The following is a 228,756-nucleotide window of genomic DNA, read 5'->3' as shown; positions in this document are numbered from 1 at the left end:
GCCACATACGGCCGAGCAGCGCCAGGCAGCGCGCGAACTCCGGCAGACCGGTGTTCACGAACTGCGGCGGGACGGGCGCACCGCCCGGCCCCGCCTCGACCGGCACGGCCACGATGTTCGCCGTGCCGTACTGCACGCACAGCGCCTTGCCGAAGTCGCTGCCCATCACCAGGTACGAGCCCGCGTCGGCCGCCGGCTGCACCCCCCGCTCCTGCGCCAGCTCCGCCAGCGTCGGCACCGGACGGCCCGGCTGGGCCTGCGCCCAGAAGAACGGGCCCATGTCGACCGGCAGTCCGGCCACGACCAGCGTGTGCGCCACGATGGGCGGAACGCCCTGCCGCGACACCGCCTGCTGGTCGAACCGGAACACCCCCGGCCCGAACGCCGCCGCCAGCTCCTGCCCGATCGCCTCCGGCGGGACCGGCGGCGCCGGCTGCACCGGATGCAGGGGCGCCCGCACCGGCGCGTGCCGGGCCGGTCCGTCCGCGACCTGGTGCAACTCGCCCTGGTGGGCGATGAGCTGGGCCATGCCCTGCTGGCGGCTCGCATGGTCCTTGCCGTACGGCGCGATGGAGGTGATGCGGGCGTTCGGCCACTGCTCACGGATCATCCGCGCGCAGTACGCCCCCGGCAGCTCGCACGACTCCAGCTCCGTGTGCAGCTCCAGCACCGCCTCCGGCGGGATGTTCATGCCACGCAGCTCATGAAAGATCTGCCACTCCGGGTGCGGCGTCCCCGGCGCCGAACGCCGGATCACCTGCTGCTCGGAGCCGTCCGGCGCCCGGAACCGCAGCACGGCCTGGTAGCCGGGGCCGACGGCGGGCTGACCGACGGGCGGCTGCGGATAGCCGTACGCCGGCGGGGCGCCCATCGGCGGACCGGGCACCGGCCCGGGCTGCCCCGGACGACCGGGCATCCCGGGGTGCGCGCCCGGCGGCGGCATCCCGGGCGCCCCCGGACCGCCCACGGCGGGCCCGGCCAGCATCGTCTCGGCGTGGTGCACGGGCCCGGGACCACCGGGACCACCCGGCTGACCGGGAGCTCCGGGGTGACCGGGAGCCCCAGGCACACCGGGCGCACCCGGCTGGCCCGGAGCCCCGGGCGGACCCGGCGGCAGCGGCGCGCCCGGACCGCCCACGGCGGGCCCGGCGAGCATGGTGGCCGCGTGGTGCATCCCCCCGGCGGGCGTGCCCCCGGGCGGATTCGGCGCCCCGGGAGCACCGGGAGCACCGGGAGCACCGGGAAGGCTGTCCGGCCCGTTCGGGCCGAGGGCGGAGACCATCTGGGTCGGCACGTACCCGCCCGCCGGGGTACCCGGCGCACCGGGCCCGGACGGCGGCGGAGGCGTACCGCCCGGAGCACCCGGGGCCCCGGGCGGAGCCGGGGGCGGCGGCACACCGGGCCCACCGCCCCGGCGCGGCGGCGGTGCCGCCTTGCTCGTGGCCGCGTCGGCGATGTCACCGGCGTGGGGCGCCGGCGCACGCCCCGGCGGCGGCGTACCAGGACCCTGCGCGCCACCGGGGCCCTGCGGATACCCGTACGACTGCGCACCGGGCGGCGGGGTCCCCGGACCCTGCGGACCACCCGGCCCCTGCGGATACCCGTACGACTGCCCGCCCGGCGGCGGGGTCCCCGGACCCGACGGCTGCTGCTGCGCCGGGGCGCCCGGCGTGCCCGGCGCGGAGCCGGGGCCGCCCAGGACCGGCGACACGGCCGTCCGGGGAAGCCGGCTGCCGCCGGAGATCAGCGCGGTCTGCGCGTCCGGCAGCGCGTTGGGCAGCGCGTTGGGCGGAGCGTCGTCCTCGTCGCTCACCTCGGTCAGCTGCCGCGCGAACACCGTCTCCGGCAGCGGGACCGAGCGGTCGTCCCCGGCATCGGCGTTGGTGTCCGTGCCCGCCCACGGCGTCGCCCCTTCGGGCACCCCGGGGACCTCGTCCTGCGGCTCGGTCTCCCTCGGCGGCGGCACCGCGTCCCGCACCTCGTCCTCCGCCGACGCGGCGGCGGGCCACGGCGTGGCGTCGGCCGGAGCGTCGGACACCCCGCGGCCGCCGGAGCCGGACTGCCCCACCGGCCCCGCCAGCGTCTCGGGCAGCGAACCGCCGCCCCCGGACGCCCCGTCGGCGCTCACCGGGCCCGACCCGCCCGGACCGTCGACCGTCGCGGCCGCCGCACGGGACCCGGCACCGTCCGACGCGTCGCCCCGGGCGCCCGCACGGTGATCCGGGATCCCCATCCGGTCCGCCGCCTCCTGCAGCCACTCCGGCGGAGTCAGCAGGAACGACGTCTGGTTCAGATCCACCCGGGCCGCCGGCGCCGGCGCGGCAGCCGGAGCCTCGTCCACCCGGCCGTACTCCTCCTCGAACCGGCGGATCACCTCGCCCACCGGCAGCGACGGCCACAGCGTGGCGTCCCCGCTGTCCCGGGCGATCACCAGCCGCTGCGCGCCGCCGTCGGACCGCGGACCGTCCGCGCGGTCCTCGGCCCACACCACGAACCCGAGATCGAACTCCCGCACCCGCACCTCACGGTGCTGGTACGCCGGCAGATCCCCGTTGATCCACTCCTCGGCGCGCTGCTGCGCCTGAGCGAACGTCACCATCGAAAACTCACTCCCCCACCGAGGACGCGGCGGCGCCCGCGGCGACCGGCACGGCCTGCGCGAAGCCACCGTCCACCATCAGGTTGGCCACCGTCTCCAACTCCGGCGGATTGCCCGCCAGCCGGGCCAGGAACGCGTCGAAGTCCGCACCCGCGGGGAGCAGCAACCGCTCCACCCGCTCGGCCGGCGGCCACGACGGATCGACGTCACGGGCGTCGTCGTACGCGCAGAACCACACCGACCCGATCCGGTCGCCCTTCACCTTCACCGCGAGGATCCCGCCCTGCGCGAACGCCACGGCCAGGTAGTCCTTGGTGAGATGGTCCCGCAGACACTTGTTGACGTACACCAGATCGTTGACCGCGGCCTCGTCCCGCACCGTGAAGAACGGCTGGTCGACCAGCAGCCCCAGCTCCGCGTCCAGCGCAGCCCCGACGGGCGCACAACCGCCCGCCGCCTTCAGGAACGACCGGTACGCCCCCGGCAGCCGGTACCCGAGATCCTCCTCGACCCCCTGCACCTGCGCCTCGGTCACCGCCACCGCCGACGACTTCGGCAGCCCGAAGTGCGCCGGCCGGGTCTCCTGCAACGGCCGTGTGCCCCGCTTGTGCTGGTCCACGCGCGCCGTCGCGATACCACCGTGGTGCCGCAGCAGCGCCTTCACCTCGACCGGCACCAGCTCCAGCCGCCGGCCGCCCGGCGCGTGGTGCCACGTCCAGCCGTGCGGCGTCGCCACCGGCGGGATCGTGTCCCACAACTCGTGCCCGGTCGCGGCCAGCGCCGCGTTCGCGGACACGTAGTCCGTCAACCGCAGCTCGTCCACCCCGAACCCCTCCGGGGGATCGGCGATCTCCGCCGCGGCACGCGCGTAGGGCGAGAAGTCCGGATAGCCGTGCGCGTCGACACGGACACCCCTCGGATGACGCGCGGCCCGGACGGGGTCCGGGAACTGCACGACCTGCCCGGCGTAGGCCGCGTTCGGCGGCGCGGCTTGCTGCCCGAGCCGACCTGTCGTCATGGCGGTAGCCCCCTGCGGCGTTCTGTGTGACCTGCTCTGGCTGCGATGTCGCTCTGTCGTACCGCTCCCCCGAGCGGAAAAGACCCTGATACGGCCCGTTCCGCCCACCTTCGATCGCAAGACCGAAAGGATCGCGGTGGTCGACAGCCTATGCGGTACGACGGCACCGGTCACCGGGCCTCCGCTTCCGTGACCAGCCGTCACACCACCCTTACGGAACGCCGAAGCCCGGGCGTGTCGAACTGCCCCAGCTTCCGCACGGGCCACGCCGTTTGGCACTCTGTGTCCCCTGGCGGGGTATGCACAGGAGGGGATCACGTTCATGAGCGCGACGCAGGCGGGACCTTCGGGCGACCCCCGCATCGGCTGGAGCACCGCGGAACAGCCGCACGCTCCCGCCCTCCTCCACCGCCGCGACGGCATCCTGCCCACCGTGGCCGCCGCCCTCTCCGTACGCGGCGAGACCCTCACCGGCACCGCCGCCCGCGGCGACCACGCCCCGCCCCTGCACGCCCTGGTCCAGGAGTTCCTCGACTCTCTCGCCACCGCACAGCGCGACCGCTTCACCGGCCGCTGCGCCGAGGCCATCCTCATCTCCCGCCACATCACCGCCGCCGACGCGGCCCGCAGCAGGCGCGCCGCCCGCAGACCCATGTCCAACGGCGAGGCCCGCAAGGCCCTCAAGCAGGCGAAGCTCACCACCCGCCACATCCGCGAGGACGGCGACCCCCTCCACGGCGCCTTCGCCACCCCCTGCCGCTCCTGCGCGGCGCTCAGCGCCCACTTCGGCGTCCGCGTCGTGGACCCGGCACAGGACAACTGAGCCGGACCACCCCGCCCGGTCCCGCCGGACACCCTTCCGACCAGGAACCTCTCCCCCGGAAATCGCGTCAGAACACACGAAACCGCTCCGGGAGCGGGAGTCACCTGATACGCCGGAACCCCGGCCCCCCACCGGCCCGAACGCGCACCACCGACGCACCATCCACGCACCACCGACGCACCAGCGGTGAACCACCGACGAACCCCCGACGAACAAAGGGCAGATGCACACCGACCGCACCTCCACCACCCGCTTCGCCGTCGCCGTCGACGCCGCCCTGCGCACCGCCGGGTGGCTGCCGGGCCGCTGGGACATAAAGCAGGCCGAGATCTGGGCCGACGCCCTGCGCGAGCACACCTCCCCGGCCGGCCACCGCCACGCGGTCTTCCCGGCCGCGGTCGAGGCATGGGCCGAGTTCGGCGGCCTCCGCCTCACCGCCCAGGGCCCCGGCCGCCGGCTCGCCCCCGCCGACCTCCACCTCGACCCGCTGCACGGCCTCCACATGGCCCGCACCCTCGGGGACCTCGGCCGCGCCCTCGACACCGAGGTCTGCCCCCTCGGCCACGAGACCGCCACCCGCTCCCTCATCGCCATCGACGCCGAGGGCCGCACCTACGCCCTCGACCACACCGGCGACTGGTACCTCGGCCCCACCATCGACGCGGCCCTCACCACACTCCTGACCGGCACCGACCCGACCCGCCTGACCGCGAACTGAACGCGCGCGCCGCCCCGGACCACCTCCACGCCCCCACGAGCCGCCACGAGCCGCACGAACGCCCACGAACGCCTACGACGCCGGAATCACCGCCGACACCCGGAACCCCCCGGCATCCGTGGGCCCCGACACGAAGACACCCCCCAGCTCCGCAACCCGCTCCTTCATCCCGAGCAACCCGTTCCCCCCGCTCGGCAACCGCGCCGCCCCCGCCGCACCCGGGACCGGCGGCGCCCCGTTCTCCACCTGCATCGCTATCTCCGCCGCCCGATGCGCCAACCGCACATGCGTCTTCGCCCCCGCCGCATGCTTGTGCACATTCGTCAGCGCCTCCTGCACCACCCGGTACGCCGTCTGCTCCACCTCCGCCGCATACACCCGCACCTCCCCCTCCACCGACAGCTCGACCACCATCCCCGCCGCCGCCGACTGCCCCACCAACGCCTCCAGCTCGGCCAGGCTCGGCCCCTCACCGGCCTCGTCCTCCGCCCGCGAAGCAGCGGCCGCGGCAGCCGCCCCCACCGCCGCCAACGGCACGGGCGCCGACGCCGGCTCCACCCGCGCCATCGACGAGAACCCCTCACCCGACCGCAGCACCCCGAGCATCTCCCGCAGCTCGGTCAACGCCTGGCGCCCCATGTCCCCCACGAGCGCCGCGTTCCGCACGGCCTTCTCCGGATCCTTCCGCGCCACCGCCTGCAACGCCGCCGCGTGCACCACCATCAACGACACCCGGTGCGCCACCACGTCGTGCATCTCCCGCGCGATCCGGGTCCGCTCCTCACCCCGGGCCCACTCCGCCCGCTCCTCCGCCCGCTCCGCGAGCAGTTGCAACTCCCGCTCCAGCGAATCCGCCCGCTCCCGCAGGCTCTCCATCAGCCGCCGGCGCGCCCCCACGTACAGCCCCAGCAGCACGGGCGGCGCGGTCAGCCCGATCGCCATCGTCGACGCCAGGAACGGCGCGAACGCCTCCCCGCCCCCGACGGCGCCGTCCCCCCGCAGATCGCTCTGGGTCGCCTGCACGAACCACACGATGAACACACCGGCGAACGCCATCCCCGACAACGCCCCGATGATCCGCCGCGGCGCCTCCGAGGCCGCCAGCGTGTAGAGCCCCACGAGCCCCATCAGATAGCCCATCTGCGCGGGCGCGACGGCGATGAACACCAGCACGACCGCGACGGGCCACATCCGCCGCACCAGCAGCACGGAACCCGCGAGCGCCCCGAACGCGACCCCCACCGCCTCCGGCAGCCCGGCGTTCCGCGCGAACGTCACACCCTCCACCGCGCACTCGACCGCCGACACCAGCGCCAGCCCACCGTCGAGGAACGCCCCCCGACGCCGCTCCCACCACCACGGCCCGGCCCCGTCCCCCGTCCCGGCCGCGGTGTGGTCTTCCCCCGTCGTGGTCATGGCCCAAGCCTACGTTCGAGCGCCACCGCTTTTCCGGCGAGTTTCCCGTACTGGCCCACACCACGCCACACATTCGAACAGAAGCGAAACCGCCCGCTTTCCCTCGAACTGCCGAATCGCCCACCGTTCGCTCCCGGAACCCCCCATTCCGCCCGGGGCGGCACGCCCGAGGACCTCAACCCGGCAGTGCGGATACGGCCCCGCGGGGGCCGGAGCGCCGATCTACGCCGTCGCACGGGAGGCGCCTGGTACGGCATAGTAGAAGGGCGTCACTCGACAGCCTGGCCATATGTCCGGTTCGGTTGAGAATGATCCCCTGTGGTGTAATTGGCAGCACTGTGGCTTTTGGTGCCATATGTCCGGGTTCGAGTCCTGGCGGGGGAGCCCACAGCACACGCGACCTCGATTCGGGTCCCGATCCCAGGCACCACGGTCGGGACCCGACGCACATTTCCCCCTCACAACGCCCCGGTATCCTGCGGATGACAACCCCCTCCTCATCCACAGCCGAAGGGCATCCCCGTGAGCGCAACCCGCCCGGCAGCCGTCGTCGTCCTCGCAGCGGGTGAGGGCACCCGTATGAAGTCGGCCACACCGAAGGTTCTGCACAGCATCTGTGGCCGTTCGCTGGTCGGTCACGTCCTCGCCGCCGCGCGTGAGCTGGAGCCGGAGCACTTGGTCGTCGTCGTGGGGCACGCCCGCGAGAAGGTCACCGCCCACCTCGCCGAGGCCGACCCCGGCGTACGGACGGCGGTGCAGGCGGAGCAGAACGGCACGGGGCACGCCGTGCGGATGGGGCTGGAGGAGCTGGGCGGGGTCGTGGACGGGACCGTGGTCGTCGTCTGCGGCGACACCCCCCTGCTCACGGGCGCGACGCTGCGCGCCCTGGCCGCCACGCACACGGCCGACGGCAACGCGGTGACCGTGCTCACCGCCGAGGTGCCGGACGCCACCGGCTACGGCCGGATCGTGCGCGACGGCGCCTCCGGTGCCGTGACGGCCATCGTGGAGCACAAGGACGCCACCGAGTCGCAGCGGGCGATCCGTGAGATCAACTCCGGGGTCTTCGCGTTCGACGGTCAGCTCCTCGCGGACGCCCTCGGGAAGGTCAGGACCGACAACAGCCAGGGCGAGGAGTACCTCACGGACGTGCTGGGGATCCTGCGCGAGGCCGGGCACCGGGTGGGGGCCTCGGTCACCGGCGACCACCGTGAGATCGCCGGGATCAACAACCGTGTGCAGCTCTCCGAGGCGCGGCGGATCCTGAACGACCGGCTGCTGACCGAGGCCATGCTCGCCGGGGTGACGGTGATCGATCCGGCCACGACCTGGGTCGACGTGACGGTGACGTTCGAGCAGGACGCGCTGATCCACCCGGGGACCCAGCTGCTGGGTGCCACGCACCTCGGCGAGGGCGCGGAGGTCGGGCCGAACACCCGGCTGAAGGACACCCTGGTCGGGGCCGGCGCGCGGGTGGACAACACCGTGGCGGACGGCGCGGAGGTCGGGCCGCAGGCGAGCGTGGGGCCGTTCGCGTACATGCGCCCGGGTACGCGTCTGGGACCGAAGTCCAAGCTCGGTACGTACGTCGAGACGAAGAACGCGACCGTCGGCGAGGGGACGAAGATCCCGCATCTGTCGTACGTGGGTGATGCCACGATCGGCGAGTACTCGAACATCGGTGCGGCGAGTGTGTTTGTGAACTACGACGGCGAGAGCAAGCACCACACGACCGTCGGGTCGCACTGCAAGACGGGTTCGGACAACATGTTTGTGGCGCCTGTCACGGTCGGGGACGGCGCGTACACCGCCGCGGGGTCCGTGATCACGAAGGACGTGCCGCCCGGTTCGCTGGCCGTCGCCCGTGGCCAGCAACGGAATATCGAGGGTTGGGTGGCCCGTAAGCGTCCGGGGAGCGCGGCGGCGAAGGCCGCCGAGGCGGCCTCCCGGGAAGACGAAAGCGCAAGCTGACCGGAAACAGGTGCGCCAAGGACGTCGTACCGTGATAAGTGCACACCCGCACCCCAGCTGAGTGAGCGGCTTCCGCATGCCTGGCTGAGAACCTCTGAGGAGACAGTGCTGTGACCGGGATCAAGACGACCGGCGAGAAGAAGATGATGTTCTTCTCCGGCCGCGCCCACCCCGAGCTTGCCGAGGAGATCGCCCAGCAGCTGGGTGTCGGGGTCGTCCCGACGAAGGCCTTCGACTTCGCGAACGGCGAGATCTACGTCCGCTACCAGGAGTCGGCGCGTGGTGCGGACTGCTTCCTGATCCAGAGCCACACGGCTCCGATCAACAAGTGGGTCATGGAGCAGCTGATCATGATCGACGCGCTGAAGCGTGCGTCGGCCCGTTCGATCACCGTGATCGTGCCGTTCTACGGTTACGCGCGCCAGGACAAGAAGCACCGTGGGCGTGAACCGATCTCGGCGCGTCTGATCGCGGATCTGATGAAGACGGCGGGTGCGGACCGGATTCTCGCGGTCGACCTGCACACGGACCAGATCCAGGGCTTCTTCGACGGTCCGGTCGATCACCTGTTCGCGCTTCCGCTGCTGGCGGACTACGTGGGCGCGAAGGTGGACCGGGACAAGCTGACGGTGGTGTCCCCGGACGCGGGCCGTGTGCGGGTGGCGGACCGCTGGTGCGACCGGCTGGGCGCGCCGCTGGCGATCGTGCACAAGCGGCGTGACAAGGACGTGGCCAACCAGGTGACCGTCCACGAGGTCGTGGGTGAGGTCAAGGGCCGGGTGTGCGTCCTGGTGGACGACATGATCGACACCGGCGGCACGATCTGCGCGGCGGCGGACGCGCTGTTCGCGCACGGTGCGGAGGACGTCATCGTGACGGCGACGCACGGTGTGCTGTCGGGTCCGGCGGCGGATCGGCTGAAGAACTCGAAGGTGAGCGAGTTCGTGTTCACCAACTCGCTGCCGACGCCGAACGAGTTGGAGCTGGACAAGATCACGGTGCTGTCGATCGCGCCGACGATCGCGAGCGCGGTGCGTGAGGTGTTCGAGGACGGTTCGGTGACGAGCCTCTTCGACGAGCAGTAGGGTCACCGGCGTTCGCCGGAGATCGTTTTGGGTACGGCCTTCCTTTCCGAGTAGACTGCTGCAGTTGCTCGGCGAGGGAGGCCGTACCCGTGTGTACGGCGGTCCGTTATCGACGCGCTCTTCGTAGCAGGCCGATGTTTGGCCGGGTGACCACCTTTCCCCTTTTCTACGAGGAGTGAACATGGCCGAGGTCAAGCTCGAAGCCGAGACCCGTACCGAGTTCGGCAAGGGCGCCGCCCGCCGTATCCGTCGTGCCAGCAAGGTTCCCGCCGTGGTCTACGGCCACGGTGCCGACCCCGTACACATCACGCTGCCGGGCCACGCGCTCCAGCTCGCGCTGCGCACCCCGAACGTCCTGCTCAGCCTGGACATCGACGGCAAGACCCAGCTGGCGATCCCGAAGGCCGTGCAGCGCGACGCGATCAAGGGCTTCCTGGACCACGTCGACCTCCTCCTCGTGAAGCGTGGCGAGAAGGTCAACGTCGAGGTCTACGTCCACACCGAGGGCGACCTGGCGCCGGGCGCCTACCTGCTCGAGCACGTGCTGAGCACGCTGACGGTCGAGGCCGAGGCGACTCACATCCCCGAGTCGGTCACCGTCTCCATCGAGGGCCTGGAGGCCGGTGCCTCCATCCTCGCCAAGGACATCCCCCTGCCGAAGGGCACCACGCTGGCGATCGACGAGGACGCCGTCGTCCTTCAGGTCCTGGCCGCACAGGCGGAGGAGCCGTCGGAGGACGGTGCCGAGGGCGACGAGGCCGCCGAGGCCTGATCCTCAGCTCTGTCATCGGTTCGTCAGCCGCTGTTCCCTTCGGGGGCAGCGGCTGGCGCGTACCAAGGAGACATGCACGTGACGACCGATCCGAGTGCCCCCTGGCTCATCGCCGGGCTCGGCAATCCCGGGCCCGAGTACGCGGCGAACCGGCACAACGTGGGGTTCATGGTGGCCGATCTGCTGGCCGAGCGGATCGGGGGGAGGTTCAAGCGGGCCGGGAAGGCGCAGGCGCAGGTCGTGGAGGGGCGGATCGGTCCGCCGGGGCCGGCGAACCGCCGGGTGATCCTGGCGAAGCCGATGTCGTTCATGAATCTCTCGGGCGGCCCGGTGACGGCTCTGCGGGACTTCTACAAGGTGCCGGTGGCGAACATCGTGGCGATCCATGACGAGTTGGACATCGACTACGGCGTGCTGCGGCTGAAGCTCGGTGGTGGTGACAACGGTCACAACGGGCTGAAGTCGATGACGAAGGCGATGGGCTCCGACTATCACCGGGTGCGGTTCGGGATCGGCCGTCCGCCGGGCCGGATGCAGGTCGCGGACTTCGTGCTGAAGGACTTTTCCGCCACGGAGCGCAAGGAGTTGGACTATTTCGTGGACCGGGCGGCGGACGCGGTGGAGTGCCTGGTGATCGAGGGGCTGGAGCGGGCGCAGGGGACCTACAACTCCTGAGCTGATCCGGACAAGTCAGGATTCGTGCGCTCGTGGGCGCCGACCTGGGGGAGTTGACCGACCGCAGGGGCATGGCCAATGATCCCCGCCATGCCCGCCACCAAAGCACCCGCTCACCGTTCGCCGCGCCGTCGGCGCGCGGGCGGCGGTGGTACGTCGGTCGCGCTGCGGTACGGGCGGCTGGCGGCGACGGGCGTGATCGCGGTGGTGCTGCTGATCGCCGGGGTGTGGGGCTCCTGGGACTGCGCCCAGCACGTGATGCTCAGCAAGGGGCGCGAGCAGGGCACGATGACGGTGTCCCGGTGCGCCGGTGAGACCTGCTGGGGTCCCTACGAGCCGGTGTCGGCGGGGTCGCGGGCCCGGGGCCGGGTCGACATCGAGCGGTCGGTGGCGGTGGAGACGGGCGAGACGTACACCGTCGTCGTGAAGCCGGGCAGCCGTGACGTGGTGCGGACGGGTCCGGCGGGTCTGCTGCACGCGTGGGTGCCGCTGGGTGGGGCGTTGTTGCTGGCGGCGGTGGTCGTGGCCGGTGGGCTGCGGATGGTGCGGTCGGCGTGGGTGCTGGGCGGGCTGGGGTTCGCGCTGATCACGGCGGCGTGGGTGGCGCTGTGACCAGGGCGGTGCGGGGCGGACTGCCGGCTGACGGCCGGTGGGGCTTCTCGCGCAGTTCCCCGCGCCCCTCAAAGGCCCAGGCCCCTGCGGGCCTGAAAAGCACAGGGCGCAGCCCCTGCTTTTCTAGGGGCGCGGGGAACTGCGCGAACGGCCCCCACCGGGCCGCCCGCCGCGAACGGACCGCCGGAGTCAGCCCGTGTTGCGCAACCCAGCGGCCACACCGTTGACCGTGAGCAGCAGGGCCCGGGCCAGCAGCGGGTCGGCCTCCTCCCCCGCCGCGGCAGCGTCCCGCTGCCGCTTGAGCAGGGCGACCTGGAGATACGAGATCGGGTCGAGGTAGGCGTCGCGGATGGAGAAGGTCTGCTGCAGGACGGGGTTGGCGTCGAGCAGCTTCTCCTCGCCGGTGACGCGCAGCACCTCGCGGACGGTCAGCTCGTGTTCGGTCCGGATGGTGTCGAAGACGTGCTTCAGCTCGTCGGGGACGAGGGTGTCGACGTAGTGCTGGGCGATCCGCAGGTCCGTCTTGGCCAGCGTCATCTCGACGTTGGAGAGGAAGTTGCGGAAGAAGTGCCACTGCTCGTGCATCTCGTCGAGCACGGTGTCCAGGCCGGCTTCGCGCAGTGCCTTCAGGCCCGAGCCGACGCCGAACCAGCCGGGCACGATCTGCCGTGACTGGGTCCAGCCGAACACCCAGGGGATGGCGCGCAGCCCGTCGAGGGAGACGCCCGAGCCGGGGCGACGGGAGGGCCGCGAGCCGAGGTGCAGGTCGGCGAGCTGGTCGACCGGTGTCGAGGCGAGGAAGTACGTCGGCAGGTCGGGGTCCTCGACCAGTCGGCGGTAGGCCGCATGGGCGGCGTCGCTGACCAGGTCCATGGCCGCGTCCCAGCGGGCGAGGGCCTCGACCGACTGGCGGGGGGAGGTGTGCAGCGCGGACGCCTGCAGGGTCGCCGCGACGGTGAGTTCGAGGTTCTCCCGGGCCAGGGACGGCACGAGGTACTTGTCGGAGATGACCTCGCCCTGCTCGGTCACCTTGATCTCGCCCTCCAGGGTGCCCCAGGGCTGCGCGAGGATCGCGTCGTGCGAGGGGCCGCCGCCACGGCCGACGGTGCCGCCGCGGCCGTGGAAGAGGCGCAGGCGTACGCCGTAGCGGTGCGCGACGTCGCGCAGCCGGCGCTGGGCCCGGTGGATCTCCCACTGCGAGGTGGTGATGCCGCCGAACTTCGACGAGTCGGAGTAGCCGAGCATGACCTCCTGGACGTCGCCGCGCAGGGCGACGAGCCGTCGGTAGGAGGGGTCGGCGAGCATCTCTTCGAGGATCGTGTCGGCGGACTTGAGCTCGTCGGTGGTCTCCAGCAGCGGCACGATGCCGATCCTGGCCCAGCCGGCGTGCAGGTCGACGAGGCCGGCCTCGCGGGCGAGGACGGTGGCGGCGAAGACGTCGTCGGCGCCCTGGCACATCGAGATGATGTAGGACTCGATGACCTCGGGGCCGAAGACGGCGAGCGCCTTCTTGACGGTCTCGAAGACGCCGAGGGTCTTGGCGCCGGCGGCGTCCAGCGGTGCCGGGGTGGGACCGAGCGGGCGTCGGGAGCGCAGCTCGCGGGCGAGGAGCTTGTGGCGGTACTCGCGGGGCATGTCCTCGTAGCGCCAGGACTCCTCGCCGAGCCGGTCGAAGAGCTGGCCGAGGGCGTGGTGGTGGGCGTCGGCGTGCTCGCGGACGTCCATGGTGGCGAGCTGGAGGCCGAAGGCGGCCAGGGTGCGGATGGTGCGGTTCATCCGGCCGTCGGCGAAGAGGCCGCCGCGGTGCTCGCGCAGCGAGGTCTGGATGAGGGTGAGGTCCTTGAGGAGCTCACCGGTGCCGAGGTAGTCGCGGCCGTCCTCGTGCGGGATGCCCTTGGCCAGGCGCTGCTTGGTGTTCTCCAGCTTCTGCCGGATGCAGGTGGCCTTGAGGCGGTAGGGCTCCTCGGCGTTGAGGCGCTTGTAGCGGGGGCTGATCTCGGGGAGGGCTTCGAGGTCGGCCCGGAGGGAGGTCAGCAGGTCCTCGGTGGCTCCGGTGTAGCGGATGGAGTTGGAGAGGAAGCCGCGCAGTTCGTCGATGAGTTCGAGGGCGTCGTTGATGCCGTGTTCGTGCTGGAGGATGAGGACGTCCCAGGTCACCTGGGGGGTGACGTTGGGGTTTCCGTCGCGGTCGCCGCCGATCCAGGTGCCGAAGGTGAGAGGGCGGGTGGCGTCGGGGATGGTGACGCCGACCCGCTCCAGCTCGGCCGTCAGGTCCTCCAGGACGTCGCCGACCGCACCGGCGTGCAGTTCGTCCAGGTAGTAGATGGCGTTGCGGGCCTCGTCGGCGGGCTCGGGGCGTACGACGCGCAGTTCGTCGGTCTGCCAGACGAGGTCGATGTTCTCGGCCAGTCGGGTGTCGTGGCGGCGGCGGTCGGAGTCGATGACGGGGGTCTCCAGCAGCGCGGCGATGCGCCGGAGCTTGTTGAGGACCGACCGGCGTGCCGCTTCGGTGGGGTGGGCGGTGAAGACGGGGCGGACGTTGAGGTTCCCGACCGTTTCGCGTACGTGTTCGGGGTCGGCGTCCTTCAGGCGGTCGGCCGTACGGGCGAGCAGGCCGCCCTCGGCGGCACGGCGTGCCCTCAGCTCGCGGCCGCGGTGCACCTGTTCGGTGACGTTGGCCAGGTGGAAGTAGGTGGAGAAGGCGCGGACGAGCTTGGCGGCGGTCTCCAGCTCGGTGCCGCGCAGCAGGTCGGCGGCGGCTTCGCCGTCCTCGCGGGTCAGGCTGCGGACGCGCTCGACCAGCTCCAGGAGGTCGGGGCCCTCCTGCCGTACGAGGGTCTCGCCCAGCAGGTCGCCCAGGCGCCGGATGTCGGCGCGCAGTTCGCTGCTGACCGTGGTGGTCTGGTCGTCGGCACTGCTCACAGGTGCGGCTCCTTGCAGTGTTGAAGCTCGTCCGGAGGGGAACCCGGGCGGGGGCCCGGTGGGCGGCGGCCCTCGCGGGCTCCGGCGTGCGGGCGGGATGCGGAGCGGACCGCGCTGTCCGACCGCGTCCAGGATAGGCGTCCGTGCGGGCGTCTCCGGAGACGGGTGCCACTTTTGCGGCACTGAGTGCCACCTGTCCATCGAGCCCGTCCGTCACACCTGGACGCGCAGAGAGGTGGACTCTTGCCGCCCGGCACCGCGCTGCCATACTTACGATGCCGTAGGTTACGGAACCGTAGGGACGGCCGTCAGGTGGCCCTCGCACGCTGTCGCCGCAGGCACTTCCCCCCTCTCACCACCCTCGACCCCCCAGGGGACGCCCATGAGCACCAGGTCCGATGTGATCGACGACGCCCCGAACGCACACGGTTCGCCAGGTTCCCCGGCAGCCGGCTCGCCCGCGCCGTCGGCCACGCTGGGCGGCGAACAGAAGCGTTCGATCGAGCAGATCACGCTGCTCCTCTTCATCATCGTCCCCTTCCTCGCGGTCGTCGCGGCAGTGCCGCTGGCCTGGAACTTCGGGGGCGTGAGCTGGCTGGACCTCGGCCTGCTGGTGTTCTTCTACTACCTGGGGTGCCACGGCATCACGATCGGCTTCCACCGGCACTTCACCCACGGTGCGTTCAAGGCCAGACGCCCACTGAAGATCGCGCTGGCGATCGCCGGCTCGATGGCCGTCGAGGGCCCGCTGGTGCGCTGGGTGGCCGACCACCGCAAGCACCACAAGTTCTCCGACGCCGACGGTGACCCCCACTCGCCGTGGCGCTTCGGCGAGACGATGCCCGCGCTGCTGAAGGGCCTGTGGTGGGCCCACATCGGCTGGATGTTCGACGAGGAGCAGACGCCGCAGGAGAAGTACGCCCCCGACCTGATCAAGGACCCGGCGCTCCGCGCGATCTCCCGCCAGTTCATCTTCTGGGCGATGCTCTCCCTCGCCCTGCCGCCGCTGATCGGCGGCCTGGTGACGATGTCCTGGTGGGGCGCGTTCACGGCGTTCTTCTGGGGCTCGCTCGTCCGGGTGGCGCTGCTGCACCACGTGACCTGGTCGATCAACTCGATCTGCCACGCGGTCGGCAAGCGCCCCTTCAAGTCCCGCGACCGCTCGGGCAACGTGTGGTGGCTGGCGATCCTTTCCTGCGGCGAGTCCTGGCACAACCTGCACCACGCCGATCCCACTTCCGCCCGGCACGGTGTGGAGCGCGGACAGCTGGACTCCTCCGCGCGGCTGATCCGCTGGTTCGAGGTGTTCGGCTGGGCGTACGACGTCCGCTGGCCGTCACGCTCGCGTATCGATTCCAGGCGCAAGACGGGTGAGGACGGCTCCGAGCACCGGACGGCGGCCGCCGAGGCGGCATGATTGACGCCGTGGCGACCGACTCCAGCAGCACCCCGAGCAACGAGAAGCCGCGGCGTGTGCGCCGCACCCGGATGACGGGCGCCGAGCGCCGGGCACAGTTGCTGGAGGTCGGGCGGGCCCTGTTCGCCGCGAAGGGCTTCGAGGCGACGTCGGTGGAGGAGATCGCGGCGAAGGCCGGGGTGTCCAAGCCGGTGGTGTACGAGCACTTCGGCGGCAAGGAGGGGCTGTACGCGGTGGTGGTGGACCGTGAGATGAGCCGTCTGCTGGACATGGTGACCAGCTCCCTGACGGCCGGCCACCCCCGTGAGCTGCTGGAGCAGGCCGCCTTCGCGCTCCTGGACTTCATCGAGGAGTACACGGACGGCTTCCGCATCCTGGTCCGTGACTCCCCCATCCCGCAGTCGACGGGCTCCTTCGCGTCCCTGATCTCCGACATCGCCACGCAGGTGGAGGACATCCTCGGCCGCGAGTTCAAGAGCCGCGGCTTCGACCCGAAGCTCGCGCCGCTGTACGCGCAGGCGCTGGTGGGCATGGTCGCCCTGACGGGGCAGTGGTGGCTGGACGTCCGGCGCCCGAAGAAGGCGGAGGTGGCCGCGCACCTGGTGAACCTCGCGTGGCACGGCCTGGACGGCATCAACCAGAAGCCGCGGCTGATCGGGCACCGCAAGAGTTGAGCGGGGGCGCAGCCCCCCGCTTTTCAGGGGCGGGGGGCTGCGCGAGAAGCCCCACCGGGCCGCACCCGCCGACGAACCCCCGCGCCCCCGCGCCGTCAGGCGCCCTCGCTCACATCCTTCGCGCTGAGCGCCAGCTCGTTGCGCACCGTGAAGTACGGCCGCACCCGGGTCCGCCCCCGCTCCGCGTGCGGGAACACCCGCCCCGGCACCAGGTCGGTCTTGCGCCGCTCCACCACGTCGCCGCCGATCCGCCCCACCGGCACACCCGCCACCCGCAGGTCCCACAGGTCGTGCTCGACCGCGCGCCGGGCCATGATCTCGCCGTACGGAACGGTGAACCGCACCACCCGTTCCCCGACGGCACGGGCGACGACGGTGAAGTCGTAGGCGGTGTCGGTCCGGGAGACGGCCCGGACCTCGGCCCCCTCCTGTACGGCGTCGGCGTCCCCGTACAGCGTCGCGGTGACGGTCACCGACTCCTCGCCGACCTCGACGGTGTCGATCTCCGCGTGGGCGGGCCGCAGCCATGTCCGCAGCGCGAGGAACCCGTCGGCGGTCGGGTAGGGGATCCACGCCCCCACACCGTCCCGGCCGGCGCTCGGTGGGCGCCCGACGAGCGCGGCCTGCTCGACCAGCCGTGCGGTCAGCCGCAGCCGCTTGGTCGTGCCGCGCGGCACGACGTAACAGTCCCAGCGGCCCTCGGCGAGGGTGTGCTCCGTGGGGCGGAACACCGCCTGCACCACGGTGTCCGGCGCGTCGGCGCTCGGCAGGACCGGCACGCCGATCTGCCGTTCGCCGGGGTCGCGGCGGAGCCGGGCGACGAAGTCGAGCGGCCCGGCCGGCAGCTCCGCAGGGTCCAGCCGGACGACGAGACCGCCGTCGCCGGTGGCGCGGGCGTGCGCGGACGGGGTGGCAGCGCTCCCCCCGGTTCCGTCGGCGGGCGTGTCCCGCACGCGGCGCGAGCGGACGGCCCGGGCGGCCCGCACGGCGAGCCGTCCCAGCCGGGCGGCACCGTCCCGGCGGCGGCTCCGCGCGCCGGTCAGTTCCTCGAAGAGGTCCTCGTAGCGGCGGGCGACGGCGGCGGGCGCGTACGTTTCGGCCTTGGTGAGCGCCTCCTTGCCGAGCCGTTCGCGCAGGGTCTCGTCGCCGACGACGCGGTTCAGGGCGTCGGCGTAGGCGTCGACGTCCCCGTCGAGCGGGACGAGGATGCCGTCCCGGCCGTCGGTGATGATCTCGCCGGGGCCGTGCGGGCAGTCGGTGGCGACGACGGGCACCCCGCAGTGCATGGCCTCGACGATGGTCATGCCGAAGGACTCCATGTCGGAGGAGACGGCGGCGACGGCGCCCTTGGCCCACTCGGTCTCGATCGGTGAGACCGCCCCCATGAGGAAGACCCGGTCGTGCAGCCCGAGCCGGTCGATCTGCTCGCGCAGGTTCTCCTTCTGCGGGCCGCGTCCGTAGATGCGCAGGGTCCAGCCGGGGTGGTCGGCGGCCACCTTGGCGAAGGCGTTCACCAGCCGGTCGTACCGCTTGATGGGGATGAGCCGGCCGGCGGCGACGATGACCCGGGAGTCGAGGGTGGAGCGTTCGACGGCGCCGGCCCGGACGCCGTTGGGCACGCACACGATGGTGGTGCCGACGTCGGGCAGGGCGGCGCGGTACTGGGCGGCGTCGGCCTCGGAGACGGTGACGTAGGCGTCCAGTCCGGCGATGGCCCTCGTCTGGTCGGTGCGCAGCGGTTCGCGGTACTGGTCGAGGCTCAGGTGCTCCTGGCCGACGCGGAGGTAGCGGTGGCGGCCGTCGCGGGCGAGGTAGCCGTTGAGGTCCGGGCGGGTGGCGATGACCACGTCGGCCTCGGTGTGGGCGAGGAAGCCGCCGATGCGTGCGTCCTGGAGCCCGGTGTAGGGCAGGTTCCCGGTGGCCCCGCTGTACGGGAACATCGTGCCGGGCCGCTCGGTGAGCGGGTGGTCGCCCTCGTAGCCGGCGGTTCCTTCCCGCAGGTCGATCAGCGAGGTCAGCCGGACGCGCGGATCGAACGTGAGTGCCGGTTCGGCGCGGGAGCGGTGGACGCTGACGACCTCGACGTCGTGCCGGTCGGCGAACGCGGCCGAGAGGTTGGCCGTCGAGCGGATGGTGCCACCGATACCGAAGGCGTTGTTGATCAGAAAAGCGATCTTCATATGTGGTTCCCCTGGAAACCGCCCGGGCGCGGGCGGCATCGCGCCGGTCGGTCAGGGAATGCGCGCGGGCACGGCTGTCATATGGTCGGAGATCGACGAATGAGCGATGGGACGAAGAATGAGTGAATGAATGAACGGGTGAATGTACGAACGAACAGGCGCAGCGGAAATCGACCGGACGCCCCGAAAGCGCGTCACACGGTGAAATCCCCGCCGGACGGCGAAAAGCCTATGCGGCGCGCGTCCCGATTCTCGTCAAACGCGCCGGGTGGCTCGGCAGATCATCGTGACCCCGGATTCGCCTGGTCACGGACGACTCCCCTGCCGGGCCGGTCAGGCAGATGCGAGAGGGGAGAAGAGGAAAAGCGGGCCGAGAATATGTTCACCAGAAAGGAGAACCGCAGAATAATCCCGGACACGCGCGCACCGGAGATTACCGGCCGCCAACTCATCGGATGATGTGCGTGCTAATGATTTTCGAGCGGGGCGGGTCGCAGCGGAGTCGTCTCCAGGACGTCGGCCGCCATCCGTGCGGCCGGCTCCGCGGTGTGTGCGGCGATACGCCGGAACGTGTCCTGGGCCTGTCGCGCGGGCCATTCGGCGGGCAGATGCCGCACGGGCAGGCGCGGGTCGGTGCGAATGACACGCAGCCATTCGGCGACGAGCCGCAGCCGGGTGGCGATCGGGTCGGCGGCGGTGAGATCGGCGGTGGTCCAGCGCTTGTCGAAGGCGACGTAGCGCGCGGCCAGTCCCTCCAGGTCCCAGCTCTCGCGGATCATCTGGCCGACATCGGTGAACGCGTCTGCCTGCGCGTGGAACACCTTCACATGCGCGTCCAGACCCAGCTCGGAGACGATCCTCCGCACGTCCACCCGGCCGGGCGCGATCCACAGGCCGCTGTAGAGGGCGCCGAATCCGGACCAGGTGAGCCGGGAGCGCAGATCGTGCCGCTGGCGCTGCCAGGACTCGGGGAGGGAGAAGCCGAGGAGGGTCCAGGTGCCGTCCCAGTCCTCGTTCACGGCGCCGTCGCGCCAGATGCGCTGTCCGCCGTCGCGCAGGATGTCCCCCGCGTGCGGGGTGAGCCCGAAGAACATCTTCCGGCCCTCCCGCTGCCGCCGCAGCAGCCCCCGGTTCACCATCCGCGTCAGCGTGGACCGAACGGCCTGCTCTCCCGTGCCGACCCGCCCCAGCACGTCGATGATGCTCCCCGAGTACACCCCGAGGTCGCCTTCCTCCAGGTCGAGCACGTGATTACCGAAGAAGGAGAGCACCAACGACTGCGGCCGCAACTGCGCACCGGCGACATCGACTTCCAGGATCACGTCCTCCACAGCGGTAAGGGTACGGGGGCTGCGCGGGCCTGGTCAGCGTGCTGCGTCCGGCACAGGCGCCCCGAAAGGGGCGCGGGGAACTGCGCGAGAGGCCCCACCGGACCCGCAGCCGAACACCCGCGCTTCACCCCCCGCCCCGAAGCCCGGCCGCGCCCCACCGCATCCACCCCTACGAAGCCACCCCCTCCTTCGCCGCCCCCTCCCGGAGGGACACCTCGCCCAGTGAGTCCCGGTGGGTCTCGCGGACGAACCACACGGTCGCGGCGGTGATCGCCGAACCCCCGCAGATCAGCAACGAGATCGGCGTACTGGATCCCCCATTGGCCGCCACCAGACTCCCCGCGATCATCGGCGAGAACCCGGCACCGATCAGCGTGGCGAGCTGGTACCCGAGGGACGCCCCCGTGTAGCGCACCTTCGTCCCGAACATCTCGGTGAGCAGCGCCCCCAGCGGCCCGTACATCACGGACTGGGCGAACCCGTGGCCGAGGACGACCGCGAGGATCAGCAGGCCGGGCGACCCGGAGTCCACCAGCGCAAGCACGGGGAAGGCGAGCGCGACGGAGGCGACGGCTCCGGCGAGGACGACGGGCCGGCGGCCGACCCGGTCGGAGAGCGCCGACGCGCACGGCAGCACGACCAGGGCGACGGACGCGGAGACGGTGAGCGCGGTGAGGACCTGCGGCCGGGGGTAACCGATCCCGGTGGCGTACGCGATCAGGTAGCTGGTCAGCAGCGACTGTGCCGTGAACGCGCCGATGCCGACACACGCGGCCAGCACCAGCGCCCGCGGCCGGCGCAGCACGTCCACGATCGGCAGCCGCGCCTCGGTCCGGTCCTTCTTCACCTGGGCGAAGAGCGGACTCTCGACGACCTTCAGCCGGACGAAGAGGCCGACGCCGAGCAGGACGACGCTGAGCAGGAACGGCACACGCCAGCCCCACGCGGTGAACTCGTCGCGGGGCATGGCGACGACGAAGGTCACGACGAGCGAGGAGAGCAGGGAGCCGAGCGGGGCTCCCATCTGCGTGAAGCTGGACCACAGTCCGCGCCGCTTCTCGCCGGCGTGTTCGACGACCATCAGGGTGGCCCCGCCCCATTCGCCGCCGATGGCGATGCCCTGGAGGACGCGCAGGGTGATCAGGAGGACGGGGGCCCAGACGCCGATGGTGTCGTAGGTGGGCAGCAGGCCGATGAGGAAGCTGGCGCCGCCCATCAGGCCCATGGTCAGCAGCAGCATGGACTTGCGGCCGAGCCGGTCGCCGAAGTGCCCGAAGACGATGCCGCCGAGGGGGCGGGCCACGTATCCGGCGGCGAACGTGCCGAACGCGGCGATCGTGCCGACGGCCGGGTCGGCGCCCGGGAAGAACAGTTCGCCGAAGACGAGCGCGGCGACGGTGCCGTAGACGAGGAAGTCGTAGAACTCGACGGCCGTACCGAGCAGCCCGGACAGCGCGACGCGGCGCAACTGCGCGGTGCGCAGAGCCTGTTCGGGCTGTCCGGGCTGTTCGGCGGAGGTGGGGAGGGGGGACGGGGGCATGCGGTTCTCCCTGGAGCGAGGGGGGACGAGGGAGGGAACATTCGCGAAGGTAGGCGCGCATCTATCCGCCGTCAATATTTTGCACAACATCGACTTCGACGACGCGCCCCCGCCCCACCGCCCGGAACCTCAGACCGCCTCCGGCTTGCGGGCGACGGCGAAGATGCGGCGGAACGGGAACGGGGTGCCGTGGGCGGTGGCCGGATAGGCCGCACGGAGGGCCGTCCGGTACTCGGCGACGAACGGCTCGGCGTCCGCGCCCAGTTCGGTGAGGACCGGTCGCAGACCCGTACCCCTCACCCAGTCGAGCACCGGGTCCTCGCCCTGGAGGAGGTGGACGTACGTCGTCTCCCAGGCGTCGGCCTCGCAGCCCAGGTCGGCGAGGGCGGCGAGGTAGCCCGCCGGGGTGTGGACCGCGTCCTCGTGCCGCAGCGTGTCGCCGAGCCGGTCCTTCCAGCGGGCGGAGTGGGCGAGTTCGCGCATGAGGCGATGACTGGGCGAGTCGAAGTTGCCGGGGACCTGGAAGGCGAGGGTGCCGCCGGGGGCGAGGGCGTCTACCCAGGCGGGGAAACGGTCGAGATGCCCGGGCACCCACTGGAACGTGGCGTTGCCGACGATCAGGTCGTACGGCTCCCCGGGCACCCAGGTACGGACGTCGGCCGGGGTGAAGTCGATGCGGCCGCCGCCCGGGGTGGGCCCCTCGTGGTCGACGTGGGCCCGGTCGAGCATCTCGGGCGAGTTGTCGTACCCGGTGATGTGCGCGGTGGGCCAGCGGTCGGCGAGGAGGCGGGTGACGTTGCCGGGGCCGCAGCCGAGGTCGGCGATGCGCGGGTGCGCGGCGGGCGGGTCGGGGACGTGGGCGAGCAGGTCGACGAAGGCGCGGGCGCGGTGGCCGGCGTGCCGCAGGTACTGCTGGGGGTCCCAGGTGGGGCTGTTCGCGGGCATGGGGGTACCTCCTCGTGGATCCGTGTCGAAGCGTCCTCACTCTCACGGGCAATTATCTTGAAGTCAAGAGACTTGCGTCTAATCCTCTCGATATCAAGAGACTTCACGTCGACACAACCACTACACTGATCGTCATGGAGGACGAGGTCGATCGGCTGGTCGCAGCGTGGCGCCGGGAGCGCCCCGACCTCGACGTGGAGCCGCTGGAAGTACTCAGCCGGGTGAGCAGACTCGCCCGGCATCTGGACCGCGCGCGCAGGCTGGCGTTCGCCGAGCATCAGCTGGAGCCGTGGGAGTTCGACGTGCTGACCGCGCTGAGGCGTGCGGGGGACCCGTATCAGCTCTCGCCGGGCCAGCTGCTGACGCAGACGCTGGTGACCTCGGGCACGATGACGAACCGGATCGACCGGCTGACGAAGAAGGGCCTGGTCGAGCGGCTGCCCGATCCCAGTGACCGCCGGGGCGTGCTCGTCCGGCTCACGGACGAGGGCCGGGACCGCGCCGACCAGGCGCTCGCCGGGCTCCTCGACCAGGAACGGGCGATCCTGGCCGAGCTGTCCCGCGCCCAGCGGGGCGACCTGGCGGGCCTGCTACGCCAGTTGACCGCCCCGTTCGACAACATCCCCGGCTAGGTCCACCGGCCCGACCCCCGCCCGGCGTGCGAGCGCGACGGCGGCGAGCGTGGAGTGGACGCCGAGCTTGCCGAGGACGTTCTGCATATGCGTGCGGACGGTGTGCGGGGAGAGGAACAGGCGCTCGGCGACGGCCTTGCGCCCCAGCCCCGCCACCATGCACCGCAGCACTTCGCGCTCACGCGGGGTGAGGGACTCGACGAGCCGCTCACTCTCCGTGCGGTGCTTGCGCGCGGCGGTCAACTCCCGCAGGACACCCGTGAGCAGGGCGGGCGGCAGATGCGTCTCGTCCCGCAGCACGCCCCGGATGACCGTGAGCAGCCGGGACAGCGAGCAGTCCTTGGCGACCCACCCGGACGCGCCCGCCTGGAGGGCCAGCGCGGCCCGGCGCGGATCGTCCTTCTCGGCGAGGACGACCGTCCGTACGCTCGGCTGGCCCGAACGTACGCCCGCGACCAGCGATATCCCGTCCACCAGGCCGTCCTCGCCGCCGTCCGAGACGGCCACGGGCACGGCGGCCGGGCGGGCGCCGGGGGCGTGGGCTCCCAGGTCGGCGTCGACCAGGAGCACGTCGAACCTGCGTCCCTCGGCCGCCGCGCGGTCCAGGCAGCGCAGCGCGGCGGGGCCGCTGCCCGCCGCGGACACGTCGACGTCCGGCTCGGCGGCCAGGGCCGCGGCGAGCGACTCGGCGAAGATACGGTGGTCGTCGACGACCAGTACTCGGATGCGCACCACAGAAACCCCCACTGGTCGGGGGACGACCGGCGCGAGTACGGCGCCCGAAGCGTGCCCCGGTGAACACCTGGGACGGGGCGTCGCAGCCGCACGGCCGCCGCCGTGCTGAACCGCTACCCCCGCTCCGGGCGTCGTACCCGACTGTCTCGCCCCCTGATCAGCACCGGCCCCCACCGGCGCTGTCCATCAGGGTAAGGCCGGGGAGCAGGAGCGGAAGGTAATTTGCAGAACTGTTTGTCCGACGCGTTTATGGTGTGCCACATGTTTCGCATCGAGACAGAAGTCGACAGAGAACGAAGGCAATTACTGCTTTCCCGGCTGCGCGCCAGTAACGTCGCCGCCTCGCCGGTCCTCCGCGACCTGCGCGGGACCCCCGGTGAACGGGAGTCCCCGCTCCAGGTGTGGGCCCTGGACGAGGCGGGCGAGGTCGCCGGCGGGCTGGTCGGCCACACCTGGGCCACCTGGCTGCACATCACCTATCTGTGGGTCGACGAACGCCACCGCGGCGAGGGCCTCGGCTCGCGGCTGCTGGTGACGGCCGAACGGATCGCCGTCCGCGACCGGGCCTGCCGCTCCGTCCGCCTGGAGACCTGGGACTTCCAGGCCCCGGAGTTCTACAAGCGGCTCGGCTACGAGGTGGTGTGCGTGATCCCCGACTATCCGCCGGGGATCACCGAGTACACGCTGACGAAAAGGATCGGCTGAGGTCAGGAGAGCCGTCGGGCTCCCGCCGACGGCACCGCCGCGAAGACCCGGGGGGCGGTGAGACCGGCGGCGGCGAAGGCCTCCTCGACCGACTTGGCGACCGCGTCCGCGTCGCTCTCCTCGACGAGGACGATCGCGGAGCCGCCGAAGCCGCCGCCGGTCATCCGGGCACCGAGGGCGCCCGCGCCCAGCGCGGTGTCGACGACGAGGTCCAGTTCGGGGCAGGAGATGCGGAAGTCGTCGCGCAGCGAGGCGTGACCCTCGACGAGGACGGGCCCGATCGCCCTGGTCTCGCCCGACTCCAGCAGGGAGACCACGCGTTCGACGCGCTGGTCCTCCGTCACCACGTGGCGGACCAGGCGGCGGACCTCCTCCTCGTCGCCGAGGCGGTCGAGGGCCGCGTCCAGCTCGTCGTAGGCGACGTCCCGCAGCGCGTCGACGCCGAGCAGGGCGGCGCCCTTCTCGCAGCCGGCGCGGCGCTTGCCGTACTCCCCCTCGCTGTGGGAGTGCTTGACCTGGGTGTCGACGACGAGGAGCCGCATGCCCTCGGCGGCCAGGTCGAAGGGGATCTGCCGCTGGGAGAGGTCCCGGGTGTCGAGGAACAGGGCGTGGCCGCTCTCGCAGCAGGCGGAGGCCGTCTGGTCCATGATCCCGGTCGGGGCGCCGACGTAGACGTTCTCCGCGCGCTGGCACAGGCGGGCCAGCTGCCAGCCCTTGAGGCCGAGGTCGTAGAGGTCGTTGAGCGCGAGGGCGACGACCACTTCCAGGGCCGCCGAGGAGGACAGGCCCGCGCCCGTGGGGACCGTCGAGGTGAGGTGGATGTCGGCGCCGGTGACGGCCGTGTGGCCGGCCTCGCGCAGCGCCCAGACGACACCGGAGGGGTACGCGGTCCAGCCGCGGTCGGCCTCGGGGGTGAGCCCGTCGAGGGTCAGCTCGACCACGCCGCCCTCGACGTCGTCGGAGTGCAGGCGCAGCAGGCCGTCCGTGCGCCGGGACACCGCCGCGATCGTGGTGTGCGGGAGGGCGAAGGGCATGACGAAGCCGTCGTTGTAGTCGGTGTGCTCGCCGATGAGGTTCACCCGGCCCGGCGCGGCCCACACTCCCTCCGGCTCCGCCCCGTACAGCTCCTCGAACCGCTCGGCGACGACGACAGCCTCGCTCATCCCGTGACCCTGACCTTTCCGTACTCAACAGACGAACTGGCTCGGCCGAGGAACTGGCCGAGCCGGCACACTACTTGGCGCCCCTGCGGGCGGACCCGTCCTACTCGGCGTGCGCCTGCGCGAACCGCCAGGCGTCCGCGACGATCCCGGCGAGGTCCGCGCGGGACGGGTTCCAGCCGAGGCGTGCGCGGGCCGTGTCGGCGGAGGCGACCAGGGTCGCCGGGTCGCCGGCGCGGCGCGGGGCGACGACCTCGGGGATCGGGTGGCCGGTGACCTGCCGGACGGTCTCGATCACTTCGCGCACCGAGAAGCCGTTGCCGTTGCCGAGGTTGCAGATGAGGTGCTCGCCGGGGCGCGCGGCGTCCAGCGCCAGCAGGTGGGCGTCGGCGAGGTCGGCGACGTGGATGTAGTCGCGGACGCAGGTGCCGTCGGGGGTCGGGTAGTCGTCGCCGAAGACGGAGATCGCGTCCCGGCGGCCCTGCGCGACCTGGAGCACCAGCGGGATGAGGTGCGACTCGGGGTCGTGGCGCTCGCCGCAGGTGCCGTAGGCGCCGGCCACGTTGAAGTAGCGCAGCGAGACGGCGCCCAGGCCGTGGGCGGCGGCCTCGCCGGTGATCATGTGGTCGACGGCCAGCTTGGAGGCGCCGTAGGGGTTGGTCGGCCTCGTGGGCGCGGACTCGACGATCGGGGTGGTCTCCGGCTCGCCGTAGGTGGCGGCCGTGGAGGAGAAGACCAGCTTGCGCACGCCGGCCTCGCGCATGGCGGCGAGCAGTGCCATGGTGCCGCCGACGTTGTTGTCCCAGTACTTCTCGGGCTTCACGACCGACTCGCCGACCTGGGAGAACGCGGCGAAGTGCAGGACGGCGTCGAAGGAGTCGTCGAGCCACTTGGCGGCGTCGCGGATGTCGCCCTCGATGAAGGACGCGCCGGCGGGCACGCCCTCGCGGAAGCCGGTCGAGAGGTTGTCGAGGACGACGACCTCGTGGCCCGCCTCCAGCAGGTGCTGGGCGACCACGCTGCCGACATAGCCCGCGCCACCGGTAACCAGGTACTTGCCGCTCATGAACTCGCTACCTCTCGCAGTCGCTCGGCCGCGCGCTCCGGCGGCACGTCGTTGATGAACACGTTCATGCCGGATTCGGAACCCGCGAGGAACTTCAGCTTGCCGGAGGTGCGGCGGATGGTGAAAAGCTCGAGGTGGAGCGCGAAGTCCTCGCGCTGGACGCCCTCGAAGTCCTCCAGCGTGCCGAACGGGGCCTGGTGCCAGGCCGCGATGTACGGGGTCGGAGGCTCACCCTCGCCGAAGATCCGGTCGAAGCGCCTCAAGAGTTCCAGATAGACCTGGGGGAATTCTGTGCGGGCGTCCTCGTCGAGCGCGAGCAGGTCGGGCACGCGGCGCTTGGGGTACAGGTGGATCTCGTACGGCCAGTGCGCCGCGTACGGCACGAAGGCGGCCCAGTGCTCGGTCTCCAGGACCATCCGCTCGCCGGCCAGCTCGCTCCGCAGGACGGCGTCGAAGAGGTTCTCGCCGCCGGTGGCGTCCTTGTGGGCCGCGAGGGAGCGCAGCATCAGCGCGGTGCGGGGTGTGGTGAAGGGGTAGCCGTAGATCTGCCCGTGCGGGTGGCCGAGGGTCACGCCTATCTCGGCGCCGCGATTCTCGAAGCAGAACACTTGCTCGACGGAGGGGAGGTGCGACAGCTCCGCCGTGCGGTCGGTCCACGCGTCCAGGACGAGACGGGCCTGTTCGTCGGTGAGGTCGGCGAAGGAGGCGTTGTGGTCCGAGGTGAAGCAGACGACCTCGCAGCGGCCGGAGTCGCCGGCCAGTGACGGGAAGCGGTTCTCGAACACCACGGCGTCGTACGACGAGTCCGGGATCTCGCTGAGCCGGTCGCCCTCGGAGGGGCAGAGCGGACATTCGTTCGCCGGGGGGTGGTAGATGCGGCCCTGCCGGTGCGAGGCGATCGCGACCGAGTCGCCGAGCAGCGGGTCCCGGCGCACCTCCGACGTGGTGACGGTGCGCTCCAGGGGTCGCTTGTCCACCGCGTCGCGCACCGTGTCGTCGCGCAGGTCGTAGTAGATCAGCTCACGACCGTCGGCCAGCCGGGTCGAGGTCTTCTTCACGCCGGACTCCCCATCCCACCCATCAAACAGAACCAAACACATCAAAGCACAGGTTCCGACGTTCGTCACCATCACAAACAAACAAAGATCACCAGATCCCGACTATCATGCTTCGCCGCCGATCCGGCGCGAAGCAGTCGGCCCCCGCCGGTTGCCCGGCGGGGGCCGACTGCTTCGTTCTCGTCTACTTGGTGGTGCGGTAGGCCCGGTGGACGGTCTGGGTCAGGGTGTTGCCGTCGGCGTCGGTGAGGGCGACCCGAAGGGAGACGGGGCCCGGCGTGGCGGGGCTGCGCAGCTTGAGCAGCTTGCCGTCGACGGCGGTGGCCTTCTTCCAGGTCCTGCCGTCGTCGTAGGAGACGGTGAAGGCCAGCTTGCGCAGCGTGGTGGCCTCGGTGGCCGCGCCCTGGAGGCTGAAGGGCACGGTGAGGGTCGTACCGGCCTTGGCGGTGCTGGCCGTCGACAGCTTGGGCGTGTAGCGGACGACGGTCAGCGGGAGCCGCTCGGGGGTGTCACCGGAGACGTGGGCCGAGGCGAAGGTCCAGGTGGCGGTCGTCCGGGTGCTGACCGCGAACCGTGCCGGGTCACGGGAGACGTCCACGGCGAGCTTGTACGTGCGCTTGCCCGCGGGGACCGTGTACGAGTCGCCGTTCAGCGGGGCGTTCACGGCGAAGATCTTCTTGCCGTCGGCGTGGAGCGAGCTCCTGGCCTTGGTGTGGTCGGAGCTTCCCAGGTTGCCGAGGCCGTCGGAGAACAGCGGGAGGTACGCCGCGAAGGTGTCGCCGACGCGTACCGCTTCGGGCCGGTCGAGGACGGCCGAGAGGGGGCCCGAGGGAAGGGACGGGCCGAAGACGCCGACGTTGAACCGCTGGGTGTGGGCCTTGCCCGCCGCGTACGCCCTGGGGATGCCGGCCTGCGTGCTCTCCCACGTCGGCTCCCCCTCGGCGTCGGGGGCGCCGTACTGGGATGCCTGGTAGAACCACTTGATTCCGTTGGGCAGCACGTAGTCGGTGCCGGTCAGCGGCAGACGGCCCGCGGTCGTGTACGGGTTGTAGAAGCCGCCGTACATCAGCGGTGCGGCGGCGATGGTCGTCGTCCTGCCCTTGACGGGCGTACCGACGACGACCTTGACCTTGGTGAGCTGGGCCCGCTCGACGTTCTTGGTGAAGCCGGACAGATCACCCGTACGGTTCCAGGCCAGCCGGTAGTTGACGGACTTGTGGGTCCAGATGCCGTGGTACATCGCGGACACCTCGGCGGCCGGCGCCGGCGCACCGAGCTGTCCGACGCGGATGCTTCCGAAGGAGGGGGCGTCGTAGACGGAGGTGTACGGCTTGTCGTCGACGTCGACGTGGAAGAAGAACATGGCGCCCGCGGGCCTGGCCGCGCCGTCCGGCACGGTGATCCTGACGGGCTTCGTCTTCCGGGCGTCCATGACCAGGGTCGTGTCCTTGGTCAGCGCGAACTTCGGGTGCAGCAGCACGGCCCCTCCGGTGCCGTCGGTGCGGAGCAGGCCTTCCAGGGCGTAACGCCCCTTCGGCAGACGGATGGTGACCTCGCCGTCCTTCTCGTCGGAGGCGTCCGTCCAGATGTCGTTGTCCAGGCCGTAGATACCCGTCGAGGCGTCGCCGAGGGGCTTGCCCTTGAGGTCGAGGTGCTTGAGGGTCAGGTCGTACGACTCGACCTCGCGGACCACGCCCAGGGAGGTGCGCGCGGTCGTCGTGCCGTCGGCGGTGGTGGCGGTCAGCGAGCCTCCGAAGCTGCCTTCGGCCGTTCCCACGCGGGTGTCGGCGGTCACGGTGGCGCTCGCCTCACCGCCCGCCGGGACGGTGAGCCGCTGCGGCGAGACGGTGAACAGGCCCTCGGCCGCCGGTTTTCCGTCGTTGCCGTAGGCCTCGGTGGCCAGGTCGAGGGTGACCGGCTCGGTGCCCGCGTTGCGGTAGGTGACGTCCTTGGTGACCGGCCGGTCGTCGGTGTGGGGGTACGTCTGTGTCCCGAAGCCCAGCGCGGTCGGACTGCTGGTGAGCTGCTGGGTGATCGCCCTGGCGACGTCCACCCGGCCGGTGCCCTGTGTGTATGCGGAGGTGGCGGCGGTCGGCTTCGCGGAGGCGGTGAGAGCGGCCTTGATCTGCGGGCCGGTCCAGTCCGGGTGCTGCTGCGCCAGGATCGCGGCGGCGCCCGCCACGTGCGGGGTCGCCATCGACGTACCGCTCAGGGAGACGTAGCCGTCGGCGGCGGGGTCGCCCATGTCGCCTTCGGCGGCCTCGGCGGCGACGATGTCCACGCCCGGCGCGGTGACATCGGGCTTGAGGAAGCCGTCGGCCGTGGGGCCGCGGCTGGAGAACTCGGCGATGGCGTCCCGGCGGTCGACCGCGCCGACGGTGAGCGCGGCGGCCGCGCTGCCGGGCGTGCCGATGGTGCCCTCTCCCGGGCCCTCGTTGCCGGCGGCTATGACGAACAGGGCGCCGGAACGGGCCGACAGGTCGTTGACGGCCTGCTCCACGGGGTCGATGCCGGGGCGGTCCTCCCCGCCCAGGCTCATGTTGACGACCTTGGCGCCCTGCGCGACGGCCCACTGCATGCCCGCGATGACGCCGGAGTCGTCGCCCTCGCCTGAGTCGTCGAGCACCTTGCCGACCAGGAGCCGGGCGCCGGGCGCGACGCCCGCGTACTTCGCGCCCGTGGGGGACGCGGCACCGGAGCCCGCGATCGTCGAGGCCACATGGGTGCCGTGGCCCGCGCGGTCGACGGTGTCGGCGGCGGCGGAGAAGTTCTTCGCCTCGCCGACCCTGCCCTTGAGGTCCGGGTGCGTGGCGTCGATGCCGGTGTCGAGCACGGCGACCTTGACGCCCTTGCCGTCGAATCCCGCCGCGTGTGCCGCGGGCGCGCCGATCTGCGGCACGCTCCTGTCCAGGGTCGCCCTCACCTTCCCGTCCAGCCAGATCTTCCTGACCTTCGCGGAGCCGGTGCCGCTGGTGAGGGTCTCCCACAGTCCCGCGCCCTCGGACTTACGGGCGCGTACGGCGTCGCCGTTGATGCTCGGCAGGTCCCGCCGGACGGTCGCGCCCGCGCTGCGGAACGTACTCGCCGACAGGGACGTGCCCTTGTCATAGGTGACGATCAGCGGCAGGTCGGAGCGGCGGGCGTCGTCGTAGCGCGAACTCACCAGGTGTGTCACGTCGAACAGCCGCCGGTCGGCGGTCCCGTTCGCGAGCAGCGGTTCGGCGTCGCGCGGCAGGACGTACGCGTGGCCCGCGGCCTGCTGGACGCGGAAGGCCATCCCCTCGCGGCCCTCGGCGGCCGTCACGCCGGTCACCTTGCCCTCGGCGTCGAGGGTGACCCGGTCGCCGGTGACGAGGGTGACGGTCCTGGCGGGGGTGCCGGCCTGGGGCTCCGGTGGGGCGGCCTCGGCGCTGTCGGACGTGCTCACCAGCAGCCCGGCGCCGAGCGCCGCCGCCAGGGCGGCCGCCAGCGGGACGGTGGTGACCGCTCGTTTCCTGCGTTTGTGCGACTTCAACTCGGGCCTTTCGACATGGTTCATGGCGATGTGCTCGCCGAATCGGGGCAGCATCGGGACGCGGCGGAGCGACGCTGTGGCCGCTCGGCCGCGTACGGAGTGACGACTGCGAGGAGGATCGGGTCGGACGAGGCGCTCGGACGGATGTCAGACGAGGCGCTTGCGACCCCAGAGGATGACGAACGCCGCGATGCCGGCGGTCAGGGCCAGCAGGATCGAGGCGCCGAGCCACTGCATGGCGGACATCTGGGAGAACGGGATGTAGTCGACCGACCAGCCGACGACCTGCGCCTTGTCCAGGCAGGCGTCGCGGGCCTTCTCCGTCGCCTCGGCGCAGCTGCCCCAGCCGATGAGGTCACCGGAGGCGGTGAGGTAGGACTCGTCCAGGACGTGGGCGTTGCCGGGCAGGTGGGGTGAGGAGTTGTCACCGACACCGTTGTGGGTGGTGACCGTGACGACGTTCCCGAGGGACGTCCGCACGTACGACCACACCACCTGCAGCGCGACGGCGAAGCCCAGGGTGACGACCATGGACAGCAGGGTCCGGCGCAGCAGCATGCCGATCGCCACGCCACCGACGACGGTGAGCAGGGTGAGCGCCACGGGCACGGGTCCGCTGTTGTCGAATCCACCGGCTTCGGCCCAGTTCAGGACGTAGGACGTCGACTTGACCGGCGACCACCACCAGGTGAACGCGGCGGAGACCGCCGTGGCGCACACCACGACCACGAGCGCGGTCATACCGAGCTTGGTGGCGAGCCAGCGGACGCGGCTCACGGACTGCGCGTTGATCAGCTTGGCGGTGCCGCTCTCCAGGTCGCCGGCGAGCAGAGGCCCGCCGAGGAGGACACCGACCACGACGGGCAGGAGCCCGAGCAGACCGGCGGCCGCATTGAGCGGCTTCTGGTCGAACTTGCCCTCCCAGCCGGACTTGAGGTCGGGATAGCCGTACCCGTCGAGGTACGTGATCATCTGCTGGCGCTGGTAGACGATCACCGCGACCGTGACCGCGGTGGCGGCCAGCAGCGTCCAGTAGGCGGCGCGGTGCTGACGCCAGACGAGCCAGTTCATGCCGCTGAGCCGGAGGCCACGGCCACGGCCGGCGTCCGCGGCGGCGGAGTCGTAGGAGGTGCTGCCGGTGCTGGTCATCGTGCTCATGCCGCCACCGCCTGCGGGGCGACGTAGGAACTGGGGCTGATCAGCGGCGGGGCCTCGGGCGAGCGCAGATAGGCGAGCAGGAGCTCCTCCAGGTTCGGGATGCTCGCCTCCCACGGGCCGCCGGTGACCGGTCCGTCGGGGCGTATCAGCGAGGTGAACTGCCGTCCGCTGGTGCGGGTCTCGACCACGGTGTGGTACGCCAGCTCCGGAGGCGTCCGCCCGTCGGAATGGACCCCGGTCAGCACGGCGTGGGAGGTGCGCAGTTCGTCGACCTCACCGGCCAGACGCAGCCCGCCGTCCGCGATGACCAGCAGGTAGTCGCAGGTGTTCTCCAGTTCGGCGAGCATGTGGGTGGACATCAGCACGGTGGTGCCGCGCTCGGTGGCCTCGGCCAGCAGGGTGCCCATCAGCTCGTGGCGGACCAGCGGGTCGAGGTCGGACATCGGCTCGTCGAGGAGCAGCAGGTCGGGACGCTTGCCGAAGGAGACGGCGAAGGCCACCCTGGTGCGCTGGCCGCCGGAGAGTGTGCCGATCTTCGCGTCGAAGGGCACGTTGCCCGCGCGGACGATGTCCTCGGCGGCCCGCTGGTCCCAGCCGGGGTTCAGCTCTCGTCCCATCCGCAGGGTCTCTGCGACGGTGAAGCGCCGGAACAGGGGCTTCTCCTGGGCGAGGAACGCGGTTCGCCGAGTGGCCTCCGCCGACTCCGGGGCCGCGCCGAACACGCGCAGGGTGCCGGTGGTCGGCTCCAGCAGGTTGGCGGCGATGGCCATCAGCGTGGTCTTTCCGGCCCCGTTGGGACCGACCAGTCCGCAGATCCGCCCGGCCGGCAGCCGGAAGGAGCAGTCCCGCAGCGCCCAGCCCCGGCGGTACTTCCGGCCCACCCCGCGGGCTTCTATCGCGGACGTGTCCGCCGGCCCCCCGTAGCCCGTCTCATAGCTCGTCATGCGTGTCCCCTCGTCCCCGTCGTTCCTGTGGTTCCTGTGGTTCCTGTGGTTCCAGCTGGTGTGGTGGCTCCTGCGGGTCCCACCGGTCCCGTCGGTCCCGTGTGCTCGGCGGCAGGCCCGGTCCCGGCGTACCGCTCCTCCATCACCGACGTGACCAGAGCGGTCACGTCGTCCTGTTCGAGACCCGCCTCGCGGGCCCGGTCCATCCAGCTCTGCAGCTCGCCGCGCAGCAGCGAATCCACCGCCGCCTGCGGACGGGCCAGCGACTGACTCACGAACGTCCCCAGCCCCGGCCGCGCTTCGACCAGCCCCTCGCGCTCCAGCTCGCGGTACGCCTTGAGCGTGGTGTTGGGGTTGACCGCGGAGGTCTGGGCCACCGACTTGGCCGTGGGCAACTGGTCGCCGGGCCCGAGTACGCCGAGCCGCAGCGCCTGCTTGGTCTGCTGAACAATCTGCTGATAGGCGGCGACCCCGCTCCGCCTGTCGATGCGGAACTCCAACGCCTTCACCACCAATTCACTAGTCGACTAGTGATTTGATGATGGAGCACACATCGCGAACCTGTCAAAGCCCACAGGTCGGGGTGCCGGTGAGGGCGCGAGGGAAGCCGTCGCGCACGGCGAGGGGGGGCAACACCAGGAGGACCGGCGGATGTTCAGGGGCCGGGTCAGGTCTGTCGTCGTCGAACAGCGGAGGAGGGGCCGTACGACCGGCGAGGCCCAGTCCGGCAGACCGAAACGGAGGGGCCGAGGAGCACGGCCTACAGGGGCGGGCCGGCCACCGAGCCGGACGCGGCATCGCGTGACGCTCCCCCGGCACGGCCTTCATCGGCGCCGAGGCCCGACGCGGCGCACGCGAACGGGAGAAGCTGTGTCACTCACCCCCGGCGGGTGGCGGAAGTCGACGTTCTCCGACGGCGGCGAAGGCGACACCCGCGTCGAACTCGCCGCCTCCCCCACGCCCGCCTCCCCCGCGCCATGAGCGATGGCAGGCCCCGCGCGCCGGGTGGGTGATCAGGGTTCCGGGTGCGGGACCGGGCCCGCCCGGTCCAGGAGGCCCGTGCGGGCGGCCAGGGCGGCCGCCTCCAGGCGGGAGCCCACCCCCAGCTTCATCAGCACCCGCTGCACGTGCGTGCGGGCCGTCGACGGGGCGATGCCCATGCCCGCCGCGATGAGGCGGGTGTCCTCGCCGTCCGCGACCCGCACCAGGACCTCGACCTCCCGCGGAGTCAGCATCTGGAGCAGCCGCTGACCCTCGTCGTCCGGCTGGGCCGCCGGGTTCAGCAGCTCGCCGAACGCGCTCTGCAGCAGTTGCGGCGCCACCGCCGCCTCGCCCGCGCGGGCCTTCATGATGGCCCGCTCGACCCCTTCGATGCGCTCGTCGTGCCGCACGTAGCCGGAGGCCCCCGCGGCGAACGCGGCCGCGATGCCACGCGGGTTGGGTACCGGGCCCAGCACCAGCACCGCCACCTGCGGGCGTTCACGCTTGATCTTCACCACCGGGTCGAACATCCCCGGCTTGGCGGGTGTCGCCGTCCCGAGCAGGCACACCTCGGGTGCCCTCGTGATCACCAGATCCGCCGCGCCCGCGGCCGGCGCCGTCGCCGCGAGCACCCGGTGCCCGCGCAGCTTCAACGCCGAGGCCAGCGCCTCGGCCAGCAGTCGGTGATCGTCGACCACCATGAGCCGGACTCCCATCGAGCCACCCCACCCCCCAGTCCCCCCAGATGGTTGCCAACTATGGCCGCCCACTGGTCCTCACGGACAGAAGCCCCCCGACTTCACCGTCGGCTCCCCGCTCTTCATGCCCCCGGAAGCTACACGCTTGTTCGACGTTGCGCTCCCCCTACCGGAGAGAAGTGCCCGGATTACCGAAATTCCCTCCCATTCGAGAGGGATGAGGGATACGTGCACGGCCCCGCCCCTGAGCTGGGGCGGGGCCGACGACGGAGATCGAGGGGGCGCGTGGGGTTACTTCACCCCGAAGCCGAGCGCCGTGTACTCCTTCTCGTCCTTCGAATAAGGCTTGCTGACCAGTTCCGAGCCGATGAACCACCGTCCGTCGGTGTAGAGCATCTCGCTCAGCGTGGGCGTCATCCCGCTGATCGCGCGGAGCACCGACTCGGAGGACGGGGTCTCCAGGAGCTTGGTCTGCTTCAGCGTCTTGCCGTCGATGGAGACGATCTGGGCGCCCTTGTCGTACGGGCCGTCCTTGTAGGCGATGATGTTCGGCCCGTCCATCCGGATCGGGAACAGGTCGTAGTCGTCGCCCGCGTCGACCCGGTCGCCGGTGGACTTCCCCGTGGCCAGCGAGAAGGAGACGATCTCGTTGGTGGAGCTGTACGCGCCGGTGCCGTCGTGGTTCCTGGTCGGCATGTACACCTTGTCGTTGCCGACGTAGATGCCCCGGCAGGCCCAGACACCGCGGACCGGGCACTCGTAGTCGTACTTCTTGTCCGGGACGGAGATCTTGGCGCGCAGCTTGCCGCTGTCGTCGAGCGAGAAGATGTCCGTCGTGCCGTTCAGCGGGATGTCACTGCCGGTCACCACGCCGAAGACCACCGGCTTGGTGGAGATGATCTTGGCGCGCTGGATGCCGGAGGGCACCTTGTAGGTCCACTTGACGCTGCCCGACTTCGGGTCGAGCAGCTGGATCTGGAAGGTCTCGCTGCCGTAGTCGCCGCACTTGCGGACCGCGATCAGCTGGGCGCCGCCCGCGTAACCCTCGTCGGTGCACTCGCCGACCTTGGGCGACCACAGCACCTTGCCGGAGTTGACGTCGAACGCGGCGCCGCCGCCGTAGCCGCCGGCCGCCGCGACCGTCGTGCCGGAGATGGTGACCTCGCCGAACGGCACCTTCTCGCCGCTGGTGTCGGCGCTCTTGGTCCACACCTCCTTGCCGGTCTCGACGTTGAACGCGGTGACCTCGGTGCAGGGCTGGCGGTCGTCGTTGTTCTTGCGCTTGGCCGACTCGGTCACCACGACGGCGATGCCCTCGGTGGTGATCTCACGGGAGCCCGCGCAGGTCTGACCAGTGAGGTCCAGCGTCCACTTGGTCTTGCCGGTGTCCGGCTCGTAGCCGACGATCTTGTTCAGCGCGGACTTGGCGTACGTGGTCTTCGTCAGCCAGGAGCCCTTGACGCTGTCGATGGTCAGCTTTTCCTTGACCTCGTGCGCGGGCACCTGGAAGAGGATCTTCGCGGCGGCGCTGCTCGGCGCCTTCTCCTGCGCCTCGGTCGGCACCTCCACGCCGCCGGACGAGGAGCCGCCGGCCGACGACGAACCGCCGTCGTCGCCCTTGGTGTCGTCCTTGCCGCCGGTCGTGCCCTCCGAGCTGGCGGTGTCCTTCTTGCCGCTGTCGTCGCCCCCGCTGGTGGAGGTGTAGAGGACACCGCCGCCGACGATCAGCGCGATGGCCACGACCGCCGCCGTGATGATGATCGCCGTGGTGTTGACCTTCTTCTTGCCGGCCGGCTGTCCCATCTGCGGGTGCATCGCCATGGTCGGCGGCTGGTAACCGTAGGGGCCGGGCGGCGGCTGCTGGCCGTACGGGCCGGGCTGCGGCTGGCCGTACGGACCCTGCTGGCCGGGGTAGCCGTAGCCGGGCTGCGGCGGGGGCGTCTGCGGGTAGCCGTAGCCGGGGCCCTGCGCGGGCGGGGGGCCCTGCGGGGGCTGGGCCGGGGGCGGGGCCTGCTGGGCCGGGGGTGCCTGCGGGTAGCCGTAGCCCGGGCCCGGCGCGGGAGGGCCCTGCGGCGGGGGTGTCGGGGCGCCGAACCCGCCGGCCGGCGGGGGTGTGGGCGCGCCGAAGCCGCCCTGCGGCGGGGTGCCCTGCGGGGGCTGAGCGGGCGGCTGCCCCTTGTCCAGCGACGGGGGCTCGGCGGGCGGCTGGTTCGGGGGCTGACCCGGCGGCTGGTTCGGCGGGGGCGGCGGCTGCGTCATGACGTGAATACCTCGAAGCGGATAGCGGAGGGCGGAAGAGGAACGGATGAGGAGACCGACCGGGTCACGGCGGGGCCGGGCGGCGCCGGCACCGGACTCCCGGCGCCCGGGGCCCGGACCGGCGCGCGGGACGGGCCGGCGTCCGGTACCGAGCGGGAGCCATGGACCGGGCCGACGGTATGCCCCGGTCCGTGAACACCAACCGGGCCGTCGACACCCATCGGACCGGTGCCACCGACCAGGCCGTTGCCACCGACCAGGCCGGTGACGAAGGCAGGGCCGGTGCCACGGGCCGGGGCGGTGCCACAGGCCGGGCCGGGGCCGGAGACCGGGGCGGTGCCACGGACCGACCTGAGACCACGGACCGGAGCAGTGCCACGGACCCGGTCGGGGCCACGGACCGAACCGAGGCCACAGGCCGGACCAGTGGCACAGGTCGAACCGAAGCCACGGACCGAACCGAAGCCACAGGCCGGACCGATGGCACAGGTCGAGCCGAAGCCACAGGCCAGGCCAGTGGCACAGGTCGAACCGAAGCCATGGGCCGGATCGAAGCCGCGCACCGGAGCGGCGGGCTCACGCGCCGGGCCCGGGGCGTCGCCCGGGTCGGCGGCCGGGGTGTCGTCCGGGCGTGGCTCGCGGTGGTCGTGCGGGTCACTTGCCGAAGGCCAGCATCAACTTCTCCTTCGTGTCGTCGACTCCGGTCAGCAGGGTGGTGGAGATGTAGAAGCGCCCGTCCACGTAGTCGACGGCCTTCGAGTAGAAGGAGCCCTCGATCTCCGCGGCGCTCGCCGGCATCTGGAGGAGCTTGGTCGCCTTGGGGGCGCCGGCGGCCGGGACGGACACCACCTGGCCGCCCGCGTCACGCGTGGGCTCCACGTACGCGAGGAGCTTGCCTCCCTCGGCCCTGAGCGGGACGATCTCCGCGTCGGCGGAGGGCGACTTCAGGCGCCACTTCTCCTTGCCGGTCGCGAGGTTCAGGGCGACGACCTCGTTCGTGCCGTCCTTCTCCTCGGTCGGCAGGTAGAGGGTGTTCGCGTCGGCCGCGACGGCCGTGCAGCCGGCCAGGTCACGGGTGAGGATGCCCCCGTCGCACTCGGGCGCGAACGAGTCGTCCGAGTCGACCTGCGAGCGGGTCGAACCGTCGGCCTTGAGGGTGGAGATGTTCCACGTGTTCTCTTCCTCGTTGGTGAGGTAGAGCACGATCGGGTCCACCGAGTAGGCGTGTTCGACCTTCCAGCCCTTGGGGATCTTCCGCGTCCACTTGGCCTTGCCGGTCCTCGGGTCCAGTTCCTGGACCTCGTCGTGCTCCTTGTCGGTGGTCACCGCGCAGGAGGAGACGGCGATCAGCCGCGTGCCGCCCGCGAACCCGGCCGGGTAGCACGACTGGCCGTAACTCTTCTTGTCGAACAGCTTCTTGCCGGTGTTGACGTCGTACGCCGTCCCGGACTGCGAGCGGCCCACCATGAGCGTGTCCCCGGTGACGGAGAGCCCGACGCTGATGGCGCTGTCGAACAGCTCGCCCTCCTCCACCTCCGCCGACCAGCCCTTGTCGCCGGTGTTCAGGTCGATCTGCTGGAGCTGGTCGCACTCGGCGTTCTTCGAGGTGTTCTTCTGGTACGCGACCACGACCCGGTCACCGGAGGTCGCCTTCGGGGTGACCGCGCAGATCTTGCCGGGGAACTCGATCGGGTCCCAGGCGGGGTCCCCGTCGGACACGTTGTAGCCGAAGAGCTGCTTGTACGCGGGCTTCACCGCCACCTTGTCGGTGACCCACTGGCCGGGGGCGCTCGCGCCGGAACCGGGGGCGTCGGGGGCGCTCTTGTACCAGAGCACCTTCGCCTCACCGGCCTTGACGTCCGCGTTGAGATCGGAGATGTCGAGGTCCTTGCCGCCGTCGCCGCTGCCGTCACCCTCGTTGACGGGCGCGGACGGCGCGTCCGAGGGCTTGTCGTCCCCGCTCGGGCCGGTGCTCTCCTTGGCGACCGGCTTCTTCTCGCCGTCGTCCCCGAGACGCGTCACCGCGAACACCCCGCCGCCGACCACGAGCAGCGCGGCCACGGCGGCACCGATGATCATCGCGGGCCTGCCCTTGAACGGGCTCTTGGAACCACCGCCACCGGCCGGCGGGGTGGGCCCACCCGGGTACTGCGCCTGCGGGTAGCCGTAACCGGCCTGCGGCGACGGGTTGTACGGGCCGGGCTGCGCGTAGGGGCCGGACTGCTGCGGCTGCCCGTACGGGCCGGGCTGGGTGTAGGGACCGGGCTGCGCGGGCGGCTGCTGCTGGGGGTACCCGTAGCCGGGACCCGGCGCGGGCGGGCCCTGCGGCGGGGGCGTCTGCGGGTAGCCGTACGGCTGTTGCGGCGGTTGCGGTTGTGACGGCGGCGGCGGGCCCTGCGGTGTTCCGTAGCCGCCCTGCGGCGGCTGATCGGGTGGCTGAACCATCAGCGCTTTCCCCCTGTTCGCTGCTTTCGAGCCACCCGTGGTCACGCGTGGTGTCGCTTCTCAGACTGTGAAGACTCTTCTCAGACGGCTCTTTCTATCACTGCGAGGCTCCTCCGCACGGGGCCGGTCGCACCCCTGTTCCCAAGGGAGAACCGGCCCGTAATGCCTCCGTTACGCTCCTTCACGCCCCCTTCACGGGACGCACGCCCCATACCCCGCAAGCCCTCCGCGCCCCGCCAGGGGGGCGGGGAACTGCGCGAGCAACCACGGTCGACCCGCACCCGGCATCGAACACCGGGCCAACTCGCGTCACCCCGCACGAAGCGGAGCGCTCACGCGTCGTCCGCCAGTTCAAGCCACCGCATCTCCAGCTCCTCCTTCTCCCCGGCCAGCGCCCGCAGCTCGGCGTCCAGCTCCCCCACCTTCGCGAAGTCCGTCGCGTTCTCGGCGATCCGCGCGTGCAACTTCGCCTCCTTCTCGGAGACCTTGTCCAACTGCCGCTCGATCTTCTGCAGTTCCTTCTTCGCAGCCCGCGCGTCGGCGGCGTTGCGCTGCGAGGTCTCGGCGGCGGGCTTCACGGCGATCCCGGAGGAGGCCGCGGCGGCCTCCTCCATGGCGTGCCGCCGCTCGATGTACTCGTCGATCCCGCGCGGCAGCATCCGCAGCGCCGCGTCGCCGAGCAGCGCGAACACCCGGTCGGTCGTGCGCTCGACGAAGAACCGGTCGTGGGAGATGACGATCATCGAGCCGGGCCAGCCGTCGAGCAGGTCCTCCAGCTGCGTGAGGGTCTCGATGTCGAGGTCGTTCGTCGGCTCGTCGAGGAAGAGGACGTTGGGCTCGTCCATCAGCAGCCGCAGGATCTGCAGCCGGCGCCGCTCACCACCGCTGAGGTCGCCCACCGGCGTCCACTGCTTCTCCTTGTTGAAGCCGAAGGTCTCGCAGAGCTGCCCCGCGGTCATCTCGCGCCCCTTGCCGAGGTCGACCCGGTCGCGGATCTGCTGCACGGCCTGGAGCACCCGCAGGTCCGGGTCCAGCTCGGCGACCTCCTGGGACAGGTAGGCGAGCTTGACCGTCTTGCCGGTGACGACCCGGCCGGCGGCCGGCTGCTTCTCCCCCTCGCTGCGGGCGGCGTCGGCCATGGCCCGCAGCAGGGAGGTCTTGCCGGCGCCGTTGACGCCGACGAGGCCGACGCGGTCACCCGGCCCGAGCTGCCACGTGAGGTGCTTCAGCAGCACCTTCGGGCCGGCCTGCACGGTGACGTTCTCCAGGTCGAACACGGTCTTGCCGAGCCGGGACGACGCGAACTTCATCAGCTCGCTCTTGTCGCGCGGCGGCGGCACGTCCGCGATCAGCTCGTTCGCGGCCTCGACGCGGAAGCGCGGCTTCGACGTACGGGCCGGGGCACCGCGCCGCAGCCAGGCCAGCTCCTTGCGGACCAGGTTCTGCCGCTTGGTCTCCTCGGTGGCGGCGATCCGCTCACGCTCGGCGCGGGCGAAGACGTAGTCGGAGTAGCCGCCCTCGTACTCGTAGACCGAGCCCTTCTGCACGTCCCACATCCGGGTGCACACCTGGTCCAGGAACCACCGGTCGTGGGTGACGCAGACGAGCGCGGACCGGCGCTCCCGCAGATGGTTCGCGAGCCAGGAGATGCCTTCCACGTCGAGGTGGTTGGTGGGCTCGTCGAGGACGATCAGGTCCTGTTCCTCGATGAGCAGCTTGGCGAGCGCGATGCGGCGCCGCTCACCGCCGGAGAGGGGGCCGATGACGGTGTCGAGGCCCTGCGGGAAGCCGGGCAGGTCGAGACCGCCGAACAGCCCGGTGAGCACGTCCCGGATCTTGGCGTTGCCCGCCCACTCGTGGTCCGCCATGTCCCGGATGACCTCGTGGCGGACGGTGGCGGCGGGGTCCAGGGAGTCGTGCTGGGTGAGCACGCCGGCGTGCAGGCCGCCGGAGTGGGTGACCCGGCCCGAGTCGGCCTCCTCCAGCTTGGCGAGCATCCGGATGAGGGTCGTCTTGCCGTCCCCGTTCCGCCCCACGACGCCGATCCGGTCCCCTTCGGAGACGCCGAGCGAGACCCCGTCGAGCAGGGCGCGGGTGCCGTACACCTTGCTGACGTTCTCGACATTGACCAGGTTGACGGCCATTACTCTCCTGCCACGGGGACGATCGACCCTCCAGGGTAGTCGGCGGGGTGGAGGGGGCGTGACGGGCGCCCGGGCCGGGGAGAGCGGGACGTCCCCCGCGTCGGGCGGCGGCCCGCCCGCGGCGACGGCGGCGACCGCCGGGGTCGGCGGCGACCGCCGGGGTCGGCGGCGACCGCCGGGGTCGGCGGCGACCGCCGGGGTCGGCCAGAGCCCCACGAAGACCCAGCGGTGCCTGGCCGCCGGGCCCCACGAGGTGCCGAGGGACGCTGCGGGTCCGGTGGGGGCCGGTCTTCCAGGGGCGCGGGGAACTGCGCGAGCAACCACGACGCACCCGCACCCGCTGCCGGAGGCCGCGCGCCCCGGGGGCGTGTCCACCCGGGGCGCACGGCGTTCGTGCGAGACCCGGGCGGCGCCGGTGCGGTGCGGGCGCGGCGTGATGCCGTCGGTGTCTCGGCGAGGAAGACGGCCGGGACGGCGTTCGCGTTGGCCGGCCGGTGCGATTCTTCCGCGCCGGCTCACACGGAACGGATCCGCGACGGGCGCCCACGCCCCGCGCGCTCCACCAGCAGCCAGCCCGCGACGGTCATCGCCACCGCCGCCGGCGCGCTCACCTGTACGGCGATCAACAGGGCCGTACGCCCCTCGAACAGCCCGCCGAAGCCGACCATCGACAGCCCCAGCACCCCGAAGAGGCAGAGCACGACCCCGACGGTGGCGGCCGCTCCGGCGTACGCCGTCGGCCCGTGCGCACTTCCGCGCGGGCGCGGGACACCGGCGCGTGCCGCGGGCCGCTCGAAGCGCCGGAAGGCGGCGACGAGCAGCGCGGTCAGGACCGCCGCGGCCGCGATGCGCGGGGGCAGCTGCGCCCACCAGGCGCCCGTCGCGGGCGCGGGCAGCGGCACCCGCAGCGCGAGCAGCGCGCCGTAGACGCCGAGCATGGCCGACAGGTGCCACAGGAACGCGGTCATCGACACGCCGTTGGCCGCCACGACCGCCCGCCACACCCTCGGCCGCTCCAGCCACCGCCCGGCCGGCCCGCGCAGCCACTCCACCGCGCCGACCAGCCACAGCCCGTGGCACAGCAGCGCGAAGGTCGGCGGCGCCATGTTGGACACCTTCTCGCCGGGCATCCCGACCATCGACAGCGGATACGGCCCGTACGCCACCAGCAGCGCGGCCCCCGCGAGCCCGGCCCCGGCGAGCAGGTACGGCCGGGTCAGCCGCCCGTCGGCACGCAGGAACCCCAGCTGGTGGACCGCGAGCCACACGAAGGCGAAGTTGAGGAACTCGACGTACGGCACGTCGAGGGCGAAGCGCAGCACGTCGACGGCGCCCGCCGCCGCGACCAGCGCCCCGAACGCGCCCCATCCGTACCTCTCGTGCAGCCTGAGCAGCGGCGGGGTGAAGGCGACCATCGCGAGGTAGATGCCGATGAACCACAGCGGCTGCGCGACCAGCCGCAGCGCCACGTCGAGCAGTCCGCCGCCTTGGCCCGCGAGCTGGAGGAGGACGGCCGCGACGCCCCACACCCCGATGAACACCATGGTGGGCCGCAGCAACCGCTGGAGGCGGGCGCGGAGGAAGGCGGGGTACACGGAGTCGCCGTCCGGGTGGCGGCGGCGGAGCGAGCGGTAGGACAGGGCGTGCGAGAAGCCGCCGACGAAGAAGAAGACCGGCATGATCTGCAGGGCCCAGGTGAGGATCTGCAGGCCCGGCTCGACGGCGAGGAGGTTGCCCACCTCGACGCGGCCGTCCTCCCCGCCGCCGGTGGTGACCGCCGCCATCAGCCAGTGGCCGAGGACGACCGTGCCCAGGGAGGCGACGCGCAGGAGGTCGACGTACCGGTCACGGGTGGACGGGGTGGCGGCGGCGAGTTCGCTCGCGCTCGCACCGGCATGCACGGTTGCACTCATGGGAGTACGGTCGCGCCGGCGCCCGGTCGGGCGTCAGCGCTCCCGTACTCAACTGCCGTCTGAGTACCTAGTCCTGGGCGCCCCGGACGACGGTCGCCCCCGGCGCGGGGGAGACGGCGACCCGCGCCGTCCGGCAGGTGCCGGACGCGAGCAGCTCCGCGGCGACGGAGTGGGCCGCGTCGGCGTCCCGGGCGAGGAAGGCCGTGGTCGGGCCCGAGCCGGAGACGAGCGCGGCGAGCGCGCCGGCCGCGCGGCCGGCGGTGAGGGTGTCGGCCAGCTTCGGGAAGAGCGAGAGCGCCGCGGGCTGGAGGCCGTTGGAGTCCGGCAGGAAGGCGGCCAGCGCGTCGGCGTCCCCCTTGGCGAGCGCGTCGAGCAGGACCTGGGAGGCGACGGGCTCGGGGACGGTGTCGTCCGCGTGCAGCCGGTCGAACTCGCGGTAGACGGCGGGCGTGGAGAGCCCTCCGTCGGCGACGGCGAACACCCAGTGGAAGGTGCCGCCAACGTCGAGGGGCCGGAGTTGCTCGCCCCGTCCGGTGCCGAGGGCCGCCCCGCCCACCAGGCTGAACGGCACGTCGCTGCCCAACTCGGCGCACATGTCGAGGAGTTCGTCGCGCGAGGCGTTTGTTCCCCACAGTGTGTCGCAGGCGAGGAGCGCACCGGCCGCGTCCGCGCTGCCGCCGGCCATGCCGCCGGCCACCGGGATGTCCTTGGCGATGTGCAGATGCACGGCCGGCTCGACGCCGTGGCGTTCCGCCAGCGCGAGGGCGGCCCGCGCGGCGAGGTTCGTCCGGTCCAGGGGGACCTGGTCGGCGCCGGGGCCCGCGCAGGTGACGGTCAGCTCGTCGGCCGGCGTCGCGGTGACCTCGTCGTACAGACCGACGGCGAGGAAGACGTTGGCCAGGTCGTGGAAGCCGTCGGGCCGGGCACCGCCGACCGCGAGCTGCACGTTGACCTTGGCGGGGACGCGAACGGTGACGCTCACGACTGGTGGTGCTCCTCGGTGTGGTTGCCGTCGTAGGTCCTGGTGCCGGTGCCGGGGCCGGTCATGGTGCCGGTGCCGGTGGCGTCCTCGGTGACGCGGTGCTCGGCGATGGCGGCGAACTCCTCGACGCCCAGGGACTCACCGCGGGCCTGCGGCGAGACACCGGCGGCGACGAGGGCGGCCTCGGCGGCGGCCGCGCTGCCCGCCCACCCGGCGAGGGCGGCCCGCAGCGTCTTGCGCCGCTGGGCGAACGCCGCGTCGACGACCGTGAACACCTCCCGTCTGGTGGCGGCGGTCTTGACCGGCTCGGTCCGGCGGACCAGCGAGACGAGCCCGCTGTCGACGTTCGGCGCGGGCCAGAAGACGTTTCGCCCGATCGCCCCGGCACGCTTGACCTCCGCGTACCAGTTCGCCTTCACCGACGGCACGCCGTACACCTTCGAGCCCGGTCCGGCGGCGAGCCGGTCGGCGACCTCCGCCTGGACCATCACCAGGGTGCGCTCGATGCTGGGGAAGGTCTCCAGCATGTGCAGCAGCACGGGGACGGCGACGTTGTACGGGAGGTTGGCGACGAGCGCGGTGGGCGGGGGGCCGGGAAGCTCGGTCACCTGCATCGCGTCCGAGTGCACGAGGGCGAAGCGGTCGGCGCGGGCGGGCATGCGGGCGGCGATGGTGGCGGGGAGCGCGGCGGCGAGGACGTCGTCGATCTCGACGGCCGTGACCCTGTCGGCCGTCTCCAGCAGGGCGAGGGTGAGCGAACCGAGACCCGGGCCCACCTCGACGACCGTGTCCTGCGGGCGGACGTCCGCGGTCCGCACGATCCGGCGGACCGTGTTGGCGTCGATCACGAAGTTCTGGCCGCGCTGTTTGGTGGGGCGCACGCCGAGCGCTGCCGCGAGTTCACGGACGTCTGCGGGGCCGAGGAGGGCGTCGGGGGGGCTGCTCACGGCACCCAGGGTACGGGGCGGGGTGGGGTGCGTTGTCGGGTGCGGGTCCGGTGGGGCTTCTCGCGCAGTTCCCCGCGCCCCTGAAGGATCAGGCCCCTGCGGGCCTGAAAAGCACGGGGCTCAGCCCCGGCTTTTCAGGGGCGCGGGGAACTGCGCGAGCAACCACGACGCACCCGTACCCGCCCACGAACCGCAGCCCTCACCCCCGCAGCCGCGCCCCGCAGTGCGGCCAGGGGCTCGCCCCCCGCTGCACATACAGCTTCTTCGCCCGCAGCGTCTGCTCACCCGCGGACGCGTCCTGCGGACGGCCGCTCCCGCCGAGGCTCTGCCAGGTCCGGGTGTCGAACTGGTACAGCCCCCCGTACGTCCCGGAGGCATCCACCGCGTTCGCCCGCCCCCCGGACTCGCACGCCGCGAGCCCCGCCCAGTTCAGCCCCTCCGCCCCCGCCACGGACGTGGGCATCGCCTTCGTCCCGACCTTCACGACCTGGTCCCGCGGCTCCCGCACGACCTCCGTGCGCAGCAGCCGGGGCCGCTGCCGGACCCCGTTGACCGTGCGGAGCGCGTACGTGATGCGGCGGGTGCCCGGCCGGCCCGCCCGCTCGACGACCTCCGTGCCCCGGAAGAGGGACGGGTCCTCGACGCGGTGCACCCGGAACGGGACCAGCACCTCGCGCACCTCCGTGGACCCGGTCACCCGCAGCACGGTCACCGTCTGCCCGTCCCGGGGGAAGCTGGACGCGTCGACCGAGGTGGTGTCCTCGCCGCGCAGGGTGATGCCGGCCTGTTCCACCGCCTCCCCCACGGTCGCCGCGTTCGTACGGATCGTCCGCGTCCGCCCGTCCGTCATGATCGTGACGGTGCGCTCGGTGCGGACGTCCAGCTCCAGCCCCTGACGCCCGATCCGCTGGGAGCGCGAGGTCGAGACGTACGCGCCCTCCGCACGGACCCCGAGCTGCTGGAGCGCCCCGTCCACCGTGCGGGCGGTCGTCCAGACCTGGCGCCGCCGGCCGTCCAGGGTGAGGGCGACGGGCCGCCCGTAGTGGACGGCGACCTCGTCACCGCTGCTCAGCGCGGTACCGGGGGCGGGGGCGACAACGTCGTGGGCGCCGAAGGCGACCCCCTCGTCGGCGAGCAGCTCGGAGACGTCGTCGGCGAAGGTGTGCAGCGTGCGCGGCCGCCCGTCGACCGTCAGCTCGATCGCCTTGTCCTTCGCCACGAACGCGGAGGTCCCGCCCGCGAGGAACGCCACCACCAGCGCCTGCGGGACCAGCCGCCGCAGCGATCCCGGCCGGTCGGCGGCCCGTCTGCGCCGCACGGCCCGCCGCGAGCCGCCCTCGCCGCCCTCGCCGGCCGCGCCGGCCCCGGAGAACGGCCCGTCCGGCTCCGCGGGCCGCCGGTCGGGGACGGTCCGGGCGGCGTAGGCGGGCCGGTACGTGTCCGCGTGGACCGTGTCCGCGTAGACCCCGTACGGCAGGGTCTCCGCCTCGTACGGTGGCGTCCCGGCGCCGTACGGCAGCGTCTCGGCCTCGGTCCCGTACGGCGGTGCTCCCGTCCCGTACGGCAGTGTCCCGGCGTCGTGCGCGACCGACGGCCGGCTCGTACCGTCCGGGCCATGGCTCTCGTAGGTCTCGTACGACGACGACTGCACGTTGCTCACGACGACACGCTCCAGAGGGGATCCGGGTCCGGGTCGGGCGACGTGAACCTAGCGGACTTCGGTCACCCTCCAAAGCAACGTGATCACGCAGTGTCGCGACACGGGCCGCTGATCATCTTTCTGGGTCACCCGGACGGCCCAAGGAGCGTGATCCGTCAGTAATCGAACGCCCTCGCCGTGTTCGCCGCGATCGCCGTCGCCAGCGCGTCCTCGCCGATCCCCCGCACCGCGGCCATCGCCCGGACCGTGACCGGAACGAGATACGGCGCGTTGGGCCGTCCGCGGTACGGCGCGGGTGTCAGGAAAGGCGCGTCCGTCTCGACGAGGACGAGTTCGAGGGGGGCGACGGCCAGGGCGTCGCGCAGCGGCTGGGCGTTCTTGAAGGTCATGTTCCCGGCGAAGGACATGAAGTAGCCGTGCTCGGCGCAGATCGCGGCCATCGCGGCGTCGCCGGAGTAGCAGTGGAAGATGGTCCGTTCGGGAGCGCCCTCCTCCTTGAGGACCCGCAGCACGTCGTCGTGGGCGTCGCGGTCGTGGATGACCAGCGCCTTGCCGTGCCGCTTGGCGATCTCGATGTGCGCACGGAAGGACCGCTCCTGGGCGGCCTTGCCCTCCGGGCCGGTGCGGAAGTAGTCCAGGCCCGTCTCCCCGACCCCCTTGACCTGCGGCAGCGCGGCCAGCCGGTCGATCTCGGCGAGCGCGTCGTCGAGTGCCGCGTCACCACCGGGGGTCCGCGCGCCCTGCCGGGACCAGCCGTCCGGGTCGCCGTGCACGATCCGCGGCGCCTCGTTGGGGTGCAGGGCGACCGTCGCGTGCACGGCCTCGTACCGCGCGGCCGTCTCGGCGGCCCAGCGGGAGCCCTTGATGTCGCAGCCGACCTGGACGACCGTGGTCACCCCGACGGAGGCGGCCTTCGCGAGGCCCTCCTCGACCGTGCCGGACTGCATGTCCAGATGGGTGTGCGAATCGGCCACCGGTACCCGCAGGGGTTCGGGGAGCGGGGGCGCGGCGTTCCTGTCGTTCTTGCCGGACGCGTTGCCGGAGTCGTTCGAAGGCATGCCCCGATCCTACGAATCGCACGATCGGGGCATGCCCTGCAGGCTCACTGGGGGGAGGATCAGCTCGCCTTGCGGTGGAACGGGTGCAGCAGGTCGGAGAAGTGCCAGTGGTGGTGCTCCCCGGCCTCCGCCGCCCCGGTGTCCGCCGCCCCGGTGTCCGCCGGGCGCGGCTTCGGGACGTGGCGCCGGTGCTCGGCGTCCCGGACCGACGACACCTGGCCGGCCCGCATGATGCGTACGACATGACCGTCGCAGTTCTGGCACGCCGGCCGGGACAGCGGGGACGGCACGACCTTGCCGTCGGCCACGTACATCACGAAGTCCCGGCCCTGGGCGTCGTTGTGGTGCTCGATCTCGTACGACTGCTCCCAGCCGTGCCCGCAGCGCATGCAGGCGAACGAGTAGGACTCGTGAACGACGGCGGTGGCGGTGTCGCGCAGCACTGCGCGCTCTGCGATCTCGGTCATTGCCAGCTCCTCTGGTCCGCTGGACGCCGAGGACGAGTACGTCCTCTGCACCCATAGGACTCCTCGGCGGACCTGAAGTGCACCCCACCTGCCGACTGTTGAAGCCGTTTTGGCCCGTCCTTGTGGGAAGGCCGCCCACGCGAGGGCTGTGCTTTGCTCTGCTTTGCCGGGGCATGGGGCGCGGGGGCGTGTATTGCGGGGCGCGGTGAAAAGCCGGGGCTGCGCCCCGTGCTCTCAGGCCCGCAGGGCGTTCGCTTTGAGGCCCGCAGGGGCCTGATGCTTTCAGGGGCGCGGGGAACTGCGCGACCAGCCCCCACCCACCCGCACCCGACAACGCACCTCACGTCACCCCACGCCACATCACCCCCCACGCCCCCTACGGCGCAGCCCTCTTCGACGCGACCACCGCGTCGAAGACCTCCCGCTTCGGCAGCCCCGCCTCCACCGCCACCGCGGCGATCGCCTCCTTGCGCCGCTCCCCGGCCTCCTCCCGGACCCGGACCCGCCGCACCAGCTCCGCCGCGTCCAGCTCCTCCGGCCCCTTCTCCGGCGCCCCCTCGACCACGACGGTGATCTCGCCGCGCACCCCGGCCGCCGCCCACTCGGCCAGCTCCCCGAGGGGCCCCCGCTTGACCTCCTCGTACGTCTTGGTCAGCTCACGGCACACGGCGGCCCGCCGCTGCGCGCCGAAGGTCTCGGCCATCGCCGTGAGCGTGGCGTCCAGGCGGTGGGGGGCCTCGAAGTAGACGAGCGTGCGCCGCTCCCCGGCGACCTCGCGCAGCCGCCCCAGCCGCTCCCCCGCCTTGCGGGGCAGGAACCCCTCGAAGCAGAACCGGTCCACGGGCAGCCCGGACAGCGCGAGCGCGGTGAGCACCGCGGAGGGACCCGGCACGGCGGTGACGCGGATGTCCTTCTCCACGGCCGCGGCGACGAGCCGGTACCCGGGGTCGGAGACGGACGGCATGCCCGCGTCGGTGACGAGCAGCACCCGCGCCCCGCCCACCAGCGCCTCGACGAGTTCCGGCGTACGCGCGGCCTCGTTGCCCTCGAAGTAGGAGACGATCCGCCCGCCCGGCTGCACCCCGAGCGCCTGGGTGAGCCGCCGCAGCCGCCGGGTGTCCTCGGCGGCGACCACGTCCGCACCGGCCAGTTCCTCGGCGAGCCGGGGCGGCGCGTCCGCGACATCACCGATGGGGGTACCTGCCAACACAAGGATTCCAGTCACCCCCCCATCCTCCCAGGGGCGGAGCGGTCGGCGGGGCGCGGGACCGGTGGCGGCGCCCGGCCCGGATTCCCGTCCCACGGGACTCCCACAGCCGTGTTCCCTACGATGGCGCGGTGACCAGTACCGCGTCCTCCACGGACACCCGGCAGGACCAGGCCACCGAAGACCAGCGGCCGTCGTGGCAGCACCGCCTGCGCCGATTCGGCTACGCGACGCCCCCCAGAGGCGATGTCCGCACCCGGCTCGTACCCCCGTACACCCGGCCGGGCCCACGGGTGTGGGCCGCGCTCGGGCTGCGCGAGAAGGGCGCGGCACGCCTGGTCCGGTGGTCGGCGTGGGGCGGTCCGCTGCTGGTGACGCTGTTCGCCGGGCTGACGCGGTTCTACAACCTGGGCAGCCCCAGGGCGGTGATATTCGACGAGACGTACTACGCGAAGGACGCGTGGGCGCTCGTCCATCGCGGCTACGAGGTCAACTGGGCGAAGAACGCCAACGAGCTGATCCTCCAGAACAACGGGAACGTGCCCATCCCGACGGAGGCGGCCTATGTGGTCCACCCCCCGGTCGGCAAGTACGTGATCGGCCTGGGCGAGCTGATGTTCGGGTTCGACCCGTTCGGCTGGCGTTTCATGACGGCCCTGCTCGGCACGCTCTCCGTGCTGATGCTGTGCCGGATCGGCCGCCGGATCTTCCGCTCGACGTTCCTCGGCTGCCTGGCGGGCGCGCTGATGGCGGTGGACGGCCTGCACTTCGTGATGAGCCGCACGGCGCTGCTGGACCAGGTGCTGATGTTCTTCGTGCTGGCCGCGTTCGGCTGCCTGGTCGTCGACCGCGACAAGGCGCGACAGCGGCTGGCCGCCGCCCTCCCCCGGGACGGCGACGGGGTGGTGCGCCCCGACGTCCTCGTCGCCGAGACGACGCGCCTGGGGTGGCGCCCGTACCGCTGGCTGGCCGGGCTCTGCCTGGGCCTGGCCCTCGGCACCAAGTGGAACGCCCTGTATTTCCTGGTGTTCTTCGGGATCATGACGGTGCTCTGGGACTACGCGGCCCGCAAGGTCGCCGGCGCCCGGCAGCCGCTGATCGCGACGCTCCAGCGCGACCTGGGCCTCGCGTTCCTGTCCACGGTCCCGGTGATGATCGCCACGTATCTGGTCTCCTGGACGGGCTGGATCCTCTCCCCCGACGACGGCAGCGGCGGCTACTACCGCAACTGGGCGGTGACCGAGGGCAAGGGCGGCTGGTTCGCCTGGCTCCCGGACTGGCTGCGCAGCCTGTGGCACTACGAGCACGCGGTCTACGAGTTCCACATCGGGCTGTCGTCCCCGCACACGTACCAGTCGAACCCGTGGAGCTGGATCGTCCTGGGCCGCCCGGTCTCGTACTTCTACGAGTCCCCGTCCCCCGGCAACGACGGCTGCGCGGTCGACACCGCCGACAAGTGCGCCCGCGAGGTCCTCGCCATCGGCACGCCGCTGCTGTGGTGGGCGGCCGCCTTCGCGGTCCTGTACGTCCTGTGGCGCTGGCTCTTCCGCCGCGACTGGCGGGCAGGCGCGATCGCCTGCGGTGTCGCCGCCGGCTATCTGCCCTGGTTCCTGTACCAGGAGCGCACGATCTTCTTCTTCTACGCCGTCGTCTTCCTGCCGTTCCTCTGCCTGGCCGTCACGATGATGATCGGCGCCATCCTCGGTCCCCCCGGCGCCCCGGAACGCCGCCGCGTGGCCGGAGCCGCCGGCGCCGGCGTCCTGGTCCTCCTGATCGCCTGGAACTTCATCTACTTCTGGCCCCTCTACACCGGGCAGCCGATCCCGATCGACAGCTGGCGGTCGCGGATGTGGCTGGATACCTGGGTTTAGCTGGACAGACATGCCGAGAGGGCGCGGCCATCGGCCGTGCCCTCTCGGTTGTTGGTGGTCATTAGCGGTTGTCAGTGGTTCACTTCGCACGGCCCGAAGACGGCCCGAAGGGACAGAGGAGCCACTCAGCCGAGCAGCGGCTGCACCAGGGCAAAGACCAGATATGTGCCAGCAAAACCGCCAGCCGCGAACGCCCAGCGCTTCGGCTGACTCAGCCCTACCGCCGGGCTACCAGCAGTACCTGCGGGCGCAGACCCAGCCACGTCGTAGCCGGCATAAGCGACGCAAGCTGCGAGGAGCAGCGCAACAACACCGCAGGCGATCTCCTGCGCGCTGGGAGCCCCTCCCTGCAGGTCCAGGATCGAACATTCGGTCGCTACCACCGTGACCGTCCCGATGACGGCGGTGCCAGCCGTGCCCCACGCGGTCCAGCGCTGGGCTCCTTCGGCGAGCGCTGACCGGAACGCCACGCGAGCCGCGACACTGGAGGCTAGAACAGTGCAAATCAGAGTGATGCCGATGACCATGGACATGGTGTCCCCCTCGGGGCGATATCCGGAGCGGCTGAGGGCACGACAAGATGACCCGGCAGAGACACATTGCCCCTGCCCGCCTGTCCCAAAGACTACCGGAACAACTGGAACAACCGGCCCCGTGGGAGGTACGAACTGATGGCTCGCCCCCTCATGCCCGTGGCCGCAGGGACCCCGCCAGTGCTGAAGGCCCTCGCAATCGAGCTTCGCAAGCACTTCCAGGCGGGTGACTGGACAGTCACAGCCCTCGCCGAGAGGGCAGGGCTGCAGAAGAGCAGAGTCTCCGAGCTCCTTCGCGGCAAGAGCACTCCTCAGCCCGAAACGCTGGAGATGCTGTGCCGCGCAATGAACATTGGAGCCACAGAAACCTCGCGCGTCGCGCAGCTAGGCGAAGAGGCGCGAGCGGAGCAGAGCGCCATTGCCGAGCGTCACCACTCGGCTCGACACCGTCTCGCTTCGCCAGCGAGCCAAGCTGAAACCGTAGGCCGACGCCTCAGGATGTTGCAGGACACCGTCAGTGTCAGCGTTCGGGACCTCGCCGAGCTGATCAACGAAGCGGGCGTCGCTTCTAGCAAGTCGAGCGTCGCACGCGTGCTGGATGATCCGACCCGAGACCCGGCCCTCGCCTACGCCCTCGCGGACAGCATGGTCCGGCTCCTTCCAGCGGATCAGCGGCAGCGAGCCCGCGCTGAAGTTGGACGCCCGGCCCTTGATCTCGTTCGCTTCTCTATGGCACCGGACGTTTTTCGACTCACCGACCGATACGCCACGGCAGTCGAACAAATTTCCAACGATGATCCAGTGGTGCGCCTCCAAGGCGTGTGGAACCTCACCGACCTGGCCGATGCCTGGGGGGAACTTCGCCAGACATGCATCGACGCTCTTTGCTCATACCTCCGCACGCCCTACCAGCCCGACCCGGCGAAACCCGGCTACCGAGATGGTGAGCGCGCCGTACGCCGCACAATCATCCAAGTCGTACGCGAACACTTGCAGGATCCAGACGACCCAATCTCCTGGTGCACCAACAACTTCGCATTCATCGGCGCGAATTTCGACGATGCCGATTTGTGCGGCAGCACTTTCAAGGGGACGGTTGACTTCGAAGGCGCGACATTCAGCGGCAACGTGCGCTTCAGCGAAGCCACCTTCAACGGCATGACAGGGTTCCGCCACACCACACTCAGCGGCACCATCGACTACAACAACGCAACATTCAACAGCACCGTCGACTTCGAAGACGCGACATTCAGCGGCACCGTCCGCTTCAGCGAAGCCACCTTCAACGGCATGACAGGGTTCCGCCACACCACACTCAGCGGCACCATCGACTACAACAACGCAACATTCAACAGCACCGTGGTCGACTTCGAGAACGCGACATTCAGCGGCACCGTCCGCTTCAGCGAAGCCACCTTCAACAGCACAGCAGGATTCCGCCACACCACACTCAGTAGTGACGCGGTCGACTACAACAACGCAACATTCAACAGCACCGTCGACTTCGAGAACGCGACATTCAGCGGCACCGTCCGCTTCAGCGAAGCCACCTTCAACAGCACAGCAGGATTCCGCCACACCACACTCAGCGGCACCATCGACTACAACAACGCAACATTCAACAGCACCGTCGACTTCGAAGACGCGACATTCAGCGGCACCGTCCGCTTCAGCGAAGCCACCTTCAACAGCACAGCAGGATTCCGCCACACCACACTCAGCGGCACCATCGACTACAACAACGCAACATTCGCTGGCGCCATGATTGATTTCGAGGGGGCGAGCTTTGACAGCGGTATCGCAAGATTTCGCGGGGCGGATTTTCGAGGTGTGGTTTGGTTCCGCAGCGCGAAATTCAGTGATGGCTCGGTTGATTTCCGCCACGCAGTTCTACACAATGGAACCCTCAAGATTGAGGGCGCCGCATTCAACAACACCTCAGTCTCCGAAGTCTTCGTGGGCGTGAACGCGCCGACGTTGACCTCAATCTGAGGGAACCATCCAGCTCTCAATGACCTGCGTTGCGAGGACGGAGCAACGGCGGGGACTTCACTCCATCTCTTCTGGCCCCTCTACACCGGCCAGCCCATCCCGATCGACTCGTGGCGGTCGCGGATGTGGCTGGCAACCTGGGTCTAGCTGGGCGAACACACCACGAGGGCACGGCAGCCAGCCGCGCCCTCGTGGTCGTTGGCGGCCGTTGCCGGTCGCCCTCGGACGGCCCAGAGACAGCCCGCCAGGCGCGATCGGTTCGGCCGCCCGAGTCGAGGAAGGACCGCATCGCTCCCTGAAACGCTGAGCGCACATTTACCATACGGGTAGCGCTGCCCGAGGTGCCGCCGGATTCTGGCCTACCAACTACACATGATGGCCTTAGGTCAGCCGTCAAAAGACCATATGAATAGCGGATGGCTGCGAATCCGGATGCGCCCGGTCCGCCATCGAAATCCCACGCGGGTAGGGCATATTGAGCATTGAACACCCCGAATACGAACCACCTCTTTGCCCGTCCGGCAACAGGTAGACGATCTCCCTCGGTTTCACCTGCACAGTCAGCCCATCATGGGCAAAGAATGCCCGCTCTACCGTTAGACCACCGGGTGGATTAAAAACTACTTTGGCAATGATTTTGCGAGCCGCTTCGCGCACGACGAGCGTGTTCGCGATGAATTCGACGTCCCAAAGATTTGTGTTATAACTAAGCTCATTTTCTTCGATTCTCAGAATCGTGGACCCCGAACTGTCGCTGAAGCGAGCCCTTACGAGGAGCCTCCCCTCTTCGGTTCTGAATTGCAGAACCGGCTCCCCATTCAGCACTAACGGCTCCTGATAGACATCGCCGATATTGTGAATGAATTCATTCGATCCGACCGAGATTCGACTATCCGACCCTTCGTAAGCAAGGGGATATGGACTTGAGCCCTGACTTCTCCTATTAAAAGGGTTGGCGTTGGCCCACTCCACTTGCCCCCGCGTCCGGAGTCCGCGAGTTTTCTCGCTGTGATGCTCGGGACATAAAAGCGTCAAGTTTTCTGCCGAGTGGCCCAGAACTGTACTGTATTCCTCAATATGGTCATACTCGTAGAACGGGCTTCCACAGACTACGCACCCGAATCCACACCTCTTCCGCACTTCGTGCTTCATGGGTCTGCTTATAGCCTTACGCCCCTGCGCCATTCTCGCCTCACTTTTCTGAAACTCACGATCACTGGAATTCGCGAGCTATGACTCTACTGTCGACCTGGCTCCACAGCATCCTGAGTTCTGAGACGGGTGAACGGCGCCCTATCAGGCCCGTTCTGCCGTTTCGGGCACCAGGCGGCTTGTAAAGCCCTCGCCGCGAAGCCGCTCGTAAGCGGCTAGAACGTCGTCGGGAACCTCTTGCTCAATCATGAAGCCTTGGCGGGGATACACCATGAGTCGCTGTTGAGCGCCGACGAGCATGTCGATGACGAGACGCGCGTCCCCGATCGAGTCGACGTAATCGGGGAGCGTCATGGGGGTGGACGCGCTCACCCATTCGATCTCAGGCCAGAGCTTCCGGGCCGTGGCGTACGCCCGCCGCTCCTCGTACGGCTTGCTGACGAGCAGGGCGGATGAGACGGGGATGCGCCTCGCTTCGAGCAAGGCCCGCGAGAAGCGGATGTTCTCGCCCGTGTTCCGGGCGTTCGGCTCGACGAGGATGACGCTCGCGGGGACCCCTAGCTCCACCGCGCGGTCCCGGTAGTGCTCGGCTTCGCCACGGGGCATCCGGTCGCGGGTGGTCCGGCTGGTCGCTCCGGTGAAGAGGACGGCCGGCGCCATGCCCCGGTGGAAAAGCTCCGCGGTGGCGTCGGCCACCCCGAGGTCATGGCTGCCGAGTCCAATGGCCACCGAGCATGGGCGCGGCTCATGGCCCATCTGCTGGAAGTCCCAGAGCCGCTGAGCGTCCGCCCACGCCTGAGCCGAGATCACTTGCTCTCGCCCTCCGTTGCTGCCGAGTCGGGGACCTTGAAGTCGTACGACCACGCGAAGCGCGATGCCGCGTGGACTCCGACGGCGAACTCTACGACCGTGCCGTCCGCCGTGTACGTGGTGCGGTGCAGTTCTACCACCCACTCACCCGGCGAGAGCTGGAGGAGCTGAGCCTCTTCGGCGGTAGGCACTCGCGCGAACAGTTCCTCGCGCATGTGGTCGATCTCGTACCCGGCGTCATAGAGGACACGGAAGCCACCGCCACGACCGGCCGGGCCCGGGGTCGGGTCGACGATGCGCGTGCCTTCCACGTGCTCGGGCCGGTAGTAGCTGGTCAGGGTGTGGGTGGGTTGGGTGCCTTCCTTCACGAGCCGGGCGCGCGCGTAGACGTCCGCACCCTCGGGGAGCCCGTGGGCTGCCGCCACGGACGCCGGCGCCTTCACTCGACTGACGCTCTGGGTCTGCTCGTTCCGGCTGTAGGTGCGACCGGACGCCACGCGGTCCGCGATGAACGCGACCTCGTCGCCGTCCCGCCACTTCGCCTTGTCATACCGGGCGATACCGAGACGCTTCAGCGGAGACTTCGGGCGCACGACGGTGCCGTGACCGCGAGTCATGGTCACCAGGCCCTCGGCTTCAAGCGCCTTGTACGCCCGGTGGACCGTCTCCTTTGAACCTTCGCCCGCCTCCACAAGCTCCCGGATCTGCGGAAGCTGCTGGCCAGGCTCGTAGTCGCCGTTCCTGATCTGCTGGCCGAAGCGGTCGGCCAGGTCCCGCCACTTCGGGGCTTTCGGTGCCACGCAGAACTCCTCTCGACACATTCCAGTGAAGCACACAGTCCTAGGACTGTTGACAGTCCTAGGACTGCGGTGCATTCTCATCTCAGGTCGCTCGCAGTCCTAGGACAGCGAGTCGGAGTGGGTCTTCTTTGGGCTGTCTCCATGGCTTGTCGGTTCGGGATAGCTCGTGCAGTTGGGGCCCTGAGCTGGTCGTTCTTTGAGAACTCAACAGGGAGTCAAGTTCGACGGGGCTGAGTCCCCGTCCCCGTGACGGCCGGGTGAGGACCGTCGACGGCCGCTCGCGGTCGTTCTGCTGGCGCCGAGCAGTGCGAATAGGGCGCCCCGACACCTTCGAGGCTCGGGACCGGACGGCCGTGGCAACGGCGCCGGTGAAGTCCTCGGATTCCCTTCGTCTCCGATTGGAGGTCCTCATGACCCGTCGAAGACCTTTGGGCCCGTCCCGCTGGACCGGCGCGACGGCATCCCCAACGCGTCACCCGACCACTTCCGCCGCGCGGTGAATGCGGCGGCCGGTTGCCTGCCTCGCCCGTCCGGGCCCGTGTGAAGCGCGGTGCTCGTACGGGCGGGGTCGAGGGGAGCCGGAGATCCGACTTCAACGGCGCGCGGCCCCCGGTGGTGCAACACCGGGAGCCGCTGACGGGCCGTTCACCCCTGTGAGAGGAACACGACCCAATGAAGCACATCGCCACTGTTCAGGACGTTGTTACCGCGTTCGCCGACTGGATGGAGCCGACCAGCGCGGAGCTGGACGCGATCGAGGTGGAGTCGGCCGTCGTCCTGGCGGAGGTCGACCTGTTGGACGCGCAGATCAAGGCCATGGACCGGCCGGTGAACGAGGTGGACGCCCGCCGTATCCGCCGGGCCCGGAACCGGGTGCTGGCCGCGCGGCGGGACGTGGCCAACCGCACCGTCGGCGAGATGCTGCCGGGCGGTGCCGCGTGAGCACCCCGAACACGAAGCTGACCGCCGCGCACGCTGAGGTGAAGGCGGAGATCACGCGGACGGACACCAAGACCGGGCTGTTGCTCGCGTTCGTCGGCGCGGTGCTGGCCGGCACGTGGTCCGTGGCCCGTGACCTGCCGCTGAACCTCTCCGCCTATGTCGCGGGCGGGGTGGGGGTGGCGCTGTTGGTCGCGGCGGCCGGTCTGTTGCTGCGGTCGACCCGCCCGAACCTGCGGGGCCGTCACGGTTTCCCGCTGTGGGCCACGCTGACCGCCGACGAGATCACCACCGTCGTCGACGGCGGGAACCTCGCGGCGGACGTCGCCGGACTGTCCCGGCTCGCGGTGGTGAAGTTCACTGCCCTACGCCGCGCGGTCGACCTGACCATGACCGGCGGCGCCCTGCTCATCCTCGCGGCCCTGCTCGCGGCGGGGGGTGCGCGGTGAAGGCCAGGACCGTACTGCCGGCCGTCGCGATGACGGCGGTGTCCATGGTGCTCACCCTCGCCGTGGTCGTGATGTGGCTCGGTGCTGCGATGCCGTGGCCTGTCGCCCTGGTCGTCGGTCTGGGCATCGACGGGGGATGGCTCGCGACCCTCGCCTACGAGCGCCGCCTGTCCGCGCAGGGCGACCACAGCCGTGCGGTGACCGCCGTCGGCTGGACGTTCGGCCTGATCGCCACCGGCGTCCTGGTCGCGCACGCGGCGACCGCCGAACACTCGCGCGGCGCGTGGCTGGCCGTCGCGTGGCTCCCGGTCGCGGCCAAAGCCCTGTGGCTGGTTCACGGGTTGTGGGAGCGCACCGCGCTGACCCCCATCGCGCTGGACGCCATCGCGGGAATCCAGCAGGAAGCCCGCGACGAGGCGGCCGTGGCCCGTGCCCGGCTGCGTGCGGAAGCGGCCACCGAGGAGACCCGGCTGACGGCCGTGACGCAAGCCGGGGCACGCGTCGCACGCGTCCAGGCCAAGACCGCCGAAACCCTCGCCGAAGCCTGGTCGACGCTGGAGACGGCGCGGCGCGGTGAGGACACCGGCAGGGCGCTGACCAGCGTGACGACCCGCGTCACACCCGACGTCACGCCCGCGTGGGAACTGCCCGTGTGGGGCCCCACAGAGCCGGTTGCCGCGCTCCCGCCGGGCGACGGCAACGCCCTCTCCGACACCGCCCTTGACGCACTGGTGGACGAGATCCGGCACAGCGAAACCCCGGCCCTGTCCTACCGCGAGATGGCCATCCGCTTCCGCGCGACCGGCCACTCCGCATCCGAGATGCGCCTGCGCGCCGCGTGGAAGCGCGTCGTGGCCCACCCCTCCCGCTCCGCACCGTGACTGTCTGAGGAGACCGAATCATGGGCAAGCCCGACACCCGCAGCATCGACCGTGAGATCAGCAAGACCAACCGCAAGCTGGAAGCGGTCCGCCGGGGCGAGATGTGGCCCCTGAACAGTGCCGAGCGGCGCGCAGTCCTCGGGGCGCTTGCCGGGGGCTCGTACCGGGTCCTGCGCGGCAAGAGCGCCACCCGGCAGGAGAATCGGCTGGAGTCCGTCTCGGAGCAGGCGGTCACCCGGCTGACGGCCGAGATCACCGCCCTGCACATGGAGCGGCAGCGGATCGTGCGCGAGTACGCCGCCGCCAAGGCCGCCAAGAAGGCCAAGGGGTGGTGGTGAACACGCGCCCCCAGGGCGGCCGTTGCCCGGCCGCGCACCCGGAAGACCCCACCCCGTGCAGCGGTGAGGCCGTGGTGACCGTGCTGGACCGCGCGGACGCCGGCGCGGACGGGTGCGAGCACCACGGCGCGCGCATACTCGCCTCCCTCGACGGCGGACGCGTCCACGGCCTCCCGCACGCCGCCCCCGGTACCGCCATCCGCGTGTTCAAGGCCGCCGACGGCATCCGCCCCTTCTGCTGGCTCGACGGCCCGCGCACCACGCCGTCCCAGCTCAGCCACGCGGAGAACCGCGTCCGCCGCACCCGCTGAATCATCACCCGCCCCGCCCGCCACCGGTTGCCGGGCGGGGCCCCTCGCCGACTTCCCGCCCCGCATCGGGGCAGTCAGGAGTGCTCCCGTCATGGGTGACACCGTCGTCCACCTGCACAAGAACACCGACCCGTCCCCCGACCCCGCCCCCGTGACCACGCTGACCGTGGTCCCCGACCCCGCCCCGCCCGCCGCCGTCCCGCTGTGGGTCCGTTCCGGCCGCGCGGTGAAGTCGGCCGTCACGCACGAGTCGACCAAAGCGACGGTGCGGGCGGTTGCCCGGCACGGCGCCTACATGTTCAACGGCGGGCGGATCGTCGCCCGCCGCACCTGGGACGGCCGCACCGGCTCCCGCTACGAGCGCATGATCCGCGCCGCCGAAGCCGCGGGTGACCTCGAAGCGGCGGAGGAGTGGGAGGAGCGCCTGCAGCGCTTCCGTGCCGCCCGCCACCACCGCCGCATGGACCTGCTCCACTCCCCCGTGGAGGCCGCCAAGGGCGTGGCCGTCGGCGCCGGGATGAGCATCGGTGTCCTGGTCGCGCTCGGGGTGGTCATGGCCATCAGCAACGGTGACGTCGCGGACGTGATCACCCCGCTGTCGGCCACCGTCGACTTCATCGCCCTGCTCATCCGGATCGTCCAGGTCGTGTGGGGCCCGGCGCTCACCATCGGCCCGTTCCTCGCCCTGCTCGCGCTGTGGGCCGTCGGCAGCAAGCAGCAGGCCGCACCCCAGTGGGCCCTTCCCACCAACACCCGCAGCAGCGAGGGTGATCCGATCACCCCGTCCATCGTGGTCAAGGCCCTGCGCGACCTCGGTGTCCCCGCGCTGCGCAACGCCATCAAGGAGATGGGCGACGCCGGCGCATCCATGCTCGGACCGATCCGCATCGCCGGATGCGGCATCGAGGTCGACGTCACCCTTCCCTCCGGGGTGTCAACGAACGAAGTGCAGCAGCGCCGCCGCAAGCTGGCGGAGAACCTGACCCGACACGAGCACGAAGTGTTCATCACCATCCCCGAAGCAGCCCGCACGGTCCGCCTGTGGGTTGCGGACTCGGGGGCGCTGGACGAGCCGATCGGCCCGTCCCCGCTGGTCACCGACGAGACGATGACCGCCGACTACGCCAAGGGCAAAGCTCCGTGGGGCCAGGACCTGCGCGGAGATGCCGCCGCCCTCAGCCTCTACCAGCGCCACCTTCTGATCACCGGTCTGTCGAACCAGGGCAAGACCGTCGCCCTGCGCTCCCTCGCCCTGTGGGTCGCACTCGACCGGTCGGTGCAGTTCCTCATGGGCGACCTCAAGGGCGTGGGCGACTGGGCCATGTTCGACGGCCTCGCCACCACCTTGATCCAGGGCCCGACGGATGAGCACGTGGTGCAGGTGACGGAGATGGTGGAGGGGGCGGTGGAGGAGATGAACCGCCGTCTCCAGGCGCCGCCCGGCACCACGTTTCCGGCGCTGATCGTGCTGGTGGACGAGGCGCAGGTGGCGTTCATGTGCCCGGTCAAGGACGAGGACAAGCGACCCTACGGCGGCTCCAAGTCCAACTCCCGGTACTTCATGGCCGTCCGTAAGATCCACAACCAGGGCCGGGCCGTGAACGTCCTGATGTGGCAGGGCACTCAGGACCCCACCGACCAGAACCTCCCCAAGCTGGTCCGCGAGGGCGCCCACACCCGCGCCTCCCTCGCGCTCGGCACCGAGTCGCAGGCTCGCATGGCGCTCGGGGACAAGGCCGTCGACGGCGGCGCCGCCCCCAACATGCTCCGGCCCGGACTCGACCAGGGAACCCTGGTCGTCGCCTCTTCGGGCATCGACATCCCCAAGGGCCAGTCGTCCATCACGGTCCGCACGCACTACATCGACGACGACGCGGCCGAAGCGATCATCGAGCGTGCCAAGGCGCTGCGCGACGGGGTCACCACCCTGCACGCCATCGAGCGGGGCGAGGACCGCGACCCGCTCGACGACATCGCCGCCGTGGTCGGGGACGCCTCCCGTGTCCTGACTCAGGACGTCCTCAAGCGGCTCGCCACGCTGAACGCCGGCGCCTACGGCGGCTGGTCGTTCATCGACCTCAAGCGCGTGCTCGACGGCACCGGCGCGGAGCCGTACAAGTCCGACGGCCGCATGGTCATCGGCCGCGACCGCCTCACCCGCGCCCTCGCGAACCGCGACACCGACGGTTCCGCTTCCACCGTCTGAGGGCAGGGAGCCGACCCCGGACGGGTCAGGGAGGCAGGGAGAACTCCCTGAACCCCTCCCTGACCCGCCTCCCTGGCCTTGACCTGCACGAATGATCAGGCAGGGAGGCAGGGAGGCCCGCAGGTCAGCACCCCCTGAAACCCCCTCCACACGCCACCCCGCAGGGGGTGTGCCTGCCTCCCTGACCTACCGCCGGAAGGGATTCCGCATGTTCCCCGAGAACAGCCACCACACGCCCGCCATACGGGCCGTGGAAGTCCACCACCCCACCCCCATCACCCCCGCCGTACCGGCGCCGATGGTGCCCGTGCAGCCGGGAGCCGTCCCGACGGTCGCGTCCGTCGTCCTGCCGGACGGGCGGATCGTCACGGGCTACGCCATCGACCACGCCCGCCCGGAACCGGTGGCCGCCAAGCCCGTCGTCTCCCGCGCGGCCGTGAACGTCGCGCTCGGGGGCGTCGGGTTCGCCGCCGTGTGCGGCGGTCTGCTGATCCTCACCACGTTCATCACCGCCCTGACCGCGCTCATCACCCAGCTCATCACCCTCGCGGCCGTCATCTTCGGCGGCTGGATCGCCGTGCAGGTGTTCAGCGCGGGCGGCGACAAGGGCGGTACCACCGTCAACATCCGCAAGGCCGTCATCAAGCGCAACAAGTTCTACGGCTGACAGGAGCCTTCGTGTTCGAGATCCGCGTCATCTGCGACCCCACCGACACCAACACCATCGTCGCCGCGTTGGACCGTACGTTCACCACCGGCACTGTGACCGTCTGCCCCACCCGCGACCACAAGCGGCACCGTCTCTACGTCCGCGCCGACCACCAGGCCGCCGACGCCGCGCCCTCGGAGGACTGGCCCAGCGCGGCTGACGCGTACGCCGACGCCCCCGACGCCCGCGAAGAGTTCGACTGGCTCTTGAGCGAGGCTCACGCCGGCAGGCGCAACCGTGAGTGGTGGCTGCGGCGTGCCGCCGTCGTCGACCGCAGGTCCACCCAGCTCCCGCCCGACGGCCGCATGCGCGACGAGCACGCCATGGAGCTGGCGCACTTCCTCATCGAGCTGGACGGTGCCGACGTCATGGGCGACCCGCGCGCCTACGTCCGTCAGCAGTACGCCTACTGGGCCAGGAACAACTAGCTACGCCAAGGGCGGCCCCCCTCTCGCCAAAGAACCGGGGCCGCCCTTGCTCACCAGCACGCTAGCGACGAACTGGAGATACCCAGCATGACTCATGACCCCCGTCCCGCGCTGCTGCGCGCGGCGCTGGACGCCGCCGCCCGCGGTTGGCCTGTGATCCCGCTGCGCCCGCGCAGCAAGGTCCCCGCCCTGCACGGGGAACGCCGTTGCCCCCACTCCGGCGACTGCGCCGGCGGGCACCGCACGTTCGAGCAGCGCGCCACCCTCGACCCCGCCCGTATCGAACGGTGCTGGTCTTCGGGCCCGTTCAACGTCGGTATCGCCACCGGCCCCGCCGGTCTGCTGGTCGTCGACCTGGACACGCTCAAGCCCACAGACGAAGCGGGCACGCCTGACGGCGCGGCCAACTTCCAAGCGCTCTGCGAGCGCGCCGGACACACCGTCCCCGCAACCCGCCGCATCCGGACCCCCAGCGGCGGAGAGCACCTGTACTTCACCGCCCCGTCCGGGGTCCGGTTCGCCAACACCACCGGCACCCTCACGCCCAAGGTCGACACCCGCGCATGGGGCGGACAGGTCGTCGCCCCCGGCAGCATCACCCCACACGGCCCGTACACCGTCCTGGACGACCAGCCCGTTGCAAACCTGTCCGAATGGCTCCAAAAGGCTCTGACAGCCTCTCAGAGGCGCGCCACGGCGCCGATCCTGCCCACCCTCGCCCGCGACGCCGACCGGTACGCCGCCGCCGTCCTCAACCGCGAGGTCGCGGCCGTGGCCGCCACGGGCGAGGGCGGGCGGCAGGCCGAACTCCTGCGCGCCGTACGGGCGGTGGGCCGGTTCGTGGCGTGGGGCGACCTCGACCGCGCCACCGTGGAAACGGCTTTTACCTGCGGGGGCGAGTCGGCGGGACTGTCGCCGGCCGAGTGCCGCAACACCATCCGCAAGGCCCTGGACTACTCCATCCGCACCGCATGGCCCCGGAGGACGGCATGACCACCCCCCGGCCCCGCCCCGCAGGTAAAAGCAACACCCCCACCACCGACCAGCCGCGCCCCGCCGAACCGGCTCCGCCGCAGACCACCGTGGGCGAGCCGACAGGCGCCGCCCGCAAGGGCGTCGTCACCTCTCTTCCCCGCACGAACCGGCTCCCGGCCAGGGACATGCGGCCCAGCTCCGACCCGACACCGGAGCGTCCCGGCATCCGTATCTACGCGCCACCGGTCTACCGGCATCACTGGGACGGGGCCCGCTGGTCCAAGCGGCACGGCGCCACCCCGAACGCCGCCTACGCCTGCGCCTGCGGACACACCGACACCGCCACCGGCCCCACCGCCGTGGCCGCCCTGGTCGACGACTACGCCGCCCACAAGCACTTCTGCACCGGAAAGCCCACCGCGTCCCAGGAAGGGAGGACGGCAGCATGACGGACACCCGCACCGCTCAGAGCGAGGAACTGCCCGCACCGTCCCACCCCATGGCCGTCGCCCGCCGTCTGCTGCCCGACTGGCAGGGCGAGGACGGCAAGCTCGTGTGCCGCCGCTGGCGCGCGTCCTGGATGCGCTGGAACGGCACCTGCTGGCGCGAGGTCGACGACGACCAGGTCCGCAAGGCCATGTACGAGCGCCTTGAGCACGCCGTCTACCAGGTCCCCGCCAAGGACGGCGAGACCGAGGAACGCGACTGGGCACCGACCAAACCGAAGATCAGCAACCTGCTCGATGCCCTGGGCTCGATCGTTCTCCTGCCCACCGACACCGACACCCCCGCCTGGATCGACGACCACGGCGACACCGGACAAGAGCACGGCCCGATCGTGGCCTGTCAGAACGGGTTGCTCCGCATCCGCGACCGGGCGCTCATGCCGCACACACCGGAGTTCTTCAACAACGTCTCCATCCCCTACGCCTACGACCCCAGCGCGACCGCACCGACGTGGGACAACTTCCTCGCCCAGCTCTGGCCCGACGACCCCGACTCCATCGCTGCCCTCCAGGAGTGGTTCGGCTACGTCATCTCCGGCCGCACCGACCAACAGAAGATCCTTCTCATGGTCGGCCCGACCCGGTCCGGGAAGGGCACCATCGCGCGCGTCCTCAAAGCGCTGGTCGGCAAGGAGAACCTTGCCGGGCCCACCCTCGCCGGACTCGGCACGAACTTCGGCCTGTCCACCCTGATCGGCAAGCCCCTGGGGGTCATCTCCGACGCCCGCCTGTCCGGCAACGACAACACCCAAGTCGTCGAACGGCTCCTCACCATCTCCGGCGAGGACACCATCGACATCGACCGCAAGTACCGCCAGCCGTGGACCGGCAAGCTCCCCACCCGGCTGGTCATCCTGTCCAACGAACTGCCCCACTTCGGCGACTCCTCCGGCGTCATCGCCAACCGGTTCATCCTGCTCAACACCCGCCTGTCCTGGCTCGGCAAGGAAGACCCCACCCTCACCGACCGGCTCATCGCCGAAGTCCCCGGCATCATCAACTGGGCCCTGGAAGGACTCGCCCGACTCCAGCGCACCGGCCGGATCACCGAACCGGCATCCAGCCGCGAAGCCGTCACCACCATGCGCGACACCGCGAGCCCCACCAGCGCATTCGTCCGCGAACGCTGCACCACCGGCCCCACGTGCAGCGTGCCCGTGGAAGCTCTGTGGGCCGTCTGGCGGGACTGGGCCGAGGACAACGGCGTCAAGCCCGGAACGAAGCAGGTGTTCGGCCGCAACCTGCTCTCCGTCGTCCCCCAGCTCAACCGCACCCGCCCCCGCGACGCCTACGGCCGGCAGGTGGTCACCTACAACGGGATCACGGTGAACGTGTCCGAACCACATTTGCCTGAGTCGCGACTCATCGCGTCTCAAGACCCCTCTGAGTGCCGCTGAGTGCCGATGAGTCGCGACTCAGAGGAATGTATTTCCAACTCGCGGAGGACTCAGTGAGCGCACCCGCCCCCGTCCAGACCGACCCCCGCGCCACCCTCCGGGGCGGCCTCCCCGACCGGTACCTCACCCCCGACGACATCGCCGAGATGTTCGAGGTACCCCTCGAAACCGTCTACCAGTGGCGCCGGAAGCGCACCGGCCCGCCCGGCTTCCGCATCGGCAAGCACGTCCGCTACGACCCCGCCGACGTGCACGCCTACGTCATCGACCGCAAGCACGCCGACCAGGACGCCGCCTGACGCACGGCACACCGCGTGACACCACCGGGGAGGGGCACACCGTGCCCCTCCCTTCCTCATGCCCAGAAGGGACCACGCCCCAGATGGCCGGCCACATCCAAGACCGCTGGTTCAAGACCGAGACCAACACCGACGGCAAGACCGTCCGCGTCAAGAGCGACCGCCACGGCAGCGGCCTGCGCTACCGCGCCCGCTACATCGGCCCCGACGGCACCGAGAAGTCCAAGAGCTTCCCCGACCGACAGAAGCGCCTCGCCGAACAGTGGCTCGCGCAGACCGAGGCGGACATGGCGCGCGGGGAGTACATCGACCCACGCACGGCACGGACGACGTTCCGGCAGTACGCAGAGCGCTGGGTCAACTCCCACACAGGCGAGATCAACAGCCGTGAGGCCGCTGAGCGTCGGCTTCGACTGCACGCCTATCCCCACATCGGGACGCGCCCGCTCGGCTCGTTCAAGCCTGAACACATCCGGGCCTGGATCGCGGCCCTCGAAGACACCGTGCCGGCCGAATCGCACCGCCGCATCATCGTAGGGACCGTCTCGGCTGCGCTCAGTGCGGCGGTCGACGACGGGCTGCTCAGCAAGAACCCCTGTCGGGCCCGCACAGTGCAGCTCCCGAAGCCTGGCAAGCCCCGTGTGGACCCGTGGACGTCCGCGCACGTCTTCGGCGTACGGGCCGCCCTCGCGCAGCGCTTCCGGGCCACCGTCGACCCCGGAGCGGGATGTGGCCTACGACAGGGCGAGATCTTCGGTCTGTCGGTCGACGAACTCAACTACGAGGGCGGATGGCTGACCGTCGGCCACCAACTCAAGCGCATCCGCGGGAAGTACGTGTTCGCCCTGCCGAAAGGCGGCAAGGTCCGTGACGTCCCTCTCCCGAGGGCCGTGGCCGCCGCCCTGCGTGCCCATTCCGAGGAGTTCGCCCCGGTGGACGTGACACTTCCCTGGCGTACACCAGACGGCCCGCTCGTGACGAAACGGCTTCTGTTCAGCGGGGTCGAAGGCAACCACGTCCGCGTGAGCAACTTCAACGCTCACCACTGGAAGCCCGCTCTGGCGGGCGCAGGAGTCATCCCGAAGCCCGAGCGCGGCGAACGGTACGCGTCGGCCCCCGAGGACGGCATGCACGCGCTCAGGCACTTCTACGCGTCCGTACTGCTGGACGCGGGAGAGAACATCCGGGCCCTGAGTCAGTACCTCGGTCACAGCGATCCGGGGTTCACGCTGCGCACCTATACGCACCTCATGCCGAGCAGCGAGGGCCGCACCCGGAAGGCGGTCGACGGGGTGTATCTGGCTGCCGATCCTCAAGATCACGGCCCAGAGACGGCCCAGGCTGCCTGACGCGGCCCCACCGCACCACCGTCGTGGCTGGTCAGGGCCCCAATCGGCCCGGCCAGCCGCGATTTCATCTACTTCTGGCCCCTGTACACCGGCCAGCCCATCCCGATCGACAGCTGGCGGTCGCGGATGTGGCTGGATACCTGGGTGTGATGGCCGAACCCCGTTCGCCGGGCTCTGACGCGCTAACAATCAGGGCACGCAAAGGAGTCGTTTTCCCCACGCGTCACCCCGGCATGCCTACAGTGAGCCCCGGCAAGCGGTTTCTGAACGCGTTCAAAGGGGGAGTCGCGTCATGCGCAAGGGGGTCAAGGGCGCCATAGTCGGCGGGGTGCTCGCGGCGATGCTGGGCGGTGCCGGGTACGGCGGGTACAACTTCGTGACGGCGCTGAACGGGGACGGGGGAAGCCCGCAGAAGCGGACCGGGCCGCCGGACGCGGACGAGGTCCGGGAGACGACGGAGAAGTTCTTCGCGGCGTGGGAGAAGGGCGACCCGTCGGCGGCGGCGTCCTACACGAACGACGCGCTGGACGCGGGGAAGGTCTTCGACAGCTTCACCGGCGTCGCACGCATCGACCACGTGAAGATCGAGCCGGGCGAGCCCACCGGCAGCGGCGGCCGGACCGTCCCGTTCTCCGTCCGGGCGACCGTGTCGTACAAGGGCAAGAGCAAGGACCTCGCGTACAAGAGCCGGCTGACCGTCGTGCGGGGGAAGACCACCGGGCGGGCCCTGGTCGACTGGCGGCCCTCCGTCGTGCACCCCGAGCTGAAGAAGGGCGACACCCTGGTCACCGGGGAGGCGGCCGCGCCGCCCATCGAGGCCGTGGACCGCGACGGCAAGGTGCTGACGAAGGAGAAGTACCCCTCCCTCGGGCCGATCCTCGACACCCTGCGCGACCGGTACGGCGCCGAGGCGGGCGGCACCCCCGGCATCGAGCTGGGCGTCCACCACGCCGCCGCGGAGGCCGGCGACACCACCCTGCTGACCCTCACCGAGGGCAGGGCGGGCAAGCTGCGGACCACGATCGGCGCGGGGATCCAGGCGGCGGCCGAGCGGGCGGTGACCAAGCACCCCGAGTCGTCCGTGGTCGCCGTGCAGCCCAGCACCGGACAGGTGCTGGCGGTCGCCAACCACCGCGACGACGACTTCAACGCGGCCTTCCAGGGGGAACTCCCGCCCGGCTCCACGATGAAGATCATCACCGCCGCGATGCTCATCGACAACGACGTGACCTCGATGAACGGCCCCGCGCCCTGCCCCGACACGGCGACCTGGATGAGCCAGACCTTCAAGAACCTGCCCGGCCTGAAGGCGGACGAGACGTCGAGCGCGACGCTCGCCAACAGCTTCGAGCGGTCCTGCAACACGGCCTTCATCAAGCTGATCGACGAGAAGCCGCTGTCCGACGAGTCGTTGACCCAGGAGGCGCAGGAACGGTTCGGGATCGGCCGGGACGACTGGAAGACGGGCATCGTGTCCATGGACGGCAAGGTCCCGCCCTCCGGCGGGCCGAACCGGGCCGCCAACGCCATCGGCCAGGGCGACGTCCTGATGAACCCGCTGAACATGGCGTCGGTGACGTCGACCGCGATCACGGGCACCTTCCGGCAGCCGTACCTGGTGTCCCCGGAGCTGGACGACCGGAAGCTGGCCACCGCCAAGGGGCTGTCGGCCGGTACGTCGGCGCAGTTGAAGCAGATGATGCGGCTGACCGCGACCCAGGGGACGGCGGCGACCGTCATGTCCGGACTCGGCGGTGACATCGGGGCGAAGACCGGCTCCGCGGAGATCGACGGGCAGGCCGTGGCGGACAGTTGGTTCACCGGATTCCGCGGGGACGTGGCCGCGGCGGCGATGTCGGAGGGCGGCGGCCGAGGCGGCGAGGCGGCCGGTCCGATCGTGGCGGAGGTACTGAAGGCCGGAGGGTGAGCGGACTTGGAAGCGGTGGGTGCGCGACCGGCCCCCACCCATCCGCGGACAAACCCGGCCCCACCCACGGAGTGACCCGCGGGACTCTAGTGTGGGGGTTCTCGTTGTGGGACGAGAGGGCAGTCGGGGGCAGCGGAAGGTCGGAGCGTGGGTAAGAGAAGGCGTGTCGACGAGCGGAAGGCCGCGAAGCCGGGGAGGCCGCGGCGGCATCTCGTGCTGGGCGGAGCGGCGGTCGCGGCCCTGGGCGGCGGTGCGTTCGCCGTGTACACGGTGTTCGGCGCGGGCGCTTCGGCCGACGACGGCTCCGCCGACGCCAAGGCCGTGAAGAGCGGGCCCCTGTCCGCCGGTGAGGTCCGTACCGCCGCGACCGCGTTCCTGACGGCCTGGCAGAAGGGCACCGTCACCAAGGCGGCCGCCGCCACGGACGACGCGGCGGCCGCCAGGGCCGCGCTGACCGGCTTCACCAAGGACGCCCACGTCGAGGACGTCACCCTCACCCGGGGCAGACGCGCGGGCGACGAGGTGCCGTTCACGGTGAAGGGCACGGTCTCCTACAAGGGCACGCAGAAGCCGCTCACCTACGAGAGCGCCCTCACCGTCGTCCGGGCGAAGAAGGACGGCGAACCCGTCGTCGACTGGCGGCCGTCCGTCGTCCACCCCGAACTGGCCGAGGGCGACCGCCTGGTGACCGGTGAGGCGGGCACGCCCCCGGTGAAGGCCCTCGACCGGGACGGCGGTGAGCTGACGACGAAGAAGTACCCGTCGCTGGGCTCGGTGCTGGACGGTCTGCGGGAGAAGTACGGCAAGAAGGCGGGCGGCAGGGCGGGCGTCGAACTGCGGATCGTCCGCGCGGACCCGGAGAAGACCGGGAAGGGCGGCACGTCCTCCGGCGAGCCCGCCGGCTCGGCCGAGTCGGCTGATTCCGCCGGCTCCAAGAAGGAGAAGGCCGCCGACAAGACGCTGCTGGAGCTGAGCGAGGGCACCCCGGGGGAGCTGAAGACGACGCTCAGCCCGGCACTGCAGGCCCTCGCCGAGACGAAGGTGGCGGCCACGAAGCGGGCGTCGGTGGTCGTGATGCGCCCCTCGACCGGCGAGATCCTGGCCGCGGCCAACTCCAGCAGTTTCAACGTGGCGTTCCAGGGCTCCCTGGCGCCCGGCTCCACGATGAAGATCGTGTCGTCGGCGCTGCTCATCGACAAGGGGCTCGCGTCGGCGGAGAAGGCCCACCCCTGCCCCAAGTTCTCCTCGTACGGCGGCTGGAAGTTCCAGAACGACGACAAGTTCCAGATCAGGAACGGCACGTTCAAGGCCAGCTTCGCGCGCTCCTGCAACACCGCCTTCATCTCCCAGGCGAAGAAGCTGGACGACGACTCCCTGGCCCTGGAGGCCCAGCAGGTCTTCGGGCTCGGCCTGAACAACTGGGCCATCGGCGTGTCCAGCTTCGACGGCGCGGTGCCGGTGCAGCGCGACGCCCCGATGGCGGCCTCGCTGATCGGCCAGGGCGGTGTGCGGATGAATCCGCTGAACATGGCGTCGGTGGTGTCGACGGCCAAGACGGGTGCCTTCAAACAGCCCTACCTGGTCGCCCCCTCCGTCGACGGCCGCACCCTCGCCACCGCCGCGCGGCCGCTGTCCGCCTCGGCCCGCACACAGTTGCGCGAACTCCTGCGGTACACCGCCGCGGCCGGTACCGCGGCCGAGGCGATGTCGGGCCTCGGCCCCGACTTCGGGGCCAAGACCGGCTCCGCGGAGGTCGACGGCCAGAAGGAGCCCAACGGCTGGTTCACCGCCTGGAAGGGCGACCTGGCCTCCGCCGGGGTCGTCCAGCAGGGCGGCCACGGCAGCGAGTCGGCGGGCCCGATCGTGGCGGCGCTGCTGAAGGCGGGCAGCGGGGGCTGAGCCCCGGGTGACGGCGGCGGGCGGTGGGCGTCGGTCACGTACGGGCGTGCACGGGGGCCTTCTCGTACGATCCGGGCGTCGCGTCCAGGCACCAGTCGAAGACCGACGGCCAGGAGCCGTAGCCCGCATCCAGGTCCAGGTGGCCCTGGCCCGGGAGTACGTCGGCGTCCAGGTCCAGCGGCCCGGCGTAGACCGCGGCCGCGCCGCCGGGGCAGTACGGGTCGTCGTCGCCGCCCACGACCCGGGTGTACGAGGCGGCCGCCGCCAGCCGGGCGGGGTCCGGCCGCGGCGGGGCGAACTCGGCTATCTCCGGGTGGTCCAGGGCGACTTCGGGGGCGGGCGGGGCGACGAGCAGGACGCGGTCGACGGGGCCGGACAGGACGTCGTCCCGCGCCACCGCGTGCAGCCACAGCAGACAGGCCAGGCTGTGGCAGACCACCGTGATCCGCCGGCCCGCCAACTCACCCAACAGCGCGTCCAGTTCGGCCAGCCACCGCTCCAGGTCCGGGTCGTCCGGCTCGGGCAGCTGCGGGTACGCCACCTCGTGGCCCAGGTCGGTGAGGCGGTCGGCCAGCCAGTGCTGCCAGTGGGCGGCCGGGCGGAGGTTCTGCCACCCGTGCAGGATCAGGAAGGCGCGGGGGCCGTCGGCGGTCGGGGTCTGTGTCATGCCCAGATCGTCTGGGAAACACCCGTGCCGGTCCAGTGCCGTCTCTGTGGCTGGATGGAGTGCCGTGCCCGCGGCTGGACGGAGCATCCGCGCTGGGCCCGGCGGGGCCCTCCCTCGCACCCTTACCCGCACCCGCACCCACCGGACCCTCCCGACAACCCCCTCGCATGGCCCGTACACGCACCGCTAGCGTGCCCGCATGACCAACCCCACGCAGGACACCGAGGGCTCCGTGGCCCACCCCCGTTTCGCCGAGGCGCTCACCGGGCTGGGCCTGGGCGAACTGCACGCCCGGATCCGCCGGTTCCCGGAGGCGACGAGGACCGCGGCGGAGGCGGCCGCCGCGCTCGGCTGCGAACTGAGCGAGATCTGCAAGTCGCTGATCTTCGCGGCGGACGGCGTCCCGGTGCTGGTGCTCATGGACGGCGCGTCCAGGGTCGATCTGGAGGCGGTCCGGCGGGAACTCGGCGCCACGAAGGTCACCCGGGCCCGCGCGGACGTCGTACGGGAGACGACCGGATACGCGATCGGCGGGGTCCCGCCCTTCGGGCACCGGACGCGGACCCGTGTCCTCGCGGACCGCTCGCTCCTGGACCACCCCACGGTGTGGGCGGCGGCCGGCACCCCGTACACCGTCTTCCCCATGGCTCCGGCGACGCTGATCGCCCACGCGGGTGCCACCCTGGTGGACGTCCGCGAGCCGCACGCGTGACCCCGGTCGTCACCGCGGCGGTGCTGCTCGCCGCGGTCACCCACGCCGGCTGGAACGCCCTCGCGCACCGGATCACGGACAAGCTGGTCGGGTTCACGCTGATAGCCGGCGGCGGGGCGCTGATCGGGTTCGCGATGGTGCCGTTCGTGCCGCTCCCGGAGGCCGGCGCGTGGCCGTACCTGATCGCCTCGGCGATCGTGCACCTCGTCTACTACGTGCTGCTGATGACGGCGTTCCGGCTGGGCGACTTCGGCCAGGCGTACCCCATCGCCCGCGGCTCGGCGCCCCTCGTCGTCACCGTCCTCGCCGCCGTCTTCGCGCACGAGGTCCCGGACGGCTGGGCGGCGGCCGGCATCCTGCTGAGCTGCGCCGGGCTGACCGGGGTCGCGCTGTGGGGCCTGCGCGGCGACCGTCCGCACTGGGCGGCGATCGGGGCCGCGCTGGCCACGGGCCTGTCGATCGCCGCGTACACGGTCGTGGACGGCCTGGGCGTACGGGCCTCCGGGTCCGCGCTGGGCTACATCGCCTGGCTGATGGCCCTGGAGGGGCTGGCGATCCCCGCGTACGCCCTCTGGCGCTGGCGCGGCACGACAGCCGCCCGGCTCCGCCCCTTCGCCGCCGTGGGCCTGCTCGGAGCGGCCCTGTCGGTGCTGGCGTACGGCCTGGTCCTGTGGGCCCAGACCAAGGCGGAACTGGCCCCCATCGCGGCCCTGAGGGAGTCGTCAGTCAAGTCTTGCCCATACAGCGATACAGCTACCCGCAGGCACTGGGCAACATCAACATGCGTACCTACGAGACGCCCCGGAAAGCGATCACTGGTTTGAGGCAAGGAAGCAGTTCGCGCACTTGTCGCACAGAAGAGTGTCGCAATCCGCGCAACAAGAAATTACCCGGCCGCCGTCAGCATCACAGACCGCCCCTCGGGGGACAATCAATCGTAAAGCCTCAACCTAATTACACCTCAAAACGAAACGGACAGGTGGTATGCATGCACCAGGGCGCTCGTGAAGTGATGTTCACACGCCAAGGAATCGGCGCGATAGCTTCGGCATCATTGGCATCATTTGGATTGCTCAGCGCAGCCTTCCAGGTCGCTCTCGCCCTATGGCCAAGCTTGACAAGTTTCGGTATATGGATCCTGACTTCTTTGGCCACGTGCTGTCTTTTTGTCGGAGTCTGGCACTCTTGGCCTAAATTTGAGACCAACCATAATTACACGTACCCAGATTTTATAATCCAGATCAAGTGCGGCGACGTATTGAATGAGTCGGGAAATGTGATCGTTGGATTCACGGACACTTTCGACACCGACCTTACAGATGGCGTCATAATAAATCCCCGGAGCGTACAGGGGCAACTTCAAGAGAAATACTTCAATCGATCCACCGATGAACTTGACGCCGCTATTGAAACTCAGCTTTCCGGCATTGACCCGATTCGCGAAGAGAGTACCGAGGACAAGCAAAGAGGAAAGCGAAATAGATATCCCATCGGAACGACAATCGTGCTCAGGATTTCACGGATTCGATTTTACGCCGTCGCATACGGGTACATGAGAAATGACCTACGGGTTAGATGCTCCGTTGATGCACTATGGAAGAGTCTTACATCCGCTTGGGATTCCGTGAGAATACACGGCGGCCTTGAGCCGGTATCCATTCCTATCATTGGGTCAGAGCTGGCACGCGTGGGGGCACTAGATCGAACTAGTCTGATAAAGATGATCGCACTCTCATTCATCGCCTCCTCCCGCGAGGAAATCGTTTCTCGTCAGTTGACTATCGTCGTCCATCCGAAAGATAGAAGCTCCGTAAACATGGTGGACGTGGAAAGGTTTTTGCGAACACTCTGACATTACGGGGAAAACAATACCCCACGATCTCTGTGAGAATTTCACGTAGCCCACTATTTCAATTTCGACGGAAGTTCAAACAAAGATCGCCATCGGCAAGATCTGGACCGCGGGATACTTAACGACTGGTTCACTAGACTGGAGGGTAAATCCTGGAATATTGGCGATCGTGTCAGTCACGGAGTCTGACGCGTCACCCATCTTCCCTACGACAGTTCGCCGCGAAAGGCTGATTGACTCACCCTCAAGCAGAACTCGCGTCACCTTGCCCAGCACAACAAAATCTCCGGAACTAAGCCTCTCGGCAACAGCCGCGTCATAGTATTCAGAAGATACAGTTAGAACAGCCTTGACGCCTGACGCAGTTTCCAGCACAACATCATGAATTGGCGAGGATTCCAGCTCCTCCTTCATCCTCTTCAGAAACCTCATCTCGATACTTTTTTCAAATTCACTAAACTGCTCCCCAATTTCGGCGTAAGGGTGAGCGCCCTGCTGGTCGGCCAGTTCACGATTCTGGGGGTTCCCCGACTTACGGTTCGCAGATTTCTGCGAACGCTTTTCCTCAATATCGCGCGAAATCTCCCCCATGTATGACAGCGCCTGAGTGAAGATGGCCAGCATTTCCTCAAGCGGATTTCCGGTGTAACGACCTGAAAGTCGGACGAACGCCCCAGATTTAATTGTGGCTAGCTGGCCTTGATCTTCGAGAGTCAGAATTGCGTCATCTTGATGCAAATACCCATACAATGCGTTGAACAGGCTGGCCGCAGTGTGATGGCGTGCCACTTTTGTTTCAGAGTTTTCACCAAGAGGATGGCTGTTTCCCGAGATAAGGGAGGCCTCAGTGCCCAGGAGTGCGCCCAGAGAAGGGAGCTTCACATAATTATCGCTGTTATTCGCTTTACCTGCCCGAAGCTTCTCCCTCTGAAGGGTCTGCTCGCTGGAGAGGTACACCCCACCTTCGAGATACGCAAGGAAGCTGACCATCATTTGCACGTCAAGGTATAGGGGGTGCGCAAGCTCGTAGCTAGTCATGGCACCAGGCATAGCACATCGCCTCTGCGAAACGTGACGGTTCCAGATGGCGTAACCCATACGAGGGAAAGCCGGCATGCACGTCAGGATCACACACACCGCACATACATTGCATCCTTCACAAAACGATGCTGCATCGGCCATGGGTATTGGTGCTGGCTTTCTTGCTCATGGCCGACGGTAACCACAGGGAGCCAGGGCCCAGTTCACTGGAGAGGGCTCCCTACATGCCGGTGATTCACGTTAGCCTGCTTCCATGGCCCTGCAAACGATCACGTTGAGCGTCCTGATTGCTTCTCCGAGCGACACCGCGCCCGAGAGGAATGCTGTGGAAGATGTTATCCGTAGCTGGAACAGTGACCACACACTGCGGCGAAAAATTCACTTGCTACCTCTGCGATGGGAGCTGGGATCCGTTCCGATGATGGGCCCCAGAGATGCCCAGCAAGAGATTAATCATCAGTTCGCTGACACAGCGGATATCGTCATTGCTGTATTCAATAGCCGACTTGGAAAGGCGACCAAGCGTGCTGTCTCCGGTACGGCCGAGGAAATCCTCCGGGCTCATGACCGAGGAGCAGCAGTACATGTGTTCTTCTCCGAAGGTGACTTGTCACGTGACCACGATCCGGAACAACTCGCAGCACTGAATGCGTTCCGTAGCGAACTTCAGGAGAGCAACCTCACAGGTAGTTACCTTTCGACAGACGATCTAGTCACTAAAGTCCGGAGATGCCTGGAGCGTGACGCCTACGATCTGGGAGATCTGAGCAGCGACGACGCTAATACTCCTGCATCGGTCTCCGGCGCTATTTTGCGATCTACCTATCTATACGATCGAGAGTCCTCAACGGATAGCCGAGGACGCGTAAAACAAAAGTCCGTGAATCATCGTCTACGTGTAGAGAATCTTGGAAACCGGGCGGCAGAGGAAGTCACTCTAGATATTCGTAGTGACGATGAGGGAATGGCGCCAATTTTTTTCGGTGAAACGACCGCCAAGCGCATCGTTCCACGCTCTTATGTTGATTTTCCAGTAGGTATTCACCACGGGGTCGCCTGGCAGGGGACCGTGATCCACAAGTGGACTGAGGATGGCGAGCCACACTCGGAGGAACAAACAATTTCGTGGACCTGAAAAAATCCGCCGGCGACCCACTTGCGCGTAACATCCCACCCCGACGAGTGCGCTGTCGGTAGGAAGGCTCGGCACAGACAGTCTCGTCTTGTTCACCTGCGGGTGGGTACCGTCAACGTCGTGTCTGGCGTGCGCGGGGTTGGTCACCCTGTAGGCGTGCGTCGGTTGATCGCGCGACTAGGGGAGCTGGTACGGGCATGGCGGTTGACGCTGCTCGATCGGAAGAGGGGTTCACGTCGGCAGCGGCTACGGGGGTGATGGTGGCCGCGTGCCGGGCGGTGGGGCTCGACGACAGAGGCGCGGAGCTGATCCGGCTCGGGGAGAACGCGTTGTTCCGGCTGGCGTCGGTGCCGGTGATCGTGCGCGTGGCCCGTGCGCCGGAGTGGCTGGCCACGGCGCGCAAAGAGGCGGCTGTCTCGCGGTGGTTGGTGAAGGAGGGGTTTCCCGCTGCTCGTGTCGTCGAGGATCTTGAACAGGCGATCTTGGTCGACGGTCACCCGGTGACGTTCTGGCACTTGATCGTTGAGGGGGATCGGAAGGCGTCATACGGAGAGTTGGGGGCCGTGCTGCGGGATCTGCACGCCTTGACCGTGCCGGACGGTCTTGAGCTGCCCTCGTTCGACCCCTTCGACAAGCAACAGCTACGGCTCGACCGGGCGGTCATCCCTGAGGACGACAAGGCGTTTCTGCGGAAGCGGTGGCATGAACTTCGCGGCAGGTACGCCGAGTTGCGGTTTGAGACGCCCAAGGGCCCGGTCCACGGTGATGCACACGTGCAGAACCTCATGGTTGATGATCAGGGACAGGTGGTTTTGATCGACTTCGAAGCCTTCTGCTTCGATCACCCTGAGTGGGATCTCATGGTCACCGCCACTGAGCACCACAGTCTTGGATGGCAGACCGATCAGCAGTACGCCGACTTCGTGGCCTCGTACGGGCGCGACCTGTACGACTGGCAGGGGTACGAGACGTTGCGCGGGCTGCAAGAGTTCGGAATGACGACATGGCTCATGCAGAACATTCATGAGGATGCGGAGACGGCGGCGGAGTATCGCCGGCGCATCGCTGGCCTGCGGAATGACGATGCGCCGCGCGACTGGAAGCCCTGGTAGCGGCTACTCGTCGTCCTCGTCGAGCCGGTTGAGGGCGTCGTGGACCTTCGCGTTGAAGGCGGTCACGGTGGGGTTCATCGCGTGCACGCTGACTTCGTTCTGAAAGTCGGTCACGTAGCGCTGGAAGCGGGTTGACTGGAGGGAATCGCCGCCGTCGACTGCGAGGCTCGCGGTGGTCACGGCGGCTTCCAGCTCTCCGTTGAGTAGCTGGCTCTGGGCGAGCACCATGCGGCAGAAGCCCAGGGTGCGGGCGTACTTCGGGTCGGTGCTGTCCACGGCGCGCTGAGCCTGCTCGACGGCTTCACGGCGCATCTTGAGGTCGCGGAAGCAGTGGCAGAGTTCGCCCATAAGTTCTGCTTCGTCGAAATAGTCGAGCCATGTTGGGTCTTCGGCGGTGTCGGCGCGTCCGAAGTGGTGCTCTGCCTCCTTCATCGCGCGCGCTGCCGCGATGCCGTCGCCCGCGTGGGACAGGGCGCGGGCCTCCATGGCCGAGTAGTTCGCAAGGGCTCGTGGGGTGGCTCGGCCTTTGGCGCCCTCGACGGCGGCGCGGGCGAGTTGGATGGCCTGGGCGTGGTTGCCGAGGTAGTTCGCCTGGTGGCTGAGGTTGCCGAGGATGCGGGCGCCGAACATGCGATCGTCGATGACCTGGGACAGGCGCAGGGTCGAGGTCAAGTAGCGGTGGGCGAGCCGTTGGTTTCCGACGTCGTACGCGGTCCAGGCAAGCAACTGGGAGATCTCGGCGGCGGCGCCGAATAACGCGGTGCCCACCTTCTCGCTGTAGCTCGTGTCCAGCAGGGGCAGCACGTCTTCGCGGAAGTAGTGGCGCAGGGCCTTGTGGCCGTGGCCTCCGCCGTACTTGAAGTCGAGTTGCATGAACAGGCCCGCTGCTTCCTTGATCGCACGTACGTCGCGCATGCCGACTCGGCGGTGAGTGGGTCTGTCGGCCTGGATGCCGTCGGGGCGCGTGATCATCCATGACAGGACGGCGGAGCTGATGTCGGCGTCTGCGACGGCGAGTTGGTCCGAAGCAGGCACGTCGGCTGGTTCTCGGGTGAGTCCGTCGAGCATGGACAGGGCGTCTGGCATGGTGTGCGGGTAGCCGACCGGTTGAGGCGTGGCGGGCTGTGCGAGATCGAGAAAGCCGAGATCGACCGGCCCGATGCGGCGGCCCAGTTTGGCGCCCAGGACGTCCGCCATGACCGCTGCCGCTTGCGGCCGGATGCCGGATCCGTTCCGCCATCGCTGCACGGAGATGTGGGTCGTGCCGAGATCAAGGCCACGCTGTGCGGCGGTCTCCTGCATGCGCTTGGCGAGGCCCTTGTTCGAGACCTTCGCCTCTTCCATGATCGCGATCAGCTTCGCGTTCGGCTCTCGGCTCATGCTCCCCTGCCCACCCGAGCATTACGGCGAGTGTCCATCGTGTCACAGCGGTCTCGTCTTGGGGGTTCATTGGTGAACCCCCCTTTCGTTTGCCGGTGTTCACGTGAACTCCCTGGTGAACGCTCCCGGCTGCGGGCGCTGCGTCGTTCACTGGTCGGCACATACAAGCGGGCCGGAGAGCCCGTCGGTGCTCGGGAGGGAACGCGGTGGAAACACAGCAGAGCAAACACCCGGTGAATGCCTCGGTGGAGCCTCCCCCGCGCCGCCGCTCGGCGCAGGACCCGTCGACCGGACACTTCCGGGCGCTGACCCTCTTCGCCGAGTCGCCGGACTGCGTCAAGGCCGCGCGGGACCTGGTTCGCTCGTATCTCCAGACCTGGCAGCTGCCGCACGCGGTGGACGACGCGGTGCTCATCGTGTCGGAGCTGGTGGGCAACGTCGTGCATCACGCGGTGCCGGACAACCGCCTTGCGCTGCCGGGTGCCGCGCGGCGCATCGACGTGTCGCTGATGACGTATCCGGAGTTGCTGGTCATCGGTGTCGGGGACGAGGACTCGACGCCTCCTGAGCTGGCGGCGGGTGAGTTCATTTCACCGGAGCTGGCGGGCGACTTCTCGGAAGCGCTGTTGCCGGATCGGGGTCGTGGGCTGCTGATCGTTCAGCGCCTGGCCGATGCGGTGTGGTGGTCGCCGGGGAGCAAGGGCGGCAAGCACGTGTGGGCTCGTCTGGATCTTGACCGGCTCTGGTTGGAGAGGTGGGGCTGACAAGCCCCGGGTCGCTGTGCCGCTCGGCTCCCTCGCGATCGGGAGCGGAGAGTGACCCGGAGACAGGCCGGGCCTGACCCGCCCGGCCGAGGGGCGCGGCTCCTTGTAGCACCTCGGGGGCTCCCCTCCCGAGAAGGGGCCGCGCCTCACAACCACATACCGAGACCGGGCCACCCCGTCAGCCGTGGAAAGCGAAGGGTGGCCCGGCAGGGGACGCGACGGTCCCCGGTGCCTGATGGTACCGGGGCCGTCGCGTTGCGTCGCTACTGGCCCTGAAATCAAGGAAGTTGACGATCCGTTCTTTCGGAATGGGCTGAGGTGGACGCCGTGGCTGGCGCGGGTGAGGACTGGCTGAGCAATGGACTCGACGGCATCGCGGGCATGGATTCCGGTCTGTGGGTGCCAGGTGTCGACTACGTGACGGAGTGGCGGGTCGCGCGAGAGGCTGCCGACCGGCTGAACCGAGCGTTGCTCGGCGCCGGGTTCGAACTGTCCGACGTGCGGGCGGTCGCCTCGACGAACGAGGACGGGCGCGGGGTCGTACGCCTGGCGGGCCGGCCTGACACCGTGGACCGGCTTGCCGGGCTCCTGGAGGCTCTCCGCGGCGGCGACGGTGGTGCGCAGTGAGGGGTGTTTCCGCTGGTGAGTGGTGCGCGTGGGCACGTCGTCGGTCGGTGAGACTTTGGGCGGGAGCTGCCATGGGGCGAGTGAACAGGGGGCCTTACGCTCGTCCGGCGAATCGGGCAGGTGGTGGACCTGCCCGTGGTTGTGCCCGATGGGCCCCCTGTTCTTCGAGGCTCGCCCCATGGTGGCTGTCTAAAGTCTCTCCGGTCGGCGACCCCCGGCCCCGTGGGCTCCGGCCCTCGGCGGCCGGTCGTCGCCTCGATGCCTTGAGCATGCTGCGGTTGGGGGCGCCTGGCGTCCGGACGGGACCGGCGGTCACGCCGCATGCCCGGCCGGGGCGGCCGGGCGTCCCGGCGCGCCGCAGGCGCGCCCTTGAGGAAGTGAAGGCTGTTTCGACCGATGCGGCGTGCCGATCATGCTCGGGTGCGTCGGGCGGGCTGTTTGTCGGCGGTGATCCGGTAGGCGAGTTCGGCGCGGTCGGCTCCGGCGCGGAGTTCTTCGAGGAACAGCGGGCGGTCGTCGGTGTCGTGGGTGATGCGGGACAGGTGCAGGATCGGGGTCGCGTCGGGGAGCTGGAGCGTGGTGCGCTCATCCGGCAGGGGCATCCGGGCGCGTACGGTCTCCGACCACGTGAGCTTGTGTCCGGCCTCGGTGAGCAGCCGGTAGAACGCGACCGGGCGCTTGCACGGCTCCTCCCCCAGTGCCGGGACGGCGTCGGCCACGGCGAACGGGATCAGAGTGCGGTGCATCGCGCGCGTGCCCGTGCTCGGATCGAACAGCAACCGGTCACACCCGAACAGGGCCTCTTCCTCTGCGAGCTGGAGGAGTCGGCCGGTGGCCTTCGTGGTGCGGGTGCGGTAGCTGGTGGGCTCTTCGCTCTCCTGCCACACGTCACCGCCGGGCATGACGAACTTCCCGTCGGCGGTGCGGCTGATGCGGCGCTCGATCGTCAGCGACGGCTGTCCACCGGAGCGCACGAAACTGCCCTTGCCGTGCCGCACGTCGATCAGGCCCTCTGCGCGCAGTGCGGCGATCGCGTTGCGGACGGTGGGGCGGGAGACGGCGTAGCGGGTCATGAGCTGGGCTTCGGACGGCAACAGGGAGTCGGGGGCGAACTCGCCCGACAGGATCGCTTCGCGAATGGCGGCGGCCACCTGCTGGTAGAGGGCTCCGGGGCGCTGGATCTCCGACATCTGGGCATCTCCGACGGGTCGGTGTCATAAGCACGTCGCACGCGCGGCGTCACTCGTCAGCATAAGTAGTTGCGCACTCGCCGTACAGCACTCCACACTCATCACTCATTAGGACAAGTGACGTCAGTATCAGCCTGGCGTCGTGAACGGCCAGGGAGGCCACAGATCATGCAGTCCATTCCCGTGGACACGGCACGGCTCGGCGTACTGCGGTGCGCCATCGCGCCGGAAGTGAAGTTCAGTAACACCGAGACACAGGAGGTGAAGAAGGACCGGGACGGCAACCCCGTCTACACGGTCGCCGTCACCGTGCGGCAGGACCGGCGGCGGATCTCCGTCATCGAGATCGCTGTCAGCGGCGAACCGACCGGGATCGAGGAAGGACAGATCGTCAAGGTCACCGGGCTGACAGCGTTCGCCTGGTCGATGGGCGACCGCCACGGCGTCAGCTTCCGCGCGGACGCCATCACCCCCATCCCCACCGCCCCGACCACGCCCGCGACCGGGAGCGGGGCGGCGGCGCAGCGCAAGGGCGGTGAGGCGTGATGGAGCCGTACGTCATCGCCTTCGCCCTGGCGGTGCTCGCCTGGGTGCTCGTCGTCGGCGACATGGTGCGCCGCCACCGCCCCCTGTGGCACTGGTACCTCGCCGGCTACCCGGCCGCCGCGTGGCGGGTGGCCTCGACCTGGCGGCGGGTGACCGTGCTCAACGACCTCGCTGTCTCCCGGCTCCCGGCGCGCACTCTCGTCGGTCACCTGCTGGTCAAGGGCGATCCGGTCCGGCCGGTGGCACCGCGCCGCTCCTTCCCCCGCGCCACCCCCATGGGGCTGTCGGTGCTGGTGCGGCTGCACGCGGGCCAGACCCCGGCGGCGTATCTGAAGGCGGCAGACGCCTTCGTGCACGCCTGGAAGGTGCACGCCGTACGGGTCACCTCCCCCGAACGCGGCCTCGTCCAGTTGACCGCGATGGCCCACGACCCGCTTCAGCACCCCGGCCTGGCCACCGCCCCGGCTCCGGCCGAACCGCTCTGCGCACTCATCGGCGCACTGGAGACCGGCGGAGCGTGGCTGATGAACCTGCGCATGGTGCCGCACTGGCTCATCGTCGGCGCCACCCGCTCCGGCAAATCCACCCTGCTCGCCCGGCTCATCACCCAACTCGCCGCGCAACGCGTCGCGCTGGTCGGTGTCGACTGCAAGGGCGGCATGGAACTGGGCCTGTTCGCCGACCGGTTGAGCGCGCTGGCGACCTGCCGGCGGGAAGCGGTCGCGGTGCTCTCCGCCTTGGCCGTCGACATGCAGGACCGCATGGCCGCCTGCCGGTCGGCCGGGGTCCGCTCCATCTGGGAACTCCCGGACAAGCTCCGCCCCGTCCCGGTCGTCGTCCTGGTCGACGAAATCGCGGAACTGTACCTGTCCGACGGCACCCGCCAGAGCAAGGCAGAGGCAGAGCAGTGCTCCACGCTCCTGCTGCGCCTGGCCCAGCTCGGCGCCGCCCTCGGCATCCATCTCGTCGTGGCCGGCCAACGCGTCGGCTCCGACCTCGGCCCCGGCGTCACCGCACTGCGAGCCCAGCTCGGCGGCCGGATCTGCCACCGCGTCAACGACCCCGGCACCGCCGAAATGGCCCTCGGTGACCTCAACAAGGACGCCACCGCCGTCGCTCAGTCGATCACGGCGGAGGAACGGGGCGTGGCCGTCTGCACCGGCCCGGACGGCGGATGGAATCGCGCACGCTCCCACCTCACCACCACCGAAGAAGCCATGGCCACGGCCCGGAAACACGCGGCCCTGACCCCGGAGCTGCCGACCCTCGACCGCGCCTTAGCCGCCCTGGAAGGAGACGACAAGTGATCAGCGTCGGCACGGCGTTCACGTTCGCGGTGATCTTCGGGATCATCACCGTCCTCCTCGTCCGCTCCCGCGACGTCCGCGCCTGGGAAGCGGTCTGCGTCGGCCTCTTCGGCCTCTACCTCGGCCAGACCCCCGTCATCCACACCGTCCACGGACTCGTCACCTGGCTCATCACCGGCTTCTCCCACACCTGAGCAGAAAGGACACCCAAGCTATGCCCATGCCTCGCGTGAGGTGCCCTCACTGCAAGGGCGACGGCGCCCGTAGGACCTGGACCGGACGCATCCGGCGCTGCCGCGTCTGCCGGGGCACCGGAACCATCCGCTGAACCCCATCTCCACCACCCGACCCACGCAAAGGAGTGATCCCCATGACCCACAACACCCCACCCCACCTCACCCGTGCCGCTGCGGCGGCCCACCCCGAAAGGGCCCCACCATCACCCCGCACCACACCCCGGCAGACAGGCGCGCCGCCCTCGACCGCGCGGCGCGCCTGCGCCAACTCCCCGAAACCGACCGCGACACCATCCGCCTCGCCCAAGACCCCCAATTCGCCCGCTGGCTGGAACAGATCACAGCCACCGGCGGCTGCGCCCACCCCGTCCACCTCTCCGGCTCCACCACCAACCTGGACGCCACCACCGGCGAAGTCCTCCACCACTACGACACCCGCCATGAGCCCGGCGAACGCCTCCTCGTCCGCTGCCGCAACCGCCGCGCAACCGTCTGCGCCCCCTGCTCCCGCCTCCACGCCGGAGACACCTTCCACCTCGTCCGCGCGGGCCTCATCGGCGGCAAGAACATCCCCGCGACGGTCCGCCACCGGCCTCGGCTCTTCGTCACCCTGACCGCACCCTCCTTCGGCCCCGTCCATCGAACCGGAGACGACCGCTGCCGCCCCCGCCGCGACGGCGCCACCTGCGAACACGGACGCCCCCTCGGCTGCGCCACCATCCACACCCCGGACGCACCGGTCGTCGGCCAACCCCTGTGCCCCGACTGCTACGACTACGCCGGCCACGTCCTCTGGCACGCACACGCCTCGAAGCTGTGGGACCGCTTCGTCATCGACGTCCGACGGCGCCTGGCCACCTCAGCCGGCCTCGTACAGTCCCGCTTCGCCCAACACGCCCGGCTCTCCTTCGCCCGCGTCGCCGAATACCAGAAACGGGCGGCCGTCCACGTCCACGCCGTCGTCCGCCTCGACGGCCCGAACGGACCCACCAACGAACCCCCGGCCTGGGGCACCGCGGAACTCCTCACCAACGCCGTACGTGCCTCCGCCCGGCGCGTGCAGGTCCACACGCCCTACACCCCCGCCATCGGCGAACTGACACTCCGCTGGGGCACCCAGGTCGACACCCGGCCCTTGAGCGTCGACGGCGACGGCCCCGATGACGACGCCGTGGCCGCGTACGTCGCCAAGTACGTCACCAAGGGAGCCAGCGAAACCGGCGCCGGACTCGACCACCCGCTCACCACCCGCGACGCCATCGACTCGGCACCGGTCAGCGCACACGTCCGCACTCTCATGCGTACCTGCTGGCACCTCGGCGGCCTCCCCGAGTACGAACCTCTCCACCTCCGCGCATGGATTCACACCCTCGGCTATCGCGGCCACATCCTCACCAAGTCCCGCGCCTACTCGACCACTTACGCCGCGCTCCGCGCCGAACGCGCCCACCACGTCGGCCACGTCGAAATCCCCAACGCGGTCACCGATCGGCACTGGCGCTACGTCAGCTCAGGCCACACGCCGGGCGCTGCGCTCATCGCCGCCGGAATCGCCGAAGACCTCGCCACGAACCGCGAGATCGCACGCGAAGAGCGCGAGGTGCCCCGATGACGAGACGCCATAACGAGCAGTGGGCTCGGGCTGTCGAGCGGCAGGCGGCCAAGTTCCCCACACGCATAGGGCCGAAGAGCGCTGCGCGTCTCGTGCGGCTCCTTGGCCCTACGCGATGAAGAGGACAGGATCCTGACACACGCTCAAGAAATTCCTAGCACTCACACGCTGCTGCCCCGTAGCGAGTTGTCACCTCTGTGCCGCGCATTCAGAATTTCGGGAACTACATCGAACTTCCAAACCCGTCCGATGTCCGACTCGCTGTTAATTCGACCAGAGTAGACACCCAGCAAATTTCCAACCGGCCCAGTGACGAATCCAGTCTTCCCATCCGTCAATTCGGTCGCCCCACCAGGCGAGTATGCGAGAACTGGGGACCCTGACTGCCCTTGCCGCGTCCGCGCGTCGATCAGAAAACAAGGGAGAAGATCATAATCCACATCAGGCTCTGAGGCAATCGCCCCCTTAGTCCAGATGGGGAGAGACCCGCCGGCTGCTTGCCCAAACGGGAATCCGATAATGTTCACCCAATCCGATATGCCGGCCCGTAGGGTTTTCTGCATCACTTCGGGACCATACGGCTGAATATGAACCCCTTGCAGATTCGTGAGCGGAAGAGCAACAACATCAACTTTTCTTCCGTACTCAGGATGCTCGAACCACATGGGACTATCGGAATCATCGACAAGCGGCTCATCGAAGTCATTCCAAGCAACCTCGGTCGAGGTGACTTTCGTGAGATGCCTAATAGTAAGCACGTCCGGAATCGCTGCGGACTTCGCCATCGGTTGCCCCGTTTGAGGATTCCGCCCACTCACTACATGCCAATTCGTAATCAGGAAGGGTTGCCCATCAGCTACGACGGTAAATCCGGTGGCGTGACTCAGAAGAATGCCGTTGACCTTACTTGCAAGCAGGAGAGATCTCGTTGATGGAGGAGCTAGAGCCATGAGGGTTCCCTGTCCTATGCGTGAACCTGACCAGTCCTGCGGTTCAAGCGAGCCGAGGTCGCGCGCGACCATATAACACCCGCGAAGCTACCTTTGTCGGGTACCTTCATAGATTTACTAAAAGGTATCGGACGCTAGTAGTCCAGCGGATTTGGCTCGATGTCCACGCGATCCGTGTCGAACCCCCGGCCCTTCCGAGTCGGCGGCCGGACAATCACGGCGGCGAACAGGAACCGATAGATCGCGTTCATACGCGCGTGGTCCTCCACCTCCTCCAGCCGTTCCCAGTTGACTTGGGCTTCCGGCCCGGCGATCCCCTCCAAGACTGCGATCGGACGCTTGACGGTCTTCCGCTGCCGCTCCTTCATCCGCTTGATGATCGGTGCGCGCATCGCCTTGAAGTCGGCGGTCGTGAAGTCGTCGTCACTGAGCCACATTTCCTTCAGCTCGCGCAGCTTCGTGCGGTCCTTCTCGTCCGCGATGGTGTCCGCCTCGGGGCGCGTGGTCGTGGCGGGCTCGTAGCCAGAGGTGTCGAGCTGGGTCAGCACCTTGATCGCTACATCCCGAACGAACGCCTCCAACGGCACGGCCGAGACAGAGCGGTTGCACTTCTCCTGGTCGGTGTTGTCGGCACGGGTGCACCGATAGTAGGGATACCGGACGCTATTGGAACCGCTCATCCGTGCTCCGCACGCGCACGTGACGACCCCACGGAGGATGTAGTTCCGGAGCGGCCTCTTCTTCGTGTCCCGGTGCTGCTGGGCGCGGTACTCCTTGAGCCGCTGTACCTCGTCCCACTGCCCCCGGTCGATGATGGCGGGCCATGTCCCGACAGCCACTTCCTCGCCCAGGTGGAACCGCAGCCCGGCCACGAAGTGGGACGACAGCAGATGGCGCACGTTCTCCGGGTTCCACGTCTTGCCCTTCGACGTGGGGATGCCCCGTGCGGCGAGATCCTGCGCGATGTGGTTCGGTGACTCTCCGTCCAGGAAGCGGCGATACACCTCGCGAACGATCTCCGCCTCCTCCTCGACGATCGCGCGGCCGTCGCGGGTGTAGCCGTACGGCCGGTTGCCCACGTGCGGCCGGCCTTCTCGGGCGTGGTCCTTCAGTGCTTCCTTGAGTCGGCGCGACGTGTCGTCCGAAGAGCGGCACGCGTGGGCCACCTCGATGCGGAGGATGAACCGGTCGTCGGGGTCCGACAGATCGCGCCGGTTCGCCTCGCCGTGCAGAAGGATGCGCTTGTCGTCGGCTATCGAGAGCAGTTCCTCAAGGTCCTTGGGCTGCCGCATCAGGCGGTCGGGGTGGTAGACGATGACGTGCCTGATCTCCCCCTCCCCCATCGCCTTCAGCATCTCTTCCCAACCGGGCCGCTTCCGGTTCCGCTGCCACGCCGAACGGTTGTTGTCCACGTAGACGTGCGTCGACTCGACGCGGAGTTGCAGCCGCTCAGCGATCTCCCGGCAGATGCGTTCCTGTCGGTCCACCCCCGTCTGGTCCTCGTCCCTCGTGTGGGAGATGCGGCAGTAGATCGCTGCAGGCTCGCCCGGCGTGATGGTGGCCTTGGCTAACTTGGATCGACTCATGGAAACACTGTATGAGCTGGATATGACGTCGATCATCGTCGGCGCGGCCATCGGAGCGGTGTTCTTCAAGGAACGCTTCGGAGCACCGAGACTCGTGGCGGCGGGTCTGCTGGTGGTGGGGATCGGGCTGATGCTGCGAGCGGGGTAACCAGGCACGCACTCGTCAGGACCCGGCCGAGGCGAGGGTGCTCAGATCCAGGACCTCAGTCGTCGGTGGGGCTGAATGCCACCGGATCACCGACACCGCTGAACCTCGTGATGCGGCGGTTGTGGAGTACCTGTAGTCGATCCGCAGAGCGAAGGGCCTCTGGGGCTGCTCTTCAGCGATTCACGCCTCGGCAATGATCGTCGAGTCGGTGGCCGCAGCCGGAGCCGAGGGTCATCCCAACGAGGCACCGAACTGACCGGCTTCGGCCTCATCAGCCGACAACTGCACTGTCCCCCGGTGAGAGATCTCCACTTTGTAGAAGTCCTCACCCCTGGGGACGCTCTCGACAGCCACGTCGAACGTGCATGTCCCGGAGCTCAGTGTCGAGTCCCCGAGCTGACCGGTGGCGACGACCGTGCCCGCTGCGTCGTACACGGTGACGGCCGTACCTTCAGAGATGTCCTCGTACCCGCCGCTGCCTTCGCACCCGCCCAGGCCGTCGCCGACCGCGCCCTCGGTGAGTTCGAAGCTTCCGGTGAGAGTGAAGGTGACGGGCTCGGTCTCGGTCTCGGCAGCCAGCGGCTTACTGCTGACACTCTCTGAGCTACCGCTGGTTTCCTCACCGCCGGTGAACCCCCACACCGCGCCCACGGCACCGCCTCCGACAACGACGCCCGCGAGCGCGGCAAACAGGAGAGGGAGCCGCCTGGGAGCTGGCGGCGACGGAGATTCGGTCGGGGCGTCCGGTGGTGGCGACGGGTACTCGGTGCTCATGGCCACCTCGCTCGGGCATACGTGCTGAGGTACCCATCGTGTGGGCTGAACGGGCGACGTGCACGTTTTCCGCATTTGTCGTAACCGTACGGGTCACCTCGACTGCCGTTGGCTCTGCGGTTGATCCGGCCGGGAGAACGACAGGTTTGACCTGCGCGGACTGAAGCCCGCATAAGAGCAATTGCCGCCTCTTCTTGGCCAATAGCGTCCATTGGCCGTTCCGTTGGACCGGCGGCTGTCAGGGACTTATCTTCGCCGCCATCGAATTCGACCAGCCCCACCAAGCACCACGCGGTCGCACGCAAGGACTTGCAATGCCTCTGCGACGAGGCAGCGTCATGAGCTGTGGGAGCAAGCTGTCGAACGGCGAACAGGTCAGCCCCCACACTCACGGTGCGAGAGGTACCTGAGCAGGTTCCCGAAATGCCGCGTCGACCGATCGGGTGTACCAACGTTTTAGGTCCGACAAGGGAGCACGACCATGCGACGCAGACTCATCACTGCAACGTTCGTGGCGGCGTTCATGGCGGTCAGCGGTGCGACGCTGGCAAGTTGCGGCACCGACAAGGAAGACAGTTCGAGTCCTGCCCCCTCCGAGCCGGAGAAGACCGAGGAGCAGGCAGTCGAGCAAAGAGAGTCGCCCCAAGGCGGCCGGGAGGAGCCGGAAACCGACGAGCGCAGCGACTTGGCCAGCTTCACGATCGATGACCGCTCTCAGGCCGGCATCACGAATGTCTGGGTGACGTGGACGATCAAGAACAATAGTTCGGAGAAGTCCAACTACTCCTGGGACTGGGAGGCGATCGACTCCAGCGGCAAGCGCGTGGCCAACTCGACCGAGTTCGTCACCGACGTCCAACCAGGTCAGACCGCTACGGGCGAATCGCCGACGGTAATCACCGGCGCCGACGTGAAGCTGAACATCACGGAGTTCGACCGCACCAAGGCCTATTGATCGCGCCCCGGGGGAAAGCCCAACTGGTCCAGCAGTGTGCTGAACAGGTCTTCTACGTGGGGTGCATGTGAGCGGAGCAGTTCTTCGATGACGGCTGATCGTGGTGTGACCTGGACGCCGGCGGCCGCGGCCCACGCCACGGCGCGTTCAGCGTCGGCAGGTATCTCCGCGTCGAGCTCCGCGCGCTTGTTCCTGACGGCTTCGTGGAACTCCGGCGTGTCCAGCCAAAGGAGTTGGTCTTCGAGGTCTTCGGGTTCCTCGGCCAGAAGACCGGCCGCGATGCCCGGGTTGAGCCACGCCTGCCAGCTCCTTCCGGTGGTGTCCATACCGGACACGAGAGCGAGAGAGCTGTCGGAGATCTCGGCGACGCAGGCCGGCGCCCCGCTCCACTCGACCAGGGCGGGAAGGTTGGCCGCACTCCAGATATCGGAATCGGTCTGGAGTGTCTGCCAGCCGCCCGGCCGTGACTCCCACGAGCGCATGGTCGCCCTGAGCTCCTCGTCGAGGCTGTCGAACACGGGAGCCTCCGGCAGAGGGCGGGGGCTCCGGGCAAAGATCAGGTACCCCGAGAATCCCATGGCAGTTCCTCCTTCGCGATGTCGGGCCCACCGTAGGGGTCGGCTCTGACAACACGGGCGCGACGAGCGGGAGGAGCGGGAGGAGCGGGCCGATGCTACGGGCCGGTAGACGGGCGGCGGGCCCGAGGGCGGTGGGCCGGTCGTGCGGGTGTGGGTGGGGAGGCGCACTCTGGAGGGAGTGGTTCTGGAGGTGATCGTCATGATGAAGTCCACGGTCGGATGGCACGTCGAGCTGGAGTTCCAGGAGGACGACCAGCGCACCCGGGCGGCGGCGCTCGTACGGCTCCCCGACGGGCAGGAAGTACGTGCGAACGGCTACGCCAGCCGTCACCGCACCGACGCCTCGCAGCCGCGGGTCGGTGAGGAGATCGCCGGTGCGCGGGCCTTGAACGAGCTGGCCATGAAGCTCCTCACCAAGGCCCACGACGAGATCGACTCGGCATCGGGGCGGACGTCCCATCCGATAGCTCTCTGACGGGCAAGAAGGATCGCGGACGGCCCTGCCGCATCGCCCCGCCCCGGCCGGTGGCGAACAGTGGACGCGTTGCCAAGTGACAGTGGACCGTCAGCCAACGACACGGGTGGTTTTTCCGCGCATCCTGGTGATCGCCGCCGCGGAGTGCGGCCGTCCGGAACAACCGGGACCGGGCCAGGACACCAGCGGGGGAGCCCTGGGCCGGTCCGGCCGCTCACCCGTGACGGCCCCTCCGCGGCGGATCGCGCGGCCCTGGTCAGCCCTGCGCCAGGGCTTGGCGCACCGCCCTGACCAGCGCCTGCGCCCGGGGGTCCGCCGTCACCGTCTTGCGGTAGCCGTTGGTGACGTAGCCGAAGGCGATGCCGCTCTCCGGGTCGGCGAAGCCCAGGGGGCCGCCCCGGCCGGGGTGGCCGAAGGAGCCCGGCCCGAGCAGCGGGGACGCGGTGCCGTGGAGCATGTAGCCGAGGCCGAAGCGCGTGTTGATGACGAGGACGCGGTCGGGGCCGGCGGATTCCTCGGCGCGGGCCGCCTCCAGCGTCGCCGGGCCGAACAGCCGTACGCCGTCGACCTCGCCGAGGAGCGCCGCGTAGAAGCGGGCCAGGCCGTCCGCCGTGGCGATGCCGTTGGTCGCGGGGAGGGCGGACGCGCGGTACGCCGGGTCGTTCTGGTCCGGGAACGGGGTGATCGCGGCGAAGGCCCGGCGGGTGAGGGAGTCCGGGTCGTCGTACGCCTCGGTGACCGTCCGCCTGGCGCGCACCCGGAGGCCGCCCGTGGGCTCGGGCGCCGACTCCAGACGGCCCGCGCGGCCGACGCGGCCCGCCGCCGCCACCGCGTCCGGCAGACCCAGCCACAGGTCGTCGTCCAGGCCCAGCGGGGCGGCGATGTCGGAGGCGATCCACTCGCCCGTACCCCGCCCGGTCACGCGCCGGACCAGTTCGTCGAGCATCCAGCCGTACGTCAGCGGGTGGTACCCGTGGTCGGTGCCGGGCTCCCAGGCGGGGGCCTGCGCGGCCACCGCCGCCGGTCCCCGGCGCGGGTCGAGGGACTCGGCGGGGGTGAGGGGACGGTCCAGGACGGGGAGCCCGGCCCGGTGGCCGAGCACGTGCCGCACCAGCGTGCGGTCCTTGCCGTGCGCCTTGAACTCCGGCCAGTAGCGGCCCACCGGCGCGTCGAGGTCCAGTTCCCCGCGCTCGGCCAGCATCAGTGCCACCGCGGCGGCGACCCCCTTCGTCGCCGAGCGCATGATCTGGGCGGTGCCGTGCCGCCAGGGTTCGTCGCCGTCGATGTCACGGGTGCCGGCCCACAGGTCGACGACCTTGCGCCCGTGGAGGTACACGACGACCGCCGCGCCCCGCTCGCCGAGCGCCTCGAAGTTGCGTACGAACGCTGTCCTGACCGGTTCGAAGCCCCCGGCGACCGTACCGTTCACGTCCACACCGGTGCTCCTGTCCGTTCGCCCGCCGCGGCCACGCTCCTCGACCGCGTGCCCCCACCGCCCGCCACGACCGCTCGCCGCGACGACGGATGCAACGTACAGGCACGGTGCTCGATTCCTGCCGTCCGGGGCCTCCTGCGGGGCCTCCCCCGCCGCTCCGCCGCGCTCAGCCCAGCAGGATGGTGACCTCGATGTTGTCGCGGGTGGCGTTCGAGTACGGGCAGACCTGGTGGGCGGCGTCGACGAGCTTGGCCGCGATCCCCTGGTCGATGACCGGGAGGGAGACGCTGAGGGCGACGGCGAGGCCGTAGCCGCGCTGCTTGTTGGGGCCGATGCCGACCTTCGCGGCGACGGTGGAGCCGGTCAGGTCGTAGCCCGCGCGTCGGCCGACGAGGACCAGCGCGTTGTGGAAGCAGGAGCTGTACCCGGCCGCGAACAGCTGCTCGGGGTTGGTGCCGTCGCCGTCGCCGCCCATGGCCGGCGGCATCGCGACCTTGAGGTCGATCTGGCCGTCCTGGCTGGTGATGTACCCGCTCCGGCCGCCGTGCGCGGTGGCCTCGGCGACGTACATGATCTTCGTCGGACGCGTGTCCGGACGGCCGTCCGCACCGGTCTCCACCGCGGCGTGGTCAGTCACTTCCTTGGCCTCCCCCAGGACGAGCGCGTGGCCTCCCCAGGACAGGCGCGCACGAATACATCGTGCACAAGGTACCGGTCGGTAGGGCGTGGCGGTTACCAGGGGGTAGTAACCGTGGGTAACAAAGGTCACCGGCCCCAGGGCGCCGATGCTCAGCGGCCCGCCGCCTTCGTCGCGCGGGCCGTCACCTGCCACAGCTCCTCGCGCAGCCGGGCGACCTCGGGGCCCTGCAGCCCGGTGGCGGCGGCGAGGGTGGCGGGGACGGCGGCCGCCCGGTCGCGCAACTGTTCACCACGGCCGGTGAGCGCGATCCGCACCGACCGCTCGTCCCGCAGCGAGCGCTCGCGGCGCAGCAGTCCGGCCGACTCCAGCCGCTTGAGCAGCGGGGAGACCGTGCCGTAGTCGAGCCGCAGGGCGGCCGTCAGTTCCTTGACGGTGGTCTCGCCGTGCTCCCAGAGGGAGAGCATGACCAGGTACTGCGGGTAGGTGAGGCCGAGTTCGTCGAGCAGCGGGCGGTAGGCGGCGGTCACGGCACGCTGGGCCGCGTACAGCGCGAAACAGAGTTGCTCGTCGAGGAGCAGCGATCCGTGCGGTTGCGCATCCGCTTCGTTGGTCACGGGGGTCATTGTCGCGGATGCGGGGCATTGTGGAGCGGAGGGTCCGGGGGTGGGGGCGCTGAGGGGGCGCCGGGGGTGCGTTGTCGGGTGCGGGTCCGGTGGGGGCTGGTCGCGCAGTTCCCCGCGCCCCTGGAAGCCCAGGCCCTGCGGGCCTGAAAAGCGACGGTCCCGCAGGACTGAAAGCCAAGGCCCCGCGGGCCTGAAAGCCAAGGCCCCGCGGGCCTGAAAAGCTTGGGGCGCAGCCCCGGCTTTTCAGGGGCGCGGGGAACTGCGCGAGAAGCCCCACCGGACCCGCACCCGACAACGCACCCACCCCGCCCCTACCCCAGCCGCACCGACCGGGGATCGAAGCCGAACGGCAGTTCAAGGCGGTGGGCCCGCATCAGGGCGTCGTCGACGAGGAGTTCGCCCGTCGCCCCGTCCGCCGCGATCACCCCCTCGCTGAGGATCAGCGAACGCGGGCACAGTTCGAGCGCGTACGGCAGGTCGTGCGTGACCATGAGGACGGTGACGTCCAACGCCCGCAGGATGTCCGCGAGTTCTCGGCGCGACGCCGGATCGAGGTTGGAGGACGGCTCGTCGAGGACGAGGATCTCCGGCTCCATGGCGAGGACGGTGGCGACGGCCACCCGCCGCCGCTGCCCGAACGAGAGGTGGTGCGGCGGCCGTTCCTTGAACTCCGCCATGCCGACCTGGGCCAGGGCCCGGTCCACCCGCGCCTCCAGCTCGGGTCCCGCCATCCCCGCCGCCGCCGGCCCGAAGGCCACGTCCTCCCGGACGGTCGGCATGAACAGCTGGTCGTCCGGGTCCTGGAAGACGATGCCGACCTTCCGCCGGATCTCCGCCATGTGCCGCTTGCCGACGGGCATCCCGGCGACGGTCACCGTGCCCGCGCCCCCGGTGAGGATGCCGTTGAGGTGCAGGACGAGCGTGGTCTTGCCGGCCCCGTTCGGCCCGAGCAGCGCGACCCGCTCGCCCCGGCGGACGGTGAAGTCGACGCCGAAGAGGGCCTGATGGCCGTCCGGGTAGGCGAAGGCGAGCCCGGCGACTTCGAGGGACGGGGACGGGGGCACGGGGTTCTCGGACACGGTCACAGGCTCCATCCCAGCAGACACACCACGAGCGCGGCGACCGGGAGGGCGAACGCGTAGGACCACTGGGCCCGGGACGCGGTCACCTCGTCGATCACGGGCATGGTTCCCGCGTACCCCCGGCTGATCATGGCCAGATGGACCCGCTCACCGCGCTCGTAGGAGCGGATGAACAGCGCCCCGGCCGTCTTGGCGAGGACCCCCCAGTGCCGTACGCCGCTCGCCTCGAACCCGCGTGACTCGCGCGCGATCCGCATCCGCCGCAGCTCGTCGGTGATCACGTCCCCGTAGCGGATCATGAAGGACGCGATCTGGACCAGGAGCGGCGGGAGCCTGAGCCGCTGGAGTCCGAGGAGGAGGTCGCGGAGTTCGGTGGTGGACGCGAGGAGAACGGAGGCGGCGACGCCGAGGGTTCCCTTGGCGAGGACGTTCCAGGCACCCCACAGGCCACTGACGCTCAGCGACATCCCGAGGACCTCGACGCGCTCGCCCTGCGCCACGAAAGGCATGAGCACGGCGAACGCGACGAACGGGATCTCGATCAGCAGCCGCCGCAGCAGGAACCCGGCGGGCACCCGGGCCGTGTACGCGACCACGCCCAGCAGCACGGCGTACAGCCCGAACGCCCACACGGCCTCCCGCGGCGTCGACACCACGACGACGACGAAGGCGAAGACGGCCGCGAGTTTGGTGTGCGGCGGCAGCGCGTGCACGGGCGAGTGCGCGTGCCGGTACAGCTTGTGGGCGTGCCCGGCTCCCATGTCAGCCGACGTTTCCGGGGACGGCGGAGGGGGACACGTCCTCGCCGGCGCGCCGCCTGCGTACGGCCCAGAAGACGCCCGTGCCGGCGACGACGGTGACACCGACTCCGATCACGCCCGCGAGACCGCCGGCGAGCCGGGCGTTGTCGAGGCCCTCGACGCCGTAGTCGGCGAGCGGGGAGCCGGCGGCGGCGTGGTCCTCGGCCTTGGCGTCGATGCCCTTGTCGGCGGCGACCTTCTCCAGCCCGTCGGGGCTGGCCGACGCGTAGAAGCTGACGACACCGGCGAGGAGGAGGGAGGCGCCGAGGCCGGCGAGGAGGACCTTGCGTGGGGAGCGGGCGGCGACGGGAGCGGGCGGGCCCCCCGCCGCCGGCCCGGCGGCGGGGGCGTCGACCAGTTCGCCGTCGACCCGCAGCTTGAGCGGGGCGGCCAGGCCGCGGGCGCCGTACACGAGGTCCGGGCGTACGGCGATGACGGCGCCGACCGTGGCGGCGGTGATCGCGGCCTCGCCGATGCCGATGAGGACGTGGACGCCGACCATGGCGGTGAGGACCGAGCCGATCGGTACGTCCGTGGTGCCGCCGACCGCGTAGACGAGCGTGAAGGCGGCGGCCGCGGCGGGCACGGAGACCAGGGCGGCGACGAAGGCGGAGACGGTGACCGAGCGGCGCTTGCGGGGGAGGACCCTGACCAGCCCGCGGAAGACGGCGTAGGCGACGACGGACGTGACGACCGCCATGACGTCGATGTTCACGCCGAGGGCGGTGAGGCCGCCGTCGGCGAAGAGGATGCCCTGCATCAGGAGCACCACGGACACGCACAGGACCCCGGTGTAGGGGCCCACGAGTATCGCGGCCAGGGCGCCACCGAGCAGATGCCCGCTGGTCCCGGCCGCGACCGGGAAGTTCAGCATCTGCACCGCGAAGATGAACGCGGCGACGAGTCCGGCGAGCGGCGCCGCCCTCTCGTCCAGTTCTCGGCGGGCACCACGCAGGCTCACGGCGACCGCACCGGCGGCGACGACTCCGGCGGCGACCGAGACGGGGGCGTTGATGAATCCGTCGGGCACGTGCATACGAAGGCTCGCTCTCCTGGTAGCCGCGGTGGCTCGAACCTGACGATGATAGAGCCTTCTTGCGAGTCTGTTGCAAGAGCGCGTCACTGCGGAACTGCGCATGGCTCGCCAGAGCCTTCGGGCCGCCTTCGGGCCGCCTTCGGGCCGCCTTCGGGCCGCCTTCGGGCCGCCTTCGGGCCGCCTTCGGGCCGCCTTCGGGCCGCCTTCGGGCCGCCTTCGGGCGTCCCGAAGGCCCCTCCGGTGGCCCCTCCGGGGGCGCCGGGCGGAAAATATGCGACATTGGAGAGGCAGTGGACAGCGGATTCACAGCTTCTGCTTGGGTCACTCAGCGTGAGGAGCAGCCCGATGTCTGTCACCGTCGAGCAGTACGCCCGGGCCCATGTCGTCACCGACACCCCCGACGACCGGGACACCGTGCCGGTCGTCCTGCGCTACGACCCCGACAACGATGCCTCCGCCGTCCGCGTGCGCCTGCCCGGTCCCGACGAGTGGACCTTCCCCCGCGAGCTGCTCGAACGCGGCCTGCGCACTCCCACCACCTCCGGGCCCGTGAGCATCTGGCCCTGCGGCCGCGTCCAGGCGGTCATGGAGTTCCACTCCGCGCAGGGGGTGGCGGTGATGCAGTTCGACACGAAGGCGCTGATCCGCTTCCTGCGGCGCACCTACACGGCCGTGCCGGTGGCGCACTGACCGGGGCGTCCGGGCAGGAGTGGGCGCCCGCCCCCGGGGAGGGGCTCGCGCCGCCGTACGCCCTCGCGTCGCTGTGGGTGGTCCGGCACGGGCAGAGCACCGCCAACGTGGCGTACGCCGAGGCCGAACGGACCGGGTCGACCGTGCCGGTGCCGGGACGGGACGCGGATGTCCCGCTGTCCGGGCCGGGCCGGGCGCAGGCCGAGGCACTGGGCGGGTGGCTGGCGGGGATCTCCGCGGGCAGAGGCGGTGGTGACGGCGGGCCGGGGCCGGACCTGGTGGTCTGCTCACCGTATGTACGGGCCCGGCAGACCTGGGAGTCGATCGCCGGGCATCCGGGTGTGGTCCCGCCCCCGCTCCTCGTCGACGAACGGCTGCGGGACCGGGAGGCGGGGATCTTCGAGTTGCACCCGCCGGGCGCGCAACGGGCCCGTTCGCCCGAGGAGGCGGACCGGCGCGCCCTGGTCGGCGACTGGTACTACCGTCCGCCGGGCGGGGAGGCGCTGACCGATGTGGTGCTGCGCGTGCGGGACTTCGTCGACGAGCTGGACCGGGTCGCCGGGGGCCGGCGGGTGCTGCTGGTCGCCCATGACGCGATCGCCGTCGCCGTCCGTCTGGTCTGCGCGGGCCTCGGCGCGGCCTCCCCCGGCGCGCTGCCGCCCGTCCCCAACGCCTCGGTCTCGCAGTGGGAGAGCGACGGGGGACGGCTGCGGCCGACGCGCTGGGGGGAGACGGCCCACCTCGGCCCCGGCTGAGCGGCCCCGGGCGTCAGACCGGCACGGTGAGGGTCGCCGTGTACCCCTTGCCGGTGCTGCCCTTCATGGTGGCGAGCTGCTGGTCGTAGCCGTCGCTGAAGACCATGTCGGACTCCAGGGAGAGCTCGCCGAGGTTCTGGACGCTGTCGCCGTAGCCGTCCGTGGCGTACACGGTCTCGCAGACGTCCTTGGGGAAGGCGAGCTGCGAGACGGCGGCGGTGTTCCCGGCCGCGGTGGCGTCGGCGAGGCTGTCGTAGACCTCGAAGTGGAGGTGGGGCCAGCGGCCGGGGTAGCAGCCGGGGAAGACCGATGTGAAGGTGAGCCGGCCCTCGTCGTCGGTCTCCTGGACGCCGCGCAGGTAGTTCTCGTCGGTGACGCCGTCGGAGTAGAGGGAGTACCGGCCCTCGCGGTCGCACTGCCACAGGTAGACGGCCGCGCCCTTCTTCGGGGTGTCGCAGCCGGAGGACCGGTCGACGACGGTCAGCGTGATCGTCAGGGGGATGCCTTCGGCGACCCCGTCCGCCGAGCCGAAGCTCTTGGTGATGTCCTGCCGGACGACACCGCTCTCCTTGAGGACGTTCGGGCCGTTCGAACCGTCACCGGGGTACGGACCGGCCGTCTCGGTGGGGATGACCTCGCAGTCCGAGCCGGAGGTGCCGGAGGAGGACGTACCGGAGGAGGAGGCGTCCGACGCGGAGCCAAAGCCGGAGCCGGAGTCGTCCGTGGAACAGGCCGCCAGCAACGGGACCATGCTCGCGCCGGCCAGCAGTCCGATCATGCGGCGGCGGGCCAGCACGGGGAGGTCGTGGGAGAGCCCTCTGTCGAACTCGTCGTCGTGGTGGTGCCCTCGGCCGTGGCCGCCCTTGTCGCCGGGTGCTGTGCTCATGATGCCGAACCACGCCTTCCGAGTGTTCCCGTCATGGAATGCGCGTGATGCTATGAGGATTTGCTGTGCGCTTCCCAGGAGTCCGCCATGGGCGCCCTGTCGGTCGGGCGCCGCCGCGGTCACCGTACGGCCGCCAGCACCACGAGCGTGAACAGCACGGCAGGGGCCGCGATCATCGTGGCCAGGTGGACGGCCAGCGTCCGCGTCATCCCCAGCGCCGGGAGCAGGACCAGCCCGCCCAGGAACCACCAGCCGTAGATCCGGCCCGCGAGATGCCAGGCCGCGGTCTCCTCGGCACGGGTGACCGGCTCCACGAACAGCACGCCGACGGCGACCAGGAGGAGGACGCAGCACAGCAGCACGTTCCCCACGCCGACGACGACCCGGGCCACACCCCGCCCGTCCACCGCCCGCAGGTGCCGCCGCAGGCGCCGGAGCCGTCCCGCGCGGGCCGGCGGGGGGTTGTTCGCGGTCCCCGAGGTGCCCGCGGTCCCTTCGGCCCTCACGCCCCCACGGTCCCGTCGATCCCTTCCCGCAGGAAGTCCGCGTGGCCGTTGTGGCGGCCGTACTCCAGCAGGACGTGGATCATGACCATCCGCAGGGAGACGTCCTCGTTCCAGCGCGGCTGGCGACCGGTGAGCTCCAGGGACTCCGCCTCCCGTTCGATACGCCGCGAGGTCGCCACCTCCGCCTCCCAGGCCCCGAAAGCCTCCGCCCGCGTCGAGGCGCTCGCGTCGTACGCCGCCTGGAAGTCGATCTCCTTCGACCACACCATGGGGGCGTCATGATCCTCGAACACCCGGCGGAACCAGGCCCGTTCGACCTCCGCCATGTGCCGCACGAGACCCAGCAGCGACAGCGTCGACGGGGGCATCGACCGACGGCGCAGCTCCTCGTCGGTGAGACCCGCGCACTTCATGGCGAGGGTCGCGCGGTGATAGTCGAGAAAGGCGCGGAGGGTCTCACGTTCGGCGCCCAGGAGGGGCGGCCCGACCCGGTCGTCCCGAGCCCCGCCGATGTGGCCGACCGCGCCCGCCCGGCCTGCCGCCCCCGCCCCGCCGGCCCGGTCGAGGCCGGCGGGCTCACCTGCCCCGTCGACCCGGCCGATCTCACCGATGCGCGGCCCGGTCCGCTCGGCTTCACCGGCCTGCGCGGCCCGGTCGGACGCACCGGGCACGCCTGCCCCATCGACACGGCCGATCTCACCGATGCGCGGCTCGGCCTGTTCGGTCCGTTCGGCCTCACCAGCCTGCGCACCCCGGTCGGACACACCGGGCACGCCTCCCTCGTCGACCTGGTCGGCCCCGCAGGCCCGCACCGCCTGTTCCGCTCGGCCGGTCCGACCTGCGTGCCCGTCCCGGTCGGTCCCGTCGGCCCGGTCGGCTGCGACGAACTCGCCCGCCTGGTCGGTCTCGCCCGTGTGCTCGACCCGCCCGGCCTCACCGGCCTCGACCTCACCGACCTGCTCGGCGCCACCGGCCCGGTCGGCCTCGCCGGCCTCGCTCGCCCGTACGGCCTCCTCGCGCCCGTCGGGCCCCACGGTCTCGCCGCGCACGCCAAGCACCTCGACCCCGTCGCGCCCGCCGGGCCCCACGGTCTCGTCGTGCTCTCCAGGCGCCCCTCCCCCGTCACGCACACCAGACACCTCAGCCCCGTCACGCATGCCCACACCCCCCGCCCCGTCACGCGCACCAGTCACCCGGTCCCGGTACCCGCGTCGGCTCTGTCGGTTCTCTCGGCTCTTCTCCTGTCGCCCGTCATCTTCGCCCCTCGCACGGAAGCCGGTGAGGGTGCCCGTCTCCACGGGGCCTCACCGGCGGTCCTGTTCTGTGCGGGCGCCCGTGTCAGGCGCGGACCAGCTCCCTGTCCTCGTCGTCCTCGGCCGCGTCACCGGAGGTGTCGACCGTCCGCAGGCCCTCGCCCTCGACGTCGACGTTCGGCAGCGCGCGGTCGAGCCACTTCGGCAGCCACCAGGCCCGGTCGCCCAGGAGGGCGAGGACGGCCGGGACGATGGCCATGCGGACGACGAACGCATCGAAGAAGACGGCGATGGCGAGGCCGAAGCCGATCATCTTGATCATCGACTCGCCGGAGCCGATGAAGCCGGCGAAGACGGCCATCATGATCGCCGCGGCGGCCGCGACCACCCGCGCGCTGTACCGGAAGCCGGTCACCACGGCCTGGTGCGCGTTCTCGCCGTGCACGTACGCCTCGCGCATGCGGGTCACGAGGAACACCTCGTAGTCCATCGCGAGACCGAAGACCACGCCCACCATGAAGATCGGCATCATCGACATGATCGGACCGGTCTCCTCGACCCCGATCAGCCCCGCCAGCCAGCCCCACTGGAAGACCGCGACCACGGCGCCGAGCGCGGCCAGCACGCTGAGCAGGAAGCCGAGGGCCGCCTTCAGCGGGACCAGGACCGACCGGAAGATCACGATCAGCAGGAGGAACGCCAGGCCCACGACCAGCGCCAGATACGGCAGCAGCGCGTCGGTGAGCTTCTGCGAGAAGTCGATGTTCATCGCGGTGGCACCGGTGACCAGTACCTTCGCGTCCGTGTCCGCGCTCACGCCGGCGCCCGCGTCACGGATGGCGTGCACCAGGTCCTCGGTCTGTGTCGAGGACGGCTTGGACTTCGGGATCACCGTGATCATCGCGGTGTCGCCGGCCTTGTTGAACGTCGCGGGCGTCACCGTCACGACATCGTCGAGGCCCTTGATCTCGTCCGTCACCGCGGTGGCGGCCCGCTGCGGGGACGCGCTGCCCTGGGCGTCGAGGACGACCATCAGGGGGCCGTTGAAGCCGGGCCCGAAGCCGTCGGAGAGCAGGTCGTACGCCCGGCGCTGCGTGGTGGACGTGGCCTGCGAACCGTCGTCGGGAAGGCCCAGCTCCAGCTGGGTGGCGGGCACCGCGACCGCTCCGAGGCCGACCACGCCGAGCAGCAGCACGGCGACCGGGCGACGGACGACGAAGCTCGCCCAGCGGGTGCCCAGGCCGGGCTTCGCCGCGACGGAACCTCCGGCGGCCTCCGCGCCGGCGACCCCGGCGGAACCCGCGGCGGACTTCTTCGCCCTGCCGCGTCCGAGCAGCCCGCCCTTCTCACCGGCCGGCCGGACCTTGCGGCCCGCGTAGCCGAGCAGCGCCGGGACCATGGTGAGGGCGATGAGGACGGCGACGACGACCGTGCCCGCCGCCGCGAGACCCATCTTGGTCAGCATCGGGACGTTGACGACCGCGAGACCGGCCAGCGCGATCACGACCGTGAGCCCCGCGAAGACCACCGCCGAGCCGGCGGTGCCGACGGCCCGGCCCACCGCCTCCTCGCGGCCCCTGCCCTCGGCCAGCTCGGACCGGTAACGGGAGACGATGAACAGCGCGTAGTCGATACCGACCGCGAGACCGATCATCAGGGCGAGCGTGGAGGTGGTGTCGCCCAGGTCGAGCGCGCTGGCGAGGGCGGTGATGGTGGAGACGCCGATGCCGACCCCGATGATCGCCGTCAGCAGCGGCAGGCCGGCCGCGACCAGCGAGCCCAGGGTGATGACGAGGACGACCGCGGCCAGTGCGAGGCCGATGATCTCGCCGGTGACCGCCGTCTCGGGCTCGGGCTGCAGGGCGTCGCCGCCCATCTCGACCGTGAGCCCGGCGGCCTGCGCCTTGTGCGCGGTGGTCTCCAGGGCCTCCTTGGAGGAGTCCTTCAGCTCCATGGCCGGGACCTCGTACGTCACCGAGGCGTAGGCGATCGTCCCGTCCGCGCTGACCGCGCGGGTGGTGAACGGGTCGCTGACGGAGACGACTTCGGAGCCGTCTCCCAGTTCCGCGACGGTCTTCTCGACGGCCGCCTTGTTGGCGGCGTCGGTCATCTTCTCGCCCTCGGGCGCCTTGAAGACGACCCGGGCGGTGGCGCCGTCGGCGCTCATGCCGGGATAGCGCTGCTCCAGCAGGTCGAAGGCCTTCTGGGCCTCGGTGCCCGGGATGGAGAAGGAGGTGGAGCCGGCGGCGGGCGCGGAGGCGGCGCCGACGCCCGCGAGCGTCAGCAGCGCCACCCAGATCAGGACGGTGACATGCCGTCGCCGGAAGGCGAACCGGCCGAGTCGGTAGAGGAAAGTGGCCACGGGGCGGTACTCCCGTTCAGGTCGTGGACGTGCAGGAGGGCAGGACGGATCAGCCCGTGCCGCGGGGAGGGAGGAAGGCAGGGCGGGGGAAGGCAGGGGTGATCGGCCCGACGACATGAGCGGTGCGTCAGGTGGGGCTCAGCCGCGTGTCACGCGGCCTCGCGCAGGTGGGTCAGTCGGTCGGCACACCGAGGGCGGGGAGGACCACGGCGTCGATGTACGAAGCGATGAAGGCCTGGGTCGGAGGCAGCTCGTCGATCATGCCCCGTGCGACGAAGGCGCCGACGAACATGTGCAGGACGTAGTCGACGGCCGGGTTGTCCTCGCGGATCTCACCCCGGTCGACGGCACGCTGCAGCATGCCGCGGATCTCCAGCAGCTCGGGCTCGATGATCAGCTCGCGGAACGCCTTCAGGAGGTCGGGATTCCCGTGGATCGCCATGGCCAGCCCCCGCATGAGCGCGGAGTTCTGTTCGATGGTGCAGTCGTCCTGACTCATGATCAGCGCGTGCATGTCGCCCCGCAGGGACCCGGTGTCGACGGAGCCGAAGTCCGGACGGGGCTTGTTGGCCCGCATCGCCTTCGCCACCAGCTCGGCCTTGCCGCCCCACTGGCGGTAGAGGGTGGCCTTGCTGGACCGGGTGCGGGCGGCCACGGCGTCCATGGTGAGGGCGTCGTAGCCGACCTCCCGGAGCAGGTCGAGGACGGCCGCGTACAGCTCGGCCTCGCGTTCGGGCGTGATCCGACTGCGGCGCACCGTCGCGGTCTCCGTCATCCCACTCCCCTTGCTCCGGCTTCACGTTCGGGACGACAAGGCTACCGGCCGTGCCACCGGGGCACGGGCCGAGAACTCCGCTTCCGAACGAAACGGTTTCGTACGCTTAAGACGATACCCCGGCCCACGAAGAAAACGAAACCGTTTCGTTCGTGTGCTGGGTCACGGCCGAAGCCGTCGGGGCCACGGCGGGTGAAGTCGCCGGCGTCCCGACGGTGAAATCGTCGGAGCCACGGCGGGTGTGAAGCCCTCGGGAGCCATGGCGGGTGAAGCGGCCGACGTCACCACGGTGAAGTCGCCGGCGCCACGGCGGGTGAAGTTGCCGCGGCCTCCCCCGCGGCGAAGCATGGGGAGGTGAGCGACACCCATGAGCAAGGGCCGGACCGCGAGCACACTCCTGAGCGGGCAACGGGTCGGGAGCAGGCACGGCAGGCGGGCCCGGACGTCGGCTACCTCCGCCACCCCCACCTCAGCGGCGACCGCCTCTGTTTCGTGGCGGAGGACGACCTGTGGCTGGCCCCCCTCGACGGCTCGGACCGCGCCTGGCGGCTGACCGTCGACCGCACGAAGGTCGCCTGCCCGCGTTTCTCGCCCGACGGCCGGCACATCGCGTACACGAGCTGGCGGAGCATCACCCCGGAGATCCATCTGACCCCGGTGGACGGTGGCGCCCCCGCCCGCCGGCTCACCCACTGGGGCAGTCCCGACACCGAGGTCCGCGGCTGGACACCCCCGAACCGGCACGGCCGCTCGGACATCCTGGCCGTCGCCTCCCACGGCGAGCCCTTCTCGTACTTCACCTGGGCCTACAAGGTCCGCACCGACGGCGACCCCGGCCGCAAACTGCCCTGGGGCCCGGTCTCCGACATCCAGTCCGCCGAGATCGACGGCGAGCGCCGCACCCTGCTGCTCACCGGCACGCCCCCGCACGAACCGGCCTCCTGGAAGCGCTACCGGGGCGGCGCCACGGGCCGCCTCTGGCTGCACGGCGAACGGCTGCTGGCCGAACTCGAAGGGCACCTGCACTCCCCCGTGTTCGTCGGCGGCCGGATCGCCTTCCTCTCCGACCACGAGGGCGTCGGCAACCTCTACTCCTGCGCGTACGACGGCTCCGACCTGCGCCGCCACACCGACCACGACGCCTTCTACGCCCGGCACGCGTCGAGCGACGGCACCCGGGTGGTGTACCAGTGCGCGGGCGAGCTGTGGATCGTCGACGACCTCGCCCCGGACGCCCGTCCCCGGCGTTTGGACGTGACGCTCGGCGGGGCGCTCACCGGGCGGCGGCCCTACCAGGTGCCGGCCGCGCAGCACGTGGACGGCCTCTCCGTCGACGGGACGGGCCGGGCGAGCGCGGTCGTCGTACGCGGCAGCCTCTACTGGCTGACCCACCGCGACGGCCCCGCCCGGACCATCGCCGACACCCCCGGCGTCCGCGTCCGGCTGCCCGAGATGCTCGGCTCCGGGGGCCGGGTGGCGTACGTGACGGACGCGGACGGCGAGGACGCGGTCGAGATCGCCCACCTCCCCCGGGCCACCGGCGAACGCGCACCCCGCCGCCTGGTCTCCGGCGGTCTGGGCCGGGTCCTGGAGCTGGTGGCGGACCCGAGCGGTGAGCGTCTCGCCATCGCCGCGCACGACGGCCGGGTCCTCCTCCTCGACACGACGGAGGAGTCGGACGGCGAGGTCACCGAACTCATCGCCTCCCTCAACGGCCCCGTCCGCGACCTCGCCTTCTCCCCGGACGGCGCCTGGCTGACCTGGTCCCACCCGGGCATCGGCCGCTCACTGCGGCAGATCAAGATGGCCCGGATCAAGGACCGGCTCGTCGTCGACGTCACGAGCGGCCGCTTCGAGGACGAGAACCCGGTGTTCACCCGCGACGGCCGCTACCTCGCCTTCCTGTCCTGGCGCGGCTTCGACCCGGTGTACGACGTCCACACCGGCGACCTGTCCTTCCCGCTCGGCTGCCGCCCCTACCTGCTGCCGCTCTCCTCCGCCACACCGTCCCCCTTCGCCCTGAACCCCGACGGCCGCCCGGTCGCCGGCGGCATGGACCCGACCGAGGACGACAGCACCGACGGGACGGTCACCGTCGAGACCGAGGGTCTGGAGAGCCGGGTCGCCCCCTTCCCCGTCACCGCCTCCAAGTATTCGGCGCTGTACCCGGTCTCCGGCGGCGGCCTCGTCTGGCTGCGCTGGCCGATCTCGGGCGCCCTGGGCGAGACCTTCGCCAACCCGGACGACATGACGGGCCGCCCGACCCTCGAACACTTCGACATCGGCCGGGCCAAGAAGTCCGAACTCGTCGAGCACCTCGACTGGTTCGCGGTCAGCGGCAACGGCGCGCGGCTGGTCGTCGTGGACGAGGGCGACCTGCGGGCCGTGCCCGCCACCGAGTCCGGCGACAGCGACTCGACCGTCTGGATCGACCTGAGACGCGTCCTGCACGAGGTCGACCCGGCCGCCGAGTGGCGCCAGTCGTACGCGGAGGCCGGCCGGCTGATCCGCGCCTACTTCTGGGATCCCGGGATGAGCGGCATCGACTGGGACGCGATCCTCGACCAGTACCGCCCGCTGGTCGAACGGGTCGCCTCCCCCGACGAGTTCGCGGACCTGCTGCGGGAGGTCCTGGGCGAACTCGGCACCTCCCACGCCTATGTCTCCGCCGCCCGCCGCAACGAGGGCCCGCCCCACTACCAGCGCCGCCAGGGCCTCCTCGGCGCCAACCTCGTCCGCCGGGACGACCACTGGACGGTCCGCCGCATCCTGCCCGGCGACTCCTCCGACTCCAAGGCCCGCTCCCCGCTGGCCGGCACCGGCATCAGGGAAGGTGACGCGCTGACCCACGTCGACGGCCGCCCGGTGGACCCGGCGACCGGGCCGTACCCCCTGCTCGCGGGCGCGGGCGGCACCACCGTCGAACTCACCTTCGCCCAACCCGTCGCCCGCCCTGCCGAGGAAGGCCCTTCGGGCCCCTTGGATGCCGCGGGCGAGGGCCGCTCCCGCCGTGTCGCCGTGGTCCCGCTGATCGACGAACGCCCCCTGCGCTACCAGGACTGGGTGGCCAAACGCCGCGCGGTCGTACGGGAGTTGAGCGGTGGCCACTGCGGCTATCTGCACATCCCGGACATGGGCGGCTCGGGCTGGGCCCAGTTCAACCGCGACCTGCGCATGGAGGTCTCCCGGCCCGCCCTGATCGTGGACGTGCGCGGCAACGCGGGCGGCCACATCAGCGAGCTGGTGGTGGAGAAACTGTCCCGCACGATCCTCGGCTGGGACCTGACCCGGGACGCCCAGCCGGTGTCGTACGCGTCGAGCGCCCCGCGCGGCCCGGTGGTGGCACTGACCGACGAGGCGACCTCGTCCGACGGCGACATGATCGCGGCGGCGTTCAGACTCCTCGCCCTCGGCCCCGTCGTCGGCCAGCGCACCTGGGGCGGCGTCGTCGGCATGACCGGCCGCCACCAGCTCGGCGACGGCTCGGTCATCACCGTCCCCATGAACGCCGCCTGGTTCGACGCGTACGGCTGGACCGTCGAGAACCGGGGCGTCACCCCGGACCTGGAGACCCTGCGCACCCCCCTGGACTGGGCCGAGGGCCGCAACACCCAGCTGGAGGCGGCGGTGACCCTGGCCCTGGACCTCCTCAAGACCCACCCCCCGGCGAACCCGCCGGACCACACCGGCGTCCCCGACAGGAGCCGGCCCCCGCTGCCGGGACGCCCCTGACCGGCCGACGCGCGGCCGACGCGGGACGCACGACGACGCAGGGCGCCCTCCCGGAAGGAGGGCGCCCCACGTTCAGCGTGTCCGGAGCGGGTCCGGCACTACACGTCCGGCACTACACGTCCTGCCGGAACCGGTCCTCGTCGTCCCGCATCAGCCGCTCGGACTCCTCGTCCCGCCGCCGCGCGCCACGCTCCGGCTGCCCGTGCTCACGCTGCGGCCGGTGCTCGCGCTGCGGCTGCCCGTGCTCACGGCCGGGCTCGCGCCCGGGCTGCTCACGCTCACGCTCACCAGGCCGCTGAGCCTGCTGCCGCTCCTGCGGCGACTGCCCGGCCTTACGCTTCAGCTGCTCAGCCTTGTCCTGGAACTGGTCCTTCATGCCCATGTGGATTCACTCCCGTTGTGGGTGAGGGGATCGGGCCTCGACCAGACAAACACGGGCGGACATACGACGCATTTCGATCAGTGACGTACGGTGACGCACCGCTATCGGGGCTCCGGCGCCTCGACCCCCCGGGTCCGCTCGTCCGCGGCCCCACCGGCCCCCACCAGCCCCTTGGCCACCCCGCGCAGCCGCGGCTCCATCCGCCGCACCTCGCGCGGCGCGAACGTCCCGATGAGACCCGGGAGATACCCGCGCACGCCCTGCATCCCGCGCAGCCACCACTGCCCGTACACATGACTGGACCGCCGCTCGATCCCGGCGACCAGCCGGTCCACCGCGGGCCCCAGCGGATACGTCTTCCCGGCCGGCCACGGCAGCCGCTCCCGCAACTCCCGCATCCCCTCCTCCTTGTCGGCCCCGCGCACCATGTCCGTGTCGGTCCAGGACAGATACCCGACCCCGACCCCGACTCCCCGGTGCGCGACCTCGGCCCGCAGACAGTGCGCGTACGCCTCCACACCCGACTTGGACGCGCAGTACGCCGTCATCATCGGTGCCGGGGTGATCGCCGCGAGGGAGGCGATCTGCAGCAGATACCCCCGGCTCTCGATCAGCGCCGGCAGGAACGCCCGCCCGGTGACGGCCGATCCGACGAGGTTGACCTCGATGACCCGCCGCCAGGAGTCGGGGTCGGAGTCCACGAACGGCCCGCCCGTGGCGACGCCCGCGTTGGCGACGACGATGTCGACCCGCCCGAACCGCTCCTTCACCTCGGCCGCGACCCGCGTCATGGCCTCGTGGTCGGTGACATCGGCGTGCCAGTACGCACAGTCTCCGTACACCCGCTCCGACACCCGCTTCAGCTCGTCCGGTTCGAGGCCGACGAGCGCGACCTTCACCCCCCGCACCGAGAGCTTGCGCGCGAGGAGTTCCCCGACGCCCCGCGCGGCCCCGGTGACGACCGCGACCCGCCCCTCCAGGGTGCTGCCGTTGCTCATGCGCCCGCCTCCTCCAACTCGTCCCGCTCCACCCGTACATGTGCCGCCGCCAGCCCGCGTATCCGGGCGGTGACCGCTTCCGGCGCCTCCACCGGCGCCATGTGTCCGACCCCGGTCAGCTCGCTCACGCCCACACAGTCGGGCAGCGCGGCGGCCAGCGCCCGCGCGTGCACGGGCGGGGTCATCCGGTCCGCCGTGCCCACGACGACGGCCGTCGGCACCGTCAACTCCCGCACCCCGTGGTCGAGGTCGAGGGCGGCGAGGACGTGCGACCAGGCGTGCCGCACCCGTGCCGGGCACGCGTGCACGATCCGCGCGCACGCCTCGACCATCACCGGCGACGCGCCGGGCCCCATGGTCGCGTACTTGAGGATGCGCCGGGCGACCGGTGTGACCGGCCCGAGCGGGGCCCGGGAGCCGAGGACCTGCCGCGTGAGCCAGGTGCGTACCCGGCCCGGCCGCATCGGCACGACCAGCGACTCGTCGACCAGCCGTGAACTGCCCGTGCTGCACAGCAGGACCGCCGCCGCGTGCTCCCGGAAGCCCGGCCGCCCGGCGGCCGCCATCAGCGTCATCCCGCCCATGGAGTGCCCGGCCAGCACCGCCTTCTCGCCCGGCGCGAGCGTCGCCGCGAGCACGGCCTCCAGATCGTCGGCGAGGGCGTCCGCGTGGCACGCGGCGGAGGCGGTGCTGCGGCCGTGGCCGCGCTGGTCGTAGAGGACGACCCGGTGGTCGGCGGCGAGTTCCCGCACCTGCGCCGCCCAGTAGGCCGTCGAGCAGGTCCAGCCGTGCACGAGGACCACCGCGGGAGCGTCCTGCGGACCGTGCGTCTCGACGTGCAGCCGCGTCCCGTCGGCGGACACGGCCGTCAACTCCCGGACGGCGACGGGCGGGGCGTAGGGCCCGTGCTTCACATGGGTCAGTCGGGTCACGCTCCGGCCTCCACCTTCGCCGTGCCGCCCGTCGCGGAGGCGCCGGGCGTCTCGTCGTTCCCCGTACCCGTCCTGGCCGCCCGCAGCACCGTGTACTCGCTCAGGTCGACGCGCCGGGTCGCGCTGCGGAACTCGCTCGTCGTGCCCGGCCAGACGGTCGTGTTGCGGCCGTCGGCGTCGAGGTACCAGCTGGTGCAGCCGCCCGTGTTCCAGACCGTGCGCTCCATGCGCTGCTGGAGCCGCTGGTTCCAGGCCGCCACGGCGGCGGGCCGGGCGTCCAGGGCGACCCGGCCGCCCAGCACGTCCAACTGCCGTACGTAGTCGGCCAGGTAGTTCAGCTGGGACTCGATCATCAGGATCATGCTGGAGTTCCCGAGGCCCGTGTTGGGCCCGATGATCGTCATCCAGTTGGGGAACCCGGCGGCCGACGCCCCGCGCAGGGACCGCATCCCGCCGTCCGCCCACGCCTCGGCGAGGGTCCGGCCGTCCGCGCCCACCACCCGGTCGGCGATCGGCATGTCGGTGACGTGGAACCCGGTGCCGAAGACGATCGCGTCGACCTCGGCGGCGGACCCGTCGGCGGCGACGAGCGTGGAGCCGTCGACCTTGGCCAGCCCGGACGCGATGACGTCGACGTTCGGCCGGGTGAGCGCCGGATAGTAGGTGTTCGAGAGCAGGATGCGCTTGCAGCCGATGCGGTAGTCGGGCGTGAGCCGGGCGCGCAGCTCCGGGTCCCGCACCGCGCGGGCCAGGTTCCGCTTCGCCACCCGCTCCACCAGGCCCAGCGTCCTGGGGCGTTTGGTGAAGGCCTGCACCTGCATCTCCCGGACGCCCCACAGCACTCCGCGCCGCGCCTGCGCGGTGAAGGGCAGCTGCCGGTGCAGCCACTGCTCGACGGGGCCGATGCTCCGGTCGACCCGCGGCATCACCCACGGCGGGGTCCGCTGGAAGAGCGTCAGCCGGCCGACCTCGGGCGCGATCGCCGGCACGATCTGGGCCGCGGAGGCGCCCGTGCCGATCATCGCGACCCGCTTGCCGCGCAGGTCGTAGCCGTGGTCCCAGCGGGCGGAGTGGAAGACCTTGCCGGGGAAGGAGCCGAGGCCCGGCAGCTCGGCCTCGGTGGGGATCCTCGGATCGGACAACGGGCCGGTGGCGGAGACGACGAGGTCGGCGGAGAGCCGCCCGCCACTGGTCTCGATGTCCCAGCACAGCCGCTCCCCGTCCCAGGCCATCCGCAGCACCTCGGAGTCGAAGCGGATGTGCGGGCGCAGCCCGAAGACGTCCGTCACGTGTTCCAGATAGGCCCGGATGTGCTCCTGCCCGGAGAAGGCACGCGGCCAGGCGTGGTTCGGCGCGAAGGAGAACGAGTACAGGTGCGAGGGCACGTCACAGGCGCACCCCGGGTAGTCGTTGTCCCGCCAGGTACCGCCCACGGAACCGGCCCGCTCCAGGACGACGAAGTCGGTGATCCCCTCGCGCCGCAGCCGCACGGCCGCGCCGAGCCCGCCGAACCCGGACCCGACCACCGCCACCCGCACATGCGGCACCCGTTCCCGCCCGCCCTGTTCCTGCCCGGCCATCCGGTACCTCCACGCCTCATCGCGTGCGCACACCGCGTTCGCACCTCATGTCCGCGCCAGTAATCACTGGCGCAGTGGGAGCGTAGGGCAGGACCGTACCGATGGGTAGGGGTCCGGACCTCTGGAGTTACCAGCGGTACGACATAGGCTGCGCGAGTGGCAGAAGACGGCGAGCGACACGAGTACCGCATGGAGGAGCTGGCCAGGGAGGCCGGCATCACCGTACGCACCCTGCGCTTCTACCGGGAGCGCAGACTGATCCCGCCGCCCCGCCGCGAGGGCCGCATCGCCTGGTACGACGACACGCACCTGGCACGGCTGCGCACCATCTCGGCCCTGCTGGAGCGGGGCCACACGCTCAGCGGCATAGCCGAGCTGGCCGAGGCGTTCGACCAGGGCCGCGACGTGGGCGAACTGCTGGGCCTCGGGGACCCCACCGAGGAGGTCCCGGTCCGCCTCTCCCCTGAGGAACTCGCCGACCACTTCGGCGACCAGGCGACCCCGGAGAACCTCGCCACCGCCCTGGACCTCGGCTATCTCGCCACCGACGGCGGCGAGATCGTGCACATCAGCCGCCGCCTGCTGGACGTCACGGCCGCCCTGGTCCGCGAGGGCGTCCCGCTGGCCGACGTCCTCACCGTCGGCCGCCGCGTCCGCGAACACGCCGAGGCCCTCGCCACCCTCTTCACCGACCTCCTCGGCACCCAGCCCGACCACACCCCCGAAGACCTCCACCGCCTGCGCCCACTGGCGAAGAGCGCAATGGAGGCGGAGCTGTCACTGGCGCTGGACCGGCGGCTGCGAGGGCAGCCGTAGGAGGCCGCGGGGGCCATAAGCACCTGCACGTCCCCATGCGTTGCCCAGCAGGAACATTCACCCTTTCAGGGGTATTTCGACCCAACCGCGCAAGGATTGGAATTCGGCATCCGAGAGTGAGATCGCAAAGGCCCCGGCGGCTGTGCGACCAGCCCCGGGGTGTGGCCGACACTTCACGGAGCGCCGACATGCCCCAGCCTAGCCCCACCGAACACCCACGAGCTCTTGGAGCCGTGCGTCTCAGCAACCTGACTGGAGTGACCACCTCGCCGGACAGGCAGCGCGCCTGCATCCAACTGCGCGCCGAGCAACTGGGCTGCACCTTGATCGCCGAAGCCACTGACCTCGGCGTCTCCGCACGCAAGATGTCCCCGTTCGAGCGGCCTGCGCTGTCGCCTTGGCTGCGACGCCCGGACGAATACGAAGTCATCGTGTGGTCACACGTGGACCGCGCGGTGCGCTCCGTCGCCCACATGTCAGAGTTGATCGAATGGGGTCAGCAGCATGCGACCACTCTCGTCTTCGGAATGCCTGAAGAGCGTCAGCCCCTCGTGGTGACGCCACAGGCAGACGGCGACGCCATTCGCCACTGCATGAACCTGGCCTACGCCGCAGAGCAGGAGGCTCGCGCCCTTTCCGCCCGACTGACGGGCGCTCACGAAGCGCTGCGCGCAAAGGGCCGATACGGCGGCGGCCTTGTGCCGTTCGGGTACCGGAAGGCGCCCCATCCGTCGGGCGTCGGGTGGTGTCTGGCTCCCGACCCGGAGACCATCCCCGTCGTGTGCGCGATCGTGGACGACGTCCACTCAGGACTGTCCCTGGTGGCTATCGCCCACAAACTCGAAACTGCGGGCGTTCTGGTGCCACGCGACCGTCATGCCCAACTTCAGGGACGCCCTACGGGTGGCCGACGTCACGGACGCGACTTCGACCGATTCCGCTGGACAGTCGGCAGTCTGTGCAAAATCCTCCGTACCCCGGCACTGATGGGCCACCGAGTGCACAAGGGCCAGACGGTCCGTGACACCAACGGCGCACCCGTGCTGATCGGCCCTCCGGTGCTCACCGAAGAGGAGTTCCAGGCCCTCCAGGATGTCCTCAACGCCCGCTCGAACGGCACTCGCGCCAAACGTCGGGAGACGTCGCTGCTCATCGGGGTCGCACACTGTGCCGGGTGTGGTGGCCGCATGTACTTCGCCACACGGAAGGCCTACGACTACGGCGACTACGTCTGCCGCGCCAGTGCTCGCGGCACGACGTGTCCCGCGCCCGCAGCCATGCGTGCCAGCTGGCTCGATGAGTACACCGTCAGCCGCTATCGCGAGGCGTTCGCCGTGGATGGCGAGGTGACACGCGAGCGACTCCTGAGCGACGCAGTTCGCGTCACCGTCGCCAAGGGACAGTCGGGCGGCGGGCCCGAGCGGCTGGCCGGGCCTGACACCTCCCGCTTGACCTTCACGGTCAGGACGCGTCCCTGATCCGCCCTGCGACACGTGTGGGGGCGTGCCCACGCCGGCCCGCCCCACGCTCCGTGTCACATGCCGAGGACGACCGTCACCGGAGCATGGTCCGACCACCGCTCGTCGTGACTCGCGGCCCGCTCCACGAACGCCTTCACTGCCTTGCTCGCAAGCCCCGGGGTCGCGACGGCAAGGTCGATCCTCCAACCCGTATCCCGCTCGAAGGCCCGCCCTCGGTACGACCACCACGAGTACGGCCCCTCGACTTCGGGATGCAGCGCCCGCACAACGTCGACATAGCCCCCATCGCCCTCGTCGAGGACCCGCCCCAGCCACTCCCGCTCCTCCGGCAGGAACCCGGAGTTCTTCTGGTTCGCCCGCCAGTTCTTCAGGTCGGCCTGCTGGTGGGCGATGTTCCAGTCGCCGCAGACGACGACCTCGCGCCCGTCGGCGGCGGCCCGCTCCCGCAGGTCCTTGAGATAGGGCAGGAACTCGCCCATGAACCGGACCTTCTCGTCCTGCCGCTCGGTCCCGACCTCACCGGAGGGGAGGTAGAGGCTGGCCACGGTGACGCCGGGCAGGTCGGCCTCGACGTACCGTCCGCTCCCGTCGAACTCGGCCGACCCGAAGCCGATCCGGACGCGGTCGGGCTCGCGCCGGCTGTAGAGCGAGACACCCGCGCGCCCCTTGGCGGCGGCCGGGGCGTGCACGACGTGCCAGCCCTCGGGCTGCCGTACCCCCTCGGGGAGTTGCTCCGGCTCGGCCCGCACCTCCTGGAGGCACACCACGTCCGCCGAGGTTCCGGCGAGCCATTCCACGAAGCCCTTCTTCGCGGCGGCCCGCAGCCCGTTCACGTTCACAGAGGTCACAGTCAGCACGCGGGCACGATACCCGTACCGTGGACGGGGCCGGAGGCGAGGAAGGTCGCGCCGGACGGCCGCGCTCCGGGGCGCCGCCGGGGCGCGTTCGCGTCTCACGTCCCCGCAGGGAGCATCATGCATAGATGTACGATGCAAGGCATGATTATCCGCCCCGTGCCCTTCGACCACCCCGACGCCGTCAAGCTGAACGACGAGGTCCAGGCCGAATACAGCGTCCGCTACGGCGACGACGGCGACGCCACCCACATGGACCCGGCACACTTCCTGCCACCGCGGGGCCTGTACCTGATCGCCTACGACGAGCACGGCAGAGCCTTGGCCACGGGCGGCTGGCGCGGCCAGGACGCCAACGACGAGGGCAACCGGGACGGCGACGCCGAGATCAAGCGGATGTACGTCACCCCCGAGGCACGGGGCCTGGGCCTGGCCCGCCGCATACTCGCCGCGCTGGAGTCCGACGCCCGCGCCGCCGGCCGCGCCCGCATGGTCCTGGAGACCGGCACCAAGCAGCCCGAGGCCGTCTCGCTCTACACCTCCAGCGGTTACGAGCCCTGCGGGAAGTTCGGCTACTACCGCTTCCACGAGCTGAGCCTGTGCTTCGCGAAGGACCTGCAGGACTGACCCCGGGCCGCCCGTAAATCCCGGCGCCCGTCGCGGTGTCGGGCCCCTACCGTGTGCCCGTGAAGAAGAACACCCGTCTGCGCCGTCTCGTCGTGGGCGACACCACATGGCACTGGACCGTCCGGCAGTTCCCCCATCGCGGGGCCCACGACCACTGCCGGCTCAAGCTGTCCCTCTACCCGCAGGGCGCGCGGCGCCGTCGCCTGGTCCTGCTCTTCAGCCCGTCCGAGGGCCGCTACGTGTCGAACTGCTACTTCGACGCCGGCGACCTGTACCGCCTCTCGAACCGGACCTACCTGAACCTCTACGAGCCCGGTACGGTCCGCCGCCTCCTGGACGCCGCCGCCCTGAACCTGGACCTCGACCCGTCCGCCCAGGAGGTCGTGGTGGACGGCTGGCCGTACTTCGACGCGATCACGGAACCGGCGCAGGCGCCGAGCGCGGGCGCTGACGGAACATCGTCCTGACAACACGTCAGAGCCTCCAGTGGTGATCACCACTGGAGGCTCTGAGCTGCGTGGACCTGTGGGGATTTGAACCCCAGACCCCCTCGATGCGAACGAGGTGCGCTACCAGACTGCGCCACAGGCCCTTGCAACGAGTGAAACTCTAGCACCCCGATCGCCGTGCCCGGAAATCCGTATCCGGGGCGCCGCCCGACCGTCCGCGGCGGGCTCCTGGCTGGTCAGCGCCAGGGGGAGTTCCCGGGCTGAGATCACTCGTTGGCCGCCCGGGGGCGGTCGCCGTCCTCGTACTGGTCGAAGAGCGGCGTACGCCCCCGCTCGCGGGAGCGGCGCGCGGACGCGGCCCGGCGGGCGTCGCAGCGGCCGTCGTCGGAAGCGTCCGCCTCGCCCGCGCCGGCGTCCGCCGCCCCCTTCTCCGTGCCCCGCTCCCCCTCCGTCTCGCGCCCGGTGGCGGGCGCGGGGTGGGACGGGGCGCCCGGGGTGCCGTGCGGGTCGGCCGCGCTGGAGCGTGCGGAGCTCCAGGCGTCCGGGGCGCCGAGGTCCACGCCGGAGGTGGCGCGGGGGGCGACCGGGGCGGTGACGTAGGTGGGGAGCGGTACGGGGACCGGGTCCCAGCTGTCGCCCTGGCCGGGCCGCCGCTGGCGCTCCCGCTGCTGGTCGACCCATTCGGCGTGGTCGGTCTGTTCGACGAGCGCGCGGCGGTCGGCCGCGAGCGCGGTCAGCTCGGCCCGGTTCTCCTCGCTCTCGGGTCCGTCCTCCGGTTCGTCGGTGTCCACCGGGTCCGGTGCGGGGCGCCGCCGCTGGGGCTGCCGCTCCCGCAGCCGCTGGGCCGCGACCTCCGCCTGCCGCCGGTCCATGGTGTACGCGAACCGCTTCAGCTCCTGGCGGCGCAGATGCGCGATGTACACGCTCAGCAGTACCGCGGGGACGGCCGGCGCCCACAGGAAGGCGAGTCCGCCGACCGCCGCGACGACCGCGCCGAGGGTGAAGGCGAGGAAGAGCATCACCGTCGTACGCCGTCGGCGCGCGAGTACCTTCGAGCGCTGGGCGCGCGCTTTGGCCTCCGCCGAGGTGTCCCGGCGTGCGCCCGCCGTCTGCTTGTCCGGGCGCTTCGTGCGCGCGGGTGCGGACGGGCGGGCCGCGCCCGACGGGTGGGCGGTCCCCTGCTTCCCGGACGGTGTGCCCGGCTGCTTGGTCTGCGGTGCCCCGCCCTGCTGGGGCAGCGGCTTCGACGGTGCCGGTGCGGTCGCCTGCGCCGCGGGTTTCCCCGGCTGCTGCCCCTGCGGCTCCGGTTCACCCCGCTCCACCGGCAGTTGGGCCTTCGTGTGCTCCCGGTGCGGGGGCATGGCGAAGGCCCGGACGTCCACCGAGTCGGTGACGCCGTCCGGTCGGGCGCTGGGCTCCCCCTCTTCGGTGGAGCGCGCCCGCAGGTCCTTGGCGTATCGGCGCTCCATCCCCGCCCGGCCGGAAAGCAGCCGGATGGCGGTGCTGAAGCGTTCCGTCGGACGGGCTTCGTTCAGCTCGTCCTGCCTACGGAGCCACATCGGCACCAAGTAGGCGGCCCAGGCCCCGACGATGACTGCGTAGATGAGGCCGCTGCTGCTCACGACTCACACGGTAGAGGGGTTTGCGTGAGGCCATCCGCCAATTGAGCCGGTGTGTCGCACGATCCGGCTGATATTTCGAGCTTTTTTTGTGACCGATCCGATCAGCGGGCTACCGAGAGCGCGAAATTAACGTGCCCAGAACGTGCTCAGAACGCACCGAGAGCGCCCCGAGAACGCGCCGACCCGTTCAAGCCGGATCGCTGTCCGATCGGCGCGTGTTCACCGGCCGGGGCATTTTTTCGAACACGTATTTCATTTATGAGGGGCGGCGGGCGGCTATGGGGGCGGCCCGGTCGTACCGGCGTCGGAACCGGCGTTCCGTGCGTTCCGCGCCCGTTCGCGCTGCCAGCGCCCGAGCAGTCCCTCGGGGACCTCCTCCGCGGTGAGCGCGAAGACGAGATGGTCGCGCCAGGCCCCGTCGATGTGAAGATATCGTGGACGAAGACCTTCCTCACGGAATCCGAGTTTCTCCACCACACGACGGCTGGGCCGATTCTCGGGGCGAATGCAGACCTCGATGCGGTGCAGTCCGACGGTCCGGAAGCAGTGGTCCACGACGAGTGCCACCGCCGTCGGCATCACCCCGCGCCCGGCCACCGACTCGTCCACCCAGTAGCCGACGTGGCCGGAGCACATGGACCCCCAGGTGATCCCGGCGACCGTCAACTGGCCCACCAGCCGCCCCTGGTACTCGATCACGAACGGCAGCATGCGGCCCGCGTTGGCCTCCGACCGCAGATGGCGGACCATCTGACGGTAGGTCGGCCGGTGGGCGATGGGTCCGCTGGGCGTGGGCGGCGGGATGGTCGCTTCCCAGGGCCGCAGCCAGTCCCGGTTGCGCCGGTTCACCTCGCGCCAGGCCCGCTGGTCACGCATCTTTATGGGCCGCAGGACGACTTCGCCGTCGACCAGCGCCACGGGCCAGGATGGAGTGTTCAGCTCGCACCCCCGTGGCCGGATGCCGGGTGGTCCCCGCCGCGGAGCTGGTCGACGGCGTGGGTGAGCAGGGGTTCCAGTACGGCCAGGCCGTCCCGGACGCCGCCGGTGGAGCCCGGCAGGTTGACGATCAGGGTCCGGCCCGCGACTCCGGCGAGGCCCCGGGAGAGTGCCGCCGTCGGCACCTTGTCCCGGCCGTACGCCCTGATGGCCTCGGGGATGCCGGGCACCTCGTGGTCGAGGACCGCGCGGGTGGCCTCGGGGGTGCGGTCGGTGGGTGAGATCCCGGTGCCGCCGGTCGTCACGATCACGTCGTACCCGGCGGCGACTCCGGCCCGCAGCGCGGCCTCCACGGGGTCGCCGTCGGGCACGACCCGGGGCCCGTCCACGGCGAACCCGAACGTCCGGAGCCCCTCGGCGATCAGGGGTCCGCCCCGGTCCTCGTAGACGCCGGCCGCGGCCCGGTTGGAGGCGGTCACGACCAGCGCGCGGTGGGGCGCTCTCCCGGTGTCCTCGGCGGGCGGCGTCATGTCCGGTTCCAGTCGCCCGACTTGCCGCCCGTCTTCTCCTCGACGCGGACGTCCGTGATGACCGCGCCCTTGTCGACCGCCTTGACCATGTCGATCACGGTGAGGGCGGCGACGGAGACCGCGGTGAGGGCCTCCATCTCGACGCCCGTGCGGTCGGTGGTCTTCACGGTGGCGTGGATCTCCACGGCGTCGTCCGCGACCGACAGGTCCACCTTGACGCCCGAGACCGCGAGCGGGTGGCAGAGCGGGATGAGGTCGGGGGTGCGTTTGGCGCCCATGATCCCGGCGATGCGCGCGGTGGCGAGGGCGTCTCCCTTGGGCACCCCCTCGCCGCGCAGCAGTTCGACCACCGTCGGCGAGACCAGGACCCGGCCGCTGGCGCGGGCGGTGCGCGCGGTCACGTCCTTCCCGGAGACGTCGACCATGCGGGCTGCGCCCGCCTCGTCGATGTGGGTCAGTCGGTCGTGCGGCGTACTCATGGTGGTGTGACGCTCCCGGTCGGGGCCCGTCGCGGTGCGGCGCGCGGTCGGTTGTGCGCGACACGGTACGCCACCCCCGAGGGTTCAGCCGAGCAGGACGACCTCGACCTCCGCGGCGGGCTCGACCGACTCGGTGCCCTCGGGGATCACGATCAGCGCGTCGGCGTGCGCGAGGGCCGCCACGAGGTGCGATCCGGCGCCGCCGACGGGCGTGACCTCGCCGTCGGCGTACGTCCCGCGCAGATACTGGCGGCGACCCGCGGGCGAGGTCAGCGCCTTGGGAGCGCGGAGGCTGGCCGTGGTCGTCGGCCGGTGGACGTCGGGCAGGCCCATCAGGGTGCGGATGGCGGGCCGGACGAAGATCTCGAAGGAGACGTAGGACGACACCGGGTTGCCGGGCAGCGCGAGCAGCGGGGTGTGGTCGGGGCCGATGGTGCCGAAGCCCTGGGGTTTGCCAGGCTGCATGGCGAGCTTGCGGAAGTCGATGCCGGCGCCGTCCTCGTCCTCGTCGCCGACGGACTCCAGGGCTTCCTTGACGACGTCGTACGCGCCCACGCTGACCCCGCCGGTGGTGACGACCAGGTCGGCGCGGACGAGCTGGTCCTCGATGGTGGTGCGGAGGGTCTCGGCGTCGTCGGCGACGGCTCCGACGCGGTAGGCGATCGCGCCCGCGTCCCGGGCGGCGGCGGTGAGGGCGAAGCTGTTGGAGTCGTGGATCTGGCCGGTGGCGGGGGTCTCGCCCGGGGGGACCAGTTCGCTGCCGGTGGAGAGCACGACCACGCGCGGGCGGGGGTGGACGCAGACCGAGGCGTACCCGATGGCGGCCAGCAGGCCGAGCTGCGGCGGGCCGAGGATCGTCCCCGCGGCCAGGGCGCGTTCACCGGCCTTCACGTCGCTGCCCTGCGCGCGTACGTGCGCGCGGGCCTCGGCGGGGCGGTGCACGGCGACCTGGCCGGTGGCGCCCTCGGGGTTCGCGCTGCGGGCGCGCATCCCGGAGACGGGTCCCTCGCCGAGGCCGCCGTCGGTCCACTCCACCGGGACGACGGCCTCCGCGCCGGGCGGCAGCGGCGCGCCGGTCATGATGCGGGCGGCCTCGCCGGGCCCCACGTGCGGCTGTTCGGCCTGGCCCGCCGCGACGTCCCCGATCACCGTGAGCACGGCCGGGAACTCCTCGCTCGCGCCCGCGATGTCCGCGACCCGTACCGCGTACCCGTCCATCGAGCTGTTGTCGAACGGCGGCAGGGAGATCGGCACCGTGACGTCGTCGACCAGCACGCAGCCCTGGGCGTCGAGGAGTTGCAGCTCGATGGGTTCCAGGGGGCGGACGGTGGCGAGGATGTCCTCCAGGTGCTCGGTCACCGACCAGAGGTGGTCCGGGTCGGTGGTGCGGGTCGCGGCGGTGCTCACTGTGGCTCCATCTCCTCGGCTACGTAACTGCGAAGCCAGGTCCGGAAGTCCGGGCCCAGGTCCTCACGTTCGCATGCGAGTCTGACAATGGCACGCAGGTAGTCGCCACGGTCACCGGTGTCATAGCGGCGGCCCTTGAAGACGACGCCGTGCACGGGGCCGCCGACCTTCTCGTCCGCGGCGAGCTGCTGGAGGGCGTCGGTGAGCTGGATCTCGCCGCCGCGGCCCGGCTCGGTGCGGCTCAGCACCTCGAAGATCTGCGGGGCCAGGACGTACCGGCCGATGATCGCGTAGTTGGACGGGGCGTCGGCGGCCTCCGGCTTCTCGACCATGCCCGTGACCTTGACGACGTCTCCGTCGACCGTGGCCTCGACGGCGGCGCAGCCGTAGAGGTGGATCTGTTCCGGCGCGACCTCCATGAGCGCGATGACGCTGCCGCCGTGCTCCTCCTGGACCTGGACCATGCGCTTCAGGAGCGGGTCGCGGGGGTCGATCAGGTCGTCGCCGAGGAGGACCGCGAAGGGTTCGTCGCCGACGTGGGGCGCGGCGCACAGGACGGCGTGGCCGAGGCCCCTGGGGTCGCCCTGGCGGACGTAGTGCATGGTCGCGAGGTCGCTGGACTCCTGGACCTTGGCGAGCCGGTGGGCGTCGCCCTTCTTCTGGAGGGCCGACTCCAGCTCGTAGTTGCGGTCGAAGTGGTCCTCAAGGGGGCGCTTGTTCCGGCCGGTGATCATCAGTACGTCGTCGAGACCCGCCGACGCGGCCTCCTCCACCACGTACTGGATCGCCGGCTTGTCGACCACCGGCAGCATCTCCTTGGGAGTCGCCTTGGTGGCCGGCAGGAACCGGGTTCCCAGACCCGCGGCGGGGATGACAGCCTTGCTGATCCTGGGGTTCGCCTCACTCATGGGCGGAACCATATCCGGTGCCTTTGTGGGGAATCTGTGGCTCCGATGAATTCGTTCTCATATAAGCCGATTACGAACAATACTGGAGCGACCTGTGAGCCGGATGGGACCTGAACCGGAGCTTTCCAAGCGAATGTTGCGACGAGAGCTCCTCCTGGTGAGGAACGGGTTGACGGCGGATGACGTCCGGAACACGACGGGCGCCCTTGCGGAACGGGCCCTCGGTCTGCCCGAGCTGGCGCACGCGCGCACGGTCGCGGCGTACGTCGCCGTGGGGAGTGAACCGGGCACGCTCGCGCTCCTCGACGCTCTGCGCGCCCGGGGCGTGCGCGTCCTGCTGCCGGTCCTGCTCCCCGACAACGACCTCGACTGGGGCGTCTACGAGGGAGGGCCCGCCCTCGCGCGCGTACGGCACGGCGGCGGACGCATGGAGCTCCTCGAACCCGCCGGCGAGCGCCTCGGCCCGGAGGCCGTGACCACCGCCGACGCCGTGCTGCTGCCGGGCCTGGCGGTCGACGCGCGCGGGATGCGGCTGGGCCGGGGCGGCGGCTCCTACGACCGCGTCCTGGCCCGGCTGGAACGCTCGGGGGCCGACCCGGCACTGGTGGTGCTCCTGTACGACACGGAGGTCGTGGAGCGGGTGCCGGAGGAGCCGCACGACCGCCCGGTGCACGCGGTGGTGACCCCGGCGGGGGTACGACGGTTCCGGTGACCCGGATACGACGGATTCGATGACCCGGACGCGAAAGCGGCCCTCCACGCGCGCGTGGAGGGCCGCTTTCCGGCGTTCAGGCCGGCGTCACGGTTTCAGCAGCAGCGTGTCGCTGGTGTCGCGCTCGACGGCCTTGTCCGAGAACGACCAGGTCAGCAACTGGCCCTCGACCCACTTGTCGGTCTGGTCGGTGTAGTGCGCGTTGTACGCGTGCCCGGAGGCGCCGGTGAGGTTGATCCACTTGGACTTGTCGAGGTCCCCGAGGTTCACGACCATGCGCATCGAGGGCACCCAGACCACCTCGTAGCCGCCCGCCGCGTTCCAGCCGGTGGCGTTGACCGTGGCCTCGCCGCCGCCGAGCTTCCAGGGGCCGCGGTTGAGCATGTACTTGAGGAAACCGGGGCCCGCGGTGCCGAGGGTCTGGTTCTTCAGGAACAGCCGGTGCAGCCGGCCCCAGCTCCAGGTGTCGATGTCCTTGCCCAGCTTCGCGGTCAGTTCCCAGCGGGCGTCCCGCATGGCCCGGTTGAACAGCTCGTCGCGGGTGTCGACGGCGTCCAGGGTGCGGGTCTTCGGGGCGGACCACCAGGGGTTGTCCTGGTCGTCGATGATCCGGCGGACCACCTCGAACCAGCGGTCGCCGCCGTCTGGCTGCGCCTGGTCGGCGTCCCGCCTGCCGCACTCGCGGACCCTGCGGTCCTCGTCGGCCGGCCCGGTGGCGTCGACCGGCTCCACCGACAGGCACTGGCCCTCGACGCGCAGTTCCTTGGGCAGCTTGTTGCCGAAGGCGAGCTTGAGGATGTTGCGCCAGACCGAGTTGAAGTACGCGGCGGCCGCCGAGTCGGCGTCCTGCGTGTAGTCCCAGCCCTCCAGGAGCTTCTGCGCCTCGCGGACGTTGGGGTCGTTCACATCGATCTTGAGCAGCAGCGGCACCAGCAGCTTGGCGATCTCGCTGCTGTTGTCCATCTGCATCTGCCGCATGTCGTCGGTGGAGATCTTGCCGCCACCCTTGATCTTCGACTCGATGAGACTGGTGATCCGCTGCGCGCGCGTGCCGTAGCCCCAGTCGGCGGTGAGCGTGTACGGGTACTTCTTGTCGACGACGGCCTGGTTCGCGGTGACGATGTAGCCGCGCTTCGGGTCGAACTCCCAGGGCAGTTCGTCCTGGTCGATGTAGCCGGTCCAGCGGTACCTGGCATCCCAGCCGGGCGCGGGGATCGAGCCGTCGCCCCTGCCCCGGGTGGGGATCTTGCCGGGCAGCTGGTAGCCGATGTGTCCCTCGGTGTCGGCGTAGATCAGGTTCTGCGAGGGGACGTCGAACAGGGCGGCGGCCTTGCGGAAGTCCGCCCAGTCCTTGGCCTTGTTCATCGCGAAGACGGCGTCCATGGAGGTGCCGGGGTCGAGCGCGGTCCAGCGCAGGGCGATGCCGTAGCCGTCGCCGCGGTCGGGCGCGTCCTGGTCCACGGTGGCCTTCTTGCCGACCTGGACCAGTTCGTTGCTGCGGTCCGAGAGCAGCGGGCTGCCGTCCTTGGTGAGCCGGACGACGATCTTCTTCGACTCGCCGCCGGCGACCTCGATGGTCTCCTCGCGGGTCTCGAAGGGCAGGACCTTGCTGCCGTACTGGTAGCCGTCGCCGGTGAGCTTCTCCAGGTAGAGGTCGGTGACGTCGACGCCGGAGTTGGTCATGCCCCAGGCGATGTCGGCGTTGTGGCCGATGACCACGCCGGGCATGCCCGCGAAGGTGTAGCCGGAGACGTCGTACTGGCACTTGGCGGAGACGGCCTTGCAGTGCAGGCCCATCTGGTACCAGACCGAGGGCAGCGACGCCGACAGGTGCGGGTCGTTGGCGAGGAGCGGCTTGCCGGTGATGGTGTGGTCGCCGGAGACGACCCAGGAGTTGGAGCCGATGCCGTTGCCGTTCACGCCGACGGCCTCGGGCAGGTCCTCCAGGACGTTGTAGAGGCCGCCCAGCTGGGTCTGGAGGGCTCCGGAGTCCGTGGACGTCCCGGCGGTGCCCGTACCCGTTCCCGTGCCGCCGGTGCCCTGCGTGGAGCCTCCGGCGCCCTGGCCGGTGCCCGTTCCGGTGCCGCCGGTGCCCGTGCCGCCGGTGCCCTGCGTGGAGCCGTCGGCGTTCTGCGGGGAGCCCGACCCGTCCGACCAGGTCTTGGTCAGCTCGTCGTACTGGCCCTCCCGCACGATCGTCCCGTTGCGGTCGTAGGGGTACTGCGGGTACAGGTCGGCGATCTGCTTCGGGCCGAGGCGGCTGGTCATCAGCGCGCGGTCGATCTCGTCCTGCATGTTGCCGCGCAGGTCCCAGGCCATCGCCTTCAGCCAGGCGACCGAGTCGACCGGGGTCCACTCCTCGGGCTTGTAGTCGTTCTCGAAGCCGAGGGCCGCGTACTCCAGCGAGAGGTCGGCGCCGTCCTTGCCCGCGAGGTAGGCGTTGACCCCCTTGGCGTACGCGTCGAGGTACTTCCTGGTCTCGGCCGAGAGCGTCTTCTTGTACTCCTCCTCGGCGATGCGGTGCCAGCCGAGGGTGCGCAGGAACTCGTCGGTGTCGACCTGGCTCTCGCCGAACATCTCCGAGAGGCGGCCGGCCGTCAGGTGGCGGCGCACGTCCATCTCGTAGAACCGGTCCTGCGCCTGGACGTAGCCCTGCGCCATGAACAGGTCCTCGTCGGAGGAGGCGTAGATCTGCGGGATTCCGTAGCCGTCGCGCTTGACGTCGACCGGTCCCGACAGACCGTCCAGGGTTATCGAACCCTTGGTCTGGGGGAAGGAGGCGCGCACGGTGGAGACGGACCAGAACGCCCCGTAGCCGACGCCACCGATGATGGCCAGAACCAGGACGATCAGGAGAAGACGGACTTTGCGTCCCTTCTTCCTGCCGGACTTGCCGGGCTGCTGGCCGGAGGAGGCGGGATTGTCGGTGGGCATCGCTGTCCTTGCTGTCCTAACACGAGCGGCAGGTCGGGCTGTGCTTTGTACTGAACGCTGGAGCAACCATAGGCGCAGGGCCCGGCGCGACTTGACGCGGAGTCGGGAACTGGCGCGGACGGCTGTTCGATCTTGCACCCGCGAGCGTCAAGAAATCGTCAAGAGTTAGGTAAGGTAACGAAGTACTTGCACTGACGTAACCGCAATCGCACGGTTTCCGTGATCGGCTCGGCATGCCCACGCGCGCGTGCCCCGCATCCAGTGCTCGGCATCCCCATCCGGAACCACGTGCGGTTCGGCGAGAAAGGTACGGCCCTCTGACTGTCCACGACCTCAACCAGCTCCTGCTCGTCTGCTCGCTCGTCCTGTTGGTCGCGGTCGCCGCGGTCCGGATCTCGTCGCGCAGCGGGCTCCCCAGCCTGCTCGTCTACCTGGGCATCGGCATCGCCATGGGCCAGGACGGCATCGGCGACATCCACTTCGACAACGCCGAACTGACCCAGGTCATCGGCTACGCGGCCCTCGTCGTGATCCTCGCGGAGGGCGGCCTCGGCACGAAGTGGAAGGAGATCAAGCCGGCCCTGCCCGCCGCCGCCTCACTGGCGCTGGCCGGGGTCGCGGTGAGTGTCGGGGTCACGGCCGCGAGCGCGCACTACCTGATCGGGCTGGAGTGGCGGCAGTCACTCATCATCGGCGCGGTCGTGTCCTCCACGGACGCGGCGGCCGTCTTCTCCGTGCTGCGCAAGATCCCCCTCCCCGCGCGCGTGACGGGCACCCTGGAGGCCGAGTCCGGCTTCAACGACGCCCCTGTCGTCATCCTCGTCGCCGCGCTCTCCATGGCCGGCCCGGTCGAACACTGGTACGTGCTCATCGGCGAGATAACGCTGGAACTGGCGATCGGCGCCGCGATCGGCCTCGCCGTGGGCTGGCTGGGCTCCTGGGGCCTGCGGCACGTGGCGCTGCCCGCCTCCGGCCTCTACCCCATCGCCGTCATGGCGATCGCCGTCACCGCCTACGCGGCCGGCGCCATGGCCCACGGCAGCGGCTTCCTCGCCGTCTACCTGGCCTCCGTCGTCCTCGGCAACGCCAAGCTGCCGCACTGGCCGGCCACCCGCGGCTTCGCCGAGGGCGTCGGCTGGATCGCCCAGATCGGCATGTTCGTCCTGCTCGGCCTGCTCGTCACCCCGCACGAGATGGGTGACGACATCTGGCCCGCGCTCGTGATCGGCCTGGTGCTGACCATGGTGGCGCGACCGCTGAGCGTCGTCGTCGCGCTGACCCCGTTCCGGGTCCCGTGGCGCGAGCAGACCCTGCTGTCGTGGGCCGGTCTGCGCGGCGCGGTGCCCATCATCCTGGCGACGATCCCCATGGTGAGCGGGATCGAGGGCAGCCGCCGGATCTTCAACATCGTCTTCGTGCTGGTCGTGGTCTACACCCTCGTCCAGGGGCCGACACTGCCCTGGCTGGCCCGCAAGCTGCGGCTCGGCGGCTCAGGCGAGGAGGCCGCCGACCTCGGCATCGAGTCGGCGCCGCTGGAACGGCTGCGCGGCCACCTGCTGTCCGTCGCCATTCCCGACAAGTCCCGGATGCACGGCGTCGAGGTCAACGAGCTCCGGCTGCCCCCGGGCGCCGCCGTCACCCTCGTGGTGCGCGACGGCACCTCCTTCGTGCCCCTGCCGACCACGGTGCTCCGCCGCGGCGACGAACTGCTCGTCGTCGCCACGGACCCGGTCCGCGACCAGGCCGAACGCCGCCTCAGGGCCGTCGGCCAGGGCGGCAAGCTGGCCTACTGGCTGGGGACGGGGAACGGAAACGGGGACGAGGACGGGGAGGGCGACGTGCACCGGGGCGGGAGGGGACGCGGAGGCGGCGGCGGACGCGCGGGCGGGAGCGGGAAGGGCGGGGCGGGACGTTAAGGGGAGGTTTCATCCTGTTCACACCCTCTAAATTCGGGGGTGCGACCGCCCATGGTGCTCGGTTTCACAGGCGCCTCGGCCGATCATCCCTGTACGATGAAGGCGCACTTGATCGGACCAACTCTGCCTGACGCAGAGCTGGCGCGACCGTATGGCGGCCGGGACACCCCTCTCAGCGGGCTCCGGCATCTACCGCAGTAGCGCAAGAGGACAGCTCTCGGCGCCCCCCGCACGGGCGCGCTACCAGGCGGCGGAAAGGCACGGCCGTGGCATCCACGGTCACCTCGAACACCTCACGCCCCCCGCGCACCCCCCGCACCTCGAAGACGTCCCGCCCGGGATACGGGCAGCTGCTGCGCACCCCGCGCGCGTGGACGTTCCTCCTCCCCGGCTTCGCGGCCCGCCAGCCGTTCGCCATGCTGACCCTCTCCCTCGTGCTGCTCGTCCAGCACACCACCGGCTCGTACGGGGCGGCGGGCGCCGTGGCCGCCGCCACCGGTGTCTCCATGGCACTGTTCGCCCCCTACAGCGGCCGTCTCGCCGACCGGCACGGACAGCGGGCCGTCCTGATCCCCGGCGTTCTCGTCCACGGTGCCGCCGGCCTCACCCTGACGGCGCTGGCCCTGATGGACGCCCCCCTGTGGGCGCTGTTCGTGGCCGCCGTGCCGACCGGGGCGTCGGTGCCGCAGGTCGGCCCCATGGTGCGGGCCCGCTGGGGCGTCAAGCTCAAGGGCTCGCCCCTGATGAGCACCGCCGCCGCCTTCGAGTCCGTCACCGACGAGCTGACCTTCGTGCTCGGCCCGCTGCTCGCGACCGCGCTCTGCACCGCCGTGCACCCGGCCGCCGGTCTGCTCACCGAGGCCGGGCTCACCCTGGTCGGCGGTCTGCTGTTCGCCGCGCAGCGCGCCACCCAGCCCGAGGTCGCTCCCGTGGCGCACGCGCGCGTGGAGCGTGTCTCCGCCCTCGCCGTGCCCGGCGTACGGGTCCTGATCGTCACCTTCCTGGGCATCGGCTCCGTCTTCGGCGGCATGCAGGTCTCCCTCGCCGCCTTCTCCGAGTCGATCGGCGAGCCCGGCATCAACGGCGTCCTGTACGGCGTCTTCGCCGCGGGCAACATGCTCGCCGGCATCGTCTGCGGCGCGATCGCCTGGAAGGCGGCCCCGCAGCGGCGCCTGCTCGTCGGCTACACGGCCCTCGCGCTGGCCGCCTCCGCCCTGTGGACCGCCGACTCCGTGGTCGTGCTCGCCGCGCTCGGCCTGCTGGTCGGCATGTGCATCGCCCCCGCCCTGATCACCGGCTACACGCTCGTCGACTCGCTGGTGCCGTCCGGCGCCCGCACGGAGGCCTTCACCTGGCTCACCGGCGCGGTCGCGCTGGGCCAGGCGGCGGCCGTCACCACGGCCGGCCAGCTGGAGGACCGGCTGTGGACCGGCGCCGGATTCCTGGTGCCCGCGGCCGGTACGGCACTGGCCCTGGCCACGCTGTTCGCCCTGCGTACGAGGCTGGTGGGCACCCCCCGGAGCCGTACCGTCGCGCGTGTCGTCGGTCACCGAGTGCCGGTGACAGTGGACTGATCCCGGGGGAATACGTCACTATGGACCGTCGTTAGCACTCATCGAGTGAGAGTGCCAGGAGGAAGACCAGTGCCGACGTACCAGTACCAGTGCACCGAATGCGGTGAGGGCCTCGAAGCGGTGCAGAAGTTCACCGACGACGCCCTGACCGAGTGCCCCGCCTGCAACGGCCGCCTCAAGAAGGTGTTCTCCGCGGTCGGCATCGTCTTCAAGGGCTCCGGTTTCTACCGGAACGACAGCCGCGGCTCCTCGTCGAGCAGCAGCCCCGCGACGTCGAAGTCGTCGGACGCGAAGTCGTCCTCGGACTCCAAGTCCGCGTCGGCCTCGTCGTCGGGTTCGTCGTCCTCGGACTCGAAGTCGTCGTCCGCGGGTTCTTCCTCCACCAGCAGCACCTCGGCGGCCTAGCAGCCTCGTCCGGGACCCCGCCGTCGTACGACGGCGGGGTCTTCGGCGTGTCCGGGCCCCGGTTAGGGTGCGGGCATGGCGAACACGGAGCAGGCGGCGGACGGGACGGGGCCGGTGGGCGGGACGAGCACGGCGGACGGCACGGTGGGAACGGGCTCGGCGGGAACGGAGTCGACGAAAGCCGAGGCGACGGGGACGGGCGCGACTGCGACGGGCTCGGCGGGGACGGCCCTGGCGGAGATCGGTGTCATCGGGGGGTCGGGTTTCTACTCCTTCCTCGACGACGTGACCGAGATACAGGTGGACACGCCCTACGGACCCCCCAGCGACTCCCTCTTCCTCGGTGAGATCGCCGGGCGCCGGGTCGCCTTCCTGCCGCGCCACGGCCGTGGGCACCATCTGCCGCCGCACCGCATCAACTACCGGGCCAACCTGTGGGCACTGCGTTCCGTGGGGGCGCGCCAGGTGCTCGGCCCGTGCGCGGTGGGCGGACTGCGGCCGGAGTACGGACCGGGCACGCTCCTCGTCCCGGACCAGCTGGTGGACCGCACCAAGTCCCGCACCCAGACCTACTTCGACGGCCTTCCGCTGCCGGGCGGGGCCTTCCCCAACGTCGTCCATGTCTCCCTCGCCGACCCCTACTGCCCCGCGGGCCGCAAGGCCGCCCTCGATGCGGCGCGCGGCCGGGACTGGGAACCGGTGGACGGCGGCACCCTGGTGGTGGTCGAGGGTCCCCGTTTCTCCACCCGCGCGGAGTCCCTCTGGCACCAGGCCCAGGGCTGGTCCGTCGTCGGTATGACCGGCCACCCCGAGGCCGTCCTCGCCCGCGAGCTGGAGCTCTGCTATTCCACCCTCACCCTGGTCACCGACCTCGACGCCGGCGCCGAGACCGGCGAGGGCGTCTCCCACGAGGAGGTCCTGCGGGTGTTCGCCGCGAACGTCGACCGGTTGCGGGGCGTCCTCTTCGACGCGGTCGCCGCCCTGCCGGCGAACGACAGCCGCGACTGCCTGTGCGCGACGGCGCTGGGCGGCATGGACCCGGGGTTCGAGCTGCCCTGATGCTGCCGTGACGCTGCCCTGACGGGGGTCACGGCTGCCACGGCTCCGGCGGAACTCCTCGTTCGGGTGGTGGGGTTTTCCACAGTCGGCCGGTGGTCCACAGGTCTCGGCGGGCTCCGCCGCCAGACCCCATCGTGGGACCGCCAGCCGATCTCCCACAGCAGGTGGTGGTCCCCATGTCCCGTTCCCCGTCCGAGCCGTCGCCCCGGCCCCCTCACGTGTATCCGCCCCCGTCCCAGCCACCGGCCCCTCCCCTGTCCTCCTCCCCGTCGCCGTCCCGGCCCGCGCCCGGGCGGGTCCCCTCCTGGGCCGTCGGCCCACCCGGTGCCGACGCCCCTCCCACCTGCGAGGTTCCGCACTTCGCGCCGCTCAGGGTGCGCGGCGGGGCGCACCGGCTGCGTCGTCTCGCCCGCTGCCGGCGCCGGGCCACGGCCGCGGGCCTGGCGGTGACCGCGGCGGCCCTGCTGGTGGCGGGAGCGGGACCCCGGGAGTCCGGACGGGTCAGGGGCCACCCCGTGGCCGACCCGGTCCCCGAGCGCTCAGCCCCCGCGGAGAGGGTGACCGCGCCGGTACGCATCGCCGACGCCGCGACGGTACGGCTGCTGCGCCCCGGTGACCGCGTCGACGTGATCGCGGCCGAGGAGTCGGCGACGGGCGCCGGCACCGCACGGATCGTCGCCCGCGGCGCCCGCGTCTCCAAGGTGCCGGCCGCCGACGCCGCCGAGAGCGGAGCCCTGGTCGTCCTGACCGTGCCCCGCCGCACCGCGGCCCGGCTGGCCGGCGCGGGCGCCACGTCCCGGCTGGCGGTGACGCTGTGGTGACGTCGGATCCCACGATGGTGGGACCCGACTGGACACGGGGGCCGGGCCCTGCCGTAGGTTGCGGAGTCATTTGTTCCACAATCAGCGCGGAAGGGCCTCGTGGTGAGCAAGCAGAAGGAGCCAGGCGTCTGGGAGGGCTTCAAGGCCTTCCTGATGCGGGGGAACGTCGTCGACCTGGCCGTCGCCGTGGTCATCGGCGCGGCCTTCACCAACATCGTCAACTCGGTGGTGAAGGGGGTCATCAGCCCGCTGGTGGGGGCGTTCGGCACGAAGAACCTGGACCAGTACAGCTACTGCCTGAAGGACCCCTGCGAGGTGGGGACGGACGGCACGGTCATCGACGGCGTCTCGATCCTCTGGGGCACGGTGCTGAACGCGACGCTCACGTTCCTCATCACCGCGGCCGTCGTCTACTTCCTGATGGTGCTTCCGATGGCCAAGTACCTGGCCCGTCAGGAGGCCCGTCGCAAGGCGAAGGAGGGCACGCACGAGGTCATCGAGCTGACCGAGCTGGAGGTTCTGAAGGAGATCCGCGACGCCCTGGTGGCCCAGCGCGGCTCCGGCCACGACCGCACCTAGCGGCGTTCGCCCGCCTCGGCCGACGGTGTCAGAGGTGGTGGGGCGGCTTCTCGTCGAGGAAGCGCTTCAGGTCGGCCGCGCTGTCGCCGCCGTCGCCGGGCCGCTCGCCCCACCCGTGGTCGGTGTCGTCGGACGACGGCCGGCTGAACGGGTCGTCGAAGACCAGCGCGGCCTTGGGGTCACGCGGTTCGGGGGCGGGAGCGGTACTCATGTCTCCAGAGTACGGCCCCGGTCCCGGCCGACGGGCGGCCCCGGCCCCTCCCCCCGGCCCGTCCCCGCGTCCGCCCGGCACGTCCGCGCACTCCGCCGGTCCCTCCCGGTACTTGTGCGTACCCGGGCAAGAATTTCACCGGGTTATCTGGTGTGCTTGGCCGCATGACGTCCCGTTCCACGCCCCCGACCCCCTCGGTTCCCGCCCCCACCGGCCGGGCCCCGGTGCGCAGGCTGGTCGCACGGGGGCGAGGGGAGGAGCACCGGGTCGCCTCGCCGCTGGAGCTCCTCTTCGACCTGTGCTTCGTGGTCGCCGTCGCCCAGGCGGGCGTCCAGCTGGTGCACTCCGTCGCGGAGGCACACGCGGCCGAGGGCATCGCCAACTACGCGATGGTGTTCTTCGCGATCTGGTGGGCCTGGATGAACTTACCTGGTTCGCCTCGGCGTACGACAACGACGACGTGCCGTACCGGCTGGTGACCCTCGTCCAGATCGCCGGTGTGCTGGTGCTCGCCGCCGGGGTCACCCGGGCCTTCGAGGACCACGACTGGCTGCTGGTCGTGCTCGGGTACGTGATCATGCGGCTGGCGATGACCGCGCAGTGGCTGCGGGCCGCGCGGACCGCGACGGGCCCCGAGCGGACCACGGCCCTGCGGTACGCGGGCGGTGTGGCGCTCTGCCAGATCGGCTGGCTGGGGCTGCTGGTCCTGCCGGAACCGGCCAGACCCTGGCTGTTCCTGGTGATGGCGATCGCCGAACTGAGTGTTCCGGTGTTCGCGGAGAAGGGCTTCCAGACGTCCTGGCATCCGCATCACATCGCGGAGCGGTACGGCCTGTTCACCATCATCGTGCTCGGCGAGACGATCCTGGCGGCGACGGTCGCCGTGAAGTCGGCGGTGGACGACGAGGACGCGCTGGGCGAGCTGCTGCCGATCGCGGCGGGCGGACTGCTGATCGTGTTCTCGGCGTGGTGGGTCTACTTCACCGTCCCCATCCACGGCCATCTGCGCTCCAGCAAGGAGAGCTTCCTGTGGGGCTACGGCCACTACCTGATCTTCGCCTCGGCGGCCGCGATCGGTGCCGGGCTGGAGGTCGCGGTGGAGCAGGCGGTCGGCAAGGCGCACATCTCCACGCCGGCCGCGTCCGCCGCGGTGACCCTGCCGACGGCGCTGTATCTCCTGTCCGTGTGGGCGCTGCACGCCCGCCACTACAAGGTGGGCACGACCCGACAGGCCGTTCTGCCGCTCTCCGCGCTCGCCGTGGTCGGGTGCACGTTCCTGGGTCACTGGGCGGTCCCGGCCGCCGGCCTCGTGGCCGCCGCGACGGTCGCGGTCGGAGTCACGCTCACCGCCCGGGACCACCGCGCCGAGGAGACCCGCCAGGCCCCGGGGGCGGACCCGGCACATCACAACGGTGACGCCCATGGCCGTTGACGCGCTCACCGACGTCGCCGGTCTGCGGGTCGGTCACGCCACCCGGGTCGGCGGGGGCTGGCTGACCGGGACCACGGTCGTGCTGGCCCCGGTGGGCGGCGCGGTCGCGGCGGTGGACGTGCGCGGAGGAGGACCGGGCACCAAGGAGACGGACGCGCTCGACCCGCGCAACCTGGTGCAGAAGGTCGAGGCGTTGGTGCTGACCGGCGGCAGCGCGTACGGACTGGACTCGGCGTCGGGCGTGATGGCCTGGCTGGAGGAGCGGGGGCGGGGCGTGCGGGTCGGCCGCGACCCGGCGCACGTGGTGCCGGTGGTGCCGGCCGCCTGTGTCTTCGACCTGGGCCGGGGCGGGGACTTCGGGGCCAGACCGGATGCCGCGCTCGGCCGGGCGGCGGTCGAGGCGGCCGACGCCGGCGGGCTGGGCGCCCCGGTGGCGGAGGGGTGCGTGGGCGCCGGGACGGGGGCGACGGTCGGCCTGCTCAAGGGCGGCATCGGCACCGCGAGCACCGTGCTGGACTCGGGCATCACGGTGGCCGCGCTGGTGGTGGCCAACGCGGCGGGCTCGGTGACGGATCCGGAGACGGGGGTGCTCTACGGGGAGCTGTTCCAGGGGCGTGCGGCGTACCCGGCGCCGGAGGTCCACGCGAGCGCGCGGCGCCGGATCGCGGAGGCGTCCGCGCAGAGTCCCCCTCCCCCGATGAACACCACGCTGGCCGTGGTCGCCACCGACGCCGACCTGACCCGCGCCCAGGCCCAGAAGCTGGCCGGCACGGCCCACGACGGCATCGCCCGCGCCGTGCGCCCCGTGCATCTGCTCAACGACGGGGACACGGTGTTCACCCTGGCGACGGGCACCCGCCCGTTGCCGCCGCAGGCCGGCCCCCTCGCCCTGAACGAACTCCTCGCGGCGGGCGCCGACCTGGTGACGCGGGCGATCGTAAGGGCGGTGCGGGCCGCCGAGTCGGTGGACGGGCCGGGGGGCACGTGGCCGTCGTACGGGGAGCTGTACGGGGGCGGGTGAGGAGGGAGGGGGGCGGCCGATGAGGCGGGGTGGGAGGGCAGGGGGCCGGGGGGGGAGGGGCCCCCACAGGGGTCAAAGGGGGCCGAGGGATCGGTAGTTCCAGCGTTCAGCGGGTGCCGTCGGGTTCGGCAGGTGCCGTCGGGGGCGATTGTCCCGGTTCTGTCACGTGATGCCGTCAGGCGTGAGTCAGCGGGAACCCGCCCGGCCGACGCCGGCTCTTTCTCCACGTAACCGAGCGGAGCACGTAGATCACGCGGATCACGCGGACGCGAAGAAGCTGGAGCAGATCGTGACAAGGCCGAAGATTGCTGTACGGCGGGCACTGGGGACCTGTGCCGTGCTGGTGGTCGGTGCGCTGACCCTCACCGGCTGCGGCGGGGACGCCCAGGCCGACAACAAGAGTGGTGGCAAGGGGACTTCGGCCGAGGACGCGGTGGCGCGGATCACGATCTCGGCGAAGGACGGGTCGACGGGCGCGTCCATCAACGCGACCGGGGTGAAGGTCAGCGGCGGCAAGCTGACCGAGGTGAAGATGACCGCCGTCGAGAGCGGCACCGCCGTGGCGGGCGAGATAGCCGCGGACGGGCGGTCCTGGAAGCCGAAGGAGCAGCTGGAGCGCGGCACGAAGTACCGGATCTCCGCGACCGCGAAGAGCACCGCCGGGAAGACGGCGGCGGCCAACTCCATCTTCACGACCGTGTCGACGGCCAACAGCTTCATCGGGACGTACACCCCGGACAACGGCACCACGGTCGGGGTCGGGATGCCGGTGTCGTTCACCTTCGACAAGGCCATCACGGACAAGAAGGCCGTGCAGTCGCACATCAAGGTGACGTCGAGCAGCGGGCAGCAGGTGGTCGGGCACTGGTTCGGGGCGCAGCGCCTGGACTTCCGGCCCGAGGAGTACTGGAAGGCCGGTTCCAAGGTCACGGTGAAGCTGGGCCTGGACGGGGTGGAGGGCGCGAACGGCCTCTACGGCGTGCAGGACAAGACGGTCACCTTCACGGTCGGGCGGGCACAGGTCTCCACGGTGGACGTGAACACGCAGACGATGACGGTCGAGCGGGACGGGAAGACGCTGAAGACGGTGCCGATCTCGGCGGGCGCCGCCGCGAACCCGACGTACAACGGCCAGATGGTGATCTCGGAGAAGTTCCGGCAGACGCGGATGAACGGGTCGACGGTGGGCTTCGGCGGTGAGTACGACATCTCGGACGTGCCCAACGCGATGCGGCTGACCACGTCGGGCACTTTCGTCCACGGCAACTACTGGTACAACCGGGGCAACCCGCCCTTCGGGCGTGAGGGCACCAGCCACGGCTGCATCGGTCTCGCGGACGCCCAGGGCGCGAACGGCGACACGCCCGGCAAGTGGTTCTTCGACAACTCCCTCGTCGGCGACGTGGTGATCGTGAAGAACTCCCCGGACAAGACGGTCGCGCCGGACAACGGCCTCAACGGCTGGAACATGCCGTGGAGCGAGTGGACGGCCGGGGACGGCATCTGACCACTTTGTTCTGCGAGTTCGTGGGGCCGTGCGGGAACAGACCGCGCGGCTCCCTCGTTTTACGGGCGTACGTTTTCTCGGTTCCCGGACATGATGTCCGACCGAGGGGCTACGGTATGCACCCACAAGGTGACATGCAGCAACGCCGGGAGAAACCTTGAGCGTTCCGTACGAGACGGCAGCGTACGAACCACCCGAGTCGCCCAAGTCTCCTGAGGAGCACCTCGCGCGGCTCCTCGGCCGCGCCCTGAACTCCTTCGAGCTGCCCGATGAGACGCTCCGGCAGCTGGACTGTGCCCTCGCCCACGACAGCTCGCTGCATTCCGCGCACTACAGTTCGGGGCTGCACCGGGCGACGTACCGGCACACCTGGCTGCTGGCCGACGGCTCGGCCGTCACGCTGTGGGAGCTGGTGCACAACACGGCGCTCTGCGGTGACGTCCAGCACGAGGTGTACACGGACGAGGAGGAGCTGCGGGCCGCGACCGCGCGCCTGCCGCTGCCGCCGGACGCCGCCGACTTCGAACTGCCCGCCGTCGTGGAGCTGGCGGCGTTCCCCGAGCCCCGCCACGAGTACGTGCCGGACGACTCGGCGGACCATGCGCGTCGCCTGCTGCGGCGCGCGGAGAACCCGGACCCGCCCGGGGACGAGCTGGCCACGCTGCTGTTGCGCACCGCGTTCGCCCACGAGATCACCCAGGCGTTCGGCCGTCCGCACCGTCCCGCGCGGCGGGGCCGGCCCGGCTTCAGCTTCTCGCTCTACGAGCACGCGTTCCTGCTCACGGACGGGCAGGAGATCTCGCTGTGGGAGGTCGAGCACACGGCCACGGCGGACGGACGCCATATGTGCGAGGTGTACGCGACGGAGGACGCGGCCCGGGACGCGATGGAGCGGCGGGCGGGGACGCTCGGCTAGCGGGCTCGGGCGAGCGCACGGGCCGTGAAGGGCCCGGTGGTGACGGGTTCAGGCGAGGCGGTCGTCGCTGAACTGGCGGGCCAGGAACGCGAAGGCGTCCTGCTCCGCCGGGGTCAGCTCCACGTGCTCCACGTACGGGCCCCTGCGGCGCTGGTGCGGCAGACCCCACCCGCGCTGCCCGCGCCGGCCGGACAGGGCGGCGAAGCGGCCTCGGTGGACCTGGTGGTCCCGGTTCAGTACGCGGACCAGCAGGGCGACCCAGACGACCGACGCGAGGGCGAGGGCGGCCAGGCCCAACGGCTGGAGGATCGACACGTGCTCAGGCATGCCGTCCAGTAGACACCACCGGATGGGACTTCGGGCCCGGACCGTGACGTATCTCGCAGGTGCGGCGTACACGTCATACACACGTCAAAGCGCCCCAAAGGGGCGCACGGAGTGAGGGCGCTCGGTGGCGGGTTCCTCGGCTGCGCGCGACGGCGCTCCCCCGGGGCGCGCGCGAACGCGGTCCCCCGGGACGCGTGAGGCCACGGTCCGCCGGGACGCGTGAGGCCGCGGCCCCCTGCCGGGTGGGGGTCGCGGCCTGCGTACGGTCGCGGGTTCAGGCCGCGACCGGCTCCTTCGCCTGCTCCTCGGCGGTCGCGGGCGTGGAGTCGGCCGTCGTGCCCGCCGGGGCCTTGCGCAGGCCCTTCAGGAGGATGACCAGGCCGGCGGTGACGGCCGTGCCGACCGCGATGGCCAGCAGGTAGAGGAGCGGCTTGCCGATCAGCGGGGTGACCCAGATGCCGCCGTGGGGGGCGCGCAGGGTCGAGCCGAAGGCCATGGCCAGTGCGCCGGTGACCGCGCCGCCCGCCATGGACGCCGGGATCACGCGCAGCGGGTCGGCCGCCGCGAAGGGGATCGCGCCCTCGGAGATGAAGGAGGCGCCGAGCACCCATGCCGCCTTGCCGTTCTCGCGTTCGGCGGTGGTGAACAGCTTCTTGCGGAGCGTGGTGGCGAGCGCCATGCCGAGCGGCGGGACCATGCCGGCCGCCATGACGGCTGCCATGATCTTCATCGCGGAGTCGCTGGGGTCCTGCACGGCGATGCCGGCGGTGGCGAAGGCGTAGGCGACCTTGTTGACCGGGCCGCCCAGGTCGAAGCACATCATCAGGCCGAGCAGGACACCGAGCAGGACGGCGTTGCTGCCGGAGAGGCCGCTCAGCCAGTCCGTCATGCCCTTCTGTGCCTGGGCGATGGGCTTGCCGATCACCACGAGCATCAGGAAGCCGACGATCAGCGAGGAGATCAGCGGGATCACGACCACCGGCATGATGCCCCGCATCACCGGAGGGATCTTGATCCGTTGGATACCGAGAACGACTCCGCCGGCGATCAGACCGGCGACCAGTCCGCCGAGGAAGCCGGCGTTGATGTTGGCGGCGATCATGCCGCCGACGAAGCCCGGCACGAGACCCGGCCGGTCCGCCATGCCGTAGGCGATGTATCCGGCGAGGACCGGGATCAGGAAGCCGAAGGCGACGGCGCCGATCTGGAAGAGCAGGGCCGCCCAGCTGTCGATCTGGAGCCAGTCGAAGTGCTCGGTGACGGGCTTGGCCTGGTTGATCTCCCAGCCGCCGATCGCGAAGCCGAGGGCGATCAGCAGACCGCCCGCCGCGACGAACGGGACCATGTAACTCACGCCGGACATCAGCCACTTGCGCAGCTTGGTGCCGTAGCCGTCGCCGGGCTCGCCCGTGCGGTCGACGGGGGTGCCGGGTCGGCCGGCGGCCGTGACCTCGCCGCGCTCGGCCTTCTGCCGGACCTCGGCGATCAGCGCACCGGGGCGGCTGATGCCCGCCTTCACACCGACGTCGACGGTGGGTTTCCCGGCGAACCGGTCCTTCTCCCGTACGGGCACGTCGTGGGCGAAGATCACGCCGTCGGCGGCGGCGATGACCGCCGGGTCGAGGCGGGAGAAGCCGGCCGAGCCCTGCGTCTCGACGACGAGCTCGACGTCACCGGCGTCCCGGCCCGCGTTCTCCAGCGACTCGGCGGCCATATAGGTGTGCGCGATGCCGGTGGGGCAGGAGGTGACGGCGACGATACGGAAGGGGCGGGCTTCGGCGGGGGCGTCCGCCGCCGGGACCGGGGCGGCCTCGGCCGGTGTGGTGCCGGTCGGAACGGGCCCGGGGGCGGGCGCGGACGTCGTTGCCGGGGCGGCTTCCTCGGGGACGCTCTCCGCCGGGGTGGTGCTGACCGCGGCGGCGTCGGGGGAGGCCGTTCCGCCCGACGCCGCCGCGGAGTTTTCGGTGCGCTCGGCCGCGTCGGCGCCGGTGGCGTCGCCCCGGATGAGCGCGGCGGCGTGGGCCGCGTTGTCCGCCGCGCGCAGCGCGTCCGTGAACTCGGTGTTCATCAGCTGGCGGGCGAGAGAGGAGAGGATCGTGAGGTGGGCGTCGTCGGCGCCCGCGGGGGCGGCGATCAGGAAGATCAGGTCGGCTGGGCCGTCGGGCGCGCCGAAGTCGACGCCGGCCGCGCTGCGGCCGAAGGCGAGGGTGGGCTCGGTGACGTGCTCGCTGCGGCAGTGCGGGATGCCGATGCCGCCGTCGAGGCCGGTCGGCATCTGTGCCTCGCGGGCGGCCACGTCGGCGAGGAAACCGTCCAGGTCGGTGACCCGGCCCTTCGCCACCATGCGCTCGGCGAGGGCACGCGCCGCCGCTTCCTTCGTCTCGGCGGACAGGTCGAGGTCGACCAGGTCCGCGGTGATCATCTCGCTCATCGCGGGCTCCTTCGCACGCGTATCGCCCGGGGGGTGTGGTGGGCGGGGGTGGGGACGGAAGTGTGGGGGGCGGGGGCCGGGAGGCAGGGGCGGGGGTGGTGTCGGGGTGCGGCGGCGGGTGACGCAAAACGAAGGTTCGTTCGCGGGGAGACCGAGTCCGACGAGCCAAAACGAGGGTTCGTTCGCAAGCCCGACACGGACGAGGCAAAACGAAGGTTCATTCGCGAGGTGACCGAGACCGAGACGGCGACCGAGACGGAGCGGCAGCCCGAGACGGCGGCAGGAGGCACGGGCGCGGGCAGGTTCGCCACCGGGCCAAAATGAACGTTCGTTCGCGATGCCCGCATCATGACACCGGCTCCCTCAGCGCCCGGTCCGCCGGCACCTCGGCCGTGACCGTGACCGCCGCCGGGTCCAGGTCGCGGGGTGTCGGCATGACGCTGCCCGGGAGCTGGACGGCCGCGGCGCCGTGGGCGACGGCGGAGGCGAGCGCCTCGGGGCCGTGCCCGCCGGCGATCAGGAAACCGGCGAGGGAGGAGTCGCCGGCGCCGACGTTGCTGCGGACGGCGTCGACGCGGGCGGTGCCGAACCAGGCACCCGAGGCGTCGACGAGGAGCTGACCGTCGGCGCCGAGACTGGCCAGCACCACGCCCGCCCCCATCTCACGAAGCTCCTCCGCGGCCTTGACGGCGTCGCCGACCGTGGCGAGGGGGCGTCCCACGGCCTCGGCCAGTTCCTCGGCGTTGGGCTTGACGACGTCGGGGCGTTCGCGGAGCGCGGCGAGCAGGGCCGGGCCGGAGGTGTCCAGGGCGATACGGGCGCCGGCCGCGTGGGCGCGGGCGACGAGTTCGGCGTACCAGGACGGGTCGAGGCCGCGCGGGAGGCTGCCGCAGCAGGCGATCCAGGAGGCGTCGGCGGATCGGGCGCGGACCGCTTCCAGCAGGAGTTCGCTTTCGGTGGCGGACAGTTCGGGGCCGGGTGCGTTGATCTTCGTCAGGACGCCGTCGGCTTCCGCGAGGGCGATGTTGGAGCGGGTCGCCCCGGCGACCGGGACCCGGGCGACCTCGATGCCCTGGGCGTCGAGCAGGTCGGCGACCAGGGCGCCCGGTGCTCCGCCGAGAGGCAGTACGGCCACGGTGCGCCGGCCCGCGGCGGCGACCGCCCGGGAGACGTTGACGCCCTTGCCGCCCGGGTCCATGCGTTCACCGGTGGCCCGGATGACCTCGCCGCGGTCGAGGGAGGGGACCTCGTAGGTGCGGTCGAGGGACGGGTTCGGGGTGACGGTGAGGATCATGAGCGGTCTTTCCTGCCCTCGGTGGAGCCGGCCTCGTGGAAGCCGCCCGAGGTGGAGCCGCGCGCGGGGTCGGTGCCCGGGACGCGCAGCACCTCGGTGCCCTTGCGTTCGATGGTGAGGGCGTCCTCGACGCTCAGCCCGCTGTCGGTGATGAGCAGGTCCACGTCGGTCAGGTCGCCGAAGCGGGCGAAGTGCTCCTGGCCGTGCTTGGAGGAGTCGGCGAGCAGCACCACGCGCCGGGCCGCGGCGACGGCCGCGCGTTTCACGGCGGCCTCGGCGAGGTCGGGGGTGGTCAGGCCGCGGTCGACGGAGAAGCCGTTGGCGGCCACGAAGAGCACGTCGGCGCGGATCTCGCCGTAGGCCCTGAGCGCCCAGGCGTCCACGGCGGCGCGGGTCCGGTGGCGGACGCGGCCGCCGACCAGATGGAGCTGGATGCCCGGGTGGTCTGCGAGGCGGGCGGCGATGGGCAGGCTGTGCGTGACCGCGGTGAGGGCGGCTTCCAGCGGGATGGCGGCGGCGAGGCGCGCGATGGTCGTACCGGCGTCGAGGACGATCGTGCCGTCGTCCGGCAGTTCGGCGAGGGCGGCCTGGGCGATCCGGTCCTTCTGGTCGGCGGCGGTGCCCTCGCGTTCGGCGAGGTCCGGCTCGAAGTCCAGGCGGCCGGCGGGGATCGCGCCGCCGTGCACGCGCTGGACGAGGCCGGCGCGGTCGAGGGCCTTGAGATCCCGGCGGATCGTCTCGGCCGTGACCTGGAACTGCTCGGCCAGCGACACCACGTCCACCCGGCCGCCGTCGCGCGCGAGCCGGAGAATCTCCTGCTGCCGCTCGGGTGCGTACATGCCCGTTCGCCTCCGACTGGTGCCCGACTCTGTGGTTTCGCTCGGAGACTACGCCGGGATGTCCGGAAAGTAAACAGGTGCGACAGCTATACGGGCACGGTCGGGCACGAGTGGGCACAAGTGGGCATGGGTGGGCGCGGACACGGATGGGCGGGCGACACGCATGGGCGGGCGTGATCACGCGGTGACGCGAGAGCGGGGCCGGGCGACCCGAAGGTGCCCCGCCCCGCTCTCGTCGTACGCCCGGCGAGCAGCCCCGCCGCCCGGCAGGTCAGCGCACCGGCCCACCGGCCTCCACGACGGCCGGCACCTCGGGCTCCGTGGACGCCGGCTCACCGTCACCGTCCTGCGCCGCCGCCCCGGTCTCCGACGCCCCGTCCTGCGCCGCCGCCCCGTCCCGCACCGCCAGGCCGGTCTCCGCCGCCGCCCCGGCCTCCGTCGCCCGCTTCGGCAGCGCGAACATCAGCAGGAAGATCGCGAACAGGACCGCGGCCACCCAGCCGAGGGCGTACTCGAAGGAGTCGACGAAGGCGGGGCGGATGTCGGCCGGGGCGAGGTGGTCGTCCATGACGCCGAAGAAGACGACGGCGACCAGGCCGAGCCCGAGCGCGTTGCCCATCTGCTGGACCGTGCTGATCAGCCCGGACGCGGACCCGGCGTGCTCCCGCGGCACCCCGGAGAGGATCGCGTCGGTCAGCGGGGCCACGATGAGCCCCATGCCCGCGCCCATCACGACCAGCGGGAGGGCCATCTGCCAGGAGGTGATGGCGAGGCCGTAGTGCTCGGAGGCGCCCCGGTAGAGCAGGACTCCGGCCGCCATCAGCAGCGCGCCCGCCTGGAGGACCTTGCGGCCGAAGCGCGGGACGAGCTTCTGGACCGAGACTCCGGCCGCGACCGACACGGCGAGGGAGAACGGGACACCGGTGAGACCGGCCCGCAGGACGCTCCAGCCGAGGCCGGTCTGCAGGTAGAGGGTCCAGACGAGGAAGAACACACCGAGGGCGATGCCGAAGACGGTCTGCACGGCGATGCCCGCCGCGAAGCTCTTCACCCGGAACAGCGACAGTTCGATGAGCGGGGACCCGTCGCGCGCGGTCTTGCGCCGCTCGTACGCCACCAGCACCGCGAGCACCACCAGCGAGCCGGCCATCGAGACGTACCCCCACAGCGGCCAGCCCAGCTCCCGGCCCCGGGTGAGGGGGTAGATCAGCATCAGCAGACCGGCGGTGACCAGCGCGACGCCCACGAGGTCCAGCTTCAGGGCGTGCGGGGCCCTGGACTCGGCGATGAAGCGGCGGCCCAGGACCAGGCCCGCGACGCCGACCGGAAGGTTGATGAGGAAGATGGCCCGCCATTCCAGGCCGAGCGGGTTCCACTCGATGAGCAGGGCGCCGAGCAGCGGGCCGGAGACCGCGCCCAGGCCCACGATCGCCCCGAACAGGCCGAAGACCTTGCCGCGTTCGTGCGCCGGGAAGGTCGCGTGCACGATCGACAGCACCTGCGGCACCATCAGCGCGGCGGTCGCGCCCTGCGCGATCCTGGCCGCCACCAGCATCTCCGGGTTCGCGGCGAGGCCGCACAGCGCGGAGGCGAGGGTGAAGCCGCCGATGCCGAGGAGGAAGATCCGCCGTCGGCCGTGGATGTCGCCGAGCCTGCCGCCGGTGACGAGACCCGCGGCGAAGGCGAGCGCGTACCCGGCGGTGATCCACTGGATCTGGCTGAACGAGGCCTGCTCGCCGCGCTGGATGGAGGGGATGGCGATGTTGACGATGGTGACGTCGACGAGGTCCATGAAGGCGGCCGTCATGACGACGGCCAGGGCGATCCAGCGCCTGCGGTCGGCGTCGGGGGGCGACGGGAGCGCTGTTTCGGTGACGGTGGCCGGGTCACCGGCGGTCGGTCGGGGCTGGTCGCGCAGTTCCCCGCGCCCCTTCAGGGCGCTCGTTGTCGAGGTCATGCTGTGACGGTAGAGGCCAAGTAGGTCAGATCGCGTCCTAGTTCTCCGGCATGCTCGGGGCATGACTACCGACACCCCGGCGCGGCTGCTTCAGCTCCTCTCCCTCCTCCAGACGCCCCGCGAGTGGCCGGGCGGTGAACTCGCCGACCGGCTGCGGGTCTCGCGGCGGACCGTCCGGCGTGACATCGACCGGCTGCGCGAGCTGGGCTATCCGGTACAGGCGACCATGGGCGCCGACGGCGGCTACCGGCTGGTGGCGGGCAAGGCGATGCCCCCGCTGGTCCTGGACGACGAGGAGGCGGTGGCGATCGCGGTCGGCCTGCGGGCCGGGGCCGGGCACGCGGTGGAGGGCGTGGACGAGGCGTCCGTTCGGGCGCTCGCCAAGCTCGAACAGGTCCTGCCGTCACGACTGCGCCACCGGGTCTCCACACTGCAGGCCGCCACCACTCCGCTGACCAGCGGCGACGGCGCGACGGTCACCCCGGAGACGCTGACCGTGATGGCCTCGGCGGTGGCCGGCCGGGAGCGGTTGCGCTTCGCCTACCGTTCCGGTGACGGCACGGGCTCACGGCGCCACTGCGAGCCGTACCGGCTCGTGTCGACCGGCCGCCGCTGGTATCTCGTCGCGTACGACCTCGATCGCACCGACTGGCGCACCTTCCGGGTGGACCGGGTCGAGGAACCCTTCGCCACCGGGGCCCGGTTCGCCCCGCGCGAGCTGCCGACGGGGAGCGCGGAGGAGTTTCTGCGGCGGTCCATGTACCGGCGGCAGGAGACCTACGCGTTCGACGTCACCTTCGCCGCGCCCGCCGAGTTCATCGCGGCCCGGCTGCCCCGCTGGCTGGGTACGCCCGAACCCGTCGACGAGCACAGTTGCCGGCTGCGGGCCTCCGTCGGCGATTCCGTGGAGTGGCTGGCCGTGCGGGTGGCCATGGTCGACTGTGAGTTCACCGTGCACGAGCCGCCTGAACTGGTGGGGTATGTAAGGGAGTTGGGTGCCCGGCTGGCCCGGGCGGCGGGCGGCGCCGAGGAGTGAGGGGCGGGGCGAGGGTTCCGTGCGGGCTGTGACGTGCGGGTTCGGCCTTCGCGACGCCTCCGGCGGTGCCTTCGCGACACCTCCGGCGGAGAACGCCCGCTGTGGCACAATCTGCCGTTCGGGTCACCCCGGGGTTCAGGTCCGGGGTGGCCCTTCGTCGTGCCCGGCCCGGCGGACGGAAAGAAGCCGGGCCTCGGCGCCAGGGGGGGGGGAGGCGCCGAGGCCCGGCTCTCGGAGAGTCCCGGCGCTGGGGGGAGAGCGTCGGGACTTGGCTTCGGGTGGTCTCGGGGCGGTGCGATGCGGACCGGTGCGAGCGGGGTGTTCAGGGTGTGCGGCGGGGTGTGCTGTGGTGACTCCTGCTCCCTCGGACTCGGGGTCCCGGGCCTGACGGCTCCGGGCCCGGTGAAGTCGTGGGCCCGCAAGTCTTGTGCCCCGGGGACGGGGAGTTGAAGCGGCGCACTACGGCCAACCAGCGGTACAGAAATGGCCAAGTCCTGGCCGGGACAGAGCGGCGGGCGGACGGCACGGCGGACCAAGCCCCGCTGCGGCCCCAGGAGTTGGGCCGTACGGGGCCGGTGGTCCGTGCCGGGCGACGGTCGCCTCACCGCTCCTCGAACGGGTCGGGGACGGGTGCGGCGACGGGTCGTTCAGGTGTCCGTTCGGGCCGTCCGTTCGAGCTGCTTGTTCGAGCCGTCCGTCAGGCGACCGCGTCGAAGCCCGTGTCGCGGGCGAGCTTCTTCAGTTCGAGCAGGGCGTGCTTCTCGATCTGGCGGATCCGCTCGCGGGTGAGCCCGTGCTCCTTGCCGACCTCGGTGAGGGTGCGCTCGCGGCCGTCCTCGATGCCGTACCGCATCTTGATGATGGACGCGGTGCGCTGGTCGAGGCGCCCGATGAGGTCGTCCAGCTCCTCGCTGCGCAGCAGCGTCAGTACGGACTGCTCGGGTGAGACCGCGGAGGTGTCCTCCAGGAGGTCGCCGAACTGGGTGTCGCCGTCGTCGTCCACCGACATGTTCAGCGAGACCGGGTCGCGGGCCCAGTCGAGGACGTCGGTGACACGGTCCGCGTTGGAGCCCAGCTCGGCGGCGATCTCGGCGGGCTCGGGGTCGCGCCCGTGCTCGCGGTTGAACTCGCGCTGCACGCGGCGGATCCGGCCCAGCTCCTCGACGAGGTGGACGGGCAGCCGGATGGTGCGCGACTGGTCCGCGATCGACCGGGTGATGGCCTGCCGGATCCACCAGGTGGCGTACGTCGAGAACTTGAAGCCCTTGCGGTAGTCGAACTTCTCCACCGCGCGGACCAGGCCCGCGTTGCCCTCCTGGATGAGGTCGAGCAGGGGCAGACCACTGCGCGGATAGCGCCGGGCGACGGCCACGACGAGGCGCAGGTTCGACCGTATGAAGATGTCCTTGGCCCGCTCGCTGTCGGCGACGAGGGCTTCGAGCTCTTCGCGGGTCGCGTCCGCCTGGGCCTCCTCCTCGCCGTCGAGGATCTGCTGGGCGAACACGCCCGCCTCGATGACCTGGGACAGCTCGACTTCCTTGGCGGCGTCGAGCAGCGGTGTACGCGCGATCTCGTCGAGGTACATGCCGACCAGGTCGCGGTCGGCGATCTCGCCGCCAGAGGCGCGAACGCTGCGAGCCGCGTCGGTCCGGCCGGAGGCGGACGAACGACGAGCGGCGACGGCACGGGTTGCCATGCGTGCTCCCTTGCGATGGTGGGCTGGCAGGGTCGTGTCTGTTCCTACGTGTGTCTTGATGCGGCCGCTCGGACACTCTCCCGAGTGCCCTGCTTCCGAAGGAAACAACGACTGGAATCAGGACAGAATTCCCAACCCGTCCCACTATTTTTCTGATCTTGCAGTACCCTGTGCCGCCACAAGGGGAGGCGAGATGTCCGGAGAGTCCACGGAGGTGCAGGTCAGACCAGGAGTCGCGACCGACCTCGCCGCCCTCACCGACATCTACAACCACTACGTCCGTGAGACGCCCATCACATTTGATACCGCTGTCCTCACTCCGGAAGAGCGCCGCCCTTGGCTGCTCTCCCACCCTGAAGACGGCCCGCACCGCCTGATGGTTGCCACCGCGAAGGACTCACAGCGGATTCTCGGGTACGCCACGAGCAGCGCGTTCCGCCCGAAGGCGGCGTACGGAACCTCGGTGGAGGTCTCGGTGTACCTCGCCCCGGACGCGGGGGGCCGGGGCGTGGGCACCCTGCTGTACCGGGCCCTTTTCGCCGCGCTCGCCACCGAGGACGTCCACCGCGCCTACGCCGGCATCGCGCAGCCGAACGAGGCGTCGACGCGGCTGCACGAGCGGTTCGGGTTCCGGTACGTCGGCACGTACCGGGAGGTCGGGCGGAAGTTCGGGCGGTACTGGGACGTGGCCTGGTACGAGAAGGAGCTCTGAACGCCGCGGGCCGGGCTACCGCCCGGCGGTGGACGGCGATTCGGTGGAGGGCGACTCGGCGGACGGCGGCTCGGCGGACGGCGGCTCGGCGGGGAGGGAGTCCCTCATGGCCTTCGCGGTGGCGGTGGGGTCATAGCCCTCGGGTACCCCTTCGACCAGGATGATGTCGCCCGTGATGTGCCGGGACCGCAGCGGGGCGATCTCCTGGTACGCGGGCGAGTCCCACCAGCCGCGCGCCTCGGCGATCCCGGGGAAGCCGATCACCACGACGGCTCCCGGCCAGCTCCCCTCCTTCACCTCGTGCCGGGCGACATGCACGAGGAAGCGGCCGCCGTACGGCTCGAAGGTGGCGGGGATGCGCTCGATGTACTCGGCGATCTCCGGGTGCGGGGCGGCGTCCCTCAGATGCGCGATGGCGTAGGCGGGCATGGGGTGGGGTCCCTCCGGTCGGCCGGGCTCGGGCGGGCCGGGCGGCGGGACCCGGACGAGCCTCGCCGCTCCGACTCCGACGAGCCTGGCAGGCGGACGGGCCGGGGTCGATGACCTCCCGGGTAAGGGACCCCGTTTCCCGGTGGGCCAGTACGCGTACGGGCCCGGGGACCCGTACGCCGGTACGCCCCTATGCCGGTGAGCCGCTCGGCGGGACGGCGCCCCCCTTACCCGAACTGCACCGACCGCTTCGCCAGGCCCAGCCAGAAGCCGTCGATCACCGACCTCTGGGCGTCCAGCTCGCCGGCGGCCTCGGCCGCGCCCATCGTGACGAAGAGGGGGGCGAAGTGCTCCGTGCGGGGGTGGGCCAGTTGGCCCGCCGGGGACTTGTGCAGGAAGTCGAGCAGGGAGTCCCAGTCGCGGGTTTCGAGGGCCCGGTGACCCCAGTCGTCGAACTCGGCGGACCAGGCGGGGGTGCCGGCCTGGCGGAGGGCGGCGAGGTTGTGGGTGAAGAAGCCGGAGCCGACGATCAGCACGCCCTCGTCGCGCAGGGGGGCGAGCTTGCGGCCGATGTCCATCAGCTTCACCGGGTCGAGGGTCGGCATGGAGATCTGCAGGACCGGGATGTCGGCGTCCGGGTACATCTCCACCAGCGGGACGTACGCACCGTGGTCCAGGCCCCGGTCGGGGATGTCCTGGACGGGGATGCCGGGGGCCTGGAGCAGCTTGCGGACCGAGGCGGCCAGTTCGGGGGCGCCCGGGGCGGCGTACTGGACCTGGTAGTAGTGCTCGGGGAAGCCCCAGAAGTCGTAGACGAGGGGGATGGTGGTGACCGCGCCGAGGGCGAGGGGGGCCTCCTCCCAGTGCGCGGAGATCATGAGGATGGCCTTGGGGCGGGGCAGGGTCGCGGACCAGGCGGCCAGTTCGCCGGGCCAGATCGGGTCGTCGGCGAGCGGCGGGGCCCCGTGGCTCAGGTACAGGGCGGGCATACGCTCGACGGGGGCGGCGGACATAGGGGTGACTCCCTCAGCACACGCGACGCACCACGACACGCGCGCCTCGGCGGGCCCGGTGGTCGCTTCTGTCTCCTTGGATCGCCTGGCTGACCAGGCGCTTGAGACTCCTTCCAACTCCCCAGTAGTTGAAGTCTCAATATTTCTGGTTTCACCTTACATCTCTATAGTTCAAAATTCAAGAAGGAGCCTCGTACAGTGGGAGCATGAAGACCGCATCCACTGAGGAAGAACCGCGCTGGCTCACCGCCGAGGAGCGGCGCACCTGGCTGGCCTATGTCCACGCTACGACCCTGCTGGAGGACCACCTCGACCGCCAGCTGCAGCGTGACGCGGGCATGCCGCACCTTTACTACCACCTGCTCGTCGTTCTGTCCGAGGCTCCGCAGCGGCGGCTGCGGATGACCGAGCTGGCGATGCAGACGAAGATCACGCGATCACGGCTGTCCCACGCCGTGGCCCGGCTGGAGAAGAACGGGTGGGTGCGGCGCGAGGACTGCCCGTCGGACAAGCGGGGCCAGTTCACGGTCCTGACGGACGGCGGGCAGGAGATGCTCGGCCAGAGCGCGCCCGGGCATGTGGGTGCGGTGCGGCAGGCGCTGTTCAACCGTCTCACCGACGACCAGGTGAAGGCGCTCGGCGAGGTCATGGCGATCGTCGCGGAGGGGCTCCAGCCCAGCGAGGCGGGGGCGGACCTGCCGTGGCTCCGGTAGCGCCCCGCTGAGTTCGGCGGCGGGGTCGCTGCCGTTCCCCTAGGGGGTGCTCGGGCGCTTGGGGCGCGCAGGGGACGTGGGGGGTGTGAGGTGTTGGGGCCCGTGCGGTGCCTGAGGGGTCGTGGGGTCCGGGAAGTCCGTAGCGGGTTGGCTGCTTGGGGGGCCTGCAAGTCTGCGGGGTCGTGAAGGTGTTCGTGGGGTCCGTGGGGTCGCGGGCCTCAGGCAGTTACGGGGGATTCGGGGTCCGTGGGGTCGCGGGCCCCAGGTGCAGGCGGTGTCCGGGGGTTCGTGGGGTCCCGCGTCTCCAGGGCCGTCTGCCGTTGTGCGGGAGGGGCGGGGCAGGGGGTGACCCCCTGCCCCGCCCCTCCCTCTCCGGCACGGCTTCCGTCAGTCCGGCGCGGTACTCAGTGGGCGATCACCGGGACCTTGAGCTCGTCCGTCGCGCCCTCGTCCGATCCCGTCGTCGTCATGTCGGGCTTGCCCGTGGTGACGAAGGTGAAGGCGATGGTGGCGGACACCACCAGGATGGCCACGGCGAACCAGATCGCGTTGGTGTAGCCGTGGACCATGCCCTGGAGCTGGACCAGCTGGGCGGCCGGCTTCGAGGTGGCCGAACCGATGTGGTCCGCGATGTAGGACGTGGTCGCGGAGGCGGCGATCGTGTTCAGCAGCGCCGTACCGATGGCGCCGCCGACCTGCTGCGAGGTGTTGACCATGGCGGAGGCCACGCCCGCGTCACGCGGCTCGACCCCGTAGGTCGCCAGGGACATCGCCGGCATGAACGCCGTACCCATGCCCAGGCCGAGCAGCAGCTGGGCCGGCAGGAGCAGACCCGCGTAGGAGGAGTCGACCTCCATCTGCGTCAGCAGGAGCATGCCGAGGCCGGCGACCAGGAAGCCGGGGGCCATCAGCAGGCGCGGCGCGACCCGGGTCATGAGGCGGGTGCCGATCTGGGTCGAGCCGGTGATCATGCCCACGATCATGGGCAGGAAGGCGAAACCGGTCTTGACCGGCGAGTAGCCCTTCACGATCTGCAGGTAGTAGGTCAGGAAGAGGAACAGGCCGAACATCGCGATGATCGCGAGACCGAGGGAGAGGTAGACACCGGCACGGTTGCGCTCGGTGATCACGCGCAGCGGCAGCAGCGGGGCCTTGACCTTGGACTCGACGAACACGAAGGCCGCGAGGAGGACCGCCGAGGCGACGAAGAGGGTGATCGTCATCGAGTCGCCCCAGCCGTCGGACTCGGCCCGGGTGAAGCCGTAGACCAGGGAGACCAGGCCCAGGGTGGACAGGACCACGCCGGGGATGTCGAGCGGGGAGCGGTTGCGGCCGCCCGCGGGCTCACGGATGACGAAGTACGCGCCGGCCGCCGCGATCACCGCGAACGGGATGTTGACGAAGAACGTCCAGCGCCAGTCGAGGTACTCGGTGAGGAAACCGCCGAGGATCAGGCCCACGGCGCCACCGCCACCGGCGATCGCGCCGTAGATGCCGAACGCCTTGGCGCGCTCCTTGGCATCGGTGAACATCACGGCGAGGAGGGAGAGCGCGGCGGGCGCGAGCAGTGCGCCGAAGGCGCCCTGGAGTGCGCGGGCGCCCAGCATCATCGCCTCACCGGTGGCCGCGCCGCCCAGTGCGGAGGCGCCGGCGAAGCCGATCAGGCCGGTGACGAAGGTGCGCTTGCGGCCCCACAGGTCGGAGATACGGCCGCCGAAGAGGAGCAGACCGCCGAAGGCCAGGGCGTAGGCGGTGATGACCCACTGGCGGTTGCCGTCGGATATCCCGAGGTCCTGCTGGGCGGAGGGGAGGGCGATGTTCACGATGGTCGCGTCGAGCACGACCATCAGCTGGGCGAGGGCGATGAAGACGAGCGCTTTCCAGCGGCTGGCGTGCGCGTCGTCCTGCTGCTTCTGCAGATCGGCGGCCGATCCGGAGGATGCGGCCGATCCGGAGGATCCGGAGGCGCTGCGGACTGTTTCGGACATGGAGGTACCCACTTCGGGACTTCGTGACGGAAGGATCGGTATCGGTGACGGATAAGAGCGTCGAGAGGGAGCGGCTTGTCGTCGTCGACAGCCTCGGTGTCAGCGGATCAGCGGATCAGGCGGATCAGCGATCAGCAGATCAAGGGATCAGGACGGGCAGGGCCTCCGTAGGTCCTCCACGGTGACCGGGGCACCGGGCAGTTCGGAGGGGGCCGGGGCGCGCAGACCGTCCAGCAACAGTTGCAGATGCCGGTGGAGGAACCGGTCGACGCCCGCGCACTGGGTGCCGGCCGGGGGCCTGCTGAGCTGGCTGACAGCGATCATCAGGTCGCCGACGCCCACGTCAGGACGGAGCTGCCCGGCGTCCCGGGCCCGCTTCATGATCCCTTCGACCTGCTCCTCCAGCCGCTCGCGCGCCGCCTCCAGGTCGGGGTGGTGCCGGTCGAACGCGTTCTGGATCATCGGGCAGAGCGCGCTGATCCGTTCGTCGGCCGAGATGTGCACGAAGCGCGAGAGCGCCTCGAACGCGTCACCGGTCTCGGTGAGCGCGGCCTCGGCCGCCAGGGCCGTACGGTCCATGACGGAGCAGACGACCTCACGGACCAGCGCGTCGCGGTCCGGGAAGTTGCGGTACAGCGTGGCGTTGCCGACGCCGGCCCGGCGGGCGATCTCGTCGAGCGGCACGTCGGGGCCGAACTCCACGAACATCTCCCGGGCGGCGCCGACGATCCGCTCCCGGTTGCGCAGGGCGTCGGCCCGGGGGCGGGACACCCTGCGACCTACGGCGGTGGCGGTCTCCACGGCGTACTCCTCTGCTGCTGATCCGGTGGTGTGGGGGGCGCCCGGTGGCTATCCGGGGATGGAGTCCCCGTTTCGTTCGGACACAAGGCTAAACGGGGAGACGATCCCCGGTTATTTCCCCTCGCCGAAACTTCCCCTGTGACCTGAGTCACAGAGAGGGCTCTGCCCACGTTCGGACCTTCCAGCGCGCGCCCGCGCACCCCTCGTCCGAGGGTGATCGAAAGAGGACAGCCTCGTCACGGACGGCTGCCGTGGAGCGAAGGGCGCGTGGATGCAGCAGCCGTTCCGCAGAGACGGGATACCCGCGCGCCGGACACGTCCCCACCGGACCCACCAAGCCCACCAAGCCCACCGGACCCGTTCGCGCCGGATACGTCCGCGCCGGGTCGTCGCGCTCGCCTCAGTCACCGCCCTCACGCTCGCGGTCACCACCTCGGCCGGCACCGGGCAGCTGGTGGCGAAGGAGACGACGAGGGCCGCGGGGGCCGCCGCCCTGGTGCGCGGTTCGACGCTCGACCCCTGCATGATCCGCGGCCCGCTCGGCACGCAGATGTCCGAGGGCGTCCCCACCCCGCCCGGCTACGCCCGCTCCACCGGCACGGTCCGCGCGCTCAACCTGATGATCGACTTCTCCGACGCGCCCGGCGAGGGCAACGCGATGGACCGCTTCGCGGAGTTTGCCCCGCAGACCCAGAAGTGGTTCAGGACCAGCAGTTACGGCCGTATCGACTACCGCCCCGAGGCACCGCTCACAGAGTGGCTGCGGATGCCGAAGTCCTTCCGCTCGTACGGCATAGAGCGCGGCGCCCCCTTCGACCCCGGCTACCGCCGCCTGGTCCAGGACATGGTGCGGGCCGCCGATCCACTCGTGGACTTCCGGTCGTACGACCTGATCAACGTGCTCGTCACCCCGAATGCCGGCCCCTCCGCCCTCGACACGGTCCTGTCGGTGACCTTCGCCGGCAACCGGGAGGCACCGATCGCGGACGGCGTGCCGGTCGCCAACGCGTCGTTCGTCTACAGCCGGCAGGACGACGGCTCGGGTTCGTACGGGGAGACCGGATACCGGGTGCTGCCCCACGAGAACGGCCATGTGTTCGGGCTGCCCGACCTCTATACCCACGAGGGCGGGGGCGCCGTCGGGCACTGGGACATCATGAGCGAGGACTGGGGCGTCGACAACGATCTGCTGGGCTGGCACAAGTGGAAGCTCGGGTGGCTCGACGAGACGCAGGTCGGCTGCGCGGCGGCGGTCGGCGCGGCCGAGTACACGCTGACCCCGCTCGCCACCGCCGGCGGCGCGAAGCTGGTCGTCGTCCCGCTCGGCTCCCGGGCGGCGTACGTCGCCGAGCTGCGGACCCAGGCCGGCAACGACGCGGCGGTGTGCCGGCCGGGGGTGCTCGTGTACCGGGTCGACGCGGCGGTCGACACGGGGAACGGGCCGATCAAGGTGCACGACGCCCGCCGGGACAGCGGGGGGTGCACCCGCAGCCCCAACGTCCACGCGGAACTGTCCGACGCGCCGCTGGTCCCCGGTGAGACGTTCAGGGACAGACGGGCGGAGGTGGAGATCGCCGTGGTGGGGGTGGAGGCCGGGGGGAGCCATCGGGTGGTGGTCAGGCGGAGGTGACGGGGAGGGGTCGGGACGTCCGGGGTGCGTGGTCGGGCGGGGTGCGTGGTCGGGCGCGGCGCGTGGTCGTCCGGGGTCCGGGGTCGGGCGGGGTCCGTGGTCGGGCGCGGCGCGTGGTCGTCCGGGGTCCGGGGTCGAGCGGGGTCCGTGGTCGGGCGCGGCGCGTGGTCGTCCGGGGTCCGGGGTCGAGCGCGGCGCCGGTGGGGCTTCTCGCGCGGTTCCCCGCGCCCCCGAGCCACTGGGCGCCCGGCGTGGCGGCGCGGCCGGGGCGCATTACCGTGAGCGCATGCTCCCGAACGTCCCCGGCGCGGCTGCCACCACCCCCGCCACGAACCCCGCGCCCGCCGATGCCGTCGCACCTCTGATGCGGGGCATCGCCGTGCTGCGCCGGCTCACCGAGGCGGACGGGACGCTGAGTCCGAGCGCGCTGGAGAAGGCCACCGGGCTCGCACGCTCCACGGTCGACCGGATCACGGCGACGCTGGCCCGCATGGGCTACGTACGCCTGGACGGCCGCGACGCCGTCCTCGCCCCCCGCCTGATGGAGCTGGGCAACGCCTATCTGGCGGCGCTGCGTCTCCCCCGCCTTCTCGACTCCCACGCCGACGCCCTGGCCGACGAACTGGACGAGTCGGTCTCCCTCGCGGTCCGCGACCGGGACGGCGTCCGCTTCATCCACCAGGCGACCCGCCGCCGCGCGATGTCCCTCAGCTTCCGCATCGGCGACCTCCTCCCCGCCGAACGCACCGCCCCCGGCCCGCTGTTCGCCACCGAGTGGGAGCCGGCCGACTGGGCCCGGTGGCGGACCCGCCGCACGGCCGACCCGGAGGGCCACGGCTTCCCGGCGGTGCCTCCACGCGGCGGGGCGTACGACGACTTCGAGGACCGTACGGCACGGGCGGGTGCCCAAGGGTGGGCGCTGGACGACCAGTTGATCGAACCGGGGCTGGTCGCGGTGTCCGTACCCGTGCGGGACCCCCGTACGGGACGCATCGCGTGTGTGGCGAACGTCGTCAGCCACACCAGCCGGCACACGGCGGAGTCCCTGCGGTCGACGCTGCTGCCGAGGCTACGGGCGGCCGTGGCGGCGATGGAGCAGGAACTGCTGCGTGAGCAGGGCGAGTTGCGCAAGCCCTCGCCACTGCCTCCGCCTCCGCCTCCGGCCACCGCGCCCCGGCCCCTCGCCCCGGCCCCGAACGCCGCTTCCGCCGCTTCCACCCCCTCCGCCCCTTCCGGTCTCGCCGCCTGGACGGGCGCCTCCAAGCAGGAACTGGGCCGGGAGTTCATCGAGTCGCTCGCCCGGGGGCTCACCGTGATCACCTCGTTCGGCGAGGGACGCGCCGAGCTGACCCTCACCGAGGTCGCCCGCACCACGGGGCTCGCCCGTGCGACGGCCCGGCGCGCGCTGATCACCCTCGAACACCTGGGGTACGTCGAGTCGTCCGACCGCCTCTTCCAACTCACCCCCCGCGTCCTGGGCCTGGGTTACCCGCCCCTGTCGATGCTGCCCCTCCCCCGCATCGCCGCGCCGCACCTGGCCGAACTCTCCGCGCGCGTCCACGACTCGACGTCGCTCGCGATCCTCACCGAGGGCGGGGACGAGGTGCAGTACACGGCACGGGTCGCCACGAGCCGCATCATGAGCGCCAACATCACCCTCGGCACCCGGCTGCCGGCGTACGCGACCTCCCTGGGCCGCGTCATGCTCGCCGACCTGCTCCCGCAGGCCCCCCTGCCGGACCCTCTCGCCGCCCTCACCCCGCACACGGTCACCGACAGTCAGGAACTGCGGACCGTCCTGGAGCGCGTACGGGATGCCGGATACGCCCTCGTCGACGGGGAGTTGGAGGAAGGTCTGCGGTCCGTCGCCGTGCCGGTGCGAGAGGGAGGCGGGAGGGTCGTCGCCGCCGTGAACGTCGCCATGCACAGCAGCCGCCGTTCGGTGGCGGAGTGCGTGGAGGAGGTCCTGCCCGCACTGCGGGACGCGGCGGGGCGGATCGAGGGCGAGCTGGCGGTGGCGGGGATGTTCCGCCGGGTCCCCGAGGTCTGACCCACGCCTCCTACCCAACGCCCAACACCGAACGCCGGAGTCCGCACGTGAGGGCGCCGGCTGTCGCGAACACCGTACGCGAGCCGCGTCGGCCGTACGCTATGCGCGTCAGCCGTACGCAGCAGAGGAGAGGCTCCCCCATGGCACCCGAGAAGCCGGTCAGGAAGCAGGAGGGGTTCCAGTCCGTGTGGACACGGCCCCGGACCGCACGGGAGCAGCCCGTGCTGAGCCGGGAGCACATCGTGGCCGAGGCGCTGCGGCTGCTCGACGAGGAGGGGATCGACGCGCTCAGCATGCGCAAGCTCGGCGGCCGGCTGGGCGCCGGCGCGACCTCGCTCTACCGCCATGTGGCCAACAAGGACGAGCTGCTGGAGCTGGCCGTCGACGAGATCTACGGCGAGATCGAGGTCGAGGTCGACCCCGTCCCGGCGAACTGGCGCGCCGACACGGCCAGATGCGCCCACAGCCTGCGCGCCACGATCCTGCGCCACCCGTGGCTGGCCTCGGTCCTCGGTGAGCTGGGCATGTCCTATCTCGGCCCGAACTGGATGCGCAGCTCCGAGGCCATGCTGAAGCTGCTCACCACCGCCGGGTTCCCGGCCGACGAGGCCGACCGGGCGGTGTCGACGCTCGTCGCGTACGTCATCGGCACGGCCACCAGCGAGGCCGCCTGGCTCAATGTCCTCGCCCGCAGCGGCGAGGACGAGCGGAGCATGGTCGAACGGCTGTGGCCGGCCGCCGAGCAGGCCGCCCAGGACTTCCCCCTGCTGCGCGAGGGCTACGCCGAACAGCGGGGCACGGACCCGCGCGAGGCCCGGGAGGAGGGGTTCCGGTACGGGCTCGACCGGGTGCTGGACGGACTGGAGACACGACTGAAGTGAGCTGACTCGCACCTGAGTTCGCGGAAAACTACCTCAATTCACCCCTCCTCCTCACCCGTTGACGCCCGTGTATCTGCTCAGACTCCAGTTCCACAGCAGCCGCGACAGGACGAACGCGGTGAGACCGATGAAGGGGGAGGCGACCGCCAGCACCTCCGGTACGCCCATCGCGTCGCCGTGCCCGGTCAGTACCCCGGCCGGGAAGTACGCGATGAAGGCGAGCGGGACGACGAAGGTGAACGCGGCGGACACGGCCCTCGGGAGGATGCTGAGGGGGTAGCTGCCGAAGGTCCCCATCAGCTCCTCCAGCCACTGGCTCCAGTACGCGGTGGCCGGGAAGTGCAGCGCGGCGGCGGCCAGGGCGGTGAAGAGCGCGGCCTCGACCAGCATGCCGCCGGCCACCCCGGCCAGTACGTACGCGATCCGGCCCGCCGTCCAGTCCAGGGAACTGCGCTGCAGCGCGGCGACGAACAGTCCGGCCGCGACGACCAGGTCTCCGATGGCGTTGACCGGGAAGAAGGCGAGCTGGACCTGCCGGTAGACCGGCATCGGGCGGATCAGGCAGGGGTCGACGATCCCTTCCTGGACGAGGACCTGCATGTACTGGACGCGGCCGAGGAAGAGCACGTACAGCCCGTGGGCCAGCATGCGCATGCTGGCGATGAGCAGCACGTCGGAGCTGGACCAGCCGCCGAGTCCGGGGAACCGCGTGAGCAGGACCGAGGCGAAGACGACGATGGAGACCTGCCAGATCGCACCGACGGCGACGTTCATCAGGAACTCGCCCCGGTACTCCAGCCGGGCCTTGAAGTTGAGCCTGGTGATCCGCCAGACGACACGCCACGCGTGCGCGGGGCCGTGGGGAGGGGTCCTGGGGGGAACGGCCTCGTGGGGAGCGGTCCCGTGGCGTGCGGTTCCGTCGTGTGCGGTTCCGTCGTGTGCCGCTCCGTCGTGTGCCGCTCCGTCGTGTGCGGTTCCGTCGTGTGCGGTCCCATGGTTCGCCTGGTTCACCGTCATGGTCATCCTCCCTGGGCCACGACGCGTCGGCCGGCCCGTTCCCAGAGCCGGCGGGTGAGCAGCGCGAGCAGCACGATCCAGACGGCCTGCACCGCCAGCTGCCCGAAGGCGTCGCCGACGGCGATCCGGCCGACGTAGATGGACAGCGGTACGCCGAGGGTCGCCTGGAACGGCAGGAACGCGCTGAGCGTGATGAACCAGTCCGGGAAGTACCACAGCGGGGCGTACACGCCGGAGAGCAGGTTCTGCGCGAAGACGAGGATCAGCAGGGCCGCCTCGTTGCGCAGGGTCCAGAAGCACAGCAGGTCGACCAGCATCATCACGTAGTACAGGACCAGTTGGCCGAGCAGCAGGCTCACCGCGAAGACCCCGGCCACGACGGCGGAGGCGGGCGGGGCGACGACTCCGACGGCGAGGGACAGCACGTATCCGGCGAGCACCCAGCCGAAGCCGTACAGCTGGTCGCCGAGGGCGCGCAGCGCGTAGTAGCGCTGGGGCCTCATCGGCCGCAGGTACCAGTAGACGATCGTTCCGAAGTGCAGGTGCTGGATCACCGTGTCGCGGCCCGCCCGCCGGTCGAGTCCGCGAATACGGCTCGCGAGCACGGCGAGGACGGCATAGCCGACGGCCTGGGTCTCGTCGAGCCCGGCGCTGGACTCGGTGTTCGCGTACAGCCCGCGCCAGAGATAGACGACCAGGCAGACCTGGACGAGGAGGCGTACGGCCGTCGCGGTCATCCGGGGCGGGGCGAGCAGCTCGCCGCGGGGGGTGATCCAGGAGACGCGGCGGGCACGGGCGAGGGCGGCTGGGGCGGCCATGGGTCAGCCGCCCTGGGAGGGGGAGGCCGACGCCGAGGCGGATGTGACGGGTGGGGTGGGTGCGGCGGGTGGGGTGGGTGTGGCGGGTGGGGTGGGTGCGGCGGGGGCCTGGTCCGCAGTCGGCGTGCCGGACGATCCGTCGATCGGCGTGCCGGACGGCGCTTCGGCCGTCGGGCCGGCCGTCGGACCGGCCGGTGGCAGGTCGCTGAGGTAGGCGGCGCGCATGACGTCCTCCAGATCGTTCTCCTCCAGTGCGAGGTCAGCGACCCGGAACCGCCCGATGATCACCTTCAGCGCCTCGTGCACGCCGGGCGGGTCCTCCCCGACCGGCCCGAACACGACGCGCGGCCCTTCCCGGCGAAGCACCCCGATCCCGGCGAACCCAGGCAGCGGAACGGGGGCGCCGGCTCCTGCTCCGCCCTGCTCCACGGCCCCGACGACCCCGACGGCTCCGACGGCACCGACGGGCGGGACCGCCGCGACGATGTCGACGTCTGCCGGGTCGGCGAGGGTGGCCCGGACCTGCCAGGTGCCGCCGAAGCGGCGCCGGATCTCCTGGAGCGAGCCGTCGAGGACGATCCGGCCGTGGTTGATGAGCACGACGCGCTCGGCGAGCCGTTCGACCTCGGTCATGTCGTGCGTGGTGAGCAGGACGGTACGGTCGCGCTGCTCGACCTGGTGCCGCAGAAACCGCCGCACCTGCTCCTTGACCACCACGTCCATGCCGATGGTGGGCTCGTCGAGGAAGACGACGGGCGGGTCGTGGAGCAGGGAGGCGGCGAGATCGCACCGGACCCGCTGCCCGAGCGACAGGTGCCGGACGCGGGTGTCCCAGAACTCGGAGAGTTCGAGCAGCCCGTCGAACTCCTCGATACGGTCCCGGAACTGCGCCTCGGGGACCCCGTAGATGTCCCGGAGGATCTCGAACGAGTCCCGCGCGGGCAGGTCCCACCACAACTGCGTCCGCTGCCCGAACACGGCCCCGATGTTGTGGGCGTTGCGCTCCCGGTCCCGGTGCGGGACGACCCCGGCGACGACCGCCTCACCGGAGGTGGGCGTGAGAATGCCGGTGAGCATCTTGATGGTGGTGGACTTCCCGGCCCCGTTGGGACCGAGCAGGGCGAGCAACTCCCCCCGGCCCACACTGAATTCGACGTCCCGCACCGCGACCTTGTCCACTCGCTGCGGACTGACGAGCGATCTGAGCGCCCCCGCGAGGCCGGGCCGCCGCACGGTCGTCCGGAACACCTTGGACAGCCCGCGCGCCTCGATCACCGCAGACAACGGCGCCACATCCCCTCAGCCGGATCGGTCGAGCCCCACCACGCCGTCCGACCCACCGAACGGCATCCGAAGCAACGGCAGGCATGCTAGGCCCGCCCCACGCCCCGCAAAACCGATTTGTTTGCCCACCCCACCCAGATCCGCCCCGTCCCACCCCGGACACCAACGCCCACCCCCCACCCCACCACCCGCTACACTGACCGGGCACCTTGCCTTCGTAGCTCAGGGGATAGAGCACCGCTCTCCTAAAGCGGGTGTCGCAGGTTCGAATCCTGCCGGGGGCACAGAGAAACACCAGGTCAGGAGCCCTTCCGCCCGACGGACGGGAGGGTTCCTGCGCTTGCAGCACACATATGGCACACATGCCGTGCGCGCGGATGGTGGGGAGCTGTGCAGGATGGCCGTCACGGATGAGCTGGCTCGGCGTCGGTACGAGAAGCTGATCGACCGGCTCGAATCGATGATGCGAGCGGCTCTTAAGCCGCAGTTCCAGGGCTACCACGGTCAGCTGATCCTGAGCGGCGACGATCTTGCGGAGTTGGGCGACCTCAAGGACGTCCGGCATGCAGCTCGGGAAGCGGGACGTCGTCTCGGCTGGAAGACCACCACCCGTCTCGTCGGTGACCGGCTCTTCGTGCTGGACGAGCGGGAGGTACCTGAGGAGATCGAGCGGCTGGCCGGCGATGAGGCTGCTGCCGCGATCGACCGAGCCCGGCAGGACAGCCAGCGACCGCGCGGATGACCTGAGCCGAGGGAGACGGAAGGGGCTGCCCCACCGCATCAGCGCGGTCGGGCGGCCCCTTTCTTGCGGCTCCCCGGCACGCATCAGGCACACATCACGCTGCATCGTCCTCCAGGGCGGCCACCTCCTCAGCGGCCTTGCGGGCCTTCTTCTCCGCCTTCTCCAGCTTGGCCTTCGCCTTGGCCAGTTGCTTGGAGCGGCGCTTGTGCATCTTCTTCGAGACCTCGTCCAGACGGTCCGGGAAGAGGTGGCCATACGTGTCCAACGTCAGGGTCGCGGACTTGTGGCCCAGCATCGTCTGTACGACGTTGACGTCCGCGCCGCTTGCGATGGCCAGCGAAGCCGCCGTGTGCCGCAGCTTGTGCGGGGTGACCTTGAGGTGCCCAAGCCCGGCCTTCACGACCGCTGGCGCGAACAAACGCTGACGGAAGTTCCGCGCCCTCAGCGGTCCGCCCTGCGGGGCGGTGAAGAGCAACTCCTCGTCTCCCCGCCCCTGAACGTGCGGTTTCAACTCCTCTGTGGCTTCGTTCACGTTCAGCAGCAGCGTTTGTTCACTGGTTGTGGCGGCAGTTGATGATCAGCAGGCTCGTAGATGTTCACGAGAAATGACGGCGCTGTCGCTCTGCGGCGGTCAAATTGCCGTGCGGGGGCCCGGTCCAGGTCTCACACTGCGGGCATGAATGAAGTCAGCGTTCCCGCAGCCGCCGTGCCTTCGGAGCAGTCGAGTGAGTTACTGGGGTATCCGCCTGATGCTCGGCTGCTGATCGTCAACTGCGATGACTTCGGGATGTATCCAGCGATCAACGCCGCGGTGATCGAGTCGGTCGAAGAGGGCATCGCCAGTTCGTGCAGCCTGATGGTCCCGTGTCCTGGGGCGCCGGAGGCTATGAAACTGCTCAGCCGGCGGCCGCAGATCCCGTTCGGGATCCACCTCACTCTGGTATGCGAGATGCCCGACATCCCGTGGGGGCCGCTGATCGCCAAGGAACGAGTTCCCTCACTGCTGGACCCTGCAGGCGAACTGTTCTCGCCGACACCGGTCGGGCGGGCAGCCTTGCTCGCCCAGGCTCGGCTCGATGAGATCGAACTTGAGTTCCGCGCCCAGATCGATGCCGTGGCCGACGCTGGGCTCACACCGACCCATCTGGACTTCCATTGCCTGGCTGATGGCGGCCGCGACGACATCCTCAACCTGTCCGTAGTGCTGGCAGCGGAGTACGGCCTCGCGGTCCGGGTCTGGCTCGAACCTGGGCGCCAGGCGATGCGGAGACGCGGGCTGCCGGTCACCGACAACGACTTCGTGGACAGCTTCTCCCTCGACATTGAAGGCAAGGCGGCCCAATACGCTCAGATGCTGCGTGACCTGCCTGCCGGGCTCAATGAATGGGCGGTGCATCCCAGCCTGGGCGACAAGGAGTCGCAGGCCGTCGACGGTGGCTGGCCCGTGCGCCGGACGGACTACGAGTTCCTGACATCGCCGCAGGCCCGTGAGGTTCTCCAGCAGGAGGACATAGCCGTGATCGACTACCGAACGATTCAGCGAGTCTGGTCCCAGAGCGTGAGTCCTCGACGACTGACCGGGCCCGTCGTCCCTGCGGACGACGGGCCGCTGAGCTGACCGTGAAGCTCAGCCTGCGACGGCCGGTTGTTCGGCTCGCGCGCGGGTGGTGGCCAGGCGGTAGGAGTCGGTGCCGGTCTCGATGATCGTGCCGTTGAAGGTGAGACGGTCGACGATCGCGGCGCAGAGACGGGGATCGGTGAAGGTCTTCGTCCACCCTCCGAACGACTCGTTGGAAGCGATCGCAACGCTGTTCTTCTCCTCGCGCTCGGTCAGCACCTGGAAGAGGAGTTCGGCGCCGTGGCGGTCGAGTTCCATGTAGCCAAGCTCGTCGATGCAGAGGAGATCGACGCGGCCGTAGCGGGCGATGGTCTTGTTGAGCTGCTTCTCGTCCGCAGCCTCGACCAGCTCGTTGACCAGCTTCGTGGCCAACGTGTAGCGGACGCGGTAGCCCTTCATCGCGGCCTCGGTGCCCAGGGCGATGAGCATGTGGGACTTGCCGGTGCCGGAGTCTCCGATCAGGCAGAGGGGCTGACTCTTCTTGATCCATTCGCAGCTGGCGAGAGTATGGACGGTGGCCGCGTCGATGTTCGGGTTGGCATCGAAGTCGAAGGCCCGGAGGGACTTCTCCCGTGGGAAGCCGGCTGCCTTGATGCGCCGTTCTGAACGGCGGCGTGCCCGGTCGTCGCACTCGGTCATCAGCAGTTCGGCGAGGAAGCCGCGGTAGGTCATCTGGTCCTTGACCGCTCTGTCGGCGATCTCGTTGAACTCGTTGCGGATCGAGGGCAGCCGCAGCAGGCGGCAGGCGGTGTCGATCGCGGCGTCGGCGGCCTGCTCGGTCAAGCCTCGCTGGCGGGGCAGGGTCACTGGGCTTCTCCCTCACGGTGGTCACTGCCGCTGGTGCGGCGGCGTCGGAGCAGTCGGTCATAGGGGGTCACCGACGGCAGCGGCCTGGTGTCCGGCGGGAGGTGCGCGAGGCGCCACTCGTGCAGCGACGTGACGGTGGCTGGCGTCTGCCCAGGAAGCGCCGGGATGGATGCGCCGATGGTCGGCTCGTCTTCTGCCTGGGCGGCCTTGCGGGCCTCCAGGGCAACGGCGTCGGCGGTCAGGGCGCCGGCCCGCAGTGCGGTGGCCAGGCCCGCGACCACGTGCTCGTGGGCGAGGTGCCGGTTCAGCAGCAGGACCTCGATCAACGCCCGGGTGCCGTCCCGCTCGCCGTGAACCTTGCGGGCCTGGGCCCACCAGGCGTCGTGGACCGGGGTGAACTTGCCCGCGGACCGGGCCTGTTCCAGAGCCGTGGCACCAGGGAAGGCGCCGGGCTTGCGGATGAGGGCTTCGAGGTAGTGGTCCAGGTCCAGGCGGCAGCTGCCCTTCGCGATCAGCCTCTCGTGGCGGGCCACCTCAATGTTCCTGTCGTAAACCACCAGGTGGGAAGCGTGCAGGACGACGCGTACCCGTTTGCCGATCAGTCGGGTCGGGACCGAGTAGCGGTTGGTGCGGACGGCGATCTGGCTGTAGCGGTCGACGCGTGGCGTGAACAGCCGGCCGGTCTCGAACGGCTCTCCTGGCAGCGGCATCAGCAGCGGCTGCTCGACGGCGAAGTACTCGTCGACGGTCCGCGGCCGTGAGCCGATCCGGCGACGCCCGTCGTGCAGGTCCCACTGGTCGACCATCTCGTTCAACTCAGCGAGGGAGTCGACTTCCGGGACTGGCGTGAAGTGGTTGCGGCGGAAGTAGCCGATCATCCCTTCGACGCCGCCCTTCTCATGGGCGCCTTCGAGGCCAGGGCGGCAGTAGAAGCTCTCGATGTTGAAGTGCGAGCGGAAGGCGATCCACCGGTCGGTCTCCACCCGGGCCCGGTTCAGCCCCAGCACCTGGGCCACGGCCGACTTCAGGTTGTCGTAACGGATCTTGCTTCGAGGGACACCGCCCAGCGTGCGAAGCGCGTGCACGTGTCCTTCGAAGAAGGCTTCCTGGCCGCAGGAGGCGAAGACGCGGTGGACGGCCTTGCCCGAGTAGGACAGGCGGAGCGAGAACAAGTAGCAGGTCACCAGCTCGCCGGCCAGGCGGACGGTCACGTCGCCGAAGTCGACCTCCGCCTCGTGACCGGGCAGGTGGGTCTGCGGCACGAAGGCTTCAACGGGGGCTTTGCCCGAGGCCGCGAGGATCTCCGGCTTCCGGTCAGAGACGTAGCGCCGGACCATCTGGTAGGACACATCGGCGCCGTGCTCCTGGACGAGCCGGTGGAAGATCCGTGTGATCGTATGGCGCTGTTTGCGCGGCGCGTCGAGGTCCGTCCGCAGCATCTCGTCGACCACCGGCTTGTACGGATCCAGCGCAGTTGGCCGCGGCGGCAGTTTCTTCCGGGGCTCCGGCCAGACGGAGTCCACGGCCTTCTTGACCGTCCTCCACGAGACGTTGTACTTGCGCTCAAGCTCGCGCATCTTCATGCCGGCACGGTGGTCACGTCGGATCGCCGCGTACAGCTCGACCTTGGACATCTGCGGCATGACCAGGACCTTTCACCAGGAGCATCCCGATGCTGCCCTGGCAAGTACCTCAGTGCTGTCAAAACTCGTGAACATCACCCGACCGTGGATCTGGGTGCCTCCCAAACCCGTGAACAACTGGCGGCACTACTCGTGAATAAAGCCACCTCTGCCAGGAACCGTGGGATCGGTACTGACCTGCGCTCATGGTTCTTGGGGGTGTCGAGGTAGAGCTTGCCGTTGTCCTCGGCGTACGCCTCGACGATGTGGGCCCGGCAGGAGGCCAGGTCCACGCAGCCCACCTTCAGCGCCGACGCCTCACCCCAGCGCAGACCGGTATAGGCCAGCAGCAGGATGAACACCCGGTAGGCGCCCGACGCGTTGGCCAGTGCGTCGACCTGCATGTCGTCGAGGTACACGTGGTCGGCAGGCGCCGCCTTCGGCAGCGGCACGCCGACCGCCGGGTTGACCGCCAGACGACGGGCCTTCACCGCGTAGCCGAGAACGCGGCTGAGGACGACGTACGCCTTGCGGACCGACCTGGGGCTGAGCTTCCTGCCGCCGGTCGCCTCGCCGGACAGCAGGTCCGCGAGCCACTCGGCGATGTCCTCGAAGTTGACGCGATCCAGCGGGGTGGTGCCCCATCTGGGGATCACATGGACGTCGAGAACGCCGCGATAGCGGCCCCGGGTCGAACGCTTGAGATGGATCTGCGCGGCCAGCCAGGACTCCGCCACCTCTGCGAACTTCACCCGGGCGGCGGCCGGATCACGGTAGGAGCCGTCATTGAGACGGGACTCCATCCTCGTCCGCTCCGCCTCGGCGTCGACCTTGCGGGCGAAGGTCTTCATCTTCGGCTTGCCGTCAGGGTCGTACCAGCGGACTCGGTAGCGACCGGGTGGCGTACGGCCCGCCCGCTTGGCATCAGCTGCGGCACGCGCGTACGCCGCGTGCCCTATGCGGTCCTCGATCCAGACCCGCGCCAACTAGCACCCCTCCCGGTCGCCGCTGGTCACCGACGGGAGCGGCAGGAGTAGCGTGGCGGCGGGGATGCCCAGCGCGGTGGCGATCACGACGAGGTCGTCGATGTCGCAGCGACGGCGCGCGCGTTCGGTTCGGCTGAGGGCGGTGTTGGTCATCGGGCGGCCCAGCGCAGTGCAGCGAGCGGCGAGCTGCTGCTGGGTCAGGCCGCGCACGAGGCGTAGGTGCTCGATGGCGCGGGCAGTGTGGAGGCCGGCAGGGCCTATTTCGACAGGTCGGGTTGCCATAACAGGTAGCTGTAACTTGCGGCCGGGCGCTATGGCAAGAGTTGGTTCTTAAACTCTACAGAAGTCACCCGAGGACTGAGTGGCGTTCCTCTCATCGAATTCCGGCACATCACGAGCCGTCTCTTCGGGAATGCCGTGCTACCTTCCCATCGCGCTCTGATTATGGGCGATTCGAGCAGGTATCAGCCGAACAGCGCACCGGGTTCATCGGATGACACCCGCGCACTCCGCAACACCACCGACCTGCGGAGGTATCGGATTCCGACACCTCTACCGATAACTTCGCCGTAAAAAATTTCGACTTCCGTGGAAGCGGTTTTGGCAACCGCTCATCCACCCTTACTGTTTTCGCCTCCCCAGCCACGCTGAGAGAAGTAGTACAGAGTTTCAGAACCAACTCTGGACTTCTCTCCGTGAGGTGTGGCTGTGTTGTCCAGGCCGTTGTCCAAGACCGAAAAGGAGCCTCGTGCCGACCTCTTCTCCCCGTAGCACCAATGCCCCTGCAACCGCTGCAACTGTCCGTGGCCCGCTTGCCACCCCTGCGGAGGTCGCGGCCTTTCTCGGGGTGCCGGTGAAGACCCTCTACCAGTGGAAGTACCGGGGCATCGGCCCCAACGTGCACAAGGTCGGTCGCCACCTGCGCTACCGCTGGCCCGAGGTGGACGCCTGGGTGAACGCCCAGTCCGCGTACGACCTCACGGCCTGATGCCGCCCTGCCGGGACAGCGAAGCGGCTCTCGGCGAGCCACCGCCGAGAGCCGCAGAGTCCCCGCCTCGTCGCCCTTGAACGATCGAATCGGTGGGCCGGGCTTGCCCGTCCGGCCCACCGGGAAGGAACGCCTGTGGACGAATCTACGTCCCCCGCCACCGCATCCTCGATACGCACCTGGCCGCCCGTCGCCGCCCCGGGCCAGGACCCCACCGCGAAAGCGCCCACCGCTGAGGACGACGAGCCAGGGCAGAGCGTGGAAGGCGCACAGCTACTGGACGAGCTGAGGGAAGCCATCGCGCGGTACGTGATCCTGCCCAGCAGTGAGGCCCTGACCGCCGTCACGCTGTGGGTGGCGGCCACGCACATCCAGCCCGCCCTCCAGCACGCACCTCGCCTCGCCGTGGTCGGGCCGGCGAAGCGGTGCGGCAAGTCCCGCCTGCTGGACGTGCTCACCGAGACTGTGCGCGAGCCGCTGATCACGGTCAACACCAGCCCGGCGGTGGTGTTCCGCGCCATCGGTGAGGACCCGCCCACCCTGCTGGTGGACGAGGCCGACACCATCTTCGGCAGCATCAAGGCCGCCGAGAAGAACGAGGAGCTGCGCGGCCTGCTCAACGCCGGCCACCAGCGCAACCGGCCCGCCCTGCGCATCTCGGGGCCGGAGCACAAGCCGCAGGCGTTCCCCACCTTCGCGATGGCCGCGCTCGCCGGTATCGGGGACCTGCCGGACACGGTCATGGACCGGTCCGTGGTGATCCGTATGCAGCGGCGCAAGGCAGGTGAGCGAGTGGAGCAGTTCCGGTCTCGCCGCGACATCCCCGCCCTGCACGCCCTGCGTGACCGGCTGACCGCCTGGCTGCGTCCGCTGACGGACACCGCAGCCGACCTGGTGCCGCCGATGCCGGTGCAGGACCGGGCGGCGGACACCTGGGAGCCGCTGGTGGTCGTCGCCGAACTGGCAGGTGACTCCTGGCCGGAGCGAGCACGGGCAGCGTGCGTGGCGATGTGCGCGGCCGAGGTCGGCCAGGAAGACGAGTCCAACGTGAAGACGCGGCTGCTGAAGGACGTACGCCGTGTCTTCGCGTGCTACGGAGATCCGGACTCCGTGCGCACGCGGGACCTACTGGAGGAGCTACTCAAAGACCAGGAGGCTCCATGGGCGGAGTACCGCAACACCGGTCTGACCGCGCGCTATCTGGGGATCCTGCTGAAGGGCTTCGGCATCCAGGCGGCCGTCCTCCGCTTCGAGGGCGGCCGGCAGGCCCGGGGCTTCGCGCGCACGCAGTTCACCGATGCCTGGGCCCGCTACTGCCCCGAGGAGCAACCACCCAGCGGCGATGGGACCACGCGTCACGAGTCGGCCGACCACCCGTAAACACCCGTCGCACACGTCGCACCGCAGGTCAACCCCGTGACGGGTCCGGTAACTGTGACGGGTCCTCCTGTACCACCCCAGGCTCCCGTACCAGCCCTGACCAGGCATGCGACGGGTGTGACGAGTCCGCCCCCTTCCCCACCGGCAGCCCTGCCCTGTGGCTATGGCAGCCGTCTCCCCCTGGAGTAACGCTTGCCCTCACGCACCACCCAACCCCCCGTGCCGGCACTGACTGCCGCGATCCGCCTCGGGGTCGCCCTGGTCGGCACAATCGCCTTCGCCCTCTCCTACGACGCCCTGCGGCAGATGGCCGTCGCCATCCACATCCGCGGAGTCCTCACATACGCCTTCCCGTTGGTGATCGACGGGTTCATCGCCATCGGCGTCGCCGCCCTGCTCATCCTGCGCACCGCACCCTGGCGCTCACGTCTGTACGTCTGGGCACTCGTCGGGCTCGCCACGGTCACGAGCATCTGGGCCAACGCCCTGCACGCCATCCGCCTCAACCAGCAGGCACGCACCGCCGGACTGCACCTGGACGACATCACCGTCGGCGCCCTGTCCGCCATCGCCCCTCTCGCGCTCGCCGGCGCGGTCCACCTCGACCTCGTCATCCGCCGCCACCCCACACCCCGCGCCCAAGAGGCTGCCGCCACAACGAGCCAAACGGTCGGCCACAGCCACAACGGCAGACACAGTGCCGAGCCGCCTGCCCGTTCGGACGATCAGACCTCCCTGCCGAAGAAGGTGCGGTGCTCGCCCGATGTGGCCGAGCGCGCGGACGTAGCGGAGGCAGCAGTCAAGGTGCCGCAGGCCCCGACGCCGCTCACCAAAGAAGGCGGCCACGAACGCGACGCCACCTTCGACGAGCTGCTCGCTATCGCCCGCACCGCACCACTGGGACGCGGGGACCGCGCCTCACGTCGCAACATCGAGGCGGCCATCCGCGGCGCTGGGTACCGCATCGGCAAGGACCGCCTGACCCAGATCAAGGACCACGTACAGGCCGAACTCGACCAGGCCGCCCGCCGGCGGCAGGCCGAGCCCGACAAGGAACCCGTCGGCGCCCACTGAGCCCGCAGGCACGCCCGTCACCCTCGCGCTCGACTCCTCCCGTTCGTCCCCGCACAGCCCGGCGCGGGACGAGCGGTCTGGAGCCATGACCTCTTTCCCACCACGCACGGAGAACCGCACAATGCACGACCCGCACCACGAAGTCCCAAGCCTGCCGCAGCAGATGACCGCTACCGCCAACAGCGCAGCAAGGTATGACGCTGGACCGTCCAAGGGCCGGTCCAACGCGGACACCTCCGCCCCGGGGGTGGCGGAGGACCTCGGGCACCGGGGGGTGCCCGAGGAGGAAACGCCAGCCGACGCGGCCGAGCAGTCCCCCGCCGCGCTTGCCGACGAAGTCACCCTGCGTCGTATCGCTCGCCGGCGTACCCGCGAGAGCGTCCAGCGCAAAAAGCGTGTCGACGTCCGCTACAGCGCCGACGAGAAGTTCCGGATCCTCGCCCGTGCCCGCAAGATGGGCATCGCCGGCGCCCACCTCGTCGGCGCCGTCATCATGGCCTATCTCGACGGCGACCTCTCCGTGGGCCTGGCTGGGCAGCGCACCCAGCTCGACGACTGCCTCGACAAGCTCGACGCCCTGCGGGCCCAGGTCGCCCGCATCGGCAACAACGTCAACCAGATCGCCCACCGCGTCAACGCCGGAGGCGATCCTCACCCTGTGGACACCGCTGTCCTCGCCCAGACCGAGCGCACCCTGGACGCCGTCCGCGCCGCCATCGGCGACATCGCGCAGACCATGAACCACGCCGTCTCCGCGAGGGCGGCCCGGTGATCGCCAAGATCGGCAGCGGCAAGAGCACCGCCGGCCTGATCCGGTATCTGTTCGACACGAAGAAGGCCAAGGACCACACCGACCCGCACCTGGTCGCCTCCTGGGACGGCTTCGCTTCCGATCCCGGCCGCGCCGACGACTTCGACGCCACAAAGCTGCGGCTCGTGGCCGACCTCGACCTGCGGGTCAAGCAAGCCCGCCGACTGGGCCGGGCGCCCGAGCGGCACGTGTGGCACTGCTCGGTACGTGCCGCCCCCGGCGACCGGCACCTCACCGACGCCGAGTGGGCCGACATCGCCCACCGGATTGTGGCGGCCACCGGCATCGCGCCACAAGGCGATCCCGACGGGTGCCGGTGGGTCGCCGTACGCCACGCGGACGACCACATCCACATCGCCGCCACCAAGGTCCGAGGCGACCTGCGCACCGCCCGCCACTGGAACGACTACCTGACGGCGGACAAGGAACTCGCGACCATCGAGAAGGAATACGGCCTGAAGCGGGTGGTGCGCGGCGACCGCACCGCCGTCCAGCGCCCCACCCGCGCCGAGACGGAGAAGGCCCGCCGCGCCGGCAAGACCCAGACCTCCCGCGAACGCCTGCGCACCACCGTCCGTCAGCTGGTGTCCATCGCCACCGGCCCGCAGGAGTTCCTCCACTTGCTCGACGGCGTCGAGGGCGTCCTCGTCGACGTCCAGCACTTCCCCTCCGGTGACGTACGCGGGTACAAGGTGGCCGTGGAAGGCGACACCAATGCCGCCGGTGAACCGGTCTGGTTCTCCGGCGCCAAACTCGCCCCCGACCTGTCCTTCCCCAAGATCCGCGAACGCCTCGCCGGCATCGAAGCTCCGCCCGTCACCAAGCCGGGCAGCCGGCGCGCGCCCAGCCCCTGGCACCAGGCCACCGCTGCGGCCGAGCGCATCCTCCACCACCTCGACCACGGCGACGAGGCAGCCGCCCAGGCCCACATCGCGGCCTTCGGCGAAGCCGTCGACCTCCTACCGCTGGTCGCCCCCAGCCATCTGCGGCCACATCTGCAGCAGGCCGCCACCGCGTTCGAACGTGCCACCCGCTCCCGCATGCGCGCCCAGCAGGACCAGGCCCGCGCCCTCCAGAGCGCCGTACGCGCTCTGCGCACCGCTCCGGTCATCGGCGGCTCCGGGCTGGCGATGTTCCTCGACATCGCCGTCCTCGTCGTCATCGCCACAGCCCGCTGGCACCAAGCCCGCCGGCACGACCAGCAGGTCGCCGCCGCCCACCAGGCCCTTGTCCATCTGCAGGCCGCGTACCAGCAGGCTGCTGCCGAGCCGCTGGCCGCCCTGGCCCAGCGTCGACCACCGGCCCGCACCGTGGAAAGGCACGCCCAGCGGATCCTCATGATCGTGCCCGAACACGCTCAGCGAGTCCTCGACGACCCCGGCTGGCCGGCTCTGGCCGCCGCCCTGACCGAAGCCGAGACCGCCGGCCACGACGCCGAGCTGCTCCTCCAGCATGCCGCCCGCCAGCGCACCCTGGACGACGCCCACTCCACCGCCAGGACCCTCACCTGGCGTGTCCAACGCCTCGCCGCCCGGCAGGTCCCCGGCGTGCAGGCACGAGCCGCCCGAGCCCACACGAGCGCGACAGCGCGACCGGCACGTCGCGAGCTGCGACGAGGACCGCTATGAGGGACAACGACCACCCGTACGAGCCAATCTGGCGACACCAGCTGGCGAGCGTAGATCCGCTGCAGCCGCCTCTACCTACTACCTATGCGGCTTCAGCCCCACGCGGAGGCGAGGACTCGCCTCCGCAGATCGACGACACCCTCGTTCTCCCGGCTGACAGCCCAGCACCAGGAGATCGAACAGCTACGGGAGCAGGCTGCCGCCGCCGGCAACGTGCGGCGTGGCTGTGTCAGTTTCTGTGGGAGTTGTTTCACGGTGGCTTCGGGAGTCATTCCGCCGGCTTCTCGGTGATCAACAACGGTGAGTTTTGATGTCACTCGCGGTGTCGGGGCTTCACCGCGGGTGGGCATTCTGGCTTTCTGCCGGCCTCGCGGGCCGGTTCCATGGAGACCGTGTTGCTGTTCGTCGCCCGCGTTCCTGCGGACTGGCCGACCAGGGAAGGTGGACAGCGCAACAGGTCGGTCGGGGCCGGGGTGTGCCCTGTTGGCCCTCTCGGGAAGAGGGCCGAGGGCGTATCCATGACATAGACCCCAGCGGTGCTCGGCAGGAGCTCGGGACGCTCTCAGAAGCACCCGACCCGTTGGACGCCCCGGACACGGTCCCGGGCGGCAGCGCCGTCTTTGGGGAGACAGGCGTCTGTGTGTCCCTGGTCAGGCGCTCACAGGCTCTGACCAGGGGCATTCCAGCGTTCGTGGTTCCCCGATCCGTGCAGGGTGGCTGCGTGCGTCTTTGTGCCGTGCAGGCCAGGCAGTGGCGAGTCCCGTGGGGAGTAGGCTGCAGTCACCGAGGGTATTACGTGCGCCGGTGGCCGTGCTGACGCCGTTCTCGGTGAACGACAATGCCGGGCCGGTCAGACCGCGCCCGGAGGCAGGTTCACGTCATGGAACCGACTGCCGATCAAGTCGCACTCAGCGTAGTCCCCTCTCCACCGCTGCCGGCCCGGCTATCGCTGGCGCCATACGCAGCCGTCCCGGGCGGATTCGACGGAGCCTGGTGGCCGTACTCCCGCAATCTCGCCGACGAACTTCCCGCCCTGGTGGAAGCGATGGACGGGGTGGGCACCATCACCGGAGTCCTTCTGGGGATCGGGCTGTGGCCCGACATCCCGCACCGGATCTCCGTCGGCGGGCACGTCGTGACCGCAGGCTGGTTCGTGTCCGATCACGAACAGCACGAGATCATGCTCTGCTCCTATCGTGACGGGTTTCGCACCCTGCTCATCGTTCCTCCCTCGACGGAGCCTGACACCGCAGCCTGGCTGATGAATAGGCCCGTACCGGTCGACAACAGCAGCACCGCCACCGAACTGCTGGCCATGGCAACGGCCCGCTTCGACGCCTCTGTTGAAGGTCCGCAGTGATCGGACTGCCGATGTGAGGCGTTCTGTCTGAGCACGGCCTGGACGTGCCGAGCCGCCCCGTTCAGCCGGCTTCAGCCCGTTCGACCTGCGCCTTGGGGGCCGTCGGCGACGCCACCGGCGTCCTCGCCCAGGGCGCCACCGACGTTCTCGACACCGACGAGCCGGACGAGCCGATGCGCACCGACACCGTTTTCGACGCCGCCGGCCTCACAAAGATCCTCGCCGTCTGGTCCTCCATCGGCGCCCTGTGGGAAGACGGAACCCTCGACCGGCTCCCGGCACCACTGCCGAGGAGGACGTCTGGGTCCACTACGGCTTCAGCGGCACAGGCATGTGGATCGCCCCCATCGACGGCCGGTGGGCGGTACTTTTGGCCAACGAGCTCTACTACTCCCGCGACCGCAAACCGCTGAACGGTGTCCGTAACGCCTTCCGAAAGCTGGCTTTCACTTAGGGACCAAATCCTCCTGGCGTGGGATGTTTCGCTCGGAGGGGTTCGGAGACCCGGTGAGCGGAGGTCGCGTCGTGTGCGGGTTCGGAAGTGAGCTGGCATTCAATTCGTCCACCCATACTGCCGTCCGGCTTCGATCGCGGGCGGCAGCGCTGTGGGCGTATTCAGGGGGCTGCGCGGCGGCCAGTGCTGGTCCGGAGCCGGGCGCATCCTGTGGCACCTGCCGCGACAGGGCAGGGACGGGGTGGCGCCCCTGCCCTTACCCCGTCGGCCCTCGGCTGTGAGGTACGCATCCTTCGACGCAGCCGCTTCCCCATCGCCCCGGCTTCGCCCTGCTGGTCGCCGAGACGACGGTGCTGGTCGGTTGCGCCTTCGGTTTTCCGATGGGCTCCGACGGCTCCGGCGGCCGGCAGGGCGGCGGAACGCTCCAGGAGATCATCCAGCGGCTCACTTCCCGGGCACGGTTCGTCGTCCTCACCCAGGTCGTGGCCCATCCGCACGCTCAGCACCGCGACATCGCCCGCCGGCTGCAACAGCGTCTCCTCACAGACCTGCACTCCTCCCTCGGCATCACCCTGCTGCATCCCGCCGACCAGACAGGACAAGCCGCCTTCTCGTCCTGGGGCTGGCAGAACATGGGTGAGGTCGTGGGGCTGCACGGCGCCGTCGCCCCCTGCGTGCTGACCTTGTCCGCCGAAGGAACAGCTCTTGCACGCCGGTGATGCGGCAGTGCGATGGCTGCGTGCCACGCCGTCTGCCACAGCCGGGAGTAATCTCAGACATACCGAGAACTTCCGGGCGCACGATGACGGCGGCGCCGTTCCCGGCGAGTGACACGAGACGGGCAGCCGGAAACCGCACGGCCCGGAACGGGATCGCACGATGAACGCCATCACACAGCCCGCCGAAGGTACGGCACCAGGTGACGGACACTCCTACCGCATGCCCTTGCCCCGGCTGCGCCTCACCCCGGACTTCAGCCATGGCCCGCTGGACGGCGCATGGTGGCCGCGCTGCGACGCACTGGAACTGGAACTGCCCGTACTGGTCGACCCCCTGGATCCGGGCATCGGCACCGTCACCCGTGTGACCGTGGAGCCGGCCGCCTGGCCCGATGCCCCGCAGGAGGTGATGGCGCCCGGCCACGTGATCGAGGTGGTGCTGACCGATTCCGCCGCCGAGGCGCATGCCATCACCGTGGACTGCGGCACCGTGGGGAGCTGGGAACTGCTGGTGATCCCCACGGAAGAGCCGGCCCGAGTGGCCACCCGGCTGCTGAGCGCTGCTGCCGACCCCGCGAACCCACTGTCGGCTCCGCGCCTGCCGGCACTCGCCGAGAGCGGCCCCGACGGACAGGACACATGGGAGTCGGAAGGAGGAGCCGGACCCGGTAAGCAGCCCGGTCGGCTCCGCACGACCGGCGGGCCGGGCATGCACGACCGCATGATGGAGCCATGGCACCGTCAGATCCTTTGTCATCCGGGCCCGCCCCCGCCCCTAGCGTGACCACGGAAGGTGAGCGAATGCCAGCAGGGCGACGCCCGGACCGGTCCGAGAGCTTCGGGGAAGCTCTTCTCGGGAAGATCCTCGACAGCGCGCACGAACTCCCGCCCCACCTCATCGGGCCCCTGGTCGCCGACGTGATGGGACAGCTCGGTGGCCACCGTCCGCAGGTGCTGTTGCAGGACTACGGCCAGTTGGTGCTCGTACCGCTGCCCGGCGAGGGCCTCACCGGCGGGGGGCCGCAGGTGATCGACGACTCCGAGGCGGGCCGCTGCTTTCTCGACGCCGTCCCTGTCGAGGTGCCTCAGGAGGGCGGCGTCCGGGTCCATCTGCCCCTGCTGGACGGCGGTGACCAGGTGGGAGTCATGGCGGTGACGATGGACAGTGTCGACGATGACGACCGCCGCCTGCTGCTCAGAATCTCCGGCCTGGTGGCCGACCTTCTGGTGACCAAGCACGGCTACTCCGACCTGTTCTTCGGCGTCCGACGCGATGAGGGGATGAGCGTCGCCGCGGAGATCCAGTGGTCGCTGCTGCCACCTCTGGCCATGATCATGCCCCGGGTCGCCGTGGCCGGGATCCTGGAACCCGCCTACGCCGTGGGCGGCGACAGCTTCGACTACGCGCTGAACGGCGACGTCCTCCACGTGGTCATGATCGACGCGATGGGGCACGGGCTGGACGCGGCCACGATGGCCACCGTGGCCATCGGCTCCTACCGCCACGCCCGCCGCGCCGGCATCGGACTGTTGGAGATCTACGCGTTCATGGACCGCGCCGTGGCCGAGCAGTTCGGTCCCGAGCACTTCGTCACCGCGCAGATGCTGCAGCTGGACACGACCACGGGGCGGGTGCAGTGGGTCAACGCCGGGCACCCGCCGCCGATCCTCGTCCGCGACCACCGCGTCGCACAGCGTCTGGTCGCCCCGACGACCCTTCCCGTCGGCCTGGGCGGTTCGGAGCCTCGGGTGAGCGAACTGGGGCTGGTGCCCGGGGACCGAGTCCTCTGCTTCACCGACGGAGTGGTCGAGGAACACAAGAGCGGCGGGGAGGAGTTCGGCGAGGACCAGCTGATCGACTGCGTGAACCAGCTGGAGAGGACCGGCCGCGGCATCCGGGCGGTGACGCGCTCCCTGTCCCACACGCTCAAGCAGGCGCGCGGCGGACAGACCAGCGACGACGCGACGCTGCTCATGGTGGAGTGGCGCGGCTGACCTCTCGTCCCCGCCGTCCGTCACCGTTGCACGGCCGCAGGTACCGCACATCCGTGCGATCACTACGCCTCGCCGCCGGTCAACGCGGAGTAGTGTGGGCAGTACCGAGGGCATTTCGCACACCGGCTGCCACGCCGGGTCGTCCCCGGCGAAGGATGACACCCGGGCCGCGGCACAGGTGGCCCGGAGACGGGTCCGCATCATGTCGGCGACCTTGTACCCCACCCTGCCGCACCGCGAGCCCGTCGCAGCCCCGGCCGCACGTCTCGCGCTGAAGACCGACGGCGCCTCCCGCGGGCTGCTGGACGGAGCCTGGTGGCCACGGTCCCGGGACCTGCTCAGCGAACTGCCGGCGCTCACGGACGTGTTGGACCCCCTGTGGGGCCGCATCACCCGTATCGCCGTCAACCCGGAGCACTGGCCGGTCATCCCGCGCAAGATCCCCGTGAGCGGGCACATCGTCAAGGTCGGCTGGTTCACATCGGAGATCGACCCGCACAAACTGCTGCTGCTCTCCTACGGCACCAGCCGCTGGGATCTCCTCGTCGTTCCGCCCGAGACCGGGGCCCAGTCGGCGGCCCGTCTGATGGCAGCCGTATCCGACCACGACGGCCCGCCCCTGACCGCGAGCGCGTACATCGCCGCGGAAGCGGCCCGGCACGCCGTCTCCCCCACCGACCAGGCACTGGACCCGGACGAGGCATGGGAGTACGAGGGCGGCGCCTCGGCGGTGTCCGCGGCCGGCACCGGACAGACCGGTCCGCCAGGGCCGGCCAGCCGGCTGATCATCGGTATGTGAGGTGGCCGCCATGAACGCCTTCCTGACAGCCATCGCTTTCCTGGTCCTCGTCGCAGTGGCGGCGTACGTGATCCACCGGCTCGGGCTCCAGCACGCCGACAGGATCGCGGCGTACCGGTACAGCACTCCCCGGCCCGGTCGCCGTGGCCGTGGCACGCCCCAGCCGCACGCCGCACCATGGGTCGGCATCCGGGCGTCCGACCGGCCGCCCGGCCGCCCCGCCCCACCACCCACCCGGCCCGCGGCGACGCGAGCCCGGGGCGTGGACGCAGGCTCTGGAGCACCAGAGGTTCCGAGCATCCGAACCGAGGCGTCATGACTCTTCCACGGCTGAACGTCTACCGGCACGACCGGGGCGCGCGGGCCCTGGTCACCCTGGCCGGTGTGATCGACCCCGTCACCGCGCCCCGGGTGCGCGCCGCTCTGGAGCAGTGTCTGCGGGACGGGATCACCCTCATCGACGTCGATCTGACCACCGTAGACCGCTGTGACGACAGCGGCCTGCGCGTCTTCCTCGACGTGTCGGAGCATGCCGCCGAGGTCCAGGCGTTCCTGCTGCTGCACCACCCCTCCCCGCAGACCGAACGACTGCTCATGGACACGGGCTCCGACGGTTTGCTCTACCCGATGAGGCCGGGAGGGGCGCGCCCTCAGCGGGCCTGACGTCGGCAGAAGCGCCCCAGGGAACGGGCCGCCTGACGGAGAGCGCTGGTGCGCCGGTCAAGTCGCGCCGGTCGCTCCACGCGCCGCCCCGTCAGCCCACAGGACCACGCCCGCTCCCGGTGTCGATGAGGATCTGTTCCGCGTCGCTGACGTTGTCCACCCGGACCGCCTGGGCCATCGCGGCACGGGCGGCATCCGGTGCCGCGTCGGGCGGGACGACCAGCAGCGAGAAGATGTCCCGGTCGCCCCGGGTGATCAGAACCGTGTCGTCACCGACCGGGAAGGAGTCGATGTGCACCACGTGGTCGTCCACGACGACACGCGTCGGGAGACCCTCCCAGGCGGAGGCATCCAGCCCCACACGGGACACGGGGCCGAGGTGGGCGACGAGGGCACTCAACAGGGCGGGCAGCTCGGCCCCGATGTCGCGCGAGCGCGGCCACCACGCGCCGTCGAGCGCGCCTTTGCGTGATTCGGTCGTCTCCAGCCGGAGAAGCGCAGATCCCGGTCGCACGGCCTCGTGGACGCCACTGGGCAGCCGCCGGGGAACAGGTGGTGTGTCCGAGCTGGTCATGATGACCACCCGTCTGTAGGGCCGGTGCGACGACGGGACTCCGCCCCGCAGCTCCCACGCTACTCCTGGCGCCACACGCACCGACGTCTGCAAGATCGCCCGCCCTCTCGCCCCGCCCCGACGGAACGGATCCAGCACACATGAGGTTGGGAAGCCCCGTGAACACTGGAGAACCACGGAGTGGTGTTTTCCCAGGCCAGACGCACTCCGACCGACGTTTCCTCAGGTCAAAGCCCTGCCCAGGGAAAACTCCTAAAGCGGGTGTCGCAGGTTCGAATCCTGCCGGGGGCACAGCAAAAGGGCCAGCTCAGGAGGGTTTCCTCCCAGGCTGGCCCTTGGTCGTGTTCGAGGCCGTGCCACACGCGTGCCAGTCAGTCCACTATCAGTCCACATCCCCCAGCCGAGGACCTCTCCCCCGCCCTCGCGGATCATGGCTCCGAGCCGATCAGCGATGGCCCGGTCACGGTCGCTGGTCATGTGCTGATAGATCAGCGCGACGCGCGAGCTGCGATCGGATGCCCGCTTGCCGAGCGTCCTGGGGCCGTCCGAGGCCGACCAATGTCGACAGCCGGTGTGCACGGGTGACCACCCCCACTCCGCCCCTGGCATGGGCACCCGCGGATGATCTGCCACATTGTTCGTGTTGTGCCCGCACCCGGAGATAGCACATCGCTACTCATACGCAGCGACGAACTCCGGGCGGTACGTGGCTTGGTAGTTGTCGAGCGCCCGGCGCAGCATGGCGGCCCCGCGGGGGACGTCGGCCGTGAGCTGGTCCCAGCCGAGGAAGCGCACGTGATCCGGGATCCTGACCAGGCCAGTGATTGCGTCCCAGAAGGCAGCCCAGTTCATGCCGTAGAAGTCCGGGAAGCTCAGCTCCCGCTTCAGAAGCAGGTGCAGGGCGCGTTCGTCGGTCACCTCGCTGACATCAATGGTGATCACGGCGACATGCTTGCATGTGGTTGTCCGCTCTGACATCCACGAGTGACATCGACAGCAGCGGACGGCGAGTACAACGAGCAGCCGCGTGAGGCACCAGTGCCTGAGGCGGGCCCCCGCCAGACCGGGTGGATAGACGAACTTGTCATGCGAGACGGCTCACGCACGAGCACCCTTCCGGGCCGTCCTCGGGCCGTGGAAGGGCGCTCAATGGTGACCACCGTCGACAGGCCGGCGCTTGCCACGCCCGTTGAGACCCGCCGACCTCGCGTTTGCGTGTACTCAGTCGAATCTGCGGGTTGTCATCCCGTAGTAGTCCATGACGAATTGCAGGAATATCAATCCAGACTCCTCATCCGCCACTTCCGCGCGAATGAGATTCAGCTTGCCTGCCCGGGGAGCTGCTTGCTGGCGTCGACGACCGCGCGCTCGGTGATCGCGCTGGTGTGCGCGACGGTACCGACCGTGAGGGGACTGTCAGCCATGGCCTTGACCACCACGACGCGCTCGCCGAGGAACCGCAGCGTCTTCTTGTCGAAGATCCACTCGGTGCGCTCGCCGGCTAGGGGGTTCTCCCGCGCGATCGCGATCCCGTGCCTGCCCGCGGCGTCGACCGCGTCGTTCACCGCGACGACGCCGGGGATCTTGGCCGCGGCCTTGTAGAGGGCGGCGCCGACCTCGGCGGGCGGGTAGCTCTCGAACAGCAGATCGCCGATCGCGACGAAGGCCGCCTGGTCGCGGGGGACTTCGGGGTCCCGGACGGCGTCCGAAGCGCGGTAGATCCGCTTCAGCAGCGCGTCGGGGTCGGTCGGCAGCTCGGCCAGGGCGTTGTAGGCGCTGCTGTCCGGGATGTCGCTCTGCAGGGTGATGCCCTTGTCGCTGGTCTCACCGGCCTCGATCAGCCAGCCGTCCCTGCCGTCGAGGGATTTCCAGACGTGGCGGGAGTGCAGCTTGGTGCTGACCGCCTTGCTCTTGTTGTCGCCGTCGACCGCGATGTAGGTGTCGGCCACCTTCGAGGCGATGTAGATGTACTGGCCCGTGCGCGGGGTGGGCTCGGAGGTGTCGGCGGCGGCCAGGGAGATGCGTTCGAGGAGCTGGGGGGCGCCCTTGGCGTCGGCGACGCCAATCCTGGTGGTCAGTGCGGGGCCGGTGGCCAGTTCGGTCGTGCCGCCGTGGCCATCGGCCCCGCCGCCGGTGAGGGCGAGGCCGCCCGCGACCGCGCCGGCCAGGGCGAAGGCCGCGGCGGGCAGGAGGATTGTACGGCGCAGGAACGGGTTGGAGCGCTTCACGGGCGCGACCGGAGAGGTGGCGGACGTACGGGAGGGGGTGCGGAGGTCTTCGTGGATCCGGGCCATCATCTGCTCCTTGTGGAACTGGTGGCGGCCCGCCGGCAGATCCCGCTCGGCGGAGGGCAGCAGACTCTGCGTCTCCGTCCACTCGGCCGGGTGGGGCCGGTGGGAGGGGCTGGCGTTCATCGGTTTCCTTCCTGTGCGGACCGGACCGCGTATCCGCGATCACCTGTTATCTGCCGGTTCGTGCGAGTGGGTTCCCTTTTTTCTCCGAGCAGTTGCGCGTCGGCGAGCCTGCGCAGCTTGGCGCGGGCGCGGGAGAGGCGGGAGCGGACGGTGCCGACCGGGATACCCAGGGCGCGGGCAGCCTCGGCGTACTCCAGCCCCTCCCACAGGCACAGCGTCAGGACCTCACGCTCGGGGCGCTTGAGCAGGCTGAGGGCGGCGAGCGTGGCGTTGATACGGCGCCGGTCGTCCAGGCGTCCGGCGGTCTCCTCGGCGTGGTCCTCGACCCGTTCCTCGGCGGCGTGCGCGGCGGCCGCGACGCTCGCCGCGTTGCGGTAGCGGCGGTTGCTGCGGTGGTGGGAGCGGGCGACGTTGGTGGCGATGCCCAGCAGCCACGGCCGCAGCGAGCCGCCTTCGGCCTCGACCGAGGCCCGGCGCCGCCACGCCTCCATGAAGGTCGTCGACATCACGTCCTCGGCCAGCGACCAGTCGGCGGTCAGCCGGAAGGCGTGGTTGTACACCGCACGGGCGCACGCGTCGAAGAGTTCCGCGAAGGCGTCCGGATCTCCGTTTCGCACCCGGGTTCGCATATCTGTGGTCACGTCTTGAGCTGACGTACGGTGCGGGCGAGTTCCGGTGAGACGCGTCACAGCCGTCGTACAGGTCACCGGGGTGGTGACCTGTACGAGGACTCGGTGGACGGGGCAGTCGCTCAGCCGCGCACCGCTCAGGCTGCGAGGCTCGAGAACAAGGGGGCCGATCCGATGCGGGACACGGTCCGGGGGTGCGCAGGCCGGTCGAACAGCTGTGGGAGGTGTCGAGGCCGAGCGCGGGCGCAGAGCAGGCTGATCCGGCAACGCCCACCGGCACGGGCGGTCACCGTCCCACCGACGGTGAACGGTGCCGTTGTCGTCGTACGCACACCAGGCCGGGCTTCGGCAGAGCTGCTCGCCCACGGGCCAACACTTACGGCCCGGAGCGGCCGAGAACCGACGGGGCCCGGGCCTCGGGCTGACGGTCACGCCGGTCCAGGCACAAGCAATACAGGCACAAGCAATACAGGTCGATGTCACGACGCCGTAGGGCCGCCGGTTCACGGCAGGGCGGTTGAGGACGCGCCGAGCGGTCGTCTCCTGGACTTCTTCGGCGCCTCCGCCTGCCCGCGCCCAGCAGGTCCAGCAGGTCCAGCAGGTCCAGCAACCTGGACGTCTCAGCGAGTTCACGGGCACGCCGGGGACGAGTGAGCGGGATGATCGCCTCGGGCCCGGCCTCGCCGACAGGACCCATGACGGGCGCTGTGGCAATGCCGCCATCGGCGAACGGCAGCACACTGCGCCGACACCACGGTGGAGATGAACGATCCGATCGCCGACCGGGCGGAGTTGAAGCCCCGGCATCAGTACGGCGTTCACCGCGGTGGTGCACTGCTTCACACAGGTCCCCGGCTTGATCACGGCGGCGCTCGCCGCGCTGCCCTGCCGGGCCTCCTGGTCGATCTGTTGAGGGCGCAGGCCGGAATCATCGCGCTGTTCACGGTCGTGCGGCCCGCGCACGGCCTCAGGCGGCCGCTGGTTCCGCTGCGAGGAACCCTTCCACGGCCTTCGCCGCGCGTCGGTCGAACTCGGCATACTGCGCCTCGCGCTCGGCTCCCGCAACCGCGTCGCCGACCAGCAGATTGCCCTCGGCGTCGACGCGCTGTGGGCGCTCCTCGGCGTCGGGGAGCAGGGCGACGGAGGAGTAGGAGAATCCGCAGTAATAGGCGATGCCCTCGCTCAGGTTGGTCTCCAGCACGGCCTGCATTCCCTCGGTGACGGGGTCATCGGAGGTGGCGCCGGCCAGGCCCAGCCACAGCATGCGCTTGCCCGCCAGGCGGGGCTTGCTGCGGCCGTAGGCGAATCCGTAGTTCCACACGCGATCGATCCAGCCTTTGAGGAGAGCGGGCACGCTCTGCCAGTACACGGGGAAGACGGCGACGACGACGTCGGCTTCGAGAACGCGCTGCATATGGGCCTGGACTTCGTCCGAGTACGACTTCGCCCGGTTGCCCCAGTCCGGCTGGTCCGCCACGTTCATCCGCGGGTCGAACCCCTCGGCGTGCAGGTCGAGCAGGTCGACGCGGTATCCGGCGGTCTCGAGTCGCGCGGCGGTACGGCGTGCGGTGTGCGCGGTGAGTGAATCGGTCCGGTGGTGTGCGACGACCACAAGGGCGGTGCTGTCAGCGCTGCTGCGGTGCGACACGGTTTCTCCTGGCTGGTCTCGGTCGGTTCGACCAGTCCAGTACATCCGTGACCCCTTGGACGATCCATAGGGGAAACGCTCCGCTGCATAGGAGTTCGTCTACGATGGCGTCCGTGGATCCTTTGAGTGCGCTACTCGGTGGCATCCGGGCCGAGGGCTCGATCGTCAGCCACGCCGTGCTGGAAGCGCCCTGGACCATCCGCTTCGTCGACGGCGCCCCGCTCACGATGGTCAGCGTGCTGCGGGGCGGCGGCATCCTGCTGCTGCCCGACGGCAGCGAACAAGCGGTCGGCGTCGGCGACACGGCCATCGTGCGCAGCCTTGACGCGTTTCACCTCGTGGACCAGCCGGACACTCTCGACCGCCCACACGTCGAGTACGAAATCGCGTGCTTCGCGGCGGATGCCGAATGCACGGCCCGAGACCTCGGCGGCATCCGCTGGGGCGACGAACCGGACGGAGCGACCGCCCTGATCGTGGGCGCGTACCGCGCCTCGGGCCATCGCCATGAACGACTGCTCCGCGCATTGCCGCCCGTACTCGTGATCAACGAGGACACCGAGGTCTGCGCCTGGCTGGAGACGGCCGCCGCCGACGCCGCCCTGCGCTCGGCCGGCTCCCAGGCCCTGATGGACCGACTGCTGGACTGGGCCCTGGTCTGCACGCTGCGTACCTGGTTCGACCGGGCGGGCTCGGAAGCTCCCGACTGGTATCGCGGCCTGGCCGACCCGATCCTCGCCCCCGCTCTCGAAGCCTTCCACGCCCGGCCCTCCAAGAGATGGACGGTAGAGGCGCTCGCCACCGAATCCGGCGTCTCCCGGGCGCTGTTCGCCAAACGCTTCACCAAGGTGATGGGCAGCCCGCCACTGACCTACGTCAGCGGATGCCGCATGGACGAGGCCGAGGCACTCCTGTCCGACACCGACTCCTCCATCGCTCGGATCGCGAAGTCTGTCGGCTACGCCGATGCCTTCGGCTTCAGCGCCGCCTTCAAGCGCCGTCGGGGCGTGAGCCCCAGCGCCTTCCGCGCCCGTAGCACCCTCTGACGCGCGCGTAACACCCTCTGACGAGACGGCCGGTCGGCCGAGGCACTCGACGACATCGCACCCTTCTCGATCCACAACAAGCCGTCCGCTGCCTGCCCTTACCCCTCCGCGATCATGCCCCGCAGGAATGGCTCATCGTCACGTCGGCTCGCGACCTCGGCAGCATGGGACCCTCGCGGAACGTCGGAGCGGGCGCTGTGGGACGGGACGCTGCCCCGGATCCGCTTCGTGCACACGGACGACCGGGTGGTCGCCATGGCGTGCGGCATGCTGAAGGCAGCCGGTCTGCATGGTCACACGTACGCCACCGATGCCATCCCGGCGGCTGCGGCAGGGCGGGACGCCGTGCCGGGAGCCGACGGAACGCCGCCTGCCGACCCCGACCGCCGTGAGGACAGTCGCCGGAACGGTAGCCCCGATGAGCAAGTTCGCCGTGCGGAGCGAGCCGGGCTTGGTGCCCCGCCCCCGCTGCGCAGCGGCCGGCCTCTCGGCGCTGCCGGGGCGGCCCACCGAGAGGCTCACGAGCACCAGGCACTGCCGCCCGGTCGGTTCAGGGCTTCTCGCCCTCCCGGTCGACGAGGGCCTGGGTCGTCTTCAGCTCGCAGGATGTGACCTCGCCCTTCTTGTACGAGCGTCCGGTCGACGAGCCGTCCTCGTACTTCTCCTCGTAGCCGCGCACCACAACCGACTGGTTCCCCCGGTACTGGAAGGTGTCGGGGTCGAGGAGGTACTCCCGGCGCTGTACGGCCTTGCCGCCCAGCTCCGGGTACACGGCGATGGCGTCATGCCCCGTCGGGTCCTTCACCAGGTGCGGGACCACCTCGATCCCGGGGTCGGCGGCCAGGGCACGGTACAGCTTGGCCATCCCCTGCGGAGGCACGGGATAGGCCTCGTTGAGGGTTGCCAGGAGCGCGAGGGTCTCGTGCTGCTCGCCCGTCAAGCCGGAGTCCTTGTCCAGGGGGAACATGTCCGCCGCCCGCTTCCGGATCTCGGCGGGGTCGTCCGGCAGCGCGGCGAGCAGGCGGTACAGCCGCCGCTGCGAGGGCTCGGTGTCGCCGTCCTTGTCGTCCTCCCTCACGGGGCTGTCGTACTGGACCCACTCCTCGTTCACCTCGGGCTTGGCGTCGGGCGCCGCGTCCGACGCTCCGTTCTGGCACTGTGCGGTCTTCAGGTAGATCCACTGGCCGTCGCGTGGATGCAGATCCGGCTGCTGCGACACCACTTCCGCCGCCTGTTCCAGGAGTGCCGTCGCGGACGTCAGGTCGGGGCCGGCAGGCTGCACGCCGCGCTCGGGTCCACCGCCGTCGACGAGCATGGTCACCACCACCGCGATGGTGACCACCGTCGCGGCGACCCCGGCAGCCGTCACGCGCCAGTCCAGCCGCACCCTGCGGGCAGAGCCCCGCTGTGCTGCCCCCAGCAGCTTCTCGCGGCCGGGAACCAGCCGTGCCCGGTCCGGCGTCGGCGCATCGGCGCGCAGTTCGTGCATCCTGGTCATGTCATCCATGGGTTACCGCCCCGCTGTGGTCGCTGACGAGGGTGGGGTCGGCGCCGAGCGCCGAACGCATCTTGCGCCGCGCCCGGTTCAGCCGGGAGCGGACCGTGCCGACCGGCACCCCGAGGGCGTCGGCACACTCCTGGTAGGTGAAGTCCGCCCAGGCGACCAGCAGCAGCACATGCCGGTCCTTCCCGGGCAGGGCCGCGATCGCCCCGGCCAGCGCCTGCTGCGAGGCCTCGGCCGTCACCCGCTCGTCGGCCCGTTCCGACCAGGACTCGGCCACCGGGTCGACGCCGGTACGGGCCAGCGCCCGCAGCGCCCGCACCTCCGAGCGGCGGTGGCTGCCGATGAGGTTGCCGGCGATGCCGTAGAGCCATGGCCGGGCACTGGCGCGCGCGATGTCGAAGCGGGCGCGGTTGCGGAAGGCGATGAGGAAGGTCTGCGCCGTGATGTCGTCGGCGTGGCTGTCGCCCAGCCGGCGCATCACGTACCGGTGGATCTCGGCGGCATGTCTGTCGTACAGCCTGGCGAACAACTCCGGCCGCTCCAGGGATTCCTGGATGATCAGCGCGTCGTCGGCGGGTGGGTCCCCCACGAGGCCCTCGCTTCTTCATTCGGTAGGAGTGGAGTGCATTGCACCCCCTGTTGTCCGAAGCGGCCAGGAGGGTTCACGCGCGGGAGACGCGCCAGTTCGTGTGCCCGGACGGTCCACGGGCTCTCGCCGCCGGGATCCGTGACGGCGGCGAGCCATTCTGGGGGAAAAGGGTCACCGCCTGCCGAGGCTCCGTGTCGACCAGTGCCCGAGGTCAGCACCTGAACGACCGGAAAAGAGTGTGGGCGGTGCGAGTTCAGCAGAGGTCGGGGCGTGCCGCGCCGGGTGGGGTCTGGCGGACGCCGGTGCACGCCACCAGCGTGCTGCCGTCCTCGGCTAGGAACAGCATGAAGACCCATGAGCCGTCGGCTGTCCTGATGCGACCGAGCCGAACCGTCCCGCCGCCGTACAGGTCGAGGCGTTGCACGGCCCGCGCCAAGCCGGAGGTCTCGATGCCTCTGCGAGAGGTGAGACGGAGCCTGCGCCCGTAGATCGTCGCGAGCGACATGGCCGACGTCGGACCGTCCCAGACGACGTAAGAGGCGCCGGCGCGGAGGGCAGCCAGAGCGGCCGACGAGGTGTCGTCGCCACCATCCAGCAGCCGTTCCAGCTGTTCCCGTTCCATGGCCCCCCGCTCGGGATCCTGCTCTACAGCAATGAGGTACAGCACACCCCCAGACCAGGGGACCCCAGCCACGTCACTTCGGGAGGCCAGGGTCGTGGCACCCGGGCCGGTCATAGGGTGAGGGCATGCGGAACGACCGGCACGACGAGCGTCTCTCCGGCGAGGAGCTGGAACTCTTCCTCCAGTACCTCCATCGTTTCGCCAACCACGACGTCGATCAGTTCGTGCTCATGGAAGTGGGCGACCCCGAGCATCCGTGCTACCTGAACCTGTCCCGGGCTCCGGAGCCCGGAACCGATCCTGCCGTCTACCGTCGCCCGTAGCCGCACGGGCGGTGCACCTGGCGTCCAAGCCTGGCGGTCGTAGGGGCAAGTGCGGGAGTCAGTCGTCGAGGCCGTCGCGCAGCAGGCGGCGGGCCGTCTCCGTGCGGGCCTCGGCAAGTTCCGCGGCGATCCGCTCGGTGCGGTGTGCCTGCGGCACCACGGCGGCGGCCTCGGGGGTCCCGGTGAGCAGACAGGCGCGCCGCAGGTGGGTCGGTGGGTGGGTGGCGTCGACCTGGTGCCCGCGGAGGGTTCCGACCCGCCTCTGCCGTTCGTACTCGTGCTCCGGGACGGACGCCGCGTACGCGCGGAGCCGCTCCCACACATCGCCGGCCCGGGCCGCGGCCTCTCGGGCGGACCTCGTCCCGCCGAGGGCGGCACGACTGGCCTCGGCGCGCAGGAGGACGCCGAGGGCCCTGGTGATGAGCAACCGGTCCATGAGGTTCACGGCCTCCTGTGTGGAAGCCGTACGGGCCGCCAGCCGGTCGGCGAGGTACTCGGCACGTATCCCGGCCCGCGACGTCAGCCGGACGAGCAGCACGAGCACCGCCCGGACCAGCAGGCGTGGCACCACGTACAGGGCGTTGACGGCCATCTCGATCCCGGACGGCTGCGGAAGCGGCTGAAGGGTGTGGTGCCACAGGGCCAGGGACCGCACCGCCGTGCCCACGACCAGGCCGTTACGGGTGTCGCCGTTGGCGTAATGGGCCAGCTCGTGGCCGAGCAGCGCGATCCGCTCCCCGGGGGTGAGGACCTCCCACAGCGGCATGCCCAGCACCAACAGCCGTCGGCCGCGCACACCGTACGTCGTGACGGCGGCGTTGATGCTCGCGTCCACGGCGATCGCGTGCACGCCGCGGGTACCGACCGACCGCGCCACCTCGTCCAGCAGGGCGAAGAGTTCGGGGGCGTCCGACCGGAACAGCACGGGCCGGTCGTCGGGCAGGCGCTGGACTCTCGGGGCGAGCCCCCAGGCCAGTACGAGAAGCACCAGGCCCGCCACCACGCCTACGCCGCCCCAGCCCGCCACCACACACCAGACACCGCCGACGGCCAGCGCGAGAGTGACCCCGTGCACGGTCAGGGCGAGCGCGGTGCCGATCAGTGCCGAGGCGTCACGCCTCGGGCGCGGATCCCGCCCGCTCCCCATCTCGGCGAGAAGCTGCTCGCCGTGCCGTCGGGCCAGGGCACGTGCGGCGCGTTCCAGCCGACTCGCGTCCGGCCCCTGTCCCTCGGGGTCCACGTTCCAGTCGCAGGCGGCGCACCAGACGGTGAACCGGTCGTCGACACGCATCTCGACGCCGCATTGCGGGCACGGCCGTGTGATCTCTCCGGTGATGGCGGGCATCCCTGTTCTCCTCTTCCTCGGCTCCTCCCTGAGCCGCTGCCTGCTGATACCGGCCGATCCGATCACACGGCGGACACACAGCGAAGAGTGGTCGTGCTTCGCTGCCGAACCGTGATCCTGCCGCAATCGTCCCGGGGGGGGGCGGGGGTCGGGCGCTCCGGTGGGTGCGCGCTCCAGCGGGCGCGCGGACGCCGAGACGGCAGCAGGGGCCGTACGTGCGTGGGGCTCTGGATCAGACCGCGTAGGGCAGCCCACGAACCGCCGAACGACGCGTGGTCGAGGGAGAATCACCGCAGCACGGGCTTCCACCGACGAAGGGGGCACTGGTGAGTGACCCGGAACCCCCCGCGCCCCCGCGTCGCAGCGAGGTCAAGCGGGATCAGGATCGGCGGCGGCGGGCGCGGATGCGGGCCAATGGGCGCGTCGAGCGTTACGACGTGGCGGAGATCGGTGCGCGGGACGGCTGGCTGTGCGGTCTGTGCGGGGATCCGGTGGACCGGGACCGGCGGCACCCCGATCCCCGGTCCCCGAGCCTCGACCACATCCGCACCGTCGCGGCCGGCGGCACGGACACCCGTGACAACGTGCGTCTCACCCACTGGGGCTGCAACCACGAGCGCAACGACCGCACCCCGTTGAGGACCGTCGAGGAAGCGGAGGCGCAGCGCGCCGTCCTGCTGCGGATTCCCTCTCTCCGGGAGTACGCCGAGAGTCTGGACGCGGAGGTGATGGTCCGGCGCTCCCTCGCCTCGCACGCACCCGAGCGGTACCGGGCCAAGCTGGCCCGCCGGGTGGCACGTTTCGAGCAGGAAGGGCGCTGATCGCGCGGGCGCACGCGCCCCGTGGCCCATGCGTTCACACAGGCACTCGTGGGGCCTGTGGGGTTTTTGTGAAACTTGAAGTTTCAGGGTTTCAGGCGTCCCCGTGCGGATGACAGGGTCGAAACGCACAACTCGGCCGCTACGGGCGGTCGTTGGACTCCTCACCCCCCACGAGGCAGTGACATGGCGAAAGCCTCCTCGCAGAGAACGCGAGCGACCATACTCACCGCGACGGCCGGCCTGGCGCTGGCCGTCGCCCTTCTGCCCGGTTCCGCGAACGCGGTACCGGACGACCCGACGGGCCGTCCCGCCCCGGGCAACGGATCCCCGGCGGCCGAGAGCGAGCCGCCCGCCCCGTCGCAGCAGACGCTGGTACGGCGTGACGCGCGGCTGGCGAAGGCCGAACAGCGGCCCGGCGTACAGCGGCTGCGGGACCGGCTCGGCGCCCAGGGCGTGCTCGAACTCGACCCGGCCACGGGCACCGCGCGCCAGGTCGCCCGGCTCGACGGGTATCTGACGGCGCGCAGCGCAGCCGACCCGGAGGACGTCGTCCGTGCGTACCTGCGGGCCCATCCCGATGTCTTCGGCCTCTCCGCCGGCCAGGTGCGCGCCCTGACGCTGCGCAAGCAGTACACCGACGTCGCCGGCACCCGCCATCTGTCCTTCGTGCAGTCGGTCGACGGTGTGCCGGTGTTCGGCAACGGCGTCAAGGCCCATGTCGCCCGCGACGGGCGGCTGATCAGTGTGCAGGGCTCCCCCGTGCGGAACCTGCCGCCCGCGCTGTCTCCCGGGCGGATCACCGGCACCGAGGCGCGGCGCACCGCCGTCCGGGACATCGCGGGCGCCCGGGCCGTCGGCGACGACAGCACGCGCGGAGACACCGCCAAGCAGGTGGTGTACGCGGCATCCGGCGGCGCCGCCCGCCGTGCGTGGCGGACCGTCACCTCGCCGGACGGCCACGCGATGTGGCTGCACGTCGTCGACGCGGAGAACGGGCGGGTCCTGTACCGGCAGAACCTGTCGTCCGACCAGTCCGCCGACCGTCAGTCCGGCCGGACCGCCGGCGTCACAACGGCCGGGAAGGCCGCCGAGAAGGTCACAAGGAAAGCCACACAGAACGTCACCGAGAACGCCGGCGAGAACGCCGGCGAGAAGGCCACGACTCCGCCCGCCAAGGCTCTGGCCTGGGATCACGCGCCCGGTGACGTACGGGGCGGCAAGCAGCGCTCCCGCAACCTGACCGCCCCCGGATGGCTGCCCGCGGGCGCCAAGACCCTCGACGGCACCGTGGCGCACGTCTACAGCGACGTGAACGACAACAACCAGCCGGACGCCGGGGAGGAGGTCGCGCCGACGAAGAAGGGGGCCTTCTCCTTCCCGTTCAAGCCCTTCACCGGTGACGGCTGCGGCACCCCGGTGCCGTGCTCCTGGGACGCGAAGACGCCGAACTCCTGGGAGACCAACCGCGCGCAGAACGCCGCGCAGGTCTTCTACTTCCTCGGCACCTTCCACGACCACCTGAAGGCCGCCCCGATCGGCTTCACCCGGGCCGCGGGCAACTTCGACGGCCGGGACGGCGACGCCGTCCAGGCGCAGACCGACGACGGCGCGGCCGTCAAGGACGGGCTGCCCGACGACGACCACCTGAACAACGCCAACATGGGAACGCCGCCGGACGGCCGGCCGCCGACGATGCAGCTGTACCTCACCGCGCCGTCGGACGGCTATCCGGTCGTGCAGGGCAACTGGGGCGACGACGCCGCGACCGTCTACCACGAGTACACGCACGGTCTGTCGAACCGGCTCGTCGTCGACGCGGACGGCGTCTCGACCCTCGTCAGCCAGCAGGCCGGGGCCATGGGCGAGGCGTGGAGCGACTGGTACGCGCTCGACTTCCTCGCCGATGAGCACCTGCGCAGGGACACCCGTCGTACGGACGGCGAGATGACCCTCGACCCGGCCGGCTGGACCGACTCCGCGCCGAGCCGGACCCAGGGGCTGGACTGCCCGGTCGGCTCCGCCTCGCCCAGGTGCCCCGGCACGTCGGCGGCGGGCCCCGGCGGGTACACGTACGGCGACTACGGGAAGATCTCCCGCCGTGGTCCGGAGAGCCACGCGGACGGGGAGATCTGGGGCGAGACCCTGTGGGACCTGCGCTCGGCGCTCGGCAGCCCGCTCTCCCAGTCGCTGGTGACCCGGGCGATGGAACTGTCCCCCGCGAACCCCAGCTTCCTCGACCAGCGCAACGCCATCCTCCAGGCCGACACCGTGGTCAACGGCGGACGCGCCCACGACCGTATCTGGAAGGTCTTCGCCCACCGGGGCATGGGCTACTTCGCCGCCGCCCTCTCGGGTGACGACACCAGGCCCGACGAGGACTTCTCCCTGCCGCCGGGCGCGGACACCCCGGTGGTCACCCTCACCGGCAAGGTCACCGACGACGCGTCCGGCGCCGCCGTGGGCGGGGTCACGGTCAGCGTCAGCGGGCACTCCTCCGGCTTCCCGGGCGCCGACTTCTCCGCCGTGTCCGCGGCGGACGGCACGTACACGATCCCGGACGTCCCCGAGGGCACGTACCGGAAGGTGTACGCGAGCGGCAACGGCTACGAGCCCCAGATCCGCACCGTCGTCGTCGGACGGGCCGGTGGAGCCGACTGGCAGGTGCGCCGCGACTGGGCGGCCTCCTCCGGCGGTGCCGAGGTGGCGGACTTCAGCGGCCCCGACAACTCCGGGTTCGGCTGCGGGCCCGGCGGGCTGATCGACATGGCGGGCACCGTCTGGGGCTCGGACATCGGCGACGGCGGAGCGGACCCGCACAACACGGTCCGGCTGCCCGCGGCGGTGGACATCAGCGAGCTGCTCATCGATCCGACGGCGGGCTGCGGGGACGATGCGACCGCGTCGCTCGGCGACTACCGGATCGACACCTCCGCCGACGGCACCACCTGGGCCACCGCCGCCGAGGGGCACTTCGGTCCCGCCGACACCGGCCGGGAGAACGCCGTCGCCCTCCGGGCGGACACCGGCGAGAACGTCCGGTACGTCCGGCTGACGCTGCTCGGCAACCAGGCCGCCGACAACGGCGTGGACTGCGCGAAGGACTCCGGCCCCTCGGGCTGCAGGTACCTGGACGTGACCGAACTCGTGGTCCACGGCGCCCCGCACCGGGGCTGACGGCCACGGCATCACCCGCCACACCCCCGAGGGCGGCGTTCCGGCGACGGGACGCCGCCCTCGGCCGTGCCGTAACGGGAGGCAGCCGGGCTCGACGGGCTCTCGTGGGGAACATGCACACTGGAGGGCAGTGTGTGCGGCGCGTGCGGTGACTGCGGTGCGTGCGGCGCGTCTACGAGCGCCCCGGGAAGGATCAGATGTTCGTCATCTTCGGCACCAAGGGATACCTGTACCAGCTCGCGATACTGACGCTGGTGTGCGGGCAGTGCGGAAACCCCGCCGCGCACACGCTCAGGAAGCGGGTCACGAAGTTCACGCTGTTCTTCGTGCCGCTGTTCCCGTTCTCGACGAAGTACCAGACCCAGTGCACGTTCTGCGGCGCGGAGCAGAAGGTCACCGCCGAGCAGGCCGAACAGCTCCAGGCGCAGAGCGCGGGCGGGCACGGCGGCCAGTCCCACGGCCAGCCGCAACGGCAGCCGTACCAGTCCTGAGGACGGCGGGAATCGGCAGCAGCGACAGCGCCGCCACCGAGATCGCCGAGTGGGCCAAGGACAACGGCAGCGCCGTGAGCGACTACAGCGGGCTGTACCGACTGGACGCCTCCGACGTCGGCTGATCACCAGCTTCCGCCAGGGGCGGGCCACCGGATTTCCCTCCGGCGGCCCGCCCGGCTGTTTCGATGGACACCTCCGCCCATACCGTCTTCCCCACGGGCCGACGAGGCGCCGACCCCCAGCGCACGGCCAGGACGTCCACCAGGAGCAGGCCTCGACCGGACTCGCCCTCGGGGTACGACAAGGGCGGGGCCTTGGGCGGCCATTTCGCGGAGGCCGCGTCCGCGACCTCGACGCGAACCAGGCCCGCAGCCGCGTCGAGGGCGATCCGAAGGCCGAAGCCGTGTCCGGGTACTCGACCGTGCTGTACGGCATTCGCGGCGAGTTCGCCGACGACGAGCGCGACCGCGCACGACGTGTCGGACACCGACAGGTAGCCCCACTCCTGCATGCGGCGGACGGTGAGTCGGCGGGCGAGCCGCACACCCCTCGGCGAGGATGCGAACTGCTCGGCGAACGCCGGGAGTTCGCGTGCCGCGTCTGTCGGCGCGCCGGTTTTCGCCGCAGGGTGCGCGGCGCTCCGTCGTGGCCCGTCTCCCGGGGTGGTCGTTCCTGTCAGCACGGTTGGTCCGTCCTTGTCCGTCGATCCGAGGCATGTCGCGACGTACGCGAGTCATCACGTTCCGTGCTCAAGAATCGTCCGGTCGGCCTACGCTCGACAGGTGACACAGCCTTACTTTTCCTCCCGTAAGGAACGGAAGTGACGCTTTGGCCAACGGAATTGACCCCAGCACGTCGATGGCGGCCCTGTTCGGCGCGCGAGTGCGCAGGCTCCGTACGGCGGCCGGACTGACCCAGGCCGAGCTCGGCGACCGGACGCACGTGGTGAGCACACGGATCACGCAGATCGAGCGGGCGTCCGGAGCGAAGCCGACGCTGGAACTGGCGCGTGCGCTGGACGCGGCCCTCGGCGCGGACGATCTGCTCGTCGAGCTGTGGCCGTACGTGTACCGGGAGGCGTTTCCCGACTGGTCACGGAAGTTCATGGAGTACTCGGCGCGGGCGGTGACCATCCGCGAGTACGCGGCTCATGTGGTGCCTGGCCTGTTGCAGACGCAGGACTACGCGCGGGCAGTGCTGAGCGTCGGCCGAACGCTCGCAGACAAGGAGCAGTTGGAAGAGCGGGTCGCCCTTCGTATGGGACGACAGGAGCGTCTCGGTACGCCCGCTCGTCCCGAGCTGTGGGTGGTCCTCGACGAGGCGGTGCTCAGGCGTCCGGTCGGCGGCCAGGCGGTGATGTGTGAGCAGTTGGCGCGGTTGCTCGGGACCAGGGCGGAGCCTCACCTCACCGTGCAGGTACTGCCGTTCGACCAGGGCGAGCACGACGCCTTGGGCGGATCGCTCACCGTGCTCACCATGCAGGACGGCTCGGAGATCGCCTACACGGAAGGCGCGCACTACGGCCAACTCATCGAGGATCCGGACGAAGTCAGGAGTTTCGCGCTGACTTACGATCGGCTGCGGGCGGCAGCTCTGCCCCCGCTCATGTCGCTCGACATGATCCGATCCGTGATGGAGGACAACCACCGTGGAGCGAAGGTCCCGTCCCGATCTGAACGGCGCCGCCTGGCGCAGGAGCAGCTACAGCAATCAGGAGGGCGGCAACTGCGTGGAGGTGGCCGACCGGTTCCGAGGAGCCGTCGTCCCCGTCCGTGACAGCAAGGTCCCGCACGGTCCGGCGCTGTGCTTCGACACCGCCTCCTGGACCGCTTTCATAGGCGAGTTGAAAGCCGGGCACCACCACCGTCCCTGAGCCGACCGGGCCCTGGCCGCCGTCCGCCTTCCGGGCTCACCGGGCCCTTGTCCGCGAGGGTCCGGCGGGCCGCTGACCTCCTGAAAGAACCGGGGGAAAGAACTACCCGCCCACCCACCCTCCCTGGCCGCGAGGCCCGCGTCACCCGTCCGAGTGACCGGCTTGCAGGCGCGGGATGCGGGCGGTTACGTTCGCCGCGACAACCGCAAACAGATACGGCCCCCGGCCGGGACTGGCATCCCGAACGAGGGCCTGACCAACCAGGAAGTAAACGGCTTCCCAATGGCTGACTCGCAGTCTAACGCGCCCCTGCGCGCCGACGCCGGAGCGCCGACCTCCGGCGTGATCCACGTACGCACCCGCCTCACGGCCGACTTCACCGTGATCTCGAACGCCCTCGCCCAGCGGCGCGGCAGCGCGGTCACGGTCGGTGTGGCGACGTACATCTCCTCCCTCCCCACCGGCACCCTCGTGAGCATCACCGCCCTGTGCGAGCACTTCGACGAGGGCGAGATCCTGATCTCGCGGGCCCTCAGGGAGCTCGAAGCCGCCGGATACCTGGAACGCCGCCGCGAGCGGACGCCCACGGGGCACATCCGTACCCGCACGTACTTCTACGACGTCCCCGGCGGCGACCCCGAGCCGGACCCCAACCCAGACCCAGACCCAGACCCGGGCGGGCCTCCCCGGCCGCCCAAGGCGCGTGCGCCCCGGAAGCGGCCCGCCACTTCCGCGCCCGTGCCCGGGGCGGAGGCCGCCTCCGCGTCAGCGTCCACGTCCGGGGCCGTGCGAGAGCCGGTGCAGGTGCAGGTGCCCGCGCAGGTGGGGGAGAAGACGGAGGAGGCGGCGGAGCCGGACTCCAGGACGGAAGCGGAGGCACCGGTCCTGCTCGCCGACGTCGACCCCCGGGCCGTCGCCGTACTCGCCGGCCTCCGTCGGGCCGACCCCCGCCTCGTCCTGTCCGAGCGGGAAGCCACTCGCCTCGCCCCGGCCGTCAGCCGGTGGCTCGCGGTGGGCCTGCTGCCCACCCAGATCACGGACCACCTCACCGCACGACTCCCGGCAGACCTCCTGGTCCGCCCGGTCGGCATCCTCGCCTACCGGCTCAAGGAGACTCCACTGACCTGCGCACCTGCGACCGGAAGCCCCGAGACCGCGGAGCGCCCGGCGGTCCTGCCCATGCGGAACTGCGACGGCTGCGACCGGGGGTTCCACTCCGCGGGACACAGCCACTGTCGCGACTGCCGGACCCGGGACCCGCTCCCCGCCGCCGTCTGAGGCGGCAGCGACTCAGCACGCTTGACCACGAAAGGCACAGGAATGTCACTGGGTGTACGACATTTGTCCTACAGTGGAATCAAGGAGGTGGGAATGACTCCGAAGGCCGAGCAGAAGAACCTCGCAGAAGGTGCCGAGAGCAAGAAGCGCACCTCGGCCACAGCGGCCCGAACCGCGCCGACCCGACCGACGCGGGGCGCCGGCGGTGCGACAAGCGTGGCCCAGGTACGGCTGCGCCCGGACGAACTGGCCGATCTGCGACGTGTGATGCGAACCCTCAACCTGCACTCGCTCTCCGATGCCCTGCGCGAAGGGCTTCGGTTGTTGTCCCGCGAGGCGGCCGAGGTGGCAGCCGCCCAGGAGATCCGCGACTTCTACCAGGGCGCTTCGGCTCCGACTCCCGTCGGCGTCGTGCCCGCGACAGCGGACGAACTGGCGGCGGCGGACGACACCGCATGGTGAACATCGGCTCCGCCCTGCGGGGCGAGGTGTGGGGTTGCGCCCTCCCCGGCCCCCTCGGCCCGCATCCGGTGGTCGTCCTCACGGTGAACCGCATCGCCGAACCGCTGTCGGCGCTGACTGTCGCCGTGATCACCGGAACGAGCGGCCCCGCCTCCACCCACGTTCCGATCGGCCCTGACTGCGGGGTGACCACGTACGACGAGTCGTACGTGAACTGCACCGACCTGCACACCGTGGACAAACCAAGGCTCCGGAGACGTCTCGGTCTGCTGGATGCGAGCGAGATGCGGACTGTGGAAGATCGCGTTCGCGTGGTTCTGGGGTTGGCGTAACCCGACGTCGGTCTCACGACACGCGCGCCGGTGACGTGAGCCCCGTCCGCTCGTCTCGTCCCGCCGCCCACAACGCCAGCGTCACCAGCACCGACGCTCCCGCCATCACCGTCATCGCGGTTCCCGGTGAGGCCAGTTGGGCCAACCCGCCCGCCAGGCCCGCGCTCACTCCCTGCAACGTGAGCATGCCTGCCGAGTGCAACCCCAAGGCGTGGCCCGTGAGTTCGGGCGGGGTCAGGGCGAGCAGTCGCTGTTGCTGGACCAGGCTCGCGCCGAAGCCGACGGAGGCGAGGGTCGCGCAGGCCGCCGCGGCGGGGGTCGGGGGGTGGACGGCGAAGAGGAGGTAGGGCGTGGCCAGGAGCAGGAGCAGCGGGGTGGCCAGGCCGTCCCGGATCCGGGGCGGGAGGAGGCGGCCGACCGTCACGTCGCCCGCCAGCATGCCGAGCGCGGCGCAGGCGAAGAGGAGGCCCGCCCGGTCGGGGTCGTACGCGACGAAGAGGGACTCGCAGCCGACGACCAGGCCGTTGGGGAGCCACAGGCCCAGGTAGAGGCGGCGGCGCGGGGCGGAGGACCACAGGCGGGCGTTCGTGCGCCAGGTCTCGGCGACGGACGGCCGGCCGGTGGCGCGCGGGGCGCGGCGGGACAGGCCGAGGGCCGTGCACAGGGCCGCCGTCGCGTACAGGGCGGCCGCGACCAGGAGGGTGACCGCCGGGGACAGCAGTGCGACCAGGGCGCCGCCGGTCGCGTACCCGGCGATCTGGGTGACCCCGTGGAGCATGTTGAACACCGAGCGGCCGAGGAGATACCCGTCCTTCGGGAGGATCTCGTTCAGCAGGCCCCAGCGGACCCCGCCGCCGAGGGAGGCGACCAGGCCCTGGGCCGCGATCACCGCGAAGACCGCCCACAGGGGCAGGCCGGGCAGGGCGAGGGAGGCCGTGCTCGCCGCGAGGGCCACGGCCAGGCCCGTCATCGTGGCCCTCGGCGGCAGGCGGTCCGCCGCCGAGAGCAGGGTCGTCGCGCCGGCCACCTGCGCGAGGGACGGGCCGAACATGCTGAGGGCGGACAGCAGCGGGGAGCCGGTCGCCGTGTAGACGGAGGTGGCGAGGGCGAGGCCGCCGATCGTGGAGGCCGCGACCTGGAGGGAGGAGGACAGGAAGAGAGGGGTGAACTCCCGGGTACGGAAGAGGGCTCGGTAGCCGTGGCTGCGCATGGGACAGGAGACTCGGGCCCCGCACCGCGCCCGTCGTAATGTTTCGCGTACACGCGAAAGCTCGGCCCGGGCCGGGGCGGGCTCGCGACGCGCTCGGGGAGCGGGAGGTGGACGCGTGGGCTGGTGGCAGGTCAACGCCGACACCCTCGCCGGGAGCCGGTTCGTCGTCTCCCCGCTCGCGGAGACCTTCGCGAGTCTGAAGATGCTGCACGCCGGGGCCGCCACGCACCCCGGGGAGCACGCCTGGCTCGCGGCCCATCTGCCGTCGTACCGCGGCGAGTTGGGCCGGGACCCCGTCACCGCGCTGCTGGTCCGCGCGGGGCTCGGCAAGGAGTGGATCGCCGACTTCCTGACGCCCACGCCGCGCGAGAACGAGTCCTTCGCGGACGAGATCGCCCGTGTCCGGGACGCCGACCCCGCCGCCGCGCGCGCCCACCTCACCCTCTCCCTGCCCGGCCCGCTGCCCGCCGCCCTGCACCGGGACGACCTGCCCGCCCGCGCGGCCGGCCTGCTGACGTACGTGTGGGAGGAGACCGTACGGCCCTACTGGGAGCGGCGTCGGCGGGTGCTGGAGGCCGACGTGCTCGCACGGACGGCACGGCTCGGGCAGGGCGGCTGGGCGGCCGTGCTGGACGCGATGAGGCCGGGGATGCGGTGGCTCGGCGAGAACCGGCTCCAGGTGAACGCGCACGAATATCCGCCGCGCGAGATCTCGGGGGCGCGGCTGGTCTTCGTGCCGGTCACGCGGCAGCGGACGGGGTGGGTGGCGTGGGAGGAGGGGGAGCGGTACGCCGTCGTGTACCCGTGCTCGGGCGTCCTCGCCGACGGCGGGGACGGCCCCGCCACCACTCACGGTCACGGTCACGGCCGCGGGGCGTACGGCCGCGGCACCCCCGTCGTCCCAGCCGCCCTCGGGGCGCTCCTCGGCATCGCCCGTGCCCGGGTCCTCGTCCTCCTCGACTCCCCCATGAGCACCACCCAGCTGTGCGCGGTGACCGGGCAGGGACTCGGCTCCGTCGGCCGTCATCTGCGGGTGCTGCTGGACGCGGGGCTGGTCCGGCGGGGACGGGCCGGACGGTCGGTGCTGTACGGGCGCACTCCGGAGGGAGAGGTGCTGGTGCGGGCGCCGCACCCTCGCGGGGGCGAACAGTCTTCCGGAGATAGCATCCGTTTATGACTACTGACCACGCCACCCCCTCCCCCCTCGACGTCGAGATCGGCGCCCTGAAGGGCGGCTCCGCGGACCTCGCGCAGTACGCCGGACAGGCCGTCCTCGTCGTGAACGTCGCCTCCAAGTGCGGCCTCACCCCGCAGTACACGGGCCTGGAGGCGCTGCAGGCGCGCTATGCCGCGCAGGGCTTCACCGTGCTCGGCGTGCCGTGCAACCAGTTCCTCGGGCAGGAGCCGGGCTCGGCGGAGGAGATCGCGGAGTTCTGCTCGGCGACGTACGGCGTGACCTTCCCGCTGACCGAGAAGGTCGAGGTGAACGGTGGCGGCCGGCACGCGCTGTACGAGCGTCTGGTGGACCACGCGGACGCCGAGGGCCACACCGGCGACATCCGCTGGAACTTCGAGAAGTTCCTGATCGGCCGCGACGGCACGGTCGTCGCCCGTTTCTCGCCGCAGACCGAGCCGGAGTCCGCGGAGCTGGTCGCCGCCGTGGAGAAGGCCATCGGCTGACCGCCTTCCTTTGACCTTGCCCCTGGGGCAGGGGGCACCGTCCCTCTCGCCGGGCGGAGGGCGCCCGGCGACGGAGGATGACCCAGTGCACGTGGACGATCCGGACAGCCTGCTCACCATCGGCGCCTTCGCCGCCCGCGCGCGGCTGTCGGCGAAGGCGCTACGGCTGTACGACCGGCTGGAGCTGCTCACGCCGGCGTACGTCGACGAGGTGAACGGCTACCGGTACTACCGGGCCGACCAGGTCGAGCGTGCCCGTCTGGTGGCGCTGCTGCGCCAGCTCGACATGCCTCTCGCACGGATCGCCGGGATCGTGGGCGCCGCGGAGCAGGACGGCACGCGGGCCGCCGAGCGGCTCGACGCGTACTGGGCCGGGGCCGAGGAGCGGTTCGCGTCACAGCGGACCCTGGTCGCCTACCTCCGTGGACGGTTGTCGGGAAAGGGATCCGGAATGGACGGAACGTTCACGGTCGAGACGGTCGACACCGCTGCGCAGGTGCTGCTGACCCAGTCGCGGCACACGCTCGCGGACGAGTTGCCGGCGTGGATCGGGGCGTCGCTGGGGCGGCTGGAGGCGGGCGCGGCGGTGTGCGGGGGAAGCACGGGCGCGCCGTTCGTCGTCTACCACGCCGAGGTGTCGATGGAGAGCGACGGCCCCGCGGAGGCGTGCGTCCCGGTGGCGGACGAGAGTGCCGCGCGGGCGTGGGCGGCCGAGCACGGGCGGTCCTGGGAGACGCGGGTGCGCGTGGAGCCTGCGGGGCGGCTGGTGTACACGCGGATCAGCAAGGCCCAGGTGGCGTATCCGCAGATCGTCGCGGCCTTCGAGGCGGTCGAGCGGTGGATCGCCGGGCGCGGGCTGGAGGTCACCGGTCCGTGCCGCGAGATCTACTTCGCGGACTGGGAGACGGCGGGTCCCGAGGACCCGGTGTGCGACGTGGCGTTCCCGGTCGCATCCTGACCCTGCCGGCACCCGGCATTCGGCACCTGATGCCGGTGCCGGGTACCGGGTACCGGGTGCCGCTGTGGTCGAATGTCGAGGAGGCCGGGGCGCGGGCCGCCGTAGGGGTTTCCCTACTGCCGTAGCGGATCGCACACGTCCTGTCGGCCAACTGCCGGCGAGTGGTTAGCGTCTACCTCAACACACGGAGAACGCCAGGGACGACGTCCGTGCAGACCGCACCCGCCCGCACGAGCCGAAACGGAACGGAAGAGCCGCAGTGGCCTTTGCCGAGCTGACCCCACGACGACCCGTCTCGCGCGCCGACGAACCGTCGCGCGAGCCGTGGCGGGAACGCCATCGGGTGCCCCTCACGGCCGCCCTGTGCGCCCTTCCGCTGTACGTCGTGTGGTGGGCGGTCTTCGCGACCGGCGGCGGCGACCTGGCGGCCCAGGTGGCGTGGGCGGAGTTCGCCAAGATGTACCCGGACTCCGCGGTCAACCTGTTCTGGTACGGGGGTCTGCACGCGGCGAACTACAGCGTGCTCTCGCCGTACCTGATGGCGGCGTGCGGTGTGGTCCCCGTGACGCTGGTGTCGGGGCTCTCCGCCTCCTGGCTGGCCGGTGCCGTCGTCACTCGTACGGGTGTACGTGCGCCGGTGCCGGTCGCGCTGGCGGCGACGTTCTCGCTGTGGTGCCAGGTGGTGTCGGGGCGCTCCACGTTCATGCTGGGCACGGCCTTCGCGATGGGAGCCCTGCTCGCGGTGCTGAGCGGGCGGGGCGTACGGCAGCTGTCGGTGGCGGCGGTGTGCGCGACGCTGTCCACGCTGGGGAGCCCCGTCTCCGGGCTGTTCCTCCTCGTGGTCGGCGCCGCGTATCTGCTGGGCCGTGAGTGGGGCCGGGCAGGGGTGCTGGTCCTGCCGCCGGTGGTCGTCGTGGCCGTGACCACGCTGCTGTTCCCCTTCGAGGGCGAGCAGCCGATGGCCTTCAGCCGGATATGGCCGCCGGTCGTGCTGTGCGCGGTGGTCGTGCTGGTCGCGCCGAGCGCCTGGCGGGTGCTGCGCCTGAGCGCCGCGATCTACGCGCTCGGCGTGGTCCTCTGCTACCTGATCCCCACGCCGATCGGCACGAACGTCGAGCGGCTGCTGGAGCTGGCGGGGCCGGCGGCGGCCCTGGCGATCTGCCTGTACCGGGGCGAGGCCCGCACGGACGGCTCCCGGCTCCCCCTGTCCTGGTTCACGCCCCGGCGGCGGACGGTGGCCGGGGCGGTGGCCCTGGTGCTGTCGGTGACCTGGCTGACCGGCAAGACGACCGCGGACATCGTCACCAACACGAAGGTGCCGGAGTGGGCGGTGAAGACGGACGGCGTCGTGAAGGAGCTGAAGCGGCTCGGCGCCTGGAAGACCCGCGTCGAGGTGGTGCCGGCCCGCGACCACCGCGAGGCCGCCATCCTCGCGCCGTACATCAACATGGCGCGCGGCTGGAACCGGCAGGCCGACGTCGAGCGCGGCCGCCTCTTCTACGAGGGGCACGGCGGGACCGAGGTGCCCGAGGGGGCGTTCACCCCGGCGGCGTACAAGGCGTGGCTGTCGCAGTGGGCCGTCGGGTTCGTGGTCCTCGTCAACGGGGAGCCGGACGGGCCCGCGGAGCTGGAACACGCGCTGGTGACCAGCGGGCCGGACTATCTGCAGCCCGTCTGGCAGGACGCCAACTGGAAGATCTACCGGGTGAAGAACGCCACCCCGCTGGTCGACAGGCCGGCCACGGTCGTCAGCGCGGACGGCGCGAACCTCGTCGTCCACATGCCGAAGGCCGGCGAGGTCACCGTGCGCGTCGCCTACTCCCCCTGGCTCTGGGCCGACAACGGCTGCCTCACCGCCGACCGGGAGTCCGACGGCGACCTCACCGAGTTCACCCGCCTGACGGTGCACGAACCCGGCGACGTCCGCATCAGCTCCCAGTACGGCGGCCCGTCCCGCAGGACGACCCTGGAATGCGAGAAGGAAGCGGACGAGAAGGGAACGGGCGAGGGCGAGTAGGGGGTCGCGAACAGCGAGTCGGGGGACGCGCGACTGCACCGGAGCCGGGCGGGAGGCCAGGAGGCGAGGCGGGGGCGTGCGGGGCGTGCGGCACGTGGAAGCCGAACTCCCGGGCCGTCGCGTCCTCGATGACCCCGTCGTCCTCGACGACCCTGTAACGAAGAAGCGCCCCACCACCTTGGGACACACGGCCCGGACATGCGGAAGCGCCCCTGTCCGTCCGTAGGGTCGGACAGGGGCGCCTCGGAGTCGGGTCGTTCAGCTCACTCGGGTCAGCTTGGTGAGGAAGCCGGGTTCGGTGAGCGTTTCCTGGAGGGCGACCGGTACCTTCACCCCGTCACCGATGCCGTTTCCGACGATCAGTGATCCGACCACGGTCCCCGGCTTCGCCTCGTGCGGGATGGTCGCGTCCGCGTCGAGTTCGAGCCGCACGGTCTTGCCGGCCCAGCCGACCGCCGAGACGTTCTTCGTGACCACGACCGGGGTCCGGCCGCCGAGCCCGTCGTCGACGTGTCCGACGACGTCCCCCTTCTTCAGGATGGTGTCGGAGGTCAGCGCGTCCTGGGCGGCGATCATCGCGGTCTTGCTGACCGCGTTGACCGTGTCGATGATCGGCGGGGTGTGCTGGCCGAGCACCGCGCCGACGACGATCGCCGTCTCACCGCCGACCTCCTGCGTGGCCGCGAAGAGGAGGTTGCCGCCGGCGGCGGTGGTGGAGCCGGTCTTGATGCCGATGGCGTTGTTGTACGGGACGAGACGGTTGTAGTTGTCCCACTTCTTGCCCGACGGGTCGACCCAGGTGGGCAGTTTGGTGATGTCGGTGAGGGCCTTCATCCTCACCAGCGCGTTGCCGAGCTTGACCTGGTCCTCGGCGGTGGAGACGGTCGTCTCCTTCAGCCCGGAGGGGTCGGTGTACGTCGTGTTCTTCATCCCGAGGTCCTTGGCGGCGGCGTTCATCTTCTTGACGAACGCCTTCTCCGAGCCCTTGCTGTCCCAACGGGCCAGCAGCCGCGCGATGTTGTTCGCGGACGGAATCATGATGGCCGCGATCGCGTCGTACTGGGAGAGCTCGTCGCCCTCCTTGACGGTGTTGAGGGTCGACTCGCCGTCCTTGTCGTAACCGCCCTCGGTCTCGCCCTTGGCGTCGACGGTGATCGTCTTCCCCTTCTCACCGGGCTTCATCGGGTGATCCTTGAGGATGACGTACGCGGTCATCGCCTTGGCGACGGAGCCGATGGCCACGGGCTTCTGCTCGCCGAAGCTGTCCATCGTGCCGATGCCGTTGACGTCCATCCAGCCCTGGCCCTCGGCGGGCCACGGCAGGTCGACCTTGCCGCCCTTGAACGCGTACGACTCGTCTGCGGTCAGGGCGAGGGCAGGGGCGGGCAGCGGACGCAGGGACTGTGCTACCGCAAACACGATCACCAGCAGGATCGCCAAGGGGGTCCAGATCTTGACCCGGCGGATGAACGTCCGCACGGGAGTCTGGCGCGGCGGCGGGGTGTTGGTCAGCTCGGCCAGCAGGTCGAGCGGCGGCTTCGGCGGCAGCGGCTGCTGTGTCGTCCGCTCGGGGCCGACCTGCGGGATGGCCCGCGTCGCCTCCGCCGGGGGGACGGCGGGCCCGTCGGGCGCGGCGGCCGGAGGCTTGGCCGGGGCGTGCTCGTCCAGGGGCTTCAGGGCGACGAATTTGCTGGTGCGCTCGGACGGGGCCGGGGGATCCGCGAGGGCCTTCCCGGCGGGCTCGGCGTCGGTCCCGGCCCGGTCGGTGCTGTCGGGCTCGGCGTCGGCATCGGCCCGGGCGGCGGGTTCGGTGGCCTTGGGGGCGGCGGCGCCGCCCAGCTTGAGCATGGTGGTGGGCTGGTCCACGGCGGGGGGCCGGGGAGCCCGGAAGACGGCGGTCGGCTGGTCCACGGCCTGTTTCGCCTCGGCCGCGGCCTCGCCCTTGCCCTCGGGCTTCCCGCCCGCACGGCTTTCGTCGTCGGCGGCTTCCGGCTCGTCGTCGTCCGCGACCGCGCCGGGGCGCGCGTCGGCGGTGAGATGAACCGTGCCGTCGGTCGCGGGGGGCACGTCGGAGGAACGGTCCTCCACCTCGTCGGCGGCAGCCGGACGCGCGTCCTCGGGGTGCGCATCGCCCGCGGCACCGGCGACGACCGCGTCCTCCGGCTCCGCCCGCACGGCTGCGGCGGGCACGCGGAGCGTGGTCGTCTTCGAGTCGTCGCCGGTACGGGGAGACCGGGGGGCGGCCTCGGCCTTGCCCTTGACGCCGGCCCCCGTGCCGGTGCCGATGCCGGTGCCGGTATCGGCGTCCGCGTCCGCGTCTGCGTCTGCGTCTGCGTCTGCGTCTGCGTCTGCGTCTGGGGCGGTCTCGCCCTCCGCGTCCGCGTCCGTACGCGCGGCGGCGGCGCGGTCGCTCTCCTCCCCCGCCCTGGCGCCGGGCAGGCGGGCCGCCGTGGCGGCGGGGGCGGGCTCGTCGGTACCGCGGTCACGTGAGTCGGCGTCGTCGTGCTCGGCGCCGGGCTCGTCCGTCCGGGCCTCGTCGGCGGCCCCGGGCTCGTTCGCCGCGCTCCGGGCGCCCTCACCGGCTCCGGCGGCAGGCTCGCTCCCGAGGGTCTCCTCCCGGTGCCGCTCCTCTCCGCCGTCCTGGCCGTCCTGGCCGTCCTGGCCGTCCTCCGCCTCGTCGGAGTCGGCGGGGGCCTGCGCGGAGCTGTGCGGGGCCTTCACGGCGTCGCCGGAGCCCTCATCGTCGACGGAGTCGGCCTCCGACGAAGCGTCGTCGGAGCGGGACTCGGACGCGGTGTCCGCGGCAGGGCGGGACGAACCGGCGTCCGAGCCGGCGTCGACGAGCCTGTCGCCGACGCCCCCGTCACCCGCGTCCCCGTCCCCGTCCCCGTCCTCATCCCCATCCGCGACCGCGTCCGCGTCCGAAGACTCCGAAGACCCGGCGTCCGAAGACCCGGCGTCCGAGTCGCCGGAACCCGCATCGGCACCCGCAGGCACGGCAGCGGCCGCATCGGCCTCGTCCGCACCGGCCTCGTCCGCGTCGCGGCCGGTCCCGGCCTCCGTCGTCCCGGCCAGGGAGCGGCGGGAGAACACCGCCGTCGCCTGGTCGGGCTTCGGGGCGGCGTCCCGGGACATCGCGAGGCGTGGGTCGGGGGACGGCTTCGCGGGGCCGGGGGTGTCCCGGACCGGTGGCTCGTTCCCCGTTGTCGCCTCCGTCGACGACTCGTACCGCTTCGACCTGTCGGGGGACGTGCCCGCCACCGATGCCTCCTCCCGCGCGCCGCCCGTCCAAGGAGCGCGCGCCCAACCGAACCGTGAACCGTGAACCCATGGACCCGCGAATCCGCGAATCCGCGAATCCGTGAAAAAAACCCGCCGCCCGGACACTAGTCACCGGCGCACCACCGCGCCTCGCCGCTGTCCGAACCATGTACCAGTGTCCTGTGTGCGGGCTTAACCCCTGCGGTAGACGAGAACGACATACCTATCGGTTCCACTACATTCCGGTCACGCACTCTCGACAGACCAATGTGAGAGGGGTCACCCTGTCTGTCATCCACGCGGGGAGGCATGGATGGGCAGGAGCCGCAGAACGATTCCGGAGGAGCTTCTGCTGCTGGCGTTGGACCCGGCCACGGGTACCACCGCACAGCCGCAGTCGCTCGACCTTGGTCTGGCCGGAGCGCAGCTAGTGGAGCTGGCGCTGGCCGGACGGATAGCCCCAGACGGGGATCGTATCGCCGTGGTGTCCCCACGGCCGACTGGAGATCCGACTCTGGACTGCGCGTTGGAGTTGCTGCGAAGGCGTGGCGCTCCCGTACGGGCGGTCCATTGGATCGGCGGGCCCCGTCTCGGGCTCCGCCAGATCTACCTCTCGCATCTGGAGCGGTGCGGCATGGTGCATGCCGTGGCGGGCCAGATGTGCGGAGTGCTGCCGACCACTCGCTACCAGGCGAGTCAGACCGAGATCAGCCGGGAGATCCGAGCCCGGCTGGACTCCGCGATCCGCACCGGCGTACCGCCGGACCCGCGGACCGCGGCGCTCGCCGCCCTGGCGCACGCGGTCGGCCTCGGCAAGCACCTGTATCCGGGGAACGAGGGACGCTCGTCCCGCTCCCGGCTGCGGGACCTGATCCGGCACGACCCCATGGGCGGCCTGGTGGCCCACGCCGTCATGGACGTGCAGAACGGTGTGGCCGCGCAGCCACGCCGCAGCCCGGCACCGACCGGCCGTCAGGCCGCCCCCGGCGCCAGGCCACCCGCACCGGAGCCCGCGCGCGGCGTTCCGATGCAGCCACGTCGTGGCTCGATGGCCCGCGTGGTGGCGCACTGAGCAGCTCGCGCCGCACCACCGTCGGACCGAACCACCCGAGTCACCCGAAGCACCGCAGTAGCCACAGCACCCGCATCACTTGAGCACGCGCAGCACCCGATAGACCCGACGCACCCGAGGCACGCGCAGAGTTCGACGCGCGCGTCACGTCACCGTGGTGCGCGGTGGGAGCAGGACCCCGGAGCCGCGGGTCCCCGCCCCCACCGCACCACGGACGTCACGCGCGTGTCGTAGGTCTCGCGCGTGCCGAAGGACCCAGGACCCGGTTCGGGAGCCGCAGGTTCGCGCGGGGCGTACGGGGCCGTCACACGCCCCGCACGCCCCGCGCGACCGCATGTCCGCGTCCGGGGCGCGCTGCGGGTGCGTCCGGGTCGCGTCCGCGCCGCACGGGCCGCGCACCCGTGTCCGTCCGGCGAAGATCCCTCCGCGGCGGAAAATCACCGGCCCAAAGGGCGCGTGCGCAGCGCATATCCGCTGTTTTCCAGCGGTACTCGGCACCTTGGTGGCAATCTGCTCAGCAGCAGATACGCAAAGTAGAGGCACGCAGCCGGAGGTGCACGTCCCGTGGCGTCCAACGTCAATCCCACCGTCAGGCGACGCCGGTTGGGCCAGGAGCTGCGTCGGCTCCGCGAGCTCAAGGGCATGACCGCCGAGGAGGTCGCCGAGCGGCTGCTGGTCTCCCAGTCGAAGATCAGCCGCCTGGAGAACGGCCGCCGCAGCATCAGCCAGCGTGACGTCCGCGATCTCTGCGGGGTCTACGAGGTCGAGGACCAGCGGGTCGTCGACTCCCTCATGCAGATGGCCAAGGACTCCCGGCAGCAGGGCTGGTGGCACGCCTTCGGCGACGTCCCGTACAGCGTCTACATCGGCCTGGAGACCGACGCCGCCAGTCTGCGCGTCTACGACCCCCAGGTCGTCCCCGGGCTGCTGCAGACCCGCCCGTACGCCGAGGCCCTCATCGCGGGCGCGCTGCCCGAGACGACGGCCGCCGACATCGAGAAGCGGGTCCAGGTACGGCTGAGGCGACAGGAACGTATCTCCGCCCCGGAGAGCCCCCTGCGGCTGTGGACGGTCCTCGACGAGTCCGCGCTGCGCCGGGTCGTGGGCAACCGCTCCCTGATGCGCGAGCAGCTGGAGCACCTGGTCGAGCAGTCCCAACTCCCGCACGTCACCGTCCAGGTGATCCCCTTCGACATGGGCGCGCACCCAGGGCTGAACGGGCAGTACGCGATCCTGGAGTTCCCGGACGCGTCGGACTCCAGCGTCGTCTACATCGAGGGCGTCACCAGCGACCTGTACCTGGAGAAGCCGGCCGACGTGCAGAAGTACAGCGTGATGTACGAGCACTTGAGGGCCCAGGCGCTGAACGTGGAGCAATCCCGCCAGCTCATCGGGGAGATCGCGAAGGAGTACGCGCGGCTCCGTCCCGAGTGAACGGTCTCTTCCGGCCCGGATGGGGCTGAAGGGGCCGGAAGATACACCCTCGACACACTCGGGGGGAAGACCCCCATGGAATATGCCACCCACCCGAGTGAATAGTCGCTTCGTCAGGCGATGTTGGCGAGTAGCGTCGATCACGCCAAGGAAAGCAACGACCTTGGCGCAAACCGAGCCGTGGATTCCGGTAGCGGAGAGCACCGTTTCCCCTTCCCTCTCCACGGCTCGGCGACAGCAACTCAGCGACCAACCGGCAAGCGGAGCAGAAATGGCAATTCAGCAAGGCGCCCAGAACTCGTGGGTCAAGTCGTCCTACTCCACGGGCAACGGCGCGTGCGTCGAGGTCAAGTCCCCCGTCGTCTCGGCCCTGTCCGTACGCGACTCCAAGGTCACCGACGGGCCGACGCTGGCGTTCCCCGCCGGCTCGTGGAGCGCCTTCGTGGCCGAGGTCGGCCGGGGAGCCTTCGACCTCGCGTGACCATGGTTCACCACGACCATCATCACCCTTCTCATCACCCCAACTTCACACACACCCACTGACAGAGCCCTCTCGACCGGCCCGCCGTCCTGGCCGAGGGGGCTCGGCCTTGCCCGCGTATCCCCCGGAGGGCGGCATTGCCCGCGTCCTCCCGGCAGTCCGGGGCGCGGGCTCAGCGCAGCCGGTCCACGTGACGGTCCGTCCCCGGGACCGTGGGCACGAACGGCGCCAGCAACTCCTGCCGCCCCAGGCCCGATTCGGCGACCGCCTCGCCCAGTCCGCCGAAGTACGCCTCCCAGCGGTCGAGCGGATCGGCCTCCAGGAACCACAGCAGCGTCAGCCGGGTGTCGACGCCCTCGACCTGCTTGACGTACGACATCCGGTCCAGGGGCAGCGGGGTGGGCCGGAAGACGGTGACCATCGCGGCCGGCGATCCCGCGAGCCGCTTCGGGAGGTGGCGGGACCGCAGCCACTCCAGCAACTCCGCCCGCTCCACAGGCCCTTCGGCGTCGATCACCTGGAGCACGAGGCCCGCGTACGGGTGGTCGAGGGCATGGAAGTCCCGGGGGCCGGCGGCCCCGTCTCGGTAGACGGTCACCTCGTGGTCCTGGAAGGCCGTGAAGACGTGCGTACGGTCCTGGTAGACGCGCGCGTCGCGATTCAGCCGCTTGTTGATGGCGACGGTCCACCGCATGTGGTCGTCGTAGCGGCCGTCGGTGATCCAGTACGTGGAGAGGTAACAGCCGGCGGTGACCGGCTGGGCGATCGCCGACTTCTCGGGTGCGCGCAGGAGCTGGAGGTCGCGGGTGGCGACCCAGCGGCGGCCCGAGAACATCCACGGCATCGCCATCGCGCCCGCGTAGTAGTGGTCGTCCTCGTACCAGCGGTTGTAGGCGTACTCGTGGCCCGGGTGCGGCTCCACCATGGTGATCAGGGCGTGGCCGGGCCGGACGCCGTACGGACCGACGGCGGCCAGCTCGGCGTAGGTGGCGCTGCGGGTGTCCTCGCCCGTGTGCTCGGCCTCGCTCATGTGCTTCCCCTTCCGTCCCTCTGCGGTCGCCCATACTCTGACGCTCCGTCAGATAATGCGCCAGAGCCGGGAGGTCTCCGATGTCACTGCTCAGCGGAAAGACGGTCGTCGTCTCGGGAGTCGGGGCGGGGCTGGGCCTGCGGGTCGCCGCGGCGGTCGTCCGGGACGGCGGGAACGCCGTGCTGGGGGCGCGTACGGAGGCGCATCTCGCCAAGGCCGCGGCGGAGGTGGACCCGGGCGGCGCGCACACGGCGTACCGGGCCACCGACATCACCGACGAGGAGCAGTGCGCGGCGCTCGCGGCGCTGGCACGGGAGCGGTTCGGGGGCGTGCACGCGGTGGTGCACGTGGCGGCCTGGGACAGCTACTTCGGGGGCCTGGAGGACGCCGACTTCACCACCTGGCAGGCGGTCCTCGACGTGAACCTGCTGGGCACCCTGCGGATGACCCGGGCGTGCCTGCCGGGCCTGAAGGAGGCGGGCGGCGGGGCGGTCGTCATCATCGGCACACAGTCGGCGGTGGCCGCGCCCTCACAGGTGCGCCAGGCGGCGTACGCGGCGTCCAAGGGCGCGCTGACGAGCGCGATGTACTCGCTGGCGCGGGAGCTGGGACCGCACCGGATCCGGGTCAACACCGTGCTGCCGGGCTGGATGTGGGGGCCGCCCGTGGAGGCGTACGTGCGGTTCTCGGCGCACGGCGAGGGGGTGTCCGAGGCGGAGGTGCTGGCGCGGCTCACCGAGCGGATGGCGCTGCCGGAGCTGGCCACGGACGGGGACGTCGCGGACGCGGCGGTCTTCCTGGCCTCCGACCGCGCACGGGCGATCACCGGCCAGTCGCTGCTCGTCAACGCCGGGGAACTGATGCGCTGACCTGCTCCCGCCGGACCTCCGCCCAGGAGAAGAGGGTGATCTCTTTCGGCCACCCGTCGTTCACGTACATAAACTGAAGTCATCGCTCGGAACTTTTTTACTGCCTCTTGACCTTCCACTTCCTTGCCGTGGCCATGCCACCGAACCCAGAGTTCACATGCCTGACCCTGGCGGCGGACCCTGGAAGGGGGCCCATGAACAGTCTCGACTGGGCCGTGCTCATCGGCTACTTCGGTGTGATGGTCGCCATCGGCGTCTGGTCGCACAAACGCGTGGACAACGTCAGCGACTTCTTCACCGCGGGCGGCCGGATGCCCTGGTGGCTCTCCGGCATCTCGCACCACATGTCGGGCTACAGCGCGGTCATGTTCACCGGCTACGCCGGCATCGCCTACACCTACGGGGTCACCTCCTTCGTCACCTGGTCGTTCCCCATCGCCCTCGGTATCGCCATCGGCTCCAAGCTGTTCGCGCCGCGCATCAACCGGCTGCGCTCCCGGCTGCACGTGGCCTCGCCGCTCGAATACCTGAAGAACCGTTACAACCTGGGCACGCAGCAGGCGTTGGCGTGGTCCGGGATGCTGCTGAAGATCGTGGACGTCGGCGCGAAGTGGGCCGCAATCGCCACCCTGCTGTCCGTCTTCACCGGCGTCTCCCTCAACCAGGGCATCCTGATCACCGGCACGATCACGGCCGTCTACTGCACGATCGGCGGCCTGTGGGCCGACGCGCTCACCGAACTGGGCCAGTTCGTCATCCAACTCCTCGCGGGCATCGCGATGTTCATCGCGGTCGTCGCCAAACTCGGCGACTACGGCGGCTTCTTCGGGGTCTGGGACCGCCCCGAGCTGGAGGGTCACGCCGAGCCGCTGGTCGGCCCCTACGGCACGGTCTTCCTCCTCGCCTTCCTCTTCATCAAGCTGTTCGAGTACAACGGCGGCATGCTCAACCAGGCCCAGCGCTACATGGCCACGGCCACCCCGCACGAGGCCGAGCGCTCCGCCCGGCTGTCCGCGATCCTGTGGCTGGTCTGGCCGCTGGTGCTGTTCTTCCCCATGTGGATGTCACCGCTGCTGGTGAAGTCGGAGACGGGCAACGGCAGCGACACGTACGCCCTGATGACCGAACAGCTGCTGCCGCACGGTCTACTGGGCCTCGTCATCGTCGGCTTCTTCTCCCACACCATGGCCATGTGCTCGTCCGACGCCAACGCCATCGCGGCCGTCTTCACCCGCGACTGCGCGCCGGTGATCTGGCGCCGGGCGCGGACGTGGAGCGAGGGGCAGGGGCTGCGGGTCGCCCGCATCACGACGGTCGTCTTCCTCGGCCTGTCGATGGCGGCGGCCACCCAGGTCAACTCGCCCGCGTTCAAGGACATCATCACCGTCGTCATCAAGTGGGTCGCCGGGCTCATGGGCCCGATGGCCATCCCGATGATGCTCGGCCTGCTGCGGCCCTTCCGCCGCTCCGGCCCGACCGCGGCACTCACGAGCTGGGCGTGCGGTCTGTTCGCCTTCTGGCTGGTGAACTACCCGATCCACTGGAGCATCGACGGCGGCGTGCCCCTGCAGTACCAGGTCTCCATCCCGCTGGCCGTCTCGCTCGTGCTGTACATCGTCATCGGCTTCATCAAGCCGGAGGACACCCCCGAGCGGCTCGCGCTCATCGAGATCATCAACTCCGACGGCGACGGCGACGGCAGGGGCGGGGCCGGCGCGGCGGCCGCGGTACCGGCCCAGGGGAAGGACGCGTCCAGCCCGAGCGGGGTCTGACGGCTACGAGGGCCGCGCCCGGGAGGGGTTCCGGGGGCGGCCCTCGCGGCTGCCGAGGTGGGCCGCGATGGCGCGGGCGCAGTCCAGGGACTCGGTGTCGGTGGTGTCGACCTCCAGGTCGTAGCGCACGCCCTCGTGGACGAGGTGCGCCTGGGCCTCGGCCATGCCCCTGACCCGGTCCCCCCGGGCGATCTCGCGGCCCGCCGCGACGGCGGCCTCACAGCGGACGCCGACCCAGAGCACGTCCACTCCGGCGCCGTGCGGGCCGTCGAGAAGCCGCTGCCAGCGCTGCTGGGAGACCGCTCCGCCGAGGAAGACGTCGTCGACGATGACACGGCCCCCCGCGCGGGCCATGGCCACCAGGCCCTGGGCCCAGACCTGCTCCAGCGCGCGGAAGTCCGCCCCGATGCCCACCTCGCCGTCGGCCGAGATCGCGATGCCGCCGTCCGACGTCCCCATCCGCGCGGGCATGGCCTCGGTGAGGGAATCCACCCCGAACGCCAGCCACTGGTCCGGGAGTTCGGCCTGCAGACAGCGCACGATGCCGGACTTGCCCGCGCTGGAACCGCCGTTGAGGATGATCATCCGTGTGGTCACCGGGCCACGGTAGGGGGACGCGCTCACGGCACGAAACCCATTTCCCGCGGGGCGTGCGACCGCGAGGCTGATGGCCGAGGGGAGTGCGCTCACCCGCCGTTCGGCGGGCGTACCAGGAACGCGTCCACCCGGTCCTCGGTCTCCGGACGGAAGCCGTGGCGTTCGTAGAGGCGGCGGGCGGGACTGCCCTGGAGGACGTTCAGGCGGACCGGGAGTCCGGTGGGGGCGGAGCGGGTGAGGAGCGTGCGGAGCACGGCGGAGCCGATGCCGGTGCCCTGGAGGTGCGGGGCCAGGTAGAAGTGCTCCAGCCAGTGGGCGTCGGCGGCCGGGCGCAGGGCCACGCAGCCGGCGAAGGCGCCGCCGACCTCGATGATCCAGGTGTGGGCCGGGTCGAAGGAGTCGCGCAGGCGGCGGCGGACGCGGTCGGGGTCGTAGCGGCCGAGGCGTTCGAGGTCCGGGCGCATGACCCGGGCACGCAGCTCGGCGATGGGGCCGACGTCCGCCGGCCGGGCCGGGCGCATGGTCCAGTCGGGCATGAGCGGCACCTTAGCCGCGCCCTCTCAGGCTCAGGCGCGTGGGTACCGGGCCAGCCAGCCCGGTACCGCGCCGCCCGGGGCGTGCAGGGCCGGGCCCTGGGTCATTTCGAGGGCGAAGTCGTCGGCGAGGACGAGGATCGTGGGGCGGCCCTCCAGTTCGGCGAGCCAGGCGGGGGGCAGCGCGGTCTCGCCGTGGAGGGCGCCGAGGAGGCCGCCGGTGAGGGCGCCGGACGCCCCCGAGGGGCCGCTGTGGTTGACGGCGAGGCACAGGCCGTGGCGGACGTCCTCACCGACGAGCGCGCAGTACACGGCGACGGCCAGCAGGCCCGCCGCCGCGCCGTCACCGGCGAGGCGTTCGACGACGGCGGGGGACGGCGTGCCCTGGCGCGCGGTGGCGGCGGCCTGCTGGAGGGCGTCGGCGACGGGCTCGTGGCCGGGGCGGGCGGCCAGCAGGACCAGGGTCTTCTGCACGGCGGCGTCCAGACCCTCGCCGCGCGCCAGGGCGTGGACGATGACGGCGTAGGCACCGGCGGACAGATAGGCGGCGGGGGCTCCGTGCGTCTGCGCCGCGCACTCGACGGCCAGCTGGAAGACCAGCTGGGGTTCCCAGCCGACGAGGAGACCGAAGGGTGCGGAGCGGGCCGCGGCCTCGGCGCCGCACGCGCCCGGGTTCTTGGGGGCGTCGAGGGTGCCCATGGTCCCGTCGGCGAAGCCGAGGAGACAGATGAGGGAGGGGTCGCGGCGCGCGTAGAGCCACTCCTCGCGGGCGAGCCAGCCGTCGTCCTTGCGGCGCTCGTCGGGACCCCAGTCGCGCTGCGTCGCCGCCCAGCGCACATACGCCCGGTGCAGGTCGGTCGGCGGGTGCCACACGCCGGTGTCACGGCGGACCTGGGCGCGGATCAGCCCGTCGACGGTGAACAGGGTGAGCTGGGTGAGGTCGGTGATCGCGCCGCGCCTGCCGTACGCGGAGGCCAGATCGGTCAGCCACTCGGGGCCGTACGCCTCACCGATCTGCGCCAGGGTGAGCTGCTCGACGGGTGCGCCCAGTGCGTCGCCGACGGCCGCGCCCAGCAGCGTCCCGCGCACGCGGCTGCGGTAGTCCTGCTGCTCGACACGCCCCCAGACGGCACCGGCTGTCGCACCCACCCCAGCCTCCTCAACGGCCCCGGCCTCGACCCGTACGTCAGTACATCAGTACATCCGTACGCCCGTACGGCTCGACAGTCCAGCACTGTAATCGAACAGGAACCGTCGATTCAGGGCTCTCATCGAGCACGGAACAACACCCGATGTGCGGTCGTTCGGTCAATCCAGCACAGACGCGCAGAGATGAACAGGCCGTGCGCCGGGGTCCCACTCTCGGAGAAAGCGTGCGCCGGCGCAACATCCGCCGACGGTCCGTTCCGGACGCCTCTCACCGGTCGACCCGCTCCGGGCGCCCCGCTCCGGGCAACTCACTCCTGACGGCTCACGACGGAGGCCGCGGAGGCTCCGCCCGCCGGGCCGCCGCCGCGGCCCGCTCGTGCACGTCCGCGACCGCCGGGTCGCCGGGGAGCAGCGTCCGTGCCCGCTCGGCGTCGGCCAGCGCCCGCTCCGGGGAGCCGAGTTCGAGGTGGAGGGCGGCGCGGTGGCGCAGGGCCCAGGCGTACTCGGGGAGCAGGGCGACGGCCGCGTCCAGGTCGGCGAGGGCCTCGTCGTGGCGGCCCAGCCGGAAGCGGGCGACGCCCCGGCTGGCGTACGCGGAGGCGTACAGGGGGTCCAGCTCGACGGCCCGGTCGTAGTCGGCGAGGGCCTCCTCGTCGCGGCCGGCGGCCCGCAGGGCGTCACCGCGTTCGCAGCGGACCCAGGGGGCGTCCGGGTCGAGGGCGACGGCATGGTGCAGATCGGCCAGCCGCCGCTCCCGCTCACCCCGGGACCGCCGTACGCGCGCCCGGCGCACCAGCGCCCAGACGTACTCCCCGTCCAGTTCGAGAGCGCGGTCCAGATCGGCGAGAGCCTCGTCGAGGCGGCCCTGCGCATGCCGGGCGGCGCCGCGCGAGGCCCACGTGGAGCGGCGTACGGGGTCGAGGGCGACCGCGCGGTCGAGGTCGGCGACCGCCGCGTCCGGGTCGCCGAGGAGGCGGTGGTAGTCGCCGCGCAGGACGAGGGTGGTGGTGTCGTCGGGGGCGAGCGCGTCGGCCCGGTCGAGGTCGGCCACGGCGCCCGTGTGGTCGCCGGTGTGCGCCCGCGCGACCGCCCGGCCCTGCCACGCCGGGGCCGACCCGGGGTCGAGGGCGAGTGCCCGGTCGTACTCGGTCACCGCCCGTTCGTGCGCGCCGTCCCGGTGCAGCGCCCGCCCCCGCAGGGCGTGCGCGTACGCCCGGTGCCCGGTGTCGAGGGCGGCCCGGAGCAGCAGGACTCCGAGCGCGTCATGGACACCGCCCCGCTCCAGCGCGCCCAGCAGGTCCCGCCCCCAGCGGGCCGTGTCCTCGTCGTCGGCGTCCTGCCCCGCCTGGGCCAGGGCCTCGGCCCACCGCCGGGCCACGGCCGTGTCCTCGCCGCACGCGTCCACGACGTCCCGCAGCATCCCGGCGAGCGCCCCGCGCTCCCCCGCGCACAACCGGTGGTACGCCTCCGCCAGCCGCAGCTCACGCCAGCGTGCCTCCCCCCACGGCTCCCTTCCCTCCTGTGCGGACGCGGCCCGCGCACGCCACCCGGCGAACGCCTCCGCCAGCCGGCGGTGCCGCTCGGCCCAGCCCCGGGGCGACCGCGTCCGCTGCAGCCGCACCATCGGCGCCCGTACGACGTCGTGGAAGACCACCCGGTCCCCGCGGTCGGTCACGAAGGGCAGGGCGCGCAGCCAGGCGAACAGCGCGTGGAGGTCCTCGGCGCCCGCACCCACCCCGTCGGCCTCGCCCGTCACGGCCACGCGGAACACCTCCGCGTCCAGCCACCGGGGCAACGCGCAGGTCAGCGCGGCGGCCCGGCGTACGGGGTCGCTCTCCCAGCGCAGGAAGCGCTCCACGGCGGTGGCGCTCGCGTCGCCCGCGTCGGCGAGGTCGTCGAGGCCGGCGGGGCGGGCCTCGGCGAGGGTCGAGACCAGGACGGGCAGGCCGCCGGTGAGCCGCAGGACCTCCTCCACCACCGGCGGGGCGAGCACACCCCGGGCCGCGAGGAGACCGCGGGACTCGGCCTCCGTGAAGGGCCGCAGCGGGAGGTCGAGGACGAAGTCGCCGAGGCCGCCCCAGCGGGTGGCGTCGAGCGGAAGCTGTCCGGCCGTCACGAGGACCAGGTTGCCGGGGAGGGGGCCGTGGCGGTCGCCGGAGACGAGGTCGTGCAGCCACGGGTCCAGGAAGGCGCCGGTGCGTTCGTAGGTGTCGAAGAGCAGGACCAGCCAGGGCGCCTCGGCCGCGGCACCGGTCAGTTCCTCCAACAGGGCCGGGGTGAGGACGAGTTCGGGGGCGAGCAGCAGTTCTGCGTCCTCGCGGGCGCGGCTGCGCGTGCCGAGACCCGTCCGCAACCGGTCCGCCTGGCGGGCGAGTTGGGCGGGATCGACGGCGCCGGCGAACGGGCCGACGACCGGGACGAGCCCGAGTGCGACGAGGGTCGCCCGGGCGGCGGCCATGCTCGCGGCCGACGGCTCGGCGGCTCCGCCGAGCCGCGCCCGCGCCGACGCCCCCGGTCCCCGTGCGTCACCCGCGTCACCCGCGTCCGCCGCGTCACCCTCCTCCGCCGCTCCCCCGGCCGCCCCGCGCCGTGGTCCCTCCTGCTCGGCCGCGGCCATGGCGGCCAGTTCGGCCTCGTACCGGTGCTCCCGGTGGGCGGTGAGCAGCCGGTCCAGTTCCTTGAACCGCCGCCCCTGCCGGGCGAACCGGTCCGCGATCACGGCCATGGCCTCCGGCACGCTGCCGACGCCGTCGTCGACGTACGCGGTCAGGGCCCCGTGCTCCCGGGCGATCTGCTCCAACTCCCTGACCAGGAAAGTCTTTCCCATGCCCGCGTTGCCGTGCACGTGGAAGAGGAAGCGGCGCCGCTCGTCGTCGACGGGCAGAGCGAGGTTGGCGCGGAAGGCGGCCCGTTCGGTGGTCCGGCCGACGAAGCCCTGGCGGGTGCGCCGCCGGATCAGCTCCTGCATCGTCGGGATCGGCGGCTGCGCGCGCCCCATGGATACCCCTCCGGCCGTCCTCGGTTCGCCATGGTTCTCGCCATCGGCGGCTCCCATTGTGATCCAACGCGCCGAAAAACACCTGGGGATGATCCGTGGCCCCGGCACATAGTGGACCCATGGCTGAAACCCGGACCTCCCGCGGCTCACTCCTCCCGCTCGCCTCGACCCTGCTCGTCGGCACGGTCGCCCTCTACATGGCGCTGGTGGCGTTCAGCAACATCACGGACTTCGGAACGAACCAGCAGTTCGTCCGCCATGTCCTCGCCATGGACACCACGTTCAAGGACGAGGACCTCATGTGGCGGGCCATCGAGTCGAAGGGCCTCCAGGACGCGGCCTACGTCCTCATCATCGCCTGGGAGACCGTGACGGCCCTGGTGCTCATCGCGGCCACCTGCCTCTGGGCCCGCGCCCTCGGCTCCCGTGCCTTCCCCACGGCCCGCCGCTACAGCACCCTCGGCCTCCTCATGGTCCTCCTCCTCTTCGGCGCCGGCTTCCTGGCCATCGGCGGCGAGTACTTCGTCATGTGGCAGTCCGCCGACTGGAACGGCCTCGATGCCGCCCTGCGGGTGTTCCTGCTGAGCGGGGTGGTGCTGGTGGTGACGCAGCTGCCGACGGGTGGGGACGAGGCGGTCTGAGGCGGGCCCTCCGGGCGACCGGTCGGACTCGGCCTGCCGCCCGGACTCACTCCAACACCGGCAGCAGTTCCGGGAGGTGGCCGTCCGACAGGGTGGCGGCGCGTTGGCGTTCCTCCGGGACCTCGCCGTAGAGGGTGGTGCGGGGGCGGGCGGGGCGGCCTGCCGCTTCGGCGACGGCGATGAGGTCCTTCACGGACTTGTAGGAGCCGTAGGAGGAGCCCGCCATGCGGGAGATGGTCTCCTCCATCAGGGTGCCGCCCACGTCGTTCGCGCCCGAGCGGAGCATCTCGGCCGCGCCCTCGGTGCCGAGTTTGACCCAGCTGGTCTGGATGTTGGGGATGTGGGGGTGGAGCAACAGCCTCGCCATCGCCGTCACCGCCCGGTTGTCGCGCATCGTCGGGCCGGGGCGGGAGATGCCCGCCAGGTACACGGGCGCGTTGGTGTGGATGAAGGGGAGCGTCACGAACTCCGTGAAGCCGCCGGTCCGTTGCTGGATGCGGGCCAGGGTGCGCAGGTGGCCCAGCCAGTGGCGGGGCTGGTCGACGTGGCCGTACATCATCGTCGAGGAGGAGCGGATGCCCAGTTCGTGGGCGGTCGTCACGACCTCGATCCAGGTGGCGGTGGGGAGCTTGCCCTTGGTGAGGACCCAGCGGACCTCGTCGTCCAGGATCTCGGCGGCCGTGCCGGGGATGGAGTCGAGGCCCGCCTCCTTCGCGGCCGTCAGCCATTCCCGGATGGACATCCCGGTGCGGGTCGCGCCGTTCACCACCTCCATCGGGGAGAAGGCGTGGACGTGCATGCCGGGGACGCGGGACTTCACGGCCTTCGCGATGTCGAAGTACGCCGTGCCGGGCAGGTCGGGGTGGATGCCGCCCTGCATGCAGACCTCGACCGCGCCCAGGTCCCACGCCTGCTGCGCGCGGTCGGCGACCTGGTCGAGGGAGAGGGTGTACGCGTCGGCGTCCGTGCGGCGCTGCGCGAAGGCGCAGAAACGGCAGCCGGTGTAGCAGACGTTGGTGAAGTTGATGTTGCGGGTGACGATGTACGTGACGTCGTCGCCGACCGCCGACTTCCGGACGTCGTCCGCGATCCGGGTGAGGGCGTCGAGCGCCGGGCCGTCCGCGTGCAGCAGGGCGAGGGCCTCGGCGTCCGACAGCCGTGTGGGATCGTCGGCCGCCCTCGCCAGGGCCGCGCGTACGTCGGTGTCGATCCGTTCGGGGACCATGCCGGGTGCCGCCGCCTCGCGCAGGGCGCCCCAGTCGCCGTACACGGAGTCGAAGTCCTCCCGGCGGTCGCCGGTACGGCCCTCGGTGTCGATGGCGGTGTGCAGATCCGTGCGGCCCGTGGCGACGAAGACCTCCTCCGGCTCCTGCCAGGGGTGGCCCTCGACGACGGCGTCCGGGCGGGCGAGCCCGGTCTCGGGGTCGGCCAGCGCCCGCACGTGCGGGAGGAGGCGCGGGTCCAGCCAGGGCTCGCCGCGCGCGACGAACTCCGGGTACACGCAGAGGCGTTCACGCAGCTCGAAGCCGGCGGCGCGGGAGCGTTCGGTGAGTTCCTCGATCTGCGGCCAGGGGCGCTCGGGGTTCACATGGTCGATGGTGAGGGGGGAGACCCCGCCCCAGTCGTCGATGCCGGCGCCGATCAGCCGCTCGTACTCGCTGTCGACCAGGTTCGGCGGGGCCTGGATGCAGCCCGCCGGGCCCATGAGGAGCCGGGCGACGGCCACCGTGGCGACCAGCTCGTCCAGCTCCGCGTCCGGCATGCCGCGCATCGCGGTGTCCGGCTTGGCGCGGAAGTTCTGGATGATCAGTTCCTGGATGCCGTGGTAGGCGCGGGAGATCTTGCGCAGCGCGAAGAGGGACTCCGCGCGCTCCTCGTACGTCTCCCCGATGCCGATGAGGACGCCGGAGGTGAAGGGGACGGAGGTGCGGCCCGCGTCCTCCAGGACCCGCAGCCTGACCGCCGGCTCCTTGTCGGGGGAGCCGTGGTGCGGGCCGCCCGGCTCCGACCACAGCCGGGTCGCGGTCGTCTCCAGCATCATGCCCATGGAGGGGGCGACGGGCTTCAGGCGCTGGAAGTCCGTCCAGCTCATGACGCCGGGGTTGAGGTGCGGGAGGAGGCCCGTCTCCTCCAGGATGCGGATGGAGATGGCGCGGACGTACGCGATCGTGTCGTCGTAGCCGTGCGCGTCGAGCCATTCGCGTGCTTCCGGCCAGCGGTCCTCGGGCTTGTCGCCGAGGGTGATCAGCGCTTCCTTGCAGCCGAGGGCGGCGCCCTTGCGGGCCACGTCCAGCACCTCGTCCGGGGACATGAACATGCCGTGTCCGGCGCGGCGGAGTTTGCCGGGCACGGTGACGAAGGTGCAGTAGTGGCATTTGTCCCGGCAGAGCCGGGTGAGGGGGATGAAGACGCTCTTGGAGTACGTGATGACGCCGGGGCGGCCGGCCGCCTCCAGGCCCGCGTTCCGCACGCGTGCGGCCGTGGCGGCCAGGTCCTCCAGGTCCGTGCCGCGTGCCTGGAGGAGGACCGCCGCCTCGGTCGCGTCGAGGGCCACGCCGTCGCGGGCGCGCTTGAGGGCCCGCCGCATGGAGTTCTCGGTCGGGGCGGGCCCGGAGGTCGCGGAAGTCGTCATTCGTCGAGCATACGAGCGGCTTGGCTCCGCCTTGGCGGGGGCTCCGGGTGGGTTTGGGGGCGGGGGGGGTGGGTGGGGGTGCGGTGTGTTGGCGGGTGCGGGTCCTTGGGGGCTGATCGCGCAGTTCCCCGTCCCCCTCAAAGACCCAGGCCCCGCCGGCCTGAAAGCTCGGCCCGCCGCGGACCCGAAAGCCCAGGCCGTGCCGACCTGAAAGCCATGGCCCCGCCTGCCCGAAGCCCAAGCCCACGCCCAAGCCCACGCCCCTGAAAGCCCGGCCCTGCGGGACTGTGAGTCATGCCCCCGCGCCCCCGAAAGGCTCGGGGCGGAGCCCCGGCGTTTCAGGGGCGCGGGGAACTGCGCGACCAGCCCCCACCGACCCGCACCCGCGGAAGCGACCCGCACCCCCGAGCCGGACGGCACCGACACCGGGCGCGTGCTAGAGAAACGTGCCGTACTCGTCCAGCAGCCCCAGCACCTCCGCCTCCCCCGCCGGAGGCAACTGCACCACGGCCTCCTCGATGCCCAGCTCCGCGTAGTACGCCAGCTTCCCCGCGCTCGGCTGTACCGCGTACGGCACCACCTGCAACCCCGCGGGATCGCGCCCCGCGTCCGTCCACGCCGTGCGCAGCACGGGCAGCGCCTCCCCCAGCCCCCGCCCTCCGATCGGCAGCCACCCGTCCGCGTACTCGGCGATGTGCGCGAACAGCTTCGGCCCCGCCGCCCCGCCGATCAGCGTGCGCGGCCCCACCACCGGCCCCCGCGCCTTCTGCACCGGCTTCGGATACGCGGAACTCGCCCGCACGCTCCCGAACTCCCCCTCGTACGCCGTCGGCTCGTCCGCCCACAGCGCCCGCATCAGCGCCATCCGGTCGCGTACCAGCTCCCGCCGGGTACGCCAGGTGACCCCGTGGTCGGCGGCCTCCTCCACGTTCCAGCCGTAGCCGAGGCCGAGGGTGAGGCGGCCGCCGGAGAGGTGGTCGACGGTCGCGATCTGCTTCGCGAGGTCGATCGGGTCGTGCTGGGCGACCAGCGTGATCCCGGTGCCGAGGCCCAGCCGCTCGGTGACGGCGGCGGCCTGGCCGAGCGCCACGAAGGGGTCGAGGGTGCGGCCGTACTCGCGCGGCAGGTCCCCGCCGGCCGGATACGGGGTCGTCCGCTCGACGGGGATGTGCGTGTGCTCGGGGAGGTAGAGCCCCGCGAAACCGCGTTGCTCCAGCTCACGGGCGAGCCGGGTCGGGGTGATCGTCTCGTCGGTGAGGAAGATCGTCACGGAGATGCGCATGAGGTCATCTGTAGCGGCTCGGGACAGGGATGTCCATACCGACCGGTCGGCACCGACCGGTCGGCACCGACTGGTCGGTACTCAGAGACGGCCGTCACGGGGGACCGGCCGGGGTCGGTCCGTCGCCGCGAGGGCCCTCGTCGCGAGACGTTCCGTGCGGGCCGGGCCGCCGAGCCGGTGGACCAGGATCCACCGCCCGTCGTCGCATGCGGCGCCCAGCACGGACGAACCGCGCGTGGCGCCGTTGTGCCACCGGACCGAGGGCCCCCGCTGCCAGGAGGGCGCCGGATCGCCGAGCCGGCGTTCGACGAGCAGGGCGACCAGGAGGTGCGCCAGTGTCCGGCAGGTGGACCACATCCCGCCGGCCGGCAGGATCGGGCCGGTCAGCGTCCACAGCGGACGCGCCCGGCCGAACGGGCCGCGCGGTACGAGCCGTCGTTCCTCCGGCGGCCCCGCCGTCACCGCCCCCGCCTCCAGCCCCAGCGGCGTCAGGACGTGACGGTCGACGAGCCGCTGGTAGGAGCACCCCGTGGCGGCCGTGAGCGCGGAACCGAGCACGGCGTAGCCGAGGTTGGAGTACTCCCGCTCGCCCAGCCGTCCGGCCGTCAGCCGGTCCAGGCCGTGCAACGTCTCCCGCAGCGCCGCCTCCGTGAAGGTGAGGTACGGATCGTCCGGCGGGCCCGGGGGTCCGACGGGCAGACGGGGCAGTCCCGAGGTGTGCTCGGCGAGATGCCGCAGGGTGATGCCCGTGCCGCCCGGCACCTCGTCGAGGCAGTCCTCCAGCGGGGTGTCGAACCCGACCGTTCCCTCCGCCGCCAGCCGGGCCAGCACGGTTCCCGTGAGCACCTTGGTCAGCGAGCCGATCTCCACGAACCGGTCCACGTCGTGGCCGTACGCCACCCGGTCGGTGATCCCGGCCCCGCCCAGCAGGCAGGTGGGTGTCCGCATACCCGGTACCTCCGACTCCTCGCCCGTCTCCGGGATGTCCTTCCGGGGCGAAACGAAAACCGGCGATTTCCTTGCCTTGTCCCCCAGTTCACCACCGCATAGGAAGGTGGCACGCACCACCCCTGCACCACCCACGCCTTGTCCCTCACGACGACCGACCTGGGGAGCAGCAGCATGTGCGACGACCGCGACCATGACCACGCCGAGGCGGGCCGGAACGGCCACCGCGACGGCGACGGCCACGGCGACGGCGACGGCGACCGCGACCGCGACGGGCTCGGAAGGCGCGCGCTGTTCGTGACGTCGGCGGCGGCCGCGCTTACGTTGGGAAGCGTGACCTTTGGGACGAGCGGCGCCGAGGCCGCGCACGGTGACCAGGAGACCAGGACCATCCGGGGAACCCTCCCCACCGGCTCCCCCGACTTCGTGTACCTGCCGGTCGAGGTGCCCTCGGGGGTAAGGGAGTTGAGGGTCTCGTACAGCTACGACAGACCGTCCGTCCCGGCGGGCACCCCGGGCAACGCCCTCGACATCGGGGTCTTCGACGAGCGCGGCACCGATCTCGGCGGCAAGGGCTTCCGGGGCTGGTCGGGCGGCGCCCGCTCGGAGTTCTTCCTCCGGACGGACGAGGCGACCCCCGGCTACCTGCCGGGCCCGGTCCGCCCCGGCACCTGGCACATCGCGCTGGGCCCGTACACGGTGGCGCCGGACGGGCTGCCGTACGAGATCACGATCACCCTCACCTACGGCACCCCGGCCCCGGTCGTGCCGCCGGTGTATCCGCCGGAGCGGGCCGAGGGGCGGGGGCGGGCCTGGTACCGGGGCGACTGCCATCTGCACTCCTGGTACTCCGACGGCCGCCGCACGCTCGGCGAACTGGCGGCGCTGGCGCGGGCGGCGGGTCTGGACTTCATCAACAGCTCCGAGCACAACACCCCTTCCGCGCATGCCCATTGGGCCGAGCACGCCGGTGACGACCTGCTCGTCATGCTGGGCGAGGAGGTCACCACCCGCAACGGTCACGTCGTGGCGCTCGGCATCGATCCGGGGACCTTCGTCGACTGGCGCTACCGGGCCCGGGACAACAGGTTCGGCCGGTACGCCCGGCAGATCCGCCGCGCCGGGGGCCTGGTCGTCCCGGCCCATCCGCACGCCACCTGCGTGGGCTGCAACTGGAAGTTCGGCTTCGGTGAGGCGGACGCGGTGGAGGTGTGGAACGGCGCCTACTCGCCGGAGGACGAGGTGGCGCTCGCCGACTGGGACGGCATGCTCGTGGCGTCCGTGAAGGAGGGACGCGGCTGGATCCCGGCGATGGGCAACAGCGACGCCCACCGCGACCCCGACCCGGTCGGCCGCCCCCAGACGGTGGTGCTCGCCGACGACCTGACCAGGGAGGCAGTCCAGGAGGGCCTGCGGGCGGGCCGCTCCTACGTCGCCGAGTCCAAGGACGTGTCCGTGTCCTTCACGGCGACGGGCGCGCGCGGCGAGCACGCGGGCATCGGCGAGCGGCTGGAGGTGGCGCCGGACACCCCGGTCACCGTCCGCCTGGAGGCCACGGGCAGCGCCGGCTGCAGCATCCGCTTCGTCACCGACCAGGGCGTGCTGTTCACCTCGGCCGCGCTCCCGGAGTCCGGCACCGGCTCGGCCGAGTGGCGTACGACGGCCTCGTACGCGGCGTACGTACGTGCAGAGGTCCGGCGGCCACCGATCGTGCCGGGCTTCCCGGGCCCGCTGGCGGCCTTCACCAACCCGATCTTCCTCGGCCGGCGGTAGCGGTGGACCGGAAGTTCCGGCGACCGTAGGGAGAACCCGCGTTCGTCACAAGCGCGTTGGGCCTTAGGTTTGGCTCGACACATCATCTGCGTCTGTACGGCTGCCGCGGCCGACCCCGGCCGAGCCGTACGCGCGGACGCACCTGCACGGCGGAGGAGACGGCGCCCATGACCGATCACGCGACCACGCCCGAACCGGCGGCGGCTCCGGCGGCGAAGGAGAAGGTCGACACCTCGGTGCCCGCCTCCGCCCGCATCTGGAACTACTGGCTGGGCGGCAAGGACAACTACCCGGTGGACGAGGAAGCCGGTGACGCGTACGCCGGCGCCTTCCCCGGCATCGTGACCATCGCCCGCAGCAGCCGCGCGTATCTGCGGCGCAGCATCCGGCATCTGGTGGAGGTGGAGGGCGTCCGGCAGTTCCTGGACGTCGGCACCGGGCTGCCCACGGCGGACAACACCCACCAGGTCGCGCAGCGGAGCGCGCCGGAGGCGCGGATCGTCTACGTCGACAACGACCCGACGGTCCTCGCGCACGCCCGCGCGCTGCTGTACTCCGCCCCCGAAGGCGCCACCGCGTACGTCGACGCGAGCCTCTACGAGCCCGAGCGCATCCTCGCGGCCGCCGCCGGGACGCTGGACCTGTCCCGGCCGACGGCGCTGATCCTCAGCGGCATCCTGGGCCACGTCGCCGACTACGAGGAGGCCCGCGACATCGTCCGCCGTCTCCTGGCCGGCCTCCCCTCCGGCAGCTACCTCAACATCAACGAGGGCTCCCGGGGCACCGACCCCGACTACGAGCGCGCGCAGGACGCCTACAACGAGACCGGCGCGGTCCCGTACTTCCTGCGCCCCATCGACCAGATCACCGGCTACTTCGACGGTCTCGACCTGATCGAGCCCGGCGTCGTCTCCGTACCGCTGTGGCACCCGGACCCCGCGGCCGAGGGCGAGCCGCAGCCGAAGCCGAAGCCGATCGGGCAGCACGGCGGGGTGGGCCGGAAGCCGTAGCCCGCCGCGTGGGCGGGACGGGCGGCGCGGGCGGCCTCGGGTCTCAGCCGGGGCCGGTCCCATCCGCCCCGCCGTCCGCCCCGCCGTCCGCCGGGCCCGCCAGGTCGGCGACGACGGCGAGGTGGTCGGACGGCCACACGCCGCCCACGGGCCCCTCGCCCGCCCTGCGTACGGCGCGCACGTGCCCGAGCCCGCCGGGCCCCGGCGGTCCGACGTGGATGTAGTCGACCCGCACACTCGGCCCGAACGACCCGGCGACGTACGGGTTCGCCAGGTCCCAGGTGGCCGAGGGCGCGCCCGGCTCGGCGTACTCCCAGGCGTCGAAGAAACACTGTCCGGGCACGGCGGGCGCGGTCCTGTAGCCGCCGAACAGGCGGACCTCGTCGGAGTCGGGCCAGGCATTGAAGTCGCCGGTGATCACGGACGGGTGGGCGTGTCCGCCCCGGTGCCGGGCCACGAACCCGGCGAGCGCGGTGACCTGCCGGCAGCGCACCGCGGACGCGTCGGTCGCGGAGCTGAGGTGGGCGGTGAAGAAGGGCACGGGCGCGCCCGGCGCGTCGAGGAGGGCGTAGAGGGCGCCGCGTGTGCTGCCGCCGTCTCCGGCCGGAAGCGCGATGGCGTCCCGCTCCCGCACGGGCCACCGGCTGAGCACGGCGCCACCGATCCCGACGTCCGAGTCCCCGATCCGCCGCTGCCAGCGGCCAGCGTCCCCGTACTCGCCCCAGGCCCAGTGCATCCCCAGCTCCCCGGCGAGCCACCCGGCCAGATTGTCGCCGCCCCCGCCGTCCCGGCCGGTCCCGCCGCCGCGCTGCCAGACCTCCTGCAACCCGACCGCGTCGGGGCGCAGTTCACGCAGCACGGCCAGGATCGCCTTCTGCCGCTCCTGCCAGGGTCCGAACCGCCACCACAGGTTCCACGTCACGACCCGCACCGCCCGCCCACCGCCTTCGCCGCGTACCCGATCCTGTGACCAGTACCTGCCACCTTCCGAGGGGAACCACGCCCATGACGAGCCATACGAGCCCTGCGAGCCCTGCGAACGGCCCGGAACGCCCGGGCCCCAAGCAACGGGCCGTCACGGCCTTCCAGCGTCACGTCGCCAATCCGGTGCTGCGCCGGATCCCGCTCCAGACCCTCCTGGAGACGACCGGCCGCACCTCGGGCCTCCCCCGCCGCACCCCTGTCGGCGGCCGGCGCGTCGGCGACACGTTCTGGCTGGTCTCCGAGTACGGCGAGAGGTCCCACTACATCCGCAACATCAAGGCCGACCCGTCGGTGCGGGTACGCATCCGGGGCCGCTGGCACACCGGCACCGCCCACCTCCTCCCCGACGACGACCCGGTGGCCCGCCTGCGCACCCTGCCCCGTGTGAACAGCGCGGCGGTCCGGGTGCTGGGGTCGGGGCTGCTGACGGTGCGGGTCGATCTGGGCGGGGAGCGGCCTCCCGGTCAGTCGTCCTCGGGATCCGGCTCGAAAGTGAAGTAGACGCTCAGCACGTACGGTTCGTCCTCGTCGTACTCATAGTCCCAGGACACGTCCACCAGGAAGACGTCGTGTTCCCCCACCCACACGGACGCCTTCCGGAACGCCTCCGCGGCGTTCGTGGCCGGGAAGAGCTTCCGCGCCATGGGATGCACCTGGGTATCGGCGTCCGAGTCGTCGAAGCCCGCCGGAACGGCCAGGCAGAGATCGGGATCGAGTTGCATGGACTGCGCCCTCCTGTCGATGACGTCCCGTAAGACCTCGGCCCACGGTCAGGGGTTGAGAGGGGAACGGGTCAGTCCGCCGCCGGCCGGGCCGCCACGAACACGAACTCCCTGCCGGGGCGGTCGGGGGCGTCCCGTACGTCCTCCAGCACGTATCCGTGGGCGGCGAGATCCGCCTCGACCTCGGCCCGCTCGCGGAATCTGAGGGTGGAGTCCGACGTCAGCGTCACCTCGCCGTCACCGCCGTCGAGGACGTAGTGCCAACGGAAGGTCACCAGCGGTCCGGTGACCCGCGTCAGCTCCACCCAGCTCACGACCGCGCCGAACCCCGCTACCTCGGTGACCCGGTACGAGTCCTCGCGGTTCCACTCCTCCCAGGCCCGCGCGGCGGGGTCGCGGGTCTCGAAGACCAGTCCGCCGCCCGGCCGCAGCGCCTCGTACGCGCCCGCCAGCGTCCGCCGCCATGTCTCCGGTTCCACGATCGCCTGCGCCACGTTGGCC

At 71.0% G+C, this 228,756-nt stretch carries 204 protein-coding genes, 3 tRNA genes and 5 pseudogenes (2 of these 212 running past the window's edge); 106 read left to right on the top strand and 106 right to left on the bottom strand.

What is annotated here, in order from left to right:
- A protein-coding gene (locus tag SCAB_RS25865) for an SUKH-4 family immunity protein (protein ID WP_013003034.1) crosses the window boundary here: on the bottom strand, positions 1-2,599 show its 5' portion. It extends 149 nt beyond the left edge of the window; only the first 2,599 of its 2,748 coding nucleotides appear in the window; the start codon lies at positions 2,597-2,599; its stop codon lies off the left edge, out of view.
- A 7-nt stretch (positions 2,600-2,606) separates the two neighbouring features.
- Positions 2,607-3,617, bottom strand: coding sequence for an SMI1/KNR4 family protein (locus SCAB_RS25860; RefSeq protein WP_013003033.1), 1,011 nt, complete (start codon positions 3,615-3,617; stop codon positions 2,607-2,609).
- A 322-nt stretch (positions 3,618-3,939) separates the two neighbouring features.
- Between SCAB_RS25860 and SCAB_RS25855 the strand changes: the two genes are divergently transcribed.
- Positions 3,940-4,440 carry a YwqJ-related putative deaminase gene (locus tag SCAB_RS25855; protein WP_013003032.1) on the top strand — a complete coding sequence of 167 codons (501 nt, stop codon included), beginning with the start codon at positions 3,940-3,942 and terminating at the stop codon, positions 4,438-4,440.
- A gap of 223 nt (positions 4,441-4,663) precedes the next feature.
- Positions 4,664-5,158 carry an SUKH-3 domain-containing protein gene (locus tag SCAB_RS25850; RefSeq protein WP_013003031.1) on the top strand — a complete coding sequence of 165 codons (495 nt, stop codon included), beginning with the start codon at positions 4,664-4,666 and terminating at the stop codon, positions 5,156-5,158.
- A 72-nt stretch (positions 5,159-5,230) separates the two neighbouring features.
- Here SCAB_RS25850 and SCAB_RS25845 read toward each other — a convergent pair whose 3' ends face one another.
- A complete protein-coding gene (locus SCAB_RS25845; RefSeq protein ID WP_013003030.1) occupies positions 5,231-6,574 on the bottom strand; it encodes a sensor histidine kinase in 1,344 nt (447 codons plus the stop codon).
- 312 nt (positions 6,575-6,886) lie between these two features.
- Here SCAB_RS25845 and SCAB_RS25840 point away from each other — a divergent pair.
- The 6 genes from SCAB_RS25840 to SCAB_RS25815 all read left to right on the top strand — a co-directional run bounded on the left by SCAB_RS25840 (position 6,887) and on the right by SCAB_RS25815 (position 11,689).
- Positions 6,887-6,958, top strand: a tRNA-Gln gene (locus SCAB_RS25840).
- Positions 6,959-7,096: 138 nt separating this feature from the next.
- Positions 7,097-8,545 (top strand): bifunctional UDP-N-acetylglucosamine diphosphorylase/glucosamine-1-phosphate N-acetyltransferase GlmU, encoded by a 1,449-nt coding sequence (glmU, locus tag SCAB_RS25835; protein ID WP_013003029.1) that lies wholly within the window; start codon positions 7,097-7,099, stop codon positions 8,543-8,545.
- 110 nt (positions 8,546-8,655) lie between these two features.
- Positions 8,656-9,630, top strand: a complete 975-nt coding sequence (locus SCAB_RS25830) for a ribose-phosphate diphosphokinase (RefSeq protein WP_013003028.1) — start codon at positions 8,656-8,658, stop codon at positions 9,628-9,630.
- 181 nt (positions 9,631-9,811) lie between these two features.
- A complete protein-coding gene (locus SCAB_RS25825) occupies positions 9,812-10,402 on the top strand; it encodes a 50S ribosomal protein L25/general stress protein Ctc (RefSeq protein WP_037724982.1) in 591 nt (196 codons plus the stop codon).
- Positions 10,403-10,474: 72 nt separating this feature from the next.
- Positions 10,475-11,077, top strand: a complete 603-nt coding sequence (gene pth, locus SCAB_RS25820) for an aminoacyl-tRNA hydrolase (RefSeq protein WP_013003026.1) — start codon at positions 10,475-10,477, stop codon at positions 11,075-11,077.
- Positions 11,078-11,155: 78 nt separating this feature from the next.
- Positions 11,156-11,689 carry a hypothetical protein gene (locus SCAB_RS25815; RefSeq protein WP_037724984.1) on the top strand — a complete coding sequence of 178 codons (534 nt, stop codon included), beginning with the start codon at positions 11,156-11,158 and terminating at the stop codon, positions 11,687-11,689.
- 189 nt (positions 11,690-11,878) lie between these two features.
- Here SCAB_RS25815 and ppc read toward each other — a convergent pair whose 3' ends face one another.
- The gene (gene ppc / locus SCAB_RS25810) at positions 11,879-14,611 is read right to left on the bottom strand and encodes a phosphoenolpyruvate carboxylase (RefSeq protein WP_013003024.1); all 2,733 of its coding nucleotides are present in this window, start codon (positions 14,609-14,611) and stop codon (positions 11,879-11,881) included.
- 382 nt (positions 14,612-14,993) lie between these two features.
- Here ppc and SCAB_RS25805 point away from each other — a divergent pair, with 382 nt between their 5' ends.
- Together SCAB_RS25805 and SCAB_RS25800 are read left to right on the top strand one after the other, a co-directional pair.
- Positions 14,994-16,028, top strand: a complete 1,035-nt coding sequence (locus SCAB_RS25805) for an acyl-CoA desaturase (RefSeq protein WP_041669645.1) — start codon at positions 14,994-14,996, stop codon at positions 16,026-16,028.
- The gene (locus tag SCAB_RS25800; protein WP_020115615.1) at positions 16,025-16,702 is read left to right on the top strand and encodes a TetR/AcrR family transcriptional regulator; all 678 of its coding nucleotides are present in this window, start codon (positions 16,025-16,027) and stop codon (positions 16,700-16,702) included. Before SCAB_RS25805 ends, SCAB_RS25800 begins: the two co-directional genes overlap by 4 nt.
- Positions 16,703-16,797: 95 nt before the next feature.
- Here SCAB_RS25800 and SCAB_RS25795 read toward each other — a convergent pair whose 3' ends face one another.
- From SCAB_RS25795 to SCAB_RS25780, 4 genes are all read right to left on the bottom strand, one after another.
- A complete protein-coding gene (locus SCAB_RS25795) occupies positions 16,798-18,882 on the bottom strand; it encodes a glycosyltransferase family 4 protein (protein ID WP_013003022.1) in 2,085 nt (694 codons plus the stop codon).
- 467 nt (positions 18,883-19,349) lie between these two features.
- Positions 19,350-20,213: a PaaX family transcriptional regulator gene (locus tag SCAB_RS25790; RefSeq protein ID WP_037724991.1), complete on the bottom strand. Its 864-nt coding sequence runs from the start codon at positions 20,211-20,213 to the stop codon at positions 19,350-19,352.
- Between the two features lie 169 nt (positions 20,214-20,382).
- The gene (locus SCAB_RS25785) at positions 20,383-21,753 is read right to left on the bottom strand and encodes an MFS transporter (protein ID WP_013003020.1); all 1,371 of its coding nucleotides are present in this window, start codon (positions 21,751-21,753) and stop codon (positions 20,383-20,385) included.
- 129 nt (positions 21,754-21,882) lie between these two features.
- On the bottom strand, positions 21,883-22,698 hold the full coding sequence (locus SCAB_RS25780) for a trans-aconitate 2-methyltransferase (protein ID WP_013003019.1): 816 nt from the start codon (positions 22,696-22,698) through the stop codon (positions 21,883-21,885).
- A 134-nt stretch (positions 22,699-22,832) separates the two neighbouring features.
- Between SCAB_RS25780 and SCAB_RS25775 the strand changes: the two genes are divergently transcribed.
- Positions 22,833-23,330 carry a MarR family winged helix-turn-helix transcriptional regulator gene (locus tag SCAB_RS25775; protein WP_013003018.1) on the top strand — a complete coding sequence of 166 codons (498 nt, stop codon included), beginning with the start codon at positions 22,833-22,835 and terminating at the stop codon, positions 23,328-23,330.
- On the opposite strand, the gene SCAB_RS25770 is transcribed toward SCAB_RS25775, so the two are convergent.
- Positions 23,289-24,065 (bottom strand): LuxR C-terminal-related transcriptional regulator, encoded by a 777-nt coding sequence (locus SCAB_RS25770; RefSeq protein ID WP_037724993.1) that lies wholly within the window; start codon positions 24,063-24,065, stop codon positions 23,289-23,291. The two genes, SCAB_RS25775 and SCAB_RS25770, sit on opposite strands and share 42 nt — an antisense overlap.
- Before the next feature lie 249 nt (positions 24,066-24,314).
- Between SCAB_RS25770 and SCAB_RS25765 the strand changes: the two genes are divergently transcribed.
- Entirely contained in the window at positions 24,315-24,770 is a 456-nt protein-coding gene (locus SCAB_RS25765; protein WP_173403006.1) for a GNAT family N-acetyltransferase, read from the top strand.
- A 2-nt stretch (positions 24,771-24,772) separates the two neighbouring features.
- On the opposite strand, the gene galK is transcribed toward SCAB_RS25765, so the two are convergent.
- The 7 genes from galK to SCAB_RS25730 form a co-directional block, all read right to left on the bottom strand.
- Complete coding sequence (gene galK, locus SCAB_RS25760; RefSeq protein ID WP_013003015.1) at positions 24,773-25,933, bottom strand: galactokinase; 1,161 nt, start codon at positions 25,931-25,933, stop codon at positions 24,773-24,775.
- A gap of 100 nt (positions 25,934-26,033) precedes the next feature.
- Positions 26,034-26,996, bottom strand: a complete 963-nt coding sequence (galE, locus tag SCAB_RS25755; RefSeq protein WP_013003014.1) for a UDP-glucose 4-epimerase GalE — start codon at positions 26,994-26,996, stop codon at positions 26,034-26,036.
- Entirely contained in the window at positions 26,993-28,054 is a 1,062-nt protein-coding gene (galT, locus tag SCAB_RS25750) for a galactose-1-phosphate uridylyltransferase (protein WP_013003013.1), read from the bottom strand. The genes galE and galT overlap by 4 nt, the downstream gene beginning before the upstream one ends.
- Before the next feature lie 184 nt (positions 28,055-28,238).
- Positions 28,239-31,622 (bottom strand): S8 family peptidase, encoded by a 3,384-nt coding sequence (locus tag SCAB_RS25745; protein ID WP_013003012.1) that lies wholly within the window; start codon positions 31,620-31,622, stop codon positions 28,239-28,241.
- A gap of 93 nt (positions 31,623-31,715) precedes the next feature.
- On the bottom strand, positions 31,716-32,726 hold the full coding sequence (locus tag SCAB_RS25740; protein WP_013003011.1) for an ABC-2 transporter permease: 1,011 nt from the start codon (positions 32,724-32,726) through the stop codon (positions 31,716-31,718).
- Complete coding sequence (locus SCAB_RS25735) at positions 32,723-33,670, bottom strand: ABC transporter ATP-binding protein (protein ID WP_013003010.1); 948 nt, start codon at positions 33,668-33,670, stop codon at positions 32,723-32,725. Before SCAB_RS25735 ends, SCAB_RS25740 begins: the two co-directional genes overlap by 4 nt.
- A complete protein-coding gene (locus SCAB_RS25730) occupies positions 33,667-34,179 on the bottom strand; it encodes a GntR family transcriptional regulator (RefSeq protein ID WP_013003009.1) in 513 nt (170 codons plus the stop codon). Before SCAB_RS25730 ends, SCAB_RS25735 begins: the two co-directional genes overlap by 4 nt.
- A 361-nt stretch (positions 34,180-34,540) precedes the next feature.
- On the opposite strand from SCAB_RS25730, the gene SCAB_RS46535 reads away from it, so the two are divergent.
- A complete protein-coding gene (locus tag SCAB_RS46535; protein WP_231885129.1) occupies positions 34,541-34,651 on the top strand; it encodes a DUF397 domain-containing protein in 111 nt (36 codons plus the stop codon).
- Between the two features lie 32 nt (positions 34,652-34,683).
- Here the strand turns inward: SCAB_RS46535 and SCAB_RS25725 are convergent, their stop codons facing one another.
- The 11 genes from SCAB_RS25725 to rsmI form a co-directional block, all read right to left on the bottom strand.
- Positions 34,684-35,367, bottom strand: coding sequence for a helix-turn-helix transcriptional regulator (locus tag SCAB_RS25725; protein ID WP_078580189.1), 684 nt, complete (start codon positions 35,365-35,367; stop codon positions 34,684-34,686).
- 273 nt (positions 35,368-35,640) lie between these two features.
- A complete protein-coding gene (locus SCAB_RS25720; RefSeq protein ID WP_013003006.1) occupies positions 35,641-37,608 on the bottom strand; it encodes an outer membrane protein assembly factor BamB family protein in 1,968 nt (655 codons plus the stop codon).
- A gap of 654 nt (positions 37,609-38,262) precedes the next feature.
- Positions 38,263-40,053: an outer membrane protein assembly factor BamB family protein gene (locus tag SCAB_RS25715; protein ID WP_013003005.1), complete on the bottom strand. Its 1,791-nt coding sequence runs from the start codon at positions 40,051-40,053 to the stop codon at positions 38,263-38,265.
- A gap of 332 nt (positions 40,054-40,385) precedes the next feature.
- Positions 40,386-42,197: an ABC-F family ATP-binding cassette domain-containing protein gene (locus tag SCAB_RS25710; protein ID WP_013003004.1), complete on the bottom strand. Its 1,812-nt coding sequence runs from the start codon at positions 42,195-42,197 to the stop codon at positions 40,386-40,388.
- A gap of 515 nt (positions 42,198-42,712) precedes the next feature.
- Positions 42,713-44,110: an acyltransferase family protein gene (locus tag SCAB_RS25700; protein WP_173402905.1), complete on the bottom strand. Its 1,398-nt coding sequence runs from the start codon at positions 44,108-44,110 to the stop codon at positions 42,713-42,715.
- A 67-nt stretch (positions 44,111-44,177) separates the two neighbouring features.
- Positions 44,178-45,092, bottom strand: coding sequence for a 4-(cytidine 5'-diphospho)-2-C-methyl-D-erythritol kinase (locus tag SCAB_RS25695; RefSeq protein ID WP_013003002.1), 915 nt, complete (start codon positions 45,090-45,092; stop codon positions 44,178-44,180).
- On the bottom strand, positions 45,089-46,039 hold the full coding sequence (gene rsmA / locus SCAB_RS25690; RefSeq protein WP_013003001.1) for a 16S rRNA (adenine(1518)-N(6)/adenine(1519)-N(6))-dimethyltransferase RsmA: 951 nt from the start codon (positions 46,037-46,039) through the stop codon (positions 45,089-45,091). Before rsmA ends, SCAB_RS25695 begins: the two co-directional genes overlap by 4 nt.
- A gap of 199 nt (positions 46,040-46,238) precedes the next feature.
- Complete coding sequence (locus SCAB_RS25685; RefSeq protein ID WP_013003000.1) at positions 46,239-47,699, bottom strand: resuscitation-promoting factor; 1,461 nt, start codon at positions 47,697-47,699, stop codon at positions 46,239-46,241.
- Positions 47,700-47,854: 155 nt separating this feature from the next.
- Positions 47,855-48,757, bottom strand: a complete 903-nt coding sequence (locus tag SCAB_RS25680) for a TatD family hydrolase (RefSeq protein ID WP_013002999.1) — start codon at positions 48,755-48,757, stop codon at positions 47,855-47,857.
- 59 nt (positions 48,758-48,816) lie between these two features.
- Positions 48,817-49,224, bottom strand: coding sequence for a hypothetical protein (locus SCAB_RS25675; RefSeq protein ID WP_037724592.1), 408 nt, complete (start codon positions 49,222-49,224; stop codon positions 48,817-48,819).
- A 376-nt stretch (positions 49,225-49,600) separates the two neighbouring features.
- Positions 49,601-50,449: a 16S rRNA (cytidine(1402)-2'-O)-methyltransferase gene (gene rsmI, locus SCAB_RS25670; RefSeq protein WP_013002997.1), complete on the bottom strand. Its 849-nt coding sequence runs from the start codon at positions 50,447-50,449 to the stop codon at positions 49,601-49,603.
- A gap of 113 nt (positions 50,450-50,562) precedes the next feature.
- Between rsmI and SCAB_RS25665 the strand changes: the two genes are divergently transcribed.
- The gene (locus SCAB_RS25665; RefSeq protein ID WP_041669640.1) at positions 50,563-52,302 is read left to right on the top strand and encodes a dolichyl-phosphate-mannose--protein mannosyltransferase; all 1,740 of its coding nucleotides are present in this window, start codon (positions 50,563-50,565) and stop codon (positions 52,300-52,302) included.
- A gap of 125 nt (positions 52,303-52,427) precedes the next feature.
- On the opposite strand, the gene SCAB_RS25660 is transcribed toward SCAB_RS25665, so the two are convergent.
- Complete coding sequence (locus tag SCAB_RS25660) at positions 52,428-52,835, bottom strand: hypothetical protein (RefSeq protein ID WP_041669638.1); 408 nt, start codon at positions 52,833-52,835, stop codon at positions 52,428-52,430.
- A 180-nt stretch (positions 52,836-53,015) separates the two neighbouring features.
- On the opposite strand from SCAB_RS25660, the gene SCAB_RS43825 reads away from it, so the two are divergent.
- On the top strand, positions 53,016-54,827 hold the full coding sequence (locus tag SCAB_RS43825; protein WP_049875779.1) for a pentapeptide repeat-containing protein: 1,812 nt from the start codon (positions 53,016-53,018) through the stop codon (positions 54,825-54,827).
- Between the two features lie 393 nt (positions 54,828-55,220).
- Here SCAB_RS43825 and SCAB_RS45270 read toward each other — a convergent pair whose 3' ends face one another.
- From SCAB_RS45270 to SCAB_RS25645, 4 genes and pseudogenes are all read right to left on the bottom strand, one after another.
- Positions 55,221-55,799 (bottom strand): hypothetical protein, encoded by a 579-nt coding sequence (locus tag SCAB_RS45270; RefSeq protein ID WP_231885128.1) that lies wholly within the window; start codon positions 55,797-55,799, stop codon positions 55,221-55,223.
- A 33-nt stretch (positions 55,800-55,832) separates the two neighbouring features.
- A pseudogene (locus tag SCAB_RS49430) lies at positions 55,833-55,979 on the bottom strand (HNH endonuclease); the annotation flags it as partial.
- A gap of 144 nt (positions 55,980-56,123) precedes the next feature.
- Complete coding sequence (locus SCAB_RS25650) at positions 56,124-56,789, bottom strand: YdcF family protein (RefSeq protein ID WP_041669636.1); 666 nt, start codon at positions 56,787-56,789, stop codon at positions 56,124-56,126.
- Positions 56,786-57,610 (bottom strand): GntR family transcriptional regulator, encoded by an 825-nt coding sequence (locus SCAB_RS25645; RefSeq protein ID WP_041669634.1) that lies wholly within the window; start codon positions 57,608-57,610, stop codon positions 56,786-56,788. The genes SCAB_RS25650 and SCAB_RS25645 overlap by 4 nt, the downstream gene beginning before the upstream one ends.
- A 651-nt stretch (positions 57,611-58,261) precedes the next feature.
- Between SCAB_RS25645 and SCAB_RS25640 the strand changes: the two genes are divergently transcribed.
- The 15 genes from SCAB_RS25640 to SCAB_RS25570 all read left to right on the top strand — a co-directional run bounded on the left by SCAB_RS25640 (position 58,262) and on the right by SCAB_RS25570 (position 72,202).
- Entirely contained in the window at positions 58,262-58,531 is a 270-nt protein-coding gene (locus SCAB_RS25640; protein ID WP_013002992.1) for a DUF6284 family protein, read from the top strand.
- Positions 58,528-58,977: a Pycsar system effector family protein gene (locus SCAB_RS25635; protein WP_013002991.1), complete on the top strand. Its 450-nt coding sequence runs from the start codon at positions 58,528-58,530 to the stop codon at positions 58,975-58,977. The genes SCAB_RS25640 and SCAB_RS25635 overlap by 4 nt, the downstream gene beginning before the upstream one ends.
- Entirely contained in the window at positions 58,974-59,858 is an 885-nt protein-coding gene (locus tag SCAB_RS25630) for a hypothetical protein (RefSeq protein ID WP_013002990.1), read from the top strand. The genes SCAB_RS25635 and SCAB_RS25630 overlap by 4 nt, the downstream gene beginning before the upstream one ends.
- A 20-nt stretch (positions 59,859-59,878) precedes the next feature.
- Entirely contained in the window at positions 59,879-60,196 is a 318-nt protein-coding gene (locus SCAB_RS25625; protein ID WP_013002989.1) for a hypothetical protein, read from the top strand.
- Positions 60,193-60,507, top strand: coding sequence for a hypothetical protein (locus SCAB_RS25620; protein WP_063649861.1), 315 nt, complete (start codon positions 60,193-60,195; stop codon positions 60,505-60,507). Before SCAB_RS25625 ends, SCAB_RS25620 begins: the two co-directional genes overlap by 4 nt.
- Before the next feature lie 91 nt (positions 60,508-60,598).
- Positions 60,599-62,713, top strand: coding sequence for an FtsK/SpoIIIE domain-containing protein (locus tag SCAB_RS25615; RefSeq protein WP_013002987.1), 2,115 nt, complete (start codon positions 60,599-60,601; stop codon positions 62,711-62,713).
- Positions 62,714-62,921: 208 nt separating this feature from the next.
- The gene (locus SCAB_RS25610; protein ID WP_013002986.1) at positions 62,922-63,380 is read left to right on the top strand and encodes a hypothetical protein; all 459 of its coding nucleotides are present in this window, start codon (positions 62,922-62,924) and stop codon (positions 63,378-63,380) included.
- An 11-nt stretch (positions 63,381-63,391) separates the two neighbouring features.
- Positions 63,392-63,850 carry a hypothetical protein gene (locus SCAB_RS25605; RefSeq protein WP_013002985.1) on the top strand — a complete coding sequence of 153 codons (459 nt, stop codon included), beginning with the start codon at positions 63,392-63,394 and terminating at the stop codon, positions 63,848-63,850.
- Between the two features lie 87 nt (positions 63,851-63,937).
- Complete coding sequence (locus tag SCAB_RS25600; RefSeq protein ID WP_013002984.1) at positions 63,938-64,843, top strand: bifunctional DNA primase/polymerase; 906 nt, start codon at positions 63,938-63,940, stop codon at positions 64,841-64,843.
- Complete coding sequence (locus SCAB_RS25595) at positions 64,840-65,274, top strand: hypothetical protein (RefSeq protein WP_013002983.1); 435 nt, start codon at positions 64,840-64,842, stop codon at positions 65,272-65,274. Before SCAB_RS25600 ends, SCAB_RS25595 begins: the two co-directional genes overlap by 4 nt.
- Positions 65,271-66,728, top strand: coding sequence for a DNA primase family protein (locus SCAB_RS25590; RefSeq protein WP_013002982.1), 1,458 nt, complete (start codon positions 65,271-65,273; stop codon positions 66,726-66,728). The genes SCAB_RS25595 and SCAB_RS25590 overlap by 4 nt, the downstream gene beginning before the upstream one ends.
- A gap of 26 nt (positions 66,729-66,754) precedes the next feature.
- Positions 66,755-67,027 carry a helix-turn-helix transcriptional regulator gene (locus SCAB_RS25585; protein WP_013002981.1) on the top strand — a complete coding sequence of 91 codons (273 nt, stop codon included), beginning with the start codon at positions 66,755-66,757 and terminating at the stop codon, positions 67,025-67,027.
- An 83-nt stretch (positions 67,028-67,110) separates the two neighbouring features.
- On the top strand, positions 67,111-68,376 hold the full coding sequence (locus tag SCAB_RS25580) for a tyrosine-type recombinase/integrase (RefSeq protein ID WP_041669628.1): 1,266 nt from the start codon (positions 67,111-67,113) through the stop codon (positions 68,374-68,376).
- 292 nt (positions 68,377-68,668) lie between these two features.
- Positions 68,669-70,303: a penicillin-binding transpeptidase domain-containing protein gene (locus tag SCAB_RS25575; RefSeq protein WP_013002979.1), complete on the top strand. Its 1,635-nt coding sequence runs from the start codon at positions 68,669-68,671 to the stop codon at positions 70,301-70,303.
- Positions 70,304-70,450: 147 nt separating this feature from the next.
- Positions 70,451-72,202: a penicillin-binding transpeptidase domain-containing protein gene (locus tag SCAB_RS25570; protein ID WP_037724602.1), complete on the top strand. Its 1,752-nt coding sequence runs from the start codon at positions 70,451-70,453 to the stop codon at positions 72,200-72,202.
- Positions 72,203-72,236: 34 nt separating this feature from the next.
- Here the strand turns inward: SCAB_RS25570 and SCAB_RS25565 are convergent, their stop codons facing one another.
- Positions 72,237-72,869 (bottom strand): RBBP9/YdeN family alpha/beta hydrolase, encoded by a 633-nt coding sequence (locus SCAB_RS25565; protein WP_013002977.1) that lies wholly within the window; start codon positions 72,867-72,869, stop codon positions 72,237-72,239.
- A 199-nt stretch (positions 72,870-73,068) separates the two neighbouring features.
- Between SCAB_RS25565 and SCAB_RS25560 the strand changes: the two genes are divergently transcribed.
- The 3 genes from SCAB_RS25560 to SCAB_RS47060 all read left to right on the top strand — a co-directional run bounded on the left by SCAB_RS25560 (position 73,069) and on the right by SCAB_RS47060 (position 75,433).
- A complete protein-coding gene (locus tag SCAB_RS25560; RefSeq protein WP_037724605.1) occupies positions 73,069-73,581 on the top strand; it encodes a YbaK/EbsC family protein in 513 nt (170 codons plus the stop codon).
- Complete coding sequence (locus SCAB_RS25555; RefSeq protein ID WP_013002975.1) at positions 73,578-74,405, top strand: EamA family transporter; 828 nt, start codon at positions 73,578-73,580, stop codon at positions 74,403-74,405. Before SCAB_RS25560 ends, SCAB_RS25555 begins: the two co-directional genes overlap by 4 nt.
- 164 nt (positions 74,406-74,569) lie before the next feature.
- Positions 74,570-75,433 (top strand): macro domain-containing protein, encoded by an 864-nt coding sequence (locus SCAB_RS47060; RefSeq protein ID WP_148274227.1) that lies wholly within the window; start codon positions 74,570-74,572, stop codon positions 75,431-75,433.
- A gap of 75 nt (positions 75,434-75,508) precedes the next feature.
- On the opposite strand, the gene SCAB_RS47055 is transcribed toward SCAB_RS47060, so the two are convergent.
- Entirely contained in the window at positions 75,509-76,471 is a 963-nt protein-coding gene (locus SCAB_RS47055; RefSeq protein WP_148274226.1) for a DUF6414 family protein, read from the bottom strand.
- A 256-nt stretch (positions 76,472-76,727) separates the two neighbouring features.
- Between SCAB_RS47055 and SCAB_RS45265 the strand changes: the two genes are divergently transcribed.
- Positions 76,728-77,609 carry a hypothetical protein gene (locus SCAB_RS45265; protein ID WP_078580186.1) on the top strand — a complete coding sequence of 294 codons (882 nt, stop codon included), beginning with the start codon at positions 76,728-76,730 and terminating at the stop codon, positions 77,607-77,609.
- A gap of 197 nt (positions 77,610-77,806) precedes the next feature.
- The gene (locus SCAB_RS25550; RefSeq protein ID WP_013002970.1) at positions 77,807-78,721 is read left to right on the top strand and encodes a phosphotransferase enzyme family protein; all 915 of its coding nucleotides are present in this window, start codon (positions 77,807-77,809) and stop codon (positions 78,719-78,721) included.
- A gap of 3 nt (positions 78,722-78,724) precedes the next feature.
- Here SCAB_RS25550 and SCAB_RS25545 read toward each other — a convergent pair whose 3' ends face one another.
- Positions 78,725-80,101 carry a tetratricopeptide repeat protein gene (locus SCAB_RS25545; protein WP_013002969.1) on the bottom strand — a complete coding sequence of 459 codons (1,377 nt, stop codon included), beginning with the start codon at positions 80,099-80,101 and terminating at the stop codon, positions 78,725-78,727.
- Positions 80,102-80,307: 206 nt separating this feature from the next.
- Between SCAB_RS25545 and SCAB_RS25540 the strand changes: the two genes are divergently transcribed.
- Together SCAB_RS25540 and SCAB_RS25535 are read left to right on the top strand one after the other, a co-directional pair.
- A complete protein-coding gene (locus SCAB_RS25540; RefSeq protein WP_078580185.1) occupies positions 80,308-80,865 on the top strand; it encodes an ATP-binding protein in 558 nt (185 codons plus the stop codon).
- A 327-nt stretch (positions 80,866-81,192) separates the two neighbouring features.
- On the top strand, positions 81,193-81,492 hold the full coding sequence (locus SCAB_RS25535) for a hypothetical protein (RefSeq protein WP_041670936.1): 300 nt from the start codon (positions 81,193-81,195) through the stop codon (positions 81,490-81,492).
- A 410-nt stretch (positions 81,493-81,902) separates the two neighbouring features.
- Here the strand turns inward: SCAB_RS25535 and SCAB_RS25530 are convergent, their stop codons facing one another.
- Positions 81,903-82,682, bottom strand: a complete 780-nt coding sequence (locus SCAB_RS25530; RefSeq protein WP_013002966.1) for a GntR family transcriptional regulator — start codon at positions 82,680-82,682, stop codon at positions 81,903-81,905.
- A 168-nt stretch (positions 82,683-82,850) separates the two neighbouring features.
- Between SCAB_RS25530 and SCAB_RS25525 the strand changes: the two genes are divergently transcribed.
- From SCAB_RS25525 to SCAB_RS25510, 4 genes are all read left to right on the top strand, one after another.
- Positions 82,851-83,228: an SCO3933 family regulatory protein gene (locus tag SCAB_RS25525; RefSeq protein ID WP_013002965.1), complete on the top strand. Its 378-nt coding sequence runs from the start codon at positions 82,851-82,853 to the stop codon at positions 83,226-83,228.
- Entirely contained in the window at positions 83,228-84,535 is a 1,308-nt protein-coding gene (locus SCAB_RS25520; protein ID WP_041669624.1) for an FtsK/SpoIIIE domain-containing protein, read from the top strand. The genes SCAB_RS25525 and SCAB_RS25520 overlap by 1 nt, the downstream gene beginning before the upstream one ends.
- The gene (locus tag SCAB_RS25515; protein ID WP_013002963.1) at positions 84,532-84,729 is read left to right on the top strand and encodes a hypothetical protein; all 198 of its coding nucleotides are present in this window, start codon (positions 84,532-84,534) and stop codon (positions 84,727-84,729) included. The genes SCAB_RS25520 and SCAB_RS25515 overlap by 4 nt, the downstream gene beginning before the upstream one ends.
- Positions 84,730-85,030: 301 nt before the next feature.
- Entirely contained in the window at positions 85,031-86,383 is a 1,353-nt protein-coding gene (locus SCAB_RS25510; RefSeq protein WP_041669621.1) for a replication initiator, read from the top strand.
- 161 nt (positions 86,384-86,544) lie between these two features.
- On the opposite strand, the gene SCAB_RS47050 is transcribed toward SCAB_RS25510, so the two are convergent.
- Positions 86,545-87,333, bottom strand: a complete 789-nt coding sequence (locus SCAB_RS47050; RefSeq protein ID WP_158512261.1) for a trypsin-like peptidase domain-containing protein — start codon at positions 87,331-87,333, stop codon at positions 86,545-86,547.
- 134 nt (positions 87,334-87,467) lie between these two features.
- Complete coding sequence (locus SCAB_RS25505) at positions 87,468-88,919, bottom strand: recombinase family protein (protein WP_013002961.1); 1,452 nt, start codon at positions 88,917-88,919, stop codon at positions 87,468-87,470.
- Positions 88,920-88,944: 25 nt separating this feature from the next.
- On the opposite strand from SCAB_RS25505, the pseudogene SCAB_RS46530 reads away from it, so the two are divergent.
- Positions 88,945-89,067 (top strand): annotated as a pseudogene (locus tag SCAB_RS46530) (EamA family transporter); the annotation flags it as partial.
- Between the two features lie 231 nt (positions 89,068-89,298).
- Here SCAB_RS46530 and SCAB_RS48655 read toward each other — a convergent pair.
- Positions 89,299-89,841: a hypothetical protein gene (locus tag SCAB_RS48655; protein WP_231885127.1), complete on the bottom strand. Its 543-nt coding sequence runs from the start codon at positions 89,839-89,841 to the stop codon at positions 89,299-89,301.
- Positions 89,842-90,322: 481 nt separating this feature from the next.
- Between SCAB_RS48655 and SCAB_RS25495 the strand changes: the two genes are divergently transcribed.
- On the top strand, positions 90,323-90,796 hold the full coding sequence (locus SCAB_RS25495; protein ID WP_013002958.1) for a hypothetical protein: 474 nt from the start codon (positions 90,323-90,325) through the stop codon (positions 90,794-90,796).
- Here the strand turns inward: SCAB_RS25495 and SCAB_RS25490 are convergent.
- Complete coding sequence (locus SCAB_RS25490; protein ID WP_013002957.1) at positions 90,790-91,314, bottom strand: hypothetical protein; 525 nt, start codon at positions 91,312-91,314, stop codon at positions 90,790-90,792. The genes SCAB_RS25495 and SCAB_RS25490 overlap by 7 nt on opposite strands.
- Positions 91,315-91,573: 259 nt before the next feature.
- Here SCAB_RS25490 and SCAB_RS25485 point away from each other — a divergent pair, with 259 nt between their 5' ends.
- Positions 91,574-91,849 carry a DUF1876 domain-containing protein gene (locus tag SCAB_RS25485; RefSeq protein WP_037724654.1) on the top strand — a complete coding sequence of 92 codons (276 nt, stop codon included), beginning with the start codon at positions 91,574-91,576 and terminating at the stop codon, positions 91,847-91,849.
- 256 nt (positions 91,850-92,105) lie between these two features.
- Here SCAB_RS25485 and SCAB_RS25480 read toward each other — a convergent pair whose 3' ends face one another.
- The 6 genes from SCAB_RS25480 to SCAB_RS25455 all read right to left on the bottom strand — a co-directional run bounded on the left by SCAB_RS25480 (position 92,106) and on the right by SCAB_RS25455 (position 97,465).
- On the bottom strand, positions 92,106-93,284 hold the full coding sequence (locus SCAB_RS25480; RefSeq protein WP_013002955.1) for a serine hydrolase domain-containing protein: 1,179 nt from the start codon (positions 93,282-93,284) through the stop codon (positions 92,106-92,108).
- A gap of 166 nt (positions 93,285-93,450) precedes the next feature.
- Positions 93,451-93,921, bottom strand: coding sequence for an organic hydroperoxide resistance protein (locus SCAB_RS25475; protein WP_013002954.1), 471 nt, complete (start codon positions 93,919-93,921; stop codon positions 93,451-93,453).
- Positions 93,922-94,073: 152 nt separating this feature from the next.
- Positions 94,074-94,547, bottom strand: a complete 474-nt coding sequence (locus SCAB_RS25470) for a MarR family winged helix-turn-helix transcriptional regulator (protein ID WP_037724613.1) — start codon at positions 94,545-94,547, stop codon at positions 94,074-94,076.
- A gap of 311 nt (positions 94,548-94,858) precedes the next feature.
- Entirely contained in the window at positions 94,859-95,641 is a 783-nt protein-coding gene (locus SCAB_RS25465; protein WP_046774033.1) for an energy-coupling factor ABC transporter ATP-binding protein, read from the bottom strand.
- The gene (cbiQ, locus tag SCAB_RS25460; protein ID WP_013002951.1) at positions 95,629-96,390 is read right to left on the bottom strand and encodes a cobalt ECF transporter T component CbiQ; all 762 of its coding nucleotides are present in this window, start codon (positions 96,388-96,390) and stop codon (positions 95,629-95,631) included. The genes SCAB_RS25465 and cbiQ overlap by 13 nt, the downstream gene beginning before the upstream one ends.
- A gap of 1 nt (position 96,391) precedes the next feature.
- Positions 96,392-97,465 (bottom strand): energy-coupling factor ABC transporter permease, encoded by a 1,074-nt coding sequence (locus tag SCAB_RS25455; protein WP_013002950.1) that lies wholly within the window; start codon positions 97,463-97,465, stop codon positions 96,392-96,394.
- Positions 97,466-97,810: 345 nt separating this feature from the next.
- On the opposite strand from SCAB_RS25455, the gene SCAB_RS25450 reads away from it, so the two are divergent.
- Together SCAB_RS25450 and SCAB_RS25445 are read left to right on the top strand one after the other, a co-directional pair.
- Entirely contained in the window at positions 97,811-98,155 is a 345-nt protein-coding gene (locus SCAB_RS25450) for an SsgA family sporulation/cell division regulator (RefSeq protein WP_013002949.1), read from the top strand.
- Between the two features lie 77 nt (positions 98,156-98,232).
- On the top strand, positions 98,233-98,910 hold the full coding sequence (locus SCAB_RS25445) for a histidine phosphatase family protein (protein WP_013002948.1): 678 nt from the start codon (positions 98,233-98,235) through the stop codon (positions 98,908-98,910).
- Positions 98,911-98,923: 13 nt separating this feature from the next.
- Here the strand turns inward: SCAB_RS25445 and SCAB_RS25440 are convergent, their stop codons facing one another.
- The 5 genes from SCAB_RS25440 to SCAB_RS25420 form a co-directional block, all read right to left on the bottom strand.
- Entirely contained in the window at positions 98,924-99,796 is an 873-nt protein-coding gene (locus tag SCAB_RS25440) for an intradiol ring-cleavage dioxygenase (protein WP_013002947.1), read from the bottom strand.
- Positions 99,797-99,915: 119 nt separating this feature from the next.
- Positions 99,916-100,302 carry a hypothetical protein gene (locus SCAB_RS25435; RefSeq protein ID WP_231885126.1) on the bottom strand — a complete coding sequence of 129 codons (387 nt, stop codon included), beginning with the start codon at positions 100,300-100,302 and terminating at the stop codon, positions 99,916-99,918.
- A complete protein-coding gene (locus tag SCAB_RS25430) occupies positions 100,299-100,814 on the bottom strand; it encodes a DinB family protein (RefSeq protein WP_037724659.1) in 516 nt (171 codons plus the stop codon). Before SCAB_RS25430 ends, SCAB_RS25435 begins: the two co-directional genes overlap by 4 nt.
- An 826-nt stretch (positions 100,815-101,640) precedes the next feature.
- Positions 101,641-103,917 (bottom strand): MMPL family transporter, encoded by a 2,277-nt coding sequence (locus SCAB_RS25425; RefSeq protein ID WP_013002944.1) that lies wholly within the window; start codon positions 103,915-103,917, stop codon positions 101,641-101,643.
- Positions 103,918-104,089: 172 nt separating this feature from the next.
- Entirely contained in the window at positions 104,090-104,692 is a 603-nt protein-coding gene (locus SCAB_RS25420; protein WP_013002943.1) for a TetR/AcrR family transcriptional regulator, read from the bottom strand.
- Between the two features lie 492 nt (positions 104,693-105,184).
- Between SCAB_RS25420 and SCAB_RS25415 the strand changes: the two genes are divergently transcribed.
- The gene (locus SCAB_RS25415; RefSeq protein ID WP_049875884.1) at positions 105,185-108,424 is read left to right on the top strand and encodes a S41 family peptidase; all 3,240 of its coding nucleotides are present in this window, start codon (positions 105,185-105,187) and stop codon (positions 108,422-108,424) included.
- Between the two features lie 112 nt (positions 108,425-108,536).
- On the opposite strand, the gene SCAB_RS25410 is transcribed toward SCAB_RS25415, so the two are convergent.
- The 4 genes from SCAB_RS25410 to SCAB_RS25395 all read right to left on the bottom strand — a co-directional run bounded on the left by SCAB_RS25410 (position 108,537) and on the right by SCAB_RS25395 (position 112,316).
- Entirely contained in the window at positions 108,537-108,800 is a 264-nt protein-coding gene (locus SCAB_RS25410; protein WP_210614761.1) for a hypothetical protein, read from the bottom strand.
- Between the two features lie 107 nt (positions 108,801-108,907).
- On the bottom strand, positions 108,908-109,804 hold the full coding sequence (locus SCAB_RS25405; protein ID WP_013002940.1) for an SDR family oxidoreductase: 897 nt from the start codon (positions 109,802-109,804) through the stop codon (positions 108,908-108,910).
- Positions 109,801-110,736 (bottom strand): alpha/beta fold hydrolase, encoded by a 936-nt coding sequence (locus SCAB_RS25400; protein WP_013002939.1) that lies wholly within the window; start codon positions 110,734-110,736, stop codon positions 109,801-109,803. The genes SCAB_RS25405 and SCAB_RS25400 overlap by 4 nt, the downstream gene beginning before the upstream one ends.
- Complete coding sequence (locus tag SCAB_RS25395; RefSeq protein ID WP_013002938.1) at positions 110,733-112,316, bottom strand: flavin-containing monooxygenase; 1,584 nt, start codon at positions 112,314-112,316, stop codon at positions 110,733-110,735. The genes SCAB_RS25400 and SCAB_RS25395 overlap by 4 nt, the downstream gene beginning before the upstream one ends.
- A gap of 156 nt (positions 112,317-112,472) precedes the next feature.
- On the opposite strand from SCAB_RS25395, the gene SCAB_RS25390 reads away from it, so the two are divergent.
- Both SCAB_RS25390 and SCAB_RS25385 read left to right on the top strand, forming a co-directional pair.
- Positions 112,473-113,132, top strand: a complete 660-nt coding sequence (locus SCAB_RS25390) for a MerR family transcriptional regulator (protein ID WP_013002937.1) — start codon at positions 112,473-112,475, stop codon at positions 113,130-113,132.
- 257 nt (positions 113,133-113,389) lie between these two features.
- The gene (locus tag SCAB_RS25385) at positions 113,390-114,610 is read left to right on the top strand and encodes a recombinase family protein (protein ID WP_158512260.1); all 1,221 of its coding nucleotides are present in this window, start codon (positions 113,390-113,392) and stop codon (positions 114,608-114,610) included.
- A gap of 56 nt (positions 114,611-114,666) precedes the next feature.
- Here the strand turns inward: SCAB_RS25385 and SCAB_RS25380 are convergent, their stop codons facing one another.
- Positions 114,667-115,470 (bottom strand): exodeoxyribonuclease III, encoded by an 804-nt coding sequence (locus SCAB_RS25380; RefSeq protein ID WP_013002935.1) that lies wholly within the window; start codon positions 115,468-115,470, stop codon positions 114,667-114,669.
- 141 nt (positions 115,471-115,611) lie between these two features.
- Here SCAB_RS25380 and SCAB_RS25375 point away from each other — a divergent pair, with 141 nt between their 5' ends.
- Both SCAB_RS25375 and SCAB_RS25370 read left to right on the top strand, forming a co-directional pair.
- Positions 115,612-116,094: a GNAT family N-acetyltransferase gene (locus SCAB_RS25375; RefSeq protein ID WP_013002934.1), complete on the top strand. Its 483-nt coding sequence runs from the start codon at positions 115,612-115,614 to the stop codon at positions 116,092-116,094.
- A gap of 59 nt (positions 116,095-116,153) precedes the next feature.
- Entirely contained in the window at positions 116,154-116,561 is a 408-nt protein-coding gene (locus SCAB_RS25370) for a hypothetical protein (RefSeq protein ID WP_046774507.1), read from the top strand.
- Between the two features lie 51 nt (positions 116,562-116,612).
- Here the strand turns inward: SCAB_RS25370 and SCAB_RS25365 are convergent.
- The 7 genes from SCAB_RS25365 to galU all read right to left on the bottom strand — a co-directional run bounded on the left by SCAB_RS25365 (position 116,613) and on the right by galU (position 122,425).
- Positions 116,613-116,686 (bottom strand) — tRNA-Ala (locus tag SCAB_RS25365).
- Positions 116,687-116,809: 123 nt separating this feature from the next.
- Positions 116,810-118,165, bottom strand: a complete 1,356-nt coding sequence (gene sepX, locus SCAB_RS25360; protein ID WP_013002932.1) for a divisome protein SepX/GlpR — start codon at positions 118,163-118,165, stop codon at positions 116,810-116,812.
- Between the two features lie 276 nt (positions 118,166-118,441).
- Complete coding sequence (locus SCAB_RS25355; protein WP_037724629.1) at positions 118,442-119,083, bottom strand: GNAT family N-acetyltransferase; 642 nt, start codon at positions 119,081-119,083, stop codon at positions 118,442-118,444.
- 17 nt (positions 119,084-119,100) lie between these two features.
- Entirely contained in the window at positions 119,101-119,631 is a 531-nt protein-coding gene (locus SCAB_RS25350; protein ID WP_013002930.1) for a MogA/MoaB family molybdenum cofactor biosynthesis protein, read from the bottom strand.
- Positions 119,628-120,110 carry a cyclic pyranopterin monophosphate synthase MoaC gene (moaC, locus tag SCAB_RS25345; protein ID WP_013002929.1) on the bottom strand — a complete coding sequence of 161 codons (483 nt, stop codon included), beginning with the start codon at positions 120,108-120,110 and terminating at the stop codon, positions 119,628-119,630. Before moaC ends, SCAB_RS25350 begins: the two co-directional genes overlap by 4 nt.
- An 84-nt stretch (positions 120,111-120,194) precedes the next feature.
- The gene (glp, locus tag SCAB_RS25340; protein ID WP_013002928.1) at positions 120,195-121,517 is read right to left on the bottom strand and encodes a molybdotransferase-like divisome protein Glp; all 1,323 of its coding nucleotides are present in this window, start codon (positions 121,515-121,517) and stop codon (positions 120,195-120,197) included.
- Entirely contained in the window at positions 121,514-122,425 is a 912-nt protein-coding gene (galU, locus tag SCAB_RS25335; protein WP_013002927.1) for a UTP--glucose-1-phosphate uridylyltransferase GalU, read from the bottom strand. The genes glp and galU overlap by 4 nt, the downstream gene beginning before the upstream one ends.
- Before the next feature lie 103 nt (positions 122,426-122,528).
- Here galU and SCAB_RS25330 point away from each other — a divergent pair, with 103 nt between their 5' ends.
- On the top strand, positions 122,529-123,137 hold the full coding sequence (locus tag SCAB_RS25330) for a 5-formyltetrahydrofolate cyclo-ligase (RefSeq protein WP_106437304.1): 609 nt from the start codon (positions 122,529-122,531) through the stop codon (positions 123,135-123,137).
- 87 nt (positions 123,138-123,224) lie between these two features.
- On the opposite strand, the gene SCAB_RS25325 is transcribed toward SCAB_RS25330, so the two are convergent.
- Positions 123,225-126,071: a penicillin acylase family protein gene (locus SCAB_RS25325; RefSeq protein ID WP_013002925.1), complete on the bottom strand. Its 2,847-nt coding sequence runs from the start codon at positions 126,069-126,071 to the stop codon at positions 123,225-123,227.
- A 233-nt stretch (positions 126,072-126,304) separates the two neighbouring features.
- Here SCAB_RS25325 and SCAB_RS25320 point away from each other — a divergent pair, with 233 nt between their 5' ends.
- The 6 genes from SCAB_RS25320 (at position 126,305) to mscL (ending at position 132,425) form a co-directional block, all read left to right on the top strand.
- Complete coding sequence (locus tag SCAB_RS25320) at positions 126,305-127,987, top strand: potassium/proton antiporter (protein ID WP_013002924.1); 1,683 nt, start codon at positions 126,305-126,307, stop codon at positions 127,985-127,987.
- A 266-nt stretch (positions 127,988-128,253) separates the two neighbouring features.
- Positions 128,254-129,561, top strand: a complete 1,308-nt coding sequence (locus tag SCAB_RS25315) for an MFS transporter (protein WP_013002923.1) — start codon at positions 128,254-128,256, stop codon at positions 129,559-129,561.
- Between the two features lie 69 nt (positions 129,562-129,630).
- On the top strand, positions 129,631-129,966 hold the full coding sequence (locus SCAB_RS45260; protein ID WP_013002922.1) for an FmdB family zinc ribbon protein: 336 nt from the start codon (positions 129,631-129,633) through the stop codon (positions 129,964-129,966).
- Between the two features lie 75 nt (positions 129,967-130,041).
- Positions 130,042-131,025: an S-methyl-5'-thioadenosine phosphorylase gene (locus SCAB_RS25305; RefSeq protein ID WP_231885124.1), complete on the top strand. Its 984-nt coding sequence runs from the start codon at positions 130,042-130,044 to the stop codon at positions 131,023-131,025.
- Positions 131,026-131,201: 176 nt separating this feature from the next.
- Positions 131,202-131,846, top strand: a complete 645-nt coding sequence (locus tag SCAB_RS25300) for a hypothetical protein (RefSeq protein WP_231885123.1) — start codon at positions 131,202-131,204, stop codon at positions 131,844-131,846.
- A 102-nt stretch (positions 131,847-131,948) separates the two neighbouring features.
- A complete protein-coding gene (gene mscL / locus SCAB_RS25295) occupies positions 131,949-132,425 on the top strand; it encodes a large conductance mechanosensitive channel protein MscL (protein WP_041670930.1) in 477 nt (158 codons plus the stop codon).
- 28 nt (positions 132,426-132,453) lie between these two features.
- On the opposite strand, the gene SCAB_RS25290 is transcribed toward mscL, so the two are convergent.
- Complete coding sequence (locus SCAB_RS25290; protein ID WP_013002918.1) at positions 132,454-132,636, bottom strand: hypothetical protein; 183 nt, start codon at positions 132,634-132,636, stop codon at positions 132,454-132,456.
- A 164-nt stretch (positions 132,637-132,800) separates the two neighbouring features.
- Between SCAB_RS25290 and SCAB_RS25285 the strand changes: the two are divergent.
- The 4 genes and pseudogenes from SCAB_RS25285 to SCAB_RS25270 all read left to right on the top strand — a co-directional run bounded on the left by SCAB_RS25285 (position 132,801) and on the right by SCAB_RS25270 (position 137,512).
- Positions 132,801-134,068, top strand: a pseudogene (locus SCAB_RS25285) (low temperature requirement protein A).
- Complete coding sequence (locus SCAB_RS25280; RefSeq protein WP_013002915.1) at positions 134,058-135,089, top strand: P1 family peptidase; 1,032 nt, start codon at positions 134,058-134,060, stop codon at positions 135,087-135,089. Before SCAB_RS25285 ends, SCAB_RS25280 begins: the two are co-directional and overlap by 11 nt.
- Before the next feature lie 289 nt (positions 135,090-135,378).
- Complete coding sequence (locus tag SCAB_RS25275; RefSeq protein ID WP_013002914.1) at positions 135,379-136,596, top strand: L,D-transpeptidase; 1,218 nt, start codon at positions 135,379-135,381, stop codon at positions 136,594-136,596.
- A 157-nt stretch (positions 136,597-136,753) separates the two neighbouring features.
- Positions 136,754-137,512, top strand: a complete 759-nt coding sequence (locus SCAB_RS25270; protein WP_013002913.1) for a DUF6227 family protein — start codon at positions 136,754-136,756, stop codon at positions 137,510-137,512.
- A 48-nt stretch (positions 137,513-137,560) separates the two neighbouring features.
- Here SCAB_RS25270 and SCAB_RS25265 read toward each other — a convergent pair whose 3' ends face one another.
- From SCAB_RS25265 to SCAB_RS25245, 5 genes are all read right to left on the bottom strand, one after another.
- Positions 137,561-137,839: a hypothetical protein gene (locus SCAB_RS25265; protein WP_013002912.1), complete on the bottom strand. Its 279-nt coding sequence runs from the start codon at positions 137,837-137,839 to the stop codon at positions 137,561-137,563.
- Between the two features lie 274 nt (positions 137,840-138,113).
- Positions 138,114-140,270 (bottom strand): PTS fructose transporter subunit IIABC, encoded by a 2,157-nt coding sequence (locus SCAB_RS25260; protein WP_013002911.1) that lies wholly within the window; start codon positions 140,268-140,270, stop codon positions 138,114-138,116.
- A gap of 346 nt (positions 140,271-140,616) precedes the next feature.
- Positions 140,617-141,564, bottom strand: coding sequence for a 1-phosphofructokinase (pfkB, locus tag SCAB_RS25255; RefSeq protein WP_013002909.1), 948 nt, complete (start codon positions 141,562-141,564; stop codon positions 140,617-140,619).
- Positions 141,561-142,403, bottom strand: coding sequence for a DeoR/GlpR family DNA-binding transcription regulator (locus tag SCAB_RS25250; protein ID WP_013002908.1), 843 nt, complete (start codon positions 142,401-142,403; stop codon positions 141,561-141,563). The genes pfkB and SCAB_RS25250 overlap by 4 nt, the downstream gene beginning before the upstream one ends.
- 271 nt (positions 142,404-142,674) lie before the next feature.
- Positions 142,675-144,360: an MFS transporter gene (locus tag SCAB_RS25245; RefSeq protein WP_013002907.1), complete on the bottom strand. Its 1,686-nt coding sequence runs from the start codon at positions 144,358-144,360 to the stop codon at positions 142,675-142,677.
- A 61-nt stretch (positions 144,361-144,421) separates the two neighbouring features.
- Between SCAB_RS25245 and SCAB_RS25240 the strand changes: the two genes are divergently transcribed.
- The gene (locus tag SCAB_RS25240; RefSeq protein ID WP_013002906.1) at positions 144,422-145,396 is read left to right on the top strand and encodes a helix-turn-helix transcriptional regulator; all 975 of its coding nucleotides are present in this window, start codon (positions 144,422-144,424) and stop codon (positions 145,394-145,396) included.
- Positions 145,397-146,093: 697 nt separating this feature from the next.
- Here SCAB_RS25240 and SCAB_RS25235 read toward each other — a convergent pair.
- On the bottom strand, positions 146,094-147,092 hold the full coding sequence (locus SCAB_RS25235) for a sigma-70 family RNA polymerase sigma factor (protein ID WP_013002905.1): 999 nt from the start codon (positions 147,090-147,092) through the stop codon (positions 146,094-146,096).
- A 193-nt stretch (positions 147,093-147,285) separates the two neighbouring features.
- Here SCAB_RS25235 and SCAB_RS25230 point away from each other — a divergent pair, with 193 nt between their 5' ends.
- The gene (locus tag SCAB_RS25230; RefSeq protein ID WP_013002904.1) at positions 147,286-147,804 is read left to right on the top strand and encodes a GNAT family N-acetyltransferase; all 519 of its coding nucleotides are present in this window, start codon (positions 147,286-147,288) and stop codon (positions 147,802-147,804) included.
- 15 nt (positions 147,805-147,819) lie between these two features.
- On the opposite strand, the gene SCAB_RS25225 is transcribed toward SCAB_RS25230, so the two are convergent.
- Both SCAB_RS25225 and SCAB_RS25220 read right to left on the bottom strand, forming a co-directional pair.
- On the bottom strand, positions 147,820-148,233 hold the full coding sequence (locus tag SCAB_RS25225; RefSeq protein ID WP_013002903.1) for a DUF1330 domain-containing protein: 414 nt from the start codon (positions 148,231-148,233) through the stop codon (positions 147,820-147,822).
- 227 nt (positions 148,234-148,460) lie between these two features.
- The gene (locus SCAB_RS25220; protein ID WP_013002902.1) at positions 148,461-149,246 is read right to left on the bottom strand and encodes a dioxygenase family protein; all 786 of its coding nucleotides are present in this window, start codon (positions 149,244-149,246) and stop codon (positions 148,461-148,463) included.
- Positions 149,247-149,452: 206 nt separating this feature from the next.
- Between SCAB_RS25220 and SCAB_RS25215 the strand changes: the two genes are divergently transcribed.
- Positions 149,453-149,959 (top strand): MarR family winged helix-turn-helix transcriptional regulator, encoded by a 507-nt coding sequence (locus SCAB_RS25215; RefSeq protein WP_013002901.1) that lies wholly within the window; start codon positions 149,453-149,455, stop codon positions 149,957-149,959.
- Positions 149,960-150,363: 404 nt separating this feature from the next.
- Here SCAB_RS25215 and SCAB_RS25210 read toward each other — a convergent pair whose 3' ends face one another.
- Together SCAB_RS25210 and SCAB_RS25205 are read right to left on the bottom strand one after the other, a co-directional pair.
- On the bottom strand, positions 150,364-151,947 hold the full coding sequence (locus SCAB_RS25210; RefSeq protein ID WP_013002900.1) for an MFS transporter: 1,584 nt from the start codon (positions 151,945-151,947) through the stop codon (positions 150,364-150,366).
- 147 nt (positions 151,948-152,094) lie between these two features.
- Positions 152,095-152,748, bottom strand: coding sequence for a TetR/AcrR family transcriptional regulator (locus SCAB_RS25205; protein ID WP_013002899.1), 654 nt, complete (start codon positions 152,746-152,748; stop codon positions 152,095-152,097).
- 271 nt (positions 152,749-153,019) lie between these two features.
- Here SCAB_RS25205 and SCAB_RS25200 point away from each other — a divergent pair, with 271 nt between their 5' ends.
- The 3 genes from SCAB_RS25200 (at position 153,020) to SCAB_RS25190 (ending at position 157,309) form a co-directional block, all read left to right on the top strand.
- Positions 153,020-154,378, top strand: coding sequence for a M6 family metalloprotease domain-containing protein (locus SCAB_RS25200; protein WP_013002898.1), 1,359 nt, complete (start codon positions 153,020-153,022; stop codon positions 154,376-154,378).
- A gap of 286 nt (positions 154,379-154,664) precedes the next feature.
- Complete coding sequence (locus SCAB_RS25195; protein WP_013002897.1) at positions 154,665-156,428, top strand: IclR family transcriptional regulator domain-containing protein; 1,764 nt, start codon at positions 154,665-154,667, stop codon at positions 156,426-156,428.
- 140 nt (positions 156,429-156,568) lie between these two features.
- Complete coding sequence (locus SCAB_RS25190; RefSeq protein ID WP_013002896.1) at positions 156,569-157,309, top strand: TetR/AcrR family transcriptional regulator; 741 nt, start codon at positions 156,569-156,571, stop codon at positions 157,307-157,309.
- Between the two features lie 51 nt (positions 157,310-157,360).
- Here SCAB_RS25190 and SCAB_RS25185 read toward each other — a convergent pair whose 3' ends face one another.
- The 3 genes and pseudogenes from SCAB_RS25185 to SCAB_RS25175 form a co-directional block, all read right to left on the bottom strand.
- Entirely contained in the window at positions 157,361-158,332 is a 972-nt protein-coding gene (locus SCAB_RS25185; RefSeq protein WP_013002895.1) for an ABC transporter permease, read from the bottom strand.
- Positions 158,329-159,144, bottom strand: a complete 816-nt coding sequence (locus tag SCAB_RS25180; protein ID WP_013002894.1) for an ABC transporter permease — start codon at positions 159,142-159,144, stop codon at positions 158,329-158,331. The genes SCAB_RS25185 and SCAB_RS25180 overlap by 4 nt, the downstream gene beginning before the upstream one ends.
- Positions 159,145-159,351: 207 nt before the next feature.
- Positions 159,352-160,428, bottom strand: a pseudogene (locus SCAB_RS25175) (ABC transporter ATP-binding protein); the annotation flags it as partial.
- 211 nt (positions 160,429-160,639) lie between these two features.
- Here SCAB_RS25175 and SCAB_RS25170 point away from each other — a divergent pair.
- Positions 160,640-160,712: transfer RNA gene (locus tag SCAB_RS25170), tRNA-Arg, on the top strand.
- 113 nt (positions 160,713-160,825) lie between these two features.
- Complete coding sequence (locus SCAB_RS25165) at positions 160,826-161,170, top strand: hypothetical protein (protein ID WP_020121663.1); 345 nt, start codon at positions 160,826-160,828, stop codon at positions 161,168-161,170.
- A 94-nt stretch (positions 161,171-161,264) separates the two neighbouring features.
- Here SCAB_RS25165 and SCAB_RS45255 read toward each other — a convergent pair whose 3' ends face one another.
- Entirely contained in the window at positions 161,265-161,702 is a 438-nt protein-coding gene (locus SCAB_RS45255; protein WP_013002892.1) for a tyrosine-type recombinase/integrase, read from the bottom strand.
- A gap of 144 nt (positions 161,703-161,846) precedes the next feature.
- Between SCAB_RS45255 and SCAB_RS25155 the strand changes: the two genes are divergently transcribed.
- Positions 161,847-162,788, top strand: a complete 942-nt coding sequence (locus SCAB_RS25155) for a polysaccharide deacetylase family protein (protein WP_049875775.1) — start codon at positions 161,847-161,849, stop codon at positions 162,786-162,788.
- Positions 162,789-162,797: 9 nt separating this feature from the next.
- On the opposite strand, the gene istB is transcribed toward SCAB_RS25155, so the two are convergent.
- From istB to SCAB_RS25135, 4 genes are all read right to left on the bottom strand, one after another.
- Positions 162,798-163,595 carry an IS21-like element helper ATPase IstB gene (gene istB, locus SCAB_RS25150; protein ID WP_041669610.1) on the bottom strand — a complete coding sequence of 266 codons (798 nt, stop codon included), beginning with the start codon at positions 163,593-163,595 and terminating at the stop codon, positions 162,798-162,800.
- Positions 163,592-165,238: an IS21 family transposase gene (gene istA, locus SCAB_RS25145; protein ID WP_013002889.1), complete on the bottom strand. Its 1,647-nt coding sequence runs from the start codon at positions 165,236-165,238 to the stop codon at positions 163,592-163,594. The genes istB and istA overlap by 4 nt, the downstream gene beginning before the upstream one ends.
- A 74-nt stretch (positions 165,239-165,312) precedes the next feature.
- Positions 165,313-166,203, bottom strand: a complete 891-nt coding sequence (locus SCAB_RS25140) for a tyrosine-type recombinase/integrase (protein ID WP_013002888.1) — start codon at positions 166,201-166,203, stop codon at positions 165,313-165,315.
- Complete coding sequence (locus tag SCAB_RS25135; RefSeq protein WP_028808341.1) at positions 166,204-166,485, bottom strand: helix-turn-helix domain-containing protein; 282 nt, start codon at positions 166,483-166,485, stop codon at positions 166,204-166,206.
- Between the two features lie 466 nt (positions 166,486-166,951).
- On the opposite strand from SCAB_RS25135, the gene SCAB_RS45250 reads away from it, so the two are divergent.
- The 12 genes and pseudogenes from SCAB_RS45250 to SCAB_RS25080 all read left to right on the top strand — a co-directional run bounded on the left by SCAB_RS45250 (position 166,952) and on the right by SCAB_RS25080 (position 178,074).
- Entirely contained in the window at positions 166,952-167,191 is a 240-nt protein-coding gene (locus tag SCAB_RS45250) for a helix-turn-helix transcriptional regulator (RefSeq protein ID WP_028808342.1), read from the top strand.
- 135 nt (positions 167,192-167,326) lie between these two features.
- Positions 167,327-168,571, top strand: a complete 1,245-nt coding sequence (locus SCAB_RS25125; RefSeq protein WP_020121665.1) for a DUF3631 domain-containing protein — start codon at positions 167,327-167,329, stop codon at positions 168,569-168,571.
- Between the two features lie 219 nt (positions 168,572-168,790).
- Positions 168,791-169,645, top strand: a complete 855-nt coding sequence (locus SCAB_RS25120; RefSeq protein ID WP_013002884.1) for a DUF2637 domain-containing protein — start codon at positions 168,791-168,793, stop codon at positions 169,643-169,645.
- A 121-nt stretch (positions 169,646-169,766) separates the two neighbouring features.
- Positions 169,767-170,417, top strand: coding sequence for a MobC family plasmid mobilization relaxosome protein (locus SCAB_RS25115; protein ID WP_060878917.1), 651 nt, complete (start codon positions 169,767-169,769; stop codon positions 170,415-170,417).
- A complete protein-coding gene (locus SCAB_RS25110; protein ID WP_013002882.1) occupies positions 170,414-172,084 on the top strand; it encodes a relaxase/mobilization nuclease domain-containing protein in 1,671 nt (556 codons plus the stop codon). Before SCAB_RS25115 ends, SCAB_RS25110 begins: the two co-directional genes overlap by 4 nt.
- 880 nt (positions 172,085-172,964) lie before the next feature.
- Positions 172,965-173,444, top strand: a complete 480-nt coding sequence (locus SCAB_RS25105) for a DUF5994 family protein (RefSeq protein WP_231885121.1) — start codon at positions 172,965-172,967, stop codon at positions 173,442-173,444.
- Between the two features lie 268 nt (positions 173,445-173,712).
- Positions 173,713-173,898, top strand: a pseudogene (locus SCAB_RS49425) (serine hydrolase domain-containing protein); the annotation flags it as partial.
- Between the two features lie 380 nt (positions 173,899-174,278).
- Positions 174,279-174,617 carry a hypothetical protein gene (locus SCAB_RS25100; RefSeq protein WP_020121672.1) on the top strand — a complete coding sequence of 113 codons (339 nt, stop codon included), beginning with the start codon at positions 174,279-174,281 and terminating at the stop codon, positions 174,615-174,617.
- Positions 174,618-174,777: 160 nt separating this feature from the next.
- On the top strand, positions 174,778-175,401 hold the full coding sequence (locus SCAB_RS25095; protein WP_013002878.1) for a DUF5994 family protein: 624 nt from the start codon (positions 174,778-174,780) through the stop codon (positions 175,399-175,401).
- Positions 175,402-175,418: 17 nt separating this feature from the next.
- Positions 175,419-176,612, top strand: a complete 1,194-nt coding sequence (locus tag SCAB_RS25090) for a PP2C family protein-serine/threonine phosphatase (RefSeq protein WP_013002877.1) — start codon at positions 175,419-175,421, stop codon at positions 176,610-176,612.
- A gap of 94 nt (positions 176,613-176,706) precedes the next feature.
- A complete protein-coding gene (locus SCAB_RS25085) occupies positions 176,707-177,411 on the top strand; it encodes a DUF5994 family protein (protein WP_020121675.1) in 705 nt (234 codons plus the stop codon).
- Between the two features lie 315 nt (positions 177,412-177,726).
- Positions 177,727-178,074 (top strand): STAS domain-containing protein, encoded by a 348-nt coding sequence (locus SCAB_RS25080; RefSeq protein ID WP_013002874.1) that lies wholly within the window; start codon positions 177,727-177,729, stop codon positions 178,072-178,074.
- 91 nt (positions 178,075-178,165) lie between these two features.
- On the opposite strand, the gene SCAB_RS25075 is transcribed toward SCAB_RS25080, so the two are convergent.
- The 5 genes from SCAB_RS25075 to SCAB_RS25055 form a co-directional block, all read right to left on the bottom strand.
- The gene (locus SCAB_RS25075; RefSeq protein WP_037722676.1) at positions 178,166-178,648 is read right to left on the bottom strand and encodes a DUF5994 family protein; all 483 of its coding nucleotides are present in this window, start codon (positions 178,646-178,648) and stop codon (positions 178,166-178,168) included.
- A gap of 672 nt (positions 178,649-179,320) precedes the next feature.
- Positions 179,321-179,590: a barstar family protein gene (locus SCAB_RS25070; protein WP_013002872.1), complete on the bottom strand. Its 270-nt coding sequence runs from the start codon at positions 179,588-179,590 to the stop codon at positions 179,321-179,323.
- Between the two features lie 377 nt (positions 179,591-179,967).
- Positions 179,968-181,062: a CU044_5270 family protein gene (locus tag SCAB_RS25065; RefSeq protein WP_013002871.1), complete on the bottom strand. Its 1,095-nt coding sequence runs from the start codon at positions 181,060-181,062 to the stop codon at positions 179,968-179,970.
- Positions 181,059-181,703, bottom strand: a complete 645-nt coding sequence (locus SCAB_RS25060) for an RNA polymerase sigma factor (RefSeq protein WP_013002870.1) — start codon at positions 181,701-181,703, stop codon at positions 181,059-181,061. The genes SCAB_RS25065 and SCAB_RS25060 overlap by 4 nt, the downstream gene beginning before the upstream one ends.
- 955 nt (positions 181,704-182,658) lie before the next feature.
- On the bottom strand, positions 182,659-183,339 hold the full coding sequence (locus SCAB_RS25055; protein WP_041669607.1) for an NAD(P)H oxidoreductase: 681 nt from the start codon (positions 183,337-183,339) through the stop codon (positions 182,659-182,661).
- A 113-nt stretch (positions 183,340-183,452) separates the two neighbouring features.
- Here SCAB_RS25055 and SCAB_RS25050 point away from each other — a divergent pair, with 113 nt between their 5' ends.
- Entirely contained in the window at positions 183,453-184,385 is a 933-nt protein-coding gene (locus tag SCAB_RS25050) for an AraC family transcriptional regulator (protein ID WP_417159269.1), read from the top strand.
- Positions 184,386-184,935: 550 nt separating this feature from the next.
- Here SCAB_RS25050 and SCAB_RS25045 read toward each other — a convergent pair.
- The 3 genes from SCAB_RS25045 to SCAB_RS25035 all read right to left on the bottom strand — a co-directional run bounded on the left by SCAB_RS25045 (position 184,936) and on the right by SCAB_RS25035 (position 187,100).
- Entirely contained in the window at positions 184,936-185,883 is a 948-nt protein-coding gene (locus SCAB_RS25045) for a CU044_5270 family protein (RefSeq protein WP_231885120.1), read from the bottom strand.
- A gap of 1 nt (position 185,884) precedes the next feature.
- Positions 185,885-186,478, bottom strand: a complete 594-nt coding sequence (locus SCAB_RS25040) for an RNA polymerase sigma factor (protein WP_013002866.1) — start codon at positions 186,476-186,478, stop codon at positions 185,885-185,887.
- A 253-nt stretch (positions 186,479-186,731) separates the two neighbouring features.
- The gene (locus tag SCAB_RS25035) at positions 186,732-187,100 is read right to left on the bottom strand and encodes a hypothetical protein (RefSeq protein WP_037725540.1); all 369 of its coding nucleotides are present in this window, start codon (positions 187,098-187,100) and stop codon (positions 186,732-186,734) included.
- Between the two features lie 125 nt (positions 187,101-187,225).
- On the opposite strand from SCAB_RS25035, the gene SCAB_RS25030 reads away from it, so the two are divergent.
- Positions 187,226-187,423, top strand: coding sequence for a hypothetical protein (locus SCAB_RS25030; protein ID WP_013002864.1), 198 nt, complete (start codon positions 187,226-187,228; stop codon positions 187,421-187,423).
- A gap of 58 nt (positions 187,424-187,481) precedes the next feature.
- Here the strand turns inward: SCAB_RS25030 and SCAB_RS25025 are convergent, their stop codons facing one another.
- Positions 187,482-188,768, bottom strand: a complete 1,287-nt coding sequence (locus SCAB_RS25025) for a M48 family metallopeptidase (RefSeq protein WP_037725528.1) — start codon at positions 188,766-188,768, stop codon at positions 187,482-187,484.
- Between the two features lie 326 nt (positions 188,769-189,094).
- Here SCAB_RS25025 and SCAB_RS25020 point away from each other — a divergent pair, with 326 nt between their 5' ends.
- The 3 genes from SCAB_RS25020 to SCAB_RS25010 all read left to right on the top strand — a co-directional run bounded on the left by SCAB_RS25020 (position 189,095) and on the right by SCAB_RS25010 (position 193,254).
- Positions 189,095-189,589 (top strand): HNH endonuclease, encoded by a 495-nt coding sequence (locus tag SCAB_RS25020; protein WP_231885119.1) that lies wholly within the window; start codon positions 189,095-189,097, stop codon positions 189,587-189,589.
- Between the two features lie 183 nt (positions 189,590-189,772).
- Positions 189,773-192,763 carry a M36 family metallopeptidase gene (locus SCAB_RS25015; protein ID WP_013002861.1) on the top strand — a complete coding sequence of 997 codons (2,991 nt, stop codon included), beginning with the start codon at positions 189,773-189,775 and terminating at the stop codon, positions 192,761-192,763.
- 197 nt (positions 192,764-192,960) lie between these two features.
- Positions 192,961-193,254, top strand: coding sequence for a zinc-ribbon domain-containing protein (locus tag SCAB_RS25010; RefSeq protein ID WP_037725526.1), 294 nt, complete (start codon positions 192,961-192,963; stop codon positions 193,252-193,254).
- Between the two features lie 82 nt (positions 193,255-193,336).
- Here the strand turns inward: SCAB_RS25010 and SCAB_RS25005 are convergent, their stop codons facing one another.
- Positions 193,337-193,939, bottom strand: a complete 603-nt coding sequence (locus tag SCAB_RS25005; RefSeq protein WP_046773661.1) for an ATP-binding protein — start codon at positions 193,937-193,939, stop codon at positions 193,337-193,339.
- A gap of 176 nt (positions 193,940-194,115) precedes the next feature.
- Here SCAB_RS25005 and SCAB_RS25000 point away from each other — a divergent pair, with 176 nt between their 5' ends.
- The 5 genes from SCAB_RS25000 (at position 194,116) to SCAB_RS24985 (ending at position 197,202) form a co-directional block, all read left to right on the top strand.
- The gene (locus SCAB_RS25000; RefSeq protein WP_013002857.1) at positions 194,116-195,033 is read left to right on the top strand and encodes a helix-turn-helix domain-containing protein; all 918 of its coding nucleotides are present in this window, start codon (positions 194,116-194,118) and stop codon (positions 195,031-195,033) included.
- Positions 194,987-195,130 (top strand): DUF397 domain-containing protein, encoded by a 144-nt coding sequence (locus SCAB_RS48645; protein ID WP_231885118.1) that lies wholly within the window; start codon positions 194,987-194,989, stop codon positions 195,128-195,130. Before SCAB_RS25000 ends, SCAB_RS48645 begins: the two co-directional genes overlap by 47 nt.
- Positions 195,131-195,412: 282 nt before the next feature.
- Entirely contained in the window at positions 195,413-196,408 is a 996-nt protein-coding gene (locus SCAB_RS24995) for a hypothetical protein (RefSeq protein ID WP_013002855.1), read from the top strand.
- Positions 196,409-196,501: 93 nt separating this feature from the next.
- Entirely contained in the window at positions 196,502-196,870 is a 369-nt protein-coding gene (locus SCAB_RS48055; protein WP_037725524.1) for a hypothetical protein, read from the top strand.
- Positions 196,864-197,202, top strand: coding sequence for a type II toxin-antitoxin system PemK/MazF family toxin (locus tag SCAB_RS24985; protein ID WP_013002853.1), 339 nt, complete (start codon positions 196,864-196,866; stop codon positions 197,200-197,202). The genes SCAB_RS48055 and SCAB_RS24985 overlap by 7 nt, the downstream gene beginning before the upstream one ends.
- A 13-nt stretch (positions 197,203-197,215) precedes the next feature.
- Here the strand turns inward: SCAB_RS24985 and SCAB_RS24980 are convergent, their stop codons facing one another.
- Positions 197,216-198,412 carry an MFS transporter gene (locus tag SCAB_RS24980; RefSeq protein WP_013002852.1) on the bottom strand — a complete coding sequence of 399 codons (1,197 nt, stop codon included), beginning with the start codon at positions 198,410-198,412 and terminating at the stop codon, positions 197,216-197,218.
- A gap of 115 nt (positions 198,413-198,527) precedes the next feature.
- Between SCAB_RS24980 and SCAB_RS24975 the strand changes: the two genes are divergently transcribed.
- From SCAB_RS24975 to SCAB_RS24960, 4 genes are all read left to right on the top strand, one after another.
- On the top strand, positions 198,528-199,589 hold the full coding sequence (locus SCAB_RS24975; RefSeq protein WP_013002851.1) for a winged helix-turn-helix domain-containing protein: 1,062 nt from the start codon (positions 198,528-198,530) through the stop codon (positions 199,587-199,589).
- Positions 199,586-200,092, top strand: coding sequence for a glutathione peroxidase (locus SCAB_RS24970; RefSeq protein ID WP_013002850.1), 507 nt, complete (start codon positions 199,586-199,588; stop codon positions 200,090-200,092). Before SCAB_RS24975 ends, SCAB_RS24970 begins: the two co-directional genes overlap by 4 nt.
- A gap of 85 nt (positions 200,093-200,177) precedes the next feature.
- Complete coding sequence (locus tag SCAB_RS24965; RefSeq protein ID WP_013002849.1) at positions 200,178-201,050, top strand: MerR family transcriptional regulator; 873 nt, start codon at positions 200,178-200,180, stop codon at positions 201,048-201,050.
- A gap of 343 nt (positions 201,051-201,393) precedes the next feature.
- Positions 201,394-203,067: a hypothetical protein gene (locus SCAB_RS24960; RefSeq protein WP_013002846.1), complete on the top strand. Its 1,674-nt coding sequence runs from the start codon at positions 201,394-201,396 to the stop codon at positions 203,065-203,067.
- A 258-nt stretch (positions 203,068-203,325) separates the two neighbouring features.
- Here SCAB_RS24960 and SCAB_RS24955 read toward each other — a convergent pair whose 3' ends face one another.
- The gene (locus SCAB_RS24955) at positions 203,326-206,328 is read right to left on the bottom strand and encodes a D-alanyl-D-alanine carboxypeptidase (protein WP_013002845.1); all 3,003 of its coding nucleotides are present in this window, start codon (positions 206,326-206,328) and stop codon (positions 203,326-203,328) included.
- Positions 206,329-206,641: 313 nt separating this feature from the next.
- Between SCAB_RS24955 and SCAB_RS24950 the strand changes: the two genes are divergently transcribed.
- From SCAB_RS24950 to SCAB_RS24940, 3 genes are all read left to right on the top strand, one after another.
- Complete coding sequence (locus SCAB_RS24950) at positions 206,642-207,400, top strand: GOLPH3/VPS74 family protein (protein WP_005486078.1); 759 nt, start codon at positions 206,642-206,644, stop codon at positions 207,398-207,400.
- A 564-nt stretch (positions 207,401-207,964) separates the two neighbouring features.
- Positions 207,965-208,834, top strand: a complete 870-nt coding sequence (locus tag SCAB_RS24945; protein WP_013002844.1) for a helix-turn-helix domain-containing protein — start codon at positions 207,965-207,967, stop codon at positions 208,832-208,834.
- A 271-nt stretch (positions 208,835-209,105) separates the two neighbouring features.
- Positions 209,106-209,315, top strand: coding sequence for a DUF397 domain-containing protein (locus SCAB_RS24940; protein ID WP_013002843.1), 210 nt, complete (start codon positions 209,106-209,108; stop codon positions 209,313-209,315).
- A 172-nt stretch (positions 209,316-209,487) separates the two neighbouring features.
- On the opposite strand, the gene SCAB_RS24935 is transcribed toward SCAB_RS24940, so the two are convergent.
- Positions 209,488-210,345, bottom strand: a complete 858-nt coding sequence (locus SCAB_RS24935) for a hypothetical protein (RefSeq protein ID WP_013002842.1) — start codon at positions 210,343-210,345, stop codon at positions 209,488-209,490.
- Between the two features lie 80 nt (positions 210,346-210,425).
- Here SCAB_RS24935 and SCAB_RS24930 point away from each other — a divergent pair, with 80 nt between their 5' ends.
- A complete protein-coding gene (locus SCAB_RS24930) occupies positions 210,426-211,214 on the top strand; it encodes an SDR family oxidoreductase (RefSeq protein WP_013002841.1) in 789 nt (262 codons plus the stop codon).
- Between the two features lie 194 nt (positions 211,215-211,408).
- On the top strand, positions 211,409-212,986 hold the full coding sequence (locus SCAB_RS24925; RefSeq protein ID WP_013002840.1) for a sodium:solute symporter family protein: 1,578 nt from the start codon (positions 211,409-211,411) through the stop codon (positions 212,984-212,986).
- A gap of 3 nt (positions 212,987-212,989) precedes the next feature.
- Here the strand turns inward: SCAB_RS24925 and cpt are convergent, their stop codons facing one another.
- The 4 genes from cpt to SCAB_RS24905 all read right to left on the bottom strand — a co-directional run bounded on the left by cpt (position 212,990) and on the right by SCAB_RS24905 (position 218,263).
- On the bottom strand, positions 212,990-213,583 hold the full coding sequence (gene cpt, locus SCAB_RS24920; protein WP_013002839.1) for a chloramphenicol phosphotransferase CPT: 594 nt from the start codon (positions 213,581-213,583) through the stop codon (positions 212,990-212,992).
- A gap of 89 nt (positions 213,584-213,672) precedes the next feature.
- On the bottom strand, positions 213,673-214,119 hold the full coding sequence (locus tag SCAB_RS24915; RefSeq protein ID WP_013002838.1) for a GNAT family N-acetyltransferase: 447 nt from the start codon (positions 214,117-214,119) through the stop codon (positions 213,673-213,675).
- A 30-nt stretch (positions 214,120-214,149) separates the two neighbouring features.
- Positions 214,150-215,265 carry an ADP-ribosylglycohydrolase family protein gene (locus tag SCAB_RS24910; RefSeq protein ID WP_013002837.1) on the bottom strand — a complete coding sequence of 372 codons (1,116 nt, stop codon included), beginning with the start codon at positions 215,263-215,265 and terminating at the stop codon, positions 214,150-214,152.
- Between the two features lie 322 nt (positions 215,266-215,587).
- Positions 215,588-218,263, bottom strand: a complete 2,676-nt coding sequence (locus SCAB_RS24905; protein ID WP_013002836.1) for a tetratricopeptide repeat protein — start codon at positions 218,261-218,263, stop codon at positions 215,588-215,590.
- 119 nt (positions 218,264-218,382) lie between these two features.
- On the opposite strand from SCAB_RS24905, the gene SCAB_RS24900 reads away from it, so the two are divergent.
- Complete coding sequence (locus SCAB_RS24900) at positions 218,383-218,904, top strand: DUF2165 domain-containing protein (RefSeq protein ID WP_013002835.1); 522 nt, start codon at positions 218,383-218,385, stop codon at positions 218,902-218,904.
- Between the two features lie 46 nt (positions 218,905-218,950).
- Here SCAB_RS24900 and SCAB_RS24895 read toward each other — a convergent pair whose 3' ends face one another.
- From SCAB_RS24895 to SCAB_RS24885, 3 genes are all read right to left on the bottom strand, one after another.
- Positions 218,951-221,536 (bottom strand): bifunctional FO biosynthesis protein CofGH, encoded by a 2,586-nt coding sequence (locus SCAB_RS24895; RefSeq protein ID WP_041669603.1) that lies wholly within the window; start codon positions 221,534-221,536, stop codon positions 218,951-218,953.
- A gap of 436 nt (positions 221,537-221,972) precedes the next feature.
- Complete coding sequence (locus tag SCAB_RS24890) at positions 221,973-222,818, bottom strand: LLM class F420-dependent oxidoreductase (protein WP_013002833.1); 846 nt, start codon at positions 222,816-222,818, stop codon at positions 221,973-221,975.
- A gap of 81 nt (positions 222,819-222,899) precedes the next feature.
- Complete coding sequence (locus tag SCAB_RS24885) at positions 222,900-223,766, bottom strand: serine hydrolase domain-containing protein (RefSeq protein WP_046774224.1); 867 nt, start codon at positions 223,764-223,766, stop codon at positions 222,900-222,902.
- Positions 223,767-223,940: 174 nt separating this feature from the next.
- Here SCAB_RS24885 and SCAB_RS24880 point away from each other — a divergent pair, with 174 nt between their 5' ends.
- Positions 223,941-225,539: a CehA/McbA family metallohydrolase gene (locus SCAB_RS24880; RefSeq protein WP_013002831.1), complete on the top strand. Its 1,599-nt coding sequence runs from the start codon at positions 223,941-223,943 to the stop codon at positions 225,537-225,539.
- A gap of 167 nt (positions 225,540-225,706) precedes the next feature.
- A complete protein-coding gene (locus tag SCAB_RS24875) occupies positions 225,707-226,549 on the top strand; it encodes an SAM-dependent methyltransferase (protein ID WP_013002830.1) in 843 nt (280 codons plus the stop codon).
- 43 nt (positions 226,550-226,592) lie between these two features.
- On the opposite strand, the gene SCAB_RS24870 is transcribed toward SCAB_RS24875, so the two are convergent.
- Complete coding sequence (locus SCAB_RS24870; RefSeq protein ID WP_013002829.1) at positions 226,593-227,480, bottom strand: endonuclease/exonuclease/phosphatase family protein; 888 nt, start codon at positions 227,478-227,480, stop codon at positions 226,593-226,595.
- A gap of 74 nt (positions 227,481-227,554) precedes the next feature.
- Between SCAB_RS24870 and SCAB_RS24865 the strand changes: the two genes are divergently transcribed.
- Entirely contained in the window at positions 227,555-228,034 is a 480-nt protein-coding gene (locus SCAB_RS24865) for a nitroreductase/quinone reductase family protein (protein WP_013002828.1), read from the top strand.
- Here SCAB_RS24865 and SCAB_RS24860 read toward each other — a convergent pair.
- Both SCAB_RS24860 and SCAB_RS24855 read right to left on the bottom strand, forming a co-directional pair.
- Complete coding sequence (locus tag SCAB_RS24860) at positions 227,998-228,255, bottom strand: hypothetical protein (protein ID WP_013002827.1); 258 nt, start codon at positions 228,253-228,255, stop codon at positions 227,998-228,000. The genes SCAB_RS24865 and SCAB_RS24860 overlap by 37 nt on opposite strands.
- A gap of 71 nt (positions 228,256-228,326) precedes the next feature.
- Positions 228,327-228,756 carry the 3' portion of a class I SAM-dependent methyltransferase gene (locus tag SCAB_RS24855; protein WP_037729404.1) on the bottom strand. The gene runs 311 nt beyond the window's last position, so 430 of the gene's 741 nt are visible here — the last part of the coding sequence; its start codon lies off the right edge, out of view — the gene reads right to left on this strand; its stop codon occupies positions 228,327-228,329.

Source organism: Streptomyces scabiei 87.22, from assembly GCF_000091305.1.
GTDB lineage: Bacteria > Actinomycetota > Actinomycetes > Streptomycetales > Streptomycetaceae > Streptomyces > Streptomyces scabiei.
The sequence above is the reverse complement of the archived record's forward strand: the minus strand, read 5'-3'. Positions and strand labels throughout refer to the sequence as shown.

Excerpts from the sequence above, each read along its gene's own strand:
- SCAB_RS24895 (WP_041669603.1), bottom strand. The coding sequence starts at position 221,536 with ATGACGACTTCCGCGACCTCCGGGCCCGCCCCGACCGAGAACTCCATG.
- SCAB_RS25100 (WP_020121672.1), top strand. The coding sequence starts at position 174,279 with ATGGGCTCCGACGGCTCCGGCGGCCGGCAGGGCGGCGGAACGCTCCAG.
- SCAB_RS25545 (WP_013002969.1), bottom strand. The coding sequence starts at position 80,101 with ATGAGCCGAGAGCCGAACGCGAAGCTGATCGCGATCATGGAAGAGGCG.
- SCAB_RS25395 (WP_013002938.1), bottom strand. The coding sequence starts at position 112,316 with ATGGCCGGGCAGGAACAGGGCGGGCGGGAACGGGTGCCGCATGTGCGG.
- SCAB_RS25375 (WP_013002934.1), top strand. The coding sequence starts at position 115,612 with ATGATTATCCGCCCCGTGCCCTTCGACCACCCCGACGCCGTCAAGCTG.
- SCAB_RS25850 (WP_013003031.1), top strand. The coding sequence starts at position 4,664 with ATGCACACCGACCGCACCTCCACCACCCGCTTCGCCGTCGCCGTCGAC.
- SCAB_RS25090 (WP_013002877.1), top strand. The coding sequence starts at position 175,419 with ATGCCAGCAGGGCGACGCCCGGACCGGTCCGAGAGCTTCGGGGAAGCT.
- SCAB_RS25300 (WP_231885123.1), top strand. The coding sequence starts at position 131,202 with ATGTCCCGTTCCCCGTCCGAGCCGTCGCCCCGGCCCCCTCACGTGTAT.
- SCAB_RS25735 (WP_013003010.1), bottom strand. The coding sequence starts at position 33,670 with ATGACGAGCTATGAGACGGGCTACGGGGGGCCGGCGGACACGTCCGCG.
- SCAB_RS48655 (WP_231885127.1), bottom strand. The coding sequence starts at position 89,841 with ATGAGCACCGAGTACCCGTCGCCACCACCGGACGCCCCGACCGAATCT.
- SCAB_RS24865 (WP_013002828.1), top strand. The coding sequence starts at position 227,555 with ATGACGAGCCATACGAGCCCTGCGAGCCCTGCGAACGGCCCGGAACGC.
- SCAB_RS25030 (WP_013002864.1), top strand. The coding sequence starts at position 187,226 with ATGCGGAACGACCGGCACGACGAGCGTCTCTCCGGCGAGGAGCTGGAA.
- SCAB_RS25845 (WP_013003030.1), bottom strand. The coding sequence starts at position 6,574 with ATGACCACGACGGGGGAAGACCACACCGCGGCCGGGACGGGGGACGGG.
- SCAB_RS25575 (WP_013002979.1), top strand. The coding sequence starts at position 68,669 with ATGCGCAAGGGGGTCAAGGGCGCCATAGTCGGCGGGGTGCTCGCGGCG.
- SCAB_RS25305 (WP_231885124.1), top strand. The coding sequence starts at position 130,042 with ATGGCGAACACGGAGCAGGCGGCGGACGGGACGGGGCCGGTGGGCGGG.
- SCAB_RS25775 (WP_013003018.1), top strand. The coding sequence starts at position 22,833 with ATGGAGGACGAGGTCGATCGGCTGGTCGCAGCGTGGCGCCGGGAGCGC.
- SCAB_RS25525 (WP_013002965.1), top strand. The coding sequence starts at position 82,851 with ATGCAGTCCATTCCCGTGGACACGGCACGGCTCGGCGTACTGCGGTGC.
- SCAB_RS25745 (WP_013003012.1), bottom strand. The coding sequence starts at position 31,622 with ATGCTGCCCCGATTCGGCGAGCACATCGCCATGAACCATGTCGAAAGG.
- SCAB_RS24890 (WP_013002833.1), bottom strand. The coding sequence starts at position 222,818 with ATGCGCATCTCCGTGACGATCTTCCTCACCGACGAGACGATCACCCCG.
- SCAB_RS25625 (WP_013002989.1), top strand. The coding sequence starts at position 59,879 with ATGGGCAAGCCCGACACCCGCAGCATCGACCGTGAGATCAGCAAGACC.
- SCAB_RS24995 (WP_013002855.1), top strand. The coding sequence starts at position 195,413 with ATGGCTGACTCGCAGTCTAACGCGCCCCTGCGCGCCGACGCCGGAGCG.
- SCAB_RS25640 (WP_013002992.1), top strand. The coding sequence starts at position 58,262 with ATGAAGCACATCGCCACTGTTCAGGACGTTGTTACCGCGTTCGCCGAC.
- SCAB_RS25660 (WP_041669638.1), bottom strand. The coding sequence starts at position 52,835 with ATGTCCATGGTCATCGGCATCACTCTGATTTGCACTGTTCTAGCCTCC.
- SCAB_RS25485 (WP_037724654.1), top strand. The coding sequence starts at position 91,574 with ATGATGAAGTCCACGGTCGGATGGCACGTCGAGCTGGAGTTCCAGGAG.
- SCAB_RS25015 (WP_013002861.1), top strand. The coding sequence starts at position 189,773 with ATGGCGAAAGCCTCCTCGCAGAGAACGCGAGCGACCATACTCACCGCG.
- SCAB_RS25825 (WP_037724982.1), top strand. The coding sequence starts at position 9,812 with ATGGCCGAGGTCAAGCTCGAAGCCGAGACCCGTACCGAGTTCGGCAAG.
- SCAB_RS24875 (WP_013002830.1), top strand. The coding sequence starts at position 225,707 with ATGACCGATCACGCGACCACGCCCGAACCGGCGGCGGCTCCGGCGGCG.
- SCAB_RS25420 (WP_013002943.1), bottom strand. The coding sequence starts at position 104,692 with ATGACGGAGACCGCGACGGTGCGCCGCAGTCGGATCACGCCCGAACGC.
- SCAB_RS25465 (WP_046774033.1), bottom strand. The coding sequence starts at position 95,641 with ATGGAGCCTGTGACCGTGTCCGAGAACCCCGTGCCCCCGTCCCCGTCC.
- SCAB_RS25780 (WP_013003019.1), bottom strand. The coding sequence starts at position 22,698 with ATGCCCGCGAACAGCCCCACCTGGGACCCCCAGCAGTACCTGCGGCAC.
- istA (WP_013002889.1), bottom strand. The coding sequence starts at position 165,238 with ATGCCGCAGATGTCCAAGGTCGAGCTGTACGCGGCGATCCGACGTGAC.
- SCAB_RS24880 (WP_013002831.1), top strand. The coding sequence starts at position 223,941 with ATGTGCGACGACCGCGACCATGACCACGCCGAGGCGGGCCGGAACGGC.
- SCAB_RS25230 (WP_013002904.1), top strand. The coding sequence starts at position 147,286 with ATGTCCGGAGAGTCCACGGAGGTGCAGGTCAGACCAGGAGTCGCGACC.
- SCAB_RS24860 (WP_013002827.1), bottom strand. The coding sequence starts at position 228,255 with ATGCAACTCGATCCCGATCTCTGCCTGGCCGTTCCGGCGGGCTTCGAC.
- galU (WP_013002927.1), bottom strand. The coding sequence starts at position 122,425 with ATGAGTGAGGCGAACCCCAGGATCAGCAAGGCTGTCATCCCCGCCGCG.
- SCAB_RS48055 (WP_037725524.1), top strand. The coding sequence starts at position 196,502 with ATGACTCCGAAGGCCGAGCAGAAGAACCTCGCAGAAGGTGCCGAGAGC.
- SCAB_RS25725 (WP_078580189.1), bottom strand. The coding sequence starts at position 35,367 with ATGGGAGTCCGGCTCATGGTGGTCGACGATCACCGACTGCTGGCCGAG.
- SCAB_RS25200 (WP_013002898.1), top strand. The coding sequence starts at position 153,020 with ATGCAGCAGCCGTTCCGCAGAGACGGGATACCCGCGCGCCGGACACGT.
- SCAB_RS25495 (WP_013002958.1), top strand. The coding sequence starts at position 90,323 with ATGCGACGCAGACTCATCACTGCAACGTTCGTGGCGGCGTTCATGGCG.
- SCAB_RS24940 (WP_013002843.1), top strand. The coding sequence starts at position 209,106 with ATGGCAATTCAGCAAGGCGCCCAGAACTCGTGGGTCAAGTCGTCCTAC.
- SCAB_RS25560 (WP_037724605.1), top strand. The coding sequence starts at position 73,069 with ATGACCAACCCCACGCAGGACACCGAGGGCTCCGTGGCCCACCCCCGT.
- SCAB_RS25680 (WP_013002999.1), bottom strand. The coding sequence starts at position 48,757 with ATGCCTTCGAACGACTCCGGCAACGCGTCCGGCAAGAACGACAGGAAC.
- SCAB_RS24935 (WP_013002842.1), bottom strand. The coding sequence starts at position 210,345 with ATGAGCGAGGCCGAGCACACGGGCGAGGACACCCGCAGCGCCACCTAC.
- SCAB_RS47060 (WP_148274227.1), top strand. The coding sequence starts at position 74,570 with ATGCACCAGGGCGCTCGTGAAGTGATGTTCACACGCCAAGGAATCGGC.
- SCAB_RS25245 (WP_013002907.1), bottom strand. The coding sequence starts at position 144,360 with ATGACCTCGACAACGAGCGCCCTGAAGGGGCGCGGGGAACTGCGCGAC.
- SCAB_RS24905 (WP_013002836.1), bottom strand. The coding sequence starts at position 218,263 with ATGGGGCGCGCGCAGCCGCCGATCCCGACGATGCAGGAGCTGATCCGG.
- SCAB_RS25235 (WP_013002905.1), bottom strand. The coding sequence starts at position 147,092 with ATGGCAACCCGTGCCGTCGCCGCTCGTCGTTCGTCCGCCTCCGGCCGG.
- SCAB_RS24985 (WP_013002853.1), top strand. The coding sequence starts at position 196,864 with ATGGTGAACATCGGCTCCGCCCTGCGGGGCGAGGTGTGGGGTTGCGCC.
- pth (WP_013003026.1), top strand. The coding sequence starts at position 10,475 with ATGCACGTGACGACCGATCCGAGTGCCCCCTGGCTCATCGCCGGGCTC.
- SCAB_RS25190 (WP_013002896.1), top strand. The coding sequence starts at position 156,569 with ATGGCACCCGAGAAGCCGGTCAGGAAGCAGGAGGGGTTCCAGTCCGTG.
- SCAB_RS25135 (WP_028808341.1), bottom strand. The coding sequence starts at position 166,485 with ATGGCAACCCGACCTGTCGAAATAGGCCCTGCCGGCCTCCACACTGCC.
- SCAB_RS25195 (WP_013002897.1), top strand. The coding sequence starts at position 154,665 with ATGCTCCCGAACGTCCCCGGCGCGGCTGCCACCACCCCCGCCACGAAC.
- SCAB_RS25025 (WP_037725528.1), bottom strand. The coding sequence starts at position 188,768 with ATGCCCGCCATCACCGGAGAGATCACACGGCCGTGCCCGCAATGCGGC.
- SCAB_RS25610 (WP_013002986.1), top strand. The coding sequence starts at position 62,922 with ATGTTCCCCGAGAACAGCCACCACACGCCCGCCATACGGGCCGTGGAA.
- SCAB_RS25450 (WP_013002949.1), top strand. The coding sequence starts at position 97,811 with ATGTCTGTCACCGTCGAGCAGTACGCCCGGGCCCATGTCGTCACCGAC.
- SCAB_RS47055 (WP_148274226.1), bottom strand. The coding sequence starts at position 76,471 with ATGACTAGCTACGAGCTTGCGCACCCCCTATACCTTGACGTGCAAATG.
- SCAB_RS25855 (WP_013003032.1), top strand. The coding sequence starts at position 3,940 with ATGAGCGCGACGCAGGCGGGACCTTCGGGCGACCCCCGCATCGGCTGG.
- SCAB_RS25505 (WP_013002961.1), bottom strand. The coding sequence starts at position 88,919 with ATGAGTCGATCCAAGTTAGCCAAGGCCACCATCACGCCGGGCGAGCCT.
- SCAB_RS25595 (WP_013002983.1), top strand. The coding sequence starts at position 64,840 with ATGACCACCCCCCGGCCCCGCCCCGCAGGTAAAAGCAACACCCCCACC.
- SCAB_RS25210 (WP_013002900.1), bottom strand. The coding sequence starts at position 151,947 with ATGTCCGAAACAGTCCGCAGCGCCTCCGGATCCTCCGGATCGGCCGCA.
- SCAB_RS25280 (WP_013002915.1), top strand. The coding sequence starts at position 134,058 with ATGGCCGTTGACGCGCTCACCGACGTCGCCGGTCTGCGGGTCGGTCAC.
- SCAB_RS25080 (WP_013002874.1), top strand. The coding sequence starts at position 177,727 with ATGACTCTTCCACGGCTGAACGTCTACCGGCACGACCGGGGCGCGCGG.
- SCAB_RS25815 (WP_037724984.1), top strand. The coding sequence starts at position 11,156 with ATGATCCCCGCCATGCCCGCCACCAAAGCACCCGCTCACCGTTCGCCG.
- SCAB_RS24915 (WP_013002838.1), bottom strand. The coding sequence starts at position 214,119 with ATGCCCGACTGGACCATGCGCCCGGCCCGGCCGGCGGACGTCGGCCCC.
- SCAB_RS25720 (WP_013003006.1), bottom strand. The coding sequence starts at position 37,608 with ATGACGCAGCCGCCGCCCCCGCCGAACCAGCCGCCGGGTCAGCCCCCG.
- SCAB_RS25615 (WP_013002987.1), top strand. The coding sequence starts at position 60,599 with ATGGGTGACACCGTCGTCCACCTGCACAAGAACACCGACCCGTCCCCC.
- galK (WP_013003015.1), bottom strand. The coding sequence starts at position 25,933 with ATGAGCGAGGCTGTCGTCGTCGCCGAGCGGTTCGAGGAGCTGTACGGG.
- SCAB_RS24950 (WP_005486078.1), top strand. The coding sequence starts at position 206,642 with ATGGGCAGGAGCCGCAGAACGATTCCGGAGGAGCTTCTGCTGCTGGCG.
- SCAB_RS25405 (WP_013002940.1), bottom strand. The coding sequence starts at position 109,804 with ATGAGCAACGGCAGCACCCTGGAGGGGCGGGTCGCGGTCGTCACCGGG.
- SCAB_RS47050 (WP_158512261.1), bottom strand. The coding sequence starts at position 87,333 with ATGGCTCTAGCTCCTCCATCAACGAGATCTCTCCTGCTTGCAAGTAAG.
- SCAB_RS24885 (WP_046774224.1), bottom strand. The coding sequence starts at position 223,766 with ATGCGGACACCCACCTGCCTGCTGGGCGGGGCCGGGATCACCGACCGG.
- SCAB_RS24930 (WP_013002841.1), top strand. The coding sequence starts at position 210,426 with ATGTCACTGCTCAGCGGAAAGACGGTCGTCGTCTCGGGAGTCGGGGCG.
- SCAB_RS25240 (WP_013002906.1), top strand. The coding sequence starts at position 144,422 with ATGACTACCGACACCCCGGCGCGGCTGCTTCAGCTCCTCTCCCTCCTC.
- SCAB_RS25010 (WP_037725526.1), top strand. The coding sequence starts at position 192,961 with ATGTTCGTCATCTTCGGCACCAAGGGATACCTGTACCAGCTCGCGATA.
- SCAB_RS25455 (WP_013002950.1), bottom strand. The coding sequence starts at position 97,465 with ATGCACGTGCCCGACGGATTCATCAACGCCCCCGTCTCGGTCGCCGCC.
- SCAB_RS25800 (WP_020115615.1), top strand. The coding sequence starts at position 16,025 with ATGATTGACGCCGTGGCGACCGACTCCAGCAGCACCCCGAGCAACGAG.
- SCAB_RS25075 (WP_037722676.1), bottom strand. The coding sequence starts at position 178,648 with ATGACCAGCTCGGACACACCACCTGTTCCCCGGCGGCTGCCCAGTGGC.
- SCAB_RS25645 (WP_041669634.1), bottom strand. The coding sequence starts at position 57,610 with ATGTGTCGAGAGGAGTTCTGCGTGGCACCGAAAGCCCCGAAGTGGCGG.
- SCAB_RS25700 (WP_173402905.1), bottom strand. The coding sequence starts at position 44,110 with ATGAGTGCAACCGTGCATGCCGGTGCGAGCGCGAGCGAACTCGCCGCC.
- SCAB_RS25320 (WP_013002924.1), top strand. The coding sequence starts at position 126,305 with ATGCCCACGCGCGCGTGCCCCGCATCCAGTGCTCGGCATCCCCATCCG.
- SCAB_RS25550 (WP_013002970.1), top strand. The coding sequence starts at position 77,807 with ATGGCGGTTGACGCTGCTCGATCGGAAGAGGGGTTCACGTCGGCAGCG.
- SCAB_RS25805 (WP_041669645.1), top strand. The coding sequence starts at position 14,994 with ATGAGCACCAGGTCCGATGTGATCGACGACGCCCCGAACGCACACGGT.
- SCAB_RS24900 (WP_013002835.1), top strand. The coding sequence starts at position 218,383 with ATGGCTGAAACCCGGACCTCCCGCGGCTCACTCCTCCCGCTCGCCTCG.
- SCAB_RS25000 (WP_013002857.1), top strand. The coding sequence starts at position 194,116 with ATGGCGGCCCTGTTCGGCGCGCGAGTGCGCAGGCTCCGTACGGCGGCC.
- SCAB_RS25580 (WP_041669628.1), top strand. The coding sequence starts at position 67,111 with ATGGCCGGCCACATCCAAGACCGCTGGTTCAAGACCGAGACCAACACC.
- SCAB_RS25165 (WP_020121663.1), top strand. The coding sequence starts at position 160,826 with ATGGCCGTCACGGATGAGCTGGCTCGGCGTCGGTACGAGAAGCTGATC.
- SCAB_RS25600 (WP_013002984.1), top strand. The coding sequence starts at position 63,938 with ATGACTCATGACCCCCGTCCCGCGCTGCTGCGCGCGGCGCTGGACGCC.
- SCAB_RS25470 (WP_037724613.1), bottom strand. The coding sequence starts at position 94,547 with ATGACCCCCGTGACCAACGAAGCGGATGCGCAACCGCACGGATCGCTG.
- SCAB_RS25440 (WP_013002947.1), bottom strand. The coding sequence starts at position 99,796 with ATGAGCACAGCACCCGGCGACAAGGGCGGCCACGGCCGAGGGCACCAC.
- pfkB (WP_013002909.1), bottom strand. The coding sequence starts at position 141,564 with ATGATCCTCACCGTCACCCCGAACCCGTCCCTCGACCGCACCTACGAG.
- SCAB_RS25065 (WP_013002871.1), bottom strand. The coding sequence starts at position 181,062 with ATGAACGCCAGCCCCTCCCACCGGCCCCACCCGGCCGAGTGGACGGAG.
- SCAB_RS25675 (WP_037724592.1), bottom strand. The coding sequence starts at position 49,224 with ATGACCGAGATCGCAGAGCGCGCAGTGCTGCGCGACACCGCCACCGCC.
- SCAB_RS25860 (WP_013003033.1), bottom strand. The coding sequence starts at position 3,617 with ATGACGACAGGTCGGCTCGGGCAGCAAGCCGCGCCGCCGAACGCGGCC.
- SCAB_RS25715 (WP_013003005.1), bottom strand. The coding sequence starts at position 40,053 with ATGGTTCAGCCACCCGATCAGCCGCCGCAGGGCGGCTACGGAACACCG.
- SCAB_RS25765 (WP_173403006.1), top strand. The coding sequence starts at position 24,315 with ATGGTGTGCCACATGTTTCGCATCGAGACAGAAGTCGACAGAGAACGA.
- cbiQ (WP_013002951.1), bottom strand. The coding sequence starts at position 96,390 with ATGGGAGCCGGGCACGCCCACAAGCTGTACCGGCACGCGCACTCGCCC.
- SCAB_RS25785 (WP_013003020.1), bottom strand. The coding sequence starts at position 21,753 with ATGCCCCCGTCCCCCCTCCCCACCTCCGCCGAACAGCCCGGACAGCCC.
- SCAB_RS24980 (WP_013002852.1), bottom strand. The coding sequence starts at position 198,412 with ATGCGCAGCCACGGCTACCGAGCCCTCTTCCGTACCCGGGAGTTCACC.
- SCAB_RS25095 (WP_013002878.1), top strand. The coding sequence starts at position 174,778 with ATGAACGCCATCACACAGCCCGCCGAAGGTACGGCACCAGGTGACGGA.
- SCAB_RS25590 (WP_013002982.1), top strand. The coding sequence starts at position 65,271 with ATGACGGACACCCGCACCGCTCAGAGCGAGGAACTGCCCGCACCGTCC.
- SCAB_RS25520 (WP_041669624.1), top strand. The coding sequence starts at position 83,228 with ATGGAGCCGTACGTCATCGCCTTCGCCCTGGCGGTGCTCGCCTGGGTG.
- SCAB_RS24970 (WP_013002850.1), top strand. The coding sequence starts at position 199,586 with ATGACTACTGACCACGCCACCCCCTCCCCCCTCGACGTCGAGATCGGC.
- SCAB_RS25565 (WP_013002977.1), bottom strand. The coding sequence starts at position 72,869 with ATGACACAGACCCCGACCGCCGACGGCCCCCGCGCCTTCCTGATCCTG.
- SCAB_RS25260 (WP_013002911.1), bottom strand. The coding sequence starts at position 140,270 with ATGAGCGAGATGATCACCGCGGACCTGGTCGACCTCGACCTGTCCGCC.
- SCAB_RS25410 (WP_210614761.1), bottom strand. The coding sequence starts at position 108,800 with ATGAAGGACCAGTTCCAGGACAAGGCTGAGCAGCTGAAGCGTAAGGCC.
- SCAB_RS25710 (WP_013003004.1), bottom strand. The coding sequence starts at position 42,197 with ATGGCCGTCAACCTGGTCAATGTCGAGAACGTCAGCAAGGTGTACGGC.
- SCAB_RS25530 (WP_013002966.1), bottom strand. The coding sequence starts at position 82,682 with ATGTCGGAGATCCAGCGCCCCGGAGCCCTCTACCAGCAGGTGGCCGCC.
- SCAB_RS25045 (WP_231885120.1), bottom strand. The coding sequence starts at position 185,883 with ATGACCAGGATGCACGAACTGCGCGCCGATGCGCCGACGCCGGACCGG.
- SCAB_RS24925 (WP_013002840.1), top strand. The coding sequence starts at position 211,409 with ATGAACAGTCTCGACTGGGCCGTGCTCATCGGCTACTTCGGTGTGATG.
- SCAB_RS25350 (WP_013002930.1), bottom strand. The coding sequence starts at position 119,631 with ATGACGCCGCCCGCCGAGGACACCGGGAGAGCGCCCCACCGCGCGCTG.
- SCAB_RS25290 (WP_013002918.1), bottom strand. The coding sequence starts at position 132,636 with ATGAGTACCGCTCCCGCCCCCGAACCGCGTGACCCCAAGGCCGCGCTG.
- SCAB_RS25585 (WP_013002981.1), top strand. The coding sequence starts at position 66,755 with ATGTATTTCCAACTCGCGGAGGACTCAGTGAGCGCACCCGCCCCCGTC.
- SCAB_RS25325 (WP_013002925.1), bottom strand. The coding sequence starts at position 126,071 with ATGCCCACCGACAATCCCGCCTCCTCCGGCCAGCAGCCCGGCAAGTCC.
- SCAB_RS25220 (WP_013002902.1), bottom strand. The coding sequence starts at position 149,246 with ATGTCCGCCGCCCCCGTCGAGCGTATGCCCGCCCTGTACCTGAGCCAC.
- SCAB_RS25225 (WP_013002903.1), bottom strand. The coding sequence starts at position 148,233 with ATGCCCGCCTACGCCATCGCGCATCTGAGGGACGCCGCCCCGCACCCG.
- SCAB_RS25215 (WP_013002901.1), top strand. The coding sequence starts at position 149,453 with ATGAAGACCGCATCCACTGAGGAAGAACCGCGCTGGCTCACCGCCGAG.
- SCAB_RS45265 (WP_078580186.1), top strand. The coding sequence starts at position 76,728 with ATGGCCCTGCAAACGATCACGTTGAGCGTCCTGATTGCTTCTCCGAGC.
- galE (WP_013003014.1), bottom strand. The coding sequence starts at position 26,996 with ATGAGCGGCAAGTACCTGGTTACCGGTGGCGCGGGCTATGTCGGCAGC.
- SCAB_RS25035 (WP_037725540.1), bottom strand. The coding sequence starts at position 187,100 with ATGGAACGGGAACAGCTGGAACGGCTGCTGGATGGTGGCGACGACACC.
- SCAB_RS25740 (WP_013003011.1), bottom strand. The coding sequence starts at position 32,726 with ATGAGCACGATGACCAGCACCGGCAGCACCTCCTACGACTCCGCCGCC.
- SCAB_RS25115 (WP_060878917.1), top strand. The coding sequence starts at position 169,767 with ATGCACGACCCGCACCACGAAGTCCCAAGCCTGCCGCAGCAGATGACC.
- SCAB_RS25795 (WP_013003022.1), bottom strand. The coding sequence starts at position 18,882 with ATGAAGATCGCTTTTCTGATCAACAACGCCTTCGGTATCGGTGGCACC.
- SCAB_RS25265 (WP_013002912.1), bottom strand. The coding sequence starts at position 137,839 with ATGCCTGAGCACGTGTCGATCCTCCAGCCGTTGGGCCTGGCCGCCCTC.
- SCAB_RS25105 (WP_231885121.1), top strand. The coding sequence starts at position 172,965 with ATGGAACCGACTGCCGATCAAGTCGCACTCAGCGTAGTCCCCTCTCCA.
- SCAB_RS25250 (WP_013002908.1), bottom strand. The coding sequence starts at position 142,403 with ATGTACGCACCCGAGCGGCAGCAGGAGATTCTCCGGCTCGCGCGCGAC.
- SCAB_RS25330 (WP_106437304.1), top strand. The coding sequence starts at position 122,529 with ATGGGACCTGAACCGGAGCTTTCCAAGCGAATGTTGCGACGAGAGCTC.
- SCAB_RS25155 (WP_049875775.1), top strand. The coding sequence starts at position 161,847 with ATGAATGAAGTCAGCGTTCCCGCAGCCGCCGTGCCTTCGGAGCAGTCG.
- SCAB_RS25185 (WP_013002895.1), bottom strand. The coding sequence starts at position 158,332 with ATGACCATGACGGTGAACCAGGCGAACCATGGGACCGCACACGACGGA.
- moaC (WP_013002929.1), bottom strand. The coding sequence starts at position 120,110 with ATGAGTACGCCGCACGACCGACTGACCCACATCGACGAGGCGGGCGCA.
- SCAB_RS25180 (WP_013002894.1), bottom strand. The coding sequence starts at position 159,144 with ATGGCCGCCCCAGCCGCCCTCGCCCGTGCCCGCCGCGTCTCCTGGATC.